Here is a 229,378-nt window from a genome sequence, read left to right as displayed (position 1 = left end):
GACGGGCCCTCGTTGACCCAGAAGCCGCGGATTTCCCAGTCGAATTCCGGCTTGCTCAACATCACGGGCGGACCGGCCAGCTGCCATGGCGTGGCCATCGGCGCGATATACAGGTTCGAATTGCCTTCGATGGCCACATCTTTCTGCGCCCACAGGTAGTACAGCACGCCGTCGTGCTCGAACGTGGTGGCGTCCAGGCAAAAGGTATCGATGCCCGTATCGATCTGTCCCATGAATTCCCACTCGCCTTCCAACGGGTTGGCATTCGTATTGCGGATCGCATACATGCGGTGCTGGAACAGCTTATGCTTGATTTCGCGGCTCGGCGCGGCGGCGAAATACACATACCAGGCGCCCTGGTTGAAGTGCAATTCCGGCGCCCACACCAGTTCGCTGTACGGACCCGTGTCCGGCTTGTGCCACACGTCGACCGTGGGCGCGTCGGCCAGCCCGGCGATGCTGTCGGCGCGGCGCAGTTCGATGCGGTCGTACTGGGGCACGGAGGCCGTAAAGTAATAATAGCCGTCGCTGTGGCGGTAAATGTGCGGGTCGGCCCGTTGTTCGATCAGCGGTTTCAAGACGTCTGCCATGTTGCTTACTCCATTCAGTTATTCTTACGCGGCGACAAAACCGCGCTTGTGCATCTCTACCTTCACGCCGCTGTAGTACGCATCGCTGATGCGGTACTTGAACATCAGCAAGCCCATCAGCAAGTGGAAAAAGCCGGGGATGATCGACAGCATCAGGGCGATGCCGTTCAGGGCGAATTGCGTTTGCTCATGGTTGGGCTGGTAGTCGAAATACGCGAGCAGCACGCCCACCAGACCGCCCGCCACCGCCATGCCCGCCTTCTGGCAGACGGAAATGCCGCCAAAGGCGAAGCCGGAAACGCGCTTGCCCGTCTTGACTTGACCGTAATCAATGGTTTCCGCGATGGCCGACCAGAACACGGGCGCATGCAAGTCCACCACGAAGGACAGCAGGAAATACAGGGCGAAAGCCAGCACGGTATCGCTCGGTTTTACAAAGAAATAGATCGCCAGGCTGATCAGCGCGACGCCGATCTGCGTGTAGCGGAACAGTTTAACTTTGCAATAGAACTTGGTGATCCAGGTCGAGGCGATCATGGCCAGGATGGCGGCCACCACGCCCGTCGTGAGGAAGGCGGCCACCGTTTCCGTGCTGCCGCCCAGATAGTATTTCGCGTAATAGATGGCGACGGAACCGCGCACCACATAGCCGATGGTGCCCGTGACGCACACGCCGCACAGCACCAGCCACTGGTCGTTCTGCAGCAGCACTTTCAATTGCGCCAGCAACGGTTGCTTTTCCACCACGTGCACGACCCGCTCGGTGGTGGAGAAATAGCAGAACAGGAACAGGGCCACGCCCATGACGGCCATCACGGCCATGGCCGCCTGGTAGCCGACGGCCGGGTTGCCGCCGCCCCAGCGCTGCGACAGGACCGGCACGACGATGGTCACCATGAAGGCGCCGATCTTGGCGAAGAACAAACGGTAGCCGTTGGCCGACAGGCGGTCCTGCGGGTCGCTCGTCAAGCCGCTGATCAGGGAAATATACGGGATGCCCACGCCGGCCGTCATGATCGTCATCAGGATATACGTGGAATATGCCCAGATCAGCTTGGCGTCATACTGCCACTCGGGCGTGCTGAAGACAAAGAAGACGCTGACGCCATACGGCACGGCCAGCCACAGCAGGTAGGGGCGGTAGCGGCCCGAGGCAAAGCTGTAGCGGTCCGTGATCTGGCCCATGACAAGGTCGGCGATGGCGCCGATGACTTTCACGGCTACGAACAGCAGGGCCAGGTCCGTGGTTTTCAAGCCATAGATATCGGTATAGAAAAAGGTGATGATCAACATCATCGACGAAATGACGACATTGAGCGCCATGTCGCCGGCGCCGAAGCCGACCTTTTCAACGGTGGATAATTTTTGCGTCTCCATGCTTTCCGTCCATTCTTTTTATGATGAATCGTGCGTGACTGTCCAACTGACAGGGGCGTTGCCGGCCGAAACCATGGCAACGCCCTTGATTTTTTACTGTGCGATCAACTTACATTTTCCAGCGTAAAGAGAGGCCAACTGTCCGGTCATAGCGGCGCGTATCGCGCGCATACACGCCCGGTTCGTTCCAGTAATCCTTGAACTTGGTGTCGAGCAAGTTATTCCCATCGAGGGTCACGGTGAACTGCTCGTTGATCTTGTACGACAACGAACCGTCGAGCTGGGCCGTCGGCGCCACTTTCAAGTCCAGGCCAGGGCCGCCCTGGTTGTAGCTGTCGATGAATTTCGAGCGCCAGTTGTAGGCCAGGCGACCCGACCAGGCATCTTTTTCGTACAGCAACACCAGATTGTAGGCATAGCGCGACACGCCCGTGATCGCATGGCTGCCCGTCTCGTCGTCGGTCGTGCCGCTCATGTAAGTGCCGTTCGCTTGCAAGCCCAGGCCGCTCAAGATGCCGGGCAAGCCGTCATAGAATTGCTGGTAGCCGATTTCCAGGCCTTGCAGCTTGCCGGCCGCCGTGTTGTACGGGCGGTCCACGTCATACGTCTTGCCGGCAATGGTTTCGCTGGAAATGCGTTGCTGGATATACCCGTCGAACTTGTGGTGGAACACGGTGGCGGTGACGGAACCGGCCGGCGCGAAATACCATTCCAGTGCCGCGTCGACGTTGTCGCCCACGACCGGTTTCAAGTTCGGATTGCCGCCCGCGCCCGTCGCTTTCACCGTTTCCGTCGAATTGACGAGGGCCACGCCCGGGTTCAGCTGGGAAAAGCCGGGACGGCTGATGGTGCGGCCGGCAGCGAAGCGGCCGACCAGGTCCGAACGCAGCTTGATTTTCAGGGCCACGCTCGGCAGCACATCGGTGCTGGACGTGTCGCTGACGACGGGCGTGTAGACGCCGTCCTGCGAGCTGTTGCCTTGCAAGCTTTGCTCGGTGCGCACGACGCGCACGCCCAGAGTACCGTCGACGGGATAGTCAGCCAGCTTGAAGGCGACCTTTGCCTTGGTGTAGATGGAATACGTCTTTTCCGTGTCCTTGAAGAACGAACCCGGATCCATGGCGCGCGCCGCGCTGCTGCCCGTGACGGCTTGGCGCACGGTGCCCGTGTTATTGAGCAAGAAACTGGCGCATGGCGTGTACCACTGCTTCAAGCCGTAGTCGGGACCGCCGCTGGACATCGGTTCCGACAAGCAATTGAGGCCTGGAATCGACGTCACGCTCTGGCGGCCGAATGGAAACGCGGCGCCGGATACGTCCGGTGCTTCCGCATTGCCCTCGAAACTCTTGATCGATTCGGCTTCGCGCTTGACGCCGCGCAAGCCGACGCTGATTTCCTTGAAGATGCCGCCGGCACCCGGCGTGTAGGCCAGGTCGGCGCGCACATCGTTCGAGCTGCCCTGGTCCTGGCCGTAGCGGTCGAAAAAGCCCTTCAAATAGTAATTCGACGGGTCTTGCAAGTCGATGCCCGTGTAATCGACGTGCAAGGTGCCGTTCTGGTTGGTATTGATGGTGGCGTTCGGCACTTGCGTGATGGCGTCGAGGATGGGGTTGCGCCATTTGAAGGTACTTCTGGTGCTGGCCACCTCCGACGTGAAACGCCATTCCGGGTTGATATCCCACAAACCGCCGACGGCAAACTGGTGCGTTTTCGTCTCGTTCTTGTTCGCCTGCGTCGACATGATGGTGTTGACGTTGGTCGAGGTCAATGTTTGCAGCTGGTTGGTACCGGGAATTTTGGTGGCGGACACGGGCGTGCCCCACCATGGCAAGCCGACGAAGTAATCGGACTCGGCATCGAGCAGGAAGCGCGTGGCCATGCCTTCCGCGTACAGCTCGACGTCGGCGTTCGGACGCCATTGCAGCACGGCATTGGCGGTCGTGCGGCGGCGATCGCCCTTGATCGGCAGCAAACCCACCTGGTCCGGCCCCGTCAAACCGGGCAACAGGAAACTTTTATCCACGGGCGCCGTATTGAATGCGCGTTCTTCATGGTAACGGTGCTGCTGCTGCGACAAGCCCAGCAGCGCGCCCACTTCGCCGATGCCCGTCTTCCAGCGGTTCGCCACCATGCCGCTGATGTTCGGGTCGGTGGCTTTCGATTTGTCGCTGTAGACGGCGCGCGTATTCACGCTGGCGGTAAATTCCTTGAAGTCGAACGGGCGGTTGGTGCGCACGTCGATGATGCCGGCCACGCCGCCTTCGACCTGGTCCGCGCCCTGCGATTTGTACACGTCCACGCGCTGCAGCATGGTGGCGGGAATGTCGGCCAGGTTGACGTAGCGGCCCGTGGTGGTGAACAGTTCGCGGCCATTGAGCAGGGTCGTGACGTCGCGCAAGCCGCGGATCATGACGGCGCTGGCCTCGCCCGAATCGCGGCGGATCTGGATGCCGGAAATGCGCGCCAGGGTTTCGGCAACATTGTTATCAGGGAATTTGCCGATGTCGTCGGCCACGATGGAATCGATGACCTGGTCCGAGCGCATCTTGATCTGCTGCGAATTTTGCGCCGAGCGGCGCACGCCGCTGACGGTCACGACCGACACTTCCGCAGCGGGCTCGACACTGGCATCGGCCGTCACCGCCTCCTGCGCCCATACCGAAGCCGTGCTCAGCAAGCCAATACCGGCCAATGCCGCAACGGCAGCCTTCAAGGTGAATGGACGAGGGGAAGTGGCCGCGAGCGGGCCGGTGGCGTTGCGCATCATGAATCTCCAGATATTGTATTGATATTTTTGCACTGCTTGCATGTCGTTCGCATGCTCGGCGTTTATCTTAGGGGCTGGGCGATAATCTCTCCAATCAATTTTTCCACTGTTTCGATATCAATTTTGATATCGGCAACTGGAACACTTTGGAGGTTGCAAATGGACAACGGCAGGGGCGTCGCGGGCGTTTTCATCACAGGCGCGCACAAAAAACAGGCAGCACTGGCGTGCAGCATGAAAGTGCGAACAGGATTAAGCTGATGGCGTAACACTCCCCCCACCGCTTGCACAGGAGTTCGCATGAACGTTTTAATGGTATTGACCTCGCACGACCAGCTGGGCGACACGGGCCACAAGACCGGCTTCTGGCTGGAAGAATTCGCCGCCCCGTACTACGTGCTGAAAGACGCGGGCGCGCACCTGACCTTGGCTTCGCCCAAGGGCGGCCAGCCGCCGCTGGACCCGAAGAGCGACGCCCCCGAATCGCAGACGGCCGCCACGGCCCGCTTCAAGGCCGATCCGGCCGCTCAGGCCGCGCTCGCTTCCACCGTCCTGCTGTCCAGCGTGAAAGCGGCCGACCATGACGCCGTGTTCTATCCGGGCGGCCACGGCCCCCTGTGGGACCTGGCCGAAGACCGGGACTCGATCGCCCTCATCGCAGCGCTGCAGTCAGCCGGCAAGCCCGTCGCCGCCGTCTGCCACGCCCCCGGCGTCTTGCGCCACGTCAAAGGCGGCGATGGCCAGCCGCTGGTGAAGGGCAAGCAGGTGACGGGTTTCACGAATACGGAAGAAGACGCCGTGGGCCTGACGAAAGTCGTGCCCTTCCTGGTGGAAGACATGCTCAAGGATAACGGCGGCATCTACTCGAAGGGCGCGGACTGGGCGCCATATGTGCTGACGGACGGCATCTTGATCACCGGGCAGAATCCGGCCTCGTCGGAGGCGGCGGCGCAGGCGTTGCTGAAATTGCTGAAGTAACGCGCCACGTTATAGCGAAGCCATGGCGGAGCGCAGCAACTTGCTCAACTGGGGCAAAGCCTTGCGCTTCGTAGGTGGCAATCAATTCGGCTGAGGATCTGGGCGGTTTGCGCAATCGTGCCCGATTTTCCTTGACGACAGCAAGCATGCGTGTGGGGGCCAGTTCATACTGGGCCACCAGAAAATCATCCGGGTGCAAGACTTCAATGTTGTGCCCGCGCATGAGCGCGTCTGGGAAGTTGCGTTACCACTCCTCCTATATCTGCGCTGCCCAGCGTACGCAAGATACCCTCCGCCGCCAAACTCAGCAATAGATCGCGCAATGATGTCGAAGACAACACATAGGTATGGAGGACGTCGGTGTAACGTTAGTATTCGGCCATCAATACCCAAGTTCAAGCTCTTGCGCCTTATCTGGCAAGGCCTGCTGCGAACGCCGTTTACGCTCATCCTTGTACTGCCCCCCTCTCAAACCGCAGCCGGCGGGAGGTCAAACAGAGTGGGGCAATTCGGCGCGCAAAAGAACATCCATGCATCCAAGCACCCGGCTCTCCTTGCATGCGGTGACAACGCGTTGCTCGTCAGTGAGGGTTGATCGACTCAATATCGCAGGTGAGCCAGAAACCTTAACGACTTAACAATCCAGGCGTTGATGTGCATCTAACGAACACCTGGCGCGCTCAAAAGAACTCAGCTTCCCGACGAGGTATACGCGGTAAAATTATCCGTTATCACGTAAAAGAAGCAGGATTGAAGACGGACATGGAAGAATCTAGCAAGAACGACAAGAACATGGCAAGTTGGAATGTTCTCGACTTGTTCTCTGGGGCTGGTGGGATGAGCTTTGGATTTCACAGTCATCCAAGTTTCCGAATTATCGGAGCGGTGGATGCACAGAACGGGAAACCTAGCTCAGGGAAAGGTACATTGGAATGTAATTCGACGTATGGCGCGAACATGGGTATCACCCCACTTCACGCCGACATTGGCGAACTTAGCGAGGGCCAACTCCGGGAGTACTTGTTGCAAACAAGCGGCACAGATCACGTGGACGTGCTAATTTCTTGTGCGCCATGCACAGGATTCTCCCGTACAGTTCGAAAAAATTTGGTCGAAGATGACCCGCGCAATAGCTTGGTTTTGCGAAGCGCAGAATTCGTTAAGATGTTTCAACCTTCCGTTTTCTTAATGGAAAACGTAGGGGAGCTTTTACGAGGGAAATTCGCGCAGTATTTCGCTGAACTGAAAAGCCAACTTGAAGAACTTGGCTACACTGTCACTGCTGAGCTTCACGCACTCGAAAAGTTTGGGCTGCCGCAATCGCGTCGTCGTGCACTAGTTGTTGCGGTTAAGAATCCATTAAAGTTAAGAACGATTCACGACCTTTGGCAAGGTTATGCCGTTCGGCCAGAGAGCACGACGGTTCGAGCAGCTATCGGCCACCTTCCCAATATTTTGGCCGGAGAGAGCCACCCTCACGACCTCTTGCACGTTTCACCAAATTTCTCTCCCAAAGGAATGCAAAGGTTAAAGCTGATCCCAAAAGATGGTGGATCATGGCCAGATTTGTTGAAGGTACCAGGAGGAGCTGAACTATTGATTCCCTCAATGATGCGTCAAGTAGCTAAAGGAGGTTTCGGCCCATATACGGATGTTTACGGAAGGCTTGCTTGGGACAAACCAGCGGTAACTTTGAAGCGGGAATGCGGGAGCACTGGTAACGGGCGTTATTGCCATCCGGAGCAAGATCGGCATTGTACGGTCCGGGAAATGGGGATACTGCAAGGCTTTCCACGGACCTATAAGTTTGTGGCACGGTCCGCATCTAACATGTACCGCCATATTGGTGACGCAGTACCACCCCTAATTTCATTTCAGCTTGCACACTTGACAAGCTGGATTCTTACAGGAGAAAAGCCATCTATTTACGATGCCATCCTGCCGAACTCTCATTTATCGAAAGATGACATTGAGGAATTACAGGTGGCCACCCATCAAATGCAGCTAACGCTGCAAGACTAATCGGCCTCACTCGTCATCTTCAGGTATGGGAGGATCAACGGGGATCCCCCATACAGCGTGAAGCCTACAGTAATTAACATTTAGAGAGGCCACGGTGATTTTCTCAACGCTTCCATCCATTCGTAGTAAGAATACGCGGGGCGAAAGCGCAGTCTTATCTATGCTCACTTTGGCCCCAAAGGTGTTATTTTTTGTCGCGAGTGTGAAATCCTTGGCTGTTAAATTTTCGATCAAGCGAAGCTTATCAATTGGGATTTCCCAAAGCTCATAACGAACATGCGTCCGCGTCTTATGCTGTAAAACGTCGAATGCTCGTAATGTCAGTATCCGGTCATATTGCTCTAGGTGTCCAAGTATGCGCTCTTTGGCCACATCGCCGCGTCGCTCGGTTGCGGCAACCTCCCGAATCCATCTGGCCTCCATAAGTTTAGATATCTTGATGTATTTTGCGGAGATATTTTTGTCAGCCTCAGTTTTGAGTGAGTATTTCGTGCCTGAGACAATAACGTCTGCGCCGGGATTGGTTTGACTCGCCGTGATTTCGGCAGTGAATCCCTCCGCTCTACATGCATTCCTGAAAGCAAATTCAAACGCCTTTTTCTTGAATTTCTCGTCGTTTGTTGCATGATGAACAAGAAGAACATTTGCGAAGTAGCGCCAAAATGACGCACTGCCTAAAACCGGGTCCGATGAGTGAGGCTGGCCCCCCACTGGCCTAACAAGTGCATCAGCAATATCAGCGAGAATTTGAAGCTGCTCGGCCTGGAAGTTCATGCACTCTAACTTCCGACTCAGTTCTTGAGTGGTGGAAACGGCCGTCATCCGTTCGCCCTCGTTTGAGCCAGGCCTTCCGCCTCTCCTGTTAATAAAGATAGGCTGATTCCCAGTTTGGCTGAAATTTTGCTCAGATTACTTATTGTTACGTTACGCTCACCCCGTTCAATTCCGCCGACATACGTCCGGTGTAGGCCGACAACTTCAGCAAATGCTTCTTGACTTAATCCTTGTGCAACACGCCTTGTCCGTACGACTTCCCCTATTGCCTGAAGTAGCTGTTCTTGGTTTGTGGATTTCAGTTTCATTCCTGCAAGGTAATAGTCTGATGACTTTACATCTACAGACTATAAGTAGCATCCTAGATTCACGCACTGGTTGGAATCTAAGCACCGGTACTATCCTGACGGACCCATCGTGTTGACTAGTAGATGAACCGCTCCATTGGAATCAACACACTCAGTGGCGTTGAATGAGCGCGCGTTCTGGCGTGGGCTTTCGTCAACGTCAGTACGGTGTGTGCCCTAGGGAACGAGAAATACACCATGCAGGAGGGAGTTCTCCTGAGAAATGGTAGCGGGGGAAACGCCGGCTATTAGAAGGACCCGATGCGAGCACAATTTGAGTACGGTGATGGGCTAAAATTATTATTAGTTTGCATTAACGCGATCAGCAAACTCTCAACTAACTCATTGACTCTCAAAGTAACGATGGTGCGGCTGGCGGGGATCGAACCCACGACCCTTGGCTTCGGAGGCCAATACTCTATCCACTGAGCTACAGCCGCGTAGGGGGAATTTCTGAAGTGATGCGAAGGATACCGTTTTTCTTTACCTACGTCTACGGAAACTGTCGTATCGCTGGCAATTGCATGTCGCTGCTCAATTTTTGTGCCTATAATTGTGGGTTTCATAAAGGTTTACATACAAGCATGTAAAAATGCTACCTTACACGGCCATCAGTTTCAAATCTGGACTAAGGACATCATGAGCGACGCACATAACGAACAACAATCAGCGATCAAAACGCCTAAACAATTGCTTGCCGCCGTAGCTGGCTTCTTCCTCATCACCGTCATCGGCATCATTCTGCTGGTGCAGTTCGTCACGGCGCAAAAACTGACGGGCGCCGGTACGGACAGCCAGTCACCGGAAGCCATCGCCGAGCGCCTGAGCCCAGTGGCCAACGCCGGCTTTACCTTCAAGGATGCCAGCGGTCCGAAAGTGTTGCAAAGCGGCGAAGCCGTGTACACGGCAACCTGCGTGGCTTGCCATGGCGCCGGCGTGGCCGGTGCACCGAAGTTTGGCGATGCGGGCAGCTGGTCGGCCCGCCTGGCCCAGGGCTACGATACGGTCCTGAAACACGCGATCGAAGGCTTGCGCGCGATGCCGGCCAAGGGCGGCAATCCCGACCTCGACGATGTGGAAGTGGCGCGCGCCGTCGTCTACATCGCCAACGCGTCGGGCGGCAAGTTCAAGGAACCGGAAGTGCCGGCACCGGCCGCTGCCGCTGATGGCGCCGCCGCACCAGCCGCGGAACCGGCCAAGTAAGCAGCGTCACACCCGTTTCCAGGAACCGCCCGCCAGGGCGGTTTTTTTTTACCCATCGTTTGCGCCAGATCACACGGCGTAAAAAAGCCGCCCGGCTTGCGCGGGGCGGCTGGCAACTTATGCCTCGGACTAGCGTCTTACCACATGATGACGCGGTCTTTCGGTGGCAGATACATCTTGTCACCCGGTTTCACGTCAAACGCCTGGTAGAAGCCGGGCTGGTTGCGCATGGTGCCGTTGGCGCGGAACTGGCCTGGCGAGTGCGGGTCCGTTTTCAGCAAGACCAGTTGCTGCGCTTCGCGCATCTTCATGCGCCAGACCTGGGCAAAACCCGCATAGAAGCGCTGCTCGCCCGTGAAACCGTCGATGACGGGGGCTTTCTTGCCGTTCAGCGACAATTTGTACGCTTTATACGCGATCGCCACGCCGGAATTGTCGGCGATGTTCTCGCCCAGGGTCAGTTCGCCGTTGACGAAGTGGCCCTTGACGGGGCTGAAGCTGTTGTACTGCGCCACCAGCTGCTTGGTTTTCTTGGCGAAGTTTTTATGGTCGGCCTTGGTCCACCAGTCGCGCAAGTTGCCGTCGCCGTCGTACTGGGCGCCCTGGTCGTCGAAGCCGTGGCTGATTTCATGGCCGATCACGCCGCCGATGGCGCCGTAGTTGACGGCGTCGTCCGCGTTGGCGTCGAAGAACGGCGCTTGCAGGATGGCGGCCGGGAAGACGATTTCATTCAGTTCCGGGTTGTAATAAGCATTCACGGTCTGCGGCGTCATACCCCACTCATCGCGGTCGATAGGCTGGCCCAGCTTGTTCAATTCGCGGTTGTAGTTGAGCAAGTGCGAACGCTGGATGTTGCCGATCAAATCGTCCGGCGCCACCGTCAGGCCCGAGTAATCGCGCCATTTGTTCGGATAGCCGATCTTGGTGGTGAACTTGGACAGCTTGATTTGCGCCTGTTTCTTGGTGACGGGGCTCATCCAGTCCAGCTTGTCGATGCTTTGCTGGTAGGCCGTCATCAGGTTTTTCACCAGCGCTTCCATGCGCACCTTGCGCTCGGCCGGGAAATACTGCTCCACGTACAGTTGGCCCACGGCTTCGCCCAGCGCGCCTTCGACGGCGCCCACGCCGCGTTTCCAGCGCGGACGCATTTCCGTCACGCCCGTCAGGGTGGTGCCATAAAACGCGAAGTTTTCATCGACATACGCTTTCGGCAGGTAGCCGGCGTTGGCGTGCAGCAAGTGCCACTGGAAGTAGGCTTTCCACGTTTCCAGCGGCGTCTTGTTGGCGATCTCGGCAAAACCTTTCAGGTAGCTGGGCTGGCTGACGATCACGTAATTGACCTTGCCGGCGATGCCCGTGTCCTTCAGGTAGCGGGCCCAGTCGTAGCCTGGCGCCACGGCGGCCAGTTTCGCCAGTTCCACCTTGTTGTAGGTCTTGACGGGGTCGCGGTTCTGCACATTGCTCCATTGCGCCTTGGCCAGTTCCGTTTCCAGCGCGAGGATGGCTTTCGCATTCGCGGCAGCGTTCGCGTCGCCGGCCAGGCTGAGCATTTTTTCCACGTGGGCCAGGTATTTGGCGCGCGTATCGGCCTTGCCTGCTTCCAGGTAGTAATCGCGGTCAGGCAAGCCCAGGCCGCTTTGCACGATGTCGGCCACGTATTTGGTGGAATCCTTGGCGTCCTGGTGGATGCCGAAGTCGTAAGGCGAGGTCACGCCCAGCTTGCTGAAGTGGGCGATTACGGCCGGCAATTCCGCCTTGTCCTGCAGCGCGGCGATCTTCGCCAGCTCCGCGTTCAACGGTGTCAGACCCAGGCTTTCCAGCTTGGCTTCATCCATGAAGCTGTTATAAAAATCGCCGATTTTCTGGGCATTCGAACCGGCCGCGCGGGCCTTGTCGGCGGCGGCGCCTTCGACGATGCCGCGCAGCTGCGTTTGCGTATCGTCAGCCAGCTTGGCAAAGCTGCCCCAGCTCGACTTGTCGGCAGGAATGACCGTTTCCGCCAGCCATTTGCCATTCAGGTGCTGGAACAGGTCGTCCTGCGCGCGCACGGCAGGGTCGACGTATTCGACGGCGATGCCGGACGTCAGCGCGGCGGCGGCGACAGCCGTGGCGGGAGCGGCGGCGGCTTTCTTGGCCGTATCAGCGGCGCCAGCCATGCCGGACACGCCGGCCAGCAAACTCAGGGTCAATGCACTTAACAAATAACGATTCACGGTTGTCCTCTATATTGTATTGTGTGGAATATAAGGGTCAGAAGGCCCAAGGCTTCTGGCCCGGTTTTTGACTGTAGCATACAGGCCGAAACGACAGAAAGAACTTTGACCGGAATGCAAAAAAGACCACGCGAGGTGGCCTTTTCTGTTGTTACAGTAGTACGTTTTTCACGACGACGCGCATGCGCTTACCAGATGATGACGCGGTTTTCCGGCGCAACATACATCTTGTCGCCCGGTTTCACGCCAAACGCTTCGTAGAAGCCAGGCTGGTTGACCATGGTGCCATTGGCGCGGTACTGGCCCGGCGAATGGGGATCGGTCTTGATTTGCACGATCTGCTGCGCTTCACGCATCTTGCTGCGCCACACCTGGCCAAAGCCCATGTAGAAGCGCTGGTCGCCCGTCAAGCCGTCGAGCACGGGTGCCGGCTTGCCGCCCAGCGAAATTTTATAGGCCTTGTAGGCGATCGCCACGCCCGAGTTGTCGGCGATGTTCTCGCCCAGGGTCAGGGCGCCGTTGACGTGATAGCCCGGCAATGGGCTGTAACCGTCATATTGCTTGGTCAGCGCGTCGGCCTTGGCGGCGAAGTTCTTGCGGTCGGCCGGGGTCCACCAGTCGCGCAGGTTGCCGTCGCCATCGGACTGGCTGCCCTTGTCGTCGAAGCCGTGGCTGATTTCATGGCCGATGACGGCGCCGATGGCGCCATAGTTGACGGCGTCGTCCGCGTTGGCGTCGAAGAACGGCGGCTGCAGGATGGAGGCCGGGAAGACGATTTCATTCATCGTCGAGCTGTAATAGGCATTCACCGTCTGCGGCGTCATGCCCCACTCTTCGCGGTCGATCGGTTTACCCAGCTTGGCCACCTGGCGCGCGGAGCCGAAGTTGGCGGCGCGCATCATGTTGCCCACCAGGTCGCCCTGGACGATTTGCAGCTTCGTGTAATCGCGCCATTTGTTCGGATACGCGATCTTCGGCGTGAACTTGGCCAGCTTGGCTTGCGCTTCCTTCTTGGTTTCCGGGCTCATCCAGTCCAGGGTGTCGATGCTGTCCTTGTAGGCGGCCAGCACGTTTTTCACCAGTTCCTGCATGTGCGCCTTGCGTTCTGCCGGGAAATATTGCGCCACGTACAGTTTGCCGACGGCTTCGCCCAGCACGCCTTCGACGGCGCCCACGCCACGCTTCCAGCGCGGCTGGTTTTCCGTCACGCCGCTGAGTACCGTGCCGTAGAAGGCAAAGCTTTCATCGACGAAGTTTTTCGACAGGTAGCTGGCATAGCTGCGCAGCAACTGCCATTCGAAATACGCTTTCAGGGTGTCCAGGTCGCTTGACGCCAGCACCTTGTTGTAGCCGGCCAGGTAGCTTGGCTGGTTGACGATGACGTAATCGACCTTGTTGGCGATGCCCAAGGCGGCCAGGCCGGACTTCAGGTCGTAGCCTGGGGTCAGCTCGTTCAGCGTGTTGATGTCGGTCTTGTTGTAGCGTTTGACAGGGTCGCGGTTCTCGACCTTGGTCCATTGCACTTCGGCCAGGGCCGTTTCCAGCGCCACGACAGCCTTGGCGCGGGCGGCGGCGTTCTTGTCGCCGGCCATGGCCAGCATTTTTTCCACGTGCGCCTGGTATTTTTCTTTGACGCCAGCCTGCTTGGCTTCCAGGTAGTAGTCGCGGTCCGGCATGCCCAGGCCGCTCTGGCTCACGTAGGCCGCATATTTCGTCGAAGCACGGGCATCCTGGCCCACGTAGACGGCGTACGGCGTGGCCACGCCCGTCTGGCTCAGGTGAGCGATCAGGGCAGGCACGCCCTTCTTGTCGCGCAGCGAGCGGATGCGGTTCAGTTCGCCAGCCAGCGGCTTCGTGCCCAGCGCCTCGAGCTTGGCTTCATCCATGTAGCTGGCGTACAGGTCGCTGATTTTCTGCGCTTCGGAACCGGCTTTTCTGTTCTTGTCCTTTTGCGTGGCTTCGATGATGCCGCGCAACTGTGGCGTGGTGTCATCGCGCAGCTTGGCGAACGAACCCCAGCTCGACTTGTCGGCAGGAATCTCGGCCGTGGCCAGCCACTTGCCATTCAAATGGGTAAAGAAATCGTCCTGCACGCGCACGGCGGGGTCGATGTACTGCACATCGATGCCGGAAACGACGCCGGCGGCGGCAGGTGCGGAAGGTGCCACGGTCGGGGCGGCAACGGCGGATGCGGGTTCGGCGGCATGGGCAAACGCAGCCAACAGGGTCAGGGTCAGACTGCTCAAGAGATAGCGATTCACGGATTGTCCTTATGGGGCATGTCAAAAAGACCGGGCGGATAGCTTCGGGCGGATAGCCTGCCGCGCCAGGCGCTGCAGGAATGTAGCACGCAAGCATGCCTTTTGGCCATCCTTGCCCCTTGCTTGCCCCCCGCGCTTGCCCCCTGCTTACCCTCAGTTGCCGGGCAAGGTGATACCGGCGCCCCCGCTGCCCATGCTCACGCCCGCGCCGCCCATGCCCCCCTTGCCACCACCCTTGCGCCCGCCGTGCTCGCCACCGGGCGCGCCGCGCGATTCGCTGCGGGGCGCGGCGGCGTCCATCACGCGCGCCATCTGGCCGGCGATGAACTGGGCCACCATCTGGCGCTGGTTCTCGTCCAGGGCATCGTTGACGCTCAGCCACCATTCGCGCAGCTGCTTTTCCTCGGCCAGGCTCTGCGTGCTTTCTATGTCCAGGCCGGCGAGCAAGTCGCGCAGCTCCAGCCTGGGCGTTTGCAAACCCTGCGCCACGCCCGCTTGCAGGCGTTCGCGGCGCGCCTTGCGTTCGCGCAACAGCTGACGCGATTTCCCTTCCACCTGCTGCCACAAGGTGGTCTGATTCGCATTGAGCTTCAATTCCGTCCTGAAATCGGGCGCCATCGGCAGCAAGTCTTCCAGGCGCATGTCGGCAATCGGCACGGCCGAGGCGGTCAAGGCGGTGGCGCCCAGCAGCAAGGCCAGGCTGAAACGGCGCACGGCGGGGAGAAAGGTCAACGAGGTCATGGGGGCTCCGGATAAAAAAAAGCCTGCGTCCGCAGACGCAGGCAAAACCACTTCGGGTCGAGAATGCGAGTCCACTATAGGGCCGCGGCACACGCTTTTTTTCGACTCTTACAAATGCTTACTCCCCTCAAGAGTAACTATACATCGCATACAAAACCGCAACATATGGCAAGCTGGCGAGCCCGTTTTCGCGCATAGACTGGGCCCAGGCACGCTTTTTCCACGGCCGGCCCACGCCGGCAGAGATTCAGGTCTATACTTTCAGGAAAGCGCCGCTCCACGGGGACTGGCGCTTGTGCAAGACACGCTAGCTGCAAAGGTGCAATGATGGGCAAACTCAAAAATACCGGCTTGATCGGCCTGGGCGTGGTGGCCGGCGTCGCCGTGTCGCTGCAATTTTCCGCCATGGCGCAAAAAAACGTCGAGCCGCCCCTGCCGCTGGAAGAGCTGCGCCAGCTGGCCGACGTGTTTGGCCTGATCAAGTCCGATTACGTGGAACCCGTCGAAGACAAGAAATTGCTGGAAGACGCCATTTCCGGCATGGTCGCCTCGCTCGACCCCCATTCCGCCTATCTGGACAAGAAAGCCTACGCCGAACTGCGCGAAGGCTCCGAAGGCAAGTTCGTCGGCCTGGGCATTGAAATTGGCCTGAGCGAAGACGGCTACATCAAGATCGTCTCGCCCATCGAGGATTCGCCCGCCTACCGCGCCGGCATCAAGGCAGGCGATCTGATTACCCGCCTCGACGGCCAGCCCGTGAAAGGCGTCAGCCTCGACGACAACGTCAAGCGCATGCGCGGCGAGCCGGGCACCAAGGTGTCGCTGACCATTGCCCGCAAGGATGAACCGCAGCCGCTGGCCTTCACCATCACGCGCGAGGAAATCCACCAGAAGAGCGTGAAGGCGAAGATGGTCGAGCCGGGCTACGCCTGGCTGCGCGTGTCGCAATTCCAGGAACCGACCGTCGACGACATGGCCGCGCAGATCACGGCGCTCTACAAGCAAGACCCGAACATCAAGGGCATGGTGCTCGACCTGCGCAACGATCCGGGCGGCGTGCTGCAGGGCGCCATCGGCGTGTCGGCCGCCTTCCTGCCGAAGGATGCGGCCATCGTCTCGACCAACGGCCAGTTGCCGGACTCGAAGCAGGTGTTCTACGGCCGCGCCGAATACTATACGTTCCGCTCGGAAGGCGATGCCCTGGCGAAATTGCCGGCCGCCATCAAGAAAGTGCCGCTGGTGGTGCTCGTCAACACGGGTTCGGCCTCGGCCTCGGAAATCGTCGCCGGCGCCCTGCAGGATTACAAGCGCGCCACCATCATCGGCACGCAAACCTTCGGCAAGGGTTCCGTGCAAACCATCCGCCAATTGACTGCCGACACGGCCGTCAAGCTGACGACGGCCCGCTATTACACGCCGAACGGGCGCTCGATCCAGGCCAAGGGCATCGTGCCCGACCTGCTGGTCGATGAAAATGCGGACGGCGACGGCTTGAACGGCTTGCGCATCCGCGAAGCGGACCTCTCCAAGCACCTGAGCAACGACCGCGACAAGGAAAGCGCCAAGGCCGCCCCCGTCAACGACGAGATGGAAGAGCAATTGCGCATCATCGCCCTGGAAAAGACCCGCAAACCGTTGGAATTCGGCAGCCAGGACGATTTCCAGCTGCACCAGGCGCTGAACCACCTGAAAGGTTTGCCGGTGCAACTGGCCAAGGCCGAACCGGTGGTGGTGCAAGCCGACGTCAAGCAAGAACAGAAGAAGTAAACAGCAGCGCCAGCAGCACGGCGGGGGGCGCCATGCCCCCCGTTACCCCGTCCACGCGACAAAAATCAATCTTCCGCCACACTTCCCCCTGCCCCGCAACACGAAACTCTCTACAGTCGAGCCCGTTTGTGTAAAATTTGCTTCACTTATCGGCATCGCGCCGATTGCCAAATTTGAAAGTTTAACCATGAAACAAGTCGTCATCAGCGGTACCGGACTGTACACGCCGCCATTTTCGATCTCCAACGAAGAGCTGGTCACCTGCTTCAATGCCTACGCGGAAAAATTCAATGCCGACAACGCCGACGCGATCGCCGCGGGCACGGTGACGGCGCTGGACCTGTCGAGCGTGGCCTTCATCGAAAAGGCGTCCGGCATCAAGTCGCGCTTCGTGATGGAAAAGGAAGGCATCCTCGATCCGGCCCGCATGGTGTCGCGCATTGCGGAGCGTGGCGATGACGAACTGTCGCTGCAGGCGGAAATGGCCGTCGCCGCTGCGCGCGACGCCTTGGCGCGCGCCGGCCGCACGCCAGCCGATATCGACATGGTACTGGTGGCTTGCAGCAATATGCAGCGCGCCTACCCGGCCATGGCCGTGGAAGTGCAGGATGCGCTGGGCATCGATGGTTATGGTTTTGACATGAACGTGGCGTGCTCGTCCGCCACCTTCGGCATCCAGCAAGCCGTCGCCGCCGTGCAAAGCGGCCAGGCGCGCGCCGTGCTGGTGTTGAACCCGGAAATCACCAGCGGCCACCTGAACTGGCGCGACCGCGACAGCCATTTCATTTTCGGCGACGCCTGCACCGCCATCATCGTCGAAGCGAAAGACACGGCCGTCTCGCAGCACCAGTTCGAGATCATCGGCACGGAACTGAAAACGCGCTTTTCTAACGCCATCCGCAACAATTTCGGCTTCCTCAACCGTTTTGACGAATCCGGCATGGGCAAGGCGGATAAATTGTTCCACCAGCAAGGCCGCAAGGTGTTCAAGGAAGTGTGCCCGATGGCTGCCGAGATGATCAAGACGACCCTGGCCAAGGCCGGCGTGGAAGTGGCGCAAGTCTCCCGCTACTGGCTGCACCAGGCGAATCTGAACATGAATCTGCTGATCGCGCGCCTGATCCTGGGCCGCGACGCGGAAGCCAACGAAGCGCCCGTGATCCTCGACACCTACGCCAACACCTCGTCGGCCGGCTCCATCATCGCCTTCCATAAGTATCAGGATGACATGGCGGCGGGCGCCACGGGTGTCATCTGCTCGTTCGGCGCCGGTTATTCCATCGGCTGCGTGATCGTGCGCAAGGTGTAGAGACACGGGGTGGCATAGGGTGGAGTCCTTGAATTAGGCGAAGATCCGGGTGGATAACATGCGTTCGTGGCCACCTGGACGAAGATATAGCACAGGTTTTTTGCAATAAAGCCGCAGGAAATTTTCCGGCAGGGGCTTTGATGCGTTTATACTTGGTCGCTGAGCAACATCTTTTTCCATCCGCACGTCCCCATAAGGAACCCCACACGCATGCCCCATGACATCAGCCTGATCACCACCATCGCCGCCGCCCTCGGGTTCGGCCTCATCTTCGGCTTCATCGCCGCGCGCCTGAAACTGCCGGCCCTGGTCGGCTATCTGGCCGCCGGCATCATCATCGGACCGGCCACGCCCGGTTTTGTGGCGGATGCGGAAATAGCGGGACAATTGGCGGAAATCGGGGTGATGCTGATGATGTTCGGTGTCGGCCTGCACTTTTCCATCGAGGATCTGTGGGACGTGCGCAAGATCGCGCTGCCCGGCGCCATCCTGCAGATCGGCGTCGCCACGGCGATGGGCATGGGCCTGGCCCACTGGTGGGGCTGGACCCTCGGTGGCGGACTGATCTTTGGACTGGCCCTATCGGTCGCCAGTACCGTGGTGCTGCTGCGCGCGCTGGAAGAACGGGGCATCCTCGATTCCCTGAATGGCCGCATCGCCGTCGGCTGGCTGGTGGTGGAAGACCTCGTCACCGTGCTGGTGCTGGTGCTGCTGCCGGCGTTTGCCGGCGTGTTGGGCGGCAAGGTGGCACCGGATGCCGAGGCCGTCAGCCTGTGGCAAACCCTGGCTATTACCCTGGGGCAAGTAGCCGGCTTCATCGTCTTCATGCTGGTGGTCGGCCGCAAGCTGTTCCCGTGGATTTTGTGGCAAGTGGCGCGCACCGGCTCGCGCGAACTGTTCACCCTGTGCGTGATCGCCGCCGCCGTCGGCATCGCCTATGCGTCGACCAAGCTGTTCGGCGTGTCCTTCGCGCTGGGCGCCTTCTTCGCCGGCATGGTGCTGCGCGAATCGGAACTCAGCCACCGCGCCGCGGAAGAATCGCTGCCCCTGCGCGACGCGTTCGCCGTGCTGTTCTTCGTTTCCGTCGGCATGCTGTTCGAGCCGAACATCCTCATCGAGAAGCCCCTGCAAGTGCTGGCCGTGTGCGCCATCATTATCTTCGGCAAGTCGATTGCCGCCTTCCTGCTGGTGATGGCCCTGCGCTACCCGCCGAAAACGGCCATCATCGTCTCGGCCAGCCTGGCGCAGATCGGCGAATTCTCGTTCATCCTGGCCGCGCTGGGCCTGTCGCTGGGCCTGATGCCGCAGGAAGGCCAAAGCCTGATCCTGGCCGGCGCCATCCTGTCCATCGCCTTGAATCCGCTCGTGTTCAGCATGGCCAAGCCGCTGCTGCGCGTGATGAGCAACAGCGATTTCGCGCGCAAGTTCGAACGCACCACGGACCCGCTGGCCGAACTGCCGATGACGGTGCCGCAGGAAAAACTGTCGGGCCAGATCGTCCTGGTCGGCTATGGCCGCGTGGGCCGGCGCATCGCCGCCGCCCTGATGGAACGGGGCATCCACTTCGTCGTGGCCGAGGAAAACCGCGAAATCGTTGACCAGCTGCGCAAGCAGGGCATTCCGGCCGTGGCCGGCAATGCGGGCGAACCGGCCGTGCTGATCCAGGCGCACATCACGCACGCCACCATGCTCGTCATCGCCACGCCGGACACCTTCCACGTGCGCGCCATGATCGAGACGGCGCGCGCGCTGAACCCGAACATCATGACGGTGGTGCGCACGCACAGCGAGGAAGAGGCGGAATTGCTGCGCGCGGAAAACGCGGGCAAGGTGTTCATCGGCGAGCACGAACTGGCCAATGGCATGGCCGAGCACGTGCTGCAGAGTTTTGATGCGGCGAAGAAGGGGCATGGCGGGCATTAAGCCGGCGCCATTTCCGTCCAGCAAGCCTGCCCGCTCCCCAGCCGGCAGGCTTTCTTTTTACAGGCTGGCGGCCAGTTCCGCGCCTTCCCGTATCGCCCGCTTGGCGTCGAGTTCGGCCGCCAGCGCGGCGCCGCCGATTTTATGGAAGCGGGGGCCGCCGGTGGCCAGCGGCTTGCCATCCTTGCCCATGTCCGGCATGAGCTCCGTCAAGCTGTCCTGGCCCGCGCAGATGACCACGTTGTCCACCGCCAGCAGGCGCTGCTCGCCGCCCACGGTGATGTGCAAGCCCTGCTCGTCGATCTTGTCATAGCTCACGCCGGCCAGCATGGCCACGCCGTTTCTCGCCAGCGCCGCGCGGTGCACCCAGCCCGACGTCTTGCCCAGTCCCGCGCCCACTTTCGACGTCTTGCGCTGCAACAGGAAGATTTGCCGCACGGGCGCAGGCGCCACGGGCGGCACCAGGCCGCCGCCGGTGGCCGCATCCAGGTCCACGCCCCACTCGCCTGCCCAGGTGGCCACGGGCAGCGGCAGCGGGTGCGCCGGGTCGTGCAGCAGGTATTCGCCCACGTCGAAGCCGATGCCGCCCGCGCCGATGATGGCCACGCGCGCGCCGACAGGCTTCTTGCTTTGCAGCACATCCAGATACGACAGCACTTTCGGGTGGTCAATGCCGGGAATGGCCGGCAGGCGCACCTTGATGCCGGTGGCGACGATGACGTCGTCATAGCCGCCGGCCAGCAATTGCTCGCGCGTCACGCGCTGGCCCAGGCGCAGCTTGACTTCCAGCAGTGCCAGCCGGCGGGCAAAATAGCGGATGGTTTCCGTAAATTCTTCCTTGCCGGGAATTTGCATGGCCACCTTGAACTGGCCGCCCACGCTGTCGCTGCTGTCGAACAGGGTCACCTCGTGCCCGCATTCAGCGGCCACGCAGGCGGCGGACAGGCCAGCCGGTCCGGCGCCGACGACGGCCACCCGGCGCGGCACGGCCTTTTTCGCGTACACGAGTTCCGTTTCATGGCAGGCGCGCGGGTTGACGAGGCAGCTGGCACGCTTGTTGGCAAACGTGTGGTCCAGGCACGCCTGGTTGCAGCCGATGCAGGTGTTGATCTCATCCGTGCGCCCGGAGGCGGCCTTGGCGACAAAATGGGGGTCGGCCAGGAACGGGCGCGCCATCGACACCAGGTCGCAGTCGCCCCGCTCCAGGATGGCGTTCGCTTCGTGCGGCATGTTGATGCGGTTCGACGCCACCACGGGAATACCGACTTCGCGGCGCAGCCGGCCCGCCACGGAAGCGAAGGCGGCGCGCGGCACGGACGTGACGATGGTGGGCACCCTCGCCTCATGCCAGCCGAAGCCCGTATTGAGAATCGTCACGCCCGCGTGTTCCAGGGCCTTGGCCACCGCCACCACGTCATCCCAGGTATTGCCGCCCTCGACCAGGTCGAGCAGGGAATGGCGGTACATGATGATGAAGTTGGGGCCGACGGCGGCGCGGATGCGGCGCACGATGTCCACGGGCAGGCGCATGCGGTTTTCGATGCTGCCGCCCCAGCGGTCCTGGCGCAGGTTCGTGCGCGCGCACAGGAATTGATTCAATAAGTATCCTTCGCTGCCCATCACTTCGATGCCGTCATAGCCGGCCTTTTGCGCCAGGCGCGCGCAGCGCACGTAGTCGCAGATGGTGCGCTCGATGCCCCGTTCGCTCAGGGGACGGGGGCGGAATGGCGAGATCGGCGATTTCTTCGCCGACGCCGAGACGACGAACGGCTGATAGCCATAGCGGCCCGCATGCAGGATCTGCATGACGATCTTGCCGCCCTCCTCGTGCACGGCGCGCGTCACCTTGCGGTGGTTCGGCACGTCGCCGAGGAAATTGAGCGTGCCGCCGAACGGCAGCAGCCAGCCCTGGCGGTTCGGCGAGATGCCGCCCGTGACGATCAGCCCCACCCCGCCCCGCGCCCGTTCGCGGTAAAACGCGGCGAGCTTGCCATAATGATAAAACCGATCTTCCAGGCCCGTATGCATGGACCCCATGATGACGCGGTTGCGCAAAGAGGTAAAACCCAGGTCGAGCGGGGCCAGCAGGTGGGGATAGGCAGTCATGGTGATCGGTCCGGTAGAGGTGGTATGCAGGCCGTACGGTAGCAAGCATTGCCGCTCGCCGCAGCGTATTTCTCTAGACCGGGAGTTCTAAATCGCCCGGCGCACGGGCCGGCGATGCGTACAGCTTGTGCCGGGCGCAAGTTTCCCGTAGGCTAGGTGCATGACGCGACTCTTCCTTTGCCTGCTGATGCTGTGCGCCGTCCCCGCTACCGCGCTGGCGCAGGCGATACGCCTGGACAAGCTCAAGGTCGACGTCAAGCGCATCGAGGTCGACGGGCAGCGCATGTATGAAGTCGATGCCAGCGGCAGCGTGCAGGCGCCGCCGGCGTCCGTCTGGAAGACCCTGACCACCTACGAGCGCATGCATGAATTCGTGCCGGACTTGAGTTCCTGCCGCGTGCTGTCGCGCAACGGCAATGAAGTCATCATCGAACAGCAGGGCATGGCGCGCTTCCTGTTCATGAACCACCCCATCCACCTGGTGGTGCGGGCCACGGAAACGCCGTTCACGGCCATCGACATCGCCCTGATCTCGGGCGACATGCGGCATTACGAATCGCGCTGGAATCTGTACCCCATCCCCGAGACGGGCGGCACGCGCATCGTCTTTTCCAGCCGGCTGATGCCGGGCTTCTACGTGCCCGGCATGCTGGGCACGACCATGATACGCGGCGATATCGAGCGCATGATGGCGGCCGTGCTCGCACGCATCGACAGCCAGTACGCCGATAAATCCGGATAAAACTACGCCAAATAGGTATCGCGGTCGCGGATTTCCGCGAAGTTTTCCAGGCTGCCCAGCTTTACCGTGACGGGATTCAGGCTCGCCTGCGGCTGCATCGAGCGCCAGGCGAACAGCCATTCCTGCTCGGGCGCCTCGGCGCGCGTCTTGGTGAAGGCGGCGCCCAGGGCGGCGCGCTGGCCATACTCGACCAGGCCGTCGATGCCGGCCCAGCTGGGCAAGGTGCGCTGCACGGCGCGGTGCAGGCGTTCGCCGAATTCTTCCGTATTGTGGATGATCAAACAGGCGTCGGCCGGGGCGAACAGGTCGAACAGTTGCTTGTCCCACACTTGCGAAAAGCTCAGGGTCAGACAATTGCCTGCAGGCATCAGGCGGAACTGGCCCAGGCTCAGCGCCAGCTCGAGTTCGCTGCGCTGGCCGTAGCGGTGCAGGGTGGGGGGACGTTTGTAATCGTGCATACTGGACTCGTTCTTCAATAGTAGGGTAAAACCGGCGTGCCGCTTAACGTGGCGGGCGGATATGGCGCCGGATGCGCTGGGCCGTCGCGGCCAGATAAATTTCGCGCAGTAAATAAATAAAACAGCCGATCAGGCAAATCACGGCCAGCACAAAGAAGGCCGCGATGTATTTATCCAGGGTCAGGTTCAGAATATCGCCCAAAAACAGCATGGCGATGATGACGCAGACGAAGAAACCGCACGCCGTGCTGAGCGAAATCGAGTAATTGATCAGATGGGTACGCCGATACAAGGTATCTAGCTCATCCATATAGAAATCGTTATAGCCGATGTCGAGCCGGTCTTCCAGCACGCGCGTGCGGTCGATGATGCGGCCCAGGCGGTTGGTCAGCACCACCAGCATGGTGCCGATACCGGTCAACAGGAAAACCGGCGCAATCGCCAGCTGGATGATATGGCCGATGTCGCCGATCTGTATGTTCATGGATAAAAAGTCGTAGGTTCACACCGGCGCCCGACCGTGGCGCCAGCACAGGCCATAGTGTAGCAGGTGGCGCCCGCCGGCTGGCCGCTTTGCCAACCGGCGGGCTCTGGCGTCATGCGAAACCGCGCCCCGGCACGAAGCGCTCGGTGGCGCGCACCAGCGCCGAAGCGATGCCGTGCTCGAGCGCGCCATGGCCCGCATCCGGGATCATTTCCAGCTGCGCGCCCGGCCAGGCTTGCTGCAGGCGGTAGGCCGACAGCGGCGGGCAGATGGCGTCGTAGCGGCCTTGCACGATGACGGCCGGCAAATGCGCGATGCGCGCCATGTTGCGGATCAGCTGGTCTTCCTCGAAGAAACCCAGATTGGCCATGTAGTGCGATTCGAGCCGGCCCACGCCCAGGTCGAGCGCATCGTTCGGCGCATCTTCCGGCTGCGGCATCAGGTAGACGCGGCGGCCTTCGAAGCGGCTCCAGGCGCGCGCGGCGGGCCAGTACACGGCGGGATCGCTGCTGAGGATGCGTTTCACGTAGGCCGCCAGCAAGTCGCCCCGCTCCTCTGCGGGAATAGGCGCGGCGAATTCCGCGTACAGTTCCGGATAGAACCAGCGCACGCCCTCGATGAACCAGTCGATTTCCGCCTGCGTGCACAGGAAAATGCCGCGCAGCACGAAACCGAGGCAAGCCTCGGGGTGCGCCTGGCCATACGCGAGCGCCAGGGTCGAACCCCACGAGCCGCCAAACACCAGCCATTGGTCGATGCCGAACTGGACGCGCAAGCGTTCGATATCGGCGATCAGCAGCTGCGTCGTGTTGTTGCGCCATTCGCCCAGCGGCGTGGACTTGCCCGCGCCGCGCTGGTCGAACAGGATCACGCGGTAGCGCTGCGGATCAAAAAAGCGGCGGTGCTGCGGCGACAGGCCCGCGCCCGGGCCGCCGTGCAGGAACAGCACGGGAATGCCGTCGGGGTTGCCGCACTCTTCCCAATAAATGGTGTGGATGTCATCGACCGCCAGCATGCCGTGCCGGTTCGGCGACAGGACGGGAAACAGGGGGGACAAAGAATCGGGCATGGCGGTCCTCAGAATGGCAGTCGGGGCGCCAGGCACGAGTCCTGGCAACTGTTCCAATTATAGTGCGCCGCCGGCGCCTCAGGCCAGCAGCAAGGGCAGGCGGTTCGACGACTTGATTTCGCGCATCGACAAGCTGGACTGGATTTCCGCCACGCCAGGCAGGCGGCGCAGCACGGTCGAGACGAATTCGCCATACGCTTCCAGGTCGCGCGCCACCACTTGCAGGAAATAATCGGCTTCACCCGCCACATTGTGGCACGACAAGATCTCGGGAATCGTCGCGATCGCCTGCTCGAACTGCGACGGCTGTTCGCCGCCATGGTTGGCAAACACGACCCGCACGAACGCCACCAGGCCGATGCCCAGCTTCTTGCGGTTAAGCAAAGCCTGGTAGCCGGTAATGAAACCCTCCTCTTCCAGGCGGCGCAAGCGGCGCCAGACGGGGGTTTCGCTCAGTTTCAAGCGCTCGGCCAGGCGCGCATTCGACAGCCGTCCTTCATCCTGCAACAGCCTGAGTATCTGCAAATCGGTGGCGTCGAGGCTAACTTCTGAAATTTTCATCTATTTTTTGTTTTTATACGAGTGGAATCTACCCGAATACTAGGGCATGCAGGGCAGGAAAAGCAAGCACATTTCATCGCTGCAAGAACATAATGGGACCCGGCGAGCAGGCCGCACCGTGTGCATGCTCCCGCTTTTCTTTTCGACCGAGCCATGTCCGATTCTACCTTCCTGATGTACCTGCTGGCACTGGCCGGCGCCTTTTTATTACCGGGCCCCGACATGGCGCTGGTGCTGGCGACGGGCGCCGCGCGCGGCGTGGCCACGGCGCTGGTGACGGCCGTGGGCATCGCCGGCGCGCGCGCCGTCCATGTGGCGCTGTCGGGCGCGGGCCTGGCGGCGCTGATGGTGACGCATCCGCAAGCCTTGCAGTGGGTCAAATGGGCGGGCGCCGCCTACCTGCTGTACCTGGCGCTGCGCCTGCTGCAGTCGGCCCTGTCGAGCAAAACGGCACAGGACGCGGCCACCCCCGCCACGGCGCATGGCGCCCGCGCCAGCCTGGTGCGCGGCTTCCTGACGAATCTGCTCAATCCGAAGGCACTGCTGTTTTGCAGCATGTTCCTGCCGCAATTCGTCGTCGGCAGCGAGCAGGTCGGCATGCAATACCTGCGCCTGGGCGCCGTCCTGGTGCTGGTGGGCCTGCTGTTCGACGCCCTGTACGCCGTGCTGGCCGCGCGCCTGGCGCGCCGCCTGCGCGGCAGGCCTTCGCCTTACGGCAAGTTCGTGCTGCCTGCCGTGTTCGTGCTGCTGGCCGGGCGGCTGGTGCTGGGCTGAACCGGCGCTCCGCTCTCGAAAAAGACGGGATAGCCCGTCAGTAACTCCTGTTCCCGGCGGTTCACGCTGGCAAACAGGCGATGCGTGGGTACCAGCGTCCGGCCCGCCTCCCAGCTGCGCCAGGCATTGGCAGTATCGAACTGCGCATACAGCGCATCGCCCAGCTCCTTGTAGCCGCCGGCCAGCTGCGGCCGCGCTTGCAGCGCTTCCAGATGCAGCGCGATCGCCTCCGGCCATTGCCCTGCCTTGCCCCGCATGCTGGCCTCGAACAAGGTCAGCATGGGCTGATCCTTGCCGACCTGCGCGCGCAATGCCTGTATTGCGGCGAGGCCGGCCTTGATGGCATCCTCGTCCCTGGCCGACAGCGCGCGTATCAATTGCTGTGCCTGTTCATTGGTTTCCAGGGCCAGCCTTTGCTGCGGCGATAATTTCCCCACCGGCGCGCCTGTGGAGTAATTGTCTTCCATCATGATCAGCAAGGCAGCAAAAGGCCGTTGCCCGGCAAACGCCTGCTCCGCCTGCGCGCGCATTGCCGGATGCGCCTCGGCGGCCAATGGCTGCAGCCGTGTTGCCTGGTCCAGCACGCGCTCCAGCAAGGGGGCCCCGGCGCCGGCCCTGCCCGGCCGGTAGCCTTGCAGCGTAAAGGTCGCGGGCGCATCCGCCTGCACGCCGCTGACACGAAAGCGGCGTGTGAGCTTGCCTCCCACCTCCCGGTAGTACAGCAGGAATTGCATGGGGATCTGCCTGCTGTCTGCAAACATTTTCAGCACCAGCGGGTGGCCGCCCCAGGTATAACGCAGAAACTGGGCAAATGCCTTGCTATCCTGCCCATCGCCTGCGATGTGGGCCGGCCCCAGGCGCAGCAAGGGGTGTTCATCGAGCGACCACAGGACCTCGCCATCGAGAATGTTGGGGACCAGCCTGCCTCGCACCTTGCCGGCCCGGACCGACAGCGCCTGCTCCTCGTAAGCCTGGGGCGTGACATGATCGGCCCGCTTGGCAAGCGTCAGCACGTCGGCAATGCCCAGCCGGTGGCGCATCTCGCTCTGGCGCTGCCCGACAACATCGAACAGCGAATATTGCTCGTAAGTGCCAGCCGCCTTGTCGATAACATAGCGCCGGCGCGTGGAAAAATCGAGCACGGACAGCGTCTTGCCATCGCTGACGCTGATGTACTGCTGGCCCAGCACCACATCGTTTTCCTCCACTTCTTGCGCAGGCAAGCGGCTTTTCACGCCGGGGAATTTCTCTCGCTCGGTGGTGACGCTCACGTGAAACGAGACAGCAGCCTGGGCCGCACTGGCGCCCAGGAAAAGGATGGCGGCCACGCTGGCGCGGCGCAAGGCGGGAACTAGGGTCATGGAGATGATGCAGTGGAGAAATACTGATTTTAAGGCAAATCCGGCGATTCCCTTGTTTTGCTTGCAAGCATAAAAAAAGACAGCCGCAGCTGTCTTTTTGTTTTACCTCAACAACGATTACGACATGTGCTGGCCGCCGTTGATCGAGATGTTGGCGCCCGTGACGAAGGCTGCTTCATCGGAAGCCAGGTAAGCCACCAGGCCGGCCACTTCTTCCGGCTTGCCCAGGCGCGCCATCGGAATTTGCGGGATGATTTTGCTGTCGAGCACTTCCTGCGGAATCGCCATAACCATCTTGGTGCCGATGTAGCCTGGCGAGATGGTGTTGACGGTGACGTTCTTGCGCGCCACTTCCAGCGCCAGCGACTTGGTGAAACCATGCATGCCGGCTTTCGCGGCCGAATAGTTGGTCTGGCCGAAGGCGCCCTTCTGGCCATTCACGGACGAGATATTGATGATGCGGCCCCAGCCGCGTTCCACCATGCCGTCGCAGACGGGCTTGGTCATGTTGAAGACGGAATCGAGGTTGGTGCCCATCACGGCGTCCCAGTTCGGCTTGTCCATCTTCTTGAACGTCATGTCGCGCGTGATGCCGGCGTTATTCACCAGCACGTCGACAGGACCGATTTCCGCTTCCACGGCCGCCACGCAAGCCGCTGCCGAATCGTAGTCGGCCACGTCGCACGGATACGCCTTGAAGTCGTAGCCCATGTCCTTGGTCGTCGCCAGCCATTCCGCGACCTTCGGATTGCCTGGGGAATATGTGGTCACCACGCGATAGCCGAGCGCCGCCAGCTTGAAACACACCGCTTCGCCCAGACCACCCATGCCACCAGTTACCAATGCAACTCTTGCCATTTTCATCCCCTCAGTGTCGTTCTGTTGCTAAAAAATTAATAATTTAATGAAAGCAATCCAGCTCCGCCGCGTGACGGCGGCGTACCGCACCCAGTCGTCACGCACAGCGCGCGACGGCCTGGGTGCGGTGCCAGCTACTTAGTCGCGCTCGATGGCTAAAGCTACACCCATGCCGCCGCCGATGCACAATGCGGCCAGGCCTTTCTTGGCGTCGCGGCGGATCATTTCGTGGATCAGGGTGACCAGGATGCGCGCGCCCGAGGCGCCGATCGGGTGGCCGATGGCAATCGCGCCGCCGTTCACGTTGATCTTGCTGGTATCCCAGCCCATTTCCTTGTTGACGGCAATCGCTTGCGCGGCAAACGCTTCGTTGATTTCCATCAAGTCCAGCTCTTCATGCGTCCAACCGGCTTTTTTCAGGCACAGGCGCGATGCGGAGACGGGGCCCATGCCCATGACGGCCGGGTCCAGGCCCGACGAGGCGTAGGCCTTGATGCGTGCCAGCGGCTTCAAGCCCAGTTCCTTCGCTTGCGAGGCGGACATCATGATGACGGCGGCGGCGCCATCGTTCAGGCCGGAAGCGTTGCCGGCCGTGACGGTGCCGTCCTTGGCGAACGCGGGGCGCAGGCCGGCCAGCGATTCCAGGGTCGAGCCGGGCTTGATGTATTCGTCGCTGTCGAAGACAACGGTACCTTTTTTGTTGGCGATTTCCAGCGGCAGGATTTCATCCTTGAACTTGCCCGCCTTTTGCGCCGCTTCCGCCTTCAGTTGCGACTGCAGCGCGAATTCATCCTGCTCGGCGCGCGTCACTTCGTATTTCTTGGCGACGTTTTCCGCCGTGATGCCCATGTGGTACTGGTTGTACACGTCCCACAGGCCGTCGACGATCATGGTGTCGATCATCTTGAAGTCGCCCATGCGGAAACCGTCGCGCGAGCCGTTCATCGCGTGCGGCGAAGCGCTCATGTTTTCCTGGCCGCCGGCGATGATGATGTTGGCGTCGCCGCACTTGATCGCTTGCGCCGCCAGGTGCGTGGCCTTCAGGCCGCTGCCGCATACCTTGTTGATGGTGAATGCCGGGATGCTGCTCGGCAGGCCAGCCTTGATGACGGCCTGGCGCGCGGCGTTCTGGCCGACGGCAGCCGTCAGCACCTGGCCCAGGATCGCTTCGCCGATCAGGTTCGGGTCGATGCCGGTTTGTGCCAGCAAGCCCTTGATTACATGCGCGCCCAGTTCGGACGCAGGAATCTTGGCCAGACTGCCACCGAATTTGCCGACTGCGGTACGGCCGGCGGCCACGATTACGACATCATCCATTTATTTCTCCGATATGCTGGCCACGAGGGCCAAGGTCAAGGTGCTAATAGAATCCCATTGGAATCCTGTGAATCCGGGAAGACACAGCAAGCTGTGTTTCATTCTAGCGCGGCATGCGCCGCAGTTCCAGCGCCGCACCGCAGGCGGCGGCGATGACAGCCTGCCTGCGGTGGCGGCGGGCGGCCTGGCGCGGCGGATAGCCGCTGCCGGGCCGCAACGCGCTTACGCCTGGCGAGCAGGACGCGTGTTTTTATTTTTATCATACCCTTCATCGGCGCCGCCGAAAGTGGTTTTTAGAAAATTATTGAAGGGAATAATCAGGGGTACGGGCGTTTGCTTTACCACCTGCAACAGCTCGCCAAATTTTTGACGCGATGCAGCAAACTCACCCTTTGTCACAGTGTCGAATTTCTCCTGGGTTTCTTGAGCAACATCCTTTGCCTGGCGGCTATATGCACCGATGCGTTCGATGGCCAGTTGCGACTGCGCGCGCGACAGTTCCAGCAGCGCTTGCGGGTCCTTCGCGGACAGCAGCTGATTGCCCGCCACAGTAGCGGCCGCCAGCGCCGTGCGGGCCGCATCGAGCTGCAATTCCAGCACGCTGGCGCCGCTGTCGACAGCGGCCTGCGCATACGCTTGTGCGCTGATCAATTGTGCTTCCACCACGGCCTTGCCGGCCCGTGCCCATTGTTCGGAAAATGAAAACATCGTGTTCCTCCCCAAAGAGTAGGCAGCGCATGTTGCGCCGCACAGTGCTCAACTGTAAGCGGTGGTTCATTGCTGAACCTTGATATTTATCAAACTTTGCTGTTGGTTTGTTTCCAACCCAACGCTGGTCAGGACAACAACTTGATACCGTCCAGCGAGGCCGCGCACTGCTCGCGTATCACGCTGACGAAATCGCGCACGTACGCCTTGTCCTGCAGATGCTCGGGCACGGACACGTACAAATCGCTCCACAAGCCGTGTTCGCCCACCGGGCGCGCCACGACGTAATCGTAATCGACGTAATTCTTGATGGCCCAGTTCGGCAAGGCGGCAATGCCCCGCCGGCTCGCCACCAGTTGCAGCACGGCTACCGTCAATTCGGCCGTGCGGCGTTCAAACGCGATGCCGGCCGGCCGCAGCACTTCGCGGATCAGGTCGATGCGCTCTTCCGGCACGGGATAGGTAATTAATGTTTCGCCCGTAAAGTCGGCCGCCGCCAGCCGGCGCTGCGCCTGCAACCGGTGCTTTTGCGCCATCACCACCAGCATTTCAAAGCGGAACAGGGGAAACACGGTGAAATCGGGGCCGTACGGCGAGCCGATCACAAGGTCCGCCTCGCCCGAACGCAGCAAGTCCGCCGGTTCGCTGTGAAAGCCGGAAACCAGGTCGATCTCCACTTCCGGCCAGCGCTGGCGGAAGGCATCCATCACCGGCATGAGCCAGTCGAAACAGGTATGGCATTCGAGCGCCACGCGCAGCTGTCCCTTGTCGCCCTGCGACAGGCGCGCCACGTCGCGCTCGGCCAGCTCGATCTCAGGCAACAGCTTGTCGGCCAGGGCCAAGAGCCGGCTGCCCGTGGCCGTAAACGCGATTGGCATCGACTTGCGCTCGAACAGGGGCGCCTTGTAGCGCTCTTCCAGCAAACGGATCTGGTGCGACAGGGCCGACTGGGTCAGGTTGAGCAGCTGCGCGGCACGCACCAGGCTGCCGGACGAACGCAGGGCACTCAAGGTGCGCAGGTGACGGATTTCTAGCATCGGAGAAATGGATTCTGTGCGTGAATTATTTTCATGTTATTCGGTAAAATGTTTCGTTTTGATTATAGACCAAGTTGCCGCACACTCTAGCGCATTCACATTAAATCTCGATGACATCATGACCATTCGTACCCACGTCCTTGGCTTTCCCCGTATCGGCGCCGCGCGCGAACTGAAACTGGCGCTGGAAAGCCACTGGCGTGGCGAGCTGTCCGAGGCGGACCTGGAAGCGACGGGCCGGCAACTGCGCGCGCGCCACTGGGCCCAGCAGCGCGACGCCGGCCTCGATTACGTCACCGTGGGCGACTTCGCCTTTTACGATCAGGTGGCCAGCCATATCCAGCTATTGGGCTGCGAACCGGCCCGCTTCCACTTTGCGCCAGAGCAATCGCCGCTGGCGCGCTATTTCACCATGGCGCGCGGCGCAGACACCCACGCCGCCCATGCCGGCTGCGGCCACGCGCACCATGCACACGCCGCAGGCACTGCCGCGCTGGAAATGACCAAGTGGTTCGACACCAATTACCATTACCTGGTGCCCGAACTGTCGCCGCAGACCCGCTTTTCGCTCGCTTGCGAGCGCCTGCTGGCGGAAGTGGCCGAGGCGCAGGCCCTGGGCCACCCGGTCAAGGCGGCCCTGATCGGCCCCCTCACCTTCCTGTGGCTGGGCAAGGAAAAGACGCCAGGCTTCGATCGCCTGGCCCTGCTGGAACAATTGCTGCCCGTCTACGGCGCCCTGCTCGACCGCCTGAAGCGGCAAGGCGTGACGTGGGTGCAGCTCGACGAGCCGATCCTGGGCCTGGACTTGCCCCATGCGTGGCGCAGCGCTTTTGAAAGCACCTACTGGCAGCTGAACCAGGTGGGCGTGAATATCCTGCTGGCCACGTACTTCTCGCCGCTGGAAGAAAACCTCAGCCTGACGTGCCGCCTGCCTGTCGCCGGCCTGCACGTGGACGGCATCCGCGCGCCGCATGAATTGATCAGCGTGACGGACTGGCTGCCCGCGCATAAAGTCTTGTCGATTGGCATCGTCGACGGGCGCAATATCTGGCGTACCGACCTCGACGCGGCCCTGGCCGTGCTGCGGCCGCTGGCAGCCAGGCGCGACGGCCACCTGTGGCTGGCGCCGTCGTGCTCGCTGCTGCACGTGCCGTTCAGCCTGGAAGCGGAAACGGAGCTCGACACCGACATCCGCAACTGGCTGGCGTTCGCCACGGAAAAACTGGCGGAGATCGCCATCCTCAAGGGCGCGCTCGCCGGCCACCCCGATGACGCCGCACTGGCACAGTCCCGTCTGGCTGTCGCCGGGCGGCGCGCCAGTCCCCGCGTGCACCGCCCGCAAGTGGTGCAGCGCCTGCAAGCGCTGTCTCCCACCGTCGACCGCCGCGATTCCAGCTTCCCGCAGCGCCAGGCCATGCAGCGCGCGCGCCTGCAACTGCCCGATTTCCCCACGACGACCATCGGCTCCTTCCCGCAGACGCCGGCCATCCGCGCCGCCCGCGCCAGCCACAAGCGGGGCGAACTGGCGAGCGCCGAGTATGAACGGCAGATGCGCGCCGAAATCGCCCGCGCCGTGGGGCGCCAGGAAGCGCTGGGCCTGGACGTGCTCGTGCATGGCGAAGCGGAACGCAACGACATGGTCGAATACTTCGGCGAACAATTGGACGGTTTTGTCTTCACGCGCCACGGCTGGGTGCAATCGTACGGCTCGCGCTGCGTCAAGCCGCCCGTCATCTACGGCGACGTGCAGCGCCCGGCCGCCATGACGGTGGCCTGGACGGTGCACGCGCAAAGCCTGACCAATAAACCGATGAAGGGCATGCTGACGGGTCCCGTGACGATCCTGCAATGGTCGTTCGTGCGCGACGACCAGCCGCGCGCCGCCACGGCGCTGCAGATCGCCCTAGCCATCCGCGACGAGGTAGCCGACCTGGAAACTGCCGGCATCGGCATCATCCAGATCGACGAGCCGGCCCTGCGCGAAGGCTTGCCGCTGCGCCGCGGCCAGTGGGACGCCTACCTGGACTGGGCCACTCGCGCCTTCCGCATCGCCGCCTGCGTCGTTGGCGACACGACACAGATCCACACCCACATGTGCTATGCGCAGTTCAACGACATCCTGCCGCAGATCGCCGCCATGGATGCCGACGTCATCACGATAGAGACGAGCCGCTCGGACATGGCGCTGCTGGCGGGCTTTGGCCAGTTCCAGTATCCGAACGAAATCGGCCCCGGCGTATACGACATCCACTCGCCGCGCATTCCCACGACCGTCGACATGGTGCGCCTGCTGCAAAAGGCCAGCGCCGTCATCCCGCCCGCCCATTTATGGGTCAACCCGGACTGCGGCCTGAAGACGCGGGGCTGGGCAGAAACGGAAGCGGCCTTGCGCAATATGGTGGCGGCGGCACGGCAGATGCGCGCGGCGTGATGAAAATATGACAAGGCCATGCAAGGCCTGACAAAACCGTAGCGAGCGGAAGACAGTTGTGGTTGAGAAGCGCAACTGTACGAAGGTACAGTGAGCATCGCAGACCGCAAATTACGACGCGCAGCAGGTTTTGATAGGCGGACTCAAGCCGCATTCTCGGCTGCTTTCGGGGCGGCGCACCGGTTTTCCGGGGCGCCGCCCGGTTTTTTTGACATGAAGTAGGTGTTGCCCTGCGGAATAGCACGCGCCAGGCCCCTGATGCTGATTTTTTTGCAGTAGAATGCAAGAAATTTACTGCTCCCATTGTTGCCGTACGGAACATCTGGCCTGCCGCAGTTTCACTTTGATAAATGTTTATGTCCAAAAGCCCGTCGCAGAAGCCTATCGAAATCAAGATTTCCACCGTCGTTGCCGTCTCCGCCATTCTGCATAGCGCCGATACGCAGGCACTCGATGCCGCCTTGCGCGACATGACGGGAGGCGTGGCGGACTTTTTCGAGGACGACCTGGCCGTGCTGGACGTGGCAGCCTTGCCGCCCGGCAGCGTGCCCATCGACTGGGCCGCCCTCGTGGCCCTGCTGAAAAAATACCGTTTGAATGCCGTGGCCGTGCGCAATGCGCCGGCCGACATGCATGACGCCATCCTGGCGCAAGGCTTGAGCCTCGACAGCGGCAAGACGCGCGACGATGCGCCGCCCAAGGATGGTCCCAAGGATACCCCCACTGCCGCCGCCCAGTCGGGCGCCGACGCACAGGTGATGGTGATCGACACGCCCGTGCGCGCCGGCCAGCGCATCTATGCGCGCGGCTGCGACCTGATCATCACCGCCGTCGTCAACAATGGCGCCGAAATCATCGCCGACGGCAGCATCCACGTGTATTCCTCGCTGTACGGCCGCGCGCTGGCTGGCGCCTCGGGCAATGCCCAGGCGCGCATCTTCGCGCTGGCAATGGAACCGGAACTGGTCTCGATCGCCGGCGTGTACCGCACGTTCGAGGATGGTTTCCCCGCAGAAATGGCGCGCGGACCCGCGCAAATTCGTTTGGCTGGAGACAGAATCGATATACACTCTGTCAATCCGGTCACTCCCGTGAACCGCTCTTAAGCTGCACAATTCAAGAGATATCTGAAAAGGATTATTTGTGGCAAGAATTATTGTTGTGACGTCCGGCAAGGGCGGTGTCGGCAAGACGACCTCTAGCGCCAGTTTTTCCACTGGCCTGGCCATGCGCGGCCACAAGACAGCCGTGCTCGACTTCGACGTGGGCCTGCGTAACCTCGACCTGATCATGGGTTGCGAGCGCCGCGTCGTCTACGACCTGATCAATGTGATCAACAAGGAAGCAACCCTGAACCAGGCCTTGATCAAGGACAAGCACTGCGACAACCTGTTCATCCTGCCAGCCTCGCAAACGCGCGACAAGGATGCCTTGTCGGAAGAAGGCGTGGAACGCGTGTTGAACGACCTGATCAACATGGGCTTCGAATTCATCATCTGCGATTCGCCGGCCGGCATCGAGCATGGCGCGCTGATGGCGCTGACGTTTGCCGATGAAGCCATCATCGTCACCAACCCGGAAGTGTCGTCGGTGCGCGATTCGGACCGCATCCTGGGCATCCTGCAAGCCAAGTCGCGCCGCGCGCAGACGGGCGGCGAGCCCGTCAAGGAACACTTGCTGATTACCCGTTACTCGCCGAAACGCGTGGAATCGGATGAAATGCTGTCCTACCAGGACGTGCAGGAAATCCTGCGCATCCCGCTGGTGGGCATCATTCCGGAATCGGAGCAAGTGCTGGCCGCCTCGAACCAGGGCAACCCGGCCATCCATTTCACGGGTACGGACGTGGCGCAAGCCTATGAAGACGTGGTGTCGCGTTTCCTCGGCGAAGATGTCGAGTTGCGCTTTACCAACTATGAAAAGCCTGGATTACTCCAGCGCATTTTTGGGGCGAAGTGATATGGCCTTGCTTTCTTTCCTGTTCCCCCCCAAGCCGAAGACGGCCACCGCGGCCAAGGAACGCCTGCAGATCATCATCGCCCGCGAACGCAGCGGACGCGATGGTCCGGACTTCCTGCCCGCCCTGCACAAGGAATTGATCGCCGTCATTTCCAAGTACACCAAGGTCAATGCCGACGACATCAAGATTTCGCTGGACCGCCAGGGCAACCTGGAAGTACTCGACGTCAACGTGGTGCTGCCAGACGCGTAAGGCCTAATCCGGCCTGACCGTAAGCAATTCCTGCGCCACCGCGGCGCAGGCGTTCACGTGCTGGTTGCCGATCTGGCGGAATACGGCGTAGCCGATGGCTGCCGCCACCGCCTGGCCGGCAAACGGCACGAAGCGCGCCACCTGCTTGGTGGCAATCTTGACGCCACTGCGCTTGAGCAGCTGGAGGATCAGTTCGCGCGACACCAACTTTCCCACCAGCATGCCGCCCATGCCCACCGCCGCGCGGTAGGCCATCATCTTGAACTGCGGGTTCAGGCGCTCGATCTGCTCGGGCGTGAGGCCGAATTCGTGGTTGATATCGTTGATCAGCATGGAAAACAGACCCACGTCGGACATCAGGTCGATGCCGGGAATGGGGATGGCCGAAGCGCCCGCCGACATCATGGCACGCCGCTGCACCAGGCGCCGGCAACGCTCGCGCACTTGCTCGATGTCGGCACGGCTGGCCGGTATCAGGGTCCAATCGGTGGTGCTCTTGTCTGCCATGGCCGTTTCTCCGCGAGTGATGGGTAGATGAACAAGTGTAACGTAAAGGCCTCAGCTGCCGATTTCACTGGACACAGTTGCAATCTCTGTTATATTTCACTTGAGCATTCCTTAACATTACGATAAGCAGAGCGGACCGTCTGTTTGTTGCTACACACTCCAGCCAATTATGCGAATTGCCGTACTCGATAGCGACCATAGCCAGGCAGAACTGATCTGCCAGGTGCTCACCGCCGCCGGCCACGCTTGCCACGAGTTTCAGAGTGCCAAGGACATGCTGGGGCAACTGCGCAAGGACAGTTGCGACATGCTCATCCTCGACTGGCATGTGAGCGATCTGGACGGCGCGGAAGTATTGCGCCGTGCCCGGGAAAAACTGGCGCCCAAGGCGCCCGTGTTGTTTATGACCAACAGTTCCGGCGAAGACGACGTTGTAGCGGGCATGACGGCCGGCGCCGACGACTACATGATCAAGCCCTTGCGGCGCAGCGAACTGACCTTGCGCACCCAGGCCCTGCTGCGCGTGGCGTACCCGGCCCAGAATGGCGCCGAAACCTTGCAATTCGGTCATTACACGTTTGAAACCCGCCCCGGCCGCCTGCTGCGCGATGGCGAAGTGCTCGACGTGACGCACAAGGAATTCGCCCTGGCGCTGCTGTTTTTCCGCAACCTGGGCCGTCCATTGTCGCGCGCCTACATCCACGAAGCCGTGTGGCAGCGCGACACGGCCCTGCCCTCGCGCACCATGGATACCCACGTCTCGCGCGTGCGCAACAAGCTGCAGCTGAAACCGGAACACGGCTACAGGCTGGTGCCCGTCTACAGTTACGGTTATCGCCTGGAAAAACTGGGCGGCTGAACGGCGGCAAACGGCTGACCTGCTCAAAGCACGGGCACAAAGCGTTATAATGTCGGCATAAGCCATCCCAACAGCCCTGAAATGCAACTGCTCGCCGTAGGCCTCAACCATACCACCGCCCCAGTGTCGCTCCGCGAACAGCTGGCGTTTGCGCCTGAGCACCTGGGCCAGGCGGTGATGGCGGCGCGCACCTGGTTCCAGCGCATCGACTTGCGCGACAACGACGAAGCGGCCATCCTGTCGACCTGCAACCGCACCGAGCTGTATGCGGCCAGCCACGTGCCCAATCCGCTCGACGCGGGCGCGCATTTCCTGGCCGATTATCACAAGCTCAACTACAGCGAGCTGCGCCCCCACTTATATATGTTGCCGCAGCACGATGCCGTGCGCCACACCTTCCGCGTCGCCTCCGGGCTCGATTCGATGGTGCTGGGCGAAACGCAGATCCTGGGGCAGATCAAGGACGCCATCCGCACGGCCGACGAGGCGGGCGGCCTGGGCACGTATCTGCACCAGTTGTTCCAGCGCAGCTTTTCCGTCGCCAAGGAAGTGCGCAGCAGCACGGAAATCGGCGCCCACAGCGTGTCGATGGCGGCCGCCGCCGTGCGCCTGTCGCAGCGCATCTTCGACAAGATTGCCGAGCAGAACGTGCTGTTCATCGGCGCCGGCGAAATGATCGAATTGTGCGCCACGCACTTCGCGGCGCAAAACCCGAAAAGCATCACCATTGCCAACCGCACCATGGAGCGGGGCGAGGAACTGGCGCACCGCTTCAACGGCAAGGCCATCCGCCTGGCCGACTTGCCGGAACAGTTGCACCAGTTCGACATCGTCATCTCGTGCACAGCGTCATCGTTGCCGCTGCTGGGCCTGGGCCTCGTCGAGCGCGCCATCAAGGCGCGCCGCCACAAACCCATGTTCATGGTCGACCTGGCCGTGCCGCGCGACATCGAAGCGGAAGTGGGCCGTTTGAACGACGTCTTCCTGTACACGGTCGACGACCTGGGCAAGGTCGTGCAGACGGGCCTGGAAAGCCGGCAGGCGGCCGTGGCGCAAGCCGAAGCCATCATCGAGACGCGCGTGCAATCGTTCATGAGCTGGGTCGACGACCGCGCCATGGTGCCCGTCATCCAGCATTTGCATGAAAACAGCGAATCCTTGCGCCTGATGGAAGTGGAACGGGCGCGCAAGATGCTGGCCAAGGGCGCCGACATCGACGCCGTCCTGGAAGCGCTGTCGAAAGGCTTGACGGCCAAGTTCCTGCACGGCCCGCAGCAAGCGCTGCACCACGCGCAAGGCGACGAGCGCAAGCAGCTGGTCACCCTGCTGCCGAAACTGTTCCGCCCCCGCCGTTAGCGCAGCCCCGCTGGCCGCCCGCGCGGCCGCCCCTGCCCGCCTGCCGGGCCCGTATCATCCCTACACCTTTTACCGCGAATCGCTATGAAACCATCCATGCTGGCCAAACTCGATCAACTGGCGAACCGCCTGGTCGAACTCGACGAACTGCTGATGCATCCGGACGCCACGTCGAACATGGACAGCTACCGCAAGATGACGCGCGAGCACGCCGAACTGGGCCCGCTGGTGGCCCTGTACCATTCCTACCAGGAAGCGGGCAACGATATTGCGACAGCGCAAGAGATGCTGGGCGATCCCGACATGAAGGAATTCGCCCAGGAAGAAATCGAGGCGGCCAAGACCACCATGGCGCGGCTGGAGCGCGAATTGCAAACCATGCTGCTGCCGAAGGATGTCAACGACGAGCGCAATATCTTCCTGGAAATTCGCGCCGGCACGGGCGGCGATGAATCGGCCCTGTTCGCCGGCGATTTATTGCGCATGTACACGCGCTTTGCCGAGCGCAACCGATGGCAGGTGGAACTCGTATCCTCCTCCGACTCCGACCTGGGCGGCTACCGCGAAGTGATCGTGCGTATCGTCGGCAATGGCGCGTATTCGAAACTGAAATTCGAGTCGGGCGGCCACCGCGTGCAGCGCGTGCCGGCCACGGAAACGCAGGGCCGCATCCACACGTCGGCCTGCACGGTGGCCGTGATGCCGGAAGCGGACGAAGTGGAAGACGTCAACATCAACCCGGCCGACCTGCGCATCGACACCTACCGCGCCTCGGGCGCGGGCGGACAGCACATCAATAAAACGGATTCCGCCGTGCGCATCACCCACTTGCCGACCGGCATCGTGGTGGAATGCCAGGATGACCGCAGCCAGCACAAGAACAAGGCGCAGGCCATGAAAGTGCTGGCCGCGCGCATCAAGGACGTGCAGCTGCGCGAACAGCAGTCGAAGGAAGCGGCCACCCGCAAGAGCCTGATCGGCTCGGGCGACCGCAGCGAGCGCATCCGCACGTATAATTTCCCGCAAGGCCGCCTGACGGACCACCGCATCAATTTGACCTTGTACAAGCTGGACTTCATCATGGATGGGGATTTGACGGACTTGACGAATGCCTTGGCGGCAGAGCACCAGGCGGAGCTGCTGGCGGCGCTGGGCGATTAAAAAGCGTCCATGGCGGCGTTGCATCGCCTGGCCGTACATTCGTACTGCCTGCGGCGCTGCGCCTTGCCCTGAACACTTTTTAACGCGCCCAGCCAAATCAAGGGTTTAAGTAGCGGCTAAGCAATAAAAATCCGGCCTTGTGCGAAAATGACCAGCTCGATTCCATCCACCTCACCGTGTCGCCCATGAAAAATTCACGCACCGTCCTCCTGTTGACCGCCGCCCTGTGTTTCCTGATGCTGGGCGTGGCCATGTATTTGCAGCATGCCATGAACATGGCGCCGTGCCCGCTGTGCGTGATCCAGCGCTACCTGTTCCTCGCCATCGGCATCGCCTGCCTGGCCGGCGCGGCGGCCAACCGGCCGAAGATCGGCGCGGGCGTCGGCGTGCTGGCGGCCTTGGGCGGCCTGGGCGTGGGCGCCAAGCATCTGTACGTGCTGGCCAACCCCGGCTTTTCGTGCGGCATCGACCCGGTGGAAACGGCGCTGAACAAGGTCTTCACGGCCGAACTCATGCCCTTCATGTTTGAATCGTATGGCGCCTGCGAAAACGCGGGCGAGCCATTCTTCGGCCTGTCGATCCCGCAATGGGCGTTCATCTGGTTCGCCATCTTCGCCCTCACCTTGCTGTGGACCTTGCTGCGCCGTCAGAAATAATTGAAAGCACTATGCCAGAAACACTGATCCCCGCCGGCAGCACTGTCGGCGCCCTGCAAATCCGTCCCCTGCTCGATCCGCTCGACAACCGCATCCTGCTGGGCCACGCGCTGGGCCTGTCGCGCGTGAGCCTGATCACGCAATCGGAGCGAGTCCTCACTTCCGACGAGGCGGCCCGTTTGTCAGCCTTGCTGGCGCGCCGCCTGCAGGGCGAGCCGATCGCCTACATCGTCGGCCAGCGCGAGTTTTTCGGCCTGCCGTTCGAAGTGAACGACGCCGTGCTGATCCCCCGCCCCGACACGGAAGTGCTGGTGGAACTGGCGCTCGAACGCCTGCCGCCCGGCGGACGGGTGCTCGACATGGGCACGGGCAGCGGCGCCATCGCCGTCGCGCTCGCGCATACGCGGCCCGACGCCGTCGTCACGGCCCTGGACGTGAGCAGCACGGCGCTGGCCGTGGCGCGCCGCAACGCCAGCGCCAACGGCGTCAACATCACCTTCATGGCCAGCGACTGGTTCGAAGCGCTGGGCACGGAAAAGTTCGACCTGATCGTCTCGAATCCCCCCTACATCGCCAGCGGCGACCGCCACCTGGCCGAAGGCGATCTGCGCTTCGAGCCGGCCGGCGCGCTGACCGACCACGCGGATGGCCTGTCGGCCCTGCGCACCATCGTCTCCGGCGCCGCGCGCCACCTGGCGTCAGGCGCCTGGCTGCTGATGGAACACGGCTACGACCAGGCGGCATCCGTGCGCGGCTTGCTGGCCGACGCCAGCTACAACAAAGTGCAAAGCTGGCGCGACCTGGCCGGCATCGAACGGGTCAGCGGCGCCCGCCACGGCTGACCGCCATTCGCTGCACAAAGCTTGATCCGGCAGCGCGCCAGATCCCCCGCAGTTTGTTAAAATATCAAGCGAATTCCTGACCGAAGCGCCGTCCCTGTTCCCCGGGGCGGACGCTGGCGACGCGGCGTTTTTTGGGCCGGCGCCGACGCATTTGCCAAAATTCGGTTAATCTCAGCACAAATTATTTATATGCTGCACAAGAAAGGAAGCTCAAATTGCCCAACCTGTTGACTCGCCGCCTGGCATTGCTGACCGAAGATGCCAACCGCGCGCTGCTGGGCGGCTTGCGCGGCATCGAGCGTGAAACCCTGCGCGTCGACCATGCCGGCCATCTGGCTTCCACGCCCCACCCCGCCGCCCTGGGCTCGGCGCTGACGCACCCTGAAATCACCACCGATTACGCCGAAGCGCTGCTCGAATTCATCACGCCGGCGGAACAGGACATCGCCACGACATTAAGCAAACTGGACACCGTGCACCGCCACGCCTACAGCCGCCTCGGCGACGAGTTGCTGTGGAGCCAGTCGATGCCATGCCAGCTGCCGCCCGAAGCGGACATCGAAATCGCCAACTACGGCAGCTCGAACATGGGCATGCTCAAGCACGTCTACCGGCGCGGCCTGGCCTTGCGCTATGGCAAAGCCATGCAATGCATCGCCGGCATCCACTACAACTACTCGCTCGACGAGCAGCTGTGGCAAGCGCTGGCCGGCAATCCGGACACCAGCGCCAGCCCGACCCACGCGGCGGCCACGCCAAAAGACGTGCAGTCGGAAAGCTACCTGGCGACGATCCGCAATTTCCGCCGCTACAGCTGGCTCCTGATGTACCTGTTCGGCGCTTCGCCTGCCCTATCCAGCGGTTTCCTGCGCGGCCGCGCGCACAAGCTCGACACCCTGTCCGACGACACCCTGTTCCTGCCGTATGCCACCAGCCTGCGCATGAGCGACCTCGGCTACCAGAACGATGCCCAGTCCGGCCTGCGCCCACACGAAAACAGCCTGGACGACTACGTCAACGCCCTCACGCATGCCGTCAACGACCCGTATCCGCCGTATGCGGCGCTGGGCACAAAGAAGGATGGCGAGTGGATTCAATTGTCCACCAACGTGTTGCAGATCGAAAATGAATACTATTCGACCATCCGTCCGAAACGCGTGATCCGCACGGGCGAGCGCCCGATCCAGGCCCTGTGCCTGCGCGGCGTGCAATACATCGAAGTGCGCTGCATGGATGTCGACCCGTTCGAACCGGTCGGCATCAGCCTGGAAACGGGCCGCTTCCTGGACGCCTTCCTGCTGTTCTGCGCGCTCGACGACAGCGGTCCCATCTCGGCCGAGCAAAGCGCGTGCTACACGAACAATTTCGCCCGCACCGTCAAGGAAGGCCGCAAGCCTGGATTGACCCTGCGCCGCGACGGCGAAGAGATCACCCTGCAGGCCTGGGGCGAAGAGTTGCTGGCGCGCATCGCGCCCGTGGCGGCCTTGCTCGACGCGCGCCTTGGCGGCACGCAGCACGCGGACAGCCTGGCCGCGCAAGCCCGCAAACTGGCGAACCCGGATGCGACGCCATCGGCGAAGGTATTGGCCGAACTGCGCGCCAACGGCGGCTCGTTTGCCGCCTTCGGCCTGCGCCAGAGCGAACGCCACGCCGCCTATTTCCGCGCGCAGCCGGCAACGCAGGAACAAAGCGCGTATTTCGACGAGATGGCCGCCAGCTCGCTGGCCGAGCAGCGCGCCATGGAAGCGGCGCCAGCCGGCAGCTTCGACGATTTCGTCGCCGCTTACCGCGCCAGCACCCTGTGCTCGCACACCTGAGTCTGACCTTGCGCAAAGCGCCCCCATGCTGACCTTCTACAATGAATTGCACAGCCAGCACCGGGGCCGCTTCGAAATGTTTCGCGGCACCCTGGTGCCCTGCTTCGAGACGCCCGAGCGGGCCGACATGGTGGTGGCCGAACTGGGAAGGCGCAACCTGGGCCGCATCGTCACGCCGCACGGCGTGCCGCTGACGTCGCTGGAGCGCATCCACACGCCCCGCTACCTGCATTTTTTGCGCCACGCCTGGCACGACTGGCTGGCGCTCGATCCCGACAACGCGGGCAAGGACGCCTTGCCATCCGTGTGGCCCGTGCGCACCTTGCGCAGCGATATCGAACCGGATGACTTCACGGCCAAGCTGGGACTGTACTCGATGGACAATGGCACGCCGCTGACGGCCGGCACGTGGACGGCGGCCAAGACGGGCGCCGACTGCGCCGTCAATGCGGCCCATGCGCTGCGCCTGGGCGAGCGGGCCACGTTCGCCCTGACGCGCCCGCCGGGCCACCATGCGGGCAGCGATTTCTTCGGCGGCTACTGTTTTCTGAACAACGCGGCGCTGGCCGCGCAGCATCTGCTCGACGACGGCGCCCGCAAGGTCGCCATCCTCGATATCGATTACCACCACGGCAACGGCACGCAAAGCATCTTTTACCAGCGCGACGACGTGCTGTTCGCCTCCCTGCACGCCGACCCGCGCAGCGAATATCCGTTTTATCTGGGCCACGCCGATGAAACGGGCAGCGGCGCGGGGCTCGGCTACAACGTCAACTTGCCGCTGCCCCCCGGCACGTCCACGGCCAGCTGGTTCGCCGCGCTGGAAACGGCTTGCCTGCGCATCAATATGTATGCGCCCGACGCGCTGGTGGTCTCGCTCGGCGTGGACACCTTTGCCGGCGACCCGCTGTCGCACTTCGCCCTGCAAAGCGGCGACTACCTGCGCGTGGGCGAGCGCCTCGCGCATCTGAACCTGCCCACCGCCTTCATCCTCGAAGGGGGCTATGCCGTGAAGGAAATCGGCATCAATGTCGTCAACGTGCTCGAAGGCTTTGAAACGGCCGATTAAGCCAGCCTACATATTCCGGAACAGCGCCATGAACGGCTGGCTCACGGCTAGGGTTTCCGGCCGCGTTTTCAGGCGCAAGGCGCCACGCCCCACCTCGTCGCGCGTGACGGAGGCCACCATCTTCATGTTGACGATGGTGGAGCGGTGGATCTGCTTGAAGATGGCCGGGTCGAGCACGTCGAGCAATTCGCGGATCGGCTTGCGCAGCAGCGCCTCGCCTTCCGCCGTCATGACGGCCGTGTACTTGGTGTCCGACTGAAAATAGGCGATGTCTTCCACCATGATCAGCCGCGTATCCTTGCCGCTGCTGGCCGTCAGCCACACCAGCGGCGGCGACTTGGCCGCCGCCGGCAAGGCGCTGCTCAATTGCTGCAGCAAGCCGGCCAGCGCGCCGTCGCCCGCCAGGCTCTTGCCGGCCCGTGCCTGCAGGCGCTGCACGGTCGCCTGCAGGCGCTCGCGGGCTATCGGTTTCAATAAATAATCGACGGCGCCCTTATCGAAGGCGTCGATCGCGTACTGGTCATAGGCGGTGACGAACACCACCTGCGTGGCGGGACTCGCTTCCAGCGCGCCGGCCGCCACTTCCAGCCCCGTCAAGCCCGGCATGCGGATGTCGAGGAAGGCGATGTCCGGGCGCAGGGTGGCGATGGCCTCGAGCGCCGCGCCGCCGTCGTCGCAGGCGGCGACGATGCGCAAATTGGGCCACTCTTCGGCCAGCAGGGCCACCAGCGCGTCGCGCAGCAGGGCTTCGTCTTCGGCGATGACGCAAGTCATCTCAGGCTGATGCATAGGAAACTCCTTGCGCCGTGCTGTCGGGCACCGTGATGGTGGCCGTCACGCCATCGGGGAAATTGGCGACAATGGCAAACGCGGCGGCATTGCCGTAGGTCAGGCGCAGGCGCTCGCGCACATTGCGTAAACCGATGCCCGTGCCGGCGCCGTCGTCGCTGAGCCCCTTGCCATCGTCGGCCACCGTGACGATCACCGTGCCGTTGCCGCTGCGCGCCATGATCCAGATGGTGCCGCCGCCGCTTTTCGGCTCCAGGCCATGCTTGATGGCGTTTTCCACCAGGGTTTGCAGCATCATCGGCGGCAGTTCCGCCTGGCGCAGGTATTGCGGCACCTCGATCTGCAGGTTCAGGCGTGCGCCCATGCGGATTTTCAGGATATCGAGGTAGGCGCGCGCCCGTTCCAGCTCCGTGCCCAGGGTCGACATGGCTTGCTCCGTGCGCGGCAGCGAGTGGCGCAGGTACAGGATCAGGTTGCCGAGCATCTCGTCGGCGCGCACGGGGTCGCTGCGCGTGAGCAGCTGCGCGCTGGCCAGGGTGTTGTACAGGAAGTGCGGCTCGACCTGCGCATGCAGCAGGCTCAGCTTGGCCACCGTAAGTTCCTTTTCCGTCACCGTCTGGCGCGCCTCGGCCTGCTCGCCGCGGCGGCGCTGCGCCACCCGGCGCGTCATCGCCCGCGTCACCGCTTCCGCGTTTTCCAGATTGCTGCCATGGTCGACGAGGAACCAGTCGGTCCAGGCGTTGCGCGCCGGTTCGCAGATCAGGGTGACGCTGCCCGCTTCGCCATTCGGCGTGACGGTGGCGAGAATCTGGTTCGGCCGCGGCTCCAGGAAGCCCAGCAAGCGCATGCGGGGCAAGCCCGTGTGCGTGTAGGGCGCGGCGCGGCGCACGCGGGCCTGCACCTGCAGGCTGTCGCGCGCGCTTTCGACCACTTCGCTGCCCGGCAGTTCGCGGATGGCCGCGTCGATCATGTCGAACGCCTCGCCCGCCTCGAACGGAATCTCGATCTGGCGCCGCTGGCGGCTCGACAGGGTGCCGGCATTGACGGCGCCGGCGATCAGGCGCACGCGCCGCACGTGCGAAAACGCATTCGTGACGACGGCGCTGGCCAGCAGCGCGCCGACGATGACAAAAAAGCCTTCCGTCTGCCCGAAGACATGGCGCAGGAAATTCTCGACCAGAATCGCCGTGGCGATGATGTAGGCGACCATCGTGGCCACGGTGATGCGCAGGATAAAGAAGAGGCTGGTCATGATTTTTCCTTGGGGAGTGAAGTGGGGCCAAGCATAACTATCGGCGCCAGCGGCGGTGGCCATTATGCGATGGAAGGGCAATACTGGCGACAAAGGCAAGAAAATAAAGCTTCAATCCGCGCCACGCGCAAATAAAATCGCTTGCAATTAAATAGCGCACGATATATATTGTGTACATGGACGCCGCACACCGCTTCTTCAGACGGGCATCCTGGGGCATCAGCCCACGAAACAAGTAGCACACTATTTAGTAGTCAACTATTTAATCAACTCAAGGAAAACCATCATGTCGATCAAACAAGTCCTGTACCGCGCCCAAGCTACCGCCACCGGAGGCCGCGAAGGCCGTGCCGTGTCGTCCGACAATGTGCTGGACGTCAAGCTGACCACGCCAAAAGAACTGGGCGGCAATGGCGCCGTCGGCACCAATCCGGAGCAACTGTTCGCCGCCGGCTACTCGGCCTGCTTCATCGGCGCCATGAAATTCGTCGGCGGCCGCGACAAGATCGCCCTGCCGGCGGACCTGTCGATCGAAGGCAACGTCGGCATCGGCGCCATCGAGACGGGCTTCGGCATCGAAGTGGAACTGAAGATCTCGCTGCCAGGCATGGACCGCGCCGCCGCCGAAGCGCTGGTCGCCGCCGCCCACATCGTGTGCCCGTACTCGAACGCCACGCGCGGCAACATCGACGTCACCCTGACGATCGTGTAATCCCCACCGCCTTGGGGCGCATCCCCGGCCGCGCCCCCAGGCGCCGCCGGGGATTTTTTTCAGCGCAGCGCCTGCAGCAGCTGGTCCGCCAGGGCCGGCGCCGAGGCGGGATTCTGCCCCGTGATCAGTTCGCGGTCGACCACCACGTTGCTGCTCCACGGCGCCTGGTTCTGCACATACTGCGCGCCGGCCGCCTGCAAGCCCGACTGCGGATAGAACTTCATCGTGCCGCCGCCGAGCGCGCCCTGCGCCGCCGCCTCTTCCTGGTTGCTGATCACCGTCATGCGGTAGCCGCCGTAGATCCAGCCGGCCGGCGCGGGCGGCGTCTGGCCCGCTTCCAGCGCGGCCGTAAATTGGGCCGCCTGCGGCAGGGCCGACAGCAGGGCGATGGGGCCGTGGCACAGCAGCGCCGTCGGCTTGCCGTCCGCGTGGAACTGGCGCAGCAAGGCGCCCAGGCTGGCATCCTTCAACAAGTCCTGCATGGGCGCGTGGCCGCCCGGCACCAGCACGGCCGCATAGTGGCCATAGCCGATCTGCGCCACCCGTTTCAGGCTGATCACGGGCGAGCGGCCCGGCACCGTCAGCGCCAGCTGGTCCAGCAGCGCCTTGTGCGCCGCGTGCGCGGCCGCGTCGCCGCCAAAGTAGGCGGCCGTATCCGAGCTGGCGTCCAGCGTGGGCGCCTGGCCCTGCGGCGTGGCAAACGTCACCGTGTGGCCCGCGTCGAGCAGCTTTTTGACGGGCTGCATCAGTTCATTCAGATAAAAGCCCGTCGCGAAGACCTTGCCATCGCGCAGTTCGAGGTGGTTCGCGTCGGACAGCACGACGAGAACGTCGGCCGCCTGGCTGGTGGAAAAGGCGGCGAACAGCACACTGCTTAAGAGTAATTTTTTCATCATGAGGATTCCAGTAGAGAAGCCGCCAGCATATTCCGAATCAAAATGGAGAAAAATGATGAATAATGCAGCTGACTAATGCTGAATACGACTGAATGGGAACGCAATGGATAAATTGCAGGCGATGCAGCTGTTCCGCCGCGTGGCCGAGCTGGGCAGCTTTCGCCGCGCGGCCGATGAACTGGACCTGTCGGCCTCGTATGTGAGCCGGCGCATCGGCCAGCTGGAGCAGGAACTGGGCGGGCGCCTGATGACGCGCACCACGCGCCAGCTGGCCCTGACGGAAACGGGCGCCGCCTACCTCGAGCACTGCCGCAAGCTGCTCGACGAACTGGCGCAGGCCGAGGACATGGTGGCCCACTCGACGGCCCACGTGACGGGCCGCCTGCGCATCAACGCGCCATTATCGCTGGGCGTGGGCGAGCTGGCCGAGGGCCTGGCCGATTTCATGGCCGAGTGGCCGGCCTTGCGCCTGGACGTCGACCTGAAGGATGAATACGTGGACCTGGCGGCCGCCAACTACGACCTGGGCTTTCGCGTCACCACGGCGCTCACCGATTCGAGCTATGTGGCGCGCCACATCCACGACTACCGCCTGCACATCTGCTGCGCGCCCGCCTACCTGGAACGCCACGGTCCCCTGCTGGACCCCACGGACCTGACGCGCCAGCGCTGCTTCATCTACAGCCACGCCCTGTTCGGCAGCCGCTGGCCGCTGCGCCATGCGGGGCCGCACAGCGACATCGAAGTGCCGAACTGGGTGCGCACGAATAACACCCTGTTCATGCGCAGCCTGATCCTGCGGGGCCTGGGCATCGGCATCCTGCCCACCTTTGTCTGCCGCGAAGAACTGGCCAGCGGCGCGCTGGTCGAGCTGTTTCCCGACGTGGAGCGTCCCAGCCTGGCGCTGTTTGCCATCTACCCGTCGCGCCAGCTGGTGGCGCCCCGCGTGACGCGCTGCATCGAGCACCTGAAGCAGTGGTATGCGCAGCGCTATCCCGCGCCGGCGGCGTGAAGCCGGTAAAATCATGGCCACTCTCAATCAAGGATGACCCATGATCAGCTGGCAATGGAACATGTTCGACGAACTCGGCCCCCACGATTTGTACCAGGTGCTGGCCTTGCGCCAGCGCGTGTTCGTCATCGAACAGCAGTGCATTTACCCGGACCTCGATGGCCATGACCAGCAAGCCATGCATTTGCTAGGCTGGCAAACGGTCGACGGCCAGCGCCGGCTGGCCGCCTATCTGCGCGTGCTGGCGCCGGGCGCCAAGTATGTGGAAATGTCGCTGGGCCGCGTGTTGACGGCGCCCGAGGCGCGCAGCACGGGCGCGGGCAAGCAGCTATTGCTTGAGGGCATCGCGCGCGCCGAACGCCAGCACCCGGGCCACGCCATCCGCATCGGCGCGCAGCAGTACCTGGAGCGCTTCTACCAGTCCTTCGGCTTTGTCACCGTCAGCGCACCCTACGATGAAGACGGTATCCAGCACGTCGACATGCTGCGCGCCGTGCAGCCGGGCGCGGCGGCATGACGACGGCCCTGATTTCCTGGAGCGGCGGCAAGGATTCCTGCCTGGCCCTGTGGCGCGCGCGCAACGCCGGCACGAGCGTGCCGCTGCTGATCACGGCCATGGATGAAGACGGCCGCAAGTCGCGCTCGCACGGCGTGCCGCCGGAGCTGCTCGAGGCGCAGGCAGCCAGCCTGGGCGCGCGCCTGCAGCGCTATCACGCCAGCTGGGCCAGCTACGAGGAGCAATTCATCGCCATGCTGCGCGCGGCGAAAGACGCAGGCATAGAACACGCCATCTTCGGCGACATCGACTTGCAGCCGCACCGCGACTGGGAAGAAAAAGTCTGCGCCGCGGCCGGCCTGACGGCCCATTTACCCCTGTGGGGCGGGGATCGCCGCGCGCTGGTCGATGAATTTCTCGCCGCCGGCTTCAAGGCCATCGTCGTCTGCATCAATGGCCAGCACCTGCCGCGCGAATTTTGCGGACGCGAGTTCGACGCCGCCTTCCTGGCCGACCTGCCGCCCGGCGTCGACGCCTGCGGCGAAAACGGCGAATTCCACACCTTCGTCTACGACGGCCCCGCCTTCAGCACGCCGGTGGCGCTGCGCCGCACGCAAGTGCTGCAATATGACGCGCCGGCCAATCTGGGCGGCGCCACGTATTACTTCCAGGAACTGGCGCCAGTTTGAATTGGCCGCAAAAGCAAAAAGGGCGACTCCATGGAGTCGCCCTTTGTCCGTGCACCTTGCGCGTGCTTACTTTTTTTCCACTTTTTGCAGCGTGATATCGAACACCAGGCCGGCGTAAGGCGGGATCACCACCGCACCCGACTTGTCGCGGGTGCCGCTCACGCCATAGCCCAGGTCATACGGAATGACCAGGCGGCGCGTGCCGCCTTCCTGCATGCCGACCAGGCCGCGGTCCCAGCCCAGAATCACTCTGCCGATGCCGAGGATAAACGTAAAAGGCTGGAGAGGGAGCGACGTTTCGAATTGCACGCCTTTGCCGTCCGGCTTGCTCGCGTCATACAGCCAGCCCGTATAGGCCACCGTCAAGGTATCGCCCGCCGCAGCGGCCGTGCCGGTGCCTTTCACCAGGTCGGGAAAGAGGAGTTCCTTCACTTGCGTATTCGGGTCAAGCACGACCGGCTTCTGGGTGTTGGCAGCAGCGCCGCAAGCGGTCAGGGCCACGGCGCAAGCGAGGGTGGCGATCATTTGAAATACCGATTTCATGGTTTCCCTTTAAATATTGGTGTGTGGCTAAGCCCGTACGGTGCGGACCGGTACGGGCTGGAGTTTAACAGGACTCGCGTAGCCCATTTGTAAGCAGACGTAAGCAAGGCAATAAATGTGCCTAAATGCAACGTTGACACAATATCTATATTTCTACCTGCGTGCCCAGTTCGATCACCCGGTTGCTCGGAATCTGATAGTAGTCGGCCGCCGTGCGCGCATTACGCGACATGGTGACGAACAGGTGCTCGCGCCACGGCATCATGCCGGCACCCGGCGTCGAGATGATGGTCTGGCGCGCGATGAAGAACGACGTTTCCATCATCTCGAAGTCCAGTCCCTGCTGGGCGCACTGCGCCAGCGCGGCCGGAATGTCCGGTTCATCCTTGAAGCCGTAATGCACGTTGACCTGGTAGCATTGGTGGCCCAGGTCCACCACGCGCACGCGCTCCGATGGCGCCACCCACGGCTCTTCATGCATGAAGACGGTCAGGAAGATCACCCGTTCATGCAACACCTTGTTGTGCAGCAAGTTATGCAGCAGCGCATGCGGCACGCCATCCGTTTCGCCGCGCAGGAAGATGGCCGTGCCGGGCACGCGCAGCGGCGGCGCGATGAACAGCGACGAGAGGAAATCGTCGAGCGGAATCGCATGCTTTTCCAGGTTCTGGAACACCAGCTGGCGGCCCCGCTTCCAGGTCAGCATGACGATGAACAAAATCGAGCCCAGCAGCAGCGGGAACCAGCCGCCGTGGAACAGTTTCAGGGCCGTGGCCGACACCAGGTTGACGTCGATGATCAGGAAAAAGCCCGTGGCGGCCCAGCACAGGGCCAGGTTCATCTTCCAGCGGTAGCGGATAACGAAGAAGGTCAGGATCGTCGTCGACAGCATGGTGGCCGTCACGGCGATGCCGTAGGCGGCAGCCAGGTTTTCCGAGGAACCGAAGCCGATGACGGCCAGCAGCACGACGGCCAGTTGCAGCCAGTTCACGGCGGGGATGTAGATCTGCCCGATTTCGCTTTCCGACGTGTGGCGCACGCGCATGCGCGGCAGGAAGCCCAGCGCGATCGCTTGCTTGGTCATCGAGAAGGTGCCGGAAATGGTCGCCTGCGAGGCGATCACGGTGGCCATGGTCGACAGGATCACCAGCGGATACACGCTCCACGCGCCCAGTTGCTGGTAAAACGGATTCGAGACGGCTTCCGGATGGGCCAGCAGCAAGCCGCCCTGGCCCAGGTAGTTCAGCGCCAGCGCGGGAAAGGCGATCAGGAACCAGGCCAGGCGGATCGGCTTCTTGCCGAAGTGGCCCATGTCGGCGTACAGCGCCTCGGCGCCCGTCAGCGCCAGCACCACGGCGCCCAGGGCAACAAAGGCGACGAAGCCGTTATTCATCAGGAAAGTGGCCGCGTGCAGGGGATTGAGCGCGGCCAGGATGGCCGGCGACTTGATGATGTTGACCACACCCATGCCGGCAAGCGCGGCAAACCACAGCACCATGACGGGAGCAAAATAGCGGCCGATACCGGCCGTGCCGTGCGACTGCACCGAATACAGGCCCACCAGCACGGCGATCGTCAGCGGCACCACGTACGGACTGAAGGCGGGCGTGGCCACTTCCAGGCCTTCGATCGCCGACAGCACGGAAATGGCCGGCGTGATCACGCTGTCGCCATAGAACAGGGTGGCGCCGAAGACGCCGATCACCATCAGCGGGAAATGCCAGCGCGACAGGCGGCTGACGGACGACAGCACCAGCGCCATCAGGGCCATGATGCCGCCCTCGCCGCGGTTGTCGGCGCGCAACACCAGGGTCACGTACTTGAGCGAAACGATCAGGGTCAGGCCCCAGAAAATCAGCGAGACGATGCCCAGCAGGTTCTCGTGCGAGAGCAGCAGGCCGTGGGCCGGGTCGAAGACGGTCTTCAGGGTGTACAGCGGACTGGTGCCGATATCGCCGTAAACGATGCCGACAGCCGCCAGCGTCAAGCCGGCAAGGCCGCTTTTTTTATGTTCCGACGTCAAGGTTGCACCCGTTTTTGTTTTGTTGCATCGCACAATATGATAGGTATTAGCAAATAGCAAGAGTATTTTTGCATGGTTCCGCAGCTGCCCCAAGGTCGTGGTTTTGTGCCGCTCCGCCTTGCTGCGCGGACATGCGGCCATTGATTTGTTGCCATTCTACGCCTCGCCAGCGGCGCCGGGCAGCCCCCGATGTTTTCAGCCATAATGACAGACTGTCTACTCTCCAGCGAAGCCCATCATGAATCCAGGCATGCTCTACGCCTCCCTCGCCTTCCTGTGCTGGGGCCTGTTCCCCCTGTACTTCCACGCCATCGGCGAGATCGCGCCGCAGGAAATCCTGGCGCACCGCATGGTCTGGTCGCTGTTGTTCCTGGGAATCGTGCTGACCGTGCGCCGGCAGTGGAGCTGGCTGGGCAGCCTGAAGGCGCAGCCCAGGGTCGTGGCCAGCTTCGTCGCCAGCGCGTTTTTGCTCTCCGCCAACTGGTTCATCTATATCTGGGCCGTCAACAACGGCCACGTGGTCGACGCCAGCCTCGGCTACTTCATCACGCCCCTGATCAATGTCATGCTGGGCTTTTTGCTGCTGCACGAGCGCCTGCGCCGCCTGCAATGGTTGGCCATCGGCCTGGCCGCCTGCGGCGTGGCCTGGCTCACTTGGCAGGCGGGACAGGTGCCGTGGATCGCCCTGCTGCTGGCGGCCACCTTCGGCGGCTATGGCTTGCTGCGCAAGACGGCCGCGCTGGGCGCGCTGGAAGGCCTGTCGTTCGAAACACTGATTTTATTTCCCCTGGCGCTGGCCTACATGCTGTGGCTGGCCTGGCATGGCCAGAGCGGCTTCGTCAATACAGATTCCACCGCCACGCGCGCGCTGCTGCTGGCGTCCGGCCCCATCACAGCCATTCCCCTGCTGCTGTTTGCCGCCGGCGCGCGCCGCCTGCCGCTGGCCGTGCTGGGGCTGTTGCAATACATCGCCCCCACGGGCCAGCTCTTGATCGGCGTGTGGGTCTTCCACGAATCGTTCACGCCCGAGCGCATGCTGGGCTTCCTCGTCATCTGGACGGCGCTGGCCCTGTATGCGGCCGAAGGGCTGTGGACGGCCCGCAAGGCGCGCGCCGCCGCCTAGTCCTGCCCCTGGCGTCCGTTTCCGCAGCGCACAGCGCTGGCCGGAAGCGGGCGTTTACCGTATCCTGTCCGTCTTTGTATATCACCCGAGATTTCTAATGGCAAATTACGTCTACACCATGAATCGCGTGGGCAAAATCGTCCCGCCCAAGCGCCAGATTCTGAAAGATATTTCCCTGTCCTTCTTCCCAGGCGCGAAGATCGGCGTGCTGGGCCTGAACGGCTCCGGCAAATCGACCCTGCTGAAAATCATGGCAGGCATCGACACCGACATCCAGGGCGAAGCTGTGCCGATGCCGGGCCTGAACATCGGCTACCTGCCGCAGGAACCGCAGCTGGACCCGGCAAAAACCGTGCGCCAGGAAGTCGAGTCGGGCCTGGGCGAAGTGTTTGAAGCGCAAGCCAAGCTGGAAGCCGTGTACGCCGCATATGCCGAGGAAGACGCCGATTTCGACGCCCTGGCCACGGAACAGGCACGCCTGGAAGCGATCATTTCGACCTCCGACGGCGGCAATCTGAATCTGCAGCTGGAAATGGCCGCCGACGCGCTGCGCCTGCCGCCTTGGGACGCCACCATCGGCGTGCTGTCCGGCGGTGAAAAGCGCCGCGTGGCGCTGTGCAAGCTGCTGCTGTCGAAGCCCGACATGCTGCTGCTCGACGAGCCGACCAACCATCTGGATGCGGAATCGGTCGACTGGCTGGAACAATTCCTGCTGCGCTTCCCCGGCACCGTGGTGGCCATCACCCATGACCGCTACTTCCTCGACAACGCGGCAGAGTGGATCCTGGAACTGGACCGCGGCCACGGCATTCCATGGAAGGGTAACTACTCAACCTGGCTGGACCAGAAGCAAGCCCGCCTGAAGCAGGAAGAAGCGACGGAATCGGCGCGCCAGAAGGCGCTGCAGAAGGAATTGGAATGGTCGCGCCAGAACCCGAAAGCGCGCCAGGCCAAGTCGAAAGCCCGCCTGGCCCGCTTCAACGAGCTGTCCGAGCACGAATACCAGAAGCGCAACGAAACGCAGGAGATCTTCATTCCCGTGGCCGAACGCCTGGGCAATGAAGTCATCGAGTTCAAGAACGTGTCGAAAGCGTTCGGCGACCGCCTGCTGATCGATAACCTGAGCTTCACCGTGCCGCCAGGCGCCATCGTCGGCATCATCGGCCCCAACGGCGCCGGTAAATCGACCCTGTTCAAGATGATCACCGGCAAGGAAACACCGGACAGCGGCGAAGTGGCCATCGGCCAGACGGCGCGCGTGTCCATCGTCGACCAGAACCGCGATTCGCTGGCCGACAACAAGTCCGTCTTTGAAGATGTGTCCGGCGGCGCCGACATGCTGACGGTGGGCCGCTTCGAAATGCCATCACGCGCCTACCTGGGCCGCTTCAACTTCAAGGGCTCGGACCAGCAAAAGCAAGTGGGCAACCTGTCCGGCGGTGAACGCGGCCGTCTGCACCTGGCGAAAACGTTGTTAATGGGCGGCAACGTCCTGCTGCTCGATGAACCGTCGAACGATCTGGACGTGGAAACCTTGCGCGCGCTAGAAGACGCCCTGCTGGAATTTGCCGGCAGCGTCATGGTCATTTCCCATGACCGCTGGTTCCTCGACCGTATCGCCACGCACATCCTGGCTTTCGAAGGCAACTCGCAGGTCACCTTCTTTGACGGCAACTATCAAGAATACGAAGCCGACAAGAAGAAACGCCTGGGCGAAGAAGGCGCGAAACCGAAACGTATCCGCTACAAGCCCTTGACCACGTAATTTCGGTCCGGCAATGCAAAAAGGCAGTTACCTCGCGGCAACTGCCTTTTTTTTCAGCACACTTCCAGTTTTTAAAACCGTAGCGAGCGGCAACGAATTGTGGCTGAGAAGCGGAGCTGTGCTCTAGCACAGTGAGCATCGGAGGCCGCAAAGCGTACCGCGCAGTAGGTTTTTAGAAGTTGTAGCGTGCGCCCAGTGCCAGGCCGGTAGCCTTGCGGCCCTGGTCGGCGCTCTTGCCGAAGTGTTCCACTTCCGCCGTCAGCGAGACTTTCTCGTTGATTGCGTATTGGGCGCCGACGGAGGCGTACACGCCCGTCTTGTCGTTGCCGCTGATGCCGGTCGACAAGCCCGTGCCGCTCAAGCTGTTCTTGACCTTGGCTACGCCCAGCTTGCCGAACACGCCGACTTTGTCGGTCACGGGCATGGTGGCCTTGCCGGCCAGGTAGTAGCCGTGCGAATCGCTTTTCACGGAACCGTTGCCGGCGCCGGTGACATAGCTGTAATCCTTGCTGCCGAAATCGGCATAGCCGCCTTCGATTGCCCAGGTTTTATCGAAATCGTAACCGGCGAAGATCTTGGCGCCAGCCTTGTAGCCGCTGTGATTATCGGCGCTGGTGGCGCCAGGAATATCGAAGTTATAACGGTTGCCCGTGACGCCAGCACCCACATACGCGCCTTCGGCGTGGGCGGCGCTCATGCCGGTCAGTGCGGTAACGGATGCGATCATTGCAAACAGGATTTTCTTCTTCATCATGTTCTCTCTCTCAATTAGTGAATGGTGCCTGGATTCGCAGTTCAGCGAAGTGCGATGACTACACAATAACAGCCGAAAAAAGCTACGTCTTTCTCCATTCCGTAAGAACTGTGACAAGATGTAAGCTGACATTGCAAACTGACAATAACCGTAAAATGCGCACTGTTGAGCGAACTTAAGATAGACTTAAGAACATTAGCGATTTTCAGTCCAGAGGAGAAGTGCATGCACAAACGCCAGTTTCTCGCCGCCGGCATGGCCGCCGCGGCCTTGCCCGCCATCGCCCGGGCGACGCCCGCCGGCCTGCGTGGTCCTGCCCTGCTGACCATCACGGGCAGCATCGACAAGCCGAACCGGGGTCCGTTCGACGCCGTGCGCGACCAGATGATGCACAAGCAAAAGATCAGTTTTGAGCGGGCGCGGGCCTTCGACTTTGCGGCGCTGGCGAACTTGCCGGCACGCACCATCCACCCCACCCTGGAATACGATGGCAAGGCGCATGCCCTGCGCGGGCCGCTGCTGGTCGAGGTGTTGAAGGCGGCCGGCGCGCCCGAGGACGATGCCGTGCGGCTGCTGCTGCGGGCCGTGGATGGCTATGCGGCGGCGCTGACCGTGGCGCAGGCGCGCGCGCAGCGTTTTATCGTCGCCACCCACCTGGACGGCCAGGCGATGGCGCTGGGCGGCCTGGGGCCGCTATGGGCGATCCACGATGCGGACCGCATCGCCGCCGTGGCGGCCCTGCCCCTGGCCGAACGGTTCGCCAGCTGCCCGTGGGCGCTGTATCACATTGGCGTGGAGGCTGGCTGAAGCGGTTGAGACAGCGGTTGAGACAGATTACGCGTAGGCTTCCGCCATCGACATCACCCGTGGGGCGATAGTGATGCCGTGTTCCTCGAACAGCGCCGTGATGGCCGCCAGGTTGTGCGTGCATTCCTCGGTTTTCCAGCCCTTGAAGATGTCCGTGCCATCCTTCTGGAAATGCAGATCCAGCACCTTGCCCGCATCCTTGTGCAGGTAGGGCGAACTATAGGTGTTCTCGAAGCCGAGCGCCTTCAATTGTCCCAGCAAGGCATGCGGTGGATGGTCGGGATCGGTGGCGAGAAAAATGCCGAAGGTCTTGCCCGGTGGTTTCGCGGCGATGTCGACCTCGTAGATGCCGGGGGCCTTGCTGACGGACGTACTCTTTAAAAATAACATACAACACTCCCTGCGCGTAATGTCCCGCGCCTGAAACGGGCGGCAAGACAGGGGCGGTGCGCAATGATTCCCCTCGTCAAATCTTATTGCTAATTTGCATCTTTGTCGACAAATCGGCACTTTTATTTGGTAAGTCGTGGTTATCTTGTTGCGTTCGCCAATGTAAATTGTCAATAAAGCCAGTTATCATTGCGCCAATACCCGGCCTGCTGCATACTTTTGGCTTGCGTCAAGATTGCCTTCCCGCCGGCCACCCCTCGTCTCCATGCGTCTTCTGTCGATCAAGTACCGCCTGCTCATACTCCTGACCCTGATCCTGGGGGCGGGCTTCATGGCCACCAGCCTGGCCAGCTACCTGGCTTCGCGCCAAGCCATCGAGCACGGCATCGCCGACCAGACCTTGCCATTGACGGGCGACAATATCTATTCCGAAATCCAGAAGGACATGCTGCGCCCCGTCTTCATTTCCTCGCTGATGGCGCACGACACCTTCGTGCGCGACTGGATACTCGCCGGCGAAAACAAGCCGGAACAGATCGTGCGCTACCTGGCCGAGGTCAAGAAGAAGTACGGCGCCATCACCAGCTTTCTCGTCTCGGACAAGAGCAGCAATTATTACTATGCGGAAGGCACTCTGAAATCCGTCAGCCCGCAAGCCACGCGCGACATCTGGTACTACCGCGTGCGCGCCATGGACACCACCGACTATGAAACGAATGTCGACGTGGACATGGCCAACCGCGACAGCATGACCATCTTCATCAATCACCGCGTCTACGACTACGACGGCCAGTTCATCGGCGCCACCGGCATCGGCCTGACCCTGGCCACCATGAGCCACATCATCGACCGCTACCAGGCGCGCTTCCACCGCAACATCTATTTTGTCGACGGCGCCGGCGCCCTGGTGCTGGCGGGCAAGACCATGCGCAACGGGCATGGCAATATCCGCAGCCTGCCCGGCGTGAACGCCATTGCCGAGCAAATCATCAACCGCCAGAGCGAACCGACGCACCTGTCGTACCAGCTGGGGCGCGCGCAAATCCTCGTCAACTCGCGCTTCATTCCCGAACTGGGCTGGTATTTGGTGGTCGAGCAGAATGTCAGCGACGAAGTCCAGTCGCTGCAGCGCGTCTTCATCTTCAACCTGGCCATCAGCTTTGGCGTCACCCTGCTGGTGCTGGTTTTGACCCTGCTGACGGTGAACCGCTACCAGCGCCGCATCGAACGCATCGCCTCGACGGATGCGCTGACGGGGCTATTGAACCGCCAATCGCTGGAATTGCTGTTCCAGCGCGCCATGCTCTTGTCCAAACGCAACGAACAACCGATGTCCGCCATCCTCTTCGACATCGACTTCTTCAAGCGCGTCAACGATACCCACGGCCACCTGTGGGGCGACAAGGTGATCCGTGGCGTGGCCGACTTGGCGCGCGCCACCGTGCGCGAAAGCGACGTCATCACGCGCTGGGGCGGCGAGGAATACCTGGTACTGCTGAACAATTGCAGCCTGGCGCAAGCGGCGGAAGTGGCGGAAAACCTGCGCGCCGCCGTTGAACGCCACGATTTCGGCCTGCCCGCGCCGCAACTGCCCGTGACGATCAGCCTGGGCGTGGCCGAGTACCGGCCAGAGGAAAGCGAGTCGGCCTTCTTCTCGCGCGCCGACAGCGCCTTGTATCAGGCCAAGCATCACGGCCGCAACGGCGTGCACGCCGCCTGAGTCATCCCCCGCGCTTGCGCCTGGCCAGATCCTGCGTGGGCGCCACCAGCGCCCGGTACAACTCGCCCGTGGCGGCATCCCAGCTTTGCACGGCCAGCTGCTGGCGTTGCACGGTGGCAAAGTCGCCGCGCGCGATGGGGCCGGACAGCGCGGGCGCGGCGCCCAGGCGGAACACGTTCGCCACCGCTTCCGTCACCAGGGGCTGGGCCAGTTCGCGCGCCACGGGCTCGGGAATGCCGGCCGCCTGGTAGGCGCGCAAGGCGGCGTCGAGCACCGTCACCAGGTAATTGCTGGCGAAGACGGCGGCGGCGTGATACAGGGTCTTGGCGGCCGGGTCGATGGGCACGGGACGCGCGCCGATGGCGTTCAAGGCTGGCGTGAGGAAGGCCAGCGCCAGCGGATCGCCTTCGACGCCGCAAAACGTGCCGTCAAAGGTGGCGGCCACCTGCTGCGGGTCGGCAAAGCTGCGGATCGGGTGCGCGCTGGCGACAAACGCGCCGGCCTGCGTGGCGGCCAGCAGCACGTTCGAGGCCAGCGCGCCGCTGCAGTGGAACACGATGGCGCCCGCCTGGCGTCCCTCGGCCACCAGCGCCGCGCAGGCCGGGTCGATCTGGTCGTCGGAGACGGCCAGCATGGTGACGTCGGCGCGCCGCAAGGCCGCATAGCTGGCGACGGGAGTGCCGGCACCGATGAAATCGACAGCCGCCTGCGCCGACGCCATCGAGCGCGTCAGCACGTCCTGCACCAGGATTGCTCCGCCCTGCGTGCCATCCACGCGGGCGAACAAACGGCCCAGCACACGGCCCACATGGCCGGCGCCGATGATATTGAGGGTAACGTTCATGGCGATTTTCTAGAAGCTCGATCCCGGCTGGCGCAAAAATTCCAGCTCTTGCGGCGTGGAGGCGCGGCCGAGGATGGCGTTGCGGTGCGGGAAGCGGCCAAAGCGGGCGATCACTTCCTGGTGGCGCTCGGCGTAATCGAGCATGCCGTCAAAGCCGGGCTGCGCCTGCGACAGCAGCTGGAACAGCTCGACGGCGCGCGCCTGCATGGCCAGGTCTTCCGCGTGCTCGAACGGCAGGTAGACAAAAGCGCGCAGCATGGGCGGCAGCTGGCGGTCCTGCCCCGCGTCCGTCAAGGCGACGGCCAGGGCCAGCGCCCGGGCGTCGCCGGCAAAGGCGCGCGGCGTACCCCGATAGACGTTGCGCGTGAATTGATCGAGCACGATCAGGCGCGCCAGCGCACCGTGCGGCGTCGCATCCCACGCGCGCAAGCCGCCCTCGATGGCGGCATCGATCAGCGCGCCGAAACGCGCGCGTATCTGCGCATCGAAGCCGTCATCCTTGCGGAACCATTCCACGCGCGACTGGCCGTAGTCGGGGTTATCCGGCGGCAGGAACCAGAAATCGAGTACCTCTTGAGCCTGTGCATCCATGTCCATCCTCTCGGCATCCGTATCAGTTGCGGGCATGCGACAGCTGGAAGCCGGCGATGCCTTCGAAGGCGGCCAGTTCGGCCGACATGGCCGACAGGCTGGCGCCCGTGTTCTTGCCATGCGCGATGGCGACAAAACGCCATTCCTGCATGCCGTCCGTGCTGCCGATGGTCAGCGAGCCGCCGGCAATGTCGTAGCCGCGCTTGGCCGCCATGCGCCGCAGCGCATCTTCGCGCGGAATGAAATCGCGCTTGAAGCGCATGGTGATGGCCACCGCGTGGCGCGATGGCAGCCAGTTCTCCAGTTTTGACAGGAAAATCATCGCCATCGCACACAGGAAGGCCAGACCCATGGCCGACAGGTAAAAACCGATGCCGACCATGATGCCGATCACGGACGAAGCCCAGATCGAGGCAGCCGTCGTCAGGCCGCTGATATTGAAGCCCTCGCGCATGATCACGCCTGCGCCGAGGAAACCCACGCCCGTTACGATGCCCTGGATGACCCGCGTGGGGTCGCTGCCGACGATGGCGCCATGGCCGCCGTACCAGAACTCCGGATAGCCGCCCAGCACCGTCAGCGCGGCCGACGCCATGCACACGAGGCTGTAGGTGCGCATGCCGGCCGCGCGCCCGTGATACGAGCGCTCGTAACCCACCAGCAAGCCCAGCAGCAGTGCGCCAAGCAGGTTCAGCAGGATCACGCCATTCGTCGCCAGCTCGGCCGGCGACCAGTAGGCGCGCAGGAAGTCGATGGTCGGCATTTAGTCCTGGGGCTTTTTCGTCAGCTGCTTTTCAAACGCCACGTCGAGCTTGCTGACGCGGCGCGCCTTTTGCGGTCCCAGGCCATTCACGAAGGCGACAAAGGCGTCCAGTTCCAGCGGCGGGCACAGGGGCGGCAAGCCCGGGCCTTCCGTGAGGAAGAACAGTTCATCGCCCGTGCGCGCCATCGTGTAGAGGCGGTGGCCGGTGCGTTCCTTGAGCCGCTCGATGGCGGACGTGGCGCGGGTCGAGCGCATCAGATGGCTCCCGTGCGCTGTTCCAGCCACGCCAGCGCAGGCGCATCGGCCGGCGCGGCCAGGTGCGGCGCCAGGCGCGCGCGCACGGTGGCGTGATAGTCGTTCAGCCAGGCCGCTTCGTCATCGCGCAGCAGCGAACGTTCCACGCAGCGCGTGTCGATCGGGCACAGGGTCAAGGTTTCGAAGCGCAGGAATTCGCCGAAGGGCGTCGTCCCCGCGGGAACGTTCAGCACCAGGTTCTCGATGCGGATGCCCCACTGGCCGGGACGGTAGACGCCCGGCTCGACGGAAGTGATCATGCCCGGTTCCATGGCCGTCTGCGGCTCCGGCATGGCGGACTGCGAAATCGATTGCGGCCCTTCATGCACGTTGAGGAAGAAGCCCACGCCGTGGCCCGTGCCGTGGCCGAAGTCGATGCCTTCGGCCCACAGGGGCGCGCGGGCGATGGAATCGAGCATGGGCGACTTCACGCCGCGCGGGAATTGCGCGCGCGACAGCGCGATCATGCTGCGCAAGACCAGGGTGAAATCGCGCCTGTGCTCGACCGTGATCGCGCCGACGGGGACCACGCGGGTGATATCCGTGGTGCCGCCCCAATACTGGCCACCCGAGTCGATCAACAGCAAGCCGTCGCCTTCGATAGTGGCGGCCGAATCCGCATGGGCGTGGTAATGCATGATGGCGCCATGCGCATTGAAGCCGGCGATGGTGCCGAAACTGGGGCTGACAAACCCGGCGCGGCGGGCGCGGGCAGCCGTCAGGTGCTCGTCGACGCCGATTTCCGTCAACGGCGCACGTTGCGGGTCGGCCAGGGTGCGATCTAACCAGCTGAAAAACTCGCACAGGGCGGCGCCATCCTGCTCCATGGCGGCGCGCACGTGCGCCGCTTCGGCATCCGTCTTGCGCGACTTGGCCAGGGTGGTCGGGTTGATGGATTCGACCACCTGCACGCCATCGGCCACGGCCTGGCGCGTGCCGAACGTGATGCGGCGCGGGTCGAGCAGCAAGGTGGCGCCGGCCGGCAAGGCGGCCAGCGCGGCAGCCGTGCGGTCATAGGCGGCCACGTCCACGCCCTGCTCTTCCAGAATGGCGCGCAGGGCCGCCGGCACCTTGCCGTCGGCGACGAACAGGGTGGCGCGCTCGGGTCCCACCAGCGCATGCGCGAGGAAGACGGGGTTGTAGTTGACGTCCGCGCCGCGCAGGTTGAACAGGTAAGCGATATCGTCGAGGGTGGAAATCACATGGTGGCTGGCGCCCTGGGCCGCCATGCTGGCGCGCAGGGCCGCCAGTTTTTGCGTGCGCGACAGCGAGGGATACGCGGCCGCATGTTCAACCACGGGGGCGGCGGGCATGGCCGGGCGATCCGGCCACACGGCTTGCAGCACATCGGTGTCCGTGCGCAAGGTAACCTGCTCCCCCAGCGCCTGCTGCAGCAGGCGCGCATTGGCTAGGCCCAGCACGGCGCCGTCGACGGCTACCGTCTGTCCCGGCCGCATGGTTTCGCCCAGCCAGTCGATATACAGCACGCTGGCGCCGGACGGGATTTTCTTCAGGACGATGCCGCTGCCGGCCAGTTCGTCTTCCGCCTGTTCCCAGTAGCGGCCATCGGTCCATACGCCGGCAAACTCCTGCGTCACGACCAGGGTGCCGACCGATCCCGTAAAGCCCGACAGCCACTCGCGGCCCTGCCAGCGGGCCGGCAGGTACTCGGACAAATGCGGGTCGGCCGAGGGCACGATGCAGGCGTCGATGTGCTGCGCGCGCATGGCGCTGCGCAGTTGCGACAAACGGGAGGCGGGAGTGGCTTGGTCAGGTGTCTGCATGGGTGCGAAAATGGAGCGGTGCTGGGAAGTGCCTATGATACCGCGATTAGCAGCCGGGCTGCACTCGGTGCAGCGCCAGCAACACCCCGACGGTAGCGGCGATTTTTTCCAGCAGCGCCTCGTCGTAAGGCAGCCACGGCACGGCGGCCAGCTTGTTCCCCTTCGCGAGCACCTCGGTCGCCACCTCGGCGCCGTCCAGCGTGACCCTGCCGGTGGTCAGGTGGATCGCGTGCCTGCCCACCATCAGGTGACGGGGCTCGAGCGCCATGCGCCCTGCTTCGATCTGCTGCGCAAACACCTGACGCAGCACGGTGCGCCGCATGCCCGCCATCGGCCCCGGGGGCAAGTTGGCCAGGTAGGACAAGCGCTCTTCGCGCTGCATGCTTTGCTCTTCTTCCACCAGCGCCAACGCGCTGGCACTGACCAGCAGATCCACCGCGCGGCACGCTTCCGAATAGGCCACAGGCACCAGCGGCAGCATCTGCGCGGGCGCCAGCCCGTTGGACGTGCAGGCGCCGCCCGCGCCTGGATAGACGCGTCCCTCGAGGCGCAGCAATACGCGCCAGGCGCCGAACCCGCGCGACAAGCCTTCATCGTCGTCCAGCCGCCAGCCTTCGCGGCGGGCCAGTCCCAGCAAGGTAGGCAGCGACAGCTGGTAACCGGAAAATGGGGCGCTGCCGTCGCCGGGCGGTGCATATATTTCACGGTACACCTGGCGCAGCGGCTGGCGCACGCGCCGCTGTGCGACCAGCGCCTGCCAGGCGGCGCGCTGCTCTCCGCTGCCGTGCAGGGGATGCCACAGGCCGATCTCGCCTTCGCCCTGCAGCGGCACATCCGCCGGCTGCCCCCATGCATCGATGGCACCCTCGCCATCAAGCATGAAAGCCTGGCCGTCGCCCGTGCGCCAGACCAGCGCGCGCGCCACCGTATCGATATCGGCATCGTCGCGCAAGGCGCGCCATTGATCCAGCCCCAGACGCACGTCGCTGGCATAACCCGCTTCCAGGCGGCGCGCCAGCATGGCCTGGCGCCGCTTGCCCATGGGACCGGGCATGCCGATCCTCCAGGCGATATCGGGCCGTTCGGCCAGCGCCCGTTCGGCCGGTTTCAGATTGCGGTCCAGCTTCTTGCGGATGCCCGCATGGCGCACCTGCGCCAGCGCCGTGCGCAGGGCCAGCAAGCTTTCCGGCGTGGGAATGGTTTCCACCGCATGGCCCAGCGCCATCGCCAACGACTGCGACGGCGCGCTCTTGGCCGTGCCGGGCGCGACGCATACCAAGGGCAGCAAGACGGTGATCACGGGCCTGAACCATGCATCATCGCGATAGGCGGCGACCCGCGCGGCGCGCGCCAGCACCTGAGAGTCTGCCGTGGCAAAGGCGGCATCGGCAGCATACGGCACGCCGCCGTCATGAATGGCGGCGATATGGCGTGCCGCCTGTTCCAGTATCGTGCGCGCAAAATCGACATACGCCGCATCGTCGGCCAGCACGACGGCGGGATCGGCCTCGCCGATACTGTCGCGGTTCCAGTGGCCGCTGTAGCGCGAGCCGGCCAGCGCCAGCAGGGACGCTTGCGCCAGCTGCGGCAGCAATTCCAATTCATGCAAGGTCAATGGCATCGGATAATGGGTGTGACGCTCCTCCATTGCCTGCGCAAATTGCGCAGGGGCGTCGCCGCCAGCAAGGCGCGCCAGCAGGTAGGCCTGGTAGGGGCACTCGGCCCAGCCCGAGGTTTTGCCGAGAATGCGCCGCGCCTGCCCCGCCGTGCCTGCCGGTGCCTCGCCCTGCAGGCAAGCCAGGCAGCCGATGACATACTCCCATTCCCGGTTGTAATCGCCGGCCGCGTCCAGCGCATCGAGGAACATGTCGCCTGCCAGCGCCGGCGCCAGGTTCATGCTGGTCGCTTGCGCCAATAGCGCCGTCGCCAGCTCGCGCCGCGCAGCGTCGTCATGGCCGAAGCGCGCCGCGCGATGCAACGCCCCCCAGATGGCGCCCAGTTCTTCCGGTGTCCAGTCGTTGAAATCGACGGGCGGCCCCGCGAATCGCGCATGCTCGACAAAGCCGCCTTCGAGGCGTACGCGCAGGGCTGCGGCACGCGTGGTCTCAGATGGCATCATCGGCCTCGTAGCGGCGCAAGCCTTCCAGGTCCAGCACGCGGATGCCGCCGTAATCGAGGCGCAGCAAGCCTTTCTTTTCCAGCACCTGCAAGGCCTGGTTGGCGCGCTGGCGCGAAGAGCCCGACAGCAGGCCGATTTCCTCCTGCGAGAGCTGCACCAGCGTCTCCACGCCGGGGTACAAATGCGAGTTGAACATCGACGCCAGGCAGCGCGCCACGCGCGTGTTCAGATCCAGCAAGCGTTCGTTTTCCACCATGCCGATGAACTGGCCCAGGCGCTCGTTGAGCTGCATCAACAGGAAGCGCGTAAACGGTAGACTCGTTTCCAGCAGCCAGTGGAAGGTGGCGCCGGGCAGGCGCGCCACGCGCGTGTCGCGCAAGGCCATGGTGTCGTATTTGCGGATTTCATTCTTCAGCAATGAACCTTCGCCGAACCAGCTGCCGGGCGGCACGCCGATGAAGGTCATGGCCTTGCCGGAGGCGGAAAAGTTATTCATCTTGACCATGCCGCTGATGACGCCGATCCAGTTGTCCACCGGCTCGCCCTTGCGGCACACAAAGCCGCCTTTCGGCACGAAAGTCTCGAACACATCCGCCTCGACCCGGGCCATTTGCACGGGATCGAGCAGCTGCGCCCAGTTGGCCGCGCGCACGGCATCCTTGAGACTGATATCAGGGTAGGTCATTGTGCGATGCACCATCGAAAAGTGGGTAAATGTCCCCGAAAAGACAACTTGGCAAACTAACGCAAGCTACTATCATTGCACAAACGCCTTACACATAAAAAACACAGAGCGCCATCCAACGAGGTGGGGCCTGAGACAAGCAACAGGGAGACACTGGTGCAAACGAATACCACAGCAACAATGCCGACTTTTCCGCGGCGCTTATTGCAACACGGGACAGTACGATCCGACAAGCCCGCCTTTCGCGAAAAACACCTGGGCATCTGGCAAACCTGGACCTGGCGCGAGGTCAACGACGAGGTGCGCGCGCTGGCCTGCGGCCTGGCCGCCATCGGCTTCCAGCGCGGCATGAACCTGGCCATCATCGGCGACAACCGTCCCCGCCTGTACTGGGCCATGCTGGCTGCGCAAAGCCTCGGCGGCGTGCCCGTGCCACTGTACCAGGACGCGCCGGCCGCCGACATGGCCTATGTGCTGCAGGATGCGGAAATCCGCTACGCCATCGTCGAAGACCAGGAGCAGGTCGACAAGCTGCTCGAACTTAAGGCCCTGTATCCGCACGTCGCCCACATCGCCTATGACGATGAACGGGGCATGCGCCATTACCGCCAGCCGGAACTGATGTCGTTTGCCGCACTGCAGACGCTGGGCCGCGCGTACGACCGCGAACATCCGGGCTTTTTCGACGCCGCCGTGGCAGCGGGCCAGGGTAGCGACTCCGCCGTGATCCTGTACACCTCGGGCACCACGGGCAAGCCGAAGGGCGTGTGCCAGAGCCACACGGCGCTGCTGGCCGCAGGCGTTGGCGGCGTCGCCTTCGACCAGCTCACCGACGAGGAAGACATCCTGTCCTACCTGCCCATGGCGTGGGTCGGCGACTGCCTGTTCTCGCTGGCGCAAGCCATGGTGGCCGGCTTCACCGTCAACTGCCCCGAATCGGGCGACACGGTGATGATCGACATGCGCGAAATCGGCCCCACCTGCTACTTTGCGCCGCCGCGCGTGTTCGAGAACATGCTCACCAGCGTGATGATACGCATGGAAGACGCCAGCAGCATCAAGCGCCACCTGTTCAGCCATTTCATGGACGTGGCCAAGCGCTGCGGCGCGCTGATCTTGGATGGCAAGCCAGTCTCGCTGGCGGACCGCCTCAGCTACAAGCTGGGCGAGCTGCTCGTCTACGGCCCCCTGAAAAACGTGCTGGGACTGTCGCGCGTGCGCGTCGCCTACACAGCCGGCGCCGCCATCGGCCCCGACCTGTTCCGCTTCTACCGCTCCATCGGCGTCAACCTCAAGCAATTGTACGGTTCCACCGAAACCTGCGCCTATGTATGCCTGCAACCGGACGGCAATATCAAGTTCGACAGCGTCGGCTTGCCGGCGCCGGGCGTGAAAGTCAAGCTGGCGGCCAATGGCGAAGTGCTGGTGAAGTCGCCCGCCACCATGAGCGGCTACTTCAAGCGGCCCGACGCCACCGCCGAAGTGATCGACGACGACGGCTATTTCCATACGGGCGATGCGGGCGTGTTCGACGGCGAAGGCCACCTGAAAATCATCGACCGCGCGGCCGACGTCGGCAAGATGAATTGCGGTGCCATATTCGCGCCCAACTACATCGAAAACAAGCTCAAGTTCTTCCCCTTCATCAAGGAAGTGGTGGCCTTCGGCCATGCGCGCGACCAGGTGTGCGCCTTCATCAACATCGACATCGAAGCGGTGGGCAACTGGTCCGAACGGCGCGGCATCGCCTACTCCGGCTACACCGACCTGGCGGCGCGCGCCGAGACCTATGGCCTGATCCGCGACTGCATCGAGCAAGTCAACGCGGAACTGGCAGCCGACCCCTTGATGGACCGCACGCAGGTGCACCGCTTCCTCGTACTGCACAAGGAACTCGACCCGGACGACGACGAGCTGACGCGCACGCGCAAGGTACGCCGCAAATTCATCGCCGAAAAGTACGCGGTGCTCATTTCCGCCCTGTATGAAGGCAAGGCAACGCAATACATCGAGACCCAGGTGAAATTCGAGGATGGCCGCCTTGGCTCGACCAGCGCCAACCTGCAGATCTGGGACAGCAAAACGTACCGGCCCCAGGGTCTGGCCGCATGATGGAGCACAGCACGATGCAAATGAATGAACCCGACGCCCATTTCGGCACGGCCCGCAAGACGGGCCCCGTGATCCTCGACCTGAAGAACATCTCGCTGTCGTTCGGCGGCGTGAAAGCCCTGACCGACATCTCGTTTGACGTCAAACAGCATGAAATCCGCGCCATCATCGGCCCGAACGGCGCGGGCAAAAGCTCGATGCTCAACGTGATCAATGGCGTGTACCGTCCGCAGCAGGGAGAAATCATCTACCGGGGCGAACACCGGCGCGGCATGGACTGCTACCAGGCTGCCAAGTCCGGCATCGCGCGCACCTTCCAGAACATCGCCCTGTTCAAGGGCATGACGGTGCTCGACAACATCATGACGGGGCGCAACCTGAAGATGAAGTCGAATTTTCTCTTGCAAGCCCTGTACTGGGGCCCGGCGCGGCGCGAGGAAATCGAGCACCGCAAGAAGGCCGAGGAAATCATCGACTTCCTGGAAATCCAGGCCATCCGCAAGACTCCCGTGGGACGCCTGCCCTACGGCCTGCAAAAGCGGGTGGAGCTGGGCCGCGCACTGGTGGCCGAGCCCGAGATTTTACTGCTCGATGAACCGATGGCCGGCATGAACGTGGAAGAAAAACAGGACATGTGCCGCTTCATCCTCGACGTCAACGACCAGCTGGGCACGACCATCGTGCTGATCGAGCATGACATGGGCGTGGTGATGGATATCTCCGACAGGGTGGTGGTGCTCGATTACGGCAAGAAGATCGGCGACGGCACGCCCGACGAGGTGCGCAGCAACCAGGATGTCATCAACGCCTATCTCGGCGTGGCGCACTAGACGAGGAATAGCCATGAATATCAATTTTTTCTTTGAAGTGCTGATCGGCGGCCTGCTGTCGGGCGTCATGTACGCACTGGTGGCGATCGGCTTCGTGCTGATCTACAAGGCTTCGGGCGTATTCAATTTTGCGCAGGGAGCGATGGTGTTTTTCGCCGCCCTCACCTGCGTCGGCATCATGGACAAGTTCGGCCTGTCGCTGTGGCTGGCGATCCCGCTGACGATGCTCACCATGATCGTACTGGGCATGGCGATTGAAAGAGTGGTGTTGCGCCCGCTCGTCAACCAGCCCGAAATCACGCTGTTCATGGCCACCATCGGCCTGACCTTTTTCATCGAAGGCCTGGCACAGCTGATGTGGGGCTCGCAAGTGCACAAGCTGGACCTGCCCATCGAAGACGTGCCGATGCAATTCCTGATGGACCGCTTCGACATCAACATCTCGCAGTTCGACCTGATGGCGGCCGGCATCTGCGCGCTGCTGGTGATTTGCCTGGCCTTGCTGTTCTCGAAAACCAAGGTGGGCCGCGCCCTGCGCGCCGTCGCCGACGACCATCAGGCGGCACTGGCGGTCGGCATCCCGCTGCAGCGCATCTGGGCTGTGGTGTGGGGCGTGGCGGGCCTGGTGGCCATGGTGGCCGGCTTGCTGTGGGGCGCGCGCAACGGCGTGCAATTCGCCCTCACCTTCATCGCCCTGAAAGCGCTGCCCGTGCTGATCCTCGGCGGCTTTACCTCGGTGCCGGGCGCCATCGTCGGTGGCCTGATCATCGGCGCGTCGGAAAAGCTGGCCGAAGTCTATCTGGGCCCCATGGTGGGCGGCGGCATCGAAGGCTGGTTCCCGTATGTGCTGGCTCTGCTGTTCCTGCTGGTGCGTCCGGAAGGCCTGTTCGGCGAGAAGATCATCCGGCGCATCTGACGCCGCACCGCCGCCGCATGATGCACACGACGCACCCATCACAAAGGACACGCCATGATTTACCGTGAAGCAGGACAATTCAAGACCAGCTACCAAGCTGACAACCAGATTTTCCCGATCCGACAAGACCGCCTGGCGCTGACGGCCACGCTCCTCGTCGCCGTCTTCCTCCTGCCGTATTTCGCCTCGCCCTACATGCTGTCGGCGATCCTGATCCCGTTCCTGATCTTCGCCCTGGCGGCACTGGGCCTGAACATCCTGACCGGTTACGCGGGCCAGCTGTCGCTGGGTACGGCCGCCTTCATGGCCGTGGGCGCGTTCGCCTCGTATAACTTCATGGCCCGCCTGCCCGGCTTGCCGCTGCTGGTGTCGTTCATCCTCGGCGGCCTGTGCGCTGCCATGGTGGGCATCGCCTTCGGCCTGCCCTCCCTGCGCATCCGCGGCTTTTACCTGGCCGCCTCCACCCTGGCAACGCAGTTTTTTGTCGTCTGGTGCCTGACCAAGATCCCGTACCTCACCAACTACAGCTCCTCGGGCGTGATCACGGTGCAGAAGATGACCATCCTCGGCTACCAGTTCGATACGCCGCAAAGCAAATACCTGCTGGTGCTGGCCATCGTGGCCGGCATGGCGCTGCTGGCCAAGAACATGATCCGCTCGAACGTAGGCCGCTCCTGGATGGCCGTGCGCGACATGGACATGGCGGCCGAGGTGATCGGTTTCCGCCTGATGCGCACCAAGCTGCTGGCGTTTGCCGTCAGCTCGTTCTACTGCGGCGTGGCCGGCGCGCTGTATGCATACGCCTACCTGGGCACGGTGGAACCGGAAGCGTACAACCTGGACCTGTCCTTCCGCATCCTGTTCATGATCATCATCGGCGGCGTCGGTTCGATCCTCGGTTCCTTCCTCGGCGCGGCCTTCATCGTGCTGTTGCCCGTCTTCCTGAACACCATCGCGCATGGCCTGGCATTGCCGACCAGCGTGGCCTCGAACCTGGAACTGATGGTGTTCGGCGCGCTGATCATCTTCTTCCTGATCGTCGAGCCGCACGGCTTGGCCAGGCTGTGGCAGATCGCGAAGGAAAAGTTGAGACTCTGGCCCTTCCCCCATTAAGTTTTTGCAGTCGATGTCGGTTCACTTGAATACCAAATAAAACAAGAGGAGACACACAATGAAACACATCAAATCGCTCATGCTGGCCGCCGCCATCGCCAGTGCCGCACTCACCATGGCCGGCAGCGCGCAGGCGCAGGACAAGGAGCAGTACATCGCCCTGCCATCCTACCGCGTGGGTCCCTACGCGGCCGGCGGCTCCGGTTTCTACGGCGGCATCATCGACTACTTCAACCTGGTCAACCAGGCCGGCGGCGTCAACGGCGTGAAGATCAGCTGGGAAGAATGCGAAACCGAATACAACCCCTCGCGCGGCGTCGAATGCTATGAACGCCTGAAAACCAAGCAGGGCGGCGCCACCCTGGTGGAAACCCTGTCCACGGGCGTCGCCTACGGCATCCTGGACCGCGTGGCGCAAGACAAGATCCCCATGACGATGATCGGCTACGGCCGCTCGGACGCCGCCAACGGCAAGGTCTTCCCCTACGTATATCCGCTGATCTCCAGCTACTGGAGCCAGGCTGCCGCCATGATCAAGTACCTGGGTGACAAGGATGGCGGCATGGACAAGCTGAAAGGCAAAAAAATCGTCCACCTGTACCACGATTCGGCCTTCGGCAAGGAGCCGCTGCCCGTGCTCGAAGCGCTGTCGAAACAGTACGGCTTCGAACTGGTGAAAATTCCCGTCGCGCCGCCTGGCAGCGAACAGCAATCGCAATGGCTGCAAATCCGCCAGGCCAAGCCGGACCACGTGATCCTGTGGGGCTGGGGCGTCATGAACTCCGTGGCCATCAAGACGGCGCAGCGCAACGGCTTCCCGCGCGACAAAATGCTGGGCGTCTGGTGGGCCGGCTCCGAGGAAGACACGATTCCATCGGGCGACGCAGCCAAGGGCTACACGGCGATGACCTTCAATACGCCAGGTAACTACCCCGTGCTCGACGACATCCGCAAGAAACTCTACGCGTCCGGCAAGGGCAACCTGTCCGACCAGTCGCGCATCGGCTCCGTCTACCACATGCGCGGCGTGACGGCCGGCATCCTGTGGGTGGAAGCGATCCGCACGGCGCAGGAAAAATTCGGCAAGGGCAAACCGATCACGGGCGAACAGATGCGCTGGGGCCTGGAAAACCTGAACGTCGACGATGCGCGCCAAAAAGCAGTGGGCGCGCTGGGCATGTTCCCCACCGTGAAGACCAGCTGCGACGACCATGAAGGCTCGGGCGCCGTGAAGGTGCAGCAGTGGGATGGCAAGAAGTGGACCGCCATCACGCCGAAGTGGATCGTCGGCGACAAGGCCCTGGTGCGCAAGCTGGTCGAGGAATCCTCGAACAAGTACGCGGAAGAGAAAAAGATCACGCCGGCGTGCATGAAGTAATGCCGTAGGCGAGAGGAACCGGACCGGCCAACGCCGGTCCCGTGTTGAACATTTTAAAGAAGCAGCCATGACCCACACTGCCACGCAAGCCCCGACCCAGGCGGAAACGCCGCCGCCCTACCTGTCGGTGAACAATATCGAAGTCATCTACGACCACGTGATCCTGGTCCTGAAGGGCGTGTCGCTGCAAGTGCCGCAAGGCAAGATCGTGGCGCTGCTGGGCGCCAACGGCGCCGGCAAGTCGACCACCCTGAAAACCATCTCGACCCTGCTGCGCGGCGAACGGGGCGACGTCACCAAGGGCGAAGTCCAGTTCAAGGGCGAGCGCGTGGATCAATTGACGCCGAATGAACTGGTGAAGCGGGGCCTGTCGCAAGTGATGGAGGGACGCCACTGTTTCGGCCACCTCACCATCGAAGAAAACCTGCTGACGGGCGCCTACACGCGCAGCCTGTCGCGCGGCGAGCTGAAAGACGCGCTGGACAAGGTGTATCACTACTTTCCGCGCCTGAAAACGCGGCGCAGCAGCCAGGCCGGCTACACCTCGGGCGGCGAACAGCAGATGTGCGCCATCGGCCGCGCGCTGATGGCCAAGCCGTCGATGATTTTACTGGATGAGCCGTCGATGGGCATCGCGCCGCAGATCGTCGAAGAGATCTTCGGCATCGTCAAGGACCTGAACCACAAGGAAAACGTGTCTTTCCTGCTGGCCGAGCAGAACACCAACGTGGCGCTGCGCTACGCCGACTTCGGCTACATCCTGGAAAACGGACGGGTCGTGATGGAAGGACAAGCCCAGGAACTGGCCAGCAACGAAGACGTCAAAGAGTTTTATCTGGGCGTGTCCAGCGCCGGGCGCAAGAGCTTCCGTGACATGAAGTTCTACCGCCGCCGCAAGCGCTGGCTGGCCTGACATAGGGAGTCGCCGTCATGGACCTGGAACGGGCGAAGCAAGTGTGCTGCGGCTTTCCCGGCGCGACGCAAGACATCAAATGGAGCAACGTGCTGGCGTTTTGCGTCGGTGGCCGGATGTTCGCGCTGTGCGGCGCGGAAGCGCACAGCACGCGCGGCATGAGCTTCAAGGTCGATGCGGAACGCTTCCTGGAATTGACGGACCGCCCCGGTTTTCGCCCGGCGCCCTACCTGGCGCGGGCCAAATGGGTGCTGGTCGCCAGTCCCGACGCCCTCGACGACGACGAAATGGCCGCCCTGCTGCAGCGCTCATACAGCCTGATTATTGCGGGGCTGACGAAAAAAATGCAACGTGACATTGGAGAATCCGCAACATGACCGATACGCTCGACAGTCTGGAAGCACGCGCCCCCGAGGCGCGCGAACGCGAATTGATGGCCGGCCTGCCGCAGCTGATCGCGCGCGCACAACAGGCGCCGGGCTGGGCCCGCATCCTCGATGGCGTCAATGCAGCCGACATCACCAGCCGCGCCGCGCTGGCGCAGCTGCCCGTGACGCGCAAGTCCGACCTCAAGCAATTGCAGCACACGCAACTGCCGTTCGGCGGCTTAAACACGACGCCAAAGAACGCCCTGTCGCGCGTGTTCGTCTCGCCCGGCCCCATCTTCGATCCCGAAGGCCGCGGCCCCGACTGGTGGCGCTTCGCGCGCCCCATGTATGCGGCCGGCGTGCGCGCCGGCGGCCTGCTGCAGAACTGTTTTTCGTACCACTTCACGCCGGCCGCCTTCATGGTCGAAGGCGGCGCCGCGCGCATCGGCTGCACCGTCATCCCGGCCGGTATCGGCCAGACGGAAATGCAGGTGCAGGCGATGGTCGACCTGAAGCCCGACACGTATATCGGCACGCCGTCATTCCTGAAACTGATCATCGAGAAGGCCCGCGAAATGGGCGCCGACATCAGCAGCGTCACCAAGGCCGTGATGGGTGCGGAAGCCTTGCCCGAATCGCTGCGCAGCTGGTTTGCGGAGAACGGCGTGCCGCACGTGTTCCAGACCTATGCCTCGGCCGACATCGGCAGCATCGCCTATGAAACGGCCAGCAATGGCAAGCTCAATCCCGGCATGGTCGTTGACGAAAACGTGCTGCTGGAAATCGTCCATCCGGGCAGCGGCATTCCCGTCGCGCCGGGCGAAGTAGGCGAAGTGGTCGTCACCGTCTTCAATGCCGACTACCCGCTGATCCGCTTCGCCACGGGAGACTTGTCCGCCGTGCTGACGAACGCGCCGGAGTCGCCGTGCGGCCGCACGAATACGCGCATCAAGGGCTGGATGGGGCGCGCGGATCAAACCACCAAGGTGCGCGCCATGTTCGTGCATCCGTCGCAGGTGCATGAGATTGCACGCCGCCACCCGCACATCAAAAAAGCACGGCTGGTGGTATCTGGACGCATGGCCAACGACGAGATGACTTTACATTGCGAAGTCGACGATCCGCTCGACACCAGCGGCACCGAAGCCATCATCGGCTCGATCCGCGAACTGACCAAGCTGCGCGGCGACGTGGTGCTCGTGGCCGTGGGCAGCCTGGCGCAGGATGGGAAAATCATCGACGACATGCGCGATTACAAATAAGGCCGATTTGCGGGATAATACCGGCATTGACCATCAGCCCCATTCATCGCCATGCAAGAGTCCATGCAAGAATTTCATCACAACCGTGCCCGTGACCTGATCAAGAACGCGGAACTGCTGTTCGACCAAGACGCCGTGCAGGCGTCGATCACGCGCATGGCCGATGTGCTCAACACGCGCTTCAACGCCGAAGATTCGAAAGAGTTCCCGCTGGTGCTGGGCGTGATGGGCGGCGCCGTCGTCTTTACGGGCAACCTGCTGCCGCAACTGAGCTTTCCGCTCGAATTCGACTACATCCACGTGAGCCGCTACGGCGACGACGACAAGGGTGGCGAAGTGGTGTGGAAAGTCATCCCCCGCTCGAATGTAGCGGGCCGCACCGTCATCGTGCTCGACGATATTCTCGACGAAGGCGAAACCCTGGCACACGTCAAGCAGCGCCTGCTGGACATGGGCGCTTCGGAAGTGATCCTGGCCGTGTTTGCCGACAAGGCCATCGGCAAGAAAAAACCGGTTCAAGCCGACATCGTCGGCCTGGTGATCCCGAACCGCTTCGTCGTCGGCTTCGGCATGGATGCCTATGGCTACTGGCGCAACCTGCCGGGCCTGTGGGCCATCAAGCCCGAGGATTTGAAGCAGGAATAAGGATGGCTTGGATGACGCGGCATGCCGCGTCATCCGGCAGCAGCAGAGTTACAGCTTCAACCGCGCGCGCGCCGCATCGTATTCGGCTTTCAGGCGCGCCACCATCTCTTCCACGCTCGGCACGTCATCCATCAAGCCCACGCCCTGCCCCGCGCCCCAGATGTCGCGCCAGGCCTTGGCGCTGCCCGAGCCGAAATTCATCGCGCTCTTGTCCGCTTCGGGCAAGGCTTCCGGATCGAGTCCGGCCGCTTCGATCGATTTTTTCAGGTAATTGCCGTGCACGCCCGTAAACAGGTTCGTGTAGACGATGTCCGCCGCGCTGGAATCGACGATGGCGTCGCGGTAGCCGTCGCTGACGTTCGATTCCTTCGTCGCCAGCCAGCGCGAGCCGATGTAGGCAAAGTCGGCGCCCATCGCTTGCGCGGCCAGCACGGCGTCGCCCGTGGCGATGGAACCGGACAACGCCAGCGGGCCGTCGAAGAATTTGCGCACCTCGCCCACCAGCGCGAACGGCGACAGGGTGCCCGCGTGGCCACCGGCGCCGCTGGCGACCAGGATCAAGCCATCGACACCCGCTTCCAGCGCCTTTTTCGCGTGCCGGATCGAAATCACGTCATGCAGCACGATGCCGCCATAGCTGTGGATAGCGTCGAGCATTTCCTTGGGCGGCGCGCGCAACGAGGAAATAATGATGGGGATCTGGTGTTTCACGCACACTGCCACGTCGTGCGCGAGGCGGTCGTTCGACTGGTGCACGATCTGGTTGACAGCGATCGGCCCGACTTTCTTGTCCGGGTTGGCGGCCTGGAAAGCGGCCAGCTCGGCCTGCAAGTCCGTCAGCCACGTGTCGAGCAATTCAGCGGGACGAGCATTCAGGGCCGGGAAGGAACCGACGATACCGGCCTTGCACTGCGCCGCGACGAGGGCCGGGCCGCTGGCGATGAACATCGGCGAGGCGATAACGGGTAAGGAGAGGTTTTGCAACGCAACAGGCAATGCCATGGCGGACTCGCTGGAAAGTTGATCGGACGTAAAAAGCACTGAACGTTGATTATAGTGCAGAAAAAGTACGATCGTGCTGAATTTATCGCACCGCCGCTTCAACCCTCGTTGAGCAAGTACTCACCCTCGACGCGCGCCGCTACGGCCCTCACCAGCTGGGACACGGCCCATTCGGCCAGCGCGGCCGCCTCCTGGCGCAGAAAGCGCCGGTTGGCTTCTTCGAAGATTGGCATGCCGCGCAGCAGGGCCGGTATCTCGGCGAGGGCGATGCGCTGGCGTTCCAGCAGCAGGAATTTCAGCAGCACCTTCACGGCGTTCTGCGCATTGCGCACGGGATCGGACGCCAGGTAATCGAGGCGCGAATACGCGCGCTGCAGGGCGCCGGCGGCATCCGTGAATGGCCGCCCGTGGCCGGGGATCACCACGCGCACGTCCAGGCTGGCGATCAGGTCCAGGGTGGCACGCGCTTCCAGAAAGCCGGAGCCGCCATCGAGTTCAGGAAAGATCACGCCGAAGCCGTTTTCCCACAGCGCGTCGGCGGAGATCAAGATGCCCTCCTGGCCGCAGTAAAAAATCAGCGAGTGCGGGTCGTGGCCCGGTGCGCCCAGCGCCTGCCAGGCCAAGTCGGCCAGGGTCAACGTGTCGCCGGGCGAGACGGTGGCGTCAAAGCCGAAGCGCGGGCACTGCTGGCCCGTGGCCTGGAAGCTGAGGGCATCGACATCCCAGGCGCGCACCTTGTCCGCTTCCGATACGGGAATGGCCGTATGGCAGCCGTATTCGGCTTGCAGCAGCGCGTTGCCGCCGCAATGGTCGGAGTGCAGGTGCGTATTGAACAAGCGGTCCAGCGGCCGGCCTGCCAGGCTGTGGCGCAGCAGGGCCAGGGTTTGCGGCGCATGCGTGACATAGCCGCTGTCGATCAGGGCCGTGTCGTCCCTGCCCTGGACCAGGATGTTATTCGACGACAGCCAGCCGCGTTCGAACACCTGAATGGAATCGGGGAACAGCGCTGGCGATCGCGGCATGGGCTTCCTCAGTAATCGGGCTCGAAGTCGAGCAAGGATTCGCGTCCAGGCAATTCGGCCAACACGGCGCGCTTGAAGTCGTCGTCGGCCTTGCTCCAGGCGATGATCTCGTCGAGCGTGCGCAGGCAGCCTTCGCACAAGCCGCTGCCGCGGTTCATCTTGCACAGGCTGACGCAGGGCGACGGTACCGGCGACGGCAAGGGGAGCGGAACGGCTGGCGGAGTATCGACCATCATGGAGCGGCATCGGTAAACGTGAAGGCTTTCATTATGCCGCGAAACCACGCCGGCGAGTCGGCGGCATCGCCCTGCAATGACACTGTCAACATATTTTCCGATGAAAAAATAATCAAAAATATATCTTTTAAAAATTTATTTTATGCCCCGTCTCACTCTGCGGGAGCCCGTCCTACAGCGTGATCAGGCCAGATCCTGCTTGACTTGAGATATTTCAGAACTATACTACCATCCATACAGATGGCAATTGGATGCCACGTGGAGTTTTTGGAGAGATATGGCCAAGCAAGACAGCAAGCCCAAAATTGGGGAATCCGAGAAAATCACGATCAACCTCGGCTTGATCGACCTGGGGCAGATCGATCTGCTGGTCCAGGAGGGATTTTATTCCAACCGCACGGATCTGATCCGTACGGCCATACGCAATCAACTCAATACGCACGCCGACGTGGTGAAACAAACCGTCGCCCGTAAAAGCCTGGTATTGGGCATGCAGCATTATTCGCGCGCCGACCTGGAAGCGATCCAGGCAGCCGGCCAGCGCCTGCAGATACAGGTGCTGGGACTGGCCAGCATCGCCAGCGACGTCTCCGTGGAGCTGGCACTTGCCACCATCGAGTCGATCTTCGTATTAGGTGCCCTGCACGCCAGCACCGTCGTCAAGGCGGCGCTCGCAGGGCGAATTCACTAGCGTATTGGTTCGCGGCGATGACCCGGCCGATGCGCGGCACCGTTAAGGATGGTCATGAAACTACCTCTCAACATGTTGGCGCAGATGCGCGCCGCAACCCGTAATCTGTTGGGCAGCGGTCCCGCCGCCGCCACCGAAGCGATCCAGCAGGCGCTGTCTGCCGCCGGCCTGGCGCCGCAGGTGGCGTCCACGCAGCAGCCGCCGATGCGCGATATCAATCAGCCACCTGCGCCACCATCTGCGGCAGCGCAACCGCAAGCTGACGCCGCGCCCCCCACACCAGCGCAGGCGGCGCAGGACTTCGCGCAGGATTTCATGGCGCGCCTGGGCGTGCCGGCAGGCCTGGGCCAGCACAGCTTCGACATGCCCAGCTTCGAGCTGCCAAACTTCCACCCGTCCGGCTTCAACGCGCCGGCCGCCACGCCAGCGGAGATACCCGCCGGCGCGCAATTCATCGACGGCGTGTACCGCAACCATGCGGGCACGCGTTCGTACAAGCTGTATATCCCCAGCAGCTATCATGGCCAGGCCATGCCGCTGATCGTGATGCTGCACGGCTGCACGCAAAATCCCGACGATTTTGCCGCCGGCACGCAAATGAATGCGCTGGCAGAAGAAAAGGAGTGTTTTGTCGTCTACCCGGCGCAGACGCAGGGCGCCAACAGTTCGCGTTGCTGGAACTGGTTCAACGCCATCGACCAGCAGCGCGACCAGGGCGAACCGTCGCTGATCGCCGGCATCGCCCGGCAAGTCATCGACGACTACCCGGTCAACGAGCGCGAAGTGTTTGTCGCCGGCCTGTCGGCGGGCGGCGCCATGGCCGTCATCGTCGGCACCCTGTACCCCGACCTGTTTGCCGCTGTCGGCGTGCATTCGGGTCTGCCCTTCGCTTCGGCGCAGGACTTGCCGTCGGCGTTGGCCGCCATGAAGGGCGGTGCCATGCCCAATGCCCAGCGCAAGGCGCCGGCGGGCGGCGTGCCCATCATCGTTTTCCACGGCGACCGCGACACCACCGTCAACCCGCGCAATGGCGATGAACTGATCGCCCAGGGCGTGCGCAGCCAGGCGGGCGGCAAGGCGGCCAAAGCCGCTTCCGTCGATGGCAGCGTGCCGAATGGCCACCGCTACACGCGCACCACGCACAGCCAGGCCGATGGCTCGCCGCTGGGCGAACACTGGGTCATCCACGGCGCCGGCCATGCCTGGTCCGGCGGCAGCGATAACGGCAGTTATACGGACGGCAAAGGGCCGGACGCTAGCCGCGAGATGCTGCGCTTCTTCAAGACCGTCAGCTGATGTTCTCGGCGAAGGGCGCGATCTGCCGCTGCTTGTCGGCGATCTCGCACACGCCATCGGCATAGCGGTTGGAGATGGCGATGAACTGGTCCTGGATCTGCAGGAAGGCGTCGACGATCTCGGCGTCGAAATGCGAACCGCGCCCCTCGACGATAATCTGCACGGCCTGCGCATGATCCATGCCCTGCTTGTAGATGCGCCGGCTGATCAGGGCGTCATATACGTCGGCCAGCGCCATCAGGCGCGCTGAAATCGGGATGGCTTCGCCCGCCAGGCCTTGCGGGTAGCCGCTGCCATCCCATTTTTCATGATGGCTGTAGGCGATCTCCTTCGCGTACTTGAGGAAATCGACTTCGATGCCCAGCTCGTGCTCGGCCGCCAAGATGGCGTCGCGCCCGAGCGTGGTGTGCGTCTTCATGATGGCCATTTCGTGCGGCTCGAAACGTCCCGGCTTGAGCAGGATATGGTCGGGAATGCCCACCTTGCCGATATCGTGCAGCGGCGCCGTTTTGAACAGCAGTTCGATATTCTTGTCCGTCAAAAAATCGCGGAAACGCGGCAGGCCGCGCACTTTCTCGGCCAGCGCTTTCAGGTAGTGCGAGGTGCGGCGGATATGGTTGCCCGTCTCGCTGTCGCGCGTCTCGGCCAGCGAGGCCATGGCGTGGATGGTGACGTCCTGCAGCGCCGCCACTTCCTGCACGCGGCGCTCCACCTCCGTTTCCAAATACTGGTTCTGGTCGCGCAAGAAATCCTGCATCTGCTTCATCGCCAGCTGCGTCCTGATGCGCGCCAGCACGATGGGCGCCGAAATCGGCTTGGTGATGTAGTCGACGGCGCCCAGCGCCAGACCCAGCTGCTCGTCGGCCACTTCGCTCATGGCGGTGACAAAAATCACGGGGATGCCGGCCGTGGCGGGATCGGCCTTCAGCGCGCGGCACACGTCGTAGCCGCTCATGCCCGGCATCATGATGTCGAGCAGGATCAGGTCGGGCTGGTCGCTGCCGGCGGCGATCTTCAGGGCGCGTTCGCCATTGACGGCGATCTTGGTGCGGTAATCGTCTTCCAGCACCGCGCGCAGCAGGTCGATATTGTCTGGCGTGTCGTCGACCACCAGAATGGTTGGCTTGCTTGCCGGCGCTCTCATGCCCGTCCTTCGCTCTGCATAGTTATCCTTGTCACAGTGTCAGCTCCAGCGCATCGGCCACCTCGCCCAGCTGCGCCAGCGCACCTTCGAAATCGTATTGTCCCAGCATGCGCTTCAACTGGCGCGCGTGTTCCGCCTGCCCGGCCGCGACCAGCACGGGGCCGATACCGTCCAGGTGCTTGACGGCCTGCGCATCGTCCTGCAGCAGCAGCTGCGACAATTCGCGCAAGCCCGCCTCCAGGTGCGCCCGGTCCACCGCCGCCACTGGCGCCACCGCCGCGCCGCCCGCCTCGGCCACATGGCCGCGCGACTGCATGGCCAGCACGATCTTCGGCACCAACTCGTCGAGCGCCAGGGTGCAGGCGGCCAGCGCCTGCGGCAAGCCGTCGTGCGAACCCAGGCTGAGCAAGTGCTCGACCCGCGCGGCGCTGTCGGCCAGGCCGCCGGCGCCGATATTGCCGGCCAGGCCCTTCAGGGTATGCGCTTCGCGGATCGCCGTCTCGAGCTGGTTGTTCTCGATGGCGGCAACGATGCGCTGCATGGCGTCGAACTGGGTTTCCACAAAACGGTCCAGCAATTTTCGCATCAAAACGGCATTGCCGCCCACGCGACGCATGGCTTCCGCCATTTTCAGACCGGCGATCACGGGCAACTCCGCTTCCGGCTGCGCCACCACCGCCGTCATTGCCTGCGGCGTGGCTGGAGCGATCCAGCGTGCCAGGGTACCGAACAACTGCGCCACGTCGATCGGCTTGGCGATGAAATCGTTCATGCCGGCATCCAGGCATTTTTCCTTGTCGCCCACCATGGCATTGGCCGTCATGGCGATCACGGGCAAATTCGAATAACGGGGATCCTGGCGCAGCTTGCGCGTCGCCTGGTAACCATCCATCACCGGCATCTGGCAATCCATCAGCACGCCGTCATAGGCGTTTTCCTCGATCTTCGCCAGCGCGATGGCGCCATTGCCCGCGATGTCGACGCGGATGCCGGCGTCGTTGAGAATATGCTGCGCCACTTCCTGGTTGACTTCATTATCCTCCACCAGCAGCAGCCACGCGCCGCGCAAGGCACGTTCGTCGTCGCGGTAGCTGCTCTGGCGCTGCGTCTTGCGGCTCTGCCCCGTCACGCCGCCAAACACGAACGATATCTGGTCGAGCAGGGTCGAGGCGCTGACCGGCTTGTTCAATACGCCGTCGAACGGCAAGTCCCGCTGGCGCGCCGCCTCCAGCAGCGCTTCGCGATGGAAGGCCGTGACCATGATGCAGGCCGGCGTCGCATCGATGCCGGCGGCATCGGCGCGGATGCCGGCCAGGGTATCGAGGCCGTTCATGCCCGGCATTTTCCAGTCCATCAGCACCAGTCCGTACCCTCGCCCCTCGGCGCGCGCCTGCGCCACGGCGCCGATGGCCAGCACGCCGCCAGACACGGCACGCGCCTCGAAGCCCAGCGCCGTCAGCATGCTGACGAAGATTTCACGCGCGCTGGGGTTGTCATCGACCACCAGCACGCGCAGGCCCTGGAATTGCTGCTGATGCTGCAGTTGCGACAGGCTGTCGCGCGGCACGGCGGCCAGGCCGAAACGGGCCGTGAAGAAGAAGGTGCTACCCACGCCCGCTTCGCTGACCAGGTCGATCTCGCCTTCCATCATTTCCACCAGGCGCTTGCTGATGGTCAGCCCCAGGCCCGTGCCGCCATGGTGGCGCGTGGTCGAGGTGTCGGCCTGGGTAAAGGCCTGGAACAATTTGCTGCGCTGGGGCGGCGTGAGGCCGATGCCCGTGTCGCGCACGTCCACGCGCAAGACAGCCGCATGTTCTTCCAGCTGCTGCAGGCGGATGCTGACGACGATCTCGCCCTTGTCCGTAAACTTGATCGCGTTGTTGGTCAGGTTGATCAGCACCTGGCCCAGGCGCAGCGGGTCGCCCTGCAAGGCGTTCGGCACATCGGGGGCGATGTCGAACAGCAGTTCGAGCCCCTTGTCCTGGGCGCGCATCACGGACAGGTCGGCGATCTGCGCCAGCACGTCCTCGAGGAAGAAATCGACTTTTTCAAAGGCCATCTTGCCCGCCTCGATCTTCGAGAAATCGAGGATGTCGTCGATGATGGCCAACAGGTTCTTCGAAGCCGATTCCACCTTCTCCAGATAGTTGCGCTGGGTCGACGTGAGGTCCGTCTGCAGCGCCAGGTGAGTCATGCCGATGATGCCGTTCATCGGCGTGCGGATCTCGTGCGACATATTCGCCAGGAAGTCCGACTTCATCTTGGTCGCATCCTCGGCCACTTCGACGGCGTGGCGCAGGTCCTGCTCGACGGCCAGGCTGGTGCTCATGTCCTTGAGCGCCTGCAGCAATTCGCCCGTCTCGTCGCGCGACGTTACTTCGATGACGGAACTGAGGTCGCCATTGGCCACGCGCGTGGCAATCGCCACCGCCTCGCCCAGCGGACGCGTGATCGAGCGCGCCGACCAGGCAAAGGCGAGACCGGTCAGCAGGGCTGCCAGGCCGATGCCGCCCATCAGCAGCAGCGAGGTATCGATGTCGTTGCGTATCCGGGCCGCGCTGTCGCGGATCAGTTGCTGCTGCAAGTCATCGAGCTGGCTCACGTACAGCAGCACTTTTTCCAGCACCGGCAAGGTCTGCGTCTGCATGGCCTGCTCGGCGCGGGCATCCTCGCCGCGCTCGACCAGTTCGAACATCGTCTTGAGCGACACGTAGTAGTCGGCGCGCGCCAGGTGCATCTGTTCCAGCAAGCGCCGCTCCTCCGGCCGCGCATCGAGACCGTCGAGGATGCGCACCTGCTCATCGATGCCCTGCTTGATCACCTCCAGGCGCGCCTGGTTCGCCTGGCGCAGCGCCGGCTCGTGCTGGCTCGGCAGGTTGCCGATGCGCGTGGCCGCCTCGCGCGCCAGTCCGTGGATCTTGCTGGTGGCCTTGGCGGCGACCCAGTCGCGCTGCAGGATATCGTCGGTCTCGGCGCGGATAGCATAGATGCGGCTCCCCGCCAGGACGATGACGACCAGCATCAGCACGATCAAAATGGCATAACCGGCATTGATGCGCACGCCGATGCGGATATCCCTGAAGCGCATAACTTTCCTGTAAGAAATTCTTAAAAATCGAAGTCTGAACGTATTCCCCTACAAAATGCAAGGTCTTTTGCAAAGGAAAAAGCGCGCCGATGCGCTTATCTGGCTGGCGTTGCTGCCGGAGGGGTCAAGGCGGCGATGCGCTCTTGCAGGCAGGCGGGGCACCAGCAGCCCACGGCGGTGCTGCCGGGCACGGGAACGGCCGGCGGCAGGGCCACGCACCAGCAGGGTTCCTTGGCGTCCGGATCAAGCTGGCCGCATTGGAAGGTGGCGCCGCACAGGCTGCATACGCTCATGGCTGTGTTTGAATTGGCAAGTGTGTGTCCTGCCGCGCCGGGATGCGACGCAGATGTAACTGGCAGTAAAAGGGCTGGCTGGGGGGCATATCGGGCCAGACTATAGGATCATCAGGGAAAATACAACAAGATCGCCCTATAATGCCTCCAAGATTTTCTTCTTCCCTGTAAAATCCCACAAATCTATTTTCCGGACTCGCCATGAATCAACTAGCTAACTTGAACCTGGACATGAATGACGACTTGACGGCGGTGTCGCCACAAATCAAGGCGCAGATTCTGGCCGAGGCCCTGCCCTACATCCGCAATTTCCATGGCAAGACCATCGTCATCAAGTACGGTGGCAATGCCATGACGGACGAACGCCTGAAGCACGGCTTCGCGCGCGACGTCATCCTGCTCAAGCTGGTCGGCATGAACCCGGTCGTGGTGCACGGCGGCGGACCGCAGATCGACAACGCGCTGAAAAAAATCGGCAAGCAAGGCACCTTCGTGCAAGGCATGCGCATCACCGATGAAGAAACCATGGAAGTGGTGGAGTGGGTGCTGGGCGGCGAAGTGCAGCAGGATATCGTCATGCTGATCAACCATTACGGCGGCCAGGCCGTGGGCCTGACGGGCAAGGATGGCGGCTTGATCCGCGCGCGCAAGATGCAGATGCCGGACCGCGAACATCCGGGCGAATTCCTCGACATCGGCTTCGTCGGCGAGATCGACGCGATCAACCCGGCCGTCGTCAAGGCGCTGCAGGACGACGCCTTCATTCCCATCATCTCGCCGATCGGTTTCGGCCAGGATGGCCAGGCCTACAACATCAACGCCGACGTGGTAGCCGGCAAGATCGCGGAAATCCTGAAAGCGGAAAAGCTGATCATGATGACCAACATCGCCGGCGTCCAGGACAAGCAGGGCAACCTGGTGACCGACCTGTCGGCGCGCGAAATCGACGAGATGTTCGCCGACGGCACGATCTCGGGCGGCATGCTGCCGAAGATCTCGTCCGCACTCGACGCCGCCAAGTCCGGCGTGAACACGGTGCACATCATCGACGGCCGCATCGAACACTCATTATTGCTGGAAGTGTTGACCGAGCAAGCTTTTGGTACTATGATCCGTTCGCACTAAAAAAATCGCAATGCATCACAGCGAGTAGTTTGGCGGCGCAGATCACCTGGCGCCGCTTTTAATTTGCCCTTGTAGCTCAGTGGTAGAGCACTCCCTTGGTAAGGGAGAGGCCACGTGTTCGATCCACGTCAAGGGCACCAGTATCCTTTCCCCGCAGCTGAAAAAATGTCCATGGCTGCGTTGCCTCGCCTCGCCGTACATGCGTACTGTCTTCGGCTAGGCGCCTTGCCCTGAACACTTTTCCATCTGCTCTGCCGCCGTTGGTTGCGCGGCTAAGCCACCAGTTCAATACACCCGCTCGACCTTCAAGCCCTTCTGACGCAATAAATCCGGAACGCTTTTCGTGCCCACCAGATGCAGCACGCCGATGGCAGCCAGGCTGGACTTTTCGCGCGCCAGCAACCTGGCGATGCCGTCGGCCAGGGCGGGGTTGCGGCCATCCAGCAACACCTTTTGCACGAACTGGGCGGCGAACGACGGGTCTGTCGCTGCCTTGGCGGCCAACCTGTCGAAGGCCGCCGCGTCGGCCGTGCGCCAGGCGTTGGCGATCTCGCGCGCTTCCTGGCTTTGTTCCTGGTCCTCGATCGACGCCACGCCGTCTTCCAGGAAACGGCACTGGTCGGCCGGCGACATGGCGCCGAACAGCGCCATCTGGCCTTCCATCGACTCAAGTTCCACCACGGGGATCTTGCGCGCCTTGGCCTGCTGCGACAGATAATTGTCGACGGCCAGGTCGGAGCGGTAGCCGAGCGTGGAAAACTCGCCGATGGCCAGCATGCTGGCCAGCATCCACGGCTTCATCGGCGCCACCGACTCGGCTGGAATGCCGTATTTTTGCAACAGCGGGGCCAGGCGCGGGGCCAGGATCTGGCGGCAATCAAGCGGCACTTGGCTGCCCGGCGCTTCCATGCCGTACTTCAGCACGGCGCTCAGGGCGGCGCGCGGGTCGGCGCCGGGATCGATCTCCAGCGCCAGCGCGCCAGCCTGGTGCAGCGCCTGCGTCACGGTCGGCTCGAGCGGATAAAAATCGGGCGCGCCGACGTGGATGGTGCCGAACAGATACAGGGTGTGGCTGGCGTCCTGCACCTTGAACAGGGCGCCCCGGTTTTGCGCTGCGGGTGGCGCTTCGGCAAAGGCCGCCGGCAACGGCAGCAAGAATAATCCGCAAAACATCACTATAATCTGGCGTCGCATGGTTTTCCTGATTGTTGAATTTTTCATCTTGCTTATCATCTTGCCTAAAGACTCCTGTGCCTGTGTCCCATCTTAACCGCTCGTCGCCGGTCTGGCTGTTTGACCTCGACAACACGCTGCACAATGCCTCGCACGCCATCTTCCCCACCATCACGGCCAATATGAACACGTATATTGCCCGCGTGCTGGGCGACGGCGTGACGCCGGCCGACGACGCCATCGTCAATGCGGCGCGCGCGGCCTACTGGCGCCGCTATGGCGCCACCTTGCTGGGCATGGTCAAGCACCATCAGGTACAGGCAGCGCATTTTTTGCACGAGACGCATGCATTCGACGATTTGCGCACCATGATACGCGCCGAGCGGGGACTGGGGGCTTTACTCAAACGCCTGCCTGGCCGTAAAATTTTACTCACCAACGCGCCGCTGCGCTATTCGAGCGACGTGATGCGCCACCTGGGCTTGCGCCAGCATTTTTCGCAGCATATCGCCATCGAGGCGATGCATGTGCACCGCCAGCTGCGGCCCAAGCCATCGACCCTGATGCTGCGCAAACTGATGCGCAAGCACCAGATCCGCCCTGGCCGCTGCATCCTGGTGGAAGACACCCTGGCCAACCTGAAGGGCGCGAAAAAACTGGGCCTGCGCACGGCATGGGTCACGCAATACCTGAAAATGGCGGATCCGATCGGCGTGGCGAAGTTGCCCAAGGCGTTAAATCGCCCCGCTTACGTCGATGTCAAAGTAAAATCTGTCCGGCATTTGGCACGCCGCCTTCACCGTCTGCGTTGAAGGGGACTCCTGGGCTTCCGGTTGACGCCGGAAGCCGCACCGCTAGCGGCGGTGACGGACCTCCCCATCAAGGCAGCATTTTTTTTAACGACAAGAGAAAATATGGCAAGCACACCGCCGGGCCAACGCAGGCTACAAATTCTTCAGGCCCTCGCCGCAATGCTGGAGCAGCCGAAAGGCGAAAAGATCACCACTGCCGCACTGGCGGCCAGACTGGCCGTGTCGGAAGCGGCCCTGTACCGTCATTTCGCCAGCAAGGCGCAAATGTTCGAAGGGCTGATCGAATTCATCGAGTCGAGCGTCTTCGGCCTGATCAACCAGATCGCGGAAAAGCACAGCGACGGCATGACGCAAACGCGCGACATCGTCGGCATGCTGCTCAATTTCGCCATCAGCAATCCGGGCATGACACGCGTATTGATCGGCGATGCACTGGTCAATGAGGACGAGCGCCTGCAAGTGCGCATGAACCAGTTCTACGACCGCGTGGAACTGGCGCTCAAGCAGGCCTTGCGCGTGGCTGCCGCCGAAGGCCATGGCAAGGAAAGCGAAGTGGCGGCGCGCGCCACCCTGATCGTCGGCTTCGTCATCGGACGCTGGCACCGCTACGCCAAGAGCGGTTTCAAGATCAATCCCTCCCAGGAAGCGGCGCTGCAAATCGCCATGCTGCTGGGGTAAGTCACCGCCGCGGCTGTCCCCATGCATACCGACTGTTTCGCCCTGCTCGACGACGCCAGTACCCCGGGCGCCGGTTCGCGCCTGTACACGGGCCTGGCGGCGGTCTTGCAGTGCACCGAGGGGCAAGCGTGGCCCGAGTTGCTGGAAGGCCTGCAAGACGCCTTACATCGCGGCCAGTACGCCGTCAGCGTGTGCAGCTACGAGCTGGGGGCGCATTTGCTGGCCATGCCGCCGCGCGCGGCAGGCATCAACGCGCCGCCGCTGGCGCAAGTGCTCGTCTTCGACCATTGCACGCAGCTTTCACAGGACGAGGTGGCGCAGTGGCTGGACGCGCGTGTCCACGCCGACGCCGCGCCGGCGGGCGTGGCCGATATCCGCGCGAATGTCGATCAAGCCGAATTCACGCGCGCGCTTGACCGCATCCACGACTACATCGTGGCCGGCGACACCTATCAAGTCAACTACACGTATCGCTTGCGCTTCGACGCCTTCGGCTCGCCCCTGGCCCTGTATGCGCGGCTGCGCGCGCGTCAGCCCGTGCCCTACGGCGCGCTGGTGATGCTGCCCGATGGCGGCGCCCTGCTATCGCTGTCGCCGGAACTGTTCGTGCGCCATGCGCAAGGCGAGCTGATGGCGCGCCCCATGAAAGGCACGGCGCCTGCCGCCCCGCCTGAGCAAACGGCAGAAAACGCGCGCCGCGCCAGCGCCCTGGCCAATGACCCGAAGAACCGCGCGGAAAACCTGATGATCGTCGACCTGTTGCGCAACGACATCGGCCGCATCGCCGTCACCGGCTCCGTCAAGGTGCCGGCCCTGTTCGAGGTGACGCGCTACAGCAGCGTGCTGCAAATGACCTCCACCGTGCAGGCGCGCCTGCGTGACGACGCCAGCCTGGCCGACGTCTTCCTGGCCTTGTACCCGTGCGGCTCGATCACGGGCGCGCCGAAACGCCGCACCATGGAAATCATCGCCGAGCTGGAGCCGGCGCCGCGCGGCATCTATACGGGCGCCATCGGCTGGTTCGACCCTCCCGCCGCCGGCGCTACCCACGCGGTGGGCGACTTCTGCATGTCCGTGCCGATCCGCACCCTGGCCTTGCAGCCGGCTGGCCCTGACGGCATCCGGCGCGGCGAGATGGGCGTGGGTGCCGGCATCGTGCTCGACAGCGACCCGCACGAGGAATTTGCGGAGTGCCAGCTCAAGGCCCGCTTCCTCACGGGCCTCACGAACGACTTCGAACTGTTCGAGACCCTGCACGCCAGCCGCACCGGCGGCTGCCGCCAGCAGGAGCGCCATCTGGCGCGCCTGGCCGCCTCCTGCGCCTACTTCGGTTTTGCCTGGAGTGACAGTGCCGCGCGTGCCTCGCTGCAGGCGGCCTGCGCGGCGCGTCCCGACGACGCGCCCTTCCGCCTGCGCCTGGCGCTGCGCCAGGATGGCCAGTTCACGACGCAAAGCGGTGCGCTCACTGCCCTGCCGGACACGGTAACCATCCTGCTGGCACCCGACGCCACGACTGCCGACGACCTGTTCCTGCGTCACAAGAGCAGCGTGCGCGCACGCTACGACGCGGCCTGGCGCGCAGCCGAGGCGCGAGGCAGCTTCGACATGCTGTTCTTTAACGAACGGGGCGAACTGACGGAAGGCGGGCGCAGCAATGTCTTCATCCGCCTCGATGGCCGCTGGCATACGCCGCCCCGGTCCTGCGGCCTGCTGCCCGGCGTGCAACGCGCCGCCATGCTGGCCGATCCCGCCTGGGACGCGCAGGAAACCATCATCACGCGGGCCATGCTGGCACGGGCCGAAGCGATTGTCGTGTGCAATGCGTTGCGCGGGGCGTTGCCGGCACATATCATCGCTAGCGCCTGAAACCGTTCAGGGCAAGGCGCATTGCCGAAGGCAGTGCAACTACACGACGAGGCATTGCAACGCCGCCATGGACTGTTTCAGCCGCTAGAGATCCACCTGCATTTCATAACCGCCGTAGATCATCCGCTTGCCATCGAACGGCAGCTTGGCCGGATCCATCATCTCGGCCAGGCGCGGGTCTTTCATGACCTTGTCGTTGATTTCATCGCGCTTGGCGCGCGACGCATACACGATCCAGGAAAACACCACCACTTCGCCATCCTGCAAGTCCACCGCTTGCGGGAACGACGTCAGCTTGCCTGGCTTGACGTCGTCGCCCACGCATTCGCGAAATTCCAGCGCGCCGTACTCGCGCCAGATGGCGCCGCAACTGCGCGACATGGCCAGGTAGGCTTCGAGCTTGGCTTTCGGTACGGGCACCACAAATCCATCGACATACGCCATGATGTTCTCCTTGGTTGTGACAAACGCGAACAACCAGCTTAGGACAATGATGGCAAGACGACAAGCGCGGCATTAAAAAAAAGCAGGCGATCAAGCCTGCTTGCGTGTCGGCAACTTACAGCGCCAGCGCTTTTTCCACCGCGCCCACCAGTTTCTTGTCGTCCGGCGTCACCTTGCTGGGGAAGCTTTCCACCACTTTACCGTGACGGTCGATCAGGTATTTGTGAAAGTTCCAGGCCGGAGTCTTGCCCGTCTGCTTGATCAAGTCCACATACAGCGGATTCGGCGCGGGGCCGGAGACCACCGATTTGGCGAACATGGGAAACTTCACGCCATAGGTGTTGTAGCAGAAATCGGCGATTTCCTTGCTGTTGCCCGGCTCCTGCTTGCCGAAATCGTTCGACGGGAAGCCCAGCACCACCAGGCCCTTGCTGCCGTACTTGGCGTACAGCGCCTCGAGCCCTTCATATTGATTAGTAAAACCACAATAACTTGCCGTATTGACCACCAGTACCACCTTGCCCGCGTACTGGCACAGGTTTTGCGGCGCTTCATCCTGCAGGCGGTTGAAGGTCTGCTTGAGAATCGCGGGGCAGGCGGCTGGCGCGACGGCAGCTGTAGCGGTTTCGGCGGCATGGGCCGGCATGGCCAGGCTGGCGCCGGCGGCAAGGGTGGTGAGCGCAAACAGCTGGGCAAGGGTCTTGGACATGAAGGGCACCATGGTTGAACGGAAAAAACCATTCTATGTCAAACGCCGCGCGCGCGCATGAGGGCCACAAGAACAGCAATTGCTTGAGCGACATCAACGATAGTGCAGTACTTGCCCATCGCACAGTTTTTTTACCTATGCTCGGCCTTCCTATCCCATTTCTTGCCTTGTGGAGTCGCCATGCCCTTCCCGCACCTGACCGCATTACCCACCGCCCTGCTGGCCGCCAGCCTGCTCACCCTGGCGCCAGGCGACACGCTCGCCGCCACGGCCGCCAAAGCGGCCAAACCCGCCGCGACCAGGGACGCCCCCGCCCTGCCCGGCTACCAGGCGGACCTGAGCCAGACCACCGTGTCCGGCCTGTCCTCGGGCGGCTTCATGGCGGCGCAGTTTGCCGTCGCCTACTCGGCCACGGTGGCCGGCGCCGGCATCATCGCGGGCGGCCCGTATTTCTGCTCGGGCCAGCCAGGCCGCTTCCCCTACATCCCCTACCTGACGAATGCCCTGACCACCTGCATGAATCCGGGCAGCGCGCAGGTGGCGCCGCCTGTCGCCAGCGAATTGCTGCGCGCGGCGAACGACTTCGCGCGCGCCCGCCTGATCGACGACACGGCCAACCTGAAACGCCAGCGCGTGTATCTGTTCAGCGGAACGAAAGACCAGACCGTGACGCGGCCGGTAGTGGAACAGGTGGGGAAATTCTATGCGCTGGCGGGCACGCCGGCCGAGCAGATCCGCTTCGTCGACAATATCGGCGCAGGCCATGCCATCATCACGGACAACAATCAGGACAAGGCTTGCGATGTAACGGCGTCGCCCTTCATCAATGACTGCGACTTCGTGCAGGCGCGCGACATCCTGCAGCACCTGTACCCGGATCTGCAGCCCGCGTCGACCACGCTGACGGGCAAGCTGATTGCCTTCAACCAGCGCAGCTTCATCCAGAACGCGTACTCGAGCATGAACAATACGGGCTACGCCTACATCCCGAAAGCCTGCGACAGCGAGAGCTGCCGCGTGCACGTGGTCTTCCACGGCTGCTTACAAACGACGCAAGCCATCGGCGACCGTTTCTATACCAGCACCGGCTACAACCAGGTGGCGGACGCCAACAAGATCATCGTGCTGTATCCGCAGGCCGAACCGAGCCCCGTCTACCCGTACAACCCGAAAGGCTGCTGGGATTTCTGGGGCTACACCAGCATCAATCCGATCGACCCGGACTTCTACCGCAAGAGCGGCACGCAGATGGAAGCGGTCAAGGGCATGCTGGACAGGTTAGGATCGGTTCGTAACAGCCGTCGATAACGGACGTCACGGATGCTTGAGAAAATCGTAGCGAGCGGCAACGAGGCTCGGCGCCCCCATCTGGCTAAGAAGCGCAGCTGTACTAAGTACGGGGCCGCCGAGGCAGCGCGCATCGCAGACCGGAAAGCGCGCCGCGCAGTAGATTTAATCAAGCATCCTAGATACCGCCCATGCAGATGTACTTGATAACGAGATAGTCTTCGATACCGTAGGTCGACCCTTCACGGCCCAGGCCCGATTGCTTGACGCCGCCGAAGGGGGCGATCTCGTTCGAGATCAAGCCCGTGTTGACGCCGACCATACCCGTTTCCAGGCCTTCGGCCACACGCCAGATGCGGCCGATGTCGCGCGAATAGAAATAGGCAGCCAGGCCGAATTCCGTGTTGTTCGCCAGGGCGATGACTTCATCGTCCGTCTTGAAGCGGAACAGGGGCGCCAGCGGGCCGAAGGTTTCTTCGGTGGCCACGCGCATGTCGTTCGTCACGTCGGCGATGATGGTCGGCTCGAAGAAGCCGTTGCCCAGCGCATGGCGCTTGCCGCCAGCGAGCAGGCGGCCGCCCTTGCCCAGCGCATCGGCCACGTGTTCTTCCACCTTGGCGACGGCCTTGGCGTCGATCAGCGGGCCTTGCGTGACGCCCGCCTCGATGCCATTGCCCACCTTCAGCTTGGCCACGGCCGCCACCAGCTTGTCGGCAAACGCGTCATACACGCTGTCCTGCACGTACAGGCGGTTGGCGCACACGCAGGTCTGGCCCGCGTTGCGGTATTTCGAGGCGATGGCGCCTTCCACGGCCGCATCCAGGTCCGCGTCGTCGAAGACGATGAACGGCGCATTGCCGCCCAGTTCCAGCGACAGTTTCTTGATCGTTGGCGCGCACTGTTCCGCCAGCAGGCGGCCCACCTGGGTCGAACCCGTAAACGTCAGCTTGCGCACGATCGGGTTCGACGTCATTTCGCCGCCGATGTCTTTCGGCGCACCCGTGACGATGCTGAACACGCCCGCAGGCACGCCCGCGCGCTCAGCCAGCACGGCCAGCGCCAGCGCGGAAAACGGCGTTGCTTCAGCCGGTTTCAGGACCATCGGGCAGCCGGCGGCCAGGGCCGGGCCGACTTTGCGGGTAATCATGGCGGCGGGGAAGTTCCACGGCGTGATGGCGGCGCACACGCCGATCGGCTCCTTGGTGATGACCAGGCGACGGTCCGGCCACGGCGATTGCAGGGTATCGCCCGCAACGCGCTTGCCTTCTTCGGCAAACCACTCGATGAACGAGGCGCCGAACTGCACTTCGCCCTTCGCTTCCGGCAGGGGCTTGCCCTGCTCGGTGGTCATGATCAGCGCCAGGTCGTCGGCGTTTTCCAGGATCAGGTCATGCCAGCGGCGCAGCACGGCCGCGCGCTCCTTGGCCGTCTTCTTGCGCCAGGCAGGCCAGGCGGCATTGGCCGCCTCGATGGCGCGGCGCGTCTCGGCGGCGCCCATCAGGGGCACCGTGCCGATATGCTCGCCCGTGGCGGGATTGCTCACATTAATCGTCTGGCCACCATCGGCATCCGCCCAGGCTCCATTCACGTAAGCCTGGTGACGCAACAAGGTAGGATCTTTCAACTGCAGCATATGGATCTCCGGTCTGGTTTGAATTATCGACGAGGGATACTATGCCACAGCGCGGCCGATTCCGCAGGCGATGCGCGGAACTACTCGACCTTGAAAGACGACAGTTTCGGGTCCGGCGCCGGGTATTCCAGCTTCATGCCCTGCAGGGTTTCCAGCAGCAGCGACGCCACCACCAGGTTGCGCTGCGTCTTGGAATTCGATGGCACCACGTACCAGGGCGCATGGTCGGCATCCGTCTCGCGGATCGCCGTTTCATAGGCGCGCTGGTAGCCATCCCACTTCTTGCGCTGGGCGATATCGTTGGGATCGAACTTCCACTGGCGGTCGGGATCATCGAGCCGCTCTTGCAGCCGTCCCCGTTGCTCGTCCTTCGAGATATGCAGGAAGACTTTCAGGATGACGGTGCCCGTTTCGCTCAGCATGCGCTCGAAATCGCGGATCTGCGCATAGCGGCGCTGGCATTCTGCCTTGTCGATCATGTCCTGCACGCGCGTGATCAGCACATCCTCGTAATGGCTGCGGTTGAAGATGGCGATTTCGCCTTTCACGGGCACGTGCTGGTGCACGCGCCATAGGTAATCGTGCGCCAGTTCGATATCGGTGGGTCCCTTGAACGCCACGGCGCGAATGCCCATCGGGTTGATATTGCTGAAGATGGCCTTGACCGTGCCATCCTTGCCCGACGTATCCATGCCCTGCAAGACCAGCAGCACCTTCTTTTTGTGCTGCGCGTACAGCATGCTCTGGCACTCGGCGATCTGCGCCGTCAGGGCCACGGTTTCCTCGCGGTCGATGGCCTTGCACTGGGCCGGCGTCAGCTTCTTGTTGGCCGCCTTGGTGGCGGCGCCCAGCAGGCGCTTGCCGGCGAAATCCTCGTTCAGGTCGAAGTCCTTCCCGGCACGAAACTGCGTGCGCGCCTTCATGCCGCCACCGCCAGCTTACGGTGCTCGATTTTTGTGCAATGGTCCATCACCACATCCAGGCCCGCCGCCCGCGCCAGTTGCGCCGCCTGCTCGTTGATGACGTCAAGTTGCAGCCACAGGCAGCCGGCCTTGACGGCGATGGCTTCCTCGGCGATGGGCAGAATATCTTCTGACTTGCGGAAGCAGTCGACGATGTCGATGCGCGCCGGCGCGACAGCCGCCGCGGCCTGCGTCAGGGTGGCGTAAGCGCGCTGCCCCAGCACATCGCGTCCGGCGAGGGCCGGATTGACGGGCAACACGCGATAGCCATGCCGCAGCAGGTAATCTGCCACTTCATGGCTGGCGCGTTCGCGCTTATCGGACATGCCGACGATGGCGATGATGCGGCTGTCTTGCAGGATGCGGGCGATGTTGGACATATTCTGGTCTATGAGGCGTGCGACATTGCTCCTTTAGCGTAGCAGATTCCCGTCCCGGTGGGAGCTAGCCAGAAGACTTAGCCGTCCGCACGGCCGCCATCTTCGCCACGAACGCTTGCGCGCGCGCCGTCACGGCCGCGTAGTCTCCCGTGGCGCCCGGGCCACTCAGGCTGCTGCCGATGCCCACGGCCACGGCGCCGCTGGCAAGCCATTCATGCAAGTTCTCCACCGTCACGCCGCCCGTCGGCATCAACGGCGCTTGCGGCAAGGGCGCGCGCAGGGCCTTGATGTAGGCGGGGCCGAACATCTCGGCGGGGAAGACCTTGACGATATCGGCGCCGGCCTGCAGAGCCGTGACGATCTCCGTCGGCGTCATCGCCCCCGGCATGGACAGCACTTGGTAGCGCTGGCACAGCGTGATGGTCTCCACGTTCACGCCGGGCGAGATGATGAACTGGGCGCCAGCCAGGATGGCGGCGCGTGCCGTCTCCGTATCGAGCACCGTGCCCGCGCCCAGCAGCACGTCATGGCCATGGCGTTCGCGCAGGGTGCGCAGCACGCCCAGGGTATCGGGCGTGGTGAATGCCACTTCCAGCGCCGTGATGCCGCCGGCAATGCACGCCTCGGCAATCTGCACGGCCGCCTGCGCCGAAGGGGCACGCACGATGCCGACCATACCCCGCTCGATAATGCCCTCGAAAACCGTATGTTTTTGCATATGCTCTCTCCTGTCAGGCCGGCAAGGCACCAAAGCGCACTTCCGGCAAACCGCGCACGCCCACCTGGCGCGCATGAAACAATCCCCCGGCCAGCGGTTCGCTCGCCAGCTGGGCCGCGCTCAAGCTCTCCTGCGCCGTGGTGACGAACAATTCGTCGTAGTGCGGCCCGCCCAGGCTCACGCAGCTGGGCTGCGAGACGGGCAGGCTGATCTTGCGCTCGACGCTGCCGTCCGGCGCGAAGCGCAAGACCCTGCCGGCGCCCCATTGCGCGCTCCACAGGTAGTCATCCGCATCGATGGTGGCGCCATCGGCCGCACCCGGCCCCGGATCGAGCACGGCAAACACGCGTACCCGGCTGGCATCGCTCCCCAGGTAATCGTCCCAGCGGTAGATCGCCTTTTTCATCGAGTCGCAGAAGTACATGGCCGTGCCATCGACGCTGAAGCAGATGCTGTTCGAGATGGCGATCTGCGGCAGCGGCAGACGCTCCAGGGTCAGGTCCAGGTTGAGGCGGTAGAAGCTGGCGACGGCATCGCGGCACGGGCGCTCATCGAGCGTGCCGAAGACAAAGCGTCCCTGGCGGTCGCAGCGGCCATCGTTCAGGCGCGTCATGGGCAAGTCCCCCTCCACCGTGTGCAAGGGCGTGACGGCCCCGCTGCGCGCATCAAACCAGGCCAGGCGCGAAGCCAGTCCCAGCAGCAGCACGTCGTCGCTGTCCGTCAGCGCGAAGCACGCCAGGCGCTCCGGCATGGCCCACGTCTGGCGCTCGCCCGTGGCCAGCACCAGCGCATGCAGCTGGCAGCCTTCGATATTCGTCCAGAAAACGCGGCCGCTGCGTTCGCACCAGCGCACGCCCTCGCCGAGAAAATTCTGCGCATCGACCAGTAATTGGGCCTGTGTCCCCATCATTTTTTCCTTGTTTTTCAATGTGATTCACGCGGAACCGCGGAGCCTCGGCAACCGACGAGGAAGTCGAGGTCCGCGCCTTCGTCGGCCTGCGTCACGTGCTTGATGTACATCGACTGGTAGCCGCCCTTCATGGCCGGCTGCGGCGCTGTCCACTCGGCGCGGCGGCGCGCCAGCTCGGCCTCGTCGACGTCCAGGTGCAAACGCCGGCCCGCCACGTCCAGTTCAATCATGTCGCCATCGCGCACCAGCGCCAGCGGCCCGCCCACGGCCGCTTCCGGCGCCACATGCAGCACCACCGTGCCGTAGGCCGTGCCGCTCATGCGCGCATCCGAGATGCGTACCATGTCGCGCACGCCCTGCTCCAGCAGTTTCTTCGGCAATCCCATATTGCCCACCTCAGCCATGCCAGGATAGCCCTGCGGGCCGCAATTTTGCAGCACCATCACGCAGCTGGCGTCGATATCGAGGGCCGGATCGTCGACGCGCTTTTTATAATGCTCGATGCTGTTGAAGACGACGGCGCGGCCACGGTGCTGCATCAGTTCGGGCGAGGCGGCGGACGGCTTGATGACGGCACCGCGCGGGGCCAGGTTGCCATGCAGGACGGCGATGCCGCCCTCGTCCTTGAATGGCTGCGCCAGCGGCGTGATCACCTCGGGATTGAAATTTTCCGCTTCGGCCACGTTGACGGCCATGCTGGCGCCCGTAACGGTGAGCGCCTCGCCATGCAATTTGCCCAGCAAGTCGCGGATGATCACGGGCAAGCCGCCCGCATAGTAAAAATCTTCCATCAGGTACTGGCCCGACGGCATCAGGTTCAGCAGGCAGGGAATGTCGCGCCCCAGGCGGTCCCAGTCACCCAGGCGCATGTCCACGCCGATGCGCCCTGCGATGGCCAGCAGGTGGATCACGGCATTGGTCGAGCCGCCGATGGCGCCGTTGACCATGATGGCGTTTTCAAACGCCTCGCGCGTGAGGATCTGCGACAGTTTCAGGTCTTCATGCACCATGTCGACGATGCGCCGGCCCGTCAGCTGCGCCTGCAGCTTGCGGCGCGCATCGACGGCGGGAATGGCAGCGTTGCCGGGCAGGGTCACGCCCAGTGCCTCGACCATGCTGGCCATGGTGGAAGCCGTGCCCATGGTCATGCAGTGGCCGGCGGAGCGCGACATGCACGATTCGGCCTGTTTGAATTCGTTTGAGGTCATGCGCCCGGCGCGCACGTCCTCGGAAAACTTCCACACGTCCGTGCCGGAGCCGATCGGTTTGCCGCGGTAGTTACCGTTCAGCATGGGGCCGCCCGACAGCACGATAGTGGGCAAGTCCACGCTGGCCGCGCCCATCAGCAGGGCCGGAGTGGTCTTGTCGCAGCCCGTCAGCAGCACCACGCCGTCGATCGGATTGGCGCGGATCGATTCCTCGACATCCATGCTGGCCAGGTTACGGAACAGCATGGCCGTCGGGCGCAGGTTCGTCTCGCCCAGCGACATCACGGGGAATTCGACGGGAAAACCGCCCGCTTCGAGCACGCCGCGCTTGACCATCTCGGCCAGGTCGCGGAAATGGCCATTGCAGGGGGTCAGTTCGGACCAGGTATTGCAGATGCCGATGACGGGACGGCCATCGAAGGCGTCGCTGGGATAGCCCTGGTTCTTCATCCAGCTGCGGTGAATGAAACTGTCTTTGTCGTCACCGCCAAACCACGCTTGCGAACGCAAGGGACGCTTGTTCTTGTTGTCACTCATACTGTCTCCTGCGGGGAAATCAAGCCGCGCGCGGCGGCGATCAGCAGCGCACCGTGACCGGCCAGATTGGCTTGCTGCTGGTCGTCGACGATGATGCGCTTGCCATAAAAAAATCCGTGTTCTTCGATCAGCAGCCCGAGCGCCTGGCGCAGCATGGGCTTGCCCGTAATGACGAGCGGGGTATCGGGCCGCATCTGGATGGCGGTGCTGTTGCGCAGCGCCAGCAAGTCGCCGCTGAGGACGGCGCCCATCAGGAAATTGGCCCGCTCGTTGCATTCGACGGCGCTGAACTGGCCCAGGGTGCGCACGCTGAAGCAGGCGCGCGCCAGCCCCGTTTTTTGCGCCGCGGCCGCGCCGGCCAGCAGCATTTTCGGCACCAGGGTCTGCGCAAAACCGCCATCGACCGATTGCTTGATCAGGGTGTGCTGCGTGATCGCCTGCAGCAGTTCGCCCGCGATGGTGGTGCTGCAGCCGAGTATGCGGCGCTGCTCGTCCACGCTGATCAATTTGGTATGCGAGCCGGGCATGATCAAGGTTGCCGCGCCGCGCAACTGCAGGCGCTCGAGCAGCGCGACGACTTCCGTCTCTTCGCCGCGCATCATGTCCATCGCCTCAACGTTATGCAGGCCGACGGCGCCATGCTGGTTGCGCACGCCGGGAATCAGCCACAGGGGCTGCGCCAGCACGTCGGGCAAGTCCACCGCCTGCATGCCTTGCGCCAGCTGGGCCAGGCCGGCGGGCGCCGGCAAATGCGGCACTTCCCGCACGCCCATGGGCGAGGTGATCATGCCCGACGCCAGCGCCAGGTCCACCTCGGACGGCGCAATGCCCGCGCTGGCCAGCACGCAGGCGATGGTGTCGCGCAGCGCCTGTTTCAGCGCGCCGTTATGGCCATCGATGGCGGTATTGCGCACGCCCGTTTCCAGCTGCGCATGGGCGACGACGGCACCTGCGCGCCACAGCAAGGTACGCGTATTGGTGGTGCCGGCATCGATGGTGAGTATGTTCATGGGCAGATTCGCAGCGTCGGTCAGGACAAAAATAAATGAGGGAAAAACTACCCCATGGTAGAACTGCCCCGCATATCTGACCAATCACTTATTTGACATCATTGATACCGGTTCGGATATGTCAAACGCGTCGAGATCCTGCACGCCCAAACGGTAGGCGAGCTTGAAGCGCATCGCCTGTCCCGGCTGCATTTCCACATCCTGCGCCAGCAGGGAAAAACAGCGCGCATCGGAATACAGATGGCAACTGTCCTGGGTGCTGGAAAAACGCAGGACCCGGCCCGACGCGGGGTCGGCAACCCGCGCCGCCTCGCGCAGCTGGCCGCTGCCAGTCCAGTAAAAGTCATGCCGGAATCCCGGCAAATGCACCAGTGCGGGCCAGGCCAGGCGAGAAGCGAGCGGCGCCGGCTGGCGGAAGTCGAAGGCGCTGCCCGCCACATCGAGCGGCGCGCCACCCGCACAGCCGCCAGGCCAAGGCCAGTAACGGTCGGCAGCCAGGCGCAGCACATGGTCGCCCACGCCGGCACGGCGGCCCTGCAGGTTGAAGCGGGGTGCGGCAAGCGCAAAACGGGAAACGGTATCGGCCGTGGCGACGCAGTCGAGGTGCAGGCTGCCGTCGTCGTCAAACCGGTAGGTCAGGCGTACCGACAGGCCGTCTTGCGCCAGCTGCAACTGCAAGTGGCCGTCGCCGGGCGATGCGCACTGCCAGCCCGCGGAGGACCGCGCCGCTGGGGGCGCCGCGTCCAGCACATCGGCCAGCCGGCCATAGCGGTCGGGCGCCCACCAGGCCCGCAGGCTGGCATCGTGCGCATCGATGGCCACGCGCATGCCGCGCGCGTTGTGCAGCAGATGCATCATGGCGCCTGCCCGGGGGCTGGCGGCGGCCGGCTGCGCTGCTGGAATTCGCGCGGCGTGCAACCGAGTTCGCGCTTGAAGACGGCATGCATGTACTGCACCGTGGTAAAGCCGCAACGCACGGCCACCTCGGCCACCTGCCCCGGCCCGCGCGCCAGCAGAGTCTTGGCCGCGTCGAGCTTGAAATGCAGGATTTCATCGTGCACGCTGCGCCCCAGCTCGTGGCGGAAGTGCGCTTCGAGCGAAGAGCGCGACACGCCCACGTAATCGGCCACCTGCTCCGTCTTGATGCCCTGGCAGGCGTACTGGCGAATGAAGTGGCGCGCCTGCATCACCTGCGGATGCTGGAAGGGCTGGTGGCGCGTGGAAGCGAGCACGTTCAGGCCCGCCGGCGGCACGAGGATGCGCGTGCCGGACAGGCGTGCGCCATTCAACATCTGGTGCAGCAGATGCGCCGCCGTGCGGCCCATTTCCTCCGTGCCCTGGATCACGGAACTCAAGGGAATGCGCGTGAGCATGCGCGCCAGCGGGTCATTGTCGATGCCGATCAGGGCGACCTGCTCGGGCACGGCGATGCCCGCGTGCATGCAGGCTTGCAGCAACTGGCGCGCGCGCGCGTCGCTGACGGCGATGATGCCGACGGGTTTTTCCAGGCTATTGAGCCAGGCGATCTGCTGCTCCACCGCTTCGTCCCATGACGGCGCGCTGGTGGCGACGCCCCGGTACACGTCGGCGCGCATGTGGTCGCGCTGCATCAAGGCGCAAAATGCCGTTTCGCGCTCCTGCGCCCAGCGGTTGACATCGGCCTCGGGCAGGCTGAAACAGGCAAAGCGGCTCAATCCCGCTTCCACCAGGTGTTCATAGGCCAGCTTGACGATCTTGAAATTATCAGTCGCCACGTACGGGATGCCGGCCGGGTAATCCTCCGCGCGCGCATACGAGCCGCCCACGGCCACCACCGGCAGGCGACTGTGCGCCAGCGCCGCGCAGACGGCGGGATCGTCGAAATCGGCGATGATGCCGTCGCCCTGCCAGCGTTCGATGCCGGGCAGGCGGCAGCGAAAATCCTCTTCCAGGAACAGGTCCCACGACACGCGCGTGGTGTTCAGGTAGGCGGCGATGCCCGCGATGATGTCGCGGTCATATATTTTATTCCCGTTAAACAGCAGCGCGATCCGGTGCGCGGTCGGCATCTTCATGGTGTCTCCTCCCGTGCCAGATCGTTTCACGGCTATCTGCGCCCTGCTCGCGTGCTGACATCGACCCACACGGCCAAAGTGAGGATACTGCCTTTCACGATCATCTGCCAGTAGGTGTCCACGTCCAGCATGGACATGCCGTTATCCAGGCTGGCCATCACCAGCGCGCCGATCAGGGCGCCATACACGGTGCCCGAGCCGCCGCGCATCGAAGTGCCGCCGATGAAGCAGGCGGCGATGGCATCGAGTTCGCTGAAGGTGCCGGCCGAGGGCGAACCCGCCGCCAGGCGGCCCGTGTTGATCAGGCCAGCCAGCGCGCACATCAGGCCCATGATGCCGAAGATCCACAGCTTGACGGCTTTCACATTGATGCCGGACAGGCGCGTCGCTTCCATATTGCTGCCGACGGCGTAGATGCGGCGGCCGAACACGGTCTGGCTGGTGATGTAACTGAACAACCCCAGCAAGGCCAGTAGCAACAGCACGGGCAGCGGGATGCCTTCATAGCCATTCAGGGTTTGCACGAAAGCGTACAGCACGGCGCCGATGACGGCCAGGCGCAAGCCGTCGGCCCAGGGCGCCGTCTGCGGCAAGCCATGCTGCGCGCGGCTGGCACGCGCGCGCCACGTCAGGAAAGCGGCCAGCAGGAACAGGCCGATGCCCAGCACGATGCCGGGCACCGCGGGCAGGTAGCCCTGCCCCAGGTAGACCATCGGCTCGGAGACGGGCGCGATCGTGATGCCGCCCGTGATGCCCAGCAGGATGCCACGATACGCCAGCATGCCGCCCAGGCCCACGATGAAGGACGGGATTCCCCGGTACGCCGTCAGGTAGCCATTCAACAGGCCGATCACCAGGCCGCAGCCGAGTACCGCCGCCAGGTTCAGCGCCAGCGGCCAGTGCTGCGTCACGTCCAGCACGGCGGCGATGCCGCCGAGTAGCCCCAGCAGGGAGCCGATCGACAGGTCGATCTCGCCGGCGATAATCACCAGCACCATGCCGCAGGCGAGGATGCCGGTGACGGACATCTGGCGCAGCAGGTTCGACAGGTTGCGCGGCGTAAGGAAACTGCCCTGCGTCTTCCACGAAAAGAAGGCCCAGATCAGCGCCACGGCGATCAGCAGGGCCAGCATCTTGTATTGGGTGAACAGCTGTTTGATACTGTGCGGTTTCATGCTGCGGTTTCCTTGTTTGCGGTATGGGCGGCGGGAGCCGGGCGCTGGTCCAGCGCCGCCGCCAGCACGGTTTCCTGGCTCAGGCCATCGTTGATAAAGTCGCCGCGCAAGCGGCCCTCGCCCATCACCAGCACGCGGTCGGACACTCCCAGCACTTCGGCCAGTTCCGACGAGACCATGATGATGGCCACGCCCCGGTCGGCCAGCGCCAGCATCAACTTGTAGATTTCATATTTGGCGCCCACGTCCACGCCGCGCGTGGGCTCGTCGAGAATCAGCACGCGCGGGCGCGTCAGCAGCATCTTGGCCAGCACGGCCTTCTGCTGGTTGCCGCCCGACAGGCTCGTAATGGGCAGCGACGGGCTGGCCGCCTTCAGCTCCAGCTGGGCGATCTCGCCGCGCACGGCCGTCAATTCCGCCTCGCCATCGATGCGCGTGGCGCGCGCGAATTGCTCCAGCACGGCCAGGGTGATGTTCTGCCCCACGTCGAGGTCCGGCACGATGCCGTGGTGCTTGCGGTCTTCCGGCACCATGGCCAGGCCCTTGGCGATGGCCTTTTGCGGCGAGCGGGTATCGATTCTCCGGCCATCGAGCCACACTTCGGCCTCGCACGGCCCCTGGTAGGCGCCAAACAGGGCCGAGACGAGTTCCGTGCGCCCCGCCCCCACCAGACCGGCGATACCGAGGATTTCGCCCTTGCGCAGGGTGAATGACACATCGTCGACGCGCTTGCGCTGCGGGTTGTCGGCGTCGATGCAAGTCACATGGCGCGCCTCGAACAGCACCTCGCCAATGGCCGGCGGCTGCGCGCGCTGCGGATACAACTGGCTCATTTCGCGGCCCACCATCTGCGCGATGATGCGCTCGACGTTCATCTGCGCCATCGGCGTGGTGGCGATGTGCTTGCCGTCGCGGATGACGACGATGGTGTCGCAGATGGCCGCCACTTCATCGAGCTTGTGCGAAATGTAGATGCAGGTGACGCCCTTGGCCTTCAACGCGCGCAGGATATCGAGCAGCACGGCGATTTCCGACGCCGTCAGCGACGACGACGGCTCGTCGAGAATCAGCAAGCGCGCATTCTTGTTGAGCGCCTTGGCGATTTCCACCAGTTGCTGGTGGCCGCCGCCGTAATTCATCACGGGCTGCGCCACGTTCAATTCGGGAATTTTCAGTTCGCGCAGCAGCTCGTCGGCGCGCTTGTACATGGCCGCATAATGCATGCGCCCACCCGGCAGGGTCAACTCGCGGCCCATGAAGATATTCTCGGCCACGGACAGCTGCGGCACCAGCATCAGCTCCTGGTGGATGATGATGATGCCCGCGTCTTCCGTGTCGCGGATCGATTGCGCGCGCAGGGGCTGGCCATCCCACAGGATGTCGCCATCCCAGGTGCCGTGCGGGTACACACCGGACAGCACTTTCATCAGGGTCGACTTGCCGGCGCCATTCTCGCCGCACAGACCGATACACTCGCCGGCCCGCACCTGCAGGTCGATGCCGTCAAGCGCGCGGACACCGCCAAACTGTTTGACGATGCCTTTCATTTCAAGCAGATAGTCGGACATGCTCACTCTCGTTGCGGATTAACAGAAATCAGGGGTCAGTCCCAGCGGGTCTGACCCCAGCTTTTAGTTGCCCAACTGAGCTTTGGTATAGAAGCCGTCGTCGACGAGAACGTTCACATTCGCCTTGGTCAGCGGCGTTGGTTTCAACAGCACCGTGCTGACTTTTTTCAAGCCGTTGTCATAGCTGGAGTTGTAGGCCGGCTTTTCATTGCGCGCCAGTTGCACGGCCAGCTTGGCCGCTTCGGCAGCGATGGTTTTGAGCGGTTTGTAGACTGTCATCGACTGCGTGCCGGCGATCACGCGTTTCACCGCCGCCAGATCGGCGTCCTGGCCCGAGACAGGTACCTTGCCTGCCAGTTTTTGCGCAGCCAGAGCCTGGATGGCGCCGCCGGCCGTGCCGTCGTTCGAGGCGACGATGGCGTCGATCTTGTTGCCGTTGGCCGTCAGCGCGTTTTCCACGATGGACAGCGCTTCGGTGGCGCTCCAGTCCTTCACCCACTGCTGGCCGACGATCTTGATATCGCCCTTGTCGATAAACGGCTTGAGCACTTTCATCTGGCCTTCGCGCAGCATCTTGGCGTTGTTGTCGGTCGGCGAGCCGCCCAGCAGGTAGTAATTGCCCTTCGGTTGCAGCTTGGTCACGCCCTCGGCCTGCATTTCGCCTACTTTCTCGTTGTCGAACGAGATATACGCGTCGATATCGGCGTTCAGGATCAATCGGTCATATGACAGCACCTTGATGCCGGCCTTTTTCGCTTCCTTGACGGTGTTGTTCAATACCGTCGCGTTGAACGGCACGATCACCAGCACGTCCACGCCGCGCGAGATCAGGTTCTCGATTTGAGAAATCTGACGCTGCTCGCTGGCGTCGGCCGACTGCACGAAGACCTTGGCGCCCTGCTTTTCGGCGGCGGCGATGAAGAAATCGCGGTCGCGCGTCCAGCGTTCCACGCGCAAATCGTCGATGGAAAAGCCGATCTTCGGGTTTTTTGCATCGGCCAGGGCGGCGCTGCTGGTCAATGCCAGCATGGCGGTCATGATGGCTGCACTGATGATCTTGTTCATTGTGTGTCTCCTTGTGGATTTTATTAACAACGTTTTTTCACTGCGGGTGTTGCGGCTTCAAAAATCAATGGTTGTGGCGCGGCAGGGTCTGCCCCACGGCGCGGTACTTCAGCGCCAGCTCCATGCAGGCGCCCGTTTCCAGCTGGCCCACGCTGGCGCGGTACAGCTCCTGCCATGGCGTGGCGCTGTCGTTGACGGGCGGCGGCAGCTCGTTGGCGCGGCGCGCCAGTTCCTGTGCCTCGACCAGCATGTCGCAACGGCCCGCGTTCAAGTCCACGCGGATCATGTCGCCCGTGCGCAGCAGCGCCAGGCCGCCACCGACCGCGCTTTCCGGCGACGCGTTCAGGATCGAGGGACTGTCCGAGGTGCCCGACTGGCGCCCGTCGCCCAGGGTCGGCAGGTTCAAAATGCCGGCCTTGAGCAAGGCGTCGGGCGGCTGCATGTTGACCACTTCGGCCGAGCCGGGCCAGCCGACAGGGCCGGCGCCACGCATGACCAGCATGCAGCTGTCGTCGATGGCCAGGGCCGGGTCGTTGATGCGCGCGTGGTAGTCGTTTGACCCGTCAAAGACAATGGCGCGCGCCTCGAATACGCCTTCGCTGCCCGGGCGCGACAGGTAGCGCTCGCGGAAAGCGGGCGAGATCACGCTGGTCTTCATGATGGCGAAGTCGAACAGGTTGCCCTGCAAGGCCATGAAACCGGCCTTTTCCTTCAGCGGCGCGGCAAACGGACGGATCATCTCGCGGTCCGCGCTTTCGCGCCCGGCCAGGTTCGCCGCCATCGTCTTGCCCGTGACGGTGGGCCGCTCGGCATGCAGCAAACCCGCCTGGAGCAACTCCCACATCACGGCCGGCACGCCGCCGGCGCGGTGGAAACGCTCGCCCAGGAATTTGCCGGCCGGCTGCATGTTCAGCAGCAGCGGCACGTCGTAGCCGTGTTCCATCCAGTCGCTCGAATGCAGCTCCACGCCCGCATGGCGGGCCATGGCCATCAAATGGGGCTGGGCGTTGGTCGAGCCGCCGATGGCCGCGTTGACGATGATGGCGTCCAAAAACGCTGCGCGCGTGAGGATGCTTGAAGGACGGACGTCCTCGAACGCCATGTCGACGATGCGGCACCCCGTGGCATAGGCGATCTGGCCACGCTCGCGGTACGGCGCGGGGATGGCCGAACAGCCCGTCAGGGACATGCCCAGCGCCTCGGCCAGCGCATTCATCGTCGATGCCGTGCCCATGGTGTTGCAGTGGCCGGCCGATGGCGCCGAGGCGGCGGCGATCTGCAGGAATTTATCGTTGTCGATCAAGCCGGCGGACAACTGGCGGCGGCCCTTCCAGATGGCCGCGCCGGAACCCACCAGTTCGCCGTCCATCCAGCCATCGAGCATGGGACCGCCCGACAGCACGATGGCGGGGATGTCGACCGTGGCGGCGGCCATCAGCTGGGCCGGCGTGGTCTTGTCGCAACCCGTCGTCAGCACCACGGCGTCGATCGGGTAACCATGCAGGATTTCCACAAGGCCCAGATACGCCAGGTTGCGGTCCAGCGCGGCCGTCGGACGGCGGCAATTTTCAAAGATCGGGTGCAGCGGGAATTCCATCGGGATGCCGCCCGCATCGCGGATGCCGTCGCGCACGCGCTGGGCCAGTTCCAGGTGGATGCGGTTGCAGGGGCTGATATCGCTGCCGCTTTGCGCAATGCCGATGATGGGCCGGCCCGAACGCAGCTCCTCGGCCGTGATCCCGTAGTTCATGAAGCGCTCCAGGTACAGCGCCGTCATGTCAATGTGGTCGGGATTGTCGAACCAGTCCTGCGAGCGGAAGCGCCGCGACTGGCGATTGTTTGGGGTACTCATGCGCCGTACCAGCCTGCGTCGACATAATATTCGCGGCCGGCGCACTTGGCCGCGTTGTCCGACGCGAGGAACAGCGCCAGCGCCGCCACGTCTTCCGGCTCCACGCGCAGCTGCAGGCATTGCCCCTGCAGGATCACGGCTTCCGCCTCCGGCGTATGCCACAGTTTCTCCTGGCGCGGCGTGCGCACGGCGCCGGGAATGATGCAATTGACGCGGATGCCGTCGACGCCCAGGTCGCGCGCCAGGCCGCGCGTCAGGCCCTCGATACCGGCTTTCGCCGTCATGTAGATCGACAGGCGCGCTTGCGCCAGGTGCCAGGAAATCGACCCCAGATTGAGGATCACGCCGCTGCCCTTGGCGCGCATGGCCGGCGCCACAGCCTGGGCGCAGAAATACTGGTGGCGCAGGTTGACGGCAATGCGCTCGTCCCAGTAGGCGGGCGTGACGTCCTGCAGCTGGTGGCGGTCGTCATTGGCCGCGTTGTTGATGAGGATATCCGTAGCGCCCGCGCTGTGTTCGATCTCGGCGAAGGTGGCGGCCAGGGCCTCCAGGTCCGTCAGATCGCAATAGCGGAAAACGGGAGGCTGCGGCAGGTCGGCCAACTTTTCCTGCAGCGCCAGCGACGCCTCGCTGGCGATGTCGAGAAAGGTGACGTGGGCGCCCTGGCGCGCGAACGCCTCGACGATGGCCACGCCGATGCCGGTGCCGCCGCCCGTGATGACGACGCGCTGACCTGCCAGGCTGGGATAGATTGCAGTTTGCATGGTGCCTCTCGTTATAGGAATTGGGAAATCAGATCAGGCCGCGCTGCGCCAGGCTCCGGTACAGCGCGCGCACGCCGAACGTCCAAGGGGCAATCGCATCGCAGCGCTGCACTTCGTTGACCAGCGCGCCCAGCGAAGCGCTGGCAATCGTCACCCGGTCACCCAGGTGGTGCGTAAAGCCGCCGCCCTGCTCGCCGCGGTCCTTCACGGGCGAGAACATGGTCCCCAGGAACAGCATGAAACCGTCCGGATACTGGTGATACGGGCCCGCCGTCTGGCGCACCAGGTCCAGCGGATCGCGGCTGATCTCGCGCATGAAGCTGGCGCCTTCGAGCACAAAGCCGTCGTCCGCGCCTTCGATCAGCAGCGACACTTCCGCCTGGCGCACGGTGTCGAGCGTGAAGTGTTCGTCGAACAGGCGGATGAAGGGACCGATGGCGCAGGAACCGTTGTTATCCTTGGCCTTGCCCAGCAAGAGGGCACTGCGCCCTTCGATGTCGCGCAGGTTGACGTCATTGCCCAAGGTCGCTCCCAGCACCTCGCCGCGGCTGTTGACGGCCAGGACGATCTCGGGCTCCGGGTTGTTCCAGGCGGACGATGGCAGCAAGCCCACCTGCGCGCCGCAACCCACCGACGACATCGGCTGCGCCTTGGTAAACACTTCCGCATCGGGGCCGATGCCCACTTCGATGTACTGCGACCAGGCGCCGCGCTGCTGCAGCTGCTGTTTCAGCCGCTGCGCCGCGTCCGAGCCGGGCTTCAATGCGGACAAGTCGCCGCCCAGGGTCATTTGCAGGGCGGTGCGCAGGCTCGCCGCGCGTGCCGCGTCGCCGCCCGCCTGTTCCTCGATCACCCGTTCGAGCAGGCTGACGGCGAAGGTCACGCCGCATGCCTTGACAGCCTGCAGGTCGCACGGCGCCAACAGCAGCGGCGCGCCGGCCGGCGCGGCCAGCGCCTGCTCCAGCAGCGCCTGCACGGAGCCGAGCGCGATTCCGGGCGCATGGCGGGCGATATCGAGCGCATCGCTACGCTCGAACAGCTCGGCCACCGTCGCCACCGTCTGCGTGAGGTCGACCACCTCGCCGCCGCGCACGGCGACGACACAAGGGCCGTCACGCCAGATGCGGCCGATAAGGAGGGCCTGCGCCAAATCGGCGGGCAACAGGGAGGCGGGGGAAATCGGCTGCATGGCAAGCTTTCAAAGGGACGTGATGGGAAGGCAATCGGTCAAGTTCGGAGCGATTCTGCGCGCCGCCCTGTGTCGCCGCAATTACGAAAATCACCAAATTGAATGATGATTATTGGTATTGCAGCGCACCAAAAAAAGCCGCCGCCCGGCCCCCTTTCCAGCCCTGGCTGCACGGCGGGAATGGGCCGCATGGCGCATTGCATCAATCCGCTTATCGATACCGTTTTGGATATCACCGATGTGAAAAAAGTGATTGGTGAGGGATGGATGGACAAACTAGTATCAGCCGTGGCCTGCAATCGGCCATCCGCACGGAGCCCGCCCATCGGGACGACGGCCCTGGCACATTCAACTATCGAAGACGGTGGAGACCTGAAATGAAAACAACAATGAAAATGCTGACCGCGAGCCTGGCGCTGGCCATCTCCGGCATGGCGGTAATGCCCGTGGCAAGCGCCGCCGACAAGGGCGCGATCGGCATCTCGATGCCGACCAAGTCGTCCATGCGCTGGATCGCCGACGGCGACAACATGGTCAAGGTATTCAAGGAGCGCGGCTACAAGACGGACTTGCAGTTTGCCGACGACGATATCCCGAACCAACTGGCGCAGGTGGAAAACATGATCACCAAGGGCGCCAAGGTGCTGGTGATCGCCGCCATCGACGGCACCACCCTGTCGAACGTGCTGCAAAAAGCGGCCGACAAGGGCATCAAGGTCATTTCGTATGACCGCCTGATCCGCGGCACGAAAAACATCGATTACTACGCCACCTTCGACAACTTTCAGGTCGGCGTGCTGCAAGCGGGCTATATCGAATCGGCGCTGAAACTCAAGGAAGGCAAGGGCCCGTTCAACATCGAGCTGTTCGGCGGCTCGGCCGATGACAACAACGCGCACTTCTTCTACAACGGCGCGCTGTCGGTGCTGAAACCCTACATCGACAGCGGCAAGCTGGTGGTGCGCTCGAAGCAGATGGGCATGGAAAAGGTCGCCACCCTGCGCTGGGACGGCGCCGTGGCGCAGGCGCGCATGGACAACCTGCTCAGCGCCTACTACGGCAATGCGCGCGTCGACGCGGTGCTGTCGCCGTATGACGGCTTGAGCATCGGCATCCTGTCCTCGCTCAAGGGCGTCGGCTACGGCACGCCGAAACAACCGTTCCCCGTCGTGACGGGCCAGGATGCGGAAATCCCGTCGGTGAAATCGATCATCCGCGGCGAACAGGCATCGACCGTGTTCAAGGACACGCGCGAATTGGCCAAGGTGACGGCCAACATGGTCGACGCGATGATGAGCGGCAAGACGCCGACCGTCAACGATACCAAGACCTATAACAACGGTATCAAGGTGGTGCCATCGTACCTGTTGAAACCGGTCACCGTCGACAAGGCGAACTGGAAGCAGGTGCTCGTCACCGGCAGCGGCTACTACACGGAAGCGCAAGTGAAATAAGCATCGACGGTACTGAAGGCCCGGCGCTGCCGGGCCTTTCGCTTCATGCACGATCAAGAACAAGACTGCCGCACGACCGGCGCCGACCAGCGCGGCCGTGCCAGAGAGGTTATATGATGAACACTATCCTGGAAATGCGCGGGATACGCAAAACATTCCCGGGCGTCGTTGCGCTCGACAATGTCAACCTGCGGGTGCGCAGCGGCGAAATCCACGCCATCGTCGGCGAAAACGGCGCCGGCAAATCGACCCTGATGAAAGTGCTGAGCGGCGTCTACGGCCATGGCAGCTATACGGGCAACATCGATTACCTGGGTCAGACGCGGCACTTCCGCGGCATTAAGGACAGCGAAGAAATCGGCATCATCATCATCCACCAGGAACTGGCGCTGGTGCCCCAGCTGTCGATCGCCGAGAATATCTTCCTCGGCAACGAGCCGGCCCACATGGGTGTCATCGACTGGGAATACGCGCAAGCGAAGACGCGCGAACTGCTGCACAAAGTCGGCCTGAAAGAGTCCCCGGACACCCTGATCACCAACCTGGGCGTGGGCAAGCAGCAACTGATCGAAATCGCCAAGGCGCTGTGCAAGGACGTCAAGCTGCTGATCCTCGACGAGCCGACGGCCAGCCTGAACGAGAGCGACAGCGCAGCCCTGCTCGACCTGCTGCTGGGCCTGAAAGCCCAGGGCATCGCCTCCATCCTGATCTCGCACAAGCTCAATGAAATTTCCAAAGTCGCCGATGCCATCACGGTGCTGCGCGACGGGAACACGGTCGACAGTTTCGACTGCCGCATGGAGCCCGTCAGCGAAGACCGCATCATCGAAAAAATGGTCGGGCGCGAGATGGCCGACCGCTATCCACCGCGCACGCCCACCATCGGCGAGACCATTTTCGAAGTGCGCGACTGGCGCGTGTTCCATCCCGAGCATGCCGAGCGCCCTGTCATCAAGGGCATCAACATGCACGCCAGGAAGGGCGAGATCATCGGCATCGCCGGCTTGATGGGCTCCGGGCGCACGGAACTGGCGATGAGCATTTTCGGGCGCGCCTACGGACAGCGCATCAGCGGCACGGTGCTGAAGAACGGCCAGGAAATCGACGTCAGCACCATCGGCAAGGCGATCGCGCATGGCCTTGCGTATGTCACGGAAGACCGCAAGGGCCTGGGCCTGATCCTGGAAGAGGACATCCAGAAGAATACCAGCCTGGCCAACCTGGACGCAATTTCGAAGCGCATGGTGATCGACGAGCAGCGTGAATTCAGCGTGGCCGAGGAGTTCCGCCGCAAGCTCAAGACCCGTTGCTCGAGCGTGGCGCAGAAAGTGGTTAACCTGTCCGGCGGCAATCAGCAGAAAGTGGTGCTGGCAAAGTGGCTGTTTTCGCGCCCCGACATCCTGATCCTCGATGAACCGAGCCGCGGTATCGACGTGGGCGCCAAATACGAGATCTACAGCATCATCAGCGAGCTGGCCGCCGAAGGCAAATGCATCATCATGATTTCGTCGGAAATGCCGGAATTGCTGGGCATGTGCGACCGGATCTATGTCATGAACGAAGGCCGCTTCGCGGCAGAACTGAGCGCAGCAGAAGCATCGCAGGAGCGAATCATGCGCGCGATCGTTACACACGGAGAAAACAATGGACAATAAACTGACAGCGGGAACGGCGGCAGGCGCGCCAGCGGCCGCACCGCAAGCGAAAAGCTATGCCGGCTTTTTGAAGAACAATATGCGCGACTACGGCATGCTACTCTCCCTGATCGTCATCATGGGCTTTTTCCAGTACATGACCGACGGCACCCTGATGCAACCGCTGAACCTGACGAACCTGGTGCTGCAAAACAGCTACATCGTCATCATGGCGCTGGGTATGCTGATGGTCATCGTAGCCGGCCATATCGATTTGTCCGTCGGCTCGGTGGTCGGCTTCGTCGGTGCGCTGGCGGCCGTCCTGATCGTCAACTACAACATGAATTTTGTCGCCGCCAGCATCATCTGCCTGCTGGCCGGCGCCGTCATCGGCGGCGCGCAAGGCTATTTTGTCGCCTTCTTCAAAATCCCCTCCTTCATCGTCACCCTGGCCGGCATGCTGGTATTCAAGGGCCTGACCCTGGCGCTGCTGGCAGGCCAGTCGGTCGGCCCCTTCCCGGAAGGCTTCCAGATGCTCAGCTCGGGTTTTTTGCCCGATCCGTTCGGCGGCGAAAACCTGCGTGGCTTTTCCCTGCTGCTGGGCGTGATCGCCGCAGCGGCGCTGATCATCACCTCGCTGCGCAGCCGCGCCAAGCAACTGAAACACGGCATGGAAAACGAGCCGCGCGCCTTCTTCCTGCTGAAAAACGCCATCTTCGCCGCCGTGATGGTGTATTTCAGCTACCTGCTGGCGTCGTACCGCGGCTTTCCCAACGTGCTGGCCGTGATGTCGCTGCTCATCGTCGCCTACACCTTCATCACCAACCGCACCGTGCTGGGCCGCCGCGTGTATGCGGTAGGCGGCAACGAGAAAGCGGCGCGCCTGTCCGGCATCAAGACGGAACGGGTCAGCTTCTACACCTTCGTCAACATGGGCATGCTGGCCGCGCTGGCCGGCCTGATCTTCGCGGCGCGCCTGAACACGGCCACGCCAAAGGCCGGCACGGGTTTCGAGCTGGACGTGATTGCCGCCTGCTTCATCGGCGGCGCCTCGGCTTCGGGCGGCGTTGGCAAGGTGATGGGAGCCGTCATCGGCGCCTTCATCATGGGCGTGATGAACAACGGCATGTCCATCATGGGCATCGGAATCGACTACCAGCAGGTGATCAAGGGCCTGGTGCTGCTGGCGGCCGTGTTCATCGACGTCATCAACAAGAACAAGTAGACCGGTTCGAGCCTTAGGGGGCTCTGGCCGGCGTTCGCGCCGGCCTTTTTATTTAGCAGCCAGACGCGCCGCCCGGTCCCCCCACCACGCCGCCTCCTCGAACACGGAAAAGCCCGACAAGTCGGCATGCGCAAACAGAATCGCGCCATCGTGCTCGCGCAGCGCCTTCAAGCCCGCATTGCTGCGAAATCCTGGCAACGGTGCCGCCATGGCGTGCCCACGCACGGTGATGTCGACCCGCTCGACGCAGCTGGCAAAGTCACGTCCATACGCCGTCTTCAAATCGACGCTGGCCAGCGCCAGCAATTCCTCCGGCGTAGCCACATCTAACCACTTACGCGCTTCCTGCGGCGTGCGGTCGGACAGGGCCACGTAGGCGCTGAAGACGGTTTTCTCGGGCGGGCGAACGCGGATGTCCTGGTGCGTGGCGACGACATAGCCGAGGCCCGGTTCCTGGTACACCACGTTGTCCCAGCACAGGGGCGCATGCGGCAATTCGTCGGGAAAGCGTTTCAGTAAAAAATTCGCCACCAGCCACGGCGCATACGCGGGCGTATCGCGTTTGAGGTCGAAGCCATAGCTGGCGATGTCGTTGACCACGCGCGCCGCCACATACAAGGGCATGGCGCAGATGACCTTGCGCGCCTTGACCAGGTAGGTGCGCGGCTGGCCGTCGACCAGTTCCAGGCACAGCGCCTCCACGCCCTGCTCCGTCGTCTGCACGGAAACCACCGTGCCTGCATGACGTTGGACACCCGACGCCTGCTCCATGGCCGTGGCGACCGGTTGCATGCCGCCCGGCCAGGTCAGCCAGGCGCCGTTGCCCGCATTGGCTGCCTGTCCCCAGCGGCTGCAGTAGTAATGCAGGCCGGCCCAGGCCGAGACCTGGTCGTAGCGCGTGCCGTAATCGTCGCGGCAGCAGTAATTCAAATACCAGTGCAGGGTGGGCGAGGTATAGCCTTCGCGCTCCATCCACTGCTTCAAGGTGATGCTGTCCAGCGCCTGCCAGGCCGGGTCTTGCGACGACTCCACGGTAGGGAAAACGAAGACGCGTTTGCCGTCGTTGCCATGCGCCTGGCGCAGGCGCCGCACCTCGGCAAAGAAACGCTCGTGTTGCGCCAGTTCTTCGGCAGAAACGCCTTCGGTGGGAATGAAGCCATCCTGCCAGTGGCCGTTGAACAGCAGGCGCTCCTCGGGCGCGTGCAGGATGTAACGCTCGTCGTAAGTCGGCTTTTCCGCCATGGGGTCGCGCTGGATGATACCCAGGTCGAACAGGATCTCGCGCACATGGGTCGATTCGGGCGAAGGCAGCGGCAGATAGTGGCCGCCTGTCGGATAGGCCAGGTCGCCGAACTGCCCACCGGCCGCGTTGCCGTACGGCTGGGGACCATCGATCATGAGGAAGTCCTGGTGACCCAGTTTATTCAAGCGCCAGGCGGCCGTCAGGCCGGCGATACCGGAGCCGAGAATCGCCACGTCGGTGGTGACGGTTGCCGAGGGCGCCGGCAGCGCCGTGCGCTCGCGCAGCAGCTTGCGCAAATAATGCCCCTCGCTGCGGCCCGGATACAGCACCTTCGGCGTGATCTCCTGCCAGCGCAGATACGCGGCGATGCTGCCGATGCCAGCGGCGGCCGCTGCCGTGCCGCCGGCAGCCCACAGCATGAAGGAGCGGCGCTGCATCAGCGGATCACCCGGTTCCAGTCCTGCTCGAATTCATGCACGAGCGACTGGGTATTCAGGCGATTCGGCGCCATCGGCAGCGGCTGCATATCGGGCGGGAAGATGAACATTTCGCGCGTGGTGTCCGCATTCAGGTAGCGCATGGGCAGGCGATAGCTGGTGGGCGGTTTGTAGTCGAGCTGGGGTGAAGCGAGGATAAACCCCCATTCGCCGAACGAGGGCACGTAGGCGTGATAGGGCCAGGTGCGCATGCCCACTTCGCGCAGGGTCGAATTGATGGTCCAGTAGGCGTGCGGCGCAAAGAACGGCGACGTCGATTGCACCACCATCAAGCCCTTGGCGGCCAGGTGTTTTTTCACCAGGTCGTAGAACGGCACCGAATACAGTTTTCCGAGCGCGAAGCTGGACGGATCTGGGAAATCGACGATAGCCGCGTCGAACATGTCGCCGTTGTTGCGCAGCCAGACGGCGGCATCGGCATTGACGACGGTAACCCGCTTGTCCGAGAACGAATTGTTGTTCAGCTTTGCCAGTTCCGGGCGCGTGGTAAACGCGGCCGTCATGGCGGGGTCGAGGTCGACCACGGTGACGTGTTCGATGTGGGGATAACGCAGAATTTCGCGCAGCGCCAGGCCGTCGCCGCCGCCCAGCACCAGCACGCGGCGCGCCCAGGGCAACGCTTCCAGCACAGGGTGCACCAGCGCCTCGTGGTAGCGGTACTCGTCGCGCGAAGAAAACTGCAGGTTGCCGTTGATGTACAGCCGCGTATCGTCCTTCCAGCGCGTGATCACCAGGCGCTGGTAAGGCGTGGTGGTCGAGTACACGATCTGGTCGCCGAACAGGCCGTGCTCGCCCCAGGCCACCATGCGGTCCGACATGGCAAATCCGGCCACCAACACCAGCATCACGGCGCAGGCGCGCAGGAAGCGCCCCGTGAGGTTCTTCAGTTCCGCGCGGAACACCCAGATCGTCCACAGGCCCACGCCCACATTGAGCATGCCGAACAGGAAACCCGTGCGCACCAGGCCCAGGTACGGCGACAGCACCAGCGGAAACAGCAGGGAAACGGCCAGCGCGCCCAGGTAATCGAAGGTCAGCACGCGGCTGACCAGCTCAGAAAACTCCGTCTGGCGCGAGTTCAGGGCGCGCATCACCAGCGGCACTTCCATGCCGACCAGTGCGCCGATCAGGAACACCATCACATACAATAAGGTGCGAAATGGCGCGGCCATCCACGAAAAGGTCATGAACAGGATGGCGGCCGACAGGCCGCCGATCAGGCCCACGGCCAGTTCGATGTCGACGAAACGCGAGAGCACGTCATCGTCCCGTACATACTTGGAAAAGTGAGCGCCTACACCCATGGCAAACAAGTAGCAGCCAATGATCGTGGAAAACTGCAGGATGGAGTCGCCGAGCAGATAGCTGGACATGGCGCCGGCGATCAGCTCATACGCGAGGCCGCAGGAGGCGACCACGAAGACGGACAAAATCAGAATCTTTTTGTTCATGGGGCTTTTTTTTGTTCTAATATGCGTTGACGTTATCAAATACTCATTGTGAGGAATGCCGTGCCCGCCATCCTAAACTATCTGATCCATCTTTTACTGGCCGCCGGGCTGCTGATTGTATTTTTTATCATCTACACGCGCGTCACGCCATATAACGAAGTGCTGCTGATCCGCCAGGGCAATCAGGCCGCGGCCCTGTCGCTGGGCGGCGCCATGCTGGGTTTTTCCGCCACCATCGCCTCGTCCCTGATGCACACGGCCGACTATCAGCAGTTCTTCGCCTGGGCCTTCGGCGCCATGGTGGTGCAATTGCTGGCGTACGTGGTCACCACGCGCCTGCTGCGCATGTCGAAAGACCAGATCGAATCGAACAACAGCGCCTTCGGCGGCCTGCTGGCCGCCATTTCCCTGTCGATCGGCGCCATCAACGCCGCTTGCATTTCCTGACGTTTTACCTCATTCAAGGACACCATCATGAGCCTCGGCAGCTTTATCAAGAAGCAGTTTATCGACGTACTGCAGTGGAACGAAGAGACGGAAGGCGTGCTGGCCTGGCGTTTTCCCATGCAGGATTTCGAGATTCAGAACGGCGCCATCCTGAATGTGCGCGAATCGCAAGTGGCCGTCTTCGTCAATGAAGGCAAGATCGCCGACGTCTTCGGTCCCGGCACGCACAAGCTGACGACGCAAACCCTACCGCTGCTGACCAACCTGAAAAACTGGGACAAGCTGTTCGATTCACCGTTCAAGTCGGACGTGTATTACTTCAGCACCCGCGTGCAGACGGGCCGCAAATGGGGCACGCCGCAGCCGATCACCATCCGCGACAAGGATTTCGACATGATCCGCGTGCGCGCCTTCGGCATGTACTCGTACCGCATCGCCGACGCCCGCACCTTCTTCACCGAGATCAGCGGCACGCGCGAGGTGTATACGCGCGACGAAGTGGAAGATCAATTGCGCGGCATTCTGATGTCGAGCATGGCCAGCTCGCTGGGCGGCGCGAATGTCCCCTTCCTCGACATGGCGGCCAACCAGGCGCTGATGGCGCAGGAAGTCAAGGATGGCCTGGCGCAGGCGTTTTCCCGCTACGGCGTGGGCCTCGATGAATTCAACGTGGCCAGCATCAGCCTGCCCGAGGAATTGCAGGCGGCGCTCGACGAGCGCATCTCGGCCGGCATGAAGGGTGGCCTGGGCGCCGACAAGATGAGCGGTTTTACGAAATTCCAGGTCGCCAATGCGATCCCGCTGGCGGCGCAGAACGAAGGCGGCATGGCAGGCATCGGCGCGGGCCTCGGTGCCGGACTGTCGATCGGCCAGGTGATGGCGCAAAGCATGGGCAATGCGCTGCAGCAGCCCGCCCCGGCACCGGCGGCGCCACCGGCCCCCGCGGAAGAACCGATCGAGGCGCGCCTGGAAAAGCTCAAGGGTCTGCTCGACAAGGGCCTCATTTCGCCGGCCGACTACGACGGCGCCAAGGCTGAACTGCTGAAAAAACTGATCGGCTAAGCGCGACTGCATGCAAACTGTTTCCTGTCCCAGCTGCGGTGCGGAAGTCCACTTCCGCTCGCACGCTTCCGTGCTCGCCGTGTGCGAGTACTGCCACAGCACCATCCTCAAGGACGCCGACTCCGTCAGGGACGTGGGCAAGATGTCGGCCGTCCTGGAAGACTATTCGCCGATCCAGGTCGGCACGGCCGGCGTGCACGACGGCGTGCACTTCACCGTCATCGGGCGCATCCAGCAGCGCTACAGCGCCGGCACGTGGAACGAGTGGTATCTGCTGTTCGACGACGCCAGCACGGCGTGGCTGGGCGACTCGTCCGGCCTGTACACCCTGACGCGCGAACGCAAGACGCAGGACGCCCTGCCCCCCTTTTGCGAGCTGGCGCCGGGCAAACGCTACACGATCTGCGGCGAGCCGTACACGGCGGCCGAGATCCGCAGCGCCGAATGCATCGCCGGCCAGGGAGAATTACCGTTCAAGGTGGGCGCCGGCTGGCGCATCCAGGTGGCGGACTTCCGCAACTACGCCAGCTTTGTCACGCTCGACTACACGGATGGCCCGCAACCCGTCGTCTACCAGGGCGTGGCCGTCACCCTGGACAGTTTGAAGTGCCAGCTGCTGCGCGACGGCGACGCCATCGCCAGGAGCGCTGGCAAGTACCGCGGCAAGCTCGATGCGCTCGACTGCCCGTCCTGCGGCAGCGGCATCCAGTATGTGCCCGGCGCTGCAGCGCAGCTGGTGTGTCCCGCCTGCCATGCGCAGCTCGACGCCAGCGGTCCGGAAGCGCAGGTGCTAGCCATCGGCAAGCAGGTGCACGAGAACGCCGACATCACGCTGGAGCTGGGCGCCAGTGCGAAGATCAGCAATGTGGATTTCACGGTGATCGGCATGATGCGCCGCGCCGACGATGAAGGCAGCGAGTGGAACGAATACCTGCTGTACAACGCGCGCGCCGGCTTCTTCTGGCTGGTCGAGACGGACGACGGCTGGTCGCGCTCGAACGTGCTGCCGAACTGGCCCAACTGGGCGTCGCTGGACGCCGATACCTGCACGCTCGATGGCGCCACCTACCGCAAACTGTATGACTACGGCTCGCAGGTCGTGTACGCGGCGGGCGCCTTCAACTGGAAGGTGGCCGTCGGAGACAGCACGCGCGTGTTTGAATTCAAGCAAGGGCAGACCAAACTGGCGGCAGAGCTCACCGGCGAGGAAATGACCTGGTCGCGCTCCGCGCCCGTCGCCCATGACCAGATGGCCGCCTGGTTCGGCGCCGCCTTCCATGGCGACGCCAACGTGCAGAATATCCAGCTCAGTCATCGCGGCATCGCCAAGGTCTTCATCGTCATCGTGCTGGTCTTGAATGCGATCCCCATGTTTGTCTCGTTCTCCAGCACCCTGATGTGGAGTTTGCTGGGCTGCCTGGCGCTGTTCCTGCCGGCCGCTTTTCTCGACAAGAATGCAAAGAATCCCCCATGAGTAAATACGTGATCTACGCCCTGATGGTGACCTTCAGTGTCACCGCCGCCAACTGGGTGCGCATGTTCAAGGTGGCCGGCAGTAGCAGCGGCAGCAGCTGGAGTTCGCGCACGGGCAGCGGCGGCGGCAGCTATGGCGGCGGCTCCAGCGGCGGCAGCCACAAGTAAGCATGGCAGCCACACCGCATCTGCCCTTGGGCACCCATTTGCTGGCCGATCTGTCCGGCGTCGGGCCGGAACGCCTGCGCGATTGCGCCGCGCTCGAGCGCCTGTTGCGCGACGCGGCCGTCGCGGCCGGCGCCCAGGTGCTGCACAGCCATTTCCACAGCTTTGGCGCGGGCCAGGGCGTCACGGGCGTGGTGCTGCTGGCCGAATCGCACATCTCCATCCACACCTGGCCGGAATGCGGCTTTGCCGCCGTCGACATCTTCATGTGCGGCGCGGCCCGGCCGCAACTGGCGCTGGACGCCATCAAGGATGCGTTGCAGGCGGCGCACTGCCAGCTGCAATCGGTGCGGCGCGCGCCACCCGGGCATTCCTAGCGCCGCTGGTGGATCGCGGGGGGATCGCTTACACTGTCGGCTCATATCCCAACCGTGACTCCCATGCGCCGTTCCGCCCTCCTTGCCCTGCCCCTGCTGCTGGTTTCAGCCTGCAACGACTACACGGCGCCCAGCCTGTACCAGGCCACCACGCCCGAGTGCAAGACGTGGACGGAGGGTTCACGCTTCGAGCTGCCGCGCGGTATCAGCGTGTATGCCACACCGCCTGTCACCCTGAAGGATGGCGGCACCGAGCTGGCCCTGATTTTTACTCTTCCCATCGGCACGCAAGCCAGTTTTACGCGCCTGTCCTTCCTGCTGGAAGAACCGAAACAGCAGCCCTTCGCCGAAGCCAAGGTGCTGACCATCTACCAGCGCGGCATGAACCGCAAGGCGGAAATCGTCGACGTCATCGAGCAGCTGCCCATCATGTTTTCCGCCGTCGGTTCGAGCGCCGAAACCCAGTGGCGCCTGCGCCTGCAACTGCCGCGCCAGCTGCCGCAGCGCTTTGATTTATCCATGCCCGACATGCTCGTCGCCGGCAAGCGCTACCCCGTGCGCACCTTTACGTACCGCTATTTCCCCGAGCGCAGCGCCTACGGCATGTGCAGCTGAACCACGCCATCCATTGACGGCGGCGCGTGCCGCTGGCACACTGGCGTTTTCCCTCACACAACAGGAGTAGACAACATGCGCCATTCGGATACTGCCGTGCTGTCGGCTGCCTGATCACGGTCTTTCCCCGCTAAGACCCTTAGCCCGCAATTGCCCATACGCGTGATCGCGTAGCCGACTTCCCTTTCTTTCGTGCCAGTCATAACGACTGGCGGTGCCTGCACGCGCAGGCTTCACGTCCGCACGCGGACGACAGAATTTGGAATCACGCTACCATGATCGCATTCGATTTTGCGCAACTACGCCTTATCGGGCTGCAGCAGGCCATCGCCGGCGCAGCCACCCAACTCGACTTATCGTCCCCTGCCGCACAACTGCTGCGCGTGAGCGCCGTCCACCGCGACAGCATTCTCGTGCACGACGGCAGCCGGGAACACCCGGCGCAGGTACTGCCGCGCCTGTTGCACGAGCTGCTGGCGCAAGACACCATCCTCACGGTCGGCGACTGGGTCACCGCCGAACACGATGCTCACGGCACGCTATGGATAACGGCGCACTTATCCCCAGTCACGCAAATCGCCCGGCGCGGCAACGACGGCCGGCGGCAAGTGCTCGCCAGCAATGTCGATACGGCCCTGCTGGTAATGGGACTGGACGGGGATTTCAACCCACGCCGGCTGGAGCGCTATCTGGCCATCGTGCTGGCGGCCCAGGTCAGCCCCGTGGTGGTGCTGAGCAAGGCCGACGTGGCCGACGACGTGCAGGGCAAGCTGGCGCAGCTCAAACAGCGCCTGCCGTCCCACGTGCCCCTGTTTGCCATCGACACGCGCCATGCGTATGACGTATCCATCCTGGAGCCGTGGCTGGGTGCCGGCCAGACCTTGGTGCTGCTCGGTTCATCGGGCGCCGGCAAGTCCAGCCTGACCAATACCCTGTCTGCGGCGCAACAGGCAACCAACGGCGTGCGCCATGGCGACGGCCGTGGCCGGCATACGACGACGGCGCGCTCGCTGCACCTGTGCGCCAGCGGCGCCTGCATCATCGATACGCCGGGCTTGCGAAGCTGGCAGGCCGACGCCGATGCGCAGACCCTGGCGGCCACATTTGACGACATCGCGGCGCTCGCCTCGACGTGCCAGTTCCGCGACTGCCAGCACGCCAGCGAACCAGGCTGCCAGGTGCGCGGCGCCGTCGATGCGGATCGGCTGCGCAATTATCACAAGCTGCTGCGCGACGCCCGGCGCGGCGAGGAAACGCCGCTCGAGCGCATCGCCGCGCGCGCCAGGTGGAAGACGATCTTGAAGGCGGGGCAGGAAAGGAGCAGGCAGAAGCGCCAGGAATAACCGTCAAAGCATAAAAAAAGGCAGCCCGAAGGCTGCCTTTCTTGTTGCTGGCTCGCTGATTACAGCTTGCGCAGCTTCTGGATCGCTGCCAGCTGCGCAATCGCGCTGGCCAGCTCGGCTTGCGCTTGCGCGTAGTCGATGCCCGAATCCTTGTTGTGGATATTTTCTTCCGCCAACTTTTTCGCTTCCAGCGCTTTCGCTTCGTCGAGGTCGTGACCGCGGATGGCGGTATCGGCCAGGACGGTCACGGTATCCGGTTGCACTTCCAGCAGGCCGCCGGCAACGAAGACGAACTCTTCTTCAGCCTGGCCGACTACCTTGATGCGGACCGCGCCCGGACGGATGCGGGTAATCAAAGGCGTGTGGCGTGGGTAGATACCCAGCTCGCCCTGTTCACCCGGCAACGCGACGAATTCTGCTTCGCCTGAAAAAATCAGTTCTTCAGCGGAAACCACGTCAACGTGAATTGTGTGTGCCATGTGTGTCCTATCGGGTTGAAGAACCCCGCCGTGTAACGGGCGGGGTTAGGCCCAGACTTAACTTAGTTAAGTTTCTTGGCTTTTTCGATTGCTTCTTCGATCGTGCCGACCATGTAGAACGCTTGTTCCGGCAGGTGATCGAGTTCGCCCGAAGCGATCATTTTGAAGCCCTTGATCGTGTCTTTGAGCGAAACGTATTTACCCGGCGCGCCGGTAAAGACTTCAGCGACGTGGAAAGGCTGCGACAGGAAACGCTGCATCTTACGTGCGCGGGCGACCAGCAGTTTGTCTTCCGGTGCCAGCTCGTCCATACCCAGAATCGCGATAATGTCGCGCAATTCCTTGTAGCGTTGCAGGGTCGTTTGCACGGCACGCGCGGTGTCGTAGTGCTCTTGACCAACGATCAACGGATCCAGCTGACGCGAGGTCGAATCCAGTGGGTCCACGGCTGGGTAGATACCCAGGGAAGCGATGTCACGCGACAGCGCAACGGTCGAATCCAAGTGAGCAAACGTGGTAGCAGGCGACGGATCGGTGTAATCATCGGCTGGAACGTAGACGGCCTGGATCGAGGTGATCGAACCGGTCTTGGTCGACGTGATACGCTCTTGCAGACGGCCCATTTCTTCCGCCAGGGTCGGTTGGTAACCCACAGCCGATGGCATACGGCCCAGCAGTGCCGATACTTCGGTACCGGCCAGCGTGAAGCGGTAGATGTTGTCGACGAAGAACAGAACGTCCTTGCCTTCATCACGGAACGATTCAGCGATCGTCAGGCCGGTCAGCGCAACGCGCAGACGGTTACCTGGCGGTTCATTCATCTGACCGTAGACCATCGCCACTTTGGAGTTCTCTGGGTTTTCCAGATCGACCACTTTCGCGTCAGCCATCTCGTGGTAGAAGTCGTTACCTTCACGGGTACGCTCACCAACGCCGGCGAACACGGACACGCCGCTGTGTGCCTTGGCGATGTTGTTAATCAGTTCCATCATGTTCACGGTCTTGCCTACGCCAGCGCCGCCGAACAGACCAACTTTACCGCCTTTTGCAAACGGGCAAACCAGATCGATCACCTTGATGCCGGTTTCCAGCAGTTCTTGCGATGGCGACAGTTCGTCGTATGCAGGAGCGGTGCGGTGGATCGACGCGATCTGCTCGTGCGACACAGGGCCGCATTCGTCGATCGGGTTGCCCAGCACGTCCATGATGCGACCCAGGGTTGCTTTACCGACTGGCACCATGATAGGTTTGCCGGTGTTCTGGATCATCATGCCGCGACGCAGGCCATCGGACGAGCCGAGTGCAATGGTACGGACAATGCCGTCGCCCAACTGCTGTTGTACTTCCAGGGTCAGTTCCGAGCCTGCCATCTTCAAGGCATCAAATACCTTAGGCATCGCGTTGCGGGGAAACTCAACGTCCACCACAGCGCCGATACACTGAACGATTTTGCCATCAGCCATGTTCGTTCCTTCAATATAGTTAAATTCGTTTAAACCGCAGCCGCACCGGCGACGATTTCGGAGAGTTCTTTGGTAATCGCAGCTTGACGGGTCTTGTTGTAGATCAGCTTCAATTCGCCGATCACACTACCCGCGTTGTCGCTTGCAGCTTTCATCGCGACCATCCGTGCCGATTGCTCGGACGCCAGATTCTCCGCGACTGCCTGGTACACCAGCGCTTCTACATAGCGCTCCAGCAATTCGTCGATCACGCTTTGCGCGTCCGGCTCGTAGATGTAATCCCACGAGTGGGCACCCTTGTCGGCGACCATCTTGTCGGCCGTCAGGGGCAGCAATTGCTCCACGACTGGTTCCTGTTTCATCGTGTTGATGAATTTGGTGTAGCACAGGTACACTGCATCGATCTTGCCTGCCTGGAACTCTTCGAGCATGACCTTGACGGGTCCGATCAGTTTGTCCAGGTGGGGCGTATCACCGGTTTGAATGGCGTGCGCAATGATCTTGACGCCGATGCGATTCAAAAAACCCAAACCCTTGTTACCGATGGCAACTGCTTCAACCCGGTTGCCAGCTGCTTCCAGCTCGCGCGACTTCGACGTCACCTGGCGCAGGATGTTGGTGTTCATGCCGCCGCACAGACCCTTGTCGGTCGTGACAACGATGAAACCCACTGCCTTCGCTTGCGTGCCCTGGGCAGCTGCCAGGAACGGGTGCGTGTATTCCGGATTGGCGGTCGCCAGATTGGCGGCGATATTCCGAATCTTGTCACTGTAGGGACGGGCGGCCCGCATCCGGTCTTGCGCCTTGCGCATTTTGGACGCGGCGACCATTTCCATCGCCTTGGTGATCTTCTTCGTATTCTCTACGCTCTTGATCTTGCCTCGTATCTCTTTGCTTGATGCCATGAGTCCTTACTCCTTCTGCGCGTAGGGCGGCGCCTCACTCAAAGGTGGGCGCCGCCTGGCCGCTTAATATGCGCCGGATTTCTTGAAATCAGCAATGGCCGCCGACAGAGTTGCTTCGCTGTCTTTGTCGAGTTGCTTGGTTTCTTCGATCTTGGCCAGCAGAGCAGCTTGCTTGGTCTTCATGTAAGCGTGGACACCAGCTTCGAACGACAGCACTTGCTTGACTGGCACGTCGTCCATGAAGCCTTTGTTCACCGAGAACAGCGATACGGCCATCAGCGAGATCGACAGTGGCGAGTATTGGGCTTGCTTCAGCAATTCCGTTACGCGCGCGCCGCGGTCCAGCTGCTTGCGGGTCGATTCATCCAGGTCCGAAGCGAACTGCGCAAACGCGGCCAGTTCACGGTACTGCGCCAAGTCGGTACGGATACCGCCGGACAGGTTTTTGATGACCTTGGTCTGGGCGGCGCCACCGACGCGCGATACGGAAATACCGGCGTTAATTGCAGGACGGATACCAGCGTTGAACAGCGAGGTTTCCAGGAAGATCTGACCGTCGGTAATCGAAATCACGTTGGTTGGAACGAATGCGGACACGTCGCCAGCTTGCGTTTCAATGATCGGCAGTGCCGTCAGGGAACCGGTCTTGCCTTTGACAGCGCCGTCGGTGAACTTCTCGACATAGTCGGCGTTCACGCGTGCTGCGCGTTCCAGCAGGCGGCTGTGCAGGTAGAACACGTCGCCTGGGTACGCTTCGCGACCTGGTGGACGGCGCAGCAGCAGCGAGATTTGACGGTATGCAACAGCTTGTTTGGACAGATCATCGTAGACGATCAGTGCATCTTCACCGCGGTCACGGAAGTATTCGCCCATGGCGCAACCGGAGTACGGCGAGATGTATTGCATGGCGGCCGATTCCGAAGCGGAAGCGGCGACAACAATGGTGTATTCCATCGCGCCGTGCTGTTCCAGCGAGCGCACGATGTTCTTGATCGACGAGGCTTTTTGGCCAATCGCGACGTAGATACACTTCATGCCCTGGCCTTTTTGATTGATGATCGCATCAATCGCCACAGCCGACTTGCCGGTTTGACGGTCGCCGATGATCAGTTCGCGCTGGCCGCGGCCAACTGGAACCATCGCATCGATCGATTTCAGGCCGGTTTGCATTGGTTGCGAAACGGATTCACGGGCGATCACGCCCGGGGCGATTTTTTCAATCGCGGCCGTCAGTTTGGTCTCGATGGCGCCTTTGCCGTCGATCGGCTGACCCAGCGCGTTGACAACGCGGCCGAGCAGCTCAGGACCGACTGGCACTTCCAGAATGCGGCCGGTGCATTTCACCGTGTCGCCTTCGGAGATGTGCTCGTAGGCACCCAGAATCACGGAACCGACGGAGTCGCGTTCCAGATTCATGGCCAGGCCAAACGTGTTGCCTGGGAATTCCAGCATCTCGCCTTGCATCACGTCCGACAAACCGTGGATGCGGCAGATACCGTCGGCGACGGAAATAACCGTGCCTTGATTACGCACTTCAGCGCCGCCGTCAAGACCTTGGATCCGGCTCTTGATCAACTCGCTGATTTCAGATGGGTTGAGTTGCATACTAACTCCTAAAAGTGTTTCTCTCAGCTTGCGCGAGGGGTAAGGGTCTGTCTAAGCTGGCCTGCCGAAGCGCGTGTCTTACGACACCAGTGCAGCGTGCAGTTGCTGCAGCTTGGCGCGCACCGAGGTGTCGAGCACTTGGTCGCCAACAACCACGCGCACGCCGCCGAGCAGCGATGGATCCACTGTGACGGCAGGGTTGAGCTTACGACTGAATTTCTTTTCCAGCGTTGCGACCAGCTCGGCCGTTTGGCCTTCGCTCAGATCGAAAGCGCTCGTGATCTCGGCGTCAGCCGCACCTTCCAGGCCATTTTTCAAGGCATGGAATTGCGCGCCGATTTCCGGCAGCAGGCTGATGCGGCCATTTTCGATCAACATCGTGACGAAGTTTTTCACTTCCTCATTGAGCGGCGATTTCAACAACGACAGGATGGTGGCGGCGACGTCGCTTTCCGAAACTTTCGGATTGCGCGCGTACGCCTGTACCTCGGGGTGGCTACCGATCTGTGCCAGTTCGGACACCAGTTCGGACCACGCCGCGAGGTTGCTTGACTCCTTACCAGCTTGGGCTACGCGGAACAAAGCTTCCGCGTAGGGACGGGCGACGGTTGCGAGTTCTGCCATGATTACAGCTCGACAGCAAGACGCTGCAACATTTCGGCGTGAGCCGTAGCGTTTACTTCACGCTTCAAGATCTGCTCGGCACCCTTGACAGCCAGGTCAGCCACCTGAGCGCGCAATTGTTCGCGTGCTTTCGACAGTTGCTGTTCGGCGTCCGACTGGGCTTGCGCAATGATACGCGCAGCTTCAGCTTGTGCATTTTGCTTGATCTCTTCAGCAACCAGCTGCGCGCGCTTTTCAGCGTCCGCAACGCGTTGCGACGCTTCTTCACGTGCACTGTTCAATGCCTCTTGCGCACGCTTTTCAGCGACAGCCATCGAAGCTTGACCTTGATCGGCCGCAGCCAATCCATCCGCGATTCGTTTGGCACGCTCATCCAGCGCGTTGTTCAGCGCTGGAAATACGAACTTCATCGAGAACCAGACCAACACCGCGAAGGTGATCATCTGGCCGATGAGCGACATATTGATGTCCATACCTTTGCTCCTAACTAAAAGTTTCTCCTAGGGTTGGAGCGAATTACTGAGCAACAGCCGTCAGAGCGGACAGGAACGGGTTAGCGAACGTGTACAGCAGAGCAACACCAACGCCGATCATCGAGATAGCATCCAGCAGACCAGCGATAACGAACAGTTTGGTTTGCAGTTGTGGCATCAGTTCTGGTTGACGTGCCGAAGCTTCCAGGAATTTGCCACCCAAGATAGCGAAGCCCAGAGCGGTGCCGATTGCGGCCAGGCCGATGATGATTGCTGCTGCCAGAACGGTCATGCTTTGTACTTGTGCGATCAGAGCTTGCATAAAATTCTCCTAAATTTAAAAACGAAAGATACTAAAAAAACAAAATATAAAGTTAATGATTAATGTTTCTCAACCGCAAGGCTCAGATACACAACCGTCAACGCCATAAACACAAAAGCTTGCAAAGTTACAATCAAGATATGGAAAATTGCCCATGGACCACCCAACGCCCACTGTGCCCACCAAGGCAACAACGCGATCAAGATGAAAATCAGTTCGCCGGCATACATATTGCCGAACAGTCGCAGCGACAGGGAGATCAGTTTTGCAACCAGCTCAACCATTTGCAGCAGGAAATTGACAGGTGCCAGGGCGATCGTGCCGATCAGGCCGCTCGCATGGAACGGTGCCGTGAACAGTTCCTTGATCCAGCCGCCCAGGCCCTTGGCCTTGATCGAGAAAGCGATCACGCACAGCACGACCGACAGCGACATGGCGAAGGTGTGGTTGACGTCGGCGGTCGGCACGGCGCGCAGTTTATGCACGCCAAACCAGCTCAGAATCTTCGGCAACAGGTCAACCGGCAGGAAGTCCATCGCGTTGAGCAACCAGACCCACACAAAAATAGTGATGGCCAGCGGCGCGATGACCTTGCTTTTCGCGTGGAAGGCCCCATTAATAGTGTCATTGACGATTTCCATGACCATTTCGACGAAGTTTTGCAACTTGCCAGGGACACCAGCCGTCGCGCGGCGCGACGCCATATAGAAAACAGCCAGGAAAACAAAGCCCAGAATGGCCGAAATCCAGAACGTATCCAGATTGATCATGCCGTCGGCACTTCTCAGGTGGGCCAGATGGTGACTGATGTATTCTGTGGCGTTGGCCGGGGCAGCATGGCCCGCTTCAATAGCGTGTTCTGTGGTCATAATGAATTTAGATTTGTCGTTTCAGAGCTCAACAGGCCCCAAAACCAATGATTAAACAGCGAGCAATGAAAACCAGTATGCTAAGGTTGCCACCGCGAAACCCAAGATCAGCCATAACCAGGCGGCCGACTGAAACAACACCAGTGCCAATATAAACAGCACCGCTGTGATAAATATTTTCACCACTTCTGCGCGCAAATGCGCCCGGAATGCCTTATTGGCGTCGCTAGAACCGCGAACCACCAACAGGGCATACACCAGGCTACCGATGACTGCGATAGCGCCGCCGTATGCGGCGGACCAGCCTCTGACATTGCCACCGAAAAACAGGGTGACCGTGGCAAAGCTGATAGCGATTGCTAGCTGCAATGCAACTACTTTGTAGACTGGCTTGGCAATACTTTGTTGTGAATCACTCAATTGCCAAGTTCCCAGAAAAATCTACACACGCAAAGACACGGGATTATAGTTGGCTTTGATCTATAGAGTCAAACGTTGCTGCACCGCAGCAGGGCAATTGCTGCGTGAAACTGACGCTTTACCGACTATTCGCCGCCTTTTGCACCACTATATGGCAAAGTCGCTTGTCTGGCCGCTTCCAGCCGTGTTATCAAGGAATCACGTGGTGCATCTGGAAAGCATGGCCGGATCGTCCACATCCGCATGGCCCCTGTCTTTGCAGCTTGCTATTTAACCACGCAAGCGGGTCAACAAACCATCGAGCACGTCAAGATCGGCAAAATCAATCACCAATTGGCCACGGCCCTTGTTGCCCATCTTGAACACCACGGGCGTGGCCAGCGCATCGGACAGCTCTTCTTCCAGGCGCGCGATGTCGCCGGACTTTTCCTTCTGCCGCGGTTCGACCGGGTTGGCCGCTTCCTCGACCGTGCGCGTGACGAGCTTTTCCGTTTCACGCACGGACAGGCGCTTGGCCACGACCTGGTTCGCCAGAGTGATCTGGCTGGCCGCATCGACGGCCAGCAGCGCGCGCGCATGGCCCATGTCGATATCGCCGGCCATCAGCATGGTCTGCACGGGATTGGCCAGGTTCATCAAACGCAACAGGTTCGACACGGCGCTGCGCGAGCGTCCCAGCGCAGTGGCCGCTTGCTCATGCGTAAAACTGAAGTCGGCGATCAGGCGGTGGATGCCCTGCGCCTCTTCCAGCGGATTCAAGTCTTCGCGCTGGATATTCTCGATCAGCGCCATGGCGGCGGCGGCCAGATCGTCCACGTCGCGCACCAGCACCGGCACTTCCGTCAGGCCCGCCAGTTGCGAGGCGCGGAAACGGCGTTCGCCGGCGATGATTTCATATTTGATAACGCCGCTCAGGGTGTCTTGCCCGATCGGCCGCACCAGGATCGGCTGCATCAGCCCCTGCGCCTTGATCGAGGCGGCCAGTTCATTCAGGGCCCCCTCGTCCATGCGCGTGCGCGGCTGGTATTTGCCGGCTTGCATTTGCGACACGGGCAAGTTCGACGGTTGATTCGTGTCCGGACCGGCAAAGTCGCCGCCGCCGCCCAACAGGGCGTCGAGTCCGCGACCCAGTCCTTTTAATTTTTTCGTAGCCATGCTGTCCTAATCGTGTTTTCAGAGTAAGCGCTTACATCACAATGTGCAGGCGCTCGCCCCTTGTTTACATATGTTTGATACGTTCGACCATCTCGGCGCCGAAGGCGATATACGCCTGGGCACCTTTCGAGCTGGGGTCGAAGGTCACGCCGGGCAAGCCGTACGATGGCGCTTCGGCCAGGCGGACATTGCGCGGGATGATGGTATTGAATACCTTGTCGCCGAAGTGCTGCTCCAGCTGCGCCGACACTTGTTGCGATAATGTCATGCGTGGATCGAACATCACGCGCAACAGGCCGATGATCTTCAAATCCGGGTTCAGATTGGCATGCACCTTCTTGATGGTATTGACCAGGTCGGACAAACCTTCCAGCGCGTAGTACTCGCACTGCATCGGGATGATCACGCCATGCGCGGCGCACAGGCCGTTCAGGGTCAGCATCGATAATGCCGGTGGGCAATCTACTAATATGAAGTCGTACTCGCCGTCCACTTCGGCCAGCGCATCCTTCAGGCGGCGTTCGCGGTTGTCCAGTTCGACCATCTCCACTTCCGCACCGGCCAGCTCGCGGTTCGACGGCAAGACATCGAAGCGCCCCGCTTCCGAACGCTGGCGTGCCGTCTTGACATCGGATTCGCCCAGCATCACTTCATAGGTCGACGCCTTCAGGCCGGCCTTGTTGATGCCGGCGCCCATGGTCGCGTTGCCCTGCGGGTCGAGGTCGACCAGCAGCACGCGCTGGTTCAACTTGGCCAGACCGGCGGAGAGGTTGACGCTTGTTGTGGTTTTACCAACACCACCCTTTTGATTTGCTACACAAAAAATTTTGGCCATGTATCTTCTAGTTGTAAAGAGATGCAAACTTCATCGTGCGCCCCGGCATCCGGCCGAAACGATTTATATTATTTATTTCGTTTATACGATATAAATCATTTATATCGTTTATACCGTATAAACTGTTTATATGATTTATACCGTTTAATTTCCGGTTTTTAAATTCTTGCTATAAAGACCAGGTGACGCTCTGCATTTAGCCCTGGCACCTGGATAGGCCGCAATTCCGTCACTTGCCAGTCTGCCGGCAGTCTCTCACGCTCATCTGGCGGTGCCACCCCTTTCAAGGCGATGAATTGCCCGCCCTCGGCCAGCACGTGGTTCGACCAGTTGACGAAGTCGGACAGGTCGGCAAAGGCGCGCGAGGTGATCACGTCGAATTTCTGCTGCACTTCCAGCTGTTCCACGCGTTTCGTGTACACGGTCACGTTGGCGAGGCCCAGTTCGGCCTTCACTTGCGTCAGGAATGCCGTCTTTTTATGCACCGTGTCGATCATCGACACCTTCACATCGGGCCGCGCGATGGCCAGCACCATGCCCGGCAAGCCGCCGCCGGCGCCCACGTCGAGCACGTTTTTCGCCTGCGCGAAGGCCGGCACGGCGGCCAGCGAATCGAGCACGTGCAGGGTCAGCATCTGCAGCGGATCGCGCACCGACGTCAGGTTGTACACGCTGTTCCATTTGGCCAGCAAGGCCAGGTAATCGAGCAGTTTTTCCGTCTGATCCGCGCTCAGGTCCAGCCCCAGCGCGGCGATGCCTTCATTCAAAATCTGGGCCAATGCGGCCCGGTCAAACTGCTTCATTCAACAACCTCGTCCTTTAAAGTGGTGGTCTGCGCGGCACCGAAGCCGCGCTTTTTCAGGTGGACCAGCAGCAGCGAAATCGCCGCCGGCGTCACGCCGGAAATGCGCGAAGCCTGGCCCAGGGTTTCCGGGCGCTGCTTGTCGAGTTTTTGCCGCACTTCGACGGACAGCGCGCCGATGTCCAGGTAGTTGAAACCCTCTGGCAAGGCCAGGTTTTCATAGTGTTCGTGGCGCTCGATTTCCTTGCTCTGGCGCTCGATGTAGCCCGCGTATTTGAGCTGGATTTCCACCTGCTCGCGCACGGCCGCGTCTTCCACGCCGGGGCCGGCCAGGGCCTGGCCTTCGATGCCCGTCATGCTCATCAGGGTGTCGTAGGCGACGTTCGGACGGCGCAGCAAGTCCGCCAGCGAATACTCGCGCTCGATGGCCTGGCCGACGATGCGTTCCGATTCGGCGGCCGCCAGGATGCGCGGGTTGACCCACGTGGAACGCAGGCGCTCCAGTTCGCGCGCCACCGCTTCGCGCTTCGTTTCAAACGCCTGCCATTGGGCGTCGCCCACGCAGCCCAGGGCGCGGCCGATTTCCGTCAGGCGCATGTCGGCATTGTCTTCGCGCAGGCTCAAACGGTACTCGGCGCGGCTGGTGAACATGCGGTACGGTTCCTGCACGCCCTGCGTGATCAGATCGTCGACCAGCACGCCCAGATAGGCCTCGGAGCGGCCCGGTACCCAGGCTTCCTTGTCCTGCGTCAGCAAGGCCGCATTCAGGCCCGCCAGCATGCCTTGCGCAGCCGCTTCCTCGTAGCCCGTGGTGCCGTTGATCTGGCCGGCGAAGAACAGGCCGGCGACGGCCTTCGTTTCCAGCGAGGCCTTCAAGCCGCGCGGGTCGAAATAATCGTATTCGATGGCATAGCCGGGACGCAGGATGTGCGCGTTTTCCATGCCCTTCATCGATTGCACCAGGGCGATCTGCACGTCGAACGGCAGGCTCGTGGAGATGCCGTTCGGATAGAACTCATGCGTCGTCAAGCCTTCCGGCTCGAGGAAGATCTGGTGCGATTCCTTGCCCGAGAAACGGTGGATCTTGTCTTCGATCGAGGGGCAATAGCGGGGCCCCACGCCTTCGATCACGCCCGTATACATGGGGCTGCGGTCCAGGCCGGCACGGATGATGTCGTGCGTCTGGCTATTCGTGTGCGTGACCCAGCATGGCACCTGGCGCGGGTGCATGGCCGTATTGCCCATGACGGAAAAGACGGGCACGGGATCGAGGTCGCCCGGCTGCTCTTGCATCACGGAAAAGTCGATCGTACGGCCATCGATGCGCGGCGGCGTGCCCGTTTTCAGGCGCCCCTGCGGCAGTTTCAGCTCTTTCAGGCGGGCCGACAGCGAGATGGCGGGCGGGTCGCCGGCGCGGCCGGCCGAGTAGTTATTCAAGCCCACGTGGATCTTGCCGTCGAGGAAGGTTCCAGCCGTCAGCACCACGGCGCGCGCGAGAAACTTCAAGCCGATCTGCGTCACGGCGCCGACGACGCGGTCGCCTTCGACGATCAGGTCATCGACGGCTTGCTGGAACAGCCACAGGTTAGTCTGGTTTTCCAGGCGCGTACGGATGGCGGCCTTGTACAAAATACGGTCGGCCTGGGCGCGCGTGGCGCGGACTGCCGGGCCTTTCGAGGAATTCAGGATGCGGAACTGGATGCCGGACTCGTCGGTGGCGATCGCCATCGCGCCGCCCATGGCATCGACTTCCTTGACCAGGTGGCCCTTGCCGATGCCACCGATGGAAGGGTTGCACGACATCTGGCCCAGTGTCTCAATATTATGCGTGAGCAATAGCGTCTTCTGCCCCATGCGGGCGGAAGCGAGGGCCGCCTCGGTACCGGCGTGACCACCACCGACAACGATGACGTCGAATTCTGTAGGAAATAACATGATAAATAGGTAACAGTGCAAGTAAAAATGCGGGATGAGAGCTCCGATTATAGAGTCTTTTTGCAAGCGCAACCTTGCGCAGCGCATTTTTTGCTTAATTTTTACTCAGCAGGGGCCAGTCAACGACGATTTCTGTTTCACGTGGAACACGCAACGTGGTCAGGCAGAGGGCTGCGGTGGTGTGAAATGTTTGCTACAATTGCCGCATCGTCCGTCAACGTGACCACGCCAGTGGCCAGCGGGACGATCATCCAGGAGGACGGCCTCCCCCATCATGGGAACACACCGGGACGGCCCGCTCTGTATAAGGAGCCGCCATGGCCTGGATACTGTTACTCATTGCCGGCGTATTTGAAGTCGTGTGGGCATACTCGATGAAACTCTCCGAGGGTTTCACCAAACTCACTCCCTCCGTTGTCACCATCGTCATGATGATCGCCAGCTTCGGCTTGCTGTCGCTTGCCATGCGCACCCTGCCCCTGGGCACGGCCTACACGATCTGGACGGGTATCGGCGCCGTCGGCGCCTTCATCGTCGGCATCGTCTTTCTGGGCGAGCAAGTCAACACCATGCGCGTGTGCGCCGCCGTCCTCATCGTGTGCGGCATCGTGCTGATGAAACTGTCGTCCAGCCACTGAGAGGAATTCCCATGCTCCTCGAAAACTATTTTCCCGTCCTCCTGTTCATTCTGATCGGCATCCTCGTCGGCATCGTGCCCATGCTGCTGGGCCGCACGCTGGGTCCGCACAAGCCGGACCCGCAAAAACTGTCGCCGTACGAATGCGGCTTCGAAGCATTCGGCGATGCGCGCATGAAGTTCGACATCCGCTTCTACCTGGTGGCCATCCTGTTCATCCTGTTCGATATCGAGGTGATCTTCCTGATGCCCTGGGCGGCCAACGTCAATGAACTGGGCTTGCATGGTTTCTGGGCCGTCATGGGTTTCCTGGGCGTACTGACCATCGGCCTGGCCTATGAATGGAAACGCGGCGCGCTGGAGTGGGAATGAGCAAGCTGCTGTTGCTCAACCTGCTGATGGGTGCCGGCCTGGCCTATGCGGCCGTGCGCGAGTATCGGCAAGATGCGCGCACGTTCCGCGTGCTGGCGGCCGTCTCCAGCCTGTCGTTGCTCGTGAGCCTGGGGCTTGCCAGCCAGCTGCAAGACTAAACGGTTCCACGTGAAACATGCGCGGCGCGGGAAAGCGGAGTAAGCTTGGCTTCTATCCTTGCCGCCAGGAGTCTGCATGCCCGCCTTCCAGTTCCGCACCGTGCCGCACCTGATCGTTGAACCGGGCGCCGCCGCCCAGCTGGGCGCGCATATCGCCCACCACTTCCCCACCGTCCGCCGCGCCCTGCTCGTCACCGATGCAGGGTTTCTGCGCACGGGACTGGCCGATGCCCCTCTGCACAGCTTGCGCACGGCGGGCATCGACACCCATGTTTTTTCCGACGTGCAAGCCGATCCGCCCGAAGCCATCGTGCTGGCAGGCGTGGCCCAGGCCCGGATGTTTCACGTGGAACTGATTATCGGCCTCGGTGGCGGCAGCTCGCTGGACGTGGCCAAGCTGATCGCCGTGCTGGTCCCCGGCCACCAGGAGCTGGCCCAACTGTATGGCATCGGCAATGTCCACGGCCAGCGCCTGCCCCTGGTGCAATTGCCGACCACGGCGGGCACGGGCTCGGAAGTGACGCACATCGCCATCGTCACCACGGGCGCCACCAGCAAGATGGGCGTGGTCGCGCCGCAACTGTATGCGGACCTGGCCATCCTCGACGCCAGCCTGACCCTGGGCTTGCCGCCCGCCGTGACGGCCGCCACCGGCATCGATGCCATGGTGCATGCGATCGAAGCGTACACCAGCCGCCTGCTGAAAAATCCCTTGTCCGACATGCTGGCCAGCCAGGCGCTGTCGCTGCTGTCCGGCAATCTGCTCACGGCCTGCCGCGATGGCAGCCACTTGCCGGCGCGCCAAGCCATGCTGCTGGGCGCCATGCTGGCCGGCCAGGCGTTTGCCAACGCCCCCGTGGCCGCCGTGCATGCGCTCGCCTATCCCATCGGCGGCCTGTTCCACGTGCCACATGGCCTGTCGAATGCGCTGGTGCTGCCGCACGTGCTGCGCTTTAATCTGTTGCACGCGGCGCCCCTGTACGCGCAACTGGCAGCCATCGTGCAGCCCGGCATTACGGGCAGCGACGAGGCGCGGGCGAACGCCCTGATCGACGCCATGCAGGCAATTGCCTCGGCCACGGGCATCGCGCGCACCCTGCGCGAGGTGGGCATCGCGGCCAGCGACCTGGACCGGCTGGCCGATGAAGCCATGCTGCAGACGCGCTTGCTGGGCAACAATCCCCGTCCCGTTACGCGCAGCGATGCGCGCGCCATCTATGCGGCCGCGCTGTAAAGCCATACGAAAAAAGCCACGCATGGCGCGTGGCTAGCCTTGCACCCACAAGCAGCCGCTAGTTGGGAATATCCACCACCGTGCCCGTCACGCTGATGACATTGCCGGCCGCCGGCGTTGCCGCAATGGCCGGTACGTTGACATTCGTGATCAGGGTCGACGCATCGGCGCGCGTCACCGTGCGCACCACCTGCGATGGCGGCAAGGCTTGCTTGGCGTTCAAGTGCGCATACATGGCGTCCAGCGCGCGGTTCAGGTACACGTGCAGCGGTACGATCAGGGTCGGCAAGGCGCTGCTGAAGGAATCGAAGTGGTTCGCGTTGGTCACCTCGATATAGCGCAGGCGGCTATTCGTCCCTTCCACCGCTGCGTTCAGCCCCAGATAGGCGCGCGAGGCGTGATTGACGGGAATCAAGGTGTCGCTGCGGCCATGCACGATGAGGGCCGGTTTGCCATTGAGTTTGCCCGTCGCCTGCACCTCGGCCATGCCTGCCCGTACGCGCACGCTTTGCGCGGCCAGCGTACCCTGCAAGTTGGCGTTGCTGACGGCATCGCGTCCCGTCGCCAGGCTGCGCAGGCACAGGAAGCCGTCGAGCGACTGGTCCGCCAGGCTGCTCGACGGCGAGACGCCGGCCGTGTACACCCTGGCGCCGCCCACGCTGTTCTCGTACACGACATTGCCCACGATGCCGCTCTGCGCGGCAAAGCTGACAGCCTTTTGCGCCGAAGTGAACGCGACCGGATTGCCGCTGAGATCCGTCTGCGCAAACGTGAAACCGCACACTTTATCGGTCACGGAGAATTTGCCGTAGGCATACGCATACGTGACGGCCACGAGGATATTCGTGCCCGCGTGCGCCGCCTGCAGCGGATCGGAGTCAAGCAGCCAGCCATACGCGCGCAAGCGCTGTTTCGCGTCCGCCTGCTGCGCCGCCAGGTCGGTGCCGTTCAGCAAGCCCTTGGTCACCAGCGCCGTGCAGCGTCCCGCATTGCCCGCCACGGAAGCGATGCACGGCTGGTACAGGGCGGCGTAGGTCGCATAGTCGAACAGCGCGCGGCCGGGATTGACGACCACCGCCCCGCCCTGGCGCACGCTATAGGCAGTCGATGGCGCCGGCTGGACTTGCGGCTCGCTGGCCGCCACGCCGCCGATCAAGCCCTTGCTATCCTGTTCCGCCGCCAGCAAGGCCGAGCCGGCGCCGTTGGAAATGCTGGAGGCAATCGTGATGGTGTTCTTCGGCGTCAGCCGCACGACGCGCGAACTGCCGTCGCGGGCCAGCACGCCATAGCGTTCGTTCAACACGTAATACGCCATCTCGATGGCCTGCAGGGTGACCTTGCCCCAATCCTTCTCGGGATTCTGTTGCGAATGCGCATGCTTGAAGGCGATGCGGTTCGGGTTGGCGCCAGCCCAGGCCAGCCGGTCGGCATCGCTCAAGTCCGGCGCGAAGAGCGCGTTCTTGCCGGCGGCCACCCTGCCCGCGCGCACGCCGTTCTGCAGGTTGACGCTGTCATCTTCAAACACATACAAGCCCGTGCCGGAGCCCTTGTCGGCATACGCCACGGCGCAACCCTTTTTCAGCCCCCATTCGCCCGAGCTGCCGATGGCGCCGTAAATGCCGCGCGAGCCGCTGGACGTGCCCGTGACGATGCAGGCATGGTCCGGGTCGAAGCTGGCCGGCACCTGCACCATCAGGGTGACATTCTTCTTGCCCGTGCCATCGTCGGCATACGCGATGTATTCGCTGCCGGCGATCAGGCCCTCGCCCGTGCCCACGGTCCCGGACGCATCCACGTTCGGTCCGTACAAGGTGCCGTAGCCGCTGTTAGCGGCAATGTCGAGCACGGCGCGGTAATTGGCGTAGATCGCATTGCGGCGCAATTCGACCGGTGTCGGCTGTTCCATATTCGCGTACGCGGGCGTCGCACCGGCCAGCCCCGTCTTGCCCAGGCCGGCCGTGAGCAAATCGTTCGTCTTGCCGTCGTAATCGGTCCGCGTGATGGTGCCCAGGTAGCCGGGTATCTGGTTCCGTTCTTCCGGTGCATGATTGCTGCCGCAGGCTGCCAACGCCAGCAGGGTGCACAGGCTGCTCCCCGCGCGCGTGATCGTCGTTTGCATGGTGGTTCTCTCCGTTAAGGTAACAGTGGACGCACAATGAAAAACGCCGGACGATCCATCCGGCGTTGCTTGAAAATCAGACAGCGGCTTTGGCTGGCCTGCCGCCGAAGCGCGCGATGGCTTCGCCGACGATGCCGCGCCGGAACATCAGCACGCAGATGACGAAGATCACGCCGGTCACCATGCCCACCGATTCGCCCAGGGTGCCGAACCACTCGATGCCCGTGTGCGTGGCCAGGTAGGTGCCGACATCGCCCAGCTTATTTTCCAGCGCGATGATCAACACGGCGCCGAGGATGGGGCCGGACAAGGTGCCCATGCCGCCCACCAGTGTCATCAGCACAACCAGGCCCGACATGCCCCAGTACACGTCGGTGAGGGTTTCAAAGCCCAGCACCAGCGTCTTGGTGGCGCCGGCCAGCGCAGCCAGCGAAGCGGACAGCACGATGGCCATCAGCTTGTACTTGTTGACGTCGTAACCCAGCGAGATGGCGCGCGGTTCGTTTTCCTTGATCGCCTTGAGCACCTGTCCGAACGGCGAATGGATGGTGCGCACGATCAGGGCGAAGCCGGCGACAAAAATGGCCAGCACGACGTAATACAAGACGGTGTCATTGCCCAGGTCTATCGTGCCCAGCAAGGTTCCACGTGGAACACCCTGCAAGCCATCCTCGCCGCCAGTGAACGGCAGGCGCAAGGCCAGGAAGTACACCATCTGCGCCAGCGCCAGGGTGATCATCGTAAAGTAGATGCCCTGGCGGCGGATCGCCAGGCCGCCGATCACCAAGCCCAGCAAGGCGCCCGTAGCGACGCCGGCCAGCAATCCCAGTTCCGTTGGCCAACCCCAGGTGCGCAGCGCGTAGCCGGTGACATAGCCGGCGCCGCCGAAGAAGGCCGCATGGCCGAACGACAGCAAGCCCGTGTAGCCGATCAGCAAGTTGAAAGCGCAGGCAAACAGGGCAAAGCACAGCAACTTCATCAGGAAGACGGGATAGCCGTAAAACGGGGCCGCCAACGCCAGCAGTAAGGCAATGGCGTAGCCTACATTCTTATTCATCGTGGTAGCTCCAATACATGACTGATGAGGATTACTTTTCTTTGCCGAACAGGCCGGCGGGACGCAGCAGCAGCACGATGACCATCACCACGAACACCACGGTGGCCGAGCCTTCCGGGTAGAACACGCGGGTCAGGCCCTCGATCACGCCCAGGCCCAGGCCCGTCAGGATGGAACCCATGATGGAACCCATGCCGCCAATCACCACCACGGCAAACACGACGATGATCAGGTTCGAGCCCATCAGCGGCGAGACCTGGATGATGGGCGCCGCCAGCACGCCGGCGAAACCGGCCAGGGCCACGCCGAAGCCGAACGTCAACGTCACCATCAGCGGCACGTTGATGCCGAACGCTTCCACCAGTTTCGGGTTTTCCGTCCCGGCACGCAGGTAGGCGCCCAGCTTGGTTTTTTCGATGACGAACCAGGTCGCCAGGCAGACGGAGAGCGAGGCGATGACCACCCACGCGCGGTAGTTCGGCAGGATCATGAAACCGAGGTCCGTCGCGCCGGCCAGTGCTTCGGGCACCGCATACGGCTGGCCCGAGACGCCGTAGAAGGAGCGGAACACGCCTTCCATGATCAGGGTGATGCCGAAGGTCAGCAGCAAGCCATACAGGTGGTCGAGTTTATACAGCCAGCGCAGCATGGTCTTTTCGATCAGGATGCCGACCAGGCCGACGAGGATCGGGGCGATGACCAGCATGGCCCAGTAATTGATGTCGAAATAACTGAGACCCATCCAGGCCAGGAAGGCGCCCATCATGTACATGGCGCCGTGCGAGAAATTAATCACATTAAGCAAGCCGAAGATGACGGCCAGACCGAGGGACAACATGGCATAGAACGAGCCGTTGACGAGACCCAGCAGCAGCTGGCTCATCATCGCTTGTATTGGAACGCCGAAAATTTCCATGGCATCACAGTATAAAAAGCACCGCCGGGTAGCGGTGTGGTATCAAGGGAAACGCGCCACCGCAAACGGGAGCGGCGGCGCAAGGCGAACCCTGCGGGCGAAGCGTGCAGGACAGAACACCCGCGCAGCGGCGGGCACTCTGTGGAGATTGCTACAGCATTACTTCCACAGCGAACACTTCGACTCGGCCTTGGTCACATACGCTTGCGCGCCGGGCACGGTGGCGACCACCTTGTAGTAATCCCATGGGTACTTCGACTCGGACGGTTTCTTGACTTCCATCAAATACATATCGTGCACCATGCGGCCATCGGGACGCACTTCGCCATTCTGGGTAAACATGTCGTTGATCTTGGTCTTTTTCAGATAGGCCATGACCTTTTCCGTGTCGTCCGTGCCCAGCGCCTTGACGGCTTTCAGGTAGTTCGCCGCGGCCGAATAGTCGGCCGCCTGCAGCATCGACGGTTCCTTCTTCATCTTGGCGAAATAGCGTTTCGACCAGGCGCGCGTGTCCGCATTCAAGTCCCAATACCAGCCGTCCGTCAGGTACATGCCCTGCGTCAGGTTCAAGCCCAGCGAATGGATGTCATTGATGAAGATCAGCAAGCCGGCCAGCTTCATCGATTTCGTCAGGCCAAACTCGTTGGCCGCCTTGATGCTGTTGATGGCGTCGCCACCGGCATTGGCCAGACCGAGGATTTGCGGTTTTGCCGCTTGCGCCTGCAGCAGGAAGGACGAGAAATCGGAAGCGCCCAGCGGATGCTTGACGCTGCCCAGCACCTTGCCGCCGGCCGCCTTGACGACCTCGGCTGTGTCTTTTTCCAGCGAATGGCCAAACGCGTAATCGGCCGTCATGAAATACCAGTTCTTGCCGCCCTGCTTGACGATGGTGCCGCCCGTGCCGCGCGCCAGCGCCACCGTGTCATACGCGTAATGCACGGTGTACGGCGTGCATTCCTCATTCGTCAGGCGCGACGAGCCGGCGCCGATGGCAATGAAAATTTTCTTCTTTTCCGCCGCTACCTTGGCCATGGCCAGGCTGGCGCCGGAATTGGTGCCGCCGATCAACATGTCGACGCCCTGCTGGTCGAACCATTCGCGCGCCTTCGAGGCGGCGATGTCGGCCTTGTTCTGATGGTCGGCGGAAATGAATTCCACCTTTTTGCCGGCCAGTACCACGCCGGCATCGGCGATCGCCATCTTGATGGCTTCCGCGCCACCGAGGCCGTCGACGTCGGAATACACGCCCGACATGTCGGAAATAAAACCGATCTTGATGGTGTCGCCCGATACCTGGGCGTGCGCGGTGCTGGACAAGCCCAGGGCGCAAAGAGTGGCGGTGGCAATGGCGATAGCGTTACGTTTCATAGTGTCTCCGTTGGGATTATTGTTTGCTATTCAGTCGATTGCTGGACGATGACGAGTACAACAGACTACATGGGGACTACACGCCAAGCAGCTCGGTCAATACCGGCATCTTGGCCTCCAGTTCGGATGCAGCAAAAGTCTCGACGATCTGACCGTGCTCCATCACATAAAACCGGTCCGCCAGCGGCGCGGCAAACCGGAAATTCTGTTCCACCATGACGATGGTGTAACCCTTCGCTTTCAGGGTGGTGATCATGCGCGCCAAGCCTTGCACGATGACGGGCGCCAGGCCTTCGGATATTTCATCGAGCAGCAGCAAACGCGCACCCGTGCGCAGGATGCGCGCCACGGCCAGCATCTGCTGTTCCCCGCCCGACAGACGCGTGCCCTGGCTGTGGCGGCGTTCCTGCAAGTTCGGGAACATGGCGTAGATTTCCTCCACCGACATGCCCTTCTCGCCGCTGGCCAGGGTCGGCGGCAGCAACAGGTTTTCTTCCGTCGACAGCGAGGAAAAAATACCGCGCTCTTCAGGACAATACCCGATGCCCAGGTGGGCGATTTTGTGCGTGGCCAAACCTATCGCTTCGACGCCGTTAACCTTGATGGAGCCCGTGCGTGCGCCCGTCAGCCCCATGATGGCGCGCAAGGTGGTGGTGCGGCCGGCGCCGTTGCGGCCCAGCAAAGTCACCACCTCGCCCTGCTCCACTTTCAGGTTTACGTCGTGCAGGATGTGCGATTCGCCATACCAGGTGTGCAGTTGTGCAATTTCCAGCGCGGGTGCGCTGCCATTCGCTCGTGTCGCCATCAATGCGCCCCTTCCAGTTCCGCGTGGGTGGTGCCCATGTACGCTTCCATCACTTGCGGATTGCGCGACACTTCCGCGTAACTGCCTTCGGCCAGCATGGCGCCACGCTGCAGGACGGAAATCTTGTCGCAGATGCCGGAAACCACGCTCATATTGTGTTCCACCATCAAAATCGTGCGGCCAGCCGACACTTTTTTAATCAATTCCGTCACGCGGTGCACGTCTTCATGGCCCATGCCTTGCGTCGGTTCGTCGAGCAGCATCATTTCCGGCTCCATCGCCAGGGTGGTGGCAATTTCCAGCGCCCGCTTGCGGCCGTAAGGCATGTCGACCGTGATGGTGTCGGCAAACTCCGTCAGGTCGACTTCGGCCAGCAAGGCCATGGCGCGGTCGTTGAGCTGGTTCAATGCCCGTTCGCTTTGCCAGAAGTGAAACGAGGTACCGAGCTGGCGCTGCAAGCCGATGCGCACATTTTGCAACACGGATAAATGCGGGAAGACGGCGGAAATCTGGAAGGAACGGATCACGCCCATGCGCGCGATCTGGGCCGGTTTGGCGGCCGTGATATCTTTCCCATTGAACAGGATCTGTCCGGAAGTGGGGACCAGGAATTTGGTGAGCAAGTTGAAACACGTGGTCTTGCCGGCGCCGTTCGGTCCGATCAAGGCGTGGATATGGCCCCGCTCTACCTTCAGGTTCACCTCGCTCACAGCGGTGAATCCCTTGAATTCCTTGGTCAAATTTCTTGTTTCCAAGATTACGTTTGACATCGTGTCTCCTAGTTGTACTTTTTGTACTACTTAGTCATTTTTATAATACACAACTTAAATTTAACGCACAATACAGTATAACTACGGGGATTTTTCGCCGGCCCGAATGGCGCAAACTCGCACGCTTGCCCAGCTATTTCCAGGCCGCGTGTATCATTTGCGCCGCTTTTTCCGCGATCATCACGGTGGGCGAGTTCGTATTACCAGAAGTAATGTACGGCATGATCGAGGCATCGACGACGCGCAAACCAGCCACGCCGAGCACGCGCAGCTGGCTGTCGACCACGCTCAAAGGATCGCTGGCCAGGCCCATGCGGCAGGTACCGACGGGGTGAAAAATGGTGGTGCCGATCTGGCTGGCCGCCTGCGCCAGTTCTTCCTGGCTCTGGAATTGCACGCCGGGCTTGTATTCCTGCGGCGCAAACTTACTTAACGCCGGCGCGGCGGCGATGGCCCGCGTCAGGCGCAAGGCGTCGGCCGCCACGGCGCGGTCTTGCTCGGTACTCAGGTAATTGGGCACGATCTTCGGCGCCGCATAACTGTCGCCCGACGCGATATGCACGTGGCCGCGCGAGGTGGGGCGCAGATTGCACACGCTGGCCGTAAACGCGGGAAAAGAGTGCAACGGTTCGCCGAATTTATCCAGCGACAGCGGTTGCACATGGTATTGCAGGTTCGGCGTGGCTTGCTGCGGGTCGGACTTGGCAAACGCTCCCAGCTGCGACGGCGCCATCGACATGGGCCCGCTCTGGAACAGCGCATATTGCAAGCCGATCTGCATTTTTCCCACAATATTGCTGGCCATCACATTCAAGGTTTTCACGCCCTGCACCTTGTAAACCATGCGCAGCTGCAAATGATCCTGCAAATTGCCGCCCACGCCGGCCGCATCGAGCACTGGCACAATCCCATGCTGCTGCAGCAAGGCGGCCGGGCCGATGCCGGACAATTGCAGCAATTGCGGCGAACCGATGGCGCCCGCCGTCAGCAGGGTTTCCCGCCGGGCCGTCGCCTGCCACTGCGTGCCGCCGCCCGTAAACACGATGCCCGCGCAGCGCGGTCCCGCGTCCGTCGTTTCCAGCAACAGATGTTCCACGTGGCAACCCGTCATGATGGTCAGGTTCGGGCGGCGCGATGCCGGTTTCAAGAACGCTTTTGAGGTATTCCAGCGGATGCCGCGGCGCTGGTTGACGTCGAAATATGCGCTGCCGCTATTGTCGCCGCCATTAAAATCGCTGGTTTTCGGGATGCCGACCTGCTGCGCCGCATCGCGGAATGCGTTCAGGATATCCCAGGACAGGCGCTGTTTTTCCACGCGCCATTCGCCGCCCACGCCGTGGTTTTCCGAGGCGCCGCCGTAATAATCCTCGCTTTGTTTGAAAAGCGGCAAGACTTTGTCCCAGCGCCAGGAAGCGTCGTCCGTCAGGTCGGCCCAGTGGTCGTAATCGCCCGCCTGGCCGCGCATGTAGATCATGCCGTTGATGGAAGAGCTGCCGCCCAGCACTTTTCCGCGTGGATAGATCAGGCTGCGCCCGCCCAGGCCCGCGTCCGCCTGCGTGGAATACAGCCAATCCGTGCGGGGATTGCCGATGCAATGCAGATAGCCGACGGGGATGTGGATCCACACGTAATCGTCCTTGCCGCCCGCTTCCACGAGCAAAACGTTGGCGTCCTTGTCGCGCGTGAGCCGGTTGGCCAGCACGCAACCTGCCGTGCCGCCGCCCACGATGATGTAGTCGTATTCGCCTGCCGATTCCAATGAAGCTCCTTTCGGTATGCCATCAAGCTGTCGCGCGGCGTGTCTCCCCACCGCGTCCCTGTACCAGAGTCTGTCTTTCTTCATGCATGCATGGCTGCTGAGCCGCCTTGAGATTACCACCAGTGCCGGGCCAGGGCGACATTAATCGTGGCTGACGATACGGGCAAGCGTCACGGAAAGCTCAAAAACAGGGTCGCCAAGCTGTGGATAACCGTATGGATATCCACAGGTACGATATGTGAGTAAACGAAAATTTTTTTGGACGCCTTTTTTTTATCCCAAAACCATCCCCGGCAGATACAACCCTTACTCAGCGTTTATCCGTACGCCAAGCGATTGTTTACAAGGATAAATCCGGACTTATCCACAGAAGATGCCGCCGTTAACTACTATTACTATTCTTGTATACGAACTTGTTAAGGTAAACCCGACAACGCGCGCTTTGCCTGCCCTTCGCCGTCAAGAAGCTACGCCAGCCTGTCTGCAAAAAAAAACCGGCGAGCTGCTTTGACTGACAAAAAAAAATGGCGCCAACAACTGCGCGACGAAAACCGGCACGGCCGGCATCACGCGCACAGCACTGCCAAACCGTTTTGCAAAATGGAAACGTCAACAGGCTTGAGCAGGCACAGTGCCAGCAAGCGGTTCGATGTGAAAAAGAGGGGAAATTTGAGACGATTGTGGATAAGTCACTTGATATCCACAGGATGACTTGTGCGTAAACACGAACTTTTGCGCAGACCCGCATTTTATACAATTTTGCTCCTCGCGTGATACAGCGATTATGCACGCTTTATTTTGCGCGTAAACGATTGATCCTGTTGAAAAAAAGCGACTTATCCACAGAAAAAAACGCGTTTACTATTACTACTATTTTTATATATAGATCTATTGTAAACCGACAAAAAAAGCAGAAGTCCGGGGATATTTCCAAAAAGCATGCAAAAGCCGCCAAAAAAAAAGCCAACGGCGACATCGCGATCCACTGCCAAACCGTCTTCCAGGAATCACCTGGATGCCAAGGTCCGTGAAAGAACAACGTTCGTACTTGCTCAACCAGGATTGCCAGGCAAGGATCAAGGCAGACGAAACACGTCAAACATGCCACTAGAGCAAGAAAATCCGTGATTTTTGCTGGCCGTTGTGGATAAGTGCCTGCATATCCACAGGATGAGATGTGGGAAAAGTCGATCTTTGTCCACAGCCCGATTTTTATCCCAAACAAGTCCTCCGTAGATACAATGCTTGTGCGCCTACTTTTTTGTGCGCCAAGTCGATGATTTTTATACGGTATACCGACTTATCCACAAAAAAATGGCCGTTTACTATCACTACTATTTTTATGTATACATCTTTATTTAAAACACAGAGACAAACGCGAACGGTGGAAAAGTCACCGAAATAGCTGTTTTCACCCTGTAAACCGTTTGGCAATCCAAAAAACCTGTAAAAACAGCATGAATTCACACAAAAAAATGCGTTTAGGCATCATCAGTGCCTTGCACGAAGAACAGCAGGGGCTGGTAGAAGCCATGCAAGGCCCCCAGAGGCGTTCGCACGGCATGCGCGACTACACCCTGGGAACCCTGTGGAATATCGACGCTGTGTGCGTCCTGTCGCGTCTGGGCAAGGTTGCCGCCGCCATGACAGCTTCTATCCTTGTGGAAAAGTACGGAGTTACCCACATCGTCTTCACCGGTGTGGCCGGCAGTGGGGATAAACACGTGAAAGTCGGCGATATCGTCGTGGCCGAAGCGCTGTTGCAGCACGATATGGATGCCCGTCCCCTGTTTCCCCGCTTCGAAGTGCCGCTGACGGGACTGCAGTGCTTTGCCACGGACCTGCAACTGAGCACGCAACTGGCTGCCGCCGCGGAAGATTTCCTGCGTGACGATGTGTCCAGCGTGCTCAAGGCGGCGGATATTGCGCAATTCCGTCTGCAACACGCGCACGTGCACCGCGGCCTGATCGCCAGCGGCGACCAGTTCATCAGCAGCGCCGCGCATGTGAACCAGCTCAAAGTTGATATCCCCGACCTGCTGGCCGTCGAAATGGAAGGCGCCGCCGTGGCGCAAGTGTGTTTTGAACTGGGCGTACCGTTTACCGTCATGCGCACCATTTCCGACAACGCCAACGAAGAGGCGGCCGTCGACTTCATGCGTTTCGTGCAAACCGTCGCTTCGCCGTACGCGTTGACGGTGATCCAGCAGCTGTGCCAGCGCCTGGCTAACTGATTTTTCAGCTAGCGTGCATAAAAAAGGGCAGAACCACTGGTTCCGCCCTTCTTATTTCAAAACAAAAGAATCTGAAAAATGTTCAGGGCTAGGCGCCTTGCCGCAGGCAGTACGAATGTACGGCCAGGCAAGGCAACAATGCCCTGGACTTTTTCTCGGGTTCCTTTAGACGCTGAGCATCATCAGACTGGCGTTACCGCCGGCCGCCGTCGTATTCACGCACAGCGCCCGCTCAGCGACCAGGCGCCACAGGGGGATGACACCCTCTGGCGTGGTGGCGATGGTGCCCACCAGGGCCCCTTCCCGTGCCGCCAGCAGCGGTTTGAGCTGGCCATCGAGGCAAGGCTCGATCATGGCGATCTGGAAATCATGCTTGACGGACTCCAGGCTGCTGACGACCTGGATGCGGTCCTTCAGCGCGGCCGGCAAGTCGCCGGGGATCAGATCCGGCGCTTGCGCCAGCACGAGGGCCTGGTTACCGGTGGCCAGCACGGCTGCCAGCTGGTTCATCAGCGTGCCGGACGTTGCTGCCGCGCACAGAATCGTGCCGCGCGCGGCAAAGCTCAGGGTATTGCGCTCGCCCGTCGGGCCTGGCAAGACGGTGGTGCTGCCCAGCAAGGTGGTGCGTGCATAGTCCTGCGCCAGTTGCTGCACCTGGTCGTGGCCATGCATCTTCGCCCACACGGTGAGCGCATCCAGGGCCGGCGGTGCCTGGCGCTGGTGCTGCGCGCCGGCCGGCGCATTGCGCTGCAAGCGTTTCAGGTACAGGGGGCCGCCCGCCTTGGGGCCGGTGCCGGACTTGCCTTCGCCGCCGAACGGTTGCACGCCGACGACGGCGCCGACGATGTTGCGGTTCACATAAATATTGCCCACGTGCGCGCGCTTGGTGATGAAATCGATGGTTTCATCGATGCGCGTATGGATGCCCAGGGTCAAGCCGTAACCGCTGTCATTAATCGATTGCACCAGTTGCGGCAGTTCGGACCGCTTGTAGCGGATCACGTGCAGCACGGGGCCGAAGACTTCCTGCGTCAATTGCGCCAGCGACTTGATTTCCAGCACGGTCGGGGCGACAAACGTGCCTTTGACGGTCGGCAAATCGAGCGAATAATGGTCGATGGCCATGGTTTTCATCTTGTTGATGTGCGCCAGCAAGTTACCTTGCGCTTCCGCATCGATGACGGGACCGATATCCGTGGCCAGGCGGTCAGGATTGCCAACGCGCAATTCCTGCATGGCGCCCTTGAGCATGTGGATGGTCTTGTCGGCGATTTCCGCTTGCAGGAACAGCACGCGCAAGGCCGAGCAGCGCTGGCCGGCGCTGTCGAAAGCGGACGACATCACATCCTGCACCACTTGCTCCGGCAAGGCGGACGAATCGACGATCAGGGCATTCTGGCCACCCGTTTCGGCGATCAGGGGAATGTCGATGCCTTCGGCCACGGCACGCGCGGTCAGGTTGCGGTTGATCAATTGCGCCACTTCCGTCGAGCCCGTGAAAATCACGCCTTTGACGCGCGTGTCATTGCACAGGCCGGCACCGACAATCTCGCCGCTGCCGGGCAAGAATTGCAGCGCGCCGCGCGGCACGCCCGCCGCATGCAGCAATTGCACGGCGCGGTGGGCGATCAGCGGCGTTTGCTCGGCCGGCTTGGCCAGCACCACGTTGCCCGCCGCCAGGGCGGCGGCCAGCTGGCCCGTAAAGATGGCCAACGGGAAATTCCATGGGCTGATGCAGGTGACGGGCCCCAGCGCCAGGGTATTCGGCGCGTGTTCCACCTGCGCCGCGTAGTAGCGCAGGAAGTCGACGGCTTCGCGGATTTCCGCGATCGCGTTCGGCAGGGACTTGCCCGCTTCGCGCACGGCCAGTGCCATCAGCTCGATATGGTGTTCCTCAAACAGGTCGGCCGCGCGCAGTAACGCTTGCGCGCGGAGCGACGGTTCCGTCGTTTGCCAATCCATGGCGAAGGCGCTGGCGCTGGCCAGGGCCGTTTCCACGTCGGCTTGACCGGCTTCCATGACCTTGCCCACGACGTCGTCGTGCTGGGCCGGGTTGTGCAGCATGTGCGTGGGGCCGTTCAGGCTGACGGCGCCATCGATCAGCGGCGCCGCCTGCCACGTCTGCTGCTGCGCCAGGCCCGTGGCCAGGGTGCGCAAAGTGTCTTCATTCGACAGGTCCAGGCCGGCCGAGTTCCTGCGTTCGCTGCCAAACATGTCCAGCGGCAATGGAATCGACGGGTGCGGCAAGCCGCCCTGCAGGCGTGCCTGTTCCAGCGGATCGCGGATCAGGCTATCGATGGCCACGCTTTCGTCGACGATCTGGTTGACGAAGGACGAGTTGGCACCGTTTTCCAGCAGGCGGCGCACCAGGTAGGCCAGCAGGGTTTCATGCGAGCCGACGGGGGCGTAGATGCGGCACGGCTTGTCGAGGTTGTCGGGGCCGACGACCTGGTCGTACAAGGTTTCGCCCATGCCGTGCAGGCACTGGAATTCGTAGTCGGTAATGCCGTCGCGTTTCGCCCAGGTGTAGATGGTCGACAGGGTTTGCGCGTTGTGCGTGGCAAACTGTGGATAGATCAGGCTGCTGGCCGCCAGCAGTTTTTGCGCACACACGAGGTAAGAGACGTCCGTGTAGACCTTGCGCGTGTAGACGGGATAGCCTTCCTGGCCGTCGACTTGCGCGCGCTTGACTTCCGCATCCCAATACGCGCCCTTCACCAGGCGCACCATGAACTTGCGGCCGCTGCGGCGCGCCAGGTCGATCAGGAAATCGATGGCGAACGGGCAACGCTTCTGGTACGCCTGCACCACGTAGCCGATGCCGTCGAAGCCGGCCAAATCTGTATCAAAGGCCAGTGCTTCCATCAGGTCGAGCGACAGTTCCAGGCGGTCCGTCTCTTCCGCATCGATGTTGAAGCCGATGTTGTACTGTTTGGCCAGCAACAGCAGCGCTTTGACTTTCGGCAACAATTCTTCCAGGACGCGGGCGCGCTGGGCGCGGCTGTAGCGCGCGTGCAGGGCCGACAGTTTCACGGAAATGCCGGGGCCGTTGCGGATGCCGCGGCCGTTCGAGGCCTTGCCGATGGCATGGATCGCCGTTTCGTACGAGGCGTAGTAGTTGGCCGCGTCCTGCTGCGTCAGGGCCGCCTCGCCCAGCATGTCGTACGAGTAGCGGTAGCCGCGCGTTTCGTTGTCGCGGCTGTTCTTCAACGCTTCCTCGATGGTCTGGCCCGTCACGAACTGGTTGCCCAGCATGCGCATGGCCAGGTCGACGCCCTTGCGGATCAGCGGTTCGCCGCCTTTGGCGATGAGCTTGGTCATGGCCGAACCGAGGCCCGATTCGCTGCTGGTACTGACCAGTTTGCCCGTGATCAGCAAGCCCCAGGTGGCCGCGTTGACGAACAGCGACGGCGATTCGCCCAGATGCTTCTTCCAGTCGCCCTTGCTGATTTTGTCGGCGATCAGGCGGTCGGCCGTTTGACTGTCGGGTATACGCAACAGCGCTTCAGCCAGACACATCAATGCAACACCCTCTTCCGACGATAGCGAGAACTCGTGCATCAGTGCATCGACGCCGGAGGCGCGTGTGCGTTTTTGGCGCACGTTCGAGACCAGGCGGTGCGCCAGGGCTTGCCCTTCGGCTATCGTTTCGGTGCTGCTGGGGCGGACTTGTTGCAACAGCCACTGCACGGCGGAAACCTCATCGCGCCTATAGGCGGCGGTGACGGCGGCGCGTTGTGGTGTCGCTTCGGGCAGGATTTCTGCCTGGAACGCAGCAAAAGGAATCGGGGTAAAAGCCGAGGGGCCTGCAGGGTGCATAAGTGCTCTTTACAAGGAAAAGGGGACGAAAACTGACGTAATTCTTGCTCTTTTTTGGTGCAAAAAAATACAGAAAGTCGGACGTTAAGATGATTCGATTGTAAAGGGGATTCTTATGGATTAATTCTGGTAATACAGGGGACTAGCAATAGATAGTTTTTGATGCGACAATTTAACCAAATAATATTAATTTGGGGGTGATGGTAATGCTGGACAAGATCAGTAAGAAAATCTTGATGGAATTGCAGAGCGATGGACGCATCAGCAATGTGGAGCTGGCCGCGCGCGTGAACCTGTCGCCGGCCGCCTGCCTGGAGCGCGTGCGCAAGTTGCACGAATCCGGTTACATCATGGGCTATACGGCCCAGTTGAACCCGCAGCTGCTCGACGTGTCGCTGCTGGTGTTCATCGAAGTGGTGCTCGATCGCACGACACCGGAAGTGTTCGACGCCTTCAAGCATAGCGTACAAATCATTCCAGAGGTACTGGAATGTCACATGGTGGCCGGCGGTTTCGATTACCTGGTCAAGGCGCGCGTCAAGGACATGGCCGCCTACCGCGAATTCCTGGGCAAGACGCTGTTGCAGAAAGGTGTGCGGGAAACCCACACTTATGCCGTCATGGAAGAGGTCAAAAACACGACCAAATTGCCAATTAAGTGACCCTGGTGTAGCCGCCCCACTTTTCTGATTGAGCTATCGGAACAAATGTTGTAGGGTAGAACTACAATTCTGCTATCCGGTAGCCGCCTGAAACGCCGCGCAGACGGTCACTTCAGGGTGCAAAGTGGGCAATCGTGCCCACCCGCATACGGTTACGGCACGTCCCTTTCGCGGGACGTGACGGGTTCGCGCAGCGGGGGACAAATGAAGCAGTTGCAGCATCAGCTGGTGCGTTTCTTTGTATTCACGATCCTGGCCATGGCCGTCGCCTGTTGCCTGGCCTATCTGTTGTTGCTCTCGGGCGGCGACCATCCCTATCTGATTGCCTGCGTGGCCGCCGCCATCGGCGCCGCGCTGCTGGCGTTTGCCGGCCGTCCGCGCGGCGAGCCGGGCTTGCACCAGTTCGCCGACACGGTGGGCAACGCCATCGATGCCATCATGATCGGCGCGGCGGAAACCTCGTATTTTGTCGATTCCGTCAAACAGAAGGTGGAACTCGATGTCCGCACGGCCAGCGACATCGCCGACAGTTCCGTACAAAATGCCGCGATGACGGAAAAGATCGCCGCCAATGCGGAACGGGCCGCCAAGGTGGCCGCCGGCGTGCGCGTGGAAAGCGTGGCGGCGCGCGCCGAAGTGGACCAGGGCTTGCAGCGCATCAATAACGCACGCGAGGAAGCGCAAGGCGCTTCCAGCAACATGCTGAGCTTGCAGGAAAAATCCAAACGCATCACGGGCTTTACGGAAGCCATTTCCGATATTTCCGCGCGCACCAACTTGCTGGCGCTGAACGCCGCCATCGAAGCGGCGCGCGCCGGCGAACACGGGCGCGGTTTTGCCGTGGTGGCCGGGGAAGTGCGGCAATTGGCGCAGCGCACCAAGGAAGCCTCCGATGAAATCAGCGTGATGGTGCGCGAAATCAATGAACAGTCGGAAAAAGCCGCACGTGGCATGAGTTCGCTGGCGGCCGGCGTCACGGAAGCGGCGCGCAATGTGCAAAGCGTGCACGCTTCGCTCAGCCATATCGAGCAGTCATCGGGCGAGTCCGAGGACGAGATCGGGCAAATCGCCCGCGCCTCGCGCGAACACGTCGAGACGACGCAAGTGATCGCCGACGCCATCCTGCAAATCCGCGACAGCATGCTGTCGACGAATGCCGAATTGCCGCGCGCCACGCAATCGGCCATGGCCCTGGCCGAGCGGGCCGAAGTGATCGCCGGCGCCCTGGGCGAATCGAGCGTGGCCACGCCGCACGACGAGATCCGCGAGGCGGCCCAGCGCGCCGCGCGCGACGTGGGCAAACTCTTCGAGCAAGCGATCGCCTCGGGGCGCATCACGCGCGACGCCCTGTTCGACCGCCATTACCGTCCCATCCCGAATACCGATCCACCCAAGCACAACACGAAATTCGACGCGTTCACGGACAAGGTGCTGCCCGACTTGCAGGAAGGCGTGCTGGCGGCATTGCCCCACCTGGCGTATGCGGGCGCCGTCGACAACAATGGATATTTTCCAACGCACAACAAGAAGTTTTCCCAGCCGCTGACGGGCGATTACGCCACCGATATCGTGAATAACCGCACCAAGCGCATCTTCAGCGACCGCACGGGCAAGCGTTGCGGCAGCAATACCAAGGCGTTCCTGTTGCAGACCTATAAACGCGACACGGGCGAGGTCATGCACGATTTGTCCGTGCCCATCCACGTCGAGGGCAAGCACTGGGGCGGTTTCCGGATCGGTTATCGCTCCAGTAACCACGCATAAAAAAAACGCCTGATGAGATATCAGGCGTTTTTTTTGTCCTATCGCAAGCCTTACTCGACGTGCGGCTTCGGCGCCACGCCGCCGCCGGCCGCCGTGGCCGTGCGCAGGGTGGGCGTGTTCATGCTTTCCAGGTGGTTGCGCAGCCATTTGTGGGCGGGGCTGCGGGCGTCGCGCTCGTGCCACAGCATGTCCAGGTGGACGGCTGGCAAGGTCAACGGCAAATCCTTGTACAGCAGCGATTCCGTCATGCCCGTCGAGGCGATCAAATGGCGCGGCAAGACGGTGATCAGGTCGGAATTGGCGACGACTCTTCCGGCCGTGAAGAATTGGTTGACCGTCAACAAGATGCGCCGTTCGCGGTGGATCTGCGACAGCGCCTCGTCGATCAAGCCATGCGCGCGGCCGGAAAAGCTCACCAATAAATGGTTGGCCGCGCAGTAGTTATCCAGGGTCAATTCCTTGTCGGCCAGCGGATGGCCGCGCCGCATCACGCACACATACTTGCCGGAATACAGGCGCTCGTGACGGATGGGCGAACCCGTTTCGCTCGACAATTGCGCCGCCACGCCGGGAAAGAAGCCCACGGCCAGGTCGATGTCGCCGCGCAGCAGCATCGGGCGCGGTTCGCGCGTGGTCAGCGGCATCATGCGCACGTTGACGCCGGGCGCTTCCCGTTCGATCGAGCGCATCAGCGAAGGCAGCCAGAACGCGGCCGTCGCATCGGCCATGGCCATGCGGAAAGTGGCATGTGTTTTCGACACGTCGAAGGTTTCCGGCGTAACAGCCGCTTCCAGGCTGGCCAGGGCCGAGCGCACGGACGGCCACAGCGCTTCGGCGCGGGGCGTGGGTTTCACGCCATAGGCCGTGCGGATCAGCAATTCGTCACCGAGGCTCTCGCGCAGGCGTTTGATGGCGTTCGATACCGCCGGCTGCGTCATCGCCAGGTGGCCGGCTGCGCGCGTCAGGTTTTGTTCCGTCATGACGGCGTCGAAAACACGCAGCAAGTTCAGATCCAGCGTCAGAAAACTCATGGAAAGCCCAAGATAAAAGTTGAATTGATTACTTAAGAGTGTAAACCGCGCCGGGCACGAATATTTTCACTCGTAAAAAAATATTACAGTTTTCCATTCACGATTCATATAATTGGTATCAAGAAATGGAATTAGATTTATATGTTGCACTGCACTATAGTACTGTCAAATTCTATAATGCACTGGAACACTATGTCTACCTTCGCCTCCGCCCTGTACGCAGTATCCGCACCCGTGCTGGAGATTTCCCTGCTGAACGCCCTGCAACTCGTGCTGGTGATCGTCGCCGTGGGCGCCTTCGCCCTGCTGTTCAAGCCTTTGCTGGTGGGCATCGCCCGCGCCATGATGCTGGTGGTGCGTCCGAAGCTGAGCCGCGAAGAGCGCCTGGCGCGCCAGCAGATGCGCGAAGCGCAAGCCTTGAAACGCACGCTCGGCAAGATGGATGGCGTGTCGCCAAGCAATGCCGCCGAATTGCGCGCCCTGTCGACGCGTGCCTGAGCGAGCAACTGTTGCAGAATGACAAGCCGGCCTGCGCCGGCTTTTTTTACGCCAGCCGCCAGCCGATTACGCCATGTCGCCCAGCAAATGCGCGCGCAACATGGTGTCGGCCGGATGGGCACCTATCCAGATTTTCAGCAGCGCATTATAGAAAGCCAGGTCCGGCACCGTGTCGCCCACCTGTTTGCCGTTCAGCTTGCACAACGTTCCCTCTTCCGGCAGCCAGTCCACGGTGAGAATGTCGCCCTTTTTCAGGCCGGGCACCATTTCGAACATGGCGCCGAACTGCATCGTTTGGCTCAGCAGGCGCGTGCGGTCGGCCTGGTCGGAACTGCGCTTCAAGCCTTGCATGAAGGCTTGCCCCAGCTCGTCGGAAGTGATGTCGCGCAGCATGACGATTTCCAGGCGGCGAGGCCCGGGCAGCGCCAGGATGTCGGCCAGCTGGGTTTTCTTTTCAGGCAGGTACAGCGCGATCGTGTACACCTTGAAGATGACCTTGTAGCGCACGCCGGCGCCGTTGAGTTTTAATTCGCGGCTGGCCAGCTGCACCGTCTCGTCCAGCTTGACGCCGCCCACCTCGACGGCGAGCGCCGGTCGTGCCACGGCGGCGCACAGGCTGGCGCACAGGCAGGCGGTGGCCAGGGAGCGGCCCAAACGGGATGTGCTTATTTGCATCTTCTACCTCCGTGGAAACCATGGGCTGTGGATAAGTCAGCACACAGTGTAGAACAGTTGGCAGAAGCTGGCGCCACGCAGACGTGGCCCGGAAGTGGCGCGGGAGAAAAGCTCAGGCTTTGGCGGCGGGCAGTTCCGCCTGCAGGCGTTCGTACTTGGCCATCAATTGCTCCGGGCTTTCGCGCCAGGCTGGATTGAAGGGGATGCAGCTGACGGGGCACACTTGCTGGCATTGCGGCTCGTCAAAGTGGCCCACGCATTCGGTGCACTTGTTGGGATCGATTTCGTAGATTTCCGCGCCCATGTAGATCGCGTCATTCGGGCACTCGGGCTCGCAAATGTCGCAATTGATGCATTCGTCGGTGATCAGTAATGCCATGATTTCACTCTTACTTATTGCGATGAGGCAGCGTTGGCGGCAATCTTGTTTTGCAGCCAGCGGTTCACCGAGGGGAAGACAAACTTGGAGACGTCGCCGCCCAGCGCCGCGATTTCGCGCACGATGGTGCCCGAAATGAACTGGTACTGGTCGGATGGCGTCAGGAACATGGTTTCGACATCGGGCAGCAGGTAGCGGTTCATGCCCGCCATCTGGAATTCGTATTCGAAGTCGGAGACGGCGCGCAAGCCGCGCACGATGACCCGCGCTTCATGCTTGCGCACGAAATCCTTGAGCAGGCCGGAAAAGCTTTCCACTTGCACATTCGGATAGTGGCCGAGCACTTCGTTGGCGATTTCCAGGCGTTCGTCGAGCGAGAAAAACGGTTGCTTGTTCTTGCTGTCGGCCACACCGACGATCAGCTTGTCAAACAGACCCGATGCGCGGCGCACCAAATCTTCATGACCGCGCGTGAGCGGATCGAATGTTCCTGGATAAACGGCTACAACCATTGCGGCTCCCTGACGATGCACCAATATAGACGCGCATTATGCCTGAAATTGGTGACCACCTTGGTGCTGCGCCTCGGGCCAGGGAGCTTTTTTGCCTCATTTATAGGCAGATTCAGGCAGTAGCCGGCACTTTGTTGTAAGTTAGCAAATGATAATAAACGGTGCCCGCCTTGTCGGCGCGGATGACTTCCCACGGCGCCATCCACTCCGGTTTTTCCAGGGCGCTGGTTGCATCGAAGACGAGCGGCAAGCCCGATTCCGCATACACCATGCCGCCTTCCTTGAGCAGGTTGGCGCACAGCGGCAACACTTTCGCCAGGAAATCCTGCTGGTAGGGCGGATCGAGGAAGATCAGGTCGAAACGCTGGCCGCGCGATGCCAGGCCTTGCGCCGTCAGCAAGGCGTCGCCGCGCAGCAGCTGGACATTGTCGGCGCGCAATTTCGTCTTGTTTTCTTCCAGCTGGCGGATCACGGGCGTATGGGTGTCGACCATGGTGACGGCGGCGGCGCCGCGGCTGGCCGCTTCGAAGCCGAGTGCGCCGCTGCCGGCGAACAGGTCCAGCACCTGGGCATTGGCCCAGTCGCCGTCGCGCAAGTGGTTGATCCAGTTAAACACGGTTTCGCGCACGCGGTCCGGTGTCGGGCGCAAGCCCAGTGCCTGTAAAACAGGCAGCACGGAGCGCTTCCACTGGCCGCCGATGATGCGCACCTGGTTCGGTGGCGGCGCGTGGTGGACGGGGACTTTGGCGGGTTTCTTAATTTTCTTTTGCATGGGTATTTCTTCAATTCGATGGCGGCCACTATAGCATATGGCCCCCTCCCCCCTGCTGGCGCTGCCTGGCTATTTGGCTTGCGTGGCGAGGGAATTGAAATCGTCGATCCAGCCCTGCATGCGCTTGACGGCATGGGCTTTTTGCGTGGGCGTGGCGATCTTGATCACCGTCATGACCATCTGCGCCGTGCTGCTTTCGTAGGCATCGAAGAAGGCCTTGCGCTCGGAATGCTCGAGGCGCTCGAAACTGTCCTTGATCAGGGTGTTGATCAAGGTCACGGTGGCTTCCTTGCCGAGTTTTTCCTGGTGAACTTTCTTGACCAGGCTCAACACGTTCTGCTGGCGCCGCATGCGTTCGTCGAGCCAGATCTCGTTGTTCAGCGGACGCGCGTCGGACGCCTTGCGGATGAGGGCTTCCTGCTCGCTGCTGAAGCTGCCGAACCACAGTTCGAATTGCTCCATGGCTTTCTTGTAGCGCAGTTTCTGGCGCTTCTCCTGGTCGCCGCTCAGGTATTTCTTGCGGTAATCCTCATTGTTCGACTTGAACTTCTTTTCCATCTGCGCGATCTGCTCGGGCTTGAGCGAGCGCGCCAGGTCGGCCAGCTCGGGCGCCGCCTTCAGCAACAGCGCCTGGGTGCGCTGCTTGATCTCGCTGTAATCCGCCAGCAGGTCCGCCTGCGTGGCATTGCCTTGCAACTGCTTCTGGCCCGTGCGCAGGATTTCCACGTAATCCTTCAATTGCGTCTTGCGGTGCCACTCGAACAGCTTGTCGATATCGTCGCGCACCCAGCCCTTCTGGTCGCGGTCCAGGTCGACATACGCGTTCAGCCACCAGTACAGCACGGTATCGCCATTGTTGTAGGCCAGGCGCAAGCCGCTGCAACCGGCCATGACGACGAGCAGGATGGCCAGTAAGGCATACGTCAAGCGGCTGGAAGACGTGGAAGACGGGGCCTGCGTGTTAAACTTTTTCATATTCTTAACTTATAAAAGACGGTCTATGAACGTTGTCATTCTCGCTGCCGGTATGGGCAAACGCATGCAGTCGGCACTGCCCAAGGTATTGCACCCGTTGGCGGGCAAGCCGCTGTTGTCGCACGTCATCGACACGGCGCGCGGCCTGGCGCCGTCCCGATTATGCGTGATTTACGGGCATGGGGGCGCAGCAGTGCTGAAGTTGCTCGACGGCTACAAGGTGAACCATGGCGTGCAGATCGACGCCGCCGAGCAGGCGCAGCAGCTGGGCACCGGCCATGCCGTCCAGCAAGCGCTGCCTTTGCTGGATGACAGCGTGCCGACCCTGATCCTGTACGGCGACGTGCCGCTGACCAGCGCCGCTTCCCTGCAGCAACTGGTGCAGGCGGCCGGCAAGGACAAGCTGGCCATCCTGACCGTGGAACAGGACGACCCGTTTGGTCTCGGCCGCATCGTGCGCGAGCACGGCGCCATCGTGCGCATCGTCGAGGAAAAGGATGCGACACCCGCCGAGCGCGCCATCCGCGAGATCAACAGCGGCATCATGGTCGCGCCCACCGTGCAGCTCAAGCAATGGTTGTCGGCCTTGTCGAATGACAATGCCCAAGGGGAATACTATCTGACCGATATCGTCGCCCAGGCCGTCGCCGATGGCGTGGCCGTCACTTCGGCCCACCCGGCTGCCGTATGGGAAGTGGCGGGCGTCAACAGCAAGGTGCAGCTGGCCCAGCTGGAACGCATCCACCAGAACAATATCGCGCAAGCGCTGTTGGAACGGGGCGTGACCCTGCTCGATCCGGCCCGCATCGACGTGCGCGGCGAACTCATTTGCGGCCGCGATGTCACCATCGACGTCGGCTGCGTGTTCGAAGGCCGGGTGGAACTGGGCGACGGCGTGCGCGTGGGCGCCAACAACGTCTTCATCAACGCCACGGTGGCCGCTGGCGCACACATCAAGCCCTTCTGCCATATCGAGGACGCCATCGTCGGCGCCGCTTCCATCATCGGCCCCTACGCGCGCCTGCGCCCGGGCACGGTCCTGGCGGAAGACGTGCACATCGGCAACTTCGTCGAAGTGAAAAACAGCCAGATCGCCGCGCACAGCAAGGCCAATCACCTGGCCTACATCGGCGACGCCACCATCGGCTCGAAGGTCAACATCGGCGCCGGCACGATCACCTGCAACTACGATGGCGTGAACAAGTTCCGCACGGTCATCGAAGACGACGCCTTCATCGGCAGCGACAGCCAGCTGATCGCGCCCGTCACCGTCGGCAAGGGCGCCACCCTGGGCGCCGGCACGACCTTGTCGAAAGATGCGCCGGCCGGCAAGCTGACCGTGTCGCGCGCGCGCCAGGTGACCATCGACGGCTGGACGCGTCCCGTGAAAATCAAGAAGTAAGCGGCGCAGTCAGCCCTTGCACACAGGCAGGCCGCATGGCCTGCCTTTTTTGTATGTGGATAACTCTGTGGGCAAGCCACTGCACAAGTGGCGCATAAGCCTGTGTGCAAGCCTGCGCATAAGCTGTTGGCAAGTTTTATAATCTGGCCCGCCATGCGCTTGTCGCTGCCTTTTCCGCTGATTCCAGCGGCTTGCCAGCGATGCAATCGCCTTTTCCTGCGGATTGTGGATAACTCTGTGTGTAAGCCTGCGGATAAGCGCTGGATAGCGTAGGTACAAGTGGGGATAACTGCAGTTTTGCACCCGCTTCCCGGATGTTGCTGTGGGTAAGCCTGTGGAAAAGCCGTGCACAGACGGTGGATAGCTGGTGGGTAAGTCTTGCGTTGGATCAAGCAACAGCCGAAAGTCGGGCTTCCGGCTGTTGCCGCCGCATCAGAAGCGGCGATTGAGTTCGACCCACAGGCGGGCCGAACTGCGCGACGTCAGCAGGACGGGCATGCCGCCGATGGGCTTGGCGACGTACGCGCGGGCATTCCACTGCTGCCCGTCCGCCCAGTTCACGCCCAGTCCGGCGCCGTGCAGGCGCGCGCTGTTCGGACCCGGCGTCCAGCGCTGCTGGTTCACCGTCACGCGCGCGCTGTCGACGAAGGCCACGGCTTGCCATTGTCCCGTATCGCTGGCGCTCAGTTCATGCCGCCATTCGGCGCTGCCGAAATAGCCGAGGTCGCCAGCTGCCGCGCCCACGTCATACGCGCGCACCGTGTACGGGCCTCCCACGCTCATCTTTTCGGAGGAATCGAGATTGCTGTCCGCCCACTGTCCCGCGAAGGCCAGGTACACGGCGTTGCGCTGGTCCAGGTTTTGCAGGCGCGACAGGTTGACGTTCCATTTCGCAAAATTGCCATGGCTGCGGGCGCTGAAGGCGTCGTTCAGGCGCGTCAGCGGGTCGCTGATGTCGAGCTTGCCAGCCGTCGCGGCCACGCTCCAGCTGGTGATGGCGCCAGCGAAGGCGGCATCGCGCACGTCGCCGCCCAGGGTGGCGCTCAGGTTGTCCAGGCGGCGGTCGCTGCGCATGGCGCTGGCGTCGATGCGGTCGCGCAAGTGCACCTGGTCATATTGCAGCTGGATCGACATGTTCGCATCGCGGCTGCGCAGCAGCGGATGGCGCAGCCAGGCACTGGCGACCTGAGCCGTGCCATGTGCGTGCAGCGGGCGCATGGCGCCTTCCAGGCGGTAGCGCAGGGCGGACATGGCCACCCCGGCGCGCGTGCCGGCGCCGTTCAGCAGCAGGTCATAGCCGAGACGCGCATACGACATGCCCGTGCCCGAGCTGAGCACGCTGGCGCTGGCCACGTCGCCCTGGTGCAGCGGGTTGTACAGGTACACGGTGGCGCCAAGGCGGGCGCGGCCCGTGTAGCGGTTGCCATTGTTGTCGAGGAAGGCAGCGCCAGCCATGCGCGGGCCGGACCAGGCATTGACCAGCAGGTCGGAGCCGCCAACTTCGGCGCCGGGCGTGAGCGTGGCCGTGATGGCGACATTCGGTATGTCGGACAGCAACAGCAAACTGCGGTCGAGTTCCGCCTGGCCGATGGTCTGGCCCGTTTGCAGCGGCGCCAGCGTGGCGTTCAGCAAGGCGTCGCTGACGTCGCTGCGGTTGTCGATGCCCACCTTGCCGTAGCGTGCCTCGAGCACGTCGATGCGCACGATGCCCTGGCGGATGGTCTGGGCGGGCACGATGGCGCGCGCCAGCGGATAGCCATGGGCGCGGTAGTAACTGGTGATGCGGGCGGCCAGTTCTCCCAGTTGCTCCAAGGACAAGGTCGTGCCATGGGCGCTGGCGACGAGCGCCTGCAAGGTGGCCGTATCGAACGCGCTGTTGCCGGCGATATCGATCTGCGTGACGAGAAACGGCGCGCTGGCGGGCAGCGGCGCGCCCTCTTTCTGTTCGATGCGCAGCGCCGGCGCGCCGGGAGCAACATTGGCGGGCGTGGCCGGCTGCAACTGGCGCAGGATGGCGCCCGCATCGGGCACGACCGGGGTGGTTTGTGCTACGGCGCATGGCGCAAAGGCCAGCAGCAGGGACAGCAACGGTTGTTGCATCAGGTGTCGCGGAGTCAAGGAATGAGTCATGGTGTTATTGATTTACGTTAAGCATGTTGGCGGGCAGCTTGACGCCGCCCAGGACGACTTGCAGGGCCGGGCCGCGGCTGCCGATCTGCATGCTGGTGTTTGGCAAGGCATTGCTGGCGGCGGCAGTGCCGGCCGGGGCATCCGTCTGCGTGACGGTGATGGTGGGTGCGGCGGCCAGCGTGCCGGGACGCGTGTCGGCAAAGCTGCCCAGCACTTGCGCCTGCAGTTGCACCACGGCTGCCTGGGCCGGTGGTGGCAGGCTGGCCGACTTCAAGGTCAGGGCGCCGGCATTGCCCTCGGCTTGCACGAAGGCATAGTCGTTTGAAGCCAGGCCGCTGCCCATGATGGCGTAGTTGCCAGCCGGACTGCTGGCCGTGGCCGGGCTGGTCCAGGCCAGGGCGCCGCTGGTGGCGTCCGCCAGGGTGTCGCTGCCCAGCAGGCCGCTGACCGTGCCGCTTAACTGTTTTGGCGTGCGGCCACCCGTCAGGCTGGTGGCCGTGGCCGTCAACAGCAAGCTGGCCTTGGCAATATCGGCGGTGATGTTGCCCGGTTGCACGAGTGCATAGTTGCCCGCATCCGCACCCTGCAAGGTGTAGCCGTCGACGATGACGTTTTTCCCTGTTCCGGCGTGCTTGTCGGCAAAGCGGGCAGTGCCGCCGGCCACGCTCAATTGGTCGTCGCCCAGCGCCAGCACGCTGGCCTTGCCTGTCAGCGTGGCGCCCGTGGTGGCGTCATACACTTTGTTTGCCGCACCCACGCCGCTCACGCTGACAGTAGCTTTACTGATGTCGGCCGTGACCTTGCCCGGTTGCACGAGGTCATAGTTGGCCGCATCGGCGCCTTGCAAGGCAAAGCCGCTCAGGGTGACGGTCTTGCCCATGCCCGCGTTCTTGTCGGCAAAGCGGGCCACGCCGCCGGCCACGCTCAACTGGTCGCCGCCCAGCGCCAGCACGCTGGCCTTGCCTGTCAACGTGGCGCCCGTGGTGGCGTCATACACTTTATTTGCCGCACCCACGCCGCTCACGCTGACAGTAGCTTTACTGATGTCGGCCGTGACTTTGCCCGGTTGCACGAGGTCATAGTTGGCCGCATCCGCGCCTTGCAAGGCAAAGCCGTCGAGGGTAACGGTCTTGTCCATGCCCGCGTTCTTGTCGGCAAAACGGGCGGTGCCTCCGCTTACGTTCAGCTGGTCATCGCCCAGCGCCTGCACGCTGGCTTTGCCTGTCAAAGTGGCGCCGGTGGTGGCGTCATACACTTTATTTGCCGCACCCACGCCGGCGACGACCACGCTGGCCTTGCCGATGTCGGCCGTGATGTTGTTCGGCTGCACCAGCACATAGTTGCCCGCATCCGCACCTTGCAGGCTGTAGCCATCGACGATGACGGCCTTGCCCTTGCCTGCGTTCTTGTCGGCAAAGCGGGCCACGCCGCCGGCCACGCTCAACTGGTCACCGCCCAGTGCCAGCACCTTGGCCTTGCCCGTCAGGATGACGCCGGTGGTGGCGTCATACACCTTATTCGCCGCGCCCACGCCGGCGATGACCACGCTGGCCTTGCTGATGTCGGCCGTGACGTTGTTCGGCTGCACCAGCACATAGTTGGCCGCATCCGCGCCCTGCAAGGTAAAGCCGTCGAGAGTGACGGCCTTGCCCATGCCGGCGTTCTTGTCGGCAAAACGGGCGGTGCCTCCGCTTACGTTCAGCTGGTCGTCGCCCAGCGCCTGCACGCTGGCCTTGCCCGTCAAGGTGGCGCCCGTGCTGGCGTCATAGACTTTATTGGCCGCCCCCACGCCCTGCACATTCAGCGTGGCGCGGTTGACGGTGGCGCTGTGCCTGCCGCCTTCCAAGGTGTAGTTGCTGGCCTGGCCCGTGCTGCCGTCAGCCAGCGTCAGCGTGCCGTTGGCCATGGTCTTTTTTCCACCCGCGTTTTTGTTGTCGAGGATACCGTTTCCTGACAGCAACAGGCTCTCGCCTTGCACCAAGCCGTTCAGTGTCAGCAGACCGGCCGCCATGCTGGCGCTGCCGTCATAGGTGCGCGTGCCGTTCAGGCTGATGACGGCCCGGTTGATCGTCAGGGCGCCCGCCTGCAGGTCGATGTCATACCCTTGTTGGCCGGAATACAGGTAGGTGCCGGCGGCGTTGTAGAGACCGGCATCGCGGATGGCGCCGTACACGCTATTGCTTGAGGAAAAGACTTGCCCGGAGTCGGCAGCGCCAGCGATCGAGTAACGGGCATTGGACAGGCTCCCCACATAGCTTTGGCCATCGTAAGTCTTGCTGACCGCATCCGAGGTGACGGTCAGGGCGGTCAGGAAACTGCGCAGCAACGGCGCCGTCTGGCCTTCATAGATGCGCCAGATGGCGCCGCTGCCGGCGTTCGTGGCCATGTCCCAGCCACCGAAACTCGATTTCGAGTGCAGTTGCGCATCGCTCAAGGCGTGCACGTTCGACTGTGAGCCGCCACCGCTGCCGATGCCCGAGACGCCGTCAGTACTGGTCCAGAAGCTGTTGTTTACCTGGCTGAAGTTGGTGCCGATCAACGCGCCCTTGCTGGTCTCGCCCTTGACCATGCCCGTCGCGTACGTGTTTTCGACGGTACCGCTCATGTTGAGGCCGATCAAGCCGCCCACGGACGTGCTGCCGCTGACGGCGCCGCTGGCGTAGCTGTTGTTGATATTGCCGTCGTTCGTGCCGAGCAAGCCGCCAACGGACTCGCGGCCATTGACCGTTGCGCTACTGTAGCTGTTGGAAATGAGGCCCCTGCCGTAGCCTGCCAGGGCGCCGACGTGGATGACGCCGCTGATGCTGCCGCCCAGTAAGCCGATATTGCTGATGACGGAGGAGCTATCCGCATAGCCGAACAAGCCGACGATATCGAAGTCGGACGCGATGGTCAGTCCGCTGATGGTATGGCTCTGGCCGTTCAAGCTGCCGGTGAAGATATTTTCTATGCCGCCGCCCAGGCCGTTTGCCATGCCGACAGGAATGAATCCATTCTTGCCCCAGACGCCCTTGCCGCCCGCCGTGGCGCTGGCATCGATGTTGGCGCCCAGCACGTAGCTGCCATTGAGTGCCATGGACATCAATTGCAGCTGGTGCGCATTGTAGATCGTTGTGGAATACTCGGATGCCAGCATGGGATAGGTCCCGCCTTCGCCATGGCCGGCATTATTCAAGTTGCCGTCCACGTTGACCAGCACCCAGTTATTGCCCTGCGCGCCAGGCGTGGTGGTGAAATTGAATCCCGTAAAACTGCTGGCCGTGCGCATCTGCGTGTCCGTCAGGCCGGTGCCGCCCTTGGAGGTCGCCTGGCCCGTACCGTCGATGGACCAGAAACTGTTGCGGATTTGCTGGGGCGCGCTGTTGCTGCCGATCAAACCGCCGAAGTTGGTGCCGCCGTCGGCGATGAGCAGGCGCCCCGCCGCGTAGCTGGTATTGACGGATCCCGCTCCCCAGTTGGTGCCCACCAGGCCGCCGATCTCGGTCTTGCCCGCCACGCTGCCCGTGGCATAGCTGTTGCTGATCGTTCCCTGGTTGATGCCGACCAGGCCGCCGCTCTGGGTATTGCTGCTGACGGCCCCCGAGGCGTAGCTGTTGACGATGGTGCCGCTGTTGCGCGCCACCAGGCCGCCGCTGATGAAGCCGTCGGCGATGACGTCGAGCGCCGCATAGCTATTCTTGATCGTGCCCTTGTTATCGCCCACCAGCCCACCGGCGTAATAGTGGGTTTTGATGCGGCCGCCATTCAAGCCCACATTCTGGATCAGGGCATCCTTGGTGGTAATGGAAAACAAGCCGCTGCCGCCGCCGGACCCGGACATCATGCTGAGCTGATTGATGGAATGGCCGAGGCCGTCGAAGATGCCGCCAAAGGCCGCATCCCTGCCCAGCGGCACGAAGCCCGCATCCCACCAATTGGGGTTCCAGGCGGCCGAAGCGGTGGCCGAGGCATCGATGTCGGCGCCGAGCACGAAATTGCCGTTCAGTTTGCCATTGATCCCTTGCAAGTCGGTGCCCGTGACACTGCGGTAAGCGCCCAGCTGGGTAATCACCGTGTAGCCGGTGCGCACGCCGTCCGCGCCCAGCTTGGTGCTGAAGTTTTGCCCGGCGGGCAAACTCACCTGTGCGCCGTTGCCCAGCTGATACACGGCCGTGTTGCCGGCAGCGGCGGCGCCCTGGCCGTATTCCAGCGCCAGGCTGGCCGTGCCGGAACCGTTCAGGTTGGCGTTGATATTGATGTTGCGCTGCGCATTCAAGGTCAGTTCATTGGCCGACCAGCTGACCTGGTCGTTGACGTGCACGTCGCCGGCCGTGCCGTGGCTGCCTTGCGTGCTCTGGATCACGACATTGCCGTTGCGCAAATTGGCCGTCAGGGCGGCGCCGCTGATATCGCCGCCGCTGGCGGCGATGGTGAAGTCGACGGGGTCGATCAGCCAGGTGCCGGCGCGGCCCTGGGCAGCGGCCGTGCTGATGCGGGTATCGTTGCCGATCTTCACGTGGGCGGCGCTCGTTTCGATGAAGCCGCCATTGCCGCCCGCGGGGGCGCTGGCGTCCAGGGTGCCGCTCACATGGGTGGTGCCGGCGGCCATGCCGCCGAGCAAGATGATGCTGCCATCGCGCTGCTCCACGCTGCGCGCCTCGATGACGCCCGTGTGGTTGACGACGCTGGCCAGCAGCGAATCGCGGGCGCCTGCGCTCATCAGCACCTGGCCGCCATCGGCGCGGATCAGTCCGCCGTTCTCGGCCAGGTTGTTCAGGGTGCTTTGCTCGATGCGCAGTTGCAGCAGGCGCGCGCCGTCAAAGCTCAGGGTGGCGGCGCTGCCGGCGCCCAGGGCGACCGTGCCCAGGCGGGCCGAGATGGCGCCCTGGTTGCTCACTTGCCGGCCCAGCAGGGCGACATAGCCGCCATCGGCCGCGCGCAGCGTGCCTTCATTGACGACCTTGCCAGTACCTTGGCCGCCGAACGCGTGTTTCGAACCGCCCAGGCTGGCGCTGTCGACGTCGAGCGTCGAAGCCACCAGGCCGCCCACGTTGACTTGTGCGCCGCGGCCGAACAGCACGCCGTTCGGATTGATCAGGTACACCTGGCCATTCGCGTTGACTCTGCCGAGGATCTGCGTGCCGTTGCTGTCGAAGATGCGGTTGACGGCCAGTGCGCTCGCCGAAGGCTGGACGAAGTTGACGGTTTCCTTGGCGCCCACGTTAAAACTGTTCCAGTTCAGCGCGGCCTGCGCGCTGCCCTGATGGATTGTGGTGGTGCCGCCTTGCTGGCTGATGCTGGCCGTGCCGCTCACCACCTGCCCACCCGTGGGCGCGGCCTGTGCCGGCCCTCCCAGCGCCAGCGCCGTCATGGCGGCCGCTGCCGCGGCCAGTTTGCGGCGGCTGCTCTTGCCGCGTCCGCGCGAGGTTTCCGCGACGGCGACCCAGGCGTTCAAGACGTGGCTCCAGACGAGGCGGTAGATGTGGTTCAACGATCCGTGACGATGCATGCGATGTCCTTGTTGATTTGAATAGGGAGACGCCCGCGCGCCTGCGGACCTGGCCGGGCTGGCGCGAGCGGGAAATGGGGTAAGAACGGGTCAGGAAAGCGGCGCGAACAAGGAGGGGCCGGTGAGGTGGCTGGCGAGTTGGTTGCGGTGCATGTTTTCCCTGTGCTGTGCGTGGACGGCGTCCGTTGCGGCTTTTGTTGCTTTTTTAAATATAAACGTTATAAAAAGCTACAAAGATTTCTGAACGGAAAGATATCAGAACGGGGAAATTTAAAATTGAGCAAACCTGAGCGATTCCCGACTGATTTAGTCGGGAATACGCGCGATCGTCAGACGGGCAGGCGCAAGGCGAAGCTGATGGTGCCGTTGTTGCCGGCGCTGGCCAGTATTACCTGGCCGCCGTGCAATTCGGCGATGCGCTGCACCAGGTACAGGCCCAGGCCGGCGCCGGGCTTGTGCTGGGCGATGCGGCCACGGAAGTATTTCTGGAACAGGCGCGGGATTTCATCGGCGGGCAGCGGCTCGCCTTCGTTGCTGACGGCGATCTGCACGCGGCCGTCCTCGAGCGTGCCGGCCTGCACGCGGATCGCCAGGGCTTGCGGCGCGTGCCGGTCGGCATTGCTGAGCAAGTTGCGCAGCGCCACGCGCAGCAGGCTGGCGTCCACCACGGCGCTGGCGGGCAGCGCCTGCACGCTGGCCTCGATGCGGCCCGGCGGCCATTCGGCCAGCACGGCCGTCAGCAGCGCGGGCAAGTCGCATGGCAGGGGCCGGAAGGTTGCCGCGCTCGTTTCCATGCGGTCGGCGCTCAGGTATTCATCCACCAGCGCCGTCATGCGGCCGCTCGCTTCGCGCAGGTTCTGGCAGCGCTGCAGGGTTTTGTCCCGCGGCGCGTCCGTGTTGCGGGCAATTTGCTGGGCCGTGGTATTGATGATGGCCAAGGGCGTGTGGAATTCATGCGACACCATGGCAACGAAATCCTGCTGCTCTTCGCGGGTGCGGGTTTCCACTTCCAGCGCGGCGCGCAATTCGCCTTCCAGCACGGCGCGCCGGCCGATTTCCTGCCGCAGCGCCACGGTGCGCAGTGCCACCTGCTCTTCCAGCCGTTCATTCAGGGCGCGCACGGCGCTGACGGCCTCCGCCTGTGCCCGGTCCTTGGCGCGGCGCAATTCGGCGTAGCGGCGGTTGAGGCGCAGGCTCATCAGCATCATGTGCACGAAGGCGCCCAGGGTGGCCGCATGGTTGGTCCAGAAGTTCGGCGGCACGATGGCCATATTGCGCAGGAAACTGATCACCACGCCCGCGTAAAAGATGCCGAAGATAAACAGGAAGGCGTGCGCCGGACGATGCCCGCGCAGCGCCAGCCAGCTGGCCAGGGCGATGAACAGCACGATCAATGGCAAGGCCGTCATTTGCACGACGAGCACGCCGGCGGCATAGTCGCCGTGCAGCACCAGCAGCGCCCCGCACAGCGCGGCAGCGGCCGTCAAGCCCACCACGACGCGGCTGAAACGGGGATACAGGGCGGGTAGTTCCAGTTGCAATGTGGAAAAACGCGCGCCGACGGCGATGGACATCGCCATCGACACGCCCAGCATGGGATCGGACAGCCAGTTCGGCATGGTGAAAATTTGCTGGGGAATGGCGATCGTCAGCGCTTCCGTCGTGGCATTCGTCAGCACGTACAGCAGATACCAGCCGCTGTGGGCTTCGCGCGTCATGCGCCAGAAAAAGATATGGAACAGGATCAAGAGCAAATAACTGCCGAACTGCAAGCCGTAGTACAGGTATTCGCGACGCGAGGCGTTGTCGAAGGCATCGCTGGGCAGCAAGGTCAGCTCCGTCGACATGGCCTTTTTGCTGTGCAGGCGCACCAGCCAGCGCTGCGGCGTATCGGCTTGCAGGCGCAGCGGAAACACCACCTGGCGCGCATCGATGGGCCAGTTGCCGCGCGCCACGTCGGCGCCCGCTTCCTGCAAGACCCAGTGGCCTGCCGCGTCCCAGCGGTACAGCCGCACGTCGTCGAGCACGGCGTTGCTGAAACGCACGACCCATTCATCGGGGGAGGCTGCCGCGCGCGTCACGTCCAGGCGCAGCCAGACGGCGTCCTGCGTGTATCCGGCGCTGACGGCGCCGGGCAAGGTGCGCCAGCCTGGCGCCGCCAATGCCGCATCGGGCCCCAGCCGGCCCGTGGCATCGCGCAGCATCTGCAGGTGGCCGCTGGCGGACACGGGCTGCCCGCTGGCCGGCAGCAGCAGCGGCGCAGGCACGGGCGCGGCAGCTGCAGCGTGGGGGAACAGGGCGGTGAATAACAGGCAAAGGGCGAGCAGGATTTTCATGGCGAGGCAGCTTACCACGGCCAGCATGGGAGTCAGAAAGACAACTTCCCGGCCCCACGGCGATCGGTTATCCTTGCGCCATGTTGAACCTCATCCTGCTTGAAGACGAAGCCGTGCTGCGCCACGAGTTGACCGAGTTTCTCGGCGATTGCGGCTACCGCGTCAGCGCCGTGGCCGACCTGGCCGCCTTCCACGCCTGCTACGCGCCGGCCGTGCACCGCATTGCCATCATCGACCTGGGCTTGCCCGATGGTGAAGGCATGGTGCTGGTGCGCGCCTTGCGCGCGCAGGGGCAGCCCATCGGCATCGTCGTGTTTACGGCGCGCGGGGCCACGCAGGACAAGGTCAACGGACTGGGCGGTGGTGCCGACTATTACCTGCCGAAGAGCGCCGACCTCGATGAGCTGGCCGCCACCCTGGGCGCGCTGGCGCGGCGCCTGGGTGCGCCGCCCGCCGACGCGCCGCCGCCCGCCACGGCCTGGGTGCTGGAACTGGGACCGCGCCGCCTCTTGCCGCCCGGCTGCGGCGCTATTGCTCTGTCGCAACAGGACGTCACCGTGCTGCACGTGCTGATGGCCGAGCCGGAACGCATCGTCAGCCGCCAGCAGATCGTGCAATCGCTGGGCGAGGATTTTCTCACCTACGACCAGCGCCGCCTGGACACCCAGATCAGCCGCTTGCGCCGCAAGGCGGAACAGGCGGCGGGCCTGGCCTTGCCCATCAATACCGCCCGCAACGCCGGCTACCGCTTCTTTGCCGAAGCGGAAGTGCGCCCCTGAGTTTACCGTCTGCCGCCGCGGACAGGCTGTGGATAAGCCTATTGATAACTGGACTCGTAACTTGTTGGCAAGCTGTGTGCAGTCGGTGCACAAGTCAAGCTGGCAGTAGCTTGTGTCCTCTTTCCATTCCGGTGCGGTACCGTCGCGGACCGCCTGGCGCTGCTTCCCCGCGCATCCCTTGCTCTGCTGCCATGGCTTGATCGCGTCATGCTTGTGCATAAGCCTGTGGGCAAGTACGGCATAAGCGGTGGAAAAGCACCGTATAAGTGTGTGGGCAAGCGGTGTGCAAGCAGTGGATAAATGAAAGTCAAAAATCACACGGCGATGCGCGTCTCGAATTTGCTGCGGAACGTGGAAAAATAGCTTTTCACGTTGCGCACATTCGCGTGCGCGGCAAACAGGCGGTGCGCCAGCGCGTGGTAGGCGGGCATGTCGGCCACCTGCACCATCAGCACGAAGTCGGGGCCGGGCGAGACGCGGTAGCATTGCAGCACGGCCGCTTCCTGCGCCACGAGCTGCTCGAATTCCGCCATGCGTTCCGCCGCCTGCACGTCGAGCGTGATTTCCACGATGGCCGTCAGGCGCGCGCCCACGAGTTGCGGCGCGACGATGGCCACTTGCCGTTCGATGACGCCGCTTTCCCGCAAATGCTTGACCCGCCGCAAACAGGTGGGCGCCGAAACGTGCACCGCTTGCGCCAGCTCACTGTTGGTTTGCGATGCATCAATTTGCAAGGCGTTCAGGATGCGACGATCGATCTCGTCGAGGGTAATGTTGCTATCGTTCATGGTTTTGATGAATTGGAAAATAAATTGATTCTAAATGAAATAATATTTCATCACAAAATGAGTGTGAAATATTCGGTCAAAAATACACAGATTTAGAAAGCATATTTCATTCACTCTGCATTAGCATGCTTGCATTGATTAAATTTTAGACAGAGGTTTCCATGTGCGGCATCGTCGGCGCGGTAGCGCAACGTAATATCACTCCCATCCTGCTCGAAGGCTTGAAGCGCCTGGAATACCGCGGCTACGATTCCTGCGGCATCGCCCTGCATGCGGATGGCCGCTTGCAGCGTTCGCGCTCCACCTCGCGCGTGGCGGAATTGGAAAAGCAGATCGCGGAAGAAGGCTTGAGCGGTTTCACGGGCATCGCCCACACGCGCTGGGCCACGCATGGCGCCCCTGTCTCCTTCAATGCCCACCCGCACTTCTCCCCGACGGAAGAGAACGCCCGCGTGGCGCTGGTGCACAACGGCATCATCGAAAACCACGACGAATTGCGCGCCGAACTGACGGCCTTGGGTTACGTCTTCCAGAGCCAGACGGATACGGAAGTGATCGCCCACCTGGTCGAGCACATGTACAACGGCGATTTGTTTGAAACCGTGCAGCAGGCCGTGAAACGCCTGGACGGCGCGTATGCGATCGCCGTTTTTTGCCGCGACGAGCCGCACCGCGTGGTCGCCGCGCGCCAGGGCTCGCCCCTGATCGTCGGCCTGGGCAACGGTGAAAACTTTGTCGCGTCCGACGCCATGGCGCTGGCCGGCACGACGGACCAGATCATCTACCTGGAAGAAGGCGACGTGGCCGACCTGCAACTGTCGCGCTGCTGGATCGTCGACGTCGATGGCAAGCCCGTCGAGCGCGAAGTGAAGACCGTGCACGCCCACACGGGCGCGGCCGAGCTGGGCCCGTACCGCCACTACATGCAAAAGGAAATCTTCGAGCAGCCGCGCGCCATCGGCGACACGCTCGAAGGCGTGACGGGCATCATGCCGGAATTGTTCGGCGACAATGCTTATGCCATCTTCAAGCAGATCGACCGCGTGCTGATCCTCGCCTGCGGCACCAGCTCGTATGCGGGCATGACGGCCAAGTACTGGATCGAAGCCATCGCCAAGGTGCCCGTCAGCGTGGAAGTGGCCAGCGAATACCGCTACCGCGACAGCGTGCCACACCCGAACACGCTGGTGGTGACGATTTCGCAAAGCGGTGAAACGGCCGACACCCTGGCCGCGCTGAAACATGCGCGCAGCCTGGGCATGCAGTACACCTTGACCATCTGCAACGTGGCCACCAGCGCCATGGTGCGCGAATGCGCCTTGGCCTACATCACGCGCGCCGGCGTGGAAGTGGGCGTGGCTTCCACCAAGGCGTTTACGACGCAGCTGGCTGGCCTGTTCCTGCTGACCCTGTGCCTGGCGCAAGTCAATGGCCGCTTGAGCGAAGAACAGGAAGCAGCGCACCTGAAAGCCATGCGTCACTTGCCCGTCGCCATCGCGTCCGTGCTGGCGCTGGAGCCGCAAATCATCGCCTGGTCCGAAGAATTCGCGCGCAAGGAAAACGCCCTCTTCCTGGGCCGCGGCATGCACTACCCGATCGCCCTGGAAGGCGCCTTGAAGCTGAAGGAAATTTCGTATATCCACGCCGAAGCGTATCCGGCCGGCGAGCTGAAACACGGCCCGCTGGCCCTGGTGACGAATGAAATGCCGGTCGTCACCATCGCGCCGAACGACGCCCTGATCGAAAAGCTGAAATCGAACATGCAGGAAGTGCGCGCCCGCGGCGGCCAGCTGTACGTCTTCGCCGACGTCGATTCCCGCATCAGCTCCGGCGAAGGCTTGCACGTCATCCGCCTGCCCGAGCACTACGGCGATTTGTCGCCGATCCTGCACGTGGTCGCGCTGCAATTGCTGGCCTACCACACGGCGCTGGCGCGCGGCACGGATGTGGACAAGCCACGCAATCTGGCCAAGTCGGTGACGGTGGAGTAAACCGGACGGATGGCGCCTGTCGCCGGCGGCGCGCTGCCGCCGGCGAGGCGCTCGTCAGCCAGGGGCCGGGTGGGCGCGGGAACGGTACTGCTCGATCCACTTGACGGACTGTGCGATGCCGCCGAAGGGAAAGAAATGCAGGCTGACCTCGCCGTGTGCTGCTGTCAGGCCGGCGGTGAGGCGCTCGACAAACAGATCCGGCCCCGCCGTGCCGAACAGCTTGCCGATGGACACGCCGTACTTGGACCACATCGAGGCGCATGCACTGACGCCGCACACTGCGGCATAGCGGGCCAGCACCGCGATGCTGGCGGGACCCGGCACGCCCACGCGCACGGGATGGTCAATGCCCCGCTCGCGCAGCGCTTTGAGCCACGTCAACACGATGTCGGCATCAAACGCAAACTGCGTGACGATCAAGGGCGTCATGCCGCGCTGCGCGATGCTGCGGCACTTGCGTTCGAGCACATCCCACTGCTCTGCGTTGCTCATGACCGGATGGCCTTCCGGGTGACCACCCACGCCGATCACCTTCATGCCTGCACGCTCGAACACGCCTGTGTCGATCAGCGCGGCACTGTCGGAAAACGGCCCCATCGCGGTGGATGGATCGCCGGCGATCACGAAGCAGCGCTCGACGCCCGCTTCGGCGACCGCGCGCTGGATGAATGACTCAAACTCGGCGAACGAGGCAATACGGCGGGCGGACAAGTGCGGCATGGGCTCAAAGCCGAGCGTGCGCACGGTGCGGGCCGCGGCCAGCCGCGCGGCGTCGTCCTCGCGCGGCAGGTAGGGAATGGCAATGGTGGACGCGGGCGCTATCCGCGGCGCCGCCGCGCTCAACGCCGGCATGTCCTTGGCACTGACTTCCAGGGAATAGGCGTGCGTGATGTGGCCGGCGGACCCGAGCTGAGCGGGATGCATCAAGAGATGACCCATGGCGTCGCTGCGGTCACTGCGCACTGGCGCTGGCCGGCTGGCGCGCCAGTGCGATGAAGGCGCGCACGTAGTCGATGGCGGTGTCCGTCTCGCGTGCCCCCAGGAAAATCTGCTTGGCGATGCCGCGCTCGCCCAGCCGCACAGGCACCACGTCCATCTTGGCTGCGTACTCCTCGACCAGCCAGCGCGGCAGGGCGGCCACGCCGCGGCCGCTGGCCACCATTTGCAGCATGATGTCGGTGGTTTCGATGGCTTTGTGGCGCTTGGGCGTGACACCAGCCGGCAAGAGGAATTGATTGTAAATATCCAGGCGCTCGATGTCCACGGGGTAGCTGATCAGCACTTCCTGCGTCAGTTGCTGGGGCTGCACATAGGCTGCCGCCGCCAGCGCATGGCCCTTGGCCACGACGAGTACCTGCTCATAGTCGAACACGGGTTCGAACGTCAGTCCCGGCTTGTACAGCGGGTCGGGCGTGACGAGCAAGTCGATCTCGTAGCCGAAGAGCGCGCCGATTCCGCCGAACTGGAACTTCTGTTTGACGTCCACATCCACGTCGGGCCATGCGGCCAGATACGGCGACACCACCTTCAACAGCCACTGGTAGCAAGGGTGGCATTCCATGCCGATGCGCAACGCGCCGCGCTCGCCCTGCGCGAACTGGCCCAGGCGCTCTTCGGCCAGGTCCAGTTGCGGCAGCACCCGGTTCGCCACCGCCAGCAGATACTGGCCGGCTTGCGTCAGGCGCAGGTTGCGCCCTTCGCGCAGCCAGACGTCGGTGCCCAGTTGCTGCTCCAGCTTCTTCATGCTGTGGCTCAGGGCCGACTGGGTCAGGTGCAGCACGCCTGCGGCGGCCGTCAACGACCCTTGTTTCTCGACCTGCTGGACGATGCTGAGGTGGATACGTTCAAGCATTGAGATGAGCCATGTTCATGGATGTATGAAATAAGACCATTATACTTCATCGATTCCCGCCGCTATCATCGATCCCCTTGTTGCCTGCACTTTTACGGCCCTGGCGCATCCATCCACATGAAAGCAAACATGACACGTCCACTTCGTTTAGTCGCGGTTTCCGGCGGGCTGCAACGCCCTTCCAAGGCGGCCGCCCTGGCCGAGCACCTGATGGACCTGATCGCCGAGGAAGTGCTGTGCGAACAACGCCTGGTCGAACTGGGCCAGCTCGCACCCCAGCTGGCCGGCGCGGTCTGGCGCTCCCACCTGCCTGAGACGGTGGAACAGGAACTTGTTGCCGTCGAGCAAGCCGACATCCTGGTGGTGACAACGCCCGTCTACCGCGGCTCCTACACGGGACTGTTCAAGCATTTCTTCGACTTCATTCATCAGGATGCCCTGATCGACAAGCCCGTCCTGCTGGCGGCGACCGGCGGCAGCGAGCGCCATGCCCTGATGATCGACCACCAGTTGCGTCCGCTGTTCAGCTTTTTCCAGGCGCGCACATTGCCGCTGGGCGTGTATGCCACCGACAAGGATTTCGCCGACTACCGCGTGCAGGACGAGGCCCTGATCCAGCGGGCCGCGCTGGCCGTGCAACGGGCATTGCCATTGATCGCATTGACGCGCCATGCGAGCCCGGTCACCGCTGAAGAGGTGGTCGCAGCCTGAAACGCATCGCCACGGTCACCAAGCAGTTACCCCATTCATCCTTTCGCAGAATTCAGGACACCAGATCACCATGAGCAAAGATTTTGCATTCAGCATCAAAAGCATTATTTTCGATGAAAACTATCATCCATCGGACAATACCCGCCTGACGACCAACTTTGCCAATTTGGCCAGGGGAACGAGCCGCCAGGAGAACTTGCGCAACACCCTGAAAATGATCGACAGCCGTTTCAACAGCCTGGCGCATTGGGATAACCCGAAGGCGGACCGCTACTCTGTCGAGCTTGATATCATTTCCGTCGAATTGAATATTGACGTCAAAGGCGGCAATATCCCCTTGATCGAGATACTAAAGCCGACCATCATCGACAAAAAAACCGGCGAACGCATCGCCGGCATTGCAGGAAATAACTTTTCCTCTTACGTCCGCGATTACGACTTCAGCGTGTTGCTGCCAGAGCACAACAACAATCAATCTGCATTCAGCGCACCGGAGGATTTCGGCGATTTTCATGGCAAGCTGTTCAAGCACTTTGTCAGGTCAAATACTTACAAGGAACACTTCAACAAGGCGCCCGTTATCTGCATCAGCGCCTCGAGCAGCAAGACCTACCAGCGCACTGAAAATCAGCACCCGATCCTGGGCGTCGAGTATCAACAAAATGAATTTTCATCGACGGATGAATATTTCGAAAAAATGGGGATGCAAGTTCGCTATTTCATGCCGCCAAACAGTGCCGCCCCCCTGGCTTTTTATTTTATCGGCGACCTGCTGGGCGACTACAGCAATCTTGAGCTGATCGGCACCATCAGCACGATGGAGACGTTTCAAAAGATTTATCGGCCCGAAATCTACAATGCCAATTCAGCGGCGGGAAAAGTTTATCAGCCTAGCCTGAAGAATCAGGATTATTCGCTGACGCAAATTGTCTATGACCGCGAAGAGCGCAGCCAGCTGGCCGTCAAGCAGGGCAAATATACGGAAGAGCACTTCATCAAGCCGTACAAGCATATTCTGGAACAATGGGCTGCCAATTACGCTCTCTGATTAATCAAATACACGACATCAATCATAATGAAAAAATTATTGCCTACTTCAACTGCCGGCAGCTTGCCCAAACCTTCCTGGCTGGCGCAGCCTGAAAAGCTGTGGTCGCCCTGGAAATTACAGGACGAGGAATTAATCGAAGGCAAACAGGATGCCTTGCGTTTGTCGCTGCAGGAACAACAACAGGCTGGCATCGATATCGTCAGTGATGGCGAGCAGACGCGCCAGCACTTTGTCACCACATTTATCGAGCATCTGAGCGGCGTCGATTTTGACAAACGCGAGACCGTCAGAATCCGCGACCGCTACGATGCGAGCGTGCCGACCGTCGTTGGCGCCGTGAGCCGCCCGAAACCGGTGTTTGTCGATGACGCCAGGTTTTTACGCCAGCAAACCACGCAACCCATCAAATGGGCGCTGCCAGGCCCGATGACGATGATCGATACGCTGTATGACAGCCACTACAAGAGCCGCGAAAAACTGGCCTGGGAATTCGCCAAGATCCTGAATCAGGAAGCCAGGGAACTGGAGGCGGCCGGCGTCGACATCATCCAGTTTGACGAACCCGCATTCAATGTTTTCTTTGATGAAGTCAATGACTGGGGGATTGCCACCCTGGAGCGGGCGATCGAAGGGCTCAAATGCGAAACGGCCGTGCATATTTGCTATGGCTACGGCATCAAGGCCAATACGGACTGGAAAAATACGCTGGGCTCCGAATGGCGTCAATATGAGGAATCGTTCCCCAAGCTGCAGCAATCGAATATCGACATCATCTCGCTGGAATGCCATAACTCGCGTGTGCCCATCGACCTGATTGAACTCATCCGCGGTAAAAAAGTGATGGTCGGCGCCATCGACGTGGCAAACAATGCCATTGAAACGCCGGAAGAAGTGGCCGACACCCTGCGCAAGGCGCTGCGGTTTGTCGATGCCGACAAACTCTACCCGAGCACCAACTGCGGCATGGCGCCCTTGTCGCGTCGCGTAGCCAGAGGCAAGCTCAGTGCGCTCAGTGCCGGCGCAAACATCATCCGCAGAGAACTCTCGGCCTAGCCGCGCCGTGTCAAACTGGATTGTTGATTGACATGGATCAGGTCGCGTAACAGGAAGCAGCCCATGCTGCATGACGCCACAGGCGCCGAGAGGCACCTGTGGCGTTGCTGTCTTAGAACTCTTCCCAGTCGGATGACACCGTTGCTGCCGGTGCAGCTTTTTTGGCGGCCGGCATGCGCAGGGCGACGGCTTGCTGGCGCGGTACGGTTGTCGCGGCGATTGCCGGCTTGCTTGCCGGCGCGCCGGCTTCCAGCTTGAAGGCGCTCACCACCTGCGCCAGGGTAGCCGCCTGCTCCTGCATGGCCGCCGCCGCGGCCGCCGATTCTTCCACCAGGGCCGCGTTTTGCTGGGTGACGTTGTCCATCTCGCTGATGGCCTGGTTGATTTGCTCGATGCCGGCCGTCTGTTCCGCGCTGGCCGAGGTGATTTCTTCCATGATGTCGGTGACGCGGCGCACGCTGTCGACCAGGTCGCTCATGGTGTCGCCCGCTTGGTGCACGAGCTCGCTGCCGGCTGCCACGGTTTGGGTCGAGTCGTCGATCAGGGTCTTGATTTCCTTGGCCGCGGCGGCCGAACGGTGCGCCAGGCTGCGCACTTCCGTGGCAACGACGGCAAAGCCGCGGCCTTGCTCGCCCGCGCGCGCCGCTTCCACGGCCGCGTTCAAGGCCAGAATATTCGTCTGGAAGGCGATGCCGTCGATGACGCCGATGATGTCGGCGATTTTGTTCGACGAGGCGTCGATTTGCCGCATGGTCGCCACCACTTGCGCGATGACGGCGCCGCCGCGCTGCGCCACGCCGGAAGCCGTGTCGGCCAGCACGTGCGCCTGGCGCGCATTGTCGGCATTCTGCTTGACGGTCGACGTCAGTTCTTCCATGGAAGAGGCTGTCTCTTCCAGCGAACTGGCTTGCTGCTCCGTGCGCGCCGACAGGTCCAGGCTGCCCGCCGCCACTTCGGACGAGGCCGAGGCGATCGTTTCCGTGCCGGCGCGCACCGTGCCCACCGTTTGCGCCAGGTTGTCGTTCATGCGCTTGAGCGCCTGCAACAGTTGCCCCATTTCATCGCGCGATTGCACTGTGATCTGGCTGCGCAAATCGCCTGCGGCCACCGTGTTGGCCACCTGCAGCGCCGTGGTGACGGGGCCGGTGATCGAGCGCGTGATGCCATACGCCAATGCCGCCGCGATGGCCAGCGCCGCCAACGACATACCGATCAGCAAGGTACGCGTGTTGGCATAGGTGGCATTCGCGTTGTCGCCCGCCGTGTTGGCCAGGGTATTTTGCAAGCTGATCTGTTCAGCAATCAATTGTTTATAGACGAGCAATACGGGGCGCAGCTGGCCGTACAGGTAGGCGCTGCTGTCGTCCGGCGTGCCGCTCCTGATCAGTTCAAGCAAGGCTTCCTGCCCCTGCGCGTAGCGCGTGTTGGCGTCGTTCATCTTGGCCAGCAAGGCGCGTTCGCGGTCGGAATCGAGCATGCGGGCGAGCTTGCCGAGATTGCCGGCCGCCGCCTGGCGCGCGGCCAGGATGGCGTCCGTTTGCTTGCGCTGGTCGGCCGGATCGGCGCTGAGCATCATATTGCGCAGCGCGATGGCGATGTCGTTGATGTTGGCCGACACGCTGTTGGCGAGCTCGATCTTCGGCATGCTGTCATGCACGATATGGCCGGTGCCCTGGTTGATCTTGCCCAGCATGGCGATGCCCAGGCAAGAGATGATGATCAGCATGGCGCCGATGGCGCCAAAGCCTGTGGCGAGGCGTGTGCCGATGGTCAGGTTGGATAAAAACTTCATGGCTGTCTCAATACGGAGGGAATGGTGAAAAGGTCGGCGGCGTGCAGATGGGTGCCGCGCCGCCAAGCGGACGACGATCCTAGACCTTTTTGAATGACATTTCCATAGGGCAATATGCCTAGTCGCGCCTGGAGGCACACGCCAGTTCCGCTGATCCTGCGGCTTGCCGGTGTTTTCAGCTATATTGGCAGGCACCCGCCGGGCGGCACGCCATGACCGGCGCCGCCGCCAGTCCGGCAGTTCTTCTCATTTTCAGGCATAGGTCCGCATGACTTCTTTCCGTCTCCGTTTCTTCCCTTTCCTGCTGGCATTGTTGCTGGCGTGCTCGCTATCCGCGCCGCCCGCCTGGTCGCAGCCCGTCGATGACGCCGCCACGGCCGACCAGCGCCTCGACGGCTTGCGCAAGCAGATTACCGGCATCCAGAAGGCGCTCGATGGCGAGGCCGATCTGGATGACGCGACCCTGTCGCAGATGCGCGCCGATGCGCTGGCGGCCAGCACCGAAGCGGACAAGGTGGCCGACGCGCTCGCGCCGACATTGTCGAGCGTGCAGGCGCGGCTGGCCGAGCTGGGCAAGCCGGCGGCGGGGGTAAAAGATGCGCCCGATGTGGCGGCGCAGCGCAGCCAGCTGGACCGCACCAGCAGCGCGCTCGATGCGCAGGTGAAACTGGCGCGCCTGCTGGCCGTGGAAGCGACGCAGGCGTCGGAGCAGGTGTCGACGGTGCGCCGCGCGCAGTTGCAGGCGCGCCTGGGCGAACGCACGGCGTCGATTTTGGCTGGTTCTTTCTGGAAACAGCTGCATGCGGAATTGCCGCAGAACTTGCAGCGCCTGCGGGCGCTGGAGCTGGAGTTGGCGAACGCGGCCAGCGCCACGCCGTGGTCGGCCTGGGGCGGCTTGCTGGCCGCCATCGTGGCCGTGATCGGCGCCAGCGTCTGGGCTTCGCGCTACTTGCTGGTGGTGACGGCCACGCGCGTGCCGCATGGTCGCTTGCGCCGCTCGCTGCATGCGCTGGCCGTGCTGGTGCTGGCGCTGGCCACGCCGGGACTGGTGGCGGAATTGCTGGCCATGGGCTTGCGCTGGGAGGGCGGCCTGTCGGACAAAACCTCGACTTTTCTCAGCAGCTTGATCGGCATCATCTGTTTTGCCGGTTTTACGGCGGGACTGGGCCACGCGCTGCTGTCGCCACGGCGCGTGTCGTGGCGTTTGCTGCCCCTGCCCGACGCGCTGGCGCACCGCATGCGCAATTTTCCATCGATGTTTTCCTTCATCGTCGTGCTCGTGTGGGCGACGGAACGGGTCACCATCGTCATCAATGCGGGCCTGTCGACGGCCGTGGCCGTCAACTGCATCGTCGCCCTGGTGATGAGCACGACCATCGCCTACGGCTTGATGCGCGCCGAGCGCTGCTGGCGCCAGTTGCGCGAGGCCGATCCCGCCACCCTGGTCACGCCGCTGTGGCTGCGCTGCGTCACGGTGCTGTTGTGGCTGGCGCTGGCGTCCAGCGTCATCAGCTTGCTGGTCGGCTATGTGGCGTTCGGCAGCTTTGTCGCCAAGCAAATCGCCTGGGTCATCGTGGTGCTGTGCAGCACCTATCTGCTGACGGTGCTGGTCGACGATATCTGCATGCTGCTGGCTTCCACCCCGCCGCCGCCGGATGTGGCCAACCCCGTGCTGGCCACGCCCAAGGCGCGCGACCAGGCGGCCGTGTTGCTGTCGGGCATAGGCCGCGCCATCGTCGTGCTGCTGGCCCTGATGCTGCTGCTGGCGCCGTTCGGCGAAGGGCCGGGCGAGCTGTTCCAGCGGGTCGGCAAGCTGCAGGATGGCCTGGCCATCGGCGAGGTGGCGATCCGCCCTGCCGCGCTGATCCAGGCCCTGCTGGTGCTGCTCGCCGGTTTTGTTGCGCTGGGCTTGTTCAAGCGCTGGCTGCAAAACAGTTATTTGCCGACCACCAACCTTGATTCCGGCATGCAAGTGTCGTTCATCACGCTGTTTGGCTACATCGGCGGCGTGCTGGCCGTGGCGCTGGCGCTGTCGGCCGCCGGCATCGGCCTGGAACGCATCGCGTGGGTGGCGTCGGCCTTGTCGGTGGGTATCGGCTTCGGCTTGCAGGCGGTGGTGCAGAACTTCGTCTCCGGCCTGATTTTATTGGCCGAACGTCCGGTGAAAGTGGGCGACTGGGTGTCACTCGGCGGCGTGGAGGGCGACATTCGCCGCATCAACGTGCGCGCCACGGAAATTCAACTGAGCGACCGCTCGACGGTGATCGTGCCGAACTCGGAATTCATCACCAAGACGGTGCGCAACGTCACCCTGGCCAATCCGCTGGGCCTGGTGCAAGTCAAGCTGCCGTTGCCGCTGGGCACGGATGCGCAAGCGGCGCGCGCGCTGATCCTGTCCACCTTTGTCGACAATCCCGACGTGCTCGACACGCCGGCGCCCAGCGTACAGCTCGACGGCATCGACAATGGCTTGTTGCTGTTCAACGCCACCGGCTATGCCTCGTCGCCGCGTTTGACCTCGGGCATCCGCAGCGCGCTGCTGTTCGAACTGCTCAAGCGCCTGGACGCGGCGCATATCGCGATCGCCAAGCCCAGCACGATGGTGCTGAGCACGGTGCCGGCCCAGCCCGAGGCGCCGGCCATGTCGGCGGTGGCAGCCGCGCCGGCGCCCGCACCCGTGCCGCCGCTGACGTCCTAGCGGACTGTCGACCACAGCAGCGCTGCCAGGTACAGGCCGATGCCGAACGCCGTGTGGGCCATCAGGCTGCGCAGGCGGGCGGCCGTCGGATGCGGCGTCTTGCTGGCGGCCAGGCCGGCGCCCATGCCAGGCTGCAAGATGCAAAACGGCGCGGCCACGCTCACGAGGCCCGCCAGCAGGGCCGGCGCGAACGTCGGCGCTTGCACCCACCTCTCACCCACCAGCGCCAGCAGCACGGCCGCAAACAGCACGCCGATCGCATAGTGAGCCGTCCAGCCCAGGATGGCTTCATCGCGCACGGGCGCCGCCTGGGCGATGTTGGCATGGGTGAAGGTGCCGCGCGGCAGATGGCCCAGCCAGCGTCCCACCATCGCAAAGTTCAGCGAGGGAATGCACCAGAAGCGTTTTAACGCCACCGCCCACACATCCATCACCGCCGTCGCGCCCACGCCGATCGCCAGCGCATCGAGCCAGAGTATTTGCATTGCCGCTCCTAACATTCAATTGATTGATTGAATGTTATAAGGGTGCTAGCATCGTGTCAATGAAAAATGCCGATATCGAACTTCTCACCGGTTCCGCCGGATTTGCCCATATTTTAGGCAGCGCGCCGCGCCTGCGCCTGCTCGAGCAGATCGTGCACGGCGAGTATGCGGTGGAGCAATTGGTGGAGTTGACGGGCCTGTCCGTGGCGAATACCTCCCAGCATTTGCAGCAGTTGCGGCGCGCCGGTTTCGTGCTGGCGCGGCGCGACGGCAAGCGCGTGCTGTACCGGCTGGGCAGCGGCCCCATCGTGCAACTGCTGGCCGCGCTGGACGTGTATGCGCAGCACCAGCGCAGCGAATTGCAGGCGCTGGGCCGGGGCGACCACGTGGAAGCGATCACGGGCGACGAGTTATTGGAACGCATGCGCGAAGCCAGCATCACCGTGCTCGATGTGCGGCCGGCGCAGGAATTTGCGGCCGGCCACTTGCCCGGTGCGGTCAATATTCCCTTTGATGACTTGGAGCGCCGCCTGGGCGAATTGCCGGAGAATGCAGAAATCGCCGCGTATTGCCGCGGCCCGTATTGCGTGCTGTCCGTGCAAGCCGTGGCTGCCCTGCGCCAGCACGGCTTGCACGCGCGCCGTCTCGGCAGCGGCTACGACGATTGGCAGGCGGCCGGCTTGCCGGTCGTGAAGGCGGCCTGATGGCGATCCCGGACAGCAAGCAGGCACTGATAGCCGCCATCGACAGCACATATGCAAAGTTGATGCAGGAGCTGGCGCGCGTGCCGTCCACACTGGCGCGGGAACCCGTGCTGGAAGGGCAAGTGGCGGGTACGCGCATGAGCGTGTGCGACTTGCTCGCCTATCTGGTCGGCTGGAATGAGCTGGTCTTGCACTGGCACGCGCAGCTGCGCGACGGCAAACGCATCGAGGACATCGCCTTTCCCGCCGAAGGTTTCACGTGGAACGCTCTGGGAAAACTGGCGCAGCGCTTCTATGCCGACTATGCTGACTTGAATATGGACGACTTGCTGCAGCGCCTGGCACAGGCGAAAGACCAGCTGCTGGCGCTGATTGAAAGCCATGACGATGCGCAATTGTATGGCCAGCCCTGGTACACGCATTACACGATGGGACGCATGATCCAGTTCAATACGGCGTCGCCCTATGCGAATGCGCGCACGCGCTTGCGGGCCTGGCTCAAGACCTTGTAGCCCCCTGATCGGCAGGCTTGCACGATTGCATCAGTACGCTCAGAAAATTTTTCAGGCAGGATAGTGGTTTCAAGCGTAACCAATGAAGGATCGCCATGCTGACCATCGCCCTCGCCCAGATGAATCCCACCGTGGGCGACTTCGACGCCAATTGTGCCGCCATCATCGCGCGCATGGGCCGCGCCAGCAGCGATGGCGCCGACCTGCTCGTGTGCCCCGAGTTGTCGCTGTGCGCGTATTACCCGGGCGACCTGTTCGAGGACGCCGCCTTCTTGCGCGACATGCAGCAGGCGCTGGATCAGCTGCTGCAAGCGTCCACGCGCTGGCCGGCGCTGGTCACCGTCATCGGCACGGCGCGGCCCAATCCCGGCGTCGGCAAGCCCCTGTACAACGCCATGCTGGCAATCCGCGACGGGCGCATCGTGGCCGAATACTACAAGCAGCTGCTGCCGACGTATGGCATCTTCGACGAGGGGCGCCATTTCGAGCCGGGTCCGCCCGGCGCCTGCACCCTCGATATCGCCGGCTGCAAGGTCGGTTTCATGATTTGCGAGGATGGCTGGAACGACGATGGCCGCGCCTACGCCGTCAACCCGTTCGACGCCCTGCACGCGGCGCGGCCCGACCTGGTCGTCAGCATCAACGCCAGCCCCTCCGACATCGGCAAGCGCGCGCAGCGCCATGCCGTGTTCGGCGCCGCCTGCGCGCGCGTGAACTTGCCTTTGCTCTTCGTCAACCAGGTGGGTGGCCAGGATCAACTCGTGTTCGACGGCGCCTCGTTCGCCATGTCCCCCACCCTCGGCGTGCAATTCGAGGCGGCCCGCTTCGTCGAGGATGATGCATTGCTGCGCTTTGCCGACGGCCGTTTTACGCGCACGGACGGCGCGGCGTTTCCCGTGCCCGACCCGGACGGCATCCCCGCCGTGGAATTTGCGCGGCGCCAGATCGTGCTCGGTTTGCGCGACTATGCGCGCCGCTGCCGCTTTACGAAAGTCGTCGTCGGCTGCTCGGGCGGCATCGATTCGGCGCTGACCCTGGCCCTGGCCGTCGAAGCCCTGGGCGCGGACAACGTGGTGGGCATCACGATGCCGTCCGTGTTTTCCAGCGCCGGCTCCGTCACCGATTCCGTCGCCCTGTGCGCCAACCTGGGCATTGTCCTGCACACGCATGCCATCCGCGACATCGTGGCGCAATACGAAGCGGGCTATGCGCAAGCCTTCGACGGCAAGCTGCAGGGGCTGCCGCTGGAAAACCTGCAGGCGCGGGTGCGCGGCACCATCCTGATGGAATACTCGAACGCTTTCGGCGCCCTGCTGCTCACCACCGGCAACAAGAGCGAAATCTCGGTGGGTTACTGCACCCTGTATGGCGACACGAACGGGGGACTGGGATTGATCGGCGACCTGTATAAAACGGAGGTATTCGCCCTGTCGCGCCACCTCAACGCCAGCGCCGGAAGCGAACTGATCCCCGTCGCCGTGCTCGACAAGCCCCCGTCGGCGGAACTGGCGCCGGGCCAGCGCGACACCGACAGTTTGCCGCCCTATCCCGTGCTCGATGAAATCTTGAAATGGCATATCGAGGGACGTCGCCTGCCGGCGCAAGAAAGCGCGCAAGCCTTGACCCTGGTCGACCAGCTGCGCGAGACGGACGAGGGCCGCGCACTGGTGACGCGCATCCTCGGCATGGTCGCCCGCAATGAATACAAACGGCGCCAGGCGGCGCCCATCATCCGCGTGCGTTCGCGCGCCTTTGGCAGCGGGCGTCAATTGCCGATCGCCGCCCACTACCCCACCGGAGACGACGCATGAGCTCATCCTATCCTGCCGACGCGGCCATCCTGATCGGCCGCTTCCAGCCTTTTCACAATGGCCATGCGGGCTTGCTGCAAAAGGCGCTGGCCACCGCCGCCAGCGTCGTGGTGGTGCTCGGTTCCGCCTTCCATGCGCGCAGCCCGAAGAACCCGTTTACGTGGCAGGAGCGGGCCGCCATGATCGCCGCCACCCTGCCCGAGGCGCAGCGCGCGCGCGTGCATTACGTGGCCGTGCGCGATTACTACGACGATGGCCTGTGGGCCGATGCCGTGCGGCGCGCCGTGGCGGGCGCCGTGCCCGCGGTGCAGCGCGTCACCCTGGTGGCCTGTTTCAAGGATGCCACCAGTTACTACCTGCACCACTTCCCGCACTGGCAGCTGCTCAACCTGGAGATCGATCCCGGTGCGCCCATCGGCGCGACGGCGATCCGCAACGTGCTGTTCGAGGCGGAAGACGTGGACGTGTCGCTGAGCGCCGTGGCGCAGCTGCTGCCGGCGGCCATCGGCCAGTATCTGAAGGCGTGGACCTTGTTGCCGTGGTACGCGCCGCTGGTGCAGGAATACCGCGCCATCGAAGCGTACAAGGCGCGCTGGCGCGTGGCGCCGTATCCGCCCATCTTCACCACCGTGGACGCGCTGGTGCAGACGGGCGGCCACGTCTTGCTGGTGCGCCGCGGCGGCTATCCGGGCAAGGGCTTGTGGGCGCTGCCCGGCGGCTTCCTGGAGCCGCGCGAACGCCTGCTGCAGGGCGCCCTGCGCGAACTGGCGGAAGAAACCCAGCTGGGCGTGCTGGCGCCCACCCTGGTCGAGGCGCTGGTCGGCGTGGCCGTATTCGACCATCCGGACCGCAGCCAGCGGGGGCGCACCATCACGCATGCGCATTATTTTGACTTGAAGACGCGCCAGCTGCCGGCCGTGACGGCGGCCGACGATGCGGCGCTGGCGCAGTGGGTGCCGGTGAGCGCCCTGCCGGCCATGGAAGAGCAGTTCTTCGAAGACCACTTCCACATCCTGAACCACTTCCTCAAGCTCACGCACGAGGGGCGCTGACAGAGCCATCCCCTCGCCGCGCGTCAGGACGTGATGCGCTCCCAGCCATGTTTGATGGCCGCCTTGAAGTTGTCCCACGCCGATTGCGGATACGTGTGCTCCCACGTGGAACGCAGCTCCGCTTCCACCTCATCCCACGGGCGGCCCCGGTAGCTGTCGCTGTTCGCCATCGAATGGCCATAGCGGTAGGCGGGATCGTAGTCCTCGAAGCGCGCGCCGGTGGCGACATAGGTGGCGCTCCAGTGGTTGCGGTAGTACTGTTCGTCGTCGTAGCTGGTGCCCGGCAGGTTGTCGGCGCTGGGGTAGCGGCGCGCGTTGGCGCCCGTGCCGGATGACGGCGGCGCCATGCCGCCCGCAAATTGCTGCGATGCTGCCGTCTCGTTCAGGTTGCCGGCCGACGCGCCCTGCTGCATGCTGGCGCCCTGGCGCCGCGCGCCGTCGTCTTGCGGCGCGCCCTGCCAGCCGCCGGTGCGCCAGTGCTCGGCGTGCGCATCGATGTCGAGCGGCGCATAGCGCTCGACGAGGTCGGTGGCGCGCTGGATATCGGCATCGCTCGCCCCTTCCAGTGTCAGCACGACATGCCCGCGCCGCACGGCTTCCGCATAGATGTGGCGGTCGGCGTGGCTGCCGAACAGGTCCGTGAAGAAATGCTTGACGCTGTCGAGCAGGCTGTCGCTGTCGTCGCGGCGGATGTTTTCCGTGGCGGAAAAGTCGTCACTGCCCGCATCGTGCAGGCGGATGTTGGCGCCGGGAAAGCCCGCCGTGATCAGGTCGTGCCGGGCGCGCTCGGCCATGTCGCGCACGGCGAAAACTGCTGCCAATGTATGTGCCATGATGGTCTCCAATCGGTGAACAACGTCCTTCCAGTGTAGGCCGTGAAAAGCGAAATGGGCGCTCGTTTGCCCTTTGGAAATCATTGTATTCAACAAGTATTGACGACGTGACATGGGCGCCGTGGCGCCACGTGAAACCTCAGGCGGGCGTGCCCACGAACGCGCGCAAGAAGTCGATAAACGCGCGCACTTTTTCCGCAATATGCTGGGTGTTCGGATACACGGCATACACGCCCTGTTCCGGGAAGACGACGTCGGGCAGCAGGCGGTGCAGACGTCCCGCGCGCACGTCCCCTTCCACCTGCCATTGCGGCAGCAGGGCCACGCCGCAGCCGCCCAGGGCAAAGCCCAGCAGGGCCGAGGCGGAGTCGGAATGGATGGCGGCGTCGTCCTGCGCGACGAAGACGGCGGCACCGTCGGGCGTGTGCACGTCCCAGCGCAGGGGCGTAGCGAGGCGGCTGTGCGCCAGCCAGCGCGCGCGCTGCAAGTCGGGCAAGGTGGCGATGTCCCGGCCGGGCAGGCTGGCCAGGTAGGCGGGCGAGGCGACGGGCCAGATCGCATACGGCTCGATCAGCGCGGCGCGGTAGCTCGAATCGTTGAGGGAACCCATGCGGATGGCCAGGTCGTAGCCGCCCGAGATCAGGTCTTCATGCGAGGACGACGAGGAATGCTGGATCTGCAGCTGCGGATGGGCGGCGGCAAAGGCGATCAGCGCGGGGATCACCGTGCGGCTGCCGTACTCGACGGTGGTGGTCAGGCGCAGGGTGCCGCGCAAGCCCTGGTGCCCCTGGCGTGCCGTCTCGATGGCGCCCTGGGCTTCGCTGAGCACGCGCTGGCAATCCTCGTAAAAGCGCCGTCCCACGTCGGTCAGCGCCAGGCTGCGCGTGCTGCGCGTCAGCAGCGACACGCCCAGCTCCGCTTCCAGCTGTTTCAAGTTAAAACTGACGACGGCCTTGCTCTGGCCCAGCACGGCGGCGGCAGCCGTGAGCGAGCCGGCGTCGACGATGGCGATAAAAATACCCAAACGGTCAAGACTGATCATAAATAAATATGAGGATACATGCGGGTTGCGGGAGTTTGTCAAAATTTCTTTGACAGTGTAATCGGGGCTGGCCCGTTACGCAAATGGCGATGAAAGCTTAAGCTGGCCGTTTGCCATTCGGAGCACCATGGACTATCGCAAAAAGGTCGCGGCCATCTATCTGCTGGGGTTTTTCGTCGACCTGATCAACATGTTCATCACCAGCGTCGCCTATCCCGACATCGGCCATGCCCTGCACGCCTCGGTGGCGCAGCTGGCCTGGATCAGCACGGCCTACATCCTTGGCTTGACCATCGTCATCCCCGCCAGCGCCTGGCTGGCTGCCTATTATGGCAGCAAAACCGTGTTCATGGCATCGTTGCTAACTTTTTTATGCGCCAGCATCGGCGCCGGCCTGGCGCCCTCGATCGAGGCGCTGATCGCCTGGCGCTGCGTGCAGGGCCTGGGCGGCGGCTTGTTGATCCCGCTGGGGCAAAGCATGACTTACCAGCTGTATCAACCCGCCGAGCGTCCCGGCCTGTCGTCCGTCATCATGCTGGTGGGCTTGCTGGCGCCCGCCCTGTCGCCCGCGCTGGGCGGCGTGATCGTCGACAGCCTGTCGTGGCGGGCGATTTTTTACTTGAACGTGCCGTTTGCCGCGCTGGCGCTGCTGCTGGCCGCCTGCTGGCTGCGTCCGGACCCGCCGCGCGCGCAAGTGCCCCGTCTCGACACGGGCGGCCTTGTGGCGGGCAGCACAGCCATCCTTTTGCTGTTGCTGGGCTTGACGATGCTGGGCACGCCGGGCGAGCTGCTTGCCGGCGCCGGCGTGCTGGCGCTGGGCGCCGCCTGCGCCTGGATCTACGTGCGCGGCGCACTGCGCAAATCGACGCCGCTGCTGAACCTGCGCCTGGCCGCCGAACCGCTGCTGCGCATTGCCATGCTGATGTACCTGCTGGTGCCGGGCGTCTTCATGGGCGTGAGCCTGCTGGCCATGCTGTATTTGCAGGGCGTGCTGGGCATGTCGGCGTCGACGGCGGGCGCGCTGATGCTGCCGTGGGCGCTGGCCTCGTTTGCGGCCATTTCGCTCACGGGCAAAAGCTATCGCCGCGTGGGGCCGCAACCCTTGTTCATCGCTGGTGCGTTGCTGCAGGCGGCGGGCATGCTGATGCTGCTGCGCGTGGATGCGGCGGGCCAGTTGTTCTGGCTGGCCGGCGCGTATGCCGTGATGGGCTTTGGCGGCGGCTTGTGCAGCAGCACGGCGCAAAGCACGGCCTTCCTGCGCACGCCGGATGGGCAGCTGAGCCAGGCCAGCGCCGTGTGGAATATCAACCGCCAGCTGGGCTTTTGCCTGGGCGTGGCGCTGCTCAGCGTACTGCTCAACGGCTTGCTGGCGGCGCAGGGAATTACGTCGCTGGACGACCCCGCCCAGCACCTGCGCGCGGCGCAGGTTTTTCACTGGTGTTTTGCGCTGGCCGCCAGCGCGTGCGTGCTGCCTTTGGCGTTGTGCATGCGCATCGACAACCGCGCCGTTCTCGACCTTTTACATCACCATGGAGCAGCAAAAAAATGAAGACAACGAACCCCTGTTTTGACGACGTGTTATCCACGCATGTGCTGATCCGCGAATGGCTCTCCGGCGTAGCCACGGCGCCCGAACATTGCGCCGATTTGCTCGCGCGTTTCTCGCCCGGTTTCACGATGGTGTCACCGGGCGGCAAGCAGCTCGATCATGCCGGCTTGACGGCATTTTTCCAGGGCGCCGGCGGCAGCCGTCCGGGCCTCATCATGCGTATTTCCGACCTGGCATTGATCCAGGACAACGCGGCCGGCGCCAGCGTGACTTACCGCGAGCATCAATCGCTGCCGGGGGGAGAAAACACGGAGCGCCTGTCGACCGTCGTGTATGAGAAGACACCGGCTGGAACGCTGCTGTGGCGCCATTTGCACGAGACGTGGACCGCTTGATTTAACTCAAATCGTGCAAGTCTTTTTGCTGCGCCGGGCCGATGGAAAACCGGGAGAACACCACCTCCAGGCCACCCCGTTCCGGCGTGCAGCACATGGGGCCGACGCGGTAGCTGCCCGCCTCGGGAAATGGCGCCAGGCGCAGCAGCGGCCAGCGCTGGCCATCGGTCGAATACTGCACGCGGATCGCGCCTTGCGCCACCGTCACGCGCAGCCAGAAACCGTCCGGCATGGCGGGAGCGCTGCTGACGGCCCAGTCGGATTTGTCCTGCGTCAATACCGTGCTCAATAAGAGCTGGCCGTCGGAAAATTCGACGCCGCACTTGATCCAGTTTTGCTCGTCGATGCGCACCATCATGCCGGCCTGGTCGTACAGCGCTGCGTACTGCGCCGCCACGTGCAGCTGCGCCGTGAAATCGCCGTCGATTTGCGTGCCGAAAAAATGGCCGCTGTCGCGGATAAAACCATAGTGAGTCTTGCGCCAGAAATCCGTATTTGTGTCCGTCGTCACGCGCAATTGCGCGCCGTCGGCGGACCAGTTTTCCGGTGGATTGAGCCAGCTGCCTTGCGTGAACATCGCGTGCCTTTCCGAGCTAAAAAGATCACATAGTGTGCCCCCATCCCAGCGCCTTGTACAGGGCAATCGCATCGATGTAGGACGCAGTTTCCGCCAGCAGCGCTTCGCGCCGGATATCGTACAAGGTGCGCTGGTTTTCCAGCACGGCCTGGTAGCTGCCGGCACCGCCCGCATAGCGCGTGCTGGCGATGCCGAGGGCCGCATTGCCGTGGCGCGCCGATTCCAGCAGCGAGGCCAATCGCGTCTGGTTTTCCGCCAGCTGCGTAACGGCGTTTTCCACCTCTTCCTGCGCCAATAGCATCGTTTGCGCATAGCGCGCCAGCGCGCCTTGCGCTTCGGCCTGCGTACCGCGCAAGCGCGCCTTGACGCTGCCCAGGCGGAAGGCCGGATAGCTGACGGAAGGCGCCACGTCGAAGGCGCGCGCGCCGCCGTCGAATACGCCGCTGCCGCGCAGCGCAAAGAAGCCCAAAAAGCCGCCCAGGCTGAGGCGCGGATACAGGTCCGCTGTTGCCGCCCCCACGTCTTCGCTGGAAGCGGCCAGCAGGCGCTCGGCGCGCACCACGTCGGGACGCTGCTTGATCAGGCGGTTCACGTCGCCCAGCGGCAACTGGCCGGCCAGCGGCGCCTGCTGCCGCGGTGTGGTCGCCAGCGCGATGGCGCCCGGCGCTTGGCCGCTCAGCACATCGAGCCGGTACTGCGCCTGGCGCAAGCCGGCCTGCAACGGCGGCAAGGCCGCCTCGCTGCGCGCCAGGTTGGCCAGCGCGTTGTGGCGCTCTTCCGGCAAGCCGCTGCCGGCGCGGATGCGCGCATCGATCAGGGCGATGGTGTCGCGCCAGCTTTGCACTTGCGCCTGCGTCAGCGCCAGGTTTTGCTGGTAGCCCAGCGCCTCGTAGTAATTGCGCGCCACTTCGGCGGCGATCGTCAGCTGCACTTGCCGCAAATCGGCCTGCGCCGCGTCGGCGCGCGCCTGCGCCGAGCGGCTGATATGCGCGAGGCGGCCGAACAGGTCGATCTCCCACTGCGCATCGAAACCCACGCGCGTGCTCGTGCCGGCGGCGCGACTATCGGGGGTGTCTTGCTGCACGCTGCGCTGCCACCCCGCCTGGCCCGTGACGGCGGGCAGTTCGTCGAGGCGGCGCTCGTCGAAGGTGGCGCGCGCGGCCAGCAGATTCGCTTGCGCTTGCGCGATATCGAGGTTGTGGGTCAACGCGCTGGCGATCAGCCGCGACAGGCGCGCATCGTCGAAAAACGTCCACCAGGCGGCCTCGCTGGCAGCCGTTTGACCTGGCGCAAACTGCGCCTGCTGCGGACTGGCCAGGGCGATGGCGGGCGTGCCCGGCGTGACGTAGGCGGGGCTGACGGCGCAGCCGGCCAGCACGGGGAAAAGGGAGACGAGATAGCGGTAATTTTTCATGGGGCTTCCTTCGGCGCGTGCGACAGATCGCGCGCGCGCGGCGTGGCATGGTCGGCCGTGTGGCGGCGGGCCAGAAAGGTGTACACGGTGGGCAGCACGAACAGGGTAAAGAAGGTACCGATCAACATGCCCGAAACGATCACCACGCCCAGGCCGAAACGGCTGTTGGCGCCCGCGCCGGACGCGAACAGCAGCGGCACCAGGCCCACCACCATGGCCGCCGTCGTCATCAGGATCGGACGCAAGCGGATTTGGGCCGCCTTGCGGATGGCGCTGAGGCGGTCCAGCCGTTCATGCACCTGCAATTCATTGGCAAATTCCACCATCAAGATCCCGTGCTTGCTGATCAAGCCGATCAGGGTCACGAGGCCGATCTGCGTGTAGATGTTGACGGTGGCGTAGCCCAGCGCCAGCGGGATCAGCGCGCCGCAAATCGACAGCGGCACCGTGATCAGGATGATCAAAGGGTCCGTCAGGCTTTCATACTGCGCCGCCAGCACCAGGTAAATCACGACGACGGCCGCCAGGAAGGCCAGCAGCAGCGCATTGCCTTCCGTGGCGAATTGGCGCGCGTCCGATTGCCAGTCGTAGCTGAAACCCGGCGGCAGGGTTTTCGCCACGCCGTCGAGGAAGGCGACGGCGTCGCCCAGGGTCACGCCCGGCGCCGGCACGCCCTGGAAGGTGGCCGCATTTTGCTGGTTGAATTGGGTCAGCATGTTCGGCTCGATCTGTTCCGTCACCGAGACGACGGCGGACAGGGGCAGCAGGCTGCCATCGTCGGCGCGCACGTACTGCTGCGTCAGGGCTTGCGCCGTCAAGCGTTGTTCGCGCGGGCTTTGCGCGATGACGTCGTAGGCGCGGCCATCCATGCCGAAGCGGTTCAGGTAGTTCTCGCCCACCAGCACGGCCAGCGATTCGCCGATGTCCTGCATGCGGATGCCCAGGCTGTTCGCCTTGGAGCGGTCCACGCGCACCTTGACGACGGGGTTGTTGTAATCGAGGTCGCTGTCGACGACGGCAAACAGGCCGCTGTCGCGCGCGCGCTGCTTGACGTCTTCCATCGTGCGGAACAGGGTGGCGTAATCCTGCGCGCTGCGCAGCACCATTTGCACGGGCAAGCCGCCGCTCGATCCCGGCAAGGGCGCCAGCTGGAAGGCGAAGATGCTGGTGCCTTCCACGTCACCCACGGCGTGCTGCAATTCGGCCTGGATGACGGCCGCATTGCGCGAACGTTCGGCCCACGGCGTCAGGTTGATGCCGCCGATGCTCGATGCCGGGCCTTCGCCGCCATTGATGATCCAGCGCGAGTCCGTTTCGGGGATATTTTTGTAGATCTCATCGAGCTTGTACGAAAAGCGTTCCACGTAATCGAGGTTGGCATGCTGCGGCGCCTTGATCGCCGTCAAGACGCTGGCCTGGTCTTCCGCCGGCGCCAGTTCGCGCTGCGGCAGCAGGTACAAAAACGGCAGACTGACCATCACCAGCGCGGCGAAACCGGCGCTCAGCCAGCGGTGGTGCAGCGAGCGGTCCAGCAGGCGCGCATAGCGGCTGGTGAGGCCTTCGAAGAAATGCTCGGCGGCGCGCGCCATGCGTCCTTCCGATTGTTTCGGCTGCAGCAGCAGGGAACTCATCACGGGAGATAAGGTCAGCGCCACCACGCCCGACACCACCACGGCACCGGCCAAAGTCAGCGCGAATTCCTTGAACAGCGCGCCCGTCAATCCGCCCATCATGCCGATCGGCGCATACACGGCCGCCAGGGTGATGGTCATGGCGATGACGGGGCCGGCCACTTCGCGCGCGCCCACCAGGGCGGCCGCCACGGGCGTCTTGCCTTCCTCGATATGCCGGTGCACGTTTTCCACCACCACGATGGCGTCGTCGACCACCAGGCCCACGGCCAGCACCATCGCCAGCAGGGTCAGTAAATTGATGCTGAAGCCGAAGGCCAGCATCAGCGCCGCCGCGCCCAGCATCGACAGCGGGATCGTCACGACGGGAATCAGCACGGAGCGCAGGGAACCCATGCACAGGTAGATGACGATGACGACGATGAGCAGCGCTTCGAGCAGGGTGTGCGCCACCTCGTCGATGGACGACTGGATGAAGCGCGCCGTCTCGAACGCCAGCTCGACTTTCACGCCCGGCGGCAGGGTTTTCTGGATTTCCGGCAGCAGCTTCTTGATGCCGTCGACGATCACCAGCGGGTTGCCGCCGGGCGTGGGCGACAGGCCCAGGTACACGGCCGGCACGCCGTCCATGATGCCGCTCGTCTCCGTGGCGGCCGCGCCCAGTTCCACCGTGCCCACGTCTTTCAAACGCACGAGGGCGGCGCTATCCTTTTCATCGCCGCCCTTGCGGATGACCATGTCGCGGAACTCCGCCACGCTGGTCAGGTCCGTGTTGACGCTGATGTTCGCGACGACGAATTGTCCCTTCACTTTGCCGGGCGCCGCCTGGTAGTTATTGCGCCGCACGGCGTCGGCCACGTCGGCTGCCGTCAAGCCGCGCGCGGCCAGCTTGGCCGGGTCGATCCACAAGCGCATGGCCAACTGCTGGCCGCCATACACGTCGACTTTCGCCACGCCGTCGATGGTGGCGAACATGGGCTGCACCACGCGCGCCAGGTAATCCGTCAGCGCGGGCGCGGACACGCTCTCGCTGGCAAAGCCGACGTACGCCACGGCCGAGGAATCGCCGGCCGCGCGCTCGATCACGGGGTCAAAAGCGCCTTCCGGTAATTTATAGCGGACCTGGTTGACCTTGGCCATGACTTCCGTCAACGCTTGCGTGGAATCGCGGTTCAATTCCATGCGCACGGTGACGGTGCTGCTGCCCTGCACCGACGACGACGTCAGGTAATCGATGCCTTCCACCGACGATACGGCTTGCGCGATGGGTTGCGTCACGAAACCCTGCATCAGTTCCGCCGATGCGCCCGGATAGTTGGTCGTGACGGTGATGGTGGACGATTCGAGCATCGGGTATTGGCGGATCGGCAGCTGCAGGATGGCGATCACGCCCAGCATCAGAATCAAGGTGCTGATCACCAGCGCCAGCACGGGGCGGCGCACGAATAAATCGGTAAATTTCATGGTGCTGGCCTTTCCTCAAGAACCGGCCTTGGGCGCGGCGCGTTTCGCCTCGTCCAGGGTATTGGCCACGGCCTGCACGGCCATGCCGTCGGCCAGTTTCAGCTGGCCCGAGGCGACCACGCGCTGCCCTTCGCGCAAGCCGTCGAGAATGGCCACGCGGCCCCCGGCCCGCTCGCCCAGTTTGACGCCCACGCGCTTGACGGTGAGCGGCTGTTTTCCTTCCTGCTGCGCCACAAACACCGTATCGCCATACGCGCTGTAGGTCACGGCCGTTTCCGGCACCGTCAGTTGTTGGCCAGCCTCGCGGGCCACGCGCACGTTCGCATACATGCCCGCTTTCAGCGCACCGCTGGGATTGCTCAATGCCGCCTGCACCTGCACCATGCGCGAGCGGGCGACCAGCGGGTCGATGGCGTTGATCTTCGCCGTGAAGATTTCATTCGGATAGGCGTCCACCAGCACTTGCACGGCCTGTCCCGGCGCCAGATTCGCGCTGCTCTGCTCATCGAGGGCGAAGTTCACCAGCAAGGCCTTCGTGTCGATCAGGCTGGCCACCGTGTCGGCCGCGTCCAGGTACTGGCCCGCGTGCACCTTGCGGATGCCCAGCTGCCCGGCGAATGGCGCGCGGATGGTCTTTTGCGCGATCAGCGCTTCCGTCTGGCGCACGTCGCCCAGGGCCGCGTCGCGCGCGGCCAGCGCCGCATCGAGCTGCTCCTGCGTGGCGGCCTTTTCCCTGACCATCTGCACCGTGCGGGCATGGCTGCTTTCCGCGTTTTTCAGCTGTGCGCGCTGGCGCAGCAGCATTGCCTGTTCCTGGGCGTCATTGAGCTGTACCAGCACGGCGCCGGCGGCCACGCTCTGGCCAGATTCGAAGCGGATCTGCGTGACGCGCCCGCCTGTTTCGGCCGCCACCTGCACCTGGCGCGCCGCTTCCAGTTCGCCCACGCCCGCAAAAAAGCGCTCCTGCGTGCCCAGCACGACGGGAACCAGCGCCACCTTCGTGGCGGGGTAGGCGGCGGCATCGGCCGCATGCGAGTTGGCGCGCGGGTACAGCGCGGCGCCCGCGACGGCCAGGGCGATGGCCAGCGCGGAAACGCCGACGAGTTTCGTATTCATGATGAAGTCCTTTACTGCATTGAAAGGGAGAAAGAAGAAGAGGCGCAGCGGAGGCTGGTCAGGTCCGCTGCGCGTTGAAGAGGAAGAACAAACCCAGGGTCCACAGCAGCAGCACCAGGTGCGTCGTCTGCAAGCTTTCCTGGGCGATCCAGTAACCGAACCACAGGCCGCCCAGGTGCATCAGCAGCAGGAAGGCGGCCATGGCGCACAGGGCCAGGTTCAGCCAGGGCAACGCTTGCGTCAGGGAAGCGCCGAGCAACAGCGCCACGCCCGTCCAGGCGGCGATGGCGGCCAGCAGTTGCAGCGCCAGCACCGTCAACAGGCTCAGGCGGTGCAAGACCAGGGACGTGAGCGCGCGGCGCAGCAGCGGCGTCTGGATGGTCGGGTCCTGGCGCAGCGGGTCCATGCGCATGGTGTTGCCGATGGCCCAGACGGCGCCGTGGAAGGCGTGCAGGTTGTTGAGGGCGGCCAGGGTGAGCCAGAGGGCCAGGCCGGTGGCGAGGATGGCGTGAAACAGCCAGATCGAGTGAGACAGTTGCATGGGAAAATCCTGTCAAAAGAGTACCTTGCCGGCATGCGGACGTGGAAACTCCTCGACAGCGGGGAGCTACCGGCCTATTATGCAAGCAATTAGTTGGTTAACTGGCCCCATGATAGTTGAGTGAAATGAATTACACAAGTAAACGTTTGGATAATCAAGAGGTGCCGCAAACGACGGAGCGCATCCTGTATTTCATCAAGACCAAGGGACCCGTCTCCACGGCGACCCTGGCCAAGACCCTGGACATGACGGGCGAGGCGGCGCGCCAGCAAGTGCAGAAGCTGGTGGCGGCGGGCCTCATCGAGGGGCGCCAGGAAGCGCAGGCGGGCGCCGGGCGGCCGCGCCAGAACTGGGTCTTGACGGAGGCAGGCAATGCGCGCTTTCCCGACACGCATGCGCAGCTGACGATCAAGCTGATCGGTTCCGTGCGCCAGCTGTTCGGCGAAGCGGGCCTGGATAAACTGATCACGCAGCGCGAAGAGGAAAGCCGCAGCGCGTATGCGCTGGCGTGCTCGGCGCCGGACTTGCCCACGCGCTTGCAGCAGCTGGCGGCCGTGCGCGATGAAGAGGGTTATATGGCGCGCGTGGAAGCGGATGGCGACGACTGGCTGCTGATCGAAGACCACTGCCCCATCTGCGCCGCCGCGCGCACTTGCCAGGGTTTTTGCCGTTCCGAATTGCAGCTGTTCCAGGAAGTGGTGGGGCCGGGCGCGACCATCGTGCGCGAGCAGCATGTGCTGGCGAACGCCATGCGCTGCGTTTATCGGATCAGGACGTTGCCCTAGTCTTTCGGAAACAGCGGCCAGGTCATCAGCGCGACCAGCCCCGCCGCCCACCACACGACGGGCCAGTTGCTGGCCGCCAGCAAGTGCGGGATGGCGATCGGCGTGAGGAACAGGCCTACATACACGGCCGTGTTCGCCATGCCCAGGGCCGTGCCCGCGTTGGCGTCGCCCGCTTCCGTCGCCAGCTCCGTGTAGGCCACGCCGTGCCAGGCGGACACGGCGATGCCGGCGGCCACCACGGCGGCCATCAGCAGCCAGCCCGGCGCCTGCAGCCAGGCGATGCATCCCAGCACAATGAACGACGCCAGCGCCACCAGGGCCGAGCCGCGCAGATAGGCGGGCCGGTTCGCGTGGCGGTCCGTGTGGCGTCCGCTCCAGATGCGCATCACCATGGTGCCCGCCTGCAGGGCCACCATCACGGCCGTGATGGCGGCCAGACCCAGGCGGCCATGGTCGTGCAGAAACACGGTGGCGTAGCTGAGCACGGCAAACTGGGGCACGCACAGCAAGCCGATGGCGGCCACCATGCGCCAGACTTTGCGGTTTTTGAGTGGACCTTGCAGCGGCGGAGGCGGCTTGACCCCCATCAGGCCCGTGGACGCGTTTTGCGGCCCCGTGGCGGCCTCGGCAGAGAAATCGGGCTCATGCATCCATCGCCACGTAAAAAACGCCGACAGGCCGCATACGAGGGCCAGGGCGCCAAACACGGGCATGAAGCCGTAACGTGACGCCAGGCTGGGCAGGACGAGGGCGCCCAGGCCGCCGCCGAGCGGCACGGCCGTCTGGCGGATGCTCATGGCGAAACCCCGTTCGCCCGCGCCGAACCAGCGCATCACGGCGCGCCCGCTGGCGCCATTCACGCTGCCGCCCAGCACGCCGACCAGCGCCAGCCCGGCCGCCAGCGCCCATAACGGCGGCACGGCGCCGTCAGCGGGTGTGATCCACAGCAGCAAGGTCAATAGGGCCAGCATGGTGCCCAGCAAGCCCGTCAGCAGCACGGGGCGGTCGCCCCAGCGGTCGGTGGCCATGCCCCATGGCAATTCTGTCAGGGCCACGCCCAGGCCCATGGCGCCCAGCGCCACCCCCAGTTGCGTATTGCTCAGGTGATAGCCGCTGCGCAGCCAGATGGCCGTCGTGGGCATGCCGTTGGCGGCGGCGGAAAAGCTGGCATTGGCCGCCACGCCGACGGCCAGCACCTTCCAGCGGTGGGCATCGCCCAGCGCGGGCGCGGTGGCGGGGACAGGAACAGGAACGGCTGGGCAGCTGGTGGTCATGGCAGGGAGGGGAAAGTGGTTGACCCTGACAGTGTTGCGCAGTACGATCGTTCTGAATATCAGATAATTTACCAGTCACCATCCCATAAAACAGGACGATTGTATTTGCGCCATGAGCTTGCTGAATTTTGACATCGCCTTCTTGCGCAGCTATGTGGCTGGCATCGAACTGGGCAGCTTTGCCCGCGCGGCCGACAAGGTGGGCCGCTCCACCTCGGCCGTCAGCGCGCAGCTGAAAAAACTCGAGGAGCAGGCGGGCATGCCCCTGTTCCGCAAGGATGGACGGGGCCTGGCGCTGACGCCGGCCGGCGAAGTCTTGCTCGGCTATGCACGCCGCTTGCTGGAACTGAACGACGAGGCGGCCGTCGCCTTGCGCGGCGCGGAACTGGAAGGCTGGATACGGCTCGGTTTGCAGGAGGATTTCGGTGAAGCCTTGCTGCCCGACGTGCTGGGACGCTTTGCCCGCGCGCATCCGAAAGTGCGCATCGAGGCGCACGTGGCGCGCAACACGGCCCTGATGCAAGGGCTGGCCATGGGCCAGCTGGACCTGGCCCTGCTGTGGGGCGGCGCCTGCATCGCCGACGTGGCCGAGTATCCGCTGCCGCAGCGCCAGCATATTGCCGAGCCGGCAATGCGCTGGATCGCCTCATCCAGCCTGGCCTGGCAGCCCGAATCGGGCGAGCCCTTGCCGCTCATTACCTTCGACCGCGACTGCCTGTTCCAGCGCTGCGCCACGCAAGCGCTGGACCATGCCGGCATCGCCTGGCGCACGGCGTTTACCAGTCCCAGCCTGGCGGGACTGTGGGCGGCGGCCGCCGCCGGGCTGGGCGTGACGGTGCGCACCAGCCTGGGCTTGCCGTCTTCCGTCTGCGCGCTCGATCACGTGGCGGCGGGCTTGCCCGCCCTGCCCCCGCTGTCGCTGGAATTGCTGCGCGCCTCCAGCGTGCCCAGACCGCCCGTCGAGCGGCTGGCTGGCCTGATCATCGAATCGCTGCAGAATGGGGCGATTGAAAACGCCTGAAATTCAAGTGCGCGCAATCAGCACCTGCACGGGCGCCATGGGGAAATCGCTGGCGCTGTATTGCTCCACTTGCCGCCAGCCCGTGTCGCGCAGCAGCTGCGCCAATTCTCCCTGCTGGGTTACCGTGCGGCCCAGCATGCGCATCGGCAAGTAATACGGCAGCACGCGCGCCGCGTCGCCGGCTGCCGGGGCGATTTCCGCCTGCACGCAAACGAAGACGCCACCGGGTGTCAACGCCGCATGGATCTTGCGCAAGGCCGCCGCCATGTCGGGCACGAAGTGCAGCACGGACGAGCACCAGATGAGGTCGTAGCCGCTGCCGATATCGTCGCTGGCCAGGTCGCCGCCCACAGTCTCCAGGCGGTCAGACAGTTGCGCATGGGCGATGTTCGCGGCCGCCACGGCCACCGTTTCCGGCCAGTCGAAGACGCCGCCGTGCAAGCCCGCATGGGCTTGCGCCAGCGCAATGGCAACCCAGCCCGGTCCGCCGCCCAGGTCGAGCAGGCGCAGCGGCGTGTGGCCGTCTGCAAACGGGGCGATGCGCTGCATCACGGACAGGGCTGCGCGCATGGTGACGGCGCGTTGTTCCTGGCCAATCTGCTGCTGCGCGGCAATGGCCCAGTTGATGCCACTTGCCGTGCTGTAGGGCGCGGCCTTGCCGCCCTCGCGCACCAGCGTACTCAGCTGGGTGGCGAAATGGCGCAGCGCATGCAGCCGGTACAGCCAGGCGTCGCCGCAAAAGGCCTCGGAGTCGCGGCAGAAATACTGCAAGGTGGCGGCCGTGCAGCGGTAGCGCCGCGCATCAGCATCGGCCGCATCGCGTTCCAGCACCTGCATGCTCCAGAGTAATTCCAGCAGCAGCGCCGTGTGCGGCGCGTGCAGCGACAGGGCGTCGGCCAGCTGCGCCGGCGTGTGCGGCGTGGCCAGCAGTTCGAAAATGCCCAGTTCCAGGGCGGCGGCCAGTCCATCGGCCTGGACGGGCGCGACGGCCAGGTCCCAATACGGTTGCAAGGCGTGTTGTGTGGTGAATGGCATGGTGCTTCCTTTCGGTGAGGTGGGCAAGAGCACCTATTTTATGCAACAATGAGAATAATTATCATTTGCATTTGTATGCGACACGGCGCATTTCGTATGCGCGACGGCGCGCGGGAAAACAGGGGGGAGCGATGAGGGAACAGGACAGGGAAGCGGCAGGCTGGACGCGGCGCCAGCTGGACCCCGGGATGGGCGAGTGCCGCGCGGACCAGCGCCAGGTCGACCAGGGCTTGCTGCTCGTGCATTCCGATTACCGTCCGCGCCTTGCGCTCGTCGAGCAATCGAAGCATGACGATGCGGGCGGCATGGTGATCACCATCGGCCTGGAAGGCGTGTCCGGCTACACGACGCGTGATGGCGAACAATTGCGTTTCCGGGCCGGCCATACGACGGTGACGGCGTTTCAGCACGTCAGCGGCGAGCGCCGTTTCGAGGCGAATCAGCGGGCGGCGCAATTGCGCGTGCTGGTCGATGAAGACGCGCTGGCGCGCTACTGGCCGGAAGGCCTGGCATCCCTGCTGCCCCACGGTGGCGCGCGCCAGCTGGCGCATGCGGCCACCACGGCGGCGTCCGCTTTGCAGGCGCGGGCGCTGCTGCGCGCGACGGATCCGCTGGCCGTGCATATCGGCGTGCTCAGTGTCCTGGCGGAACAGTTGCGGGCGCTGCGGCCGGCGCCCGCGCCCGCTTCCATCCCGCGCTGGTCCGAGGCCGAGATGATCAAGCTGGAGCGCGTCCATGCGCTGATGCAGGAGCAGATGGCGCAAGACCTGACGCTCGATTACCTGTGCGCGCAAGCGGGCCTGAGCTTGTTCAAGCTCAAGCAGGGATGGCGCTACCGCTACAACGACAGTCCGCAGCGCACCTTGCTGGCGCTGCGCATGCAGCGGGCAAAGTTACTGCTGGAAAATGGTTGCCAGGTGGCGCAGGCGGGCTGGCAAACCGGTTATCGCCATCCGTCCAATTTCAGCGCTGCGTTCAGCCGCTATTTCGGCTACGTGCCGAAGACCGTGGGACGCGCTGGCGCGTAAAAAGCCGGTGTAGAATCGGCGGGCAGCATTTTTCATCTCACCTGAAGGAGACATGATGGCCCGCAAAATATTTGTCAATCTGCCCGTCCAGTCGCTGGAACGCTCCGTGGCGTTTTTCACGGCGCTGGGTTTCAGTTTCAATGCCCATTTCACCGATGAAACGGCAACGTGCATGATCGTCGCCGACGACATTTTCGTGATGCTGTTGACGCACGATAAATTCAAGCAATTTACGCCCAAGCAGCTGTGCGATACCAAGGTGGCGACGGAAGTGCTCGTGTGCCTGTCGGCCGAGAGCCGCGGCGAAGTCGATGCGCTGGTGGCGAAGGCCGTCCAGGCGGGCGGCAGCATCTACAAGGAGCCGATGGATTTCGGCTTCATGTATGGCCACAGTTTCCAGGACCTGGATGGACATCAATGGGAGTTGATGTTCATGGAGCCGAACGCCGTACCTGGAAACGCCTGACCAAACCTACTGCGCGTCGCGCTTTGCGGCCGGCGATGCTCACCGTACTAGAGTACGGTTGCGCTTCTCGGCCACAAATCACTGCCGCTCGCTACGGTTTTGTCAGGCGTTGCAACAGCCAAGTCAAAACACTTGTTAAGCCCACGCCTTAGCTGGCCAGCGCCAGCAGATCGACCACGTCCAGGCCGGCCAGGTCTTGCGTCGTGTTGCCCGCAAACGCGGCGCGGCTCTGCTGGCCGTTTTTCAGCCAGGTGCGCGTGACTTCCTTGATCTGGCTCAGGGTGCAGGTCAATACGCCCGTGCGGAATTGCTGGCGCACGGCTTCCGTCGTGCCGCGCTGCTGCATGTTCCACGCCGTCAGCGCTTCCGCGTACGGCGAATGGGGCTTGTCGAGGCCCTTGATGACGCAGATGATGGCCTCTTCCACTTGTTCCTGCGAGAAATCGCCGTCGAGGATTTGATCCAGGGTCGTGCCGAAGTCGGCGTACGTGCCGGCCAGGCGCGGATCGCGGTAGGAACTGAGGGTAAACGTGCCGGCGCCGGCCGCATAGCTGGCGCTGCCGCCATACGCGCCGCCTTTTTCGCGCAGGGCCGTATGCAGCACCTGGTTGGTCATCAGTTCGGCGGCGACGGCCAGGGCAGACGCGTCCGGATTGTGTACGCCAGGCACGGCCCAGGACACGAAGCAATGGTTGATCTGGCTCGTCGCATGCAGGGCCGTGTTGGCCAGCGGCAAGGCTGCCGGCGCTGGCGTTTCCGTCGCTACGGCGGCATCCGTGTTGGCTGCCGGCAATTCCAGCAAGCGGGCCAGGGTGATGCCATCCTGCTCCAGGCCGGCGCACAGCACGGTCGGCTGCTGGGCGATGATGTGCGCGTGCAGGGTGTCGAGCTCGCGCGCGATTTCCTGCAAGCCTTCGGAGGTCTTGCTCAGCTGCTGCAAACGGCGGTAGAACGGCAAGGCCGCCGGGCCGCCGACGATGTCGTCGAAGCGGCGCGTGGGCGACAGCGGTGCCGCCGCGGCCAGCATGGCGTAGCGGTTGCCCGATTCGGACAGGCTGCTCAATTTGTCTTGCACCAGGCTTTCGATCAGGAAAGCCAGGCGCTCTTCTTCATCGAAGCGGGGCTTGGCGATCCAGGCCGACAGCACGGCGGCGATCGCCGCGTGTTCTTCGCGCAAGCCGCTGGCCGAGAACGACAATTCCACGCGCATCGCCTGTTGCGGGCGGGGAATGGCTTCCAGGCCGATGTGGAACGATGGCACCATGCTCTGGCGCCAGGCGCTGGCGTCGTCGAACGACATGTCGCCCACGCCCAGTTCCGGCGCCAGGTCCGTGTACAGACGCATCCAGGGCCACGACGCTTCCGGCAAGCCCGACACGTCGTACAGCACGTTGGCATAGCTGATGCCATTCGAGGCAATGCTGAACGCCACGGCGCCGTCGACGGCGGCAGGAATCGGCAGTGCCGGACGCGGCAGCGCGCTGACGTCGCCGGGGCGGATGCGCGGCAAGACTTCCGAATTCGACGGCAGTTGCTGATGCGCTTCCAGCGCGGCGGACTCGGCGATGATGTGCTCGCGCTCGGCGTCCGTCAGCTTCGCTTGCAGGGCCGCCAGCGTGGCGTCTTCCTGCGCGGCGCGGTCCGTGAAGTAGGCGCTGTCGGGCACCACGTGCGTGGTCAGACGGGTTGGATTGGCGATCAGCTCGCGCACCAGCTGCTTGAAGAATTCCGGGTCTTCGATCTGCTGTTCCAGGGTTTCCAGGATGTCCGCATTGTCGAAGGCATCCATGACGTTGCCGTCATACATGGCCAGCGGCAAGGCGTGCAGCAGGCGGCCCAGGCCGTAAGGCATGCGGCCGCTGCTGATTTCGCGCTGGCTGTATTTGATATCGCGCAAGGCCGCGTGCAGCACGGCGGCGGGAATGCCCTCTTGCGCCGTCTCTTCCAGGGCCGTCCAGATGCGCTGGTGCGCATCGGCGATCTGTTCCTGCGTCAAGCCTTCCATGCCGATGTGGAACACCATCTGGCGGATGCCCGCGTCGCGGCCGTTCATGTCCGACGGGCGGCCATAGCCGGCCGATTCCATGGCGCGCATGACGGGCGCCGACGATTCGCCCAGCAAGCCGTGCGACAGCAAATGCGCGTGGTAGTAGGCGATGGGATCGCTCGACTCGCCCATCAGCCAGGCGAATTGCAGGCCGAATTCATCGTCGCGCGCTTCCTGCGATGGAATTTTCACCACGTTTTCCTGCGGCGCCGTCCACGCGGGCGCCAGTTGCGGCAGGCGGCGCGGGCTGAAGCCGCTGAGCTTGGACAGCACGCGTTCGGCCACCTGCTCTTGCACGGCCGACGCTTCGATATTGCCGGCGGTCATGATCACGGCTTGCGAAGGGTGATAGTGGCTGGCGTGGAATTCCTTCAGCATGGCATGCGTCAGTTCGGGGATCACCAGCGGATCGCCGCCCGATTCCACTTCATATGTCGTGCCCTTGAGCAAGGCGCTGGCGATGCCGCTGTCGAGTGCGCGCATGGGGCTGTTGAAGGCGCCCTTCATTTCATTGAAGACGATGCCCTGGTACACCAGCTTGTCGCCTTCGAACGCGTGGCGCCAGCCTTCCTGGCGGAAATTCAGGTAATCGAGATTCGGGAAGAAAGCCGCGTCCAGGTAGACGTCAAGCAGGTTGAAGAAATCCTTGCGGTCGGTGCTGGCGAACGGGTACACGGTGCGGTCCGGGTAGGTCATCGCATTCATGAAGGTGGCCGTCGAGCGGCGCAGCATCGAGAAGAAGGGGTCGCGCACCGGGTAGCGGGCCGAGCCGCACAAGGCCAGGTGCTCGAGGATGTGGGCGCGCCCGTCGCTCACTTCCGGCACAGTGGGAAAGGCCACCAGGAACACCATCTCAGCCTGCTCGGTATGCATGTGGATATGGCGCATGCCCGTTGCTGGCTCAACATATTGCTCGATGGTTGCCTGCAAGACTGGAATGAAGTTGCTGCTGACTTTTTCAAATGTGCTCATGCGGTATGGGATCTCTGCGGTAGGTGATTCGGAGTGTCGGTGGGGCTGCATCACATGTGGGGGCAAAGTGGCGTAATGCCAGGGCCGGGGCCACTTTGATGCCTGTATGGAGTTTTTCCCTATTGTACTAGGAGTATCTGCGCGCCGCCGCCGTGGCTTGCTTGCCGATCGCAAAAGCAATAACATTGTCAGATAGGCTATTTTTTGACAGGTGGCGCCCCGCGATGAACGCTTAGCGTACCATGCGCCTTTTGCACTCCAGACTGAACCGAAGGCGCCCACCTTGTCCCGACTTTCATTTCGCCAACTGCTATTTGCCGCCTTCATTTTGACGACGGGCATTTTGACGGCCACCTCCGTGCAAGCCCTGCTGACCCTGGAACACCTGGCGCGGCTGGGGCGCGAGACGGCGGCGCAGGCGATTGCCTTGACGGAACAGTCGCAGCGCCTGTCCGAGCGCACGCTGGCCATGGAGCGCAGCGCACGGCAATTCCTCGTGCTCGACGATCCCGTCTTCCGCGAGCGCTACGCGGCGGCCCGCGACGAAGCGACGGCGGCGCTGCAAGTGCTGAACCGGGCCACGCCCGAGTTCGCCCCGCAACTGGCCGACGAATGGACGGTGCAGGCGCAAGCGGCGTGGGAAGTCTTGCAAGCGGGTAAGCGCCGCAAGCGCGATGGCCACGCCGTCGTGTACCGCGCATTTGCCCGCATGACGCAGATCAATGACAGCCTGGCGCGCGAAAGCAAGACGGAAATCGGCAGCCGCAACGACGCCCTGCTGGCCGAGCTGGAACGCCAGCGCCGCCTGCTGGGCGTGCTGGTGGGCGGCGCCGTGCTGCTGGCGGCCGTGCTGGCCACCTGCTTCGGCTTTCTGTTGTCGCGCCCGCTGCGCCGCATCGAGACGGCCATCGAGCGCCTGGGCGACAAGCGCTATGACCAGCCCATCGTCGTCGGCGGCCCGGCCGACACGCGCCGCCTGGGCCAGCAGCTCGACTGGCTGCGCCAGCGCCTGGCCGATCTCGATGCCGACAAGGAACGTTTTTTGCGCCACATCTCGCATGAGCTGAAAACCCCGCTGGCGGCCCTGCGCGAAGGCGTGGCCTTGCTGGAAGACGAGGTGGCGGGCAAGCTCAGCGACGGCCAGCGCGAAATCGCCGGCATCCTGCAGCAAAACACGGCGTCCCTGCAAACCCAGATCGAAGACTTGCTGCGCTACAATACCGCCGCTTTTGACGCCCAGCATTTGGCGCGCAGCAAGGTGGACTTGCTGGTCTTGCTGCAAGATGTGGTGGCCGGGCAGCGCCTGCAATGGCTGGCGCGCCGTTTGACGGTCGAGGTGCAGGGCGCGTCGCTGATCGTGCAGGCCGACCGCGACAAGCTGGCCACGGCCCTGGCGAACCTGCTGTCGAATGCCGTGCGTTTCAGCCCGGAAGGCGGCACCGTGCGTTTCACCCTGTCTGGCGAAGGTGGCCGCGTGCGCATCGATTGCACCGACGAAGGCGCCGGCGTGGCGCCCGAGGATGCCGCGCGCATCTTCGAGCCGTTTTACCAGGGCGTGCGCCAGGCGGCCGGCGCGCGCAACGGCAATGGCATCGGCCTGTCCATCGTGCGCGAATATATCGCCGCCCACGATGGCAGCGTCACTCTTTTACCGCGCCCCGCCGGCGCGCATTTTCGGATAGAACTGCCCTTATGATGACGAGAATTCCCCTGGCCGGCATGGCCGCCTGCGCGCTGCTATTGGGCGCTTGCGCCGCCAAGCCCCCCACCCAGACGCCCGTGCTGGTGCAGACGCCGCCGCGCGTGGTGGTGGTAGCCGATCCCCAGCTGGCGGAACTGCTGGCGTATCAAAGCGCCTTGCGCCTGATGACGCCGTCGGAACTGGTCAAAGCGCAGCTGGACCTGGCGAAGGCCGATCACGCGCCGCCCAACACCATCCGCCGCGCCATGCTGCAAGCGACGGTGCGCGGCACGGGCGACCTGGCCCGCGCGCAGGCGCTGCTCGAGCCGTTGCTGACGGCCACGGGCAAGGATGCGCAACTGCTGGCGCCGCTGGTGCAAATGCTCAGCAGCCAGTACGGGGAGCTGCGCCGCCAGGAAGACAGCATCGACAAGCTCAACACGCAGCTGCGCGACGCCCAGCGCCGCATCGACCAGCTCAATGAAAAGCTGGAAGCGCTGAAAAACATCGAACGCAGCCTGTCCGTGCGCCCCGCCGCGGGAGCGCCGAAATGAGCGAGCACGCCCACATCTTGCTGGTCGACGACGATCCCGATCTGTTGCGCCTGCTGACCATCCGCTTGAAGGCGGGCAACTATCGCGTGACGGCCGTGGGCAGTGCGGAAGCGGCGCTGGCGCGCCTGGCCGTGGAATTGCCCGCCCTGGTTATTACCGACGTGCAATTGCCGGGCCGCGACGGCCTGGCCCTGTTCGATGAAATCCGCCGCCAGCATGCGGCCCTGCCCGTCATTTTGCTGACAGCCCACGGCACCATTCCCGACGCCGTCGACGCGACGGCGCGCGGCGCGTTTGCCTACCTGACGAAACCGTTCGACGGCAAGCTGCTGATGGAAAAAGTGGCGTATGCCATCAACTTGTCTACCGTCATGCCGACGCCCGCGTCCGGCGACGAGAGTTGGCGTGCCGAGCTGATCAGCCGCAGCGCGCAGATGGCCGAGCTGCTGGCCGAAGCCAAGCTGGTGGCCGGGTCCGACGCCAGCATCCTGATCCGCGGCCCCAGCGGCACGGGCAAGGAATTGCTGGCACGCGCGCTGCACAACGCCAGCCGCCGCGCCAAGGCGCCGTTTATCGCCGTCAACTGCGGCGCCATTCCCGAGCAGCTGCTGGAATCGGAACTGTTCGGTCACGTCAAAGGCTCGTTTACGGGCGCCGTGGGCAACCGCGAAGGCTTGTTCCAGGCGGCCGATGGCGGCACCCTGTTCCTGGACGAGATCGGTGACATGCCGCTGCCGCTGCAGGTGAAATTGCTGCGCGTGCTGCAGGAGCGGGCCGTGCGCCCCGTGGGCGCCGACCAGACGCGTCCGGTGGACGTGCGGCTGTTGTCCGCCACGCACCGCGACCTGGACGTGGCGATGGCCGAGGGGCAATTCCGCGAAGACTTGTATTACCGGCTCAATGTCGTGACCTTGACCCTGCCGCCGCTGGCCGAGCGCCGCGAAGACATCGCCTTGCTGGCGAATCATTTCCTGCAGAAGCTGGCGGCCAAGTATGAGAAACCCCTGAACGGCTTCGCGCCCGACGCCTTGACTGCCCTGGTGGCGGCGCCTTGGCCCGGCAATGTGCGCCAGCTGGTCAATGTCGTCGAGCAAGTGTGCGCGCTGGCCACGGCGCCGCTGGTGCCCTTGTCCCTGGTGCAGCGGGCCTTGCGCGTGCCGTCGCTGGAAGCGCTCAGCTACAACGAAGCGAAGCAGCGCTTCGAGCGCGACTACCTGATCCAGCTGTTGCGCCTGACGGACGGCAACGTGGCTGACGCGGCCCGCCTGGCCGACCGCAACCGCACGGAGTTCTACCGTTTATTGCAGAAATACGAGCTGACGCCGGCCCTGTTCCGCGGCGAAGGCGACCCTGTCGCTGAATAGCGACAAAAATAAAGTATTAATAATCAACGACTTATTGTAAAACATTGATATTGTTGCCACAGGCTGTCGCTGTCAGGCGACAAAAAGCCCGGATTTTCGGCCCGGAACGCCGCGAAACGGGCAGGAAAAATCGAGTCTAAAGCTAAGTCCTTGATTTTGAATGGAAATTAAAAGCTGGCACGGTGCTTGCTGTATGGGTAGATGTGACGCTTCAAAGTGTTGCTTTATCCAAGTAAGAAGCTTTTAACTTCATTGAGAGGAACTACCATGCAAACATCGAAACTGTTCAATACCCTGGTTGCCGCTATCGTACTGTCGGGCGCCTCGATCACCGCTTCGCATGCCGCTGACTCCGCACCAAAAGCACAAGCTCCTGCTGACACCGTCGTGGCCGCCAACGCCGCCGCTGCCGTCCCTGATGAAACCATCACTTCCTCGGCCAAGGCCGCCCTGAGCGCCGATGCGCAAGCCGCTGCCCTGCCCGTCAAGGTAGCAACCCAGCAAGGTGTGGTCGTCCTGTCGGGCGACGTGCCGAGCGCCGAAGCGGGTGACCGCGTCGTGCAGATCGTCGCTTCCGTGAGCGGCGTGAAAGAAATCAAGAACGAGCTGAAAGTCAAAGCCGCCGGCTAAGCCCTCGCGCTGTACTTTACTCCGGGTTGCCCTGTCTGCGGACAGGGCATTTTTTTGTCCGCACGGTTTGACCCGGCCAGCCATGCCGATGCCGCCAGGCAAGGAGCCGGGAAATACAAGTAGAATAGCCAGCACTGGCGCCGCTCCCGGCGCTGTTTGTCATCTCCGGCACAGCATTCTGTTGCAAGGCTGCGCCGTTACCAGGCTACCGCATGTCTTCTTTTTCTCCCGCTGCCCTGTTGCGCAATCTGAAACCCGATAACTTCACCATCGCCCTGCTCGTCACCGTGGCGCTGGCCACGTTTCTGCCCTGCACGGGCCAGACGGCCGTGGTCTTCGGCAATATCACCACCGTCGCCATCGGCGCCCTGTTCTTCCTGCACGGCGCCAAGCTGTCGCGCGAAGCCGTGGTGGCAGGCGCCATGCACTGGCGCCTGCACTTGCTGGTGCTGGCCAGCACCTTTGTCCTGTTTCCTCTGCTGGGCCTGGCATTGCGCCCGCTGGCGCTGACCTTCCTGACGCCTGACCTGTACATGGGCATCTTGTTCCTGTGCGCCTTGCCGTCCACCGTGCAGTCTTCCATTGCCATGACCGCCATGGCGCGCGGCAACGTGCCGGCCGCCATCTGCAGCGCTTCGGCCTCGAACTTCATCGGCATTTTCCTCGCCCCCATCCTGGTGGGCTTGCTGGTGGCCAAGGGCGCGGAAAGCAAGTCGTCGGTGGACGCCGTGCTGTCCATCGTCCTGCAACTGCTGCTGCCCTTCCTGGCCGGCCAGTTCCTGCGCCGCTGGATCGGCCGCTGGGTCGACCGCCACAAGGCCACCCTGAAGTACGTCGACCAGGGTTCGATCTTGCTGGTGGTCTATACGGCCTTCAGCGAAGCCGTCAGCGAAGGCCTGTGGTATACGATTTCGGTGGAAACGCTGGTGGCCCTGGGCCTGATCAGCCTGCTGCTGCTGGCGCTGGTGCTGGGTATTTCGACCTTTGTCAGCCGCCGCCTGGGTTTCAACAAGGAAGATGAAATCGCCATCGTCTTTTGCGCCTCGAAGAAAAGCCTGGCCAGCGGCGTGCCCATGGCCAAGGTGCTGTTTTCCACGCGTTCGCTGGGCATGGTGATCTTGCCGCTGATGCTGTTCCACCAGATTCAGCTGATGATTTGCGCCGTGATCGCGCAAAAGTATGCGCGGCGCGACGAGGCGGCGGCGGTGCGCGTCTAGGGGATGGACGGGGCCTTGCTGCGCACTGGCCACGTCAGCGCATCGAGCAAGGTGCCCGGCGCCTTGCCCGTGTCCAGGCCCGTCGGGGGATATTCTCCCGCGCGGGGAATATGGTGGGTGCCGAACAGCCAGTCGAAGACGGGGAACAGCCCCGCGAAATTGCAGTTGAAATGCTCGGCTTGCACCGAGTGATGAACGCGATGGTACTGCGGTGAATTGCACAGCATCCAGTAACGGCCAAAGCCGACCCGGACATTCATGTGCGGGAAAACATGATACAAGCTCAGTATCCCGTACATTCCCAGAATCACCATATTGGTCTTGAATAAGATCCCCGCCAGCAGATAGATACTGAGTGCCTTGATGCCCGCTTCGGCCCAATAGTGCCGCGTCGTTGTGCTGGCATTCATGGCCGTATCGCTGTGATGGAAGGAATGCATGGCCCACATGGCAGGTACGCGGTGTTGCACGCGATGAAAGACGTATTCCAGAAAATCCATGGTCAGGGCATACGCGAGGAAGGCCGGCGCCAGCATCCAGCCTGAAGAGGCTAGATTGATGAGCCCGCCGCCAGCCGCATTGACAAGCTGTACCGTGACGATGGCCGTGAGCGGGGCCAGCATGGCGCCGCTGGCGGCATAGATGAGCATATACGCAAGATTGAAGCGCGACGCCCCCGAAGGCTGTTGCTGCAGGGGATGCCGCCTCTCGATGAGCAATGCCAGAAGAATGACCGCCAGGAGCATCAGGGGGCCAAGCAGTAGCGCTGCGTATCCCATCGTTTACCCCTGGAAAGTAGTGGATAGTTGTCTCTTGTTAAAAATAGTCCGCCCATTCCCGCCTGTCAATGTCATTGGCATTGCCTTGACCCATGCAATGGCAGAACGCTATATATAAGTGTATATTACGCTCCTTGTTCACCGTTCACTTTACAAGGATACGATCATGCGCCTCACCTCCCTCGCCCGCCTGCTTGGCACCGCCCTGCTGGCCACCGCCGCCACCTCCGCCCTTGCCGGTGAAGTGGTGGTGTCGGCCGCGGCCAGCCTGACGAATGCGTTCAAGGATGCGGCGCAGAGCTACGAGGCGCAGTATCCGGGCAGCAAGGTGTCCCTGAACTTCGCCGCCTCGGGCGTGCTGCTGCAACAGATCGTCAAGGGCGCGCCCGTGGACGTGTTTGCCTCGGCGGACCAGGAAACCATGGATGCGGCGCAAAAGCAGGGCTTCGTCCTGCCGGCCGACCGCATGGATTTCGTCGGCAACAGCCTGGTGCTGATCGTGCCGCACGATAGCAAGCTGGGCATCAAGAACTTGAGCGACCTGACGCACAAGAGCGTGACCCGCGTGGCCATCGCCAATCCGGCCAGCGTGCCCGTCGGCCGTTACTCCGAAGGCGCGCTGAAGAAGGCGAAGCTGTGGGACGCCGTGCAGCCCAAGGCCATCGGCACGCAGAACGTGCGCCAGTCGCTCGACTACGTGGCGCGCGGCGAAGTCGATGCGGGCTTTGTCTATGCCACCGACGCGGCCATCATGAAAGACAAGGTGAACGTGGTGCTGGACGTGCCATTGGACGCGCCCGTGCTGTACCCGATCGCCACCATCAAGGACAGCGCCAACCAGGCTGAAGCGAAGCGCTTCGTCAGCTACCTGCAGACGGCGCCGGCGCAAGCCATCCTCGCCAAGTACGGTTTCAAGAAGCCATAAGGTAAACGGACGCGCATGGATATCGCCTGGACCGCGCTGGCCCTGTCGCTCAAGGTGGCGGCGTGGGCCACGGCGCTCAATTTGCTGCTCGGCATCGGTACGGGCTATGTGCTGGCGCGCACGCGTTTTCCCGGGCGCGAGCTGCTCGACGCCCTCATGACCCTGCCGATGGTGATGCCGCCCACCGTGCTCGGCTATTACCTGCTGGTGCTGCTGGGCCGGCGCGGCACGATGGGCATCTGGCTGCAGGATAACTTCGGCATCAACCTCATCTTTACGTGGCAGGGCGCCGTGATCGCCTCCACGGTGGTCGCCTTTCCCCTCGTCTTCAAGCCCGCGCGCGCCGCCTTCGAAGCGGTCGACGGCCAGCTGGAGCAGGCGGCCCGCGTGCTGGGCATCTCGGAAATGGCGATCTTTTTCCGCGTGACCTTGCCGCTGGCCTGGCGCGGCATCCTCGCCGGCGTGCTGCTGGGCTTCGTGCGCGCGCTGGGCGAGTTCGGTGCCACCCTGATGGTGGCCGGCAGCATCCCCGGCAAGACGCAGACCCTGTCGGTGGCCGTGTTTGAAGCCGTGCAGGCGGGCCAGGATGAGGTGGCCAATACGCTGGTGCTGATTATCTCCCTGGTCTGCATCGTGGTGCTGCTGTCGGCGGGCCGCCTGGCGCCCGGACGCATCGCGCACAAATGACGCAGATGATGACGCCTATGCAACTCGACCTCGACCTCCGCGCCACCTTGCGCTCCGGCAAACGCCGCTTCGACCTGCAGGTGCAATGCACCTCCAGCAGCCAGCGCATCGCCATGTATGGCCCGTCCGGCGCCGGCAAGAGCATGACCCTGAAAGCCATTGCCGGCCTCTTCACGCCTGAGGCGGGCCATATCCGCCTGAACGGGCGCACCCTGTTCGATTCCGCCGCCGGCATCAATTTGCCGCCGCAGCAGCGCAATGTCGCCTATCTGTTCCAGGATTACGCGCTGTTCCCGCACCTGACGGTGCGCCAGAACGTGGGCTTTGGCCTGCGCCGCGGCTGGTTCAATCCGCGCGCGCGCGAAAAATTGCAGAAGGTCGAGCATTGGCTCGACGCCTTCCACCTGCAGGAACTGGCGCACCAGTTTCCCGACGAGTTGTCCGGTGGCCAGCGCCAAAGGGTGGCGCTGGCGAGGGCACTCGTGGCCGAACCGGCCGCGCTGCTGCTCGACGAGCCGTTTGCCGCCCTCGATCCGGCCCTGCGTGTCAAAATGCGCCTGGAGTTGAGCCAGTGGCAGCAGCGCCTGGACGTGCCCATGATCCTGATCACACATGATCCGGAAGATGCGCGCATTCTGGGTGAACATGTGCTTTACTTGCGTGACGGACAAATTGACAGCATGGAAGAGACATTGGGTGAACGCATTGGATAAATCAGCGGCAGCGGAAATCGGCCTGCAAGGCTCGGTATGGATGACGGTGGGCGGAGAAAACCTGGGCGGCGCCGGCCGGGTGGAATTGCTGGGCGCCATCGCCGAGTGCGGCTCCATCACGCAGGCGGCCAAGCTTGTGAAGATGAGCTACAAGGCGGCCTGGGACGCCATCGACGCCATGAACAACCTGGCCGGCGAACCGCTGGTCGAGCGCTTGACGGGCGGCAAGGGCGGCGGCGGCACGCGGCTGACGCCAAGGGGGCGCCAGCTGGTCGACAATTTCCGTATCATCGAGCGCGAGCATGCCCGCTACCTGCGCCAGCTGGGCAGCCAGGCGGAAGGCATCGCCGACGATCTTTTACTCATACGGAGAATGGCCATGAAAACCACGGCACGCAATCAATTCCTGGGCAAGGTGACCGAACTGAAACAGGGCGCCGTCAACGATGAAGTCACCCTGGAATTGCCCGGTGGCCAGCACATCGTGGCCATCGTCACGCAGGGCAGCAGCGCGAGCCTGGGCCTGGTGCCGGGTGCGGAAGCGTTTGCGCTGATCAAGGCGTCGTCCATCATCCTCGTGACGGACAGCCAGGGCGCGCGCTTTTCCGCGCGCAACCAGCTGGCCGGGGTCGTGACGCGCGTGCAGACGGGCGCCGTCAATACGGAAGTGGTGCTGGACTTGCCGCGCGGCGGCACGATTGCCGCCATCATCACCAACCAGAGCAGCACCGACCTGGGCATCGAGCTTGGCAGCAACGTGACGGCCATCTTCAAGGCGTCCAGCGTGATTCTGGGCGTGCCCGCCTGATTTAATCCTGCAGGCGCGACAACCAATCCGCCGCCGCCGCCAGCGCCTGTTCCAGTTCCTGCGCCGTGTGCGCCAGCAGCGCCGGCACCTCGTCCAGGCGGCCCGCATCGATGGCTTCCTCGGTGGCGAACGCGGCGCGGATCAGGCGTTTCGTGCCCAGGGTGCCGACGGAGCCGCGCACGCTGTGCAGGATGCGTGCCACGTCGCTGTGGCGGCCCGCCTGCAACGCCGTTTCGGCCTCGTGCACGGGCGTCATGCCCTTGTTCAGCGCGTCTTCCACCATGCGCCGCAGCACGCCGCGCCCCTTCGCATCGCGTCCCATCACGCGCATCAGCGGCGCCATGGAAAACACTTCCTCATCGGCGACGTGTGCGGGCTCGGCCGTCTGCACTTGCGGGCGCTTGGGCAGGTGGCGCAGGATGACTTCCATCATTTCTTCCACCACCACGGGCTTGGCGATGAAATCGCTGATGCCGGCCGTCATGCAGCGCTCGCGCTCGGACGCCAGCACGCCCGCCGTCATGGCGATCACGGGCAGGTGCAAGCGCAGTTCCGTGCGGATGATGTGGGTGGCGCTGAAACCGTCCATGACGGGCATCTGCATGTCCATCAGCACGATGTCGTAGCGCAGCGCTTCCGTGCGCAGCCGTTCCACGGCTTGCAAGCCGTCGCCCACCACGTCCAGGGTGGCACCCATGTGTTCGAGGATGCCGCGCGCCACGGCCTGGTTCAGGTGGTTGTCTTCCACCAGCAGGAAGTGCACGCCGGCCAGTTCCGTGCCCAGCGGCTGGTGCAGCATGCGTTGCTCGCCGCCGTCGTCCTTGGCGATCAGCGCCTGGTGCAGGGCGTCGAACAGGCTCGAGCCCGTGATCGGCTTCATCAGCACGACGTCGGCCTCGGCCGCGCTGGAGATTTCTTCCAGGTGGTTGCGGGCGAAGGCGTTGACCATCACCACGATGGGCTGGCGCTGGCCGCTGGCCGCCTGGCGGATGGCCTTGGCCGTGGCCAGGCCATCCATGACGGGCATGTGCCAGTCGGCCAGCACCACGTCGTACGGTTGCTGCTGCGCCAGGCGTTCGCGGTACAGCTCGATGGCGGCAAAGCCGGAGTCCACTTCGTCGGCCAGCCAGCCCCATGCCTCGATCAGCTTGACGATCAGTTCGCGCGTGGTGCGGTTGTCGTCGGCCACCAGCAGGCGCAGCTGGCCCAGCGCCGGCGTGCGCCGCGTTTCGGCCGGCTGCGCCAGCATTTCGAAGGGCACGCTGAACCAGAAGCGGCTGCCCTTGCCTTCGCTGCTGGCGACGGCGATGTCGCCGCCCATCATGTGGATCAGCTGCTTGCTGATGGCCAGGCCCAGGCCCGTGCCGCCGAAGCGCCGCGTGATGCTCTGGTCGCCCTGGGAAAACGCGGCAAACAGCTGCTGTTGCTGCAGTTCCGTCATGCCGATGCCCGTGTCGCGCACTTCGAAGCGCAGCCAGGCGCGGCCGCTCTCGCTCTCGGCCAGGCTGACGGCCACCACCACTTCGCCGCTTTCCGTGAACTTGATGGCGTTGCCGGCCAGGTTGACGAGGATTTGCTGCAGGCGCTGGGCGTCGCCCACGAGGCGCCGCGGCACGTCGGGCTCGACGGCGATGGCCAGTTCCAGCTCCTTTTCGCCCGCATTCATCGTCATCGTCGTGGCCAGGGTATTCATGACTTCGTCGAGGTCGAATTCGACGGGCGACAACTCCATGCGCCGCGCCTCGATCTTCGAATAGTCGAGCACGTCATTGAGGATGCCCAGCAGCGACTGGCCCGCCACTCTGACCATGGTCAGATACTTGCGCTGTTCCGTGTCGAGCCTGGTATTGCCCAGCAAATACACCATGCCCAGCACGGCATTGAGGGGCGTGCGGATTTCATGGCTCATGTTGGCCACGAAATCGCTCTTCGCGCGGTTGGCCGCCTCGGCCCGGTCGCGTTCCTGTTCCAGCTCCGCCGCGCGCGATTCGAGTTCCTGCTGCAGGCGGTCGCGTTCGCTCATCAGGCCGTTGAACGCTTCCGTCAGTTCGCCGATCTCGTCGCGCTGCTGCACCGGCACGGGCGTGAAGCGGCTGCCGCTGGTGCGCAGGGCTTGCAGGGTGTCGCGCAGGCGCACCAGCGGCGACAGCAGGCGCACGGTGACCCAGCCCAGCACGAAGGCGGCCAGCAGCGAGGCGAGGATGCTCCACAGCACCAATCGGTACAGCACGCCATCGAACGGTTCGAAGGCATCCTCGACGGGGAGCGAGGCGGCCAGCAGCCAGTTCACGGATTTCAGGCGCTTGAAGCTGTTGACGGCCGTGATGCCGCGGCTGTTGGTGCTGACCATGCTGCCTTCGCCATCTTCCTTCAGCAGCTGGGTCGTCGTCAGGTTGGCGTTCGGCTTGCGCGGTTGCAGCAAGCGGCTGGTATCGGGGTGCAGCACGTAGCGCGGCACGGCGCCGCGCGTGAGAATGAAGTAATAGCCGTTCTTGCCGATCTTTTCCGAGCGCAGGCGGCCCAGCAGGTTGTCCTTGTACAGGCGCAGCACGCCGATCACCACGCCGGCCACCTGGCCATCGGCGGCCAGCACGGGCGCCACCATCTGCACGATGGGCATGCCGCTCGACTTGCCCAGCATCGGTTCGGTGATCATGGGCTGGCGCGTGCGCAGGACGGTCTGGAAATACTCGCGCTCGGCGACGTTGATGCCGGCACGCCCCGCTACCTCCGGCATGTCGGCCACGACGGCGCCATGCGCGTCGAGCACCAGCACGTCATCGAACAGCACCAGCATCGAGCGGCGCGAATAGTATTCGCGCAATTGGGCGGGCCGGGCGATCAATTCCGGCGGCTGCTGTCGGGCCGTCAGGGTGACGATCTGCAGCAGCATGCCCAGCTTGTCGTCGAGCTCGGCAGCGGTGCGGGTGATCAGGGACGATTGCTGGCTCAGCAGTACTCGGGTGAAGTCGTCGCGCATGTGCTGCACCTGGATCATGGTGACCAGCGCGATCATGGCGATCGAGGTCAGGCTGGTGGCCAGCGCGACTTTTGCTTTAATGCCGAGAGGCTTCATGATTTCCTTTTCAGTACCGGGCGGCACAGGCGGCAGATAATGCTGTCAGGAATTTTCCTATCAATGCCCCAGCTTGGCAAGCGCCGCCGCGCAAATTGCCCGCCCCGTACGGGCTTTTGACGATGTTGCCATATAATTAAAGGCTGGACGTCGTTTATTCGCCGAATTTACGGTGAAATTGGTATACGGCAACCCTGTATGCGGCTGTATGCAGTAAACTTGTTGTTGCATTTTCTAAAAGGTACCGACATGACTGAAGCGCTACTCACTCCAACCTTGCCCACCGTGAACGTGGAGGCGTTGCGTGCGCGATGCTCGACCTGCAGCATGCATCAATTGTGCCTGCCGATGGGCCTCGATGTGGGCGACATGGACAGGCTGGACCAGATCATAGGCCGCCGCCGCAAGATTGTGCGCGGCGCCTCGCTGTTCCGCATCGGCGACTCGTTCCAGAACCTGTATGCGATCCGCCTGGGGCATTTCAAGACGTACCAGATCAATCCGGGCGGCGAAGAGCAGGTGACGGGCTTCCAGATGGCGGGCGAACTGCTGGGCATGGACGCCATCAGCGCCGACCGCCACCACTGTAATGCGGTGGCGCTGGAAGACAGCGAAGTGTGTGAAATCCCGTTTTCCAGCCTGGAACAATTGCTGGGCAATATGCCGACCCTGCTGCGCCATTTCCACCGCATGATGAGCCAGGAAATCACGCGCGAGCAAAGCGTCATGCTGTTGCTGGGCAATATGCAGGCGACGCAGCGCTTTGCCGCCTTCATCGTCAACCTGGCGTCGCGCTATGAAGCGCGCGGCTATTCGGGCAGCAATTTCCAGCTGCGCATGTCGCGCGAGGAAATCGGCAACTACCTGGGCCTGACCATCGAGAGCGTCAGCCGCCTGCTGTCGAAGTTCAAGAAGGAAGGCTGGCTGCGTGTCTCCAACCGGGAAATTGAAATCCTGCAGCCGGCGAAACTGAAGGCGATTACGGCCGGCACGGACGTCTGCAAATAAGACTTACAGTTCCTCGTCCGCATGCAGCGCGATGCTGCGCTGCAGCGGCCAGGTCCAGATGCCGGACAGGCGCCACTCGCGTTTGTCGTTTTCCACCAGCACTTGCCAGCGGCTGCGCTCGAGCATCGGCAGCGCCACGGAAAAATTGCCGGCCGCATCGGGCTGTACCAGCACCTTGATATCCTTTTCCGGCAGGGTCGCATGCGCTAGGTGCAGCTGCAAAGGCGCCTGATAGGCCTTGCCGAAGCTGTGCACGGAACCGGTCAGGCGCGCTTGCGCCACGTCATACGACAGGCGCGTATCCATCGCCAGGTCGCTGGCGATCGTGTCGCGCTTCAAATCCTGGTTGATCGCCTTGCCCTGCTTGTAATAATCGCCCACCACCAGCGCATCGGGCTGCGTAAACGCGATATAGCCCATGAAGCTGCCGACGACCACGGACAGGCCGGGGCCGATCATCAGCAGCCATGGCCAGCGATGCTTGTACCACGGTGCAACGGGTGCTTGCAGTTTCAGACTGTCGGACATGGTATTTCTCCTGTGTAAACGGCCAATCCCCATGCGGGGACTGGCCTTCCTGCTATTACCGCGGCACGATGAATACCGCGCTTTCACGCACATGCAGCGATGGGTCGTCCAGCGATTGCAATTCGATCGCAATCTTGTTCGAGCCCTTCTCTCCCACGCCGTGCGGCACGCGCAGGCGGATCGGCCAACCCAGCGTTTCCGTCGGCTGCAAGGTCACTTCTTCGCGCGTCAGCAAGGTCAGGCCCGGCAAGCCGGAAGCGCTGATTTTGAAATGCTGGCTTTGCTCCGATGTGTTCATGATCTGCAGGCGGTAGACGTTTTCGATCATGCCGTCTTCCACTTCGCGTCCCATGGAACCGCGGTCGCGGATCACGTCCATTTTCAGGGGCGTGCGCAGGGCCAGCGAAGTACACACGGCGATGATGATCAGGGCCAGGATGGAAGTGTAGATCAAGACGCGCGGGCGCATGGCGCGCTGGCGTATCTGCTTCGAATTGAAGTTGTTTTCCATCGCATGGTCGGTACTGTAGCGTACCAGTCCCCGTGGCCGGTCGACCTTGTCCATCACGCTGTTGCAGGCATCGACGCAAGCGGCGCAACCGATGCATTCATACTGCAGGCCGTTACGGATATCGATGCCGGTCGGACACACCTGCACGCACAGGGTACAGTCGATGCAATCGCCCAGCTTGTCGTTGTTGCCGGCCTTCTTGCTCATGGCGCCACGTGGTTCGCCGCGCTTGGCATCGTAGGTGATGATCAGGGTGTCCTGGTCGAACATGGCGCTCTGGAAGCGCGCGTAGGGGCACATGTATTTGCACACCTGCTCGCGCAGCCAGCCCGCGTTGCCGTAGGTTGCCAGACTGTAGAACAATACCCAGAACCATTCCCAGGGACCGAAGTTCAGCGTGGTCACCGACTGCGCCAGTTCCTTGATCGGCGTGAAGTAGCCGACAAAGGTAAAGCCCGTCCACAGGGCGATGGCGCCCCATACCAGGTGCTTGGCCGTCTTCTTGAACGCCTTGCGCACGGAGGGGCCCTGCTTGTCGAGGGCCATGCGCGCGCTGCGCGTGCCCTCGATGCGGCGTTCGACCCACAGGAAAATTTCCGTGTATACCGTTTGCGGGCAAGAGAACCCGCACCACACCCGCCCGGCAATGGCCGTGACGAGGAACAACAAATACGCACAGATGATCAGCAGGGCCGCCAGATAGATGAAATCCTGGGGCCACAGCACGACGCCGAAAATGTAGAACTTGCGCGTGGTCAAATCGAACAGCAGGGCTTGCCTGCCATTCCAGGTCAACCACGGCAAGCCGTAGAACGCGAGCTGGGTAAGCCATACGCATACCCATCGCCAGGTAGCGTAGCGTCCTTTGGCCTCGCGAGGGTAGATTTGCTCGCGGGCCGCATACATCTTGATGACTTGAGGTTCCATTTTTACTTTGCGGGTGCCTGCGGATTCGACAGGCTCCAGACATACGCCGACAGCACGTGTACCTTGGATTCGCCGAGGAAATCGCTGAAGGCCGGCATGGTGTTGCTGCGTCCCTTGCGTACGGTTTCCATGATGGTGTCGGCGCTGCCGCCGTACAGCCAGGTCTTGTCCGTCAGGTTTGGCGCGCCGAGCATCTGGTTACCCTTGGCATCGGCGCCATGACAGGCCATGCAGGCGCCGAACTTGGCCTTGCCCAGCACGGACTTGACGGGATCCGAGGTCGAGCCGGACAGGCTCAGCACATAATGGGCCACGTTCTCGACATCCTTTTCGGAGCCCAGGGCAGCGCCCATCGGTGGCATTTGCCCATTGCGGCCGTGCATGATGGTGGTCTTGATGATGTCGGGTTCGCCGCCATACAGCCAGTCCTTGTCCGTCAGGTTGGGGAAGCCCTTGTTGCCGCGCGCATCCGAACCGTGGCATTGCGCGCAGTAGGTCAGGAACAGGCGCTGGCCGATGGCTTGCGCCTGCGGATCGGCGGCCACCGTCTTCAAGTCCTGGCTCAGGTACTTGTTGAACAGGGGACCGTAGTCGGCTTCCGCCTTCTTCAGCTCTTCCTCGTACTGGCCCGTCGATTTCCAGCCCAGGCTGCCGGCATAGTTGCCCAGGCCCGGATACAGGAACAGGTAGGCCAGCGAGAAGACGATGGTGATGTAGAACAACCACATCCACCAGCGCGGCATCGGCGTATTGAGTTCCTTCAAGTCCTCGTCCCAGACGTGGCCCGTGGTGCCGTCGGCAGGGGCGCCCTCGACCACTTTGATTTTCGACTGCGAGTACAGCAGCACGCCGCAGCCGATGATGCCCAGCAGGGACAGCACGATGATGTAGATATTCCAGAAGCCATTGGTAAAGTCAGCCATGGTTATGCTCCTTCGCCAGGGTCATTTCGGCTTCGGCCGGATAGTCGAGCGCGTCGTCGGCGAACGGCAGGCGGGCTGCCGCGTCGAAGTCGCTGTTGCTGCGGCTGAACGTCCACCACAGGATGCCCACGAACGTCGTAAAGGAAACCACCGTCATGACGCTGCTGGCGCTGTCAAACAGGTTTTCGATTGCCATGCTAATTCCTTGTTTTGATTAATGTACCGAGGCCTTGCAGATAGGCGACCAGGGCGTCTTCTTCCGTCTTGTCCTGCAGCTGCGCGGGGCCGGCGGCGATCTCTTCATCGCTGTACGGCTGGCCCAGGCGTTTCAGGGCGCGCATCTTCGGCATGATGTCGTCAGGCACCAGCTTGGTCTTCGCCAGCCAGGGGTAGGACGGCATGTTCGACTCGGGCACCACGTCGCGCGGGTTGTTCAAGTGCGTGCGGTGCCATTCGTCGCTGTAGCGCGCGCCCACGCGGGCCAGGTCGGGTCCCGTGCGCTTGGAACCCCACTGGAATGGACGGTCGTAGACGAATTCGCCGGCAACCGAATAGTGGCCATAGCGTTCCGTTTCCGCGCGTAGCGGACGCACCATCTGCGAGTGGCAGTTGTAGCAGCCTTCGCGCACGTAAATGTCGCGGCCCGCCAGGCGCAGCGGCGAGTACGGTTTCAGGCCGGCGACGGGCTCCGTCGTGCTCTTCTGGAAGAACAGGGGAACGATCTCGACGGCGCCGCCGATGCTGATCACCACCGTGACCAGGGCGATCAGCAGCCAGGGGTTTCTTTCAATCCATGCATGTGAAAATTTCATTTGCTTTCGCTCCTATCAGGCGTGCGCCGCGTTCAGTTCCGGAATGCGGGCGACGGGGAGTTTGCTGCCGCGCAGAGTCATCCAGGTGTTGTAGCCCATGATGCACATACCCGACAGGTACAGCAGGCCACCGGCCACGCGCACCACGTAGTACGGATACGTCGCTTTCACGCTCTCGACAAAGGTGTAGGTCAGGGTGCCGTCCGGATTGACCGCGCGCCACATCAGGCCCTGCATCACGCCGGCGATCCACATTGCCGCGATGTACAGCACGATGCCGATGGTGGCCACCCAGAAGTGCACGTCGACCAGGCGCGTGCTGTGCATCTGCGTGCGGCCCGCCAGGCGCGGCAGCAGGTAGTAGATCGAACCCATGGTGATGAAGCCCACCCAGCCCAGGGCGCCCGCATGCACGTGGGCAACGGTCCAGTCGGTGTAGTGCGACAGCGAGTTGATGGTCTTGATCGACATCATCGGACCTTCGAAGGTGGCGATGCCGTAGAACGACAGCGAAACGATCATGAATTTCAGGATCGGATCGGTACGCAGCTTGTGCCAGGCGCCCGACAGGGTCATGATGCCGTTGATCATGCCGCCCCAGCTTGGTGCCAGGAGGACCAGCGAGAAGACCATGCCGATCGATTGCGTCCAGTCAGGCAATGCCGTGTAGTGCAGGTGATGCGGGCCCGCCCACATGTAGGTGAAGATCAGCGCCCAGAAGTGGACGATCGACAAACGGTACGAGTACACGGGGCGCTCGGCCTGTTTCGGGATGAAGTAGTACACCATGCCCAGGTAGCCGGCGGTCAGGATGAAACCCACCGCGTTATGGCCGTACCACCACTGGATCATGGCGTCCTGCACGCCCGCATACGCGGAATACGACTTGGTGAACGAGGCTGGCATGACGGCGCCATTGACCACGTGCAGAATCGTCACGGCCAGGATGTAGGCGCCGAAGAACCAGTTGGCCACGTAGATGTGCTTGACCTTGCGCTTGATCAAGGTGCCGAAGAAAACGATGGCGTAGGCGATCCAGACGACGGCGATGAGGATGGCGATAGGCCATTCCAGTTCCGCGTATTCCTTGCCGCGTGTCATGCCCAAGGGCAGGGTGACGACGGCGCACAGGATCACCGCTTGCCAGCCCCAGAACGTGAAGGCGGCCAGTTTGTCGGAAAACAGGCGCACCTGGCAGGTGCGTTGTACAACGTAGTACGAAGTAGCGAACAGGCCGCAGATGCCGAAGGCGAAAATCACCGCATTCGTGTGCAGCGGACGCAAGCGTCCGTATGTCAGCCATGGTATGTCGAGGTTCAGGGCAGGCCAGGCCAGCTGAGCGGCGATGATAACGCCAACCAGCATGCCGATGATGCCCCATACCACAGTAGCGACCGCGAATTGCTTCACGATCTTGTAGTTATAGTTCAGCGATTGATCCACAAAGACTCTCCCTGGAATTACTATTTATGATGGTGGCCAGAGAGTAAGTGTTTGACCGGGAAAAAACTTTGATGTGGATCAAAATTCCCCGGATGAAATAAGCGTAGCGAAGTGGCATCGAAATAAAGTGATATTTCGATCAAAAAAGCCATGCAAGATCCCTGCAAGCGCTGCTTGACCTGTGTCAAAAGACGCTTGCCGGCGCTGGCGGGCGTCAGCGTATTGCGTGGGAAAAAGTCAGGCCGGCGGTTCGCCGGGCGCCGGCTTGGCCGGCGTATCGTCGTCCTGCAGCACGCGCAGGCCAGGTCCGACGAGGTCGTCGAACTGGCCGCTGTCCGAGGCCGTGAAATACACCCACAGGGCGATGAAGACGACCACGACGCTTAAGGGGATGAGGAGGTAGAGAGCTTCCATTAGACTTTCCGCAGGCGCAGGGCGTTGGCGATGACGACGGCCGAGCTGGCAGCCATGCCGACACCGGACAGCCAGGGGTTGAGGAAACCCAGCGCGGCGGCCGGGATGGCCGTCAGATTGTACAGGGTTGCCCAGCCCAGGTTTTCGCGGATGATGCGCATGCTGCGCGCCGCCGTTTTCGCCGTGTCGAGCACGGAAACCAGTTGGCTCGACAGCAGCACCGTGTCCGCATGCGCCTGCGCCAGCGCGGCGCCGGAACCCATGGCGAAGGACACGTCGGCGCCGCTCAGCACGGCGGCGTCGTTGATGCCGTCGCCGACCATCGCCACCACGGCGCCCGTGGCCTGCAATTGCTGGACGAAATCGAGCTTTTCATCGGGCAGGCATTCGCCGCACGCCGTGTTGATGCCCAGTTCCGTCGCCACGCTTTGCGTCAGCGCTTCCTGGTCGCCGCTGAGCAGCACGACTTGCTTGCCGCGCCGGTGGAAATACGCGACGACGTCAGCCGCTTCCGGGCGCAACGCGTCGCTGAGTAAAAAGCGCGTCAGCCAGCGCCCCTGCGTGCCCAGGTACAGCGGCGTCATGCCCTGCATGCCGACGGCCGTGTCGCCCAGCGGCGGCCCGGCGAGGGCGGCGACAAAGGCCGCATTGCCCAGGCGGTAGCGCACGCCGTCGACGATGCCCTCCAGACCCTGGCCTTGCACTTCCTGCAATTGTTCCGCATGCGCGCGCGGCGGCTGTCCTGGCAAGCCCTCTGCCGCTGCCAGGATGGCCTGCGCCAGCGGATGGGCGCTGCCCGCTTCCAGCGCGGCGGCCACCTGCAGGCAAGCGTCCTCGCCCATGCTGCCGAGCCCCTCGGTTTGCCGCAGCACGGGCCGGCCCAGGGTCAGGGTGCCCGTCTTGTCGAAGACGATGTGGGTGGCGCGGTGCAAGGTTTCCAGCACATGCGGCTGGACGATCAGCACGCCGCGCCGCAGCAGGCTGTCGGTGGCGGCCGCCAGCGCCGTCGGCGTGGCGAGAGACAGCGCGCAGGGACAGGACACGACCAGCACGGCGATGGCCACGGGCCACGCTTGCGACGGGTCATGCCAGCTCCAGAAGGCGAACACGGCGATGGCAAACAGCAGCAAGCCCAGCACGAACCAGGCGGCGACCTTGTCGGCCCATTGGGCGATCTGCGGCTTGCCGCTGCCGGCCCGCTCGATCAGTTTCAACAGGTCGGACAGGGTGCTTTCGCGCGCCGGTTTGAGCACGCGCAAGATAAGCGCCGCGCTGGCGTTGATCGCCCCGCCCGGCACCCGTTCCCCCGTTTTTCTCCGTTGCGCCGCGCTCTCGCCCGTCAGCAGCGATAAATCGAGCGCGCTCGTGCCTTCGATGATGACGCTGTCGGCGGCGATCGCCTCGCCCGGTTTGACTAAAATGACGTCGCCGACGGCCAGGCTGCCGGCCGGCACCAGGGTGGTGGCGCGGTCGTCGGGGAAGCCCGCCATCAGCGACGCGGACGCGGGCAAGGCGTGCTGCAGGCGCTCGAGGGCCGAGGCGGCCTTGCGGCGCGCCTGCAGCTCGAAATAGCGGCTGCACAGCAGCAGGAAGATGAACATCGTGGCCGAGTCGTAATACACCTCGCCGCGGCCCGTAAAGGTCGCCACCACGCTGCCGAAGAAGGCCGCCAGGATGCCCAGCGCCACGGGCACGTCCATGCCCAGGGTGCGCGCGCGCAAACTGGCCCAGGCGCCCTGGAAGAAGGGCATGGCCGAATAGCAGATGGCGGGCAAGGTCAGCAGCAAACTGGCCCAGCGCATCAGGCTGGCCATATTGTCATCCAGGGTGCCATCCTCGGCCAGGTAGGCGGGCGCCACGTACATCATCACCTGCATCATCGACAGGCCGGCGACGAACAACTGGCGGCCCAGGGTCTTGCTGGCCTTTTGCAGGCGCTCGCCATGGCGCACGGCATCATACGGATAGGCCGTGTAGCCGACCTGGCGCACGGCTTGCAGGATGTCGCCCGGTTCGCATTCGGCGCGGCTCCAGCGCACGTACAGGCGCTCCGTGGCGACGTTCAGGCTGGCCGCCTGCACGCCGGGCAAACGCGTCAGCTGGCGCTCGATCAGCCAGACGCAGGCGGCGCAGCGGATGCCTTCGACGGACAGGGTCGCCTCGCAACTGCTGGCGTCGCGCGCGAATTGCGCGTCGTCATTGCTGTACAGGCGCAGCTCGGGCGGCACCAGGGTGGCGTCGGCCGCGTTGACGGCATATTCGTCGCGGTCGCGGTAATACGCGCTCTGGCCGATGTCGACGATGGTTTGCGCCACCGCTTCGCAGCCGGGGCAGCACATGGTGCGCGGCACGTCGTCGATGGTGACGAGCCAGCTGGAGCCGACGGGGACGGGCAAGCCGCAATGGAAGCAGGCGGAGGGTTTTAGAACAGCATTCATGGGGTTGTTTTCATGCGTCTTTTCATGGATGGCCCGTGACGCACAGGGCGTCGAGCCAGCCCAGCGACACGCCGTTGGCGGCGCGCAGCAGGCCCAGCACGCCAAAGCCCAGCACCAGCAAGCCGCTGGCGATGCGCACGGGACGGCGCTGCATCTGCGCGCGCAGGCGCGTGCCCAGCAAGCCCATGCCCAGCAGGGTGGGCAGGGTGCCCAGGCCGAAGGCGGCCATGGCGGCCGCGCCGTTCAGGGCCGAGCCTTGCATCATGGCCGTCAGCAGGGCGCTGTAGACCATGCCGCACGGCACCCAGCCCCACAGGCCGCCCACGGCCAGCGCCTTGAACGGCGTATCCATCGGCATCAGCGGCTTCAACAGGGGGCGCACGCGGCGCCAGATCACGTTGCCGGCCGCTTCCAGGTGCGCCAGGCCGCGCCAGGCATCCATCAGGTACAGGCCCAGGGCGACGAGCATCAGGTTGGCCAGCCAGTAGCCGGCCACCTGCAGGGACGCCAGGTGCAGCATGCCGGCGCCCGCCAGGCTGCCGGCCAGGGCGCCGGCCAGCATGTAGCTGGCGATGCGCCCGCCGTTGTAGGCC

The 229,378-nt window shown here is 62.9% G+C and carries 204 protein-coding genes and 2 tRNA genes (2 of these 206 only partly in view); 90 read left to right on the top strand and 116 right to left on the bottom strand.

The genetic code is table 11. From position 1 onward, the window contains the following. The 3 genes from O3301_RS12525 to O3301_RS12515 form a co-directional block, all read right to left on the bottom strand. Positions 1–590, bottom strand: the 5' portion of a protein-coding gene (locus tag O3301_RS12525; protein ID WP_289912499.1) for a glycoside hydrolase family 43 protein. The gene continues 358 nt to the left of window position 1, outside the view; 590 of the gene's 948 nt are visible here — the first part of the coding sequence; it begins with the start codon at positions 588–590; the stop codon falls past the left edge of the window. 24 nt (positions 591–614) lie between these two features. Beyond that, positions 615–1,967 carry an MFS transporter gene (locus tag O3301_RS12520; protein ID WP_305056515.1) on the bottom strand — a complete coding sequence of 451 codons (1,353 nt, stop codon included), beginning with the start codon at positions 1,965–1,967 and terminating at the stop codon, positions 615–617. Positions 1,968–2,076: 109 nt separating this feature from the next. Beyond that, on the bottom strand, positions 2,077–4,734 hold the full coding sequence (locus tag O3301_RS12515; RefSeq protein ID WP_305056514.1) for a TonB-dependent receptor: 2,658 nt from the start codon (positions 4,732–4,734) through the stop codon (positions 2,077–2,079). Positions 4,735–5,034: 300 nt separating this feature from the next. On the opposite strand from O3301_RS12515, the gene O3301_RS12510 reads away from it, so the two are divergent. Both O3301_RS12510 and O3301_RS12505 read left to right on the top strand, forming a co-directional pair. After that, complete coding sequence (locus O3301_RS12510) at positions 5,035–5,712, top strand: type 1 glutamine amidotransferase domain-containing protein (protein ID WP_251349505.1); 678 nt, start codon at positions 5,035–5,037, stop codon at positions 5,710–5,712. A 762-nt stretch (positions 5,713–6,474) separates the two neighbouring features. Further along, positions 6,475–7,734 carry a DNA cytosine methyltransferase gene (locus O3301_RS12505; protein WP_305056513.1) on the top strand — a complete coding sequence of 420 codons (1,260 nt, stop codon included), beginning with the start codon at positions 6,475–6,477 and terminating at the stop codon, positions 7,732–7,734. Between the two features lie 6 nt (positions 7,735–7,740). Here the strand turns inward: O3301_RS12505 and O3301_RS12500 are convergent, their stop codons facing one another. The 3 genes from O3301_RS12500 to O3301_RS12490 all read right to left on the bottom strand — a co-directional run bounded on the left by O3301_RS12500 (position 7,741) and on the right by O3301_RS12490 (position 9,295). Further along, a complete protein-coding gene (locus O3301_RS12500) occupies positions 7,741–8,556 on the bottom strand; it encodes a hypothetical protein (protein ID WP_305056512.1) in 816 nt (271 codons plus the stop codon). Further along, a complete protein-coding gene (locus tag O3301_RS12495) occupies positions 8,553–8,816 on the bottom strand; it encodes a helix-turn-helix domain-containing protein (RefSeq protein ID WP_305056511.1) in 264 nt (87 codons plus the stop codon). The genes O3301_RS12500 and O3301_RS12495 overlap by 4 nt, the downstream gene beginning before the upstream one ends. A gap of 403 nt (positions 8,817–9,219) precedes the next feature. Continuing rightward, positions 9,220–9,295 (bottom strand) — tRNA-Arg (locus tag O3301_RS12490). A gap of 199 nt (positions 9,296–9,494) precedes the next feature. Between O3301_RS12490 and O3301_RS12485 the strand changes: the two genes are divergently transcribed. After that, entirely contained in the window at positions 9,495–10,058 is a 564-nt protein-coding gene (locus O3301_RS12485; RefSeq protein ID WP_099665866.1) for a cytochrome c5 family protein, read from the top strand. 137 nt (positions 10,059–10,195) lie between these two features. Here O3301_RS12485 and O3301_RS12480 read toward each other — a convergent pair whose 3' ends face one another. The 3 genes from O3301_RS12480 to O3301_RS12470 all read right to left on the bottom strand — a co-directional run bounded on the left by O3301_RS12480 (position 10,196) and on the right by O3301_RS12470 (position 15,273). Continuing rightward, positions 10,196–12,271: a M13 family metallopeptidase gene (locus O3301_RS12480; RefSeq protein ID WP_099665867.1), complete on the bottom strand. Its 2,076-nt coding sequence runs from the start codon at positions 12,269–12,271 to the stop codon at positions 10,196–10,198. Between the two features lie 188 nt (positions 12,272–12,459). Further along, positions 12,460–14,532, bottom strand: coding sequence for a M13 family metallopeptidase (locus O3301_RS12475; protein ID WP_305056510.1), 2,073 nt, complete (start codon positions 14,530–14,532; stop codon positions 12,460–12,462). A gap of 153 nt (positions 14,533–14,685) precedes the next feature. Further along, positions 14,686–15,273, bottom strand: a complete 588-nt coding sequence (locus tag O3301_RS12470) for a hypothetical protein (RefSeq protein ID WP_305056509.1) — start codon at positions 15,271–15,273, stop codon at positions 14,686–14,688. Positions 15,274–15,597: 324 nt separating this feature from the next. Here O3301_RS12470 and O3301_RS12465 point away from each other — a divergent pair, with 324 nt between their 5' ends. The 3 genes from O3301_RS12465 (at position 15,598) to ybaL (ending at position 20,272) form a co-directional block, all read left to right on the top strand. Continuing rightward, positions 15,598–17,040, top strand: a complete 1,443-nt coding sequence (locus O3301_RS12465) for a S41 family peptidase (protein ID WP_289899625.1) — start codon at positions 15,598–15,600, stop codon at positions 17,038–17,040. A gap of 187 nt (positions 17,041–17,227) precedes the next feature. Further along, positions 17,228–18,349, top strand: coding sequence for a beta-ketoacyl-ACP synthase III (locus tag O3301_RS12460; protein ID WP_305056508.1), 1,122 nt, complete (start codon positions 17,228–17,230; stop codon positions 18,347–18,349). A 210-nt stretch (positions 18,350–18,559) separates the two neighbouring features. After that, complete coding sequence (gene ybaL / locus O3301_RS12455) at positions 18,560–20,272, top strand: YbaL family putative K(+) efflux transporter (RefSeq protein ID WP_176381492.1); 1,713 nt, start codon at positions 18,560–18,562, stop codon at positions 20,270–20,272. Between the two features lie 57 nt (positions 20,273–20,329). Here ybaL and O3301_RS12450 read toward each other — a convergent pair whose 3' ends face one another. Then, positions 20,330–22,375, bottom strand: a complete 2,046-nt coding sequence (locus tag O3301_RS12450) for an NADPH-dependent 2,4-dienoyl-CoA reductase (protein ID WP_099665873.1) — start codon at positions 22,373–22,375, stop codon at positions 20,330–20,332. A gap of 160 nt (positions 22,376–22,535) precedes the next feature. Between O3301_RS12450 and O3301_RS12445 the strand changes: the two genes are divergently transcribed. Continuing rightward, positions 22,536–23,117 (top strand): SRPBCC family protein, encoded by a 582-nt coding sequence (locus O3301_RS12445; protein ID WP_289899628.1) that lies wholly within the window; start codon positions 22,536–22,538, stop codon positions 23,115–23,117. Positions 23,118–23,119: 2 nt separating this feature from the next. Here O3301_RS12445 and O3301_RS12440 read toward each other — a convergent pair whose 3' ends face one another. The 4 genes from O3301_RS12440 to O3301_RS12425 form a co-directional block, all read right to left on the bottom strand. Beyond that, positions 23,120–23,575 (bottom strand): hypothetical protein, encoded by a 456-nt coding sequence (locus O3301_RS12440; RefSeq protein WP_099408108.1) that lies wholly within the window; start codon positions 23,573–23,575, stop codon positions 23,120–23,122. 43 nt (positions 23,576–23,618) lie between these two features. Beyond that, the gene (locus O3301_RS12435; protein WP_034783716.1) at positions 23,619–24,059 is read right to left on the bottom strand and encodes a DUF2721 domain-containing protein; all 441 of its coding nucleotides are present in this window, start codon (positions 24,057–24,059) and stop codon (positions 23,619–23,621) included. A gap of 112 nt (positions 24,060–24,171) precedes the next feature. Continuing rightward, complete coding sequence (pip, locus tag O3301_RS12430; RefSeq protein WP_099665875.1) at positions 24,172–25,128, bottom strand: prolyl aminopeptidase; 957 nt, start codon at positions 25,126–25,128, stop codon at positions 24,172–24,174. Between the two features lie 78 nt (positions 25,129–25,206). After that, positions 25,207–25,689 (bottom strand): Lrp/AsnC family transcriptional regulator, encoded by a 483-nt coding sequence (locus O3301_RS12425; RefSeq protein ID WP_034752896.1) that lies wholly within the window; start codon positions 25,687–25,689, stop codon positions 25,207–25,209. A gap of 153 nt (positions 25,690–25,842) precedes the next feature. Here O3301_RS12425 and O3301_RS12420 point away from each other — a divergent pair, with 153 nt between their 5' ends. After that, the gene (locus O3301_RS12420; protein WP_305056507.1) at positions 25,843–26,463 is read left to right on the top strand and encodes a LysE family translocator; all 621 of its coding nucleotides are present in this window, start codon (positions 25,843–25,845) and stop codon (positions 26,461–26,463) included. Here the strand turns inward: O3301_RS12420 and O3301_RS12415 are convergent. The 5 genes from O3301_RS12415 to O3301_RS12395 form a co-directional block, all read right to left on the bottom strand. Next, positions 26,400–27,824 (bottom strand): hypothetical protein, encoded by a 1,425-nt coding sequence (locus O3301_RS12415; RefSeq protein WP_305056506.1) that lies wholly within the window; start codon positions 27,822–27,824, stop codon positions 26,400–26,402. The two genes, O3301_RS12420 and O3301_RS12415, sit on opposite strands and share 64 nt — an antisense overlap. A gap of 117 nt (positions 27,825–27,941) precedes the next feature. Next, positions 27,942–28,682: an acetoacetyl-CoA reductase gene (gene phbB / locus O3301_RS12410; RefSeq protein ID WP_035823615.1), complete on the bottom strand. Its 741-nt coding sequence runs from the start codon at positions 28,680–28,682 to the stop codon at positions 27,942–27,944. Positions 28,683–28,820: 138 nt separating this feature from the next. Further along, positions 28,821–29,999: an acetyl-CoA C-acetyltransferase gene (locus tag O3301_RS12405; protein ID WP_034783723.1), complete on the bottom strand. Its 1,179-nt coding sequence runs from the start codon at positions 29,997–29,999 to the stop codon at positions 28,821–28,823. Positions 30,000–30,221: 222 nt separating this feature from the next. Then, entirely contained in the window at positions 30,222–30,707 is a 486-nt protein-coding gene (locus O3301_RS12400; protein WP_305056505.1) for a phasin family protein, read from the bottom strand. A 128-nt stretch (positions 30,708–30,835) separates the two neighbouring features. Then, on the bottom strand, positions 30,836–31,744 hold the full coding sequence (locus O3301_RS12395) for a LysR family transcriptional regulator (protein ID WP_099665877.1): 909 nt from the start codon (positions 31,742–31,744) through the stop codon (positions 30,836–30,838). A gap of 118 nt (positions 31,745–31,862) precedes the next feature. On the opposite strand from O3301_RS12395, the gene metE reads away from it, so the two are divergent. From metE to minE, 4 genes are all read left to right on the top strand, one after another. Beyond that, complete coding sequence (gene metE, locus O3301_RS12390) at positions 31,863–34,175, top strand: 5-methyltetrahydropteroyltriglutamate--homocysteine S-methyltransferase (protein WP_305056504.1); 2,313 nt, start codon at positions 31,863–31,865, stop codon at positions 34,173–34,175. A gap of 356 nt (positions 34,176–34,531) precedes the next feature. After that, a complete protein-coding gene (gene minC, locus O3301_RS12385) occupies positions 34,532–35,281 on the top strand; it encodes a septum site-determining protein MinC (RefSeq protein WP_035828495.1) in 750 nt (249 codons plus the stop codon). Positions 35,282–35,318: 37 nt separating this feature from the next. Beyond that, the gene (gene minD, locus O3301_RS12380) at positions 35,319–36,134 is read left to right on the top strand and encodes a septum site-determining protein MinD (RefSeq protein WP_034783730.1); all 816 of its coding nucleotides are present in this window, start codon (positions 35,319–35,321) and stop codon (positions 36,132–36,134) included. Position 36,135: 1 nt separating this feature from the next. Further along, a complete protein-coding gene (minE, locus tag O3301_RS12375) occupies positions 36,136–36,387 on the top strand; it encodes a cell division topological specificity factor MinE (RefSeq protein ID WP_034752886.1) in 252 nt (83 codons plus the stop codon). A gap of 3 nt (positions 36,388–36,390) precedes the next feature. Here the strand turns inward: minE and O3301_RS12370 are convergent, their stop codons facing one another. Further along, a complete protein-coding gene (locus tag O3301_RS12370; protein ID WP_251349519.1) occupies positions 36,391–36,894 on the bottom strand; it encodes a YcjF family protein in 504 nt (167 codons plus the stop codon). A 169-nt stretch (positions 36,895–37,063) separates the two neighbouring features. Here O3301_RS12370 and O3301_RS12365 point away from each other — a divergent pair, with 169 nt between their 5' ends. The 7 genes from O3301_RS12365 to O3301_RS12335 all read left to right on the top strand — a co-directional run bounded on the left by O3301_RS12365 (position 37,064) and on the right by O3301_RS12335 (position 44,654). Next, positions 37,064–37,753, top strand: a complete 690-nt coding sequence (locus tag O3301_RS12365; RefSeq protein ID WP_099665880.1) for a response regulator transcription factor — start codon at positions 37,064–37,066, stop codon at positions 37,751–37,753. An 81-nt stretch (positions 37,754–37,834) separates the two neighbouring features. Continuing rightward, on the top strand, positions 37,835–39,109 hold the full coding sequence (hemA, locus tag O3301_RS12360) for a glutamyl-tRNA reductase (RefSeq protein ID WP_077398499.1): 1,275 nt from the start codon (positions 37,835–37,837) through the stop codon (positions 39,107–39,109). 84 nt (positions 39,110–39,193) lie between these two features. Then, on the top strand, positions 39,194–40,270 hold the full coding sequence (gene prfA / locus O3301_RS12355; RefSeq protein WP_077398497.1) for a peptide chain release factor 1: 1,077 nt from the start codon (positions 39,194–39,196) through the stop codon (positions 40,268–40,270). 185 nt (positions 40,271–40,455) lie between these two features. Continuing rightward, entirely contained in the window at positions 40,456–40,926 is a 471-nt protein-coding gene (locus O3301_RS12350) for a disulfide bond formation protein B (RefSeq protein ID WP_077408913.1), read from the top strand. Between the two features lie 11 nt (positions 40,927–40,937). Continuing rightward, entirely contained in the window at positions 40,938–41,768 is an 831-nt protein-coding gene (gene prmC / locus O3301_RS12345; RefSeq protein WP_305056503.1) for a peptide chain release factor N(5)-glutamine methyltransferase, read from the top strand. Between the two features lie 215 nt (positions 41,769–41,983). After that, positions 41,984–43,585: a glutamate--cysteine ligase gene (gene gshA / locus O3301_RS12340; protein WP_289918635.1), complete on the top strand. Its 1,602-nt coding sequence runs from the start codon at positions 41,984–41,986 to the stop codon at positions 43,583–43,585. A 25-nt stretch (positions 43,586–43,610) separates the two neighbouring features. After that, the gene (locus O3301_RS12335) at positions 43,611–44,654 is read left to right on the top strand and encodes a histone deacetylase family protein (protein ID WP_099665884.1); all 1,044 of its coding nucleotides are present in this window, start codon (positions 43,611–43,613) and stop codon (positions 44,652–44,654) included. 6 nt (positions 44,655–44,660) lie between these two features. Here the strand turns inward: O3301_RS12335 and O3301_RS12330 are convergent, their stop codons facing one another. After that, on the bottom strand, positions 44,661–45,443 hold the full coding sequence (locus O3301_RS12330) for a LytTR family DNA-binding domain-containing protein (protein ID WP_305056502.1): 783 nt from the start codon (positions 45,441–45,443) through the stop codon (positions 44,661–44,663). After that, on the bottom strand, positions 45,430–46,695 hold the full coding sequence (locus O3301_RS12325) for a histidine kinase (RefSeq protein WP_099665886.1): 1,266 nt from the start codon (positions 46,693–46,695) through the stop codon (positions 45,430–45,432). Before O3301_RS12325 ends, O3301_RS12330 begins: the two co-directional genes overlap by 14 nt. A gap of 286 nt (positions 46,696–46,981) precedes the next feature. Here O3301_RS12325 and O3301_RS12320 point away from each other — a divergent pair, with 286 nt between their 5' ends. Continuing rightward, complete coding sequence (locus O3301_RS12320; protein ID WP_100428703.1) at positions 46,982–47,407, top strand: organic hydroperoxide resistance protein; 426 nt, start codon at positions 46,982–46,984, stop codon at positions 47,405–47,407. A 59-nt stretch (positions 47,408–47,466) separates the two neighbouring features. On the opposite strand, the gene O3301_RS12315 is transcribed toward O3301_RS12320, so the two are convergent. Beyond that, positions 47,467–48,303: a type 1 glutamine amidotransferase domain-containing protein gene (locus O3301_RS12315; protein ID WP_305056501.1), complete on the bottom strand. Its 837-nt coding sequence runs from the start codon at positions 48,301–48,303 to the stop codon at positions 47,467–47,469. A 103-nt stretch (positions 48,304–48,406) separates the two neighbouring features. Here O3301_RS12315 and O3301_RS12310 point away from each other — a divergent pair, with 103 nt between their 5' ends. From O3301_RS12310 to O3301_RS12300, 3 genes are read left to right on the top strand one after another with little or no spacing between them, the layout of a single operon-like run. Further along, complete coding sequence (locus O3301_RS12310; protein ID WP_289918639.1) at positions 48,407–49,315, top strand: LysR family transcriptional regulator; 909 nt, start codon at positions 48,407–48,409, stop codon at positions 49,313–49,315. A 40-nt stretch (positions 49,316–49,355) separates the two neighbouring features. Beyond that, positions 49,356–49,832 carry a GNAT family N-acetyltransferase gene (locus O3301_RS12305; RefSeq protein ID WP_305056500.1) on the top strand — a complete coding sequence of 159 codons (477 nt, stop codon included), beginning with the start codon at positions 49,356–49,358 and terminating at the stop codon, positions 49,830–49,832. Further along, complete coding sequence (locus O3301_RS12300) at positions 49,829–50,500, top strand: diphthine--ammonia ligase (protein WP_305056499.1); 672 nt, start codon at positions 49,829–49,831, stop codon at positions 50,498–50,500. The genes O3301_RS12305 and O3301_RS12300 overlap by 4 nt, the downstream gene beginning before the upstream one ends. A 66-nt stretch (positions 50,501–50,566) precedes the next feature. On the opposite strand, the gene O3301_RS12295 is transcribed toward O3301_RS12300, so the two are convergent. Beyond that, a complete protein-coding gene (locus tag O3301_RS12295; RefSeq protein WP_289912522.1) occupies positions 50,567–51,043 on the bottom strand; it encodes an FKBP-type peptidyl-prolyl cis-trans isomerase in 477 nt (158 codons plus the stop codon). 145 nt (positions 51,044–51,188) lie between these two features. Then, positions 51,189–53,066 (bottom strand): potassium transporter Kup, encoded by a 1,878-nt coding sequence (locus O3301_RS12290; protein ID WP_077398475.1) that lies wholly within the window; start codon positions 53,064–53,066, stop codon positions 51,189–51,191. Positions 53,067–53,304: 238 nt separating this feature from the next. On the opposite strand from O3301_RS12290, the gene rarD reads away from it, so the two are divergent. Both rarD and ettA read left to right on the top strand, forming a co-directional pair. Beyond that, positions 53,305–54,189: an EamA family transporter RarD gene (gene rarD / locus O3301_RS12285; RefSeq protein ID WP_099665892.1), complete on the top strand. Its 885-nt coding sequence runs from the start codon at positions 53,305–53,307 to the stop codon at positions 54,187–54,189. A 97-nt stretch (positions 54,190–54,286) separates the two neighbouring features. Continuing rightward, positions 54,287–55,954: an energy-dependent translational throttle protein EttA gene (gene ettA, locus O3301_RS12280; protein WP_034752850.1), complete on the top strand. Its 1,668-nt coding sequence runs from the start codon at positions 54,287–54,289 to the stop codon at positions 55,952–55,954. A gap of 172 nt (positions 55,955–56,126) precedes the next feature. Here ettA and O3301_RS12275 read toward each other — a convergent pair whose 3' ends face one another. Then, the gene (locus O3301_RS12275) at positions 56,127–56,708 is read right to left on the bottom strand and encodes a porin family protein (protein ID WP_099665893.1); all 582 of its coding nucleotides are present in this window, start codon (positions 56,706–56,708) and stop codon (positions 56,127–56,129) included. A gap of 225 nt (positions 56,709–56,933) precedes the next feature. Between O3301_RS12275 and O3301_RS12270 the strand changes: the two genes are divergently transcribed. After that, entirely contained in the window at positions 56,934–57,515 is a 582-nt protein-coding gene (locus tag O3301_RS12270; protein WP_305056498.1) for a molybdopterin-dependent oxidoreductase, read from the top strand. Between the two features lie 27 nt (positions 57,516–57,542). On the opposite strand, the gene O3301_RS12265 is transcribed toward O3301_RS12270, so the two are convergent. After that, entirely contained in the window at positions 57,543–57,905 is a 363-nt protein-coding gene (locus tag O3301_RS12265) for a hypothetical protein (protein WP_077398469.1), read from the bottom strand. Between the two features lie 265 nt (positions 57,906–58,170). Here O3301_RS12265 and O3301_RS12260 point away from each other — a divergent pair, with 265 nt between their 5' ends. Then, entirely contained in the window at positions 58,171–59,625 is a 1,455-nt protein-coding gene (locus tag O3301_RS12260; RefSeq protein ID WP_305056497.1) for a sensor domain-containing diguanylate cyclase, read from the top strand. 1 nt (position 59,626) lies between these two features. On the opposite strand, the gene O3301_RS12255 is transcribed toward O3301_RS12260, so the two are convergent. The 7 genes from O3301_RS12255 to O3301_RS12225 are packed head-to-tail and all read right to left on the bottom strand — an operon-like array spanning position 59,627 to position 66,705. Then, positions 59,627–60,469 carry a Rossmann-like and DUF2520 domain-containing protein gene (locus O3301_RS12255; protein ID WP_305056496.1) on the bottom strand — a complete coding sequence of 281 codons (843 nt, stop codon included), beginning with the start codon at positions 60,467–60,469 and terminating at the stop codon, positions 59,627–59,629. Between the two features lie 9 nt (positions 60,470–60,478). Further along, positions 60,479–61,066, bottom strand: coding sequence for a DUF924 family protein (locus tag O3301_RS12250; protein ID WP_305056735.1), 588 nt, complete (start codon positions 61,064–61,066; stop codon positions 60,479–60,481). Between the two features lie 16 nt (positions 61,067–61,082). After that, complete coding sequence (locus O3301_RS12245; RefSeq protein ID WP_099665898.1) at positions 61,083–61,823, bottom strand: MgtC/SapB family protein; 741 nt, start codon at positions 61,821–61,823, stop codon at positions 61,083–61,085. Continuing rightward, positions 61,824–62,078 carry a hypothetical protein gene (locus tag O3301_RS12240; protein ID WP_077398459.1) on the bottom strand — a complete coding sequence of 85 codons (255 nt, stop codon included), beginning with the start codon at positions 62,076–62,078 and terminating at the stop codon, positions 61,824–61,826. Continuing rightward, positions 62,078–63,901 (bottom strand): aminopeptidase P family protein, encoded by a 1,824-nt coding sequence (locus O3301_RS12235; protein ID WP_305056495.1) that lies wholly within the window; start codon positions 63,899–63,901, stop codon positions 62,078–62,080. The genes O3301_RS12240 and O3301_RS12235 overlap by 1 nt, the downstream gene beginning before the upstream one ends. Positions 63,902–63,947: 46 nt before the next feature. Then, positions 63,948–66,020, bottom strand: coding sequence for a DUF4132 domain-containing protein (locus O3301_RS12230; protein WP_305056494.1), 2,073 nt, complete (start codon positions 66,018–66,020; stop codon positions 63,948–63,950). After that, the gene (locus O3301_RS12225) at positions 66,007–66,705 is read right to left on the bottom strand and encodes a Crp/Fnr family transcriptional regulator (protein ID WP_099665901.1); all 699 of its coding nucleotides are present in this window, start codon (positions 66,703–66,705) and stop codon (positions 66,007–66,009) included. The genes O3301_RS12230 and O3301_RS12225 overlap by 14 nt, the downstream gene beginning before the upstream one ends. A 180-nt stretch (positions 66,706–66,885) precedes the next feature. Here O3301_RS12225 and O3301_RS12220 point away from each other — a divergent pair, with 180 nt between their 5' ends. The 9 genes from O3301_RS12220 to O3301_RS12180 all read left to right on the top strand — a co-directional run bounded on the left by O3301_RS12220 (position 66,886) and on the right by O3301_RS12180 (position 76,242). Further along, positions 66,886–68,817: an AMP-binding protein gene (locus O3301_RS12220; RefSeq protein WP_305056493.1), complete on the top strand. Its 1,932-nt coding sequence runs from the start codon at positions 66,886–66,888 to the stop codon at positions 68,815–68,817. A gap of 14 nt (positions 68,818–68,831) precedes the next feature. Next, positions 68,832–69,647 carry an ABC transporter ATP-binding protein gene (locus O3301_RS12215; RefSeq protein ID WP_251349535.1) on the top strand — a complete coding sequence of 272 codons (816 nt, stop codon included), beginning with the start codon at positions 68,832–68,834 and terminating at the stop codon, positions 69,645–69,647. A gap of 19 nt (positions 69,648–69,666) precedes the next feature. After that, positions 69,667–70,563 carry a branched-chain amino acid ABC transporter permease gene (locus tag O3301_RS12210; RefSeq protein ID WP_198521486.1) on the top strand — a complete coding sequence of 299 codons (897 nt, stop codon included), beginning with the start codon at positions 69,667–69,669 and terminating at the stop codon, positions 70,561–70,563. A 54-nt stretch (positions 70,564–70,617) separates the two neighbouring features. Beyond that, entirely contained in the window at positions 70,618–71,676 is a 1,059-nt protein-coding gene (locus tag O3301_RS12205) for a branched-chain amino acid ABC transporter permease (RefSeq protein ID WP_034752817.1), read from the top strand. A gap of 58 nt (positions 71,677–71,734) precedes the next feature. Then, on the top strand, positions 71,735–73,054 hold the full coding sequence (locus tag O3301_RS12200) for an ABC transporter substrate-binding protein (protein ID WP_099665905.1): 1,320 nt from the start codon (positions 71,735–71,737) through the stop codon (positions 73,052–73,054). Between the two features lie 67 nt (positions 73,055–73,121). Further along, complete coding sequence (locus O3301_RS12195) at positions 73,122–73,967, top strand: ABC transporter ATP-binding protein (protein ID WP_289918659.1); 846 nt, start codon at positions 73,122–73,124, stop codon at positions 73,965–73,967. Positions 73,968–73,984: 17 nt separating this feature from the next. Further along, on the top strand, positions 73,985–74,344 hold the full coding sequence (locus O3301_RS12190; protein WP_305056492.1) for an MmcQ/YjbR family DNA-binding protein: 360 nt from the start codon (positions 73,985–73,987) through the stop codon (positions 74,342–74,344). Beyond that, positions 74,341–75,597, top strand: coding sequence for a phenylacetate--CoA ligase family protein (locus tag O3301_RS12185; RefSeq protein ID WP_289912531.1), 1,257 nt, complete (start codon positions 74,341–74,343; stop codon positions 75,595–75,597). The genes O3301_RS12190 and O3301_RS12185 overlap by 4 nt, the downstream gene beginning before the upstream one ends. 63 nt (positions 75,598–75,660) lie before the next feature. After that, positions 75,661–76,242: a hypoxanthine-guanine phosphoribosyltransferase gene (locus tag O3301_RS12180; protein ID WP_099377742.1), complete on the top strand. Its 582-nt coding sequence runs from the start codon at positions 75,661–75,663 to the stop codon at positions 76,240–76,242. 48 nt (positions 76,243–76,290) lie between these two features. Here the strand turns inward: O3301_RS12180 and O3301_RS12175 are convergent, their stop codons facing one another. The 3 genes from O3301_RS12175 to O3301_RS12165 form a co-directional block, all read right to left on the bottom strand. Continuing rightward, positions 76,291–77,244: a nitronate monooxygenase family protein gene (locus O3301_RS12175; protein ID WP_289912532.1), complete on the bottom strand. Its 954-nt coding sequence runs from the start codon at positions 77,242–77,244 to the stop codon at positions 76,291–76,293. 98 nt (positions 77,245–77,342) lie between these two features. Further along, positions 77,343–78,266 carry an MBL fold metallo-hydrolase gene (locus O3301_RS12170; protein ID WP_289918665.1) on the bottom strand — a complete coding sequence of 308 codons (924 nt, stop codon included), beginning with the start codon at positions 78,264–78,266 and terminating at the stop codon, positions 77,343–77,345. 8 nt (positions 78,267–78,274) lie between these two features. Continuing rightward, entirely contained in the window at positions 78,275–78,502 is a 228-nt protein-coding gene (locus O3301_RS12165) for a DUF1289 domain-containing protein (protein WP_354670195.1), read from the bottom strand. Between the two features lie 277 nt (positions 78,503–78,779). On the opposite strand from O3301_RS12165, the gene O3301_RS12160 reads away from it, so the two are divergent. After that, on the top strand, positions 78,780–79,193 hold the full coding sequence (locus O3301_RS12160; RefSeq protein WP_099665912.1) for a CopG family transcriptional regulator: 414 nt from the start codon (positions 78,780–78,782) through the stop codon (positions 79,191–79,193). 54 nt (positions 79,194–79,247) lie between these two features. Further along, positions 79,248–80,489, top strand: coding sequence for a PHB depolymerase family esterase (locus O3301_RS12155; protein WP_305056491.1), 1,242 nt, complete (start codon positions 79,248–79,250; stop codon positions 80,487–80,489). On the opposite strand, the gene O3301_RS12150 is transcribed toward O3301_RS12155, so the two are convergent. The 3 genes from O3301_RS12150 to O3301_RS12140 form a co-directional block, all read right to left on the bottom strand. Further along, positions 80,482–81,633 carry a two-component system response regulator gene (locus tag O3301_RS12150; protein WP_251349544.1) on the bottom strand — a complete coding sequence of 384 codons (1,152 nt, stop codon included), beginning with the start codon at positions 81,631–81,633 and terminating at the stop codon, positions 80,482–80,484. The genes O3301_RS12155 and O3301_RS12150 overlap by 8 nt on opposite strands. Before the next feature lie 31 nt (positions 81,634–81,664). Beyond that, positions 81,665–84,721: a response regulator gene (locus tag O3301_RS12145; RefSeq protein ID WP_305056490.1), complete on the bottom strand. Its 3,057-nt coding sequence runs from the start codon at positions 84,719–84,721 to the stop codon at positions 81,665–81,667. Between the two features lie 95 nt (positions 84,722–84,816). Further along, complete coding sequence (locus O3301_RS12140) at positions 84,817–85,014, bottom strand: cysteine-rich CWC family protein (RefSeq protein WP_099665916.1); 198 nt, start codon at positions 85,012–85,014, stop codon at positions 84,817–84,819. A 231-nt stretch (positions 85,015–85,245) separates the two neighbouring features. Between O3301_RS12140 and argB the strand changes: the two genes are divergently transcribed. Together argB and O3301_RS12130 are read left to right on the top strand one after the other, a co-directional pair. Beyond that, complete coding sequence (gene argB / locus O3301_RS12135) at positions 85,246–86,139, top strand: acetylglutamate kinase (RefSeq protein ID WP_010393729.1); 894 nt, start codon at positions 85,246–85,248, stop codon at positions 86,137–86,139. A 65-nt stretch (positions 86,140–86,204) separates the two neighbouring features. Further along, positions 86,205–86,279, top strand: a tRNA-Thr gene (locus O3301_RS12130). Positions 86,280–86,424: 145 nt separating this feature from the next. On the opposite strand, the gene O3301_RS12125 is transcribed toward O3301_RS12130, so the two are convergent. Then, complete coding sequence (locus O3301_RS12125) at positions 86,425–87,294, bottom strand: TraB/GumN family protein (RefSeq protein ID WP_305056489.1); 870 nt, start codon at positions 87,292–87,294, stop codon at positions 86,425–86,427. A gap of 95 nt (positions 87,295–87,389) precedes the next feature. On the opposite strand from O3301_RS12125, the gene O3301_RS12120 reads away from it, so the two are divergent. The 3 genes from O3301_RS12120 (at position 87,390) to pabB (ending at position 90,668) form a co-directional block, all read left to right on the top strand. Further along, entirely contained in the window at positions 87,390–88,124 is a 735-nt protein-coding gene (locus tag O3301_RS12120) for a pyrimidine 5'-nucleotidase (RefSeq protein ID WP_305056488.1), read from the top strand. A gap of 102 nt (positions 88,125–88,226) precedes the next feature. Further along, entirely contained in the window at positions 88,227–88,802 is a 576-nt protein-coding gene (slmA, locus tag O3301_RS12115) for a nucleoid occlusion factor SlmA (RefSeq protein WP_099665918.1), read from the top strand. A 21-nt stretch (positions 88,803–88,823) separates the two neighbouring features. Further along, positions 88,824–90,668 (top strand): aminodeoxychorismate synthase component I, encoded by a 1,845-nt coding sequence (pabB, locus tag O3301_RS12110; RefSeq protein WP_305056487.1) that lies wholly within the window; start codon positions 88,824–88,826, stop codon positions 90,666–90,668. Between the two features lie 84 nt (positions 90,669–90,752). On the opposite strand, the gene O3301_RS12105 is transcribed toward pabB, so the two are convergent. Together O3301_RS12105 and O3301_RS12100 are read right to left on the bottom strand one after the other, a co-directional pair. After that, on the bottom strand, positions 90,753–91,112 hold the full coding sequence (locus O3301_RS12105; RefSeq protein ID WP_099665920.1) for a DUF1428 domain-containing protein: 360 nt from the start codon (positions 91,110–91,112) through the stop codon (positions 90,753–90,755). A gap of 115 nt (positions 91,113–91,227) precedes the next feature. After that, positions 91,228–91,821: a glutathione peroxidase gene (locus tag O3301_RS12100; RefSeq protein ID WP_289912542.1), complete on the bottom strand. Its 594-nt coding sequence runs from the start codon at positions 91,819–91,821 to the stop codon at positions 91,228–91,230. 180 nt (positions 91,822–92,001) lie between these two features. On the opposite strand from O3301_RS12100, the gene O3301_RS12095 reads away from it, so the two are divergent. Beyond that, complete coding sequence (locus O3301_RS12095; RefSeq protein ID WP_305056486.1) at positions 92,002–93,129, top strand: poly(3-hydroxybutyrate) depolymerase; 1,128 nt, start codon at positions 92,002–92,004, stop codon at positions 93,127–93,129. 157 nt (positions 93,130–93,286) lie between these two features. On the opposite strand, the gene gabD is transcribed toward O3301_RS12095, so the two are convergent. The 15 genes from gabD to O3301_RS12020 form a co-directional block, all read right to left on the bottom strand. Further along, positions 93,287–94,741 (bottom strand): NADP-dependent succinate-semialdehyde dehydrogenase, encoded by a 1,455-nt coding sequence (gabD, locus tag O3301_RS12090; protein ID WP_070218955.1) that lies wholly within the window; start codon positions 94,739–94,741, stop codon positions 93,287–93,289. A gap of 80 nt (positions 94,742–94,821) precedes the next feature. After that, complete coding sequence (locus O3301_RS12085; protein ID WP_099665922.1) at positions 94,822–95,664, bottom strand: PPK2 family polyphosphate kinase; 843 nt, start codon at positions 95,662–95,664, stop codon at positions 94,822–94,824. Continuing rightward, complete coding sequence (locus tag O3301_RS12080; protein ID WP_305056485.1) at positions 95,661–96,083, bottom strand: CoA-binding protein; 423 nt, start codon at positions 96,081–96,083, stop codon at positions 95,661–95,663. The genes O3301_RS12085 and O3301_RS12080 overlap by 4 nt, the downstream gene beginning before the upstream one ends. Positions 96,084–96,147: 64 nt before the next feature. Further along, positions 96,148–96,801: a bifunctional 2-keto-4-hydroxyglutarate aldolase/2-keto-3-deoxy-6-phosphogluconate aldolase gene (locus O3301_RS12075; RefSeq protein WP_305056484.1), complete on the bottom strand. Its 654-nt coding sequence runs from the start codon at positions 96,799–96,801 to the stop codon at positions 96,148–96,150. Positions 96,802–96,814: 13 nt separating this feature from the next. Then, entirely contained in the window at positions 96,815–97,711 is an 897-nt protein-coding gene (locus O3301_RS12070) for an SMP-30/gluconolactonase/LRE family protein (protein ID WP_369812192.1), read from the bottom strand. 14 nt (positions 97,712–97,725) lie between these two features. Further along, positions 97,726–99,456 carry an L-arabinonate dehydratase gene (gene araD / locus O3301_RS12065; RefSeq protein ID WP_289912548.1) on the bottom strand — a complete coding sequence of 577 codons (1,731 nt, stop codon included), beginning with the start codon at positions 99,454–99,456 and terminating at the stop codon, positions 97,726–97,728. Continuing rightward, on the bottom strand, positions 99,453–100,466 hold the full coding sequence (locus O3301_RS12060; protein WP_305056483.1) for a 2-dehydro-3-deoxygalactonokinase: 1,014 nt from the start codon (positions 100,464–100,466) through the stop codon (positions 99,453–99,455). The genes araD and O3301_RS12060 overlap by 4 nt, the downstream gene beginning before the upstream one ends. 84 nt (positions 100,467–100,550) lie before the next feature. Next, the gene (locus O3301_RS12055) at positions 100,551–101,324 is read right to left on the bottom strand and encodes a hypothetical protein (RefSeq protein WP_305056482.1); all 774 of its coding nucleotides are present in this window, start codon (positions 101,322–101,324) and stop codon (positions 100,551–100,553) included. After that, positions 101,321–102,520, bottom strand: a complete 1,200-nt coding sequence (locus O3301_RS12050; RefSeq protein WP_289912551.1) for a DNA-binding transcriptional regulator — start codon at positions 102,518–102,520, stop codon at positions 101,321–101,323. Before O3301_RS12050 ends, O3301_RS12055 begins: the two co-directional genes overlap by 4 nt. Positions 102,521–102,552: 32 nt before the next feature. Then, positions 102,553–103,695: a sugar ABC transporter permease gene (locus O3301_RS12045; RefSeq protein WP_152251553.1), complete on the bottom strand. Its 1,143-nt coding sequence runs from the start codon at positions 103,693–103,695 to the stop codon at positions 102,553–102,555. Next, complete coding sequence (xylG, locus tag O3301_RS12040) at positions 103,692–105,263, bottom strand: D-xylose ABC transporter ATP-binding protein (protein WP_305056481.1); 1,572 nt, start codon at positions 105,261–105,263, stop codon at positions 103,692–103,694. Before xylG ends, O3301_RS12045 begins: the two co-directional genes overlap by 4 nt. Before the next feature lie 63 nt (positions 105,264–105,326). After that, positions 105,327–106,301: a D-xylose ABC transporter substrate-binding protein gene (gene xylF, locus O3301_RS12035; protein WP_369811627.1), complete on the bottom strand. Its 975-nt coding sequence runs from the start codon at positions 106,299–106,301 to the stop codon at positions 105,327–105,329. Positions 106,302–106,392: 91 nt separating this feature from the next. After that, positions 106,393–108,180 (bottom strand): IlvD/Edd family dehydratase, encoded by a 1,788-nt coding sequence (locus tag O3301_RS12030; RefSeq protein ID WP_305056480.1) that lies wholly within the window; start codon positions 108,178–108,180, stop codon positions 106,393–106,395. Then, positions 108,177–108,944, bottom strand: a complete 768-nt coding sequence (locus O3301_RS12025; protein ID WP_305056479.1) for an SDR family NAD(P)-dependent oxidoreductase — start codon at positions 108,942–108,944, stop codon at positions 108,177–108,179. The genes O3301_RS12030 and O3301_RS12025 overlap by 4 nt, the downstream gene beginning before the upstream one ends. 28 nt (positions 108,945–108,972) lie before the next feature. After that, a complete protein-coding gene (locus O3301_RS12020; protein WP_305056478.1) occupies positions 108,973–110,133 on the bottom strand; it encodes a fumarylacetoacetate hydrolase family protein in 1,161 nt (386 codons plus the stop codon). 102 nt (positions 110,134–110,235) lie between these two features. On the opposite strand from O3301_RS12020, the gene O3301_RS12015 reads away from it, so the two are divergent. The 4 genes from O3301_RS12015 (at position 110,236) to mmsB (ending at position 114,446) form a co-directional block, all read left to right on the top strand. Then, positions 110,236–110,514 (top strand): hypothetical protein, encoded by a 279-nt coding sequence (locus O3301_RS12015; protein WP_305053686.1) that lies wholly within the window; start codon positions 110,236–110,238, stop codon positions 110,512–110,514. Positions 110,515–110,564: 50 nt separating this feature from the next. Further along, positions 110,565–111,587 carry a multiple monosaccharide ABC transporter substrate-binding protein gene (gene chvE, locus O3301_RS12010; RefSeq protein ID WP_369812196.1) on the top strand — a complete coding sequence of 341 codons (1,023 nt, stop codon included), beginning with the start codon at positions 110,565–110,567 and terminating at the stop codon, positions 111,585–111,587. 116 nt (positions 111,588–111,703) lie between these two features. Next, a complete protein-coding gene (gene mmsA / locus O3301_RS12005) occupies positions 111,704–113,242 on the top strand; it encodes a multiple monosaccharide ABC transporter ATP-binding protein (protein WP_305056733.1) in 1,539 nt (512 codons plus the stop codon). Beyond that, positions 113,232–114,446, top strand: a complete 1,215-nt coding sequence (mmsB, locus tag O3301_RS12000; RefSeq protein ID WP_289905977.1) for a multiple monosaccharide ABC transporter permease — start codon at positions 113,232–113,234, stop codon at positions 114,444–114,446. The genes mmsA and mmsB overlap by 11 nt, the downstream gene beginning before the upstream one ends. Positions 114,447–114,494: 48 nt before the next feature. On the opposite strand, the gene O3301_RS11995 is transcribed toward mmsB, so the two are convergent. Together O3301_RS11995 and O3301_RS11990 are read right to left on the bottom strand one after the other, a co-directional pair. Further along, on the bottom strand, positions 114,495–116,126 hold the full coding sequence (locus O3301_RS11995; RefSeq protein WP_305056476.1) for an NAD(P)/FAD-dependent oxidoreductase: 1,632 nt from the start codon (positions 116,124–116,126) through the stop codon (positions 114,495–114,497). Next, positions 116,126–117,637, bottom strand: coding sequence for a polyamine aminopropyltransferase (locus tag O3301_RS11990; RefSeq protein WP_289905979.1), 1,512 nt, complete (start codon positions 117,635–117,637; stop codon positions 116,126–116,128). The genes O3301_RS11995 and O3301_RS11990 overlap by 1 nt, the downstream gene beginning before the upstream one ends. A gap of 60 nt (positions 117,638–117,697) precedes the next feature. On the opposite strand from O3301_RS11990, the gene O3301_RS11985 reads away from it, so the two are divergent. From O3301_RS11985 to rsgA, 7 genes are all read left to right on the top strand, one after another. Then, a complete protein-coding gene (locus O3301_RS11985; RefSeq protein ID WP_034783828.1) occupies positions 117,698–118,084 on the top strand; it encodes a DUF350 domain-containing protein in 387 nt (128 codons plus the stop codon). 27 nt (positions 118,085–118,111) lie between these two features. Then, complete coding sequence (locus O3301_RS11980) at positions 118,112–119,146, top strand: SPFH domain-containing protein (protein ID WP_305056475.1); 1,035 nt, start codon at positions 118,112–118,114, stop codon at positions 119,144–119,146. A 10-nt stretch (positions 119,147–119,156) separates the two neighbouring features. Continuing rightward, positions 119,157–120,620: a DUF4178 domain-containing protein gene (locus O3301_RS11975; protein ID WP_305056474.1), complete on the top strand. Its 1,464-nt coding sequence runs from the start codon at positions 119,157–119,159 to the stop codon at positions 120,618–120,620. Continuing rightward, positions 120,617–120,787 (top strand): hypothetical protein, encoded by a 171-nt coding sequence (locus tag O3301_RS11970; RefSeq protein WP_157814714.1) that lies wholly within the window; start codon positions 120,617–120,619, stop codon positions 120,785–120,787. Before O3301_RS11975 ends, O3301_RS11970 begins: the two co-directional genes overlap by 4 nt. A gap of 2 nt (positions 120,788–120,789) precedes the next feature. Then, positions 120,790–121,161 carry an adenosylmethionine decarboxylase gene (speD, locus tag O3301_RS11965; protein WP_099665941.1) on the top strand — a complete coding sequence of 124 codons (372 nt, stop codon included), beginning with the start codon at positions 120,790–120,792 and terminating at the stop codon, positions 121,159–121,161. A 63-nt stretch (positions 121,162–121,224) separates the two neighbouring features. Next, positions 121,225–121,776, top strand: a complete 552-nt coding sequence (locus O3301_RS11960) for a hypothetical protein (protein ID WP_305056473.1) — start codon at positions 121,225–121,227, stop codon at positions 121,774–121,776. A gap of 275 nt (positions 121,777–122,051) precedes the next feature. Beyond that, positions 122,052–123,119: a ribosome small subunit-dependent GTPase A gene (gene rsgA, locus O3301_RS11955; RefSeq protein WP_305056472.1), complete on the top strand. Its 1,068-nt coding sequence runs from the start codon at positions 122,052–122,054 to the stop codon at positions 123,117–123,119. A 59-nt stretch (positions 123,120–123,178) separates the two neighbouring features. On the opposite strand, the gene O3301_RS11950 is transcribed toward rsgA, so the two are convergent. From O3301_RS11950 to mnmG, 13 genes are all read right to left on the bottom strand, one after another. Then, positions 123,179–123,598 carry a F0F1 ATP synthase subunit epsilon gene (locus O3301_RS11950; RefSeq protein ID WP_077398374.1) on the bottom strand — a complete coding sequence of 140 codons (420 nt, stop codon included), beginning with the start codon at positions 123,596–123,598 and terminating at the stop codon, positions 123,179–123,181. Positions 123,599–123,660: 62 nt separating this feature from the next. Continuing rightward, on the bottom strand, positions 123,661–125,061 hold the full coding sequence (gene atpD, locus O3301_RS11945) for a F0F1 ATP synthase subunit beta (protein ID WP_034752705.1): 1,401 nt from the start codon (positions 125,059–125,061) through the stop codon (positions 123,661–123,663). A 29-nt stretch (positions 125,062–125,090) separates the two neighbouring features. After that, the gene (atpG, locus tag O3301_RS11940) at positions 125,091–125,966 is read right to left on the bottom strand and encodes a F0F1 ATP synthase subunit gamma (protein WP_034783836.1); all 876 of its coding nucleotides are present in this window, start codon (positions 125,964–125,966) and stop codon (positions 125,091–125,093) included. Positions 125,967–126,029: 63 nt separating this feature from the next. Beyond that, complete coding sequence (gene atpA, locus O3301_RS11935; RefSeq protein WP_034752701.1) at positions 126,030–127,571, bottom strand: F0F1 ATP synthase subunit alpha; 1,542 nt, start codon at positions 127,569–127,571, stop codon at positions 126,030–126,032. A 78-nt stretch (positions 127,572–127,649) separates the two neighbouring features. Continuing rightward, on the bottom strand, positions 127,650–128,195 hold the full coding sequence (locus O3301_RS11930; protein WP_034752699.1) for a F0F1 ATP synthase subunit delta: 546 nt from the start codon (positions 128,193–128,195) through the stop codon (positions 127,650–127,652). A 2-nt stretch (positions 128,196–128,197) separates the two neighbouring features. After that, positions 128,198–128,668, bottom strand: a complete 471-nt coding sequence (locus O3301_RS11925; RefSeq protein ID WP_034752697.1) for a F0F1 ATP synthase subunit B — start codon at positions 128,666–128,668, stop codon at positions 128,198–128,200. 43 nt (positions 128,669–128,711) lie between these two features. Continuing rightward, positions 128,712–128,990 (bottom strand): F0F1 ATP synthase subunit C, encoded by a 279-nt coding sequence (gene atpE / locus O3301_RS11920; RefSeq protein WP_034752695.1) that lies wholly within the window; start codon positions 128,988–128,990, stop codon positions 128,712–128,714. A gap of 59 nt (positions 128,991–129,049) precedes the next feature. Further along, entirely contained in the window at positions 129,050–129,859 is an 810-nt protein-coding gene (gene atpB / locus O3301_RS11915) for a F0F1 ATP synthase subunit A (RefSeq protein ID WP_046681851.1), read from the bottom strand. Positions 129,860–129,910: 51 nt separating this feature from the next. Then, a complete protein-coding gene (locus O3301_RS11910; protein WP_035823464.1) occupies positions 129,911–130,279 on the bottom strand; it encodes an ATP synthase subunit I in 369 nt (122 codons plus the stop codon). Positions 130,280–130,549: 270 nt separating this feature from the next. Then, the gene (locus tag O3301_RS11905) at positions 130,550–131,434 is read right to left on the bottom strand and encodes a ParB/RepB/Spo0J family partition protein (RefSeq protein ID WP_305056471.1); all 885 of its coding nucleotides are present in this window, start codon (positions 131,432–131,434) and stop codon (positions 130,550–130,552) included. A gap of 64 nt (positions 131,435–131,498) precedes the next feature. Continuing rightward, on the bottom strand, positions 131,499–132,269 hold the full coding sequence (locus O3301_RS11900) for a ParA family protein (RefSeq protein ID WP_034752687.1): 771 nt from the start codon (positions 132,267–132,269) through the stop codon (positions 131,499–131,501). Between the two features lie 158 nt (positions 132,270–132,427). Next, positions 132,428–133,072 carry a 16S rRNA (guanine(527)-N(7))-methyltransferase RsmG gene (gene rsmG / locus O3301_RS11895; protein WP_289899681.1) on the bottom strand — a complete coding sequence of 215 codons (645 nt, stop codon included), beginning with the start codon at positions 133,070–133,072 and terminating at the stop codon, positions 132,428–132,430. Continuing rightward, a complete protein-coding gene (gene mnmG, locus O3301_RS11890; protein WP_251349586.1) occupies positions 133,069–135,006 on the bottom strand; it encodes a tRNA uridine-5-carboxymethylaminomethyl(34) synthesis enzyme MnmG in 1,938 nt (645 codons plus the stop codon). The genes rsmG and mnmG overlap by 4 nt, the downstream gene beginning before the upstream one ends. Before the next feature lie 317 nt (positions 135,007–135,323). Between mnmG and sugE the strand changes: the two genes are divergently transcribed. The 4 genes from sugE (at position 135,324) to O3301_RS11870 (ending at position 137,407) form a co-directional block, all read left to right on the top strand. Next, entirely contained in the window at positions 135,324–135,644 is a 321-nt protein-coding gene (sugE, locus tag O3301_RS11885) for a quaternary ammonium compound efflux SMR transporter SugE (protein WP_305056470.1), read from the top strand. Positions 135,645–135,655: 11 nt separating this feature from the next. Further along, the gene (locus tag O3301_RS11880; protein WP_099665948.1) at positions 135,656–136,015 is read left to right on the top strand and encodes an NADH-quinone oxidoreductase subunit A; all 360 of its coding nucleotides are present in this window, start codon (positions 135,656–135,658) and stop codon (positions 136,013–136,015) included. After that, positions 136,012–136,173: a hypothetical protein gene (locus O3301_RS11875; protein ID WP_180278653.1), complete on the top strand. Its 162-nt coding sequence runs from the start codon at positions 136,012–136,014 to the stop codon at positions 136,171–136,173. The genes O3301_RS11880 and O3301_RS11875 overlap by 4 nt, the downstream gene beginning before the upstream one ends. A 76-nt stretch (positions 136,174–136,249) precedes the next feature. Further along, the gene (locus O3301_RS11870; RefSeq protein WP_305056469.1) at positions 136,250–137,407 is read left to right on the top strand and encodes an iron-containing alcohol dehydrogenase; all 1,158 of its coding nucleotides are present in this window, start codon (positions 136,250–136,252) and stop codon (positions 137,405–137,407) included. A 58-nt stretch (positions 137,408–137,465) separates the two neighbouring features. Here the strand turns inward: O3301_RS11870 and O3301_RS11865 are convergent, their stop codons facing one another. The 7 genes from O3301_RS11865 to O3301_RS11835 form a co-directional block, all read right to left on the bottom strand. Beyond that, complete coding sequence (locus tag O3301_RS11865) at positions 137,466–139,526, bottom strand: 3-hydroxybutyrate oligomer hydrolase family protein (RefSeq protein ID WP_305056468.1); 2,061 nt, start codon at positions 139,524–139,526, stop codon at positions 137,466–137,468. 76 nt (positions 139,527–139,602) lie between these two features. After that, positions 139,603–140,583, bottom strand: coding sequence for a branched-chain amino acid ABC transporter permease (locus O3301_RS11860; protein WP_035823444.1), 981 nt, complete (start codon positions 140,581–140,583; stop codon positions 139,603–139,605). A 31-nt stretch (positions 140,584–140,614) separates the two neighbouring features. Next, on the bottom strand, positions 140,615–141,499 hold the full coding sequence (locus O3301_RS11855) for a branched-chain amino acid ABC transporter permease (protein WP_034752662.1): 885 nt from the start codon (positions 141,497–141,499) through the stop codon (positions 140,615–140,617). 159 nt (positions 141,500–141,658) lie between these two features. Next, positions 141,659–142,867 (bottom strand): ABC transporter substrate-binding protein, encoded by a 1,209-nt coding sequence (locus O3301_RS11850; protein WP_305056467.1) that lies wholly within the window; start codon positions 142,865–142,867, stop codon positions 141,659–141,661. A gap of 76 nt (positions 142,868–142,943) precedes the next feature. Next, the gene (locus O3301_RS11845) at positions 142,944–143,672 is read right to left on the bottom strand and encodes an ABC transporter ATP-binding protein (protein WP_077398364.1); all 729 of its coding nucleotides are present in this window, start codon (positions 143,670–143,672) and stop codon (positions 142,944–142,946) included. Beyond that, positions 143,672–144,442 (bottom strand): ABC transporter ATP-binding protein, encoded by a 771-nt coding sequence (locus O3301_RS11840; protein ID WP_035823437.1) that lies wholly within the window; start codon positions 144,440–144,442, stop codon positions 143,672–143,674. The genes O3301_RS11845 and O3301_RS11840 overlap by 1 nt, the downstream gene beginning before the upstream one ends. A gap of 133 nt (positions 144,443–144,575) precedes the next feature. Then, positions 144,576–146,201 carry a GMC family oxidoreductase gene (locus tag O3301_RS11835; RefSeq protein ID WP_305056466.1) on the bottom strand — a complete coding sequence of 542 codons (1,626 nt, stop codon included), beginning with the start codon at positions 146,199–146,201 and terminating at the stop codon, positions 144,576–144,578. A gap of 1,475 nt (positions 146,202–147,676) precedes the next feature. Here O3301_RS11835 and O3301_RS11830 point away from each other — a divergent pair. Then, entirely contained in the window at positions 147,677–148,435 is a 759-nt protein-coding gene (locus tag O3301_RS11830; RefSeq protein ID WP_305056465.1) for a 5'-methylthioadenosine/adenosylhomocysteine nucleosidase, read from the top strand. A gap of 165 nt (positions 148,436–148,600) precedes the next feature. Here the strand turns inward: O3301_RS11830 and putA are convergent, their stop codons facing one another. Then, a complete protein-coding gene (gene putA / locus O3301_RS11825) occupies positions 148,601–152,254 on the bottom strand; it encodes a trifunctional transcriptional regulator/proline dehydrogenase/L-glutamate gamma-semialdehyde dehydrogenase (RefSeq protein WP_305056464.1) in 3,654 nt (1,217 codons plus the stop codon). Positions 152,255–152,460: 206 nt separating this feature from the next. On the opposite strand from putA, the gene O3301_RS11820 reads away from it, so the two are divergent. Then, complete coding sequence (locus O3301_RS11820; protein WP_010393827.1) at positions 152,461–152,916, top strand: Lrp/AsnC ligand binding domain-containing protein; 456 nt, start codon at positions 152,461–152,463, stop codon at positions 152,914–152,916. Positions 152,917–153,120: 204 nt separating this feature from the next. After that, entirely contained in the window at positions 153,121–154,680 is a 1,560-nt protein-coding gene (locus O3301_RS11815; protein ID WP_289899691.1) for a methyl-accepting chemotaxis protein, read from the top strand. Positions 154,681–154,730: 50 nt separating this feature from the next. On the opposite strand, the gene O3301_RS11810 is transcribed toward O3301_RS11815, so the two are convergent. Beyond that, entirely contained in the window at positions 154,731–155,711 is a 981-nt protein-coding gene (locus O3301_RS11810; RefSeq protein ID WP_034783859.1) for a LysR family transcriptional regulator, read from the bottom strand. A 192-nt stretch (positions 155,712–155,903) separates the two neighbouring features. On the opposite strand from O3301_RS11810, the gene O3301_RS11805 reads away from it, so the two are divergent. Further along, positions 155,904–156,209, top strand: a complete 306-nt coding sequence (locus O3301_RS11805) for a hypothetical protein (protein ID WP_034752641.1) — start codon at positions 155,904–155,906, stop codon at positions 156,207–156,209. Positions 156,210–156,275: 66 nt separating this feature from the next. Here O3301_RS11805 and O3301_RS11800 read toward each other — a convergent pair whose 3' ends face one another. From O3301_RS11800 to O3301_RS11780, 5 genes are all read right to left on the bottom strand, one after another. Then, positions 156,276–156,884: a chalcone isomerase family protein gene (locus O3301_RS11800; protein ID WP_099665957.1), complete on the bottom strand. Its 609-nt coding sequence runs from the start codon at positions 156,882–156,884 to the stop codon at positions 156,276–156,278. A gap of 112 nt (positions 156,885–156,996) precedes the next feature. Then, a complete protein-coding gene (locus O3301_RS11795; RefSeq protein ID WP_077398358.1) occupies positions 156,997–157,263 on the bottom strand; it encodes a YfhL family 4Fe-4S dicluster ferredoxin in 267 nt (88 codons plus the stop codon). A gap of 14 nt (positions 157,264–157,277) precedes the next feature. Beyond that, positions 157,278–157,775 (bottom strand): pantetheine-phosphate adenylyltransferase, encoded by a 498-nt coding sequence (gene coaD / locus O3301_RS11790; RefSeq protein ID WP_034752633.1) that lies wholly within the window; start codon positions 157,773–157,775, stop codon positions 157,278–157,280. 112 nt (positions 157,776–157,887) lie between these two features. Next, positions 157,888–158,547 carry a 16S rRNA (guanine(966)-N(2))-methyltransferase RsmD gene (rsmD, locus tag O3301_RS11785; RefSeq protein ID WP_289899693.1) on the bottom strand — a complete coding sequence of 220 codons (660 nt, stop codon included), beginning with the start codon at positions 158,545–158,547 and terminating at the stop codon, positions 157,888–157,890. A 69-nt stretch (positions 158,548–158,616) separates the two neighbouring features. Beyond that, a complete protein-coding gene (locus O3301_RS11780) occupies positions 158,617–159,522 on the bottom strand; it encodes a DUF6279 family lipoprotein (RefSeq protein ID WP_305056463.1) in 906 nt (301 codons plus the stop codon). A gap of 25 nt (positions 159,523–159,547) precedes the next feature. On the opposite strand from O3301_RS11780, the gene glmU reads away from it, so the two are divergent. After that, positions 159,548–160,924, top strand: coding sequence for a bifunctional UDP-N-acetylglucosamine diphosphorylase/glucosamine-1-phosphate N-acetyltransferase GlmU (gene glmU, locus O3301_RS11775; protein WP_305056462.1), 1,377 nt, complete (start codon positions 159,548–159,550; stop codon positions 160,922–160,924). A 432-nt stretch (positions 160,925–161,356) separates the two neighbouring features. Here the strand turns inward: glmU and O3301_RS11770 are convergent, their stop codons facing one another. The 3 genes from O3301_RS11770 to O3301_RS11760 all read right to left on the bottom strand — a co-directional run bounded on the left by O3301_RS11770 (position 161,357) and on the right by O3301_RS11760 (position 170,878). Continuing rightward, complete coding sequence (locus tag O3301_RS11770; RefSeq protein ID WP_305056461.1) at positions 161,357–163,024, bottom strand: ShlB/FhaC/HecB family hemolysin secretion/activation protein; 1,668 nt, start codon at positions 163,022–163,024, stop codon at positions 161,357–161,359. Between the two features lie 34 nt (positions 163,025–163,058). Continuing rightward, on the bottom strand, positions 163,059–168,542 hold the full coding sequence (locus O3301_RS11765) for a YDG domain-containing protein (RefSeq protein WP_305056460.1): 5,484 nt from the start codon (positions 168,540–168,542) through the stop codon (positions 163,059–163,061). 329 nt (positions 168,543–168,871) lie between these two features. Next, positions 168,872–170,878, bottom strand: coding sequence for a sensor histidine kinase (locus tag O3301_RS11760; protein ID WP_305056459.1), 2,007 nt, complete (start codon positions 170,876–170,878; stop codon positions 168,872–168,874). Between the two features lie 80 nt (positions 170,879–170,958). On the opposite strand from O3301_RS11760, the gene O3301_RS11755 reads away from it, so the two are divergent. Further along, positions 170,959–171,657 (top strand): response regulator transcription factor, encoded by a 699-nt coding sequence (locus O3301_RS11755; RefSeq protein WP_305056458.1) that lies wholly within the window; start codon positions 170,959–170,961, stop codon positions 171,655–171,657. 314 nt (positions 171,658–171,971) lie between these two features. On the opposite strand, the gene O3301_RS11750 is transcribed toward O3301_RS11755, so the two are convergent. Then, positions 171,972–172,445, bottom strand: coding sequence for an Lrp/AsnC family transcriptional regulator (locus O3301_RS11750; protein WP_077408907.1), 474 nt, complete (start codon positions 172,443–172,445; stop codon positions 171,972–171,974). A gap of 161 nt (positions 172,446–172,606) precedes the next feature. Between O3301_RS11750 and glmS the strand changes: the two genes are divergently transcribed. After that, complete coding sequence (gene glmS / locus O3301_RS11745) at positions 172,607–174,436, top strand: glutamine--fructose-6-phosphate transaminase (isomerizing) (RefSeq protein ID WP_305056457.1); 1,830 nt, start codon at positions 172,607–172,609, stop codon at positions 174,434–174,436. 54 nt (positions 174,437–174,490) lie between these two features. On the opposite strand, the gene O3301_RS11740 is transcribed toward glmS, so the two are convergent. Together O3301_RS11740 and O3301_RS11735 are read right to left on the bottom strand one after the other, a co-directional pair. After that, the gene (locus O3301_RS11740; RefSeq protein WP_305056456.1) at positions 174,491–175,375 is read right to left on the bottom strand and encodes a methylenetetrahydrofolate reductase; all 885 of its coding nucleotides are present in this window, start codon (positions 175,373–175,375) and stop codon (positions 174,491–174,493) included. A 13-nt stretch (positions 175,376–175,388) separates the two neighbouring features. Continuing rightward, a complete protein-coding gene (locus tag O3301_RS11735; RefSeq protein WP_251349607.1) occupies positions 175,389–176,288 on the bottom strand; it encodes a LysR family transcriptional regulator in 900 nt (299 codons plus the stop codon). A 129-nt stretch (positions 176,289–176,417) separates the two neighbouring features. Here O3301_RS11735 and msuE point away from each other — a divergent pair, with 129 nt between their 5' ends. The 3 genes from msuE to O3301_RS11720 all read left to right on the top strand — a co-directional run bounded on the left by msuE (position 176,418) and on the right by O3301_RS11720 (position 179,103). Continuing rightward, on the top strand, positions 176,418–176,999 hold the full coding sequence (gene msuE, locus O3301_RS11730) for an FMN reductase (RefSeq protein ID WP_305056455.1): 582 nt from the start codon (positions 176,418–176,420) through the stop codon (positions 176,997–176,999). Between the two features lie 70 nt (positions 177,000–177,069). Beyond that, the gene (locus tag O3301_RS11725) at positions 177,070–178,047 is read left to right on the top strand and encodes a DUF1852 domain-containing protein (RefSeq protein WP_305056454.1); all 978 of its coding nucleotides are present in this window, start codon (positions 177,070–177,072) and stop codon (positions 178,045–178,047) included. Between the two features lie 27 nt (positions 178,048–178,074). After that, positions 178,075–179,103 (top strand): methionine synthase, encoded by a 1,029-nt coding sequence (locus O3301_RS11720; RefSeq protein WP_305056453.1) that lies wholly within the window; start codon positions 178,075–178,077, stop codon positions 179,101–179,103. A gap of 112 nt (positions 179,104–179,215) precedes the next feature. Here the strand turns inward: O3301_RS11720 and O3301_RS11715 are convergent, their stop codons facing one another. Next, positions 179,216–180,895 (bottom strand): methyl-accepting chemotaxis protein, encoded by a 1,680-nt coding sequence (locus O3301_RS11715; RefSeq protein WP_305056452.1) that lies wholly within the window; start codon positions 180,893–180,895, stop codon positions 179,216–179,218. Between the two features lie 268 nt (positions 180,896–181,163). Between O3301_RS11715 and O3301_RS11710 the strand changes: the two genes are divergently transcribed. Next, on the top strand, positions 181,164–183,593 hold the full coding sequence (locus tag O3301_RS11710) for a DUF3772 domain-containing protein (protein ID WP_305056451.1): 2,430 nt from the start codon (positions 181,164–181,166) through the stop codon (positions 183,591–183,593). Here O3301_RS11710 and O3301_RS11705 read toward each other — a convergent pair. Continuing rightward, positions 183,590–184,078: a DUF2938 domain-containing protein gene (locus O3301_RS11705; RefSeq protein WP_289906022.1), complete on the bottom strand. Its 489-nt coding sequence runs from the start codon at positions 184,076–184,078 to the stop codon at positions 183,590–183,592. The two genes, O3301_RS11710 and O3301_RS11705, sit on opposite strands and share 4 nt — an antisense overlap. Before the next feature lie 59 nt (positions 184,079–184,137). Here O3301_RS11705 and O3301_RS11700 point away from each other — a divergent pair, with 59 nt between their 5' ends. The 4 genes from O3301_RS11700 (at position 184,138) to O3301_RS11685 (ending at position 188,157) form a co-directional block, all read left to right on the top strand. Continuing rightward, positions 184,138–184,782, top strand: a complete 645-nt coding sequence (locus tag O3301_RS11700) for a metalloregulator ArsR/SmtB family transcription factor (RefSeq protein WP_305056450.1) — start codon at positions 184,138–184,140, stop codon at positions 184,780–184,782. Beyond that, positions 184,782–185,294, top strand: coding sequence for a ClbS/DfsB family four-helix bundle protein (locus O3301_RS11695; RefSeq protein ID WP_099665974.1), 513 nt, complete (start codon positions 184,782–184,784; stop codon positions 185,292–185,294). The genes O3301_RS11700 and O3301_RS11695 overlap by 1 nt, the downstream gene beginning before the upstream one ends. A 95-nt stretch (positions 185,295–185,389) precedes the next feature. Beyond that, positions 185,390–187,105 (top strand): NAD+ synthase, encoded by a 1,716-nt coding sequence (locus O3301_RS11690; protein ID WP_305056449.1) that lies wholly within the window; start codon positions 185,390–185,392, stop codon positions 187,103–187,105. Continuing rightward, positions 187,102–188,157, top strand: coding sequence for a bifunctional nicotinamide-nucleotide adenylyltransferase/Nudix hydroxylase (locus O3301_RS11685; RefSeq protein ID WP_289918781.1), 1,056 nt, complete (start codon positions 187,102–187,104; stop codon positions 188,155–188,157). The genes O3301_RS11690 and O3301_RS11685 overlap by 4 nt, the downstream gene beginning before the upstream one ends. Positions 188,158–188,180: 23 nt before the next feature. Here O3301_RS11685 and O3301_RS11680 read toward each other — a convergent pair whose 3' ends face one another. Beyond that, the gene (locus tag O3301_RS11680; RefSeq protein WP_305056448.1) at positions 188,181–188,990 is read right to left on the bottom strand and encodes a hypothetical protein; all 810 of its coding nucleotides are present in this window, start codon (positions 188,988–188,990) and stop codon (positions 188,181–188,183) included. A 139-nt stretch (positions 188,991–189,129) separates the two neighbouring features. After that, positions 189,130–190,032 carry a LysR family transcriptional regulator gene (locus O3301_RS11675; protein WP_305056447.1) on the bottom strand — a complete coding sequence of 301 codons (903 nt, stop codon included), beginning with the start codon at positions 190,030–190,032 and terminating at the stop codon, positions 189,130–189,132. Between the two features lie 127 nt (positions 190,033–190,159). On the opposite strand from O3301_RS11675, the gene O3301_RS11670 reads away from it, so the two are divergent. Further along, positions 190,160–191,581 carry an MFS transporter gene (locus tag O3301_RS11670; RefSeq protein WP_305056446.1) on the top strand — a complete coding sequence of 474 codons (1,422 nt, stop codon included), beginning with the start codon at positions 190,160–190,162 and terminating at the stop codon, positions 191,579–191,581. Then, a complete protein-coding gene (locus tag O3301_RS11665; RefSeq protein ID WP_305056445.1) occupies positions 191,578–191,976 on the top strand; it encodes a DUF4440 domain-containing protein in 399 nt (132 codons plus the stop codon). Before O3301_RS11670 ends, O3301_RS11665 begins: the two co-directional genes overlap by 4 nt. Position 191,977: 1 nt before the next feature. Here O3301_RS11665 and O3301_RS11660 read toward each other — a convergent pair whose 3' ends face one another. The 5 genes from O3301_RS11660 to O3301_RS11640 are packed head-to-tail and all read right to left on the bottom strand — an operon-like array spanning position 191,978 to position 198,719. Beyond that, positions 191,978–192,553 (bottom strand): DUF1349 domain-containing protein, encoded by a 576-nt coding sequence (locus O3301_RS11660; RefSeq protein WP_289906030.1) that lies wholly within the window; start codon positions 192,551–192,553, stop codon positions 191,978–191,980. Between the two features lie 25 nt (positions 192,554–192,578). After that, positions 192,579–193,967: an efflux transporter outer membrane subunit gene (locus O3301_RS11655; protein ID WP_305056444.1), complete on the bottom strand. Its 1,389-nt coding sequence runs from the start codon at positions 193,965–193,967 to the stop codon at positions 192,579–192,581. Continuing rightward, positions 193,964–197,062 carry a MexW/MexI family multidrug efflux RND transporter permease subunit gene (locus O3301_RS11650; protein ID WP_305056443.1) on the bottom strand — a complete coding sequence of 1,033 codons (3,099 nt, stop codon included), beginning with the start codon at positions 197,060–197,062 and terminating at the stop codon, positions 193,964–193,966. The genes O3301_RS11655 and O3301_RS11650 overlap by 4 nt, the downstream gene beginning before the upstream one ends. A gap of 15 nt (positions 197,063–197,077) precedes the next feature. Then, positions 197,078–198,178: an efflux RND transporter periplasmic adaptor subunit gene (locus tag O3301_RS11645; RefSeq protein WP_305056442.1), complete on the bottom strand. Its 1,101-nt coding sequence runs from the start codon at positions 198,176–198,178 to the stop codon at positions 197,078–197,080. A gap of 58 nt (positions 198,179–198,236) precedes the next feature. Further along, positions 198,237–198,719 carry a DUF2165 family protein gene (locus O3301_RS11640; RefSeq protein ID WP_289912600.1) on the bottom strand — a complete coding sequence of 161 codons (483 nt, stop codon included), beginning with the start codon at positions 198,717–198,719 and terminating at the stop codon, positions 198,237–198,239. 125 nt (positions 198,720–198,844) lie between these two features. Here O3301_RS11640 and O3301_RS11635 point away from each other — a divergent pair, with 125 nt between their 5' ends. After that, positions 198,845–199,504: a metalloregulator ArsR/SmtB family transcription factor gene (locus tag O3301_RS11635; RefSeq protein WP_305056441.1), complete on the top strand. Its 660-nt coding sequence runs from the start codon at positions 198,845–198,847 to the stop codon at positions 199,502–199,504. Here the strand turns inward: O3301_RS11635 and O3301_RS11630 are convergent. Continuing rightward, a complete protein-coding gene (locus O3301_RS11630; RefSeq protein ID WP_305056440.1) occupies positions 199,501–200,778 on the bottom strand; it encodes an MFS transporter in 1,278 nt (425 codons plus the stop codon). The two genes, O3301_RS11635 and O3301_RS11630, sit on opposite strands and share 4 nt — an antisense overlap. Positions 200,779–200,890: 112 nt before the next feature. Between O3301_RS11630 and O3301_RS11625 the strand changes: the two genes are divergently transcribed. Next, positions 200,891–201,799 carry a LysR substrate-binding domain-containing protein gene (locus O3301_RS11625; protein ID WP_305056439.1) on the top strand — a complete coding sequence of 303 codons (909 nt, stop codon included), beginning with the start codon at positions 200,891–200,893 and terminating at the stop codon, positions 201,797–201,799. 3 nt (positions 201,800–201,802) lie between these two features. On the opposite strand, the gene O3301_RS11620 is transcribed toward O3301_RS11625, so the two are convergent. Continuing rightward, a complete protein-coding gene (locus O3301_RS11620; protein WP_305056438.1) occupies positions 201,803–202,834 on the bottom strand; it encodes a class I SAM-dependent methyltransferase in 1,032 nt (343 codons plus the stop codon). Positions 202,835–202,965: 131 nt separating this feature from the next. Between O3301_RS11620 and O3301_RS11615 the strand changes: the two genes are divergently transcribed. Together O3301_RS11615 and O3301_RS11610 are read left to right on the top strand one after the other, a co-directional pair. Continuing rightward, positions 202,966–203,862 (top strand): AraC family transcriptional regulator, encoded by an 897-nt coding sequence (locus O3301_RS11615; RefSeq protein ID WP_305056437.1) that lies wholly within the window; start codon positions 202,966–202,968, stop codon positions 203,860–203,862. Positions 203,863–203,917: 55 nt separating this feature from the next. Continuing rightward, positions 203,918–204,328, top strand: coding sequence for a VOC family protein (locus tag O3301_RS11610; protein ID WP_099668299.1), 411 nt, complete (start codon positions 203,918–203,920; stop codon positions 204,326–204,328). A gap of 148 nt (positions 204,329–204,476) precedes the next feature. Here the strand turns inward: O3301_RS11610 and O3301_RS11605 are convergent, their stop codons facing one another. Continuing rightward, positions 204,477–207,347, bottom strand: a complete 2,871-nt coding sequence (locus tag O3301_RS11605; protein ID WP_305056436.1) for an insulinase family protein — start codon at positions 207,345–207,347, stop codon at positions 204,477–204,479. Positions 207,348–207,630: 283 nt separating this feature from the next. On the opposite strand from O3301_RS11605, the gene O3301_RS11600 reads away from it, so the two are divergent. The 5 genes from O3301_RS11600 to O3301_RS11580 all read left to right on the top strand — a co-directional run bounded on the left by O3301_RS11600 (position 207,631) and on the right by O3301_RS11580 (position 212,793). Further along, entirely contained in the window at positions 207,631–209,043 is a 1,413-nt protein-coding gene (locus O3301_RS11600) for an ATP-binding protein (protein ID WP_251349647.1), read from the top strand. Next, positions 209,040–209,582, top strand: coding sequence for a hypothetical protein (locus tag O3301_RS11595; protein ID WP_305056435.1), 543 nt, complete (start codon positions 209,040–209,042; stop codon positions 209,580–209,582). The genes O3301_RS11600 and O3301_RS11595 overlap by 4 nt, the downstream gene beginning before the upstream one ends. Continuing rightward, entirely contained in the window at positions 209,579–210,946 is a 1,368-nt protein-coding gene (locus O3301_RS11590) for a sigma 54-interacting transcriptional regulator (protein WP_289912607.1), read from the top strand. Before O3301_RS11595 ends, O3301_RS11590 begins: the two co-directional genes overlap by 4 nt. Before the next feature lie 267 nt (positions 210,947–211,213). Next, positions 211,214–211,576, top strand: a complete 363-nt coding sequence (locus tag O3301_RS11585; protein ID WP_034752546.1) for a BON domain-containing protein — start codon at positions 211,214–211,216, stop codon at positions 211,574–211,576. A gap of 212 nt (positions 211,577–211,788) precedes the next feature. Further along, complete coding sequence (locus O3301_RS11580; RefSeq protein ID WP_305056434.1) at positions 211,789–212,793, top strand: bile acid:sodium symporter family protein; 1,005 nt, start codon at positions 211,789–211,791, stop codon at positions 212,791–212,793. Here O3301_RS11580 and O3301_RS11575 read toward each other — a convergent pair. Then, a complete protein-coding gene (locus O3301_RS11575; protein WP_289899731.1) occupies positions 212,790–213,572 on the bottom strand; it encodes a sterol desaturase family protein in 783 nt (260 codons plus the stop codon). The genes O3301_RS11580 and O3301_RS11575 overlap by 4 nt on opposite strands. Positions 213,573–213,738: 166 nt before the next feature. Between O3301_RS11575 and modA the strand changes: the two genes are divergently transcribed. The 4 genes from modA to O3301_RS11555 are packed head-to-tail and all read left to right on the top strand — an operon-like array spanning position 213,739 to position 216,705. After that, positions 213,739–214,497: a molybdate ABC transporter substrate-binding protein gene (gene modA, locus O3301_RS11570; protein WP_099665997.1), complete on the top strand. Its 759-nt coding sequence runs from the start codon at positions 213,739–213,741 to the stop codon at positions 214,495–214,497. Positions 214,498–214,512: 15 nt separating this feature from the next. Then, complete coding sequence (gene modB, locus O3301_RS11565; protein ID WP_099665998.1) at positions 214,513–215,184, top strand: molybdate ABC transporter permease subunit; 672 nt, start codon at positions 214,513–214,515, stop codon at positions 215,182–215,184. 8 nt (positions 215,185–215,192) lie between these two features. Further along, positions 215,193–215,897 carry a sulfate/molybdate ABC transporter ATP-binding protein gene (locus tag O3301_RS11560; RefSeq protein ID WP_257219068.1) on the top strand — a complete coding sequence of 235 codons (705 nt, stop codon included), beginning with the start codon at positions 215,193–215,195 and terminating at the stop codon, positions 215,895–215,897. A gap of 40 nt (positions 215,898–215,937) precedes the next feature. Beyond that, positions 215,938–216,705 (top strand): TOBE domain-containing protein, encoded by a 768-nt coding sequence (locus tag O3301_RS11555; protein WP_099665999.1) that lies wholly within the window; start codon positions 215,938–215,940, stop codon positions 216,703–216,705. Position 216,706: 1 nt separating this feature from the next. Here O3301_RS11555 and O3301_RS11550 read toward each other — a convergent pair whose 3' ends face one another. Further along, complete coding sequence (locus tag O3301_RS11550; protein ID WP_305056433.1) at positions 216,707–219,781, bottom strand: response regulator; 3,075 nt, start codon at positions 219,779–219,781, stop codon at positions 216,707–216,709. A gap of 249 nt (positions 219,782–220,030) precedes the next feature. Here O3301_RS11550 and fnr point away from each other — a divergent pair, with 249 nt between their 5' ends. After that, positions 220,031–220,789 carry a fumarate/nitrate reduction transcriptional regulator Fnr gene (gene fnr, locus O3301_RS11545; protein WP_034782711.1) on the top strand — a complete coding sequence of 253 codons (759 nt, stop codon included), beginning with the start codon at positions 220,031–220,033 and terminating at the stop codon, positions 220,787–220,789. Positions 220,790–220,792: 3 nt separating this feature from the next. On the opposite strand, the gene O3301_RS11540 is transcribed toward fnr, so the two are convergent. From O3301_RS11540 to O3301_RS11500, 9 genes are all read right to left on the bottom strand, one after another. Next, positions 220,793–221,317: a FixH family protein gene (locus tag O3301_RS11540; RefSeq protein ID WP_251349655.1), complete on the bottom strand. Its 525-nt coding sequence runs from the start codon at positions 221,315–221,317 to the stop codon at positions 220,793–220,795. Positions 221,318–221,372: 55 nt separating this feature from the next. Further along, a complete protein-coding gene (gene ccoG, locus O3301_RS11535; protein WP_099666002.1) occupies positions 221,373–222,755 on the bottom strand; it encodes a cytochrome c oxidase accessory protein CcoG in 1,383 nt (460 codons plus the stop codon). A 2-nt stretch (positions 222,756–222,757) separates the two neighbouring features. Further along, positions 222,758–223,678, bottom strand: coding sequence for a cytochrome-c oxidase, cbb3-type subunit III (ccoP, locus tag O3301_RS11530; RefSeq protein ID WP_070278469.1), 921 nt, complete (start codon positions 223,676–223,678; stop codon positions 222,758–222,760). Further along, on the bottom strand, positions 223,671–223,874 hold the full coding sequence (locus tag O3301_RS11525; protein WP_034782719.1) for a cbb3-type cytochrome c oxidase subunit 3: 204 nt from the start codon (positions 223,872–223,874) through the stop codon (positions 223,671–223,673). The genes ccoP and O3301_RS11525 overlap by 8 nt, the downstream gene beginning before the upstream one ends. Before the next feature lies 1 nt (position 223,875). Next, positions 223,876–224,490, bottom strand: coding sequence for a cytochrome-c oxidase, cbb3-type subunit II (gene ccoO, locus O3301_RS11520; protein WP_070278467.1), 615 nt, complete (start codon positions 224,488–224,490; stop codon positions 223,876–223,878). A gap of 15 nt (positions 224,491–224,505) precedes the next feature. After that, positions 224,506–225,933, bottom strand: coding sequence for a cytochrome-c oxidase, cbb3-type subunit I (gene ccoN, locus O3301_RS11515; RefSeq protein ID WP_034782722.1), 1,428 nt, complete (start codon positions 225,931–225,933; stop codon positions 224,506–224,508). Between the two features lie 237 nt (positions 225,934–226,170). Then, the gene (ccoS, locus tag O3301_RS11510) at positions 226,171–226,347 is read right to left on the bottom strand and encodes a cbb3-type cytochrome oxidase assembly protein CcoS (RefSeq protein WP_251349659.1); all 177 of its coding nucleotides are present in this window, start codon (positions 226,345–226,347) and stop codon (positions 226,171–226,173) included. Beyond that, positions 226,347–228,785 carry a heavy metal translocating P-type ATPase gene (locus O3301_RS11505; protein WP_305056432.1) on the bottom strand — a complete coding sequence of 813 codons (2,439 nt, stop codon included), beginning with the start codon at positions 228,783–228,785 and terminating at the stop codon, positions 226,347–226,349. The genes ccoS and O3301_RS11505 overlap by 1 nt, the downstream gene beginning before the upstream one ends. A 22-nt stretch (positions 228,786–228,807) precedes the next feature. Continuing rightward, on the bottom strand, positions 228,808–229,378 hold the 3' portion of the coding sequence (locus O3301_RS11500) for a sulfite exporter TauE/SafE family protein (RefSeq protein WP_305056431.1). The gene runs 194 nt beyond the window's last position; only the last 571 of its 765 coding nucleotides appear in the window; its start codon lies beyond the right edge, outside the window; it ends in the stop codon at positions 228,808–228,810.

This window comes from Janthinobacterium sp. SUN211 (genome assembly GCF_030587315.1).
Lineage (GTDB): Bacteria > Pseudomonadota > Gammaproteobacteria > Burkholderiales > Burkholderiaceae_D > Janthinobacterium > Janthinobacterium kumbetense.
The sequence above is the reverse complement of the archived record's forward strand: the minus strand, read 5'-3'. Positions and strand labels throughout refer to the sequence as shown.

Excerpts from the sequence above, each read along its gene's own strand:
- O3301_RS12520 (WP_305056515.1), bottom strand. The coding sequence starts at position 1,967 with ATGGAGACGCAAAAATTATCCACCGTTGAAAAGGTCGGCTTCGGCGCC.
- O3301_RS12515 (WP_305056514.1), bottom strand. The coding sequence starts at position 4,734 with ATGATGCGCAACGCCACCGGCCCGCTCGCGGCCACTTCCCCTCGTCCA.
- O3301_RS12510 (WP_251349505.1), top strand. The coding sequence starts at position 5,035 with ATGAACGTTTTAATGGTATTGACCTCGCACGACCAGCTGGGCGACACG.
- O3301_RS12505 (WP_305056513.1), top strand. The coding sequence starts at position 6,475 with ATGGAAGAATCTAGCAAGAACGACAAGAACATGGCAAGTTGGAATGTT.
- O3301_RS12500 (WP_305056512.1), bottom strand. The coding sequence starts at position 8,556 with ATGACGGCCGTTTCCACCACTCAAGAACTGAGTCGGAAGTTAGAGTGC.
- O3301_RS12495 (WP_305056511.1), bottom strand. The coding sequence starts at position 8,816 with ATGAAACTGAAATCCACAAACCAAGAACAGCTACTTCAGGCAATAGGG.
- O3301_RS12485 (WP_099665866.1), top strand. The coding sequence starts at position 9,495 with ATGAGCGACGCACATAACGAACAACAATCAGCGATCAAAACGCCTAAA.
- O3301_RS12470 (WP_305056509.1), bottom strand. The coding sequence starts at position 15,273 with ATGACCTCGTTGACCTTTCTCCCCGCCGTGCGCCGTTTCAGCCTGGCC.
- O3301_RS12465 (WP_289899625.1), top strand. The coding sequence starts at position 15,598 with ATGATGGGCAAACTCAAAAATACCGGCTTGATCGGCCTGGGCGTGGTG.
- O3301_RS12460 (WP_305056508.1), top strand. The coding sequence starts at position 17,228 with ATGAAACAAGTCGTCATCAGCGGTACCGGACTGTACACGCCGCCATTT.
- ybaL (WP_176381492.1), top strand. The coding sequence starts at position 18,560 with ATGCCCCATGACATCAGCCTGATCACCACCATCGCCGCCGCCCTCGGG.
- O3301_RS12450 (WP_099665873.1), bottom strand. The coding sequence starts at position 22,375 with ATGACTGCCTATCCCCACCTGCTGGCCCCGCTCGACCTGGGTTTTACC.
- O3301_RS12445 (WP_289899628.1), top strand. The coding sequence starts at position 22,536 with ATGACGCGACTCTTCCTTTGCCTGCTGATGCTGTGCGCCGTCCCCGCT.
- O3301_RS12440 (WP_099408108.1), bottom strand. The coding sequence starts at position 23,575 with ATGCACGATTACAAACGTCCCCCCACCCTGCACCGCTACGGCCAGCGC.
- O3301_RS12435 (WP_034783716.1), bottom strand. The coding sequence starts at position 24,059 with ATGAACATACAGATCGGCGACATCGGCCATATCATCCAGCTGGCGATT.
- pip (WP_099665875.1), bottom strand. The coding sequence starts at position 25,128 with ATGCCCGATTCTTTGTCCCCCCTGTTTCCCGTCCTGTCGCCGAACCGG.
- O3301_RS12425 (WP_034752896.1), bottom strand. The coding sequence starts at position 25,689 with ATGAAAATTTCAGAAGTTAGCCTCGACGCCACCGATTTGCAGATACTC.
- O3301_RS12420 (WP_305056507.1), top strand. The coding sequence starts at position 25,843 with ATGTCCGATTCTACCTTCCTGATGTACCTGCTGGCACTGGCCGGCGCC.
- O3301_RS12415 (WP_305056506.1), bottom strand. The coding sequence starts at position 27,824 with ATGACCCTAGTTCCCGCCTTGCGCCGCGCCAGCGTGGCCGCCATCCTT.
- phbB (WP_035823615.1), bottom strand. The coding sequence starts at position 28,682 with ATGGCAAGAGTTGCATTGGTAACTGGTGGCATGGGTGGTCTGGGCGAA.
- O3301_RS12405 (WP_034783723.1), bottom strand. The coding sequence starts at position 29,999 with ATGGATGATGTCGTAATCGTGGCCGCCGGCCGTACCGCAGTCGGCAAA.
- O3301_RS12400 (WP_305056505.1), bottom strand. The coding sequence starts at position 30,707 with ATGTTTTCATTTTCCGAACAATGGGCACGGGCCGGCAAGGCCGTGGTG.
- O3301_RS12395 (WP_099665877.1), bottom strand. The coding sequence starts at position 31,744 with ATGCTAGAAATCCGTCACCTGCGCACCTTGAGTGCCCTGCGTTCGTCC.
- metE (WP_305056504.1), top strand. The coding sequence starts at position 31,863 with ATGACCATTCGTACCCACGTCCTTGGCTTTCCCCGTATCGGCGCCGCG.
- minC (WP_035828495.1), top strand. The coding sequence starts at position 34,532 with ATGTCCAAAAGCCCGTCGCAGAAGCCTATCGAAATCAAGATTTCCACC.
- minE (WP_034752886.1), top strand. The coding sequence starts at position 36,136 with ATGGCCTTGCTTTCTTTCCTGTTCCCCCCCAAGCCGAAGACGGCCACC.
- O3301_RS12370 (WP_251349519.1), bottom strand. The coding sequence starts at position 36,894 with ATGGCAGACAAGAGCACCACCGATTGGACCCTGATACCGGCCAGCCGT.
- O3301_RS12365 (WP_099665880.1), top strand. The coding sequence starts at position 37,064 with ATGCGAATTGCCGTACTCGATAGCGACCATAGCCAGGCAGAACTGATC.
- hemA (WP_077398499.1), top strand. The coding sequence starts at position 37,835 with ATGCAACTGCTCGCCGTAGGCCTCAACCATACCACCGCCCCAGTGTCG.
- prfA (WP_077398497.1), top strand. The coding sequence starts at position 39,194 with ATGAAACCATCCATGCTGGCCAAACTCGATCAACTGGCGAACCGCCTG.
- O3301_RS12350 (WP_077408913.1), top strand. The coding sequence starts at position 40,456 with ATGAAAAATTCACGCACCGTCCTCCTGTTGACCGCCGCCCTGTGTTTC.
- prmC (WP_305056503.1), top strand. The coding sequence starts at position 40,938 with ATGCCAGAAACACTGATCCCCGCCGGCAGCACTGTCGGCGCCCTGCAA.
- O3301_RS12335 (WP_099665884.1), top strand. The coding sequence starts at position 43,611 with ATGCTGACCTTCTACAATGAATTGCACAGCCAGCACCGGGGCCGCTTC.
- O3301_RS12330 (WP_305056502.1), bottom strand. The coding sequence starts at position 45,443 with ATGCATCAGCCTGAGATGACTTGCGTCATCGCCGAAGACGAAGCCCTG.
- O3301_RS12325 (WP_099665886.1), bottom strand. The coding sequence starts at position 46,695 with ATGACCAGCCTCTTCTTTATCCTGCGCATCACCGTGGCCACGATGGTC.
- O3301_RS12320 (WP_100428703.1), top strand. The coding sequence starts at position 46,982 with ATGTCGATCAAACAAGTCCTGTACCGCGCCCAAGCTACCGCCACCGGA.
- O3301_RS12315 (WP_305056501.1), bottom strand. The coding sequence starts at position 48,303 with ATGATGAAAAAATTACTCTTAAGCAGTGTGCTGTTCGCCGCCTTTTCC.
- O3301_RS12310 (WP_289918639.1), top strand. The coding sequence starts at position 48,407 with ATGGATAAATTGCAGGCGATGCAGCTGTTCCGCCGCGTGGCCGAGCTG.
- O3301_RS12305 (WP_305056500.1), top strand. The coding sequence starts at position 49,356 with ATGATCAGCTGGCAATGGAACATGTTCGACGAACTCGGCCCCCACGAT.
- O3301_RS12300 (WP_305056499.1), top strand. The coding sequence starts at position 49,829 with ATGACGACGGCCCTGATTTCCTGGAGCGGCGGCAAGGATTCCTGCCTG.
- O3301_RS12295 (WP_289912522.1), bottom strand. The coding sequence starts at position 51,043 with ATGAAATCGGTATTTCAAATGATCGCCACCCTCGCTTGCGCCGTGGCC.
- rarD (WP_099665892.1), top strand. The coding sequence starts at position 53,305 with ATGAATCCAGGCATGCTCTACGCCTCCCTCGCCTTCCTGTGCTGGGGC.
- ettA (WP_034752850.1), top strand. The coding sequence starts at position 54,287 with ATGGCAAATTACGTCTACACCATGAATCGCGTGGGCAAAATCGTCCCG.
- O3301_RS12275 (WP_099665893.1), bottom strand. The coding sequence starts at position 56,708 with ATGATGAAGAAGAAAATCCTGTTTGCAATGATCGCATCCGTTACCGCA.
- O3301_RS12270 (WP_305056498.1), top strand. The coding sequence starts at position 56,934 with ATGCACAAACGCCAGTTTCTCGCCGCCGGCATGGCCGCCGCGGCCTTG.
- O3301_RS12265 (WP_077398469.1), bottom strand. The coding sequence starts at position 57,905 with ATGTTATTTTTAAAGAGTACGTCCGTCAGCAAGGCCCCCGGCATCTAC.
- O3301_RS12260 (WP_305056497.1), top strand. The coding sequence starts at position 58,171 with ATGCGTCTTCTGTCGATCAAGTACCGCCTGCTCATACTCCTGACCCTG.
- O3301_RS12255 (WP_305056496.1), bottom strand. The coding sequence starts at position 60,469 with ATGAACGTTACCCTCAATATCATCGGCGCCGGCCATGTGGGCCGTGTG.
- O3301_RS12250 (WP_305056735.1), bottom strand. The coding sequence starts at position 61,066 with ATGGACATGGATGCACAGGCTCAAGAGGTACTCGATTTCTGGTTCCTG.
- O3301_RS12245 (WP_099665898.1), bottom strand. The coding sequence starts at position 61,823 with ATGCCGACCATCGACTTCCTGCGCGCCTACTGGTCGCCGGCCGAGCTG.
- O3301_RS12240 (WP_077398459.1), bottom strand. The coding sequence starts at position 62,078 with ATGCGCTCGACCCGCGCCACGTCCGCCATCGAGCGGCTCAAGGAACGC.
- O3301_RS12235 (WP_305056495.1), bottom strand. The coding sequence starts at position 63,901 with ATGCAGACACCTGACCAAGCCACTCCCGCCTCCCGTTTGTCGCAACTG.
- O3301_RS12230 (WP_305056494.1), bottom strand. The coding sequence starts at position 66,020 with ATGATGCCATCTGAGACCACGCGTGCCGCAGCCCTGCGCGTACGCCTC.
- O3301_RS12225 (WP_099665901.1), bottom strand. The coding sequence starts at position 66,705 with ATGACCTACCCTGATATCAGTCTCAAGGATGCCGTGCGCGCGGCCAAC.
- O3301_RS12220 (WP_305056493.1), top strand. The coding sequence starts at position 66,886 with ATGCCGACTTTTCCGCGGCGCTTATTGCAACACGGGACAGTACGATCC.
- O3301_RS12215 (WP_251349535.1), top strand. The coding sequence starts at position 68,832 with ATGCAAATGAATGAACCCGACGCCCATTTCGGCACGGCCCGCAAGACG.
- O3301_RS12205 (WP_034752817.1), top strand. The coding sequence starts at position 70,618 with ATGATTTACCGTGAAGCAGGACAATTCAAGACCAGCTACCAAGCTGAC.
- O3301_RS12200 (WP_099665905.1), top strand. The coding sequence starts at position 71,735 with ATGAAACACATCAAATCGCTCATGCTGGCCGCCGCCATCGCCAGTGCC.
- O3301_RS12195 (WP_289918659.1), top strand. The coding sequence starts at position 73,122 with ATGACCCACACTGCCACGCAAGCCCCGACCCAGGCGGAAACGCCGCCG.
- O3301_RS12190 (WP_305056492.1), top strand. The coding sequence starts at position 73,985 with ATGGACCTGGAACGGGCGAAGCAAGTGTGCTGCGGCTTTCCCGGCGCG.
- O3301_RS12185 (WP_289912531.1), top strand. The coding sequence starts at position 74,341 with ATGACCGATACGCTCGACAGTCTGGAAGCACGCGCCCCCGAGGCGCGC.
- O3301_RS12180 (WP_099377742.1), top strand. The coding sequence starts at position 75,661 with ATGCAAGAATTTCATCACAACCGTGCCCGTGACCTGATCAAGAACGCG.
- O3301_RS12175 (WP_289912532.1), bottom strand. The coding sequence starts at position 77,244 with ATGGCATTGCCTGTTGCGTTGCAAAACCTCTCCTTACCCGTTATCGCC.
- O3301_RS12170 (WP_289918665.1), bottom strand. The coding sequence starts at position 78,266 with ATGCCGCGATCGCCAGCGCTGTTCCCCGATTCCATTCAGGTGTTCGAA.
- O3301_RS12165 (WP_354670195.1), bottom strand. The coding sequence starts at position 78,502 with ATGATGGTCGATACTCCGCCAGCCGTTCCGCTCCCCTTGCCGTCGCCG.
- O3301_RS12160 (WP_099665912.1), top strand. The coding sequence starts at position 78,780 with ATGGCCAAGCAAGACAGCAAGCCCAAAATTGGGGAATCCGAGAAAATC.
- O3301_RS12155 (WP_305056491.1), top strand. The coding sequence starts at position 79,248 with ATGAAACTACCTCTCAACATGTTGGCGCAGATGCGCGCCGCAACCCGT.
- O3301_RS12150 (WP_251349544.1), bottom strand. The coding sequence starts at position 81,633 with ATGAGAGCGCCGGCAAGCAAGCCAACCATTCTGGTGGTCGACGACACG.
- O3301_RS12145 (WP_305056490.1), bottom strand. The coding sequence starts at position 84,721 with ATGCGCTTCAGGGATATCCGCATCGGCGTGCGCATCAATGCCGGTTAT.
- O3301_RS12140 (WP_099665916.1), bottom strand. The coding sequence starts at position 85,014 with ATGAGCGTATGCAGCCTGTGCGGCGCCACCTTCCAATGCGGCCAGCTT.
- argB (WP_010393729.1), top strand. The coding sequence starts at position 85,246 with ATGAATGACGACTTGACGGCGGTGTCGCCACAAATCAAGGCGCAGATT.
- slmA (WP_099665918.1), top strand. The coding sequence starts at position 88,227 with ATGGCAAGCACACCGCCGGGCCAACGCAGGCTACAAATTCTTCAGGCC.
- pabB (WP_305056487.1), top strand. The coding sequence starts at position 88,824 with ATGCATACCGACTGTTTCGCCCTGCTCGACGACGCCAGTACCCCGGGC.
- O3301_RS12105 (WP_099665920.1), bottom strand. The coding sequence starts at position 91,112 with ATGGCGTATGTCGATGGATTTGTGGTGCCCGTACCGAAAGCCAAGCTC.
- O3301_RS12100 (WP_289912542.1), bottom strand. The coding sequence starts at position 91,821 with ATGTCCAAGACCCTTGCCCAGCTGTTTGCGCTCACCACCCTTGCCGCC.
- O3301_RS12095 (WP_305056486.1), top strand. The coding sequence starts at position 92,002 with ATGCCCTTCCCGCACCTGACCGCATTACCCACCGCCCTGCTGGCCGCC.
- gabD (WP_070218955.1), bottom strand. The coding sequence starts at position 94,741 with ATGCTGCAGTTGAAAGATCCTACCTTGTTGCGTCACCAGGCTTACGTG.
- O3301_RS12085 (WP_099665922.1), bottom strand. The coding sequence starts at position 95,664 with ATGAAGGCGCGCACGCAGTTTCGTGCCGGGAAGGACTTCGACCTGAAC.
- O3301_RS12080 (WP_305056485.1), bottom strand. The coding sequence starts at position 96,083 with ATGTCCAACATCGCCCGCATCCTGCAAGACAGCCGCATCATCGCCATC.
- O3301_RS12075 (WP_305056484.1), bottom strand. The coding sequence starts at position 96,801 with ATGCAAAAACATACGGTTTTCGAGGGCATTATCGAGCGGGGTATGGTC.
- O3301_RS12070 (WP_369812192.1), bottom strand. The coding sequence starts at position 97,711 with ATGATGGGGACACAGGCCCAATTACTGGTCGATGCGCAGAATTTTCTC.
- araD (WP_289912548.1), bottom strand. The coding sequence starts at position 99,456 with ATGAGTGACAACAAGAACAAGCGTCCCTTGCGTTCGCAAGCGTGGTTT.
- O3301_RS12060 (WP_305056483.1), bottom strand. The coding sequence starts at position 100,466 with ATGAACATACTCACCATCGATGCCGGCACCACCAATACGCGTACCTTG.
- O3301_RS12055 (WP_305056482.1), bottom strand. The coding sequence starts at position 101,324 with ATGATGCATCTGCTGCACAACGCGCGCGGCATGCGCGTGGCCATCGAT.
- O3301_RS12050 (WP_289912551.1), bottom strand. The coding sequence starts at position 102,520 with ATGAAGATGCCGACCGCGCACCGGATCGCGCTGCTGTTTAACGGGAAT.
- O3301_RS12045 (WP_152251553.1), bottom strand. The coding sequence starts at position 103,695 with ATGAAACCGCACAGTATCAAACAGCTGTTCACCCAATACAAGATGCTG.
- xylG (WP_305056481.1), bottom strand. The coding sequence starts at position 105,263 with ATGTCCGACTATCTGCTTGAAATGAAAGGCATCGTCAAACAGTTTGGC.
- xylF (WP_369811627.1), bottom strand. The coding sequence starts at position 106,301 with ATGACCGCCATGCTGGCATTGACCAGCAGCGCCGCCCTGGCCGATGCA.
- O3301_RS12030 (WP_305056480.1), bottom strand. The coding sequence starts at position 108,180 with ATGAGTACCCCAAACAATCGCCAGTCGCGGCGCTTCCGCTCGCAGGAC.
- O3301_RS12025 (WP_305056479.1), bottom strand. The coding sequence starts at position 108,944 with ATGCAAACTGCAATCTATCCCAGCCTGGCAGGTCAGCGCGTCGTCATC.
- O3301_RS12020 (WP_305056478.1), bottom strand. The coding sequence starts at position 110,133 with ATGCAGCCGATTTCCCCCGCCTCCCTGTTGCCCGCCGATTTGGCGCAG.
- O3301_RS12015 (WP_305053686.1), top strand. The coding sequence starts at position 110,236 with ATGATGATTATTGGTATTGCAGCGCACCAAAAAAAGCCGCCGCCCGGC.
- chvE (WP_369812196.1), top strand. The coding sequence starts at position 110,565 with ATGGCGGTAATGCCCGTGGCAAGCGCCGCCGACAAGGGCGCGATCGGC.
- mmsA (WP_305056733.1), top strand. The coding sequence starts at position 111,704 with ATGAACACTATCCTGGAAATGCGCGGGATACGCAAAACATTCCCGGGC.
- mmsB (WP_289905977.1), top strand. The coding sequence starts at position 113,232 with ATGGACAATAAACTGACAGCGGGAACGGCGGCAGGCGCGCCAGCGGCC.
- O3301_RS11995 (WP_305056476.1), bottom strand. The coding sequence starts at position 116,126 with ATGCAGCGCCGCTCCTTCATGCTGTGGGCTGCCGGCGGCACGGCAGCG.
- O3301_RS11990 (WP_289905979.1), bottom strand. The coding sequence starts at position 117,637 with ATGAACAAAAAGATTCTGATTTTGTCCGTCTTCGTGGTCGCCTCCTGC.
- O3301_RS11980 (WP_305056475.1), top strand. The coding sequence starts at position 118,112 with ATGAGCCTCGGCAGCTTTATCAAGAAGCAGTTTATCGACGTACTGCAG.
- O3301_RS11975 (WP_305056474.1), top strand. The coding sequence starts at position 119,157 with ATGCAAACTGTTTCCTGTCCCAGCTGCGGTGCGGAAGTCCACTTCCGC.
- O3301_RS11970 (WP_157814714.1), top strand. The coding sequence starts at position 120,617 with ATGAGTAAATACGTGATCTACGCCCTGATGGTGACCTTCAGTGTCACC.
- speD (WP_099665941.1), top strand. The coding sequence starts at position 120,790 with ATGGCAGCCACACCGCATCTGCCCTTGGGCACCCATTTGCTGGCCGAT.
- O3301_RS11960 (WP_305056473.1), top strand. The coding sequence starts at position 121,225 with ATGCGCCGTTCCGCCCTCCTTGCCCTGCCCCTGCTGCTGGTTTCAGCC.
- rsgA (WP_305056472.1), top strand. The coding sequence starts at position 122,052 with ATGATCGCATTCGATTTTGCGCAACTACGCCTTATCGGGCTGCAGCAG.
- O3301_RS11950 (WP_077398374.1), bottom strand. The coding sequence starts at position 123,598 with ATGGCACACACAATTCACGTTGACGTGGTTTCCGCTGAAGAACTGATT.
- atpD (WP_034752705.1), bottom strand. The coding sequence starts at position 125,061 with ATGGCTGATGGCAAAATCGTTCAGTGTATCGGCGCTGTGGTGGACGTT.
- atpG (WP_034783836.1), bottom strand. The coding sequence starts at position 125,966 with ATGGCATCAAGCAAAGAGATACGAGGCAAGATCAAGAGCGTAGAGAAT.
- atpA (WP_034752701.1), bottom strand. The coding sequence starts at position 127,571 with ATGCAACTCAACCCATCTGAAATCAGCGAGTTGATCAAGAGCCGGATC.
- O3301_RS11930 (WP_034752699.1), bottom strand. The coding sequence starts at position 128,195 with ATGGCAGAACTCGCAACCGTCGCCCGTCCCTACGCGGAAGCTTTGTTC.
- O3301_RS11925 (WP_034752697.1), bottom strand. The coding sequence starts at position 128,668 with ATGGACATCAATATGTCGCTCATCGGCCAGATGATCACCTTCGCGGTG.
- atpE (WP_034752695.1), bottom strand. The coding sequence starts at position 128,990 with ATGCAAGCTCTGATCGCACAAGTACAAAGCATGACCGTTCTGGCAGCA.
- atpB (WP_046681851.1), bottom strand. The coding sequence starts at position 129,859 with ATGACCACAGAACACGCTATTGAAGCGGGCCATGCTGCCCCGGCCAAC.
- O3301_RS11905 (WP_305056471.1), bottom strand. The coding sequence starts at position 131,434 with ATGGCTACGAAAAAATTAAAAGGACTGGGTCGCGGACTCGACGCCCTG.
- O3301_RS11900 (WP_034752687.1), bottom strand. The coding sequence starts at position 132,269 with ATGGCCAAAATTTTTTGTGTAGCAAATCAAAAGGGTGGTGTTGGTAAA.
- rsmG (WP_289899681.1), bottom strand. The coding sequence starts at position 133,072 with ATGAAGCAGTTTGACCGGGCCGCATTGGCCCAGATTTTGAATGAAGGC.
- mnmG (WP_251349586.1), bottom strand. The coding sequence starts at position 135,006 with ATGTTATTTCCTACAGAATTCGACGTCATCGTTGTCGGTGGTGGTCAC.
- sugE (WP_305056470.1), top strand. The coding sequence starts at position 135,324 with ATGGCCTGGATACTGTTACTCATTGCCGGCGTATTTGAAGTCGTGTGG.
- O3301_RS11880 (WP_099665948.1), top strand. The coding sequence starts at position 135,656 with ATGCTCCTCGAAAACTATTTTCCCGTCCTCCTGTTCATTCTGATCGGC.
- O3301_RS11875 (WP_180278653.1), top strand. The coding sequence starts at position 136,012 with ATGAGCAAGCTGCTGTTGCTCAACCTGCTGATGGGTGCCGGCCTGGCC.
- O3301_RS11870 (WP_305056469.1), top strand. The coding sequence starts at position 136,250 with ATGCCCGCCTTCCAGTTCCGCACCGTGCCGCACCTGATCGTTGAACCG.
- O3301_RS11865 (WP_305056468.1), bottom strand. The coding sequence starts at position 139,526 with ATGCAAACGACGATCACGCGCGCGGGGAGCAGCCTGTGCACCCTGCTG.
- O3301_RS11860 (WP_035823444.1), bottom strand. The coding sequence starts at position 140,583 with ATGAATAAGAATGTAGGCTACGCCATTGCCTTACTGCTGGCGTTGGCG.
- O3301_RS11855 (WP_034752662.1), bottom strand. The coding sequence starts at position 141,499 with ATGGAAATTTTCGGCGTTCCAATACAAGCGATGATGAGCCAGCTGCTG.
- O3301_RS11850 (WP_305056467.1), bottom strand. The coding sequence starts at position 142,867 with ATGAAACGTAACGCTATCGCCATTGCCACCGCCACTCTTTGCGCCCTG.
- O3301_RS11845 (WP_077398364.1), bottom strand. The coding sequence starts at position 143,672 with ATGGCGACACGAGCGAATGGCAGCGCACCCGCGCTGGAAATTGCACAA.
- O3301_RS11840 (WP_035823437.1), bottom strand. The coding sequence starts at position 144,442 with ATGTCAAACGTAATCTTGGAAACAAGAAATTTGACCAAGGAATTCAAG.
- O3301_RS11830 (WP_305056465.1), top strand. The coding sequence starts at position 147,677 with ATGCGTTTAGGCATCATCAGTGCCTTGCACGAAGAACAGCAGGGGCTG.
- putA (WP_305056464.1), bottom strand. The coding sequence starts at position 152,254 with ATGCACCCTGCAGGCCCCTCGGCTTTTACCCCGATTCCTTTTGCTGCG.
- O3301_RS11820 (WP_010393827.1), top strand. The coding sequence starts at position 152,461 with ATGCTGGACAAGATCAGTAAGAAAATCTTGATGGAATTGCAGAGCGAT.
- O3301_RS11815 (WP_289899691.1), top strand. The coding sequence starts at position 153,121 with ATGAAGCAGTTGCAGCATCAGCTGGTGCGTTTCTTTGTATTCACGATC.
- O3301_RS11810 (WP_034783859.1), bottom strand. The coding sequence starts at position 155,711 with ATGAGTTTTCTGACGCTGGATCTGAACTTGCTGCGTGTTTTCGACGCC.
- O3301_RS11805 (WP_034752641.1), top strand. The coding sequence starts at position 155,904 with ATGTCTACCTTCGCCTCCGCCCTGTACGCAGTATCCGCACCCGTGCTG.
- O3301_RS11800 (WP_099665957.1), bottom strand. The coding sequence starts at position 156,884 with ATGCAAATAAGCACATCCCGTTTGGGCCGCTCCCTGGCCACCGCCTGC.
- O3301_RS11795 (WP_077398358.1), bottom strand. The coding sequence starts at position 157,263 with ATGGCATTACTGATCACCGACGAATGCATCAATTGCGACATTTGCGAG.
- coaD (WP_034752633.1), bottom strand. The coding sequence starts at position 157,775 with ATGGTTGTAGCCGTTTATCCAGGAACATTCGATCCGCTCACGCGCGGT.
- rsmD (WP_289899693.1), bottom strand. The coding sequence starts at position 158,547 with ATGCAAAAGAAAATTAAGAAACCCGCCAAAGTCCCCGTCCACCACGCG.
- O3301_RS11780 (WP_305056463.1), bottom strand. The coding sequence starts at position 159,522 with ATGAAAAAGTTTAACACGCAGGCCCCGTCTTCCACGTCTTCCAGCCGC.
- glmU (WP_305056462.1), top strand. The coding sequence starts at position 159,548 with ATGAACGTTGTCATTCTCGCTGCCGGTATGGGCAAACGCATGCAGTCG.
- O3301_RS11770 (WP_305056461.1), bottom strand. The coding sequence starts at position 163,024 with ATGCAACAACCGTTGCTGTCCCTGCTGCTGGCCTTTGCGCCATGCGCC.
- O3301_RS11765 (WP_305056460.1), bottom strand. The coding sequence starts at position 168,542 with ATGCATCGTCACGGATCGTTGAACCACATCTACCGCCTCGTCTGGAGC.
- O3301_RS11760 (WP_305056459.1), bottom strand. The coding sequence starts at position 170,878 with ATGAAAATCCTGCTCGCCCTTTGCCTGTTATTCACCGCCCTGTTCCCC.
- O3301_RS11755 (WP_305056458.1), top strand. The coding sequence starts at position 170,959 with ATGTTGAACCTCATCCTGCTTGAAGACGAAGCCGTGCTGCGCCACGAG.
- O3301_RS11750 (WP_077408907.1), bottom strand. The coding sequence starts at position 172,445 with ATGAACGATAGCAACATTACCCTCGACGAGATCGATCGTCGCATCCTG.
- glmS (WP_305056457.1), top strand. The coding sequence starts at position 172,607 with ATGTGCGGCATCGTCGGCGCGGTAGCGCAACGTAATATCACTCCCATC.
- O3301_RS11740 (WP_305056456.1), bottom strand. The coding sequence starts at position 175,375 with ATGGGTCATCTCTTGATGCATCCCGCTCAGCTCGGGTCCGCCGGCCAC.
- O3301_RS11735 (WP_251349607.1), bottom strand. The coding sequence starts at position 176,288 with ATGCTTGAACGTATCCACCTCAGCATCGTCCAGCAGGTCGAGAAACAA.
- msuE (WP_305056455.1), top strand. The coding sequence starts at position 176,418 with ATGACACGTCCACTTCGTTTAGTCGCGGTTTCCGGCGGGCTGCAACGC.
- O3301_RS11725 (WP_305056454.1), top strand. The coding sequence starts at position 177,070 with ATGAGCAAAGATTTTGCATTCAGCATCAAAAGCATTATTTTCGATGAA.
- O3301_RS11720 (WP_305056453.1), top strand. The coding sequence starts at position 178,075 with ATGAAAAAATTATTGCCTACTTCAACTGCCGGCAGCTTGCCCAAACCT.
- O3301_RS11715 (WP_305056452.1), bottom strand. The coding sequence starts at position 180,895 with ATGAAGTTTTTATCCAACCTGACCATCGGCACACGCCTCGCCACAGGC.
- O3301_RS11710 (WP_305056451.1), top strand. The coding sequence starts at position 181,164 with ATGACTTCTTTCCGTCTCCGTTTCTTCCCTTTCCTGCTGGCATTGTTG.
- O3301_RS11705 (WP_289906022.1), bottom strand. The coding sequence starts at position 184,078 with ATGCAAATACTCTGGCTCGATGCGCTGGCGATCGGCGTGGGCGCGACG.
- O3301_RS11700 (WP_305056450.1), top strand. The coding sequence starts at position 184,138 with ATGAAAAATGCCGATATCGAACTTCTCACCGGTTCCGCCGGATTTGCC.
- O3301_RS11695 (WP_099665974.1), top strand. The coding sequence starts at position 184,782 with ATGGCGATCCCGGACAGCAAGCAGGCACTGATAGCCGCCATCGACAGC.
- O3301_RS11690 (WP_305056449.1), top strand. The coding sequence starts at position 185,390 with ATGCTGACCATCGCCCTCGCCCAGATGAATCCCACCGTGGGCGACTTC.
- O3301_RS11685 (WP_289918781.1), top strand. The coding sequence starts at position 187,102 with ATGAGCTCATCCTATCCTGCCGACGCGGCCATCCTGATCGGCCGCTTC.
- O3301_RS11680 (WP_305056448.1), bottom strand. The coding sequence starts at position 188,990 with ATGGCACATACATTGGCAGCAGTTTTCGCCGTGCGCGACATGGCCGAG.
- O3301_RS11675 (WP_305056447.1), bottom strand. The coding sequence starts at position 190,032 with ATGATCAGTCTTGACCGTTTGGGTATTTTTATCGCCATCGTCGACGCC.
- O3301_RS11670 (WP_305056446.1), top strand. The coding sequence starts at position 190,160 with ATGGACTATCGCAAAAAGGTCGCGGCCATCTATCTGCTGGGGTTTTTC.
- O3301_RS11665 (WP_305056445.1), top strand. The coding sequence starts at position 191,578 with ATGAAGACAACGAACCCCTGTTTTGACGACGTGTTATCCACGCATGTG.
- O3301_RS11660 (WP_289906030.1), bottom strand. The coding sequence starts at position 192,553 with ATGTTCACGCAAGGCAGCTGGCTCAATCCACCGGAAAACTGGTCCGCC.
- O3301_RS11655 (WP_305056444.1), bottom strand. The coding sequence starts at position 193,967 with ATGAAAAATTACCGCTATCTCGTCTCCCTTTTCCCCGTGCTGGCCGGC.
- O3301_RS11650 (WP_305056443.1), bottom strand. The coding sequence starts at position 197,062 with ATGAAATTTACCGATTTATTCGTGCGCCGCCCCGTGCTGGCGCTGGTG.
- O3301_RS11645 (WP_305056442.1), bottom strand. The coding sequence starts at position 198,178 with ATGAATACGAAACTCGTCGGCGTTTCCGCGCTGGCCATCGCCCTGGCC.
- O3301_RS11640 (WP_289912600.1), bottom strand. The coding sequence starts at position 198,719 with ATGCAACTGTCTCACTCGATCTGGCTGTTTCACGCCATCCTCGCCACC.
- O3301_RS11635 (WP_305056441.1), top strand. The coding sequence starts at position 198,845 with ATGAATTACACAAGTAAACGTTTGGATAATCAAGAGGTGCCGCAAACG.
- O3301_RS11630 (WP_305056440.1), bottom strand. The coding sequence starts at position 200,778 with ATGACCACCAGCTGCCCAGCCGTTCCTGTTCCTGTCCCCGCCACCGCG.
- O3301_RS11625 (WP_305056439.1), top strand. The coding sequence starts at position 200,891 with ATGAGCTTGCTGAATTTTGACATCGCCTTCTTGCGCAGCTATGTGGCT.
- O3301_RS11620 (WP_305056438.1), bottom strand. The coding sequence starts at position 202,834 with ATGCCATTCACCACACAACACGCCTTGCAACCGTATTGGGACCTGGCC.
- O3301_RS11615 (WP_305056437.1), top strand. The coding sequence starts at position 202,966 with ATGAGGGAACAGGACAGGGAAGCGGCAGGCTGGACGCGGCGCCAGCTG.
- O3301_RS11610 (WP_099668299.1), top strand. The coding sequence starts at position 203,918 with ATGGCCCGCAAAATATTTGTCAATCTGCCCGTCCAGTCGCTGGAACGC.
- O3301_RS11605 (WP_305056436.1), bottom strand. The coding sequence starts at position 207,347 with ATGAGCACATTTGAAAAAGTCAGCAGCAACTTCATTCCAGTCTTGCAG.
- O3301_RS11595 (WP_305056435.1), top strand. The coding sequence starts at position 209,040 with ATGATGACGAGAATTCCCCTGGCCGGCATGGCCGCCTGCGCGCTGCTA.
- O3301_RS11590 (WP_289912607.1), top strand. The coding sequence starts at position 209,579 with ATGAGCGAGCACGCCCACATCTTGCTGGTCGACGACGATCCCGATCTG.
- O3301_RS11585 (WP_034752546.1), top strand. The coding sequence starts at position 211,214 with ATGCAAACATCGAAACTGTTCAATACCCTGGTTGCCGCTATCGTACTG.
- O3301_RS11580 (WP_305056434.1), top strand. The coding sequence starts at position 211,789 with ATGTCTTCTTTTTCTCCCGCTGCCCTGTTGCGCAATCTGAAACCCGAT.
- O3301_RS11575 (WP_289899731.1), bottom strand. The coding sequence starts at position 213,572 with ATGGGATACGCAGCGCTACTGCTTGGCCCCCTGATGCTCCTGGCGGTC.
- modA (WP_099665997.1), top strand. The coding sequence starts at position 213,739 with ATGCGCCTCACCTCCCTCGCCCGCCTGCTTGGCACCGCCCTGCTGGCC.
- modB (WP_099665998.1), top strand. The coding sequence starts at position 214,513 with ATGGATATCGCCTGGACCGCGCTGGCCCTGTCGCTCAAGGTGGCGGCG.
- O3301_RS11560 (WP_257219068.1), top strand. The coding sequence starts at position 215,193 with ATGACGCCTATGCAACTCGACCTCGACCTCCGCGCCACCTTGCGCTCC.
- O3301_RS11555 (WP_099665999.1), top strand. The coding sequence starts at position 215,938 with ATGACGGTGGGCGGAGAAAACCTGGGCGGCGCCGGCCGGGTGGAATTG.
- O3301_RS11550 (WP_305056433.1), bottom strand. The coding sequence starts at position 219,781 with ATGAAGCCTCTCGGCATTAAAGCAAAAGTCGCGCTGGCCACCAGCCTG.
- fnr (WP_034782711.1), top strand. The coding sequence starts at position 220,031 with ATGACTGAAGCGCTACTCACTCCAACCTTGCCCACCGTGAACGTGGAG.
- O3301_RS11540 (WP_251349655.1), bottom strand. The coding sequence starts at position 221,317 with ATGTCCGACAGTCTGAAACTGCAAGCACCCGTTGCACCGTGGTACAAG.
- ccoG (WP_099666002.1), bottom strand. The coding sequence starts at position 222,755 with ATGGAACCTCAAGTCATCAAGATGTATGCGGCCCGCGAGCAAATCTAC.
- ccoP (WP_070278469.1), bottom strand. The coding sequence starts at position 223,678 with ATGGCTGACTTTACCAATGGCTTCTGGAATATCTACATCATCGTGCTG.
- O3301_RS11525 (WP_034782719.1), bottom strand. The coding sequence starts at position 223,874 with ATGGCAATCGAAAACCTGTTTGACAGCGCCAGCAGCGTCATGACGGTG.
- ccoO (WP_070278467.1), bottom strand. The coding sequence starts at position 224,490 with ATGAAATTTTCACATGCATGGATTGAAAGAAACCCCTGGCTGCTGATC.
- ccoS (WP_251349659.1), bottom strand. The coding sequence starts at position 226,347 with ATGGAAGCTCTCTACCTCCTCATCCCCTTAAGCGTCGTGGTCGTCTTC.
- O3301_RS11505 (WP_305056432.1), bottom strand. The coding sequence starts at position 228,785 with ATGAATGCTGTTCTAAAACCCTCCGCCTGCTTCCATTGCGGCTTGCCC.